Source organism: Streptomyces sp. NPDC026394, from assembly GCF_055567735.1.
In genome coordinates this window covers 56,740-287,425 of sequence record NZ_JBVHPX010000004.1, presented here as the reverse complement: position 1 = coordinate 287,425, position 230,686 = coordinate 56,740, and the positions used below count along the sequence as shown (strand labels likewise).

Genomic DNA, 230,686 nt, shown 5'->3' with positions numbered 1-230,686 from the left:
TGGCGCACGCGTGGACGGACGAGGTGCTGTCCGACAGCGGCCTGGCCACGTCCGCCCGTCTGCGGCTCGCGTTCGGCCTCCTGGACCTGCTGGGCGATTACTGGGTCACGTGCGAACTCCGCCTCGCCGTACGCGACGAGCGGCACCCGCTGCGGGCGGACCTCTTCTGGGACGCCTGTCGTCGGCGGCTGGAAGCCCCTGAAGAGCCGGCCGCCCTTCTCTCCTCACTCTGGGTGGACTGGTTCGAGGACCGGGCCACCGCGGAGGAGGCGTTCGCCGAGGTGCTGGGCAACGATGTGGAGGGCATGGACGCACCGGGTGACGGCACCGTAGAGGCGCCGGGCCTCACGACGTCGCACCTCACCGGGCCGGTTCGCACGATGCCGAACGGTACGGAGCGGGACGCCCTGCTCCGTCGCGCCACCAGGGTCCTCGGCGTCTCGGGGCCCGTGCCCTGGCGGGTGAAGCACGCCGCGTACCGTACCGCCGCGACGGTCCCGCAACTCCACCCCGCGCTGTTCCGCGGCCTCCTCGGCAGCTACCACGACCTGTACGGCGATCTCGAACCCCGCGCCGCACTCGCCCTCCTGGGCCAGTTGCACCTGTCTGCCGTCACCGAGCACCTGGCTCCGCTGCGCGCCGTCCTCACGGCCGGCCACCGGAACCACTACCGCGCCCCGGACGCCTGGCCCCGGGCCCTGGAGGCGTCTCAGGCCCCCTGACGCACGGCCAGCGCCAGGAAGCGGGCGTCCTCGTCCACGTACCGCGCCAGGTCCCAGCCGGAACGGGCGAGCAGCGGCCGCAGGTTGGGCTCGGCCCGTACGTCGCCCGGCGTGAGCGGGCGCCCCTTCCGCGCCGCCAGCGCCGCCCGCCCGACCGGGTGGAACAGGGCGAGCCGGCCTCCGGGCCGTACGACCCTGGCGAGTTCCGCGAGACCCGTCCCGGGGTCGGCCAGATGGGACAGCAGCCCGGCGGCGAAGACCGCGTCGAGTGCGGCGTCCGGCAGCGGGAGCCGCTGCACGTCGGCGAGCAGCAGGGGCGCCAGGCGCGCACGTCCGGCCCGTACGGCCGCCGCGAGCATCTCGGGAGTCAGATCGGCGCCCAGCACCGTACCGTCCGCCCCGACGGCGGCCCGCAGGGCTGGCAGCGCCCGCCCCGTACCGCAGCCCGCGTCCAGCACCCGGTCGCCCGCGCGCAGCTCCATCGCCGCGACACCCGCCTGGTAGGCCGGACCGTCGTCGGGGAACCGCGCGTCCCAGTCGTGCGCCCGGGAGCCGAAGAACTCCCGCACGTCATGCGTCTGAACGGTGTCCTCGGGAGCTTTGGCGGCGTCGTCGTCCATACGGCAACTCTAGATGCCGCTGATCGTCCGGGGTACGCGGTGGTTGGTGCCGCAACTGTTTCCCTTCGATGTCTTACCTTCCCGGCCGCCCGGCGTAATCATGCAGGCATGACGGACACGGGGAAGTGGAATTTCGTCGACCATTTCGGTGCCGATCCGCAGGGCCTCATCGACGCGGCGGCTCTCCTGCAGCACGCGGTGACCACCATGTGTGACGCCGGCGGCGGAACGCTGGTGATTCCCCCCGGGCGTTACCGGATGCACAGCACGGGAACGGTGGTACCGGATTCGGGGAACCTGACCGTGATCGCACACGGCGCCCACATTTTCCGCAGCGACACCTCCACCATCGACACGCTCTGGGGCGGCGGTTTCTCCCACGACGGCTACAACGGCGCCTCCAACATCAGCATCCACGGCGGCCTGTGGGACGGTGGCGCGGGCAATCCGCGACCGCTGGACATGTTCGCCTTCTGCTCCGCGGAAAACATCCTGTACGCGGACCTGGTGGTCGAGAACATTCCGGACTGGCACGCGATCGAGTTCCACGGCGTCCGCAACGGCACGGCGCGCAACTGCGTCTTCCGGCGTTTCAAGGCCACCACACCGACCCGGTTCTTCTCCGAGGCGATCGAGGTCCAGGAGGCGCCGGACGGTACGCACAGCAGCGGCATCGTCGTGGACGGCTGCTCGGCCGACGGATACGGAGCCCTGGTGGGCACGCACACGGCCACCTTCCCCGGCCGGTTCCACGACGGTCTGCGGGTGGTGAACAACAGGATCACCAACGCCAAGAACTACGCCGTACGCGCGCACAACTGGCGCCACGCGGTCATCGCGAACAACATCATCGAGGACTGCAACAGCGGAATTCAGGTACAGGTGGATCCCGCCGCGCAGTACCGGTCGTGGTTCTGGTCGCAGACCGAGGACATCATCATCGCGCACAATGTCCTGACGCACATGGGACTGGAGAAACAGCCCGGCCAGGGCGCGCGTTACGCCACCATCGGCGTGTACGGAATGTCGGACACGCCGATGGAGAACGTCGTCGTGACGGGGAACATCATCCGTGACTGGGCCAGTTCGAACGGCATAGCGCTGCAGTACGTCCACGAGGGAGTGGTCACCGGAAACGTCGTCAAATACAGCCAGGGCGGCGACGGCACCGCGATACTGTTCACCTCCTGTTCCGGCGGGACTGCCACGGGAAACAATGTCCGCTACGCCGGTTCGGGCGTGGTCGGCGCCGAAGTCTCCGCCGGGAACAGGATCAGCCTCCGGTGAGCGCGGTGTGCTGTGGTGCGTCGCGGCGCGCCGTGCGCACGGCTGACGCCGTCAGGTGGTCACCGCGGCAGTTGATCAGCCGTTCACCCGGGCCAGCGAGAAACCGTCGTACCCCTTGCTGCCCACGGTCTGCACCGCGGTGGCGGTCAGCTTCGGGTTCTGCGCGATGAGTTCCAGGAACCGGCGGAGGCCGCGGATCGAGGGGTCCGTACTGTCGGCGTCGGCGATGTCCCCGCCCCGGACGACATTGTCACCGATGATCAGGCTGCCGGGGCGGGTGAGTTCGAGGACCCGCTCCAGGTAGTACGGATTGTTCGGCTTGTCCGCGTCGATGAAGACCAGGTCGAACGGTTCGGCGCGTTCGGTGACGAGCTGCGCGAGGCTGTCGAGCGCCGGAGCGACGCGCACCTCGGTGCGCTCCGTGAGCCCGGCGCGCGCGAGGTTCGCGCGGGCCACCGCGGCGTGCGCGGGGTTCGCCTCCAGAGATATCAGACGGCCGTCGGCGGGCAGGGCGCGGCCGAGCCAGATGGTGCTGTAGCCGCCGAGCGTGCCGATCTCCAGGATCCGTCGGGCACCCTGTGTCAGGGCAAGGAGGTGGAGCAGTTTGCCCTGCGTGGGAGTGACGCTGATGTGGGGGAGGCCGGCCGCTTCGCTGTCGCGCAACGCGGCGTGCAGCGCTTCGTCGTCCGGGGCGAGCAAGGAGCTGAAGTAGTCGTCGACCGTGTTCCACTGCTGCTGAGACATCTGGTCCCTTCGCCTGCCTAGTTAGGTCTGCTAATCAAACTACCAGGGGCGGGTGCGTCTGTTCGCGTGATCGGCGGACCGGAACCGTTACCGCTCCGGCTCACCTCTCAGGTCCGATGGCCCCGCTCGTGCAGTGGCGTGAGGTGGTCGCACAGTTCGCACCGTGGCGCGTCGCGGGCCGCCCGGATGCCGAGCAGCGGCTCACCGCAGATGGCGACCAGCGGCCGTACGGGCGACTCCCGCGGATGGCAGATGCGGCAGACGTTGTGCCAGGGACCGGCCTCGTTGTCGCCCGCGGCGGGAACGGCCGCGATGTCCGCGCCGGTACCGGTGGCCTCATGGGTGGACATCATCAGCCTTCTTTCTCGCGTCCCGCCGGCGCGTCGGCCGGTCTGCGGCGCGGGCTCCCCGTTGGTGGCGCCCGGCCGGACCGTGGCCGGGGCTTTCTCCCGAAGCGTACGAACTTGTCAACTCCGTGCCACGCTGCGTAGCGCAAGGAGTACGGTCCTCGCCATGGTTTTCGAGGCGCACGACGAATCCCACGACGTACCTGAAGCGCCTGCTGCCGGGCCCGCGAACACCCCGGACGACAGCGCTGACGACAGTCCGATGGCTCTGAAGATCCTGGTGGCGGGCGGCTTCGGGGTCGGCAAGACGACCCTGGTCGGCGCCGTGAGCGAGATCCGGCCGCTCCGTACGGAGGAACAGCTCAGCGAGGCGGGCGCGGCGCTGGACGATGCCCGGGACGTGGTGCGCAAGCCCACGACCACCGTGGCGATGGACTTCGGCCGCATCACCATCCGGGCCGGCCTGTCGCTGTACCTCTTCGGCACGCCGGGGCAGGACCGGTTCTGGTTCCTGTGGGACGACCTGGCGCAGGGCGCGCTGGGCGCCGTCGTGCTGGCCGACACCCGGAGGCTGGAGGACTGTTTTCCCGCCGTGGACTACTTCGAGAACCGCGGGATTCCCTTCCTGGTGGCCGTCAACTGCTTCGCCGAAGCGCGCGCTTACGGGGCGGGCGAAGTGGCGCGGGCACTCGACCTGGACCGGGGCACTCCGGTGGTGCTGTGCGACGCGCGGGACCGCGACTCGGGGAAGGAAGTGCTGATACGGCTGGTCGAGCACGCCGGTCGGGTGCACACCGCCCGGCTGCTCGACTCGGTGAGGTGAGCGCGCGCCCACGGCGGTCATGCTCCGGCTGGCCGTGTCGCCCGGGTACGGCCCGGCGACATCAGCCGGCGAGGTCGGCGACCGCGACGACCTTGCTGATCCGGACCCGTACGAGCAGTTCCCCGGGCACGCCGTTGCGTGCCCCGTACTCCTCGGCCCGGTCCTCGCCCATGTAGCGGGCCGCGATACGGGTGGCCCAGGCCCGCACCTCGGAGAGTTCGTCGCTGGTCTCGGCCGTCCCCTCCACGATCGCGAAGCTGAACGGCGGGCGGTCGTCGTCCACACAGAGCGCGACACGGCCGTCCCGGGCGAGGTTGCGCCCCTTGACCGTGTCGGCGCCGGTGTTGAAGACGAGGTCGTCGCCGTCCAGCAGGAACCACACGGGCGCGATGTGCGGACTGCCGTCGGCCCGTACGGTCGACAGTTTTCCGGTGCGGGTGCCCTCGGACAGGAAGCTCTGCCACTCGTCCTTGCTCATTTTGCGTGCCATACCGCCATCCTGCGCCATACGGCGCTAACGGGCCGCACGGCCGCACCGAGCACGCCGGTCCGGCCCGGTCGCTTGCCCGGACGGCGCAGGTGGTTCAGGCTTGCACGGCAATTGCCCACGGGGACACGGGGAGGAAGCGGCATGGCACTGAGCAGCGGACTCGACTGGCTGCTGGACGACCTGACCGAACGGATCGACCAGGTGCGGCACGCCCTGGTGCTGTCCAACGACGGACTCGTCACGAGCGCGAGCGAGCGGCTGGCGCGGGAGGACGCCGAGCACCTGGCGGCGGTCGCGTCGGGGCTGCACAGCCTTGCCAAGGGCTCCGGGCGGCACTTCGAGGCCGGGCGGGTGCGGCAGACGATGGTCGAGTTCGACGACGGCGTGCTGTTCGTGACAGCGGCGGGGGACGGCAGCTGCCTGTGCGTACTGGCGGGGCCCGAGGCCGACATGGGACAAATCGCCTACGAAATGGCGCTGTTGGTCAACCGTGTGGGGGAACACCTGGGGGTTGCGGCCCGGCAGCCGGAAAGTTTTCCACAGCGCTGAAGCCGGGGGTTGACCGACTGTCGCACCCCACCGCTATCGTCGTCACTGTCGGTAACGAACCGGCGGGGATCCGCCTCGGATCCCGCGACGCGAACGATGACGGGGGAGTGCGACATGACGGTGATGTGCGACGGGCGGCAAGCGCCGGCGACGCTCACGGCGGAGGAGTCGCCCATCGCGGGAGAGCTGCTCACGCCAGGGCGGGCGGCTCGCGAACTGGGCCTGCGGAGCGGCGAGTTCGACCTGGCGGCCCAGTTGGGGGAAATCCTGACGCTGCCGCCGGATCCCGAAGCGCGGCCCGGTCCGGGCGGCCCGTGGAGGCGACGCCGGGTGCCGGCGGAGGAGGTACGGCGGCTGCGCGCCGAAGAGGGCTTCCCCGGCACGCTGCGTGAGCGCCTTCGGACGGTCGGCGCGGCCGAGGCCGCCGAACTCCTGGGCGTCGGCGCGGGCCGCTTCCTGCGGCTGGCCCGCGCCGGCTGCTTCGCCCCGGTCCGCTTCTACGTGAACCGCTACGGCGCCGTGGTCTGGCTCTATCTCGCGACGGAGCTGACGGCATGTGCCGACCGCGAGCCGGAGCTGCTGCGGGGCGACCTCCCCGCGGTGCTCCGGGTCGTGCTCGACGGCGGACAGGACTGGCGCGGCCGGAAGTGGCGCAGCCGCCAGGTCGCCCGGCTGATGGGCGAGGCGGCGGACGGCTGGGAATCGGCGGCGGTGATCGCAGCGGTGCTGCCACCGGAGGAACTGGCCTCGGTCGTCGAAGACCCACGGGAACGTTCCGTGCTACGACGCCTGCGCCCGTCCTTGGCCCTGCCGGGGGCAGGCCCGGCGGCCAGGGAGGCGGTCGAGCGGGTGACGACGGCGGAAGAGTTCGACGAGGTGCTCTGGTACCGCGTCAACCTCTCCCGCTCCCTCGACCGTGCCCGCTACCGGCAACCGGCGGCCGACCGCCTACGCCACCCCACCCGACCAGGCGGCACCTCACCGACCGGATCGGAGGACGCCCCCTTCCGCATTCCGGCGGCCCCCGCGGCCCCCATGAGCCCTGCGACCGCGACAGCCCCCGCGACCGCCACGGTCCCCATCCCCTCCCTGCCGCCGCTCCGCCCACCCGTCCTGGCGCGCGCCCCGAGGCCGGCCCCTTGCGAGACCTGACCTGTGCGCCATGATCTGGAGGCGGCCGGAACCGTCTACGCCTCCGTCCCCTCCGCGTACGGCCGTTCCAGGCTGTGGTGCTTGGTGTGGGGGCGCAGGAGCCCTTCCTGGACGACGGAGACGAGGAGGTTGCCCGCGCGGTCGTAGATGCGGCCGCGGGCCAGGCCACGGCCGCCGGTGGCGATGGGGGACTCCTGGTCGTAGAGGAACCACTCGTCCGCGCGGAAGGGGCGGTGGAACCACATCGCGTGGTCGAGGGAGGCCATGTCGAAGCCGCGCGGGCCCCAGAGCGGCTCGATCGGGATGCGGACGGCGTCCAGCAGCGTCATGTCACTGGCGTAGGTCAGCGCGCAGGTGTGGACCAGCGGGTCCTCGCCCAGCGGCCCGACCGCGCGCATCCAGACCGCGCTGCGCGGCTCCGCGCCCTCGATCTCCTCCGGCTTCCAGCGGAGCCGGTCGACGTAGCGGATGTCGAAGGGCTGGCGGCGGGCCATCCGCTCCAGCGCCTCGGGCAGCCCGCCCAGGTGCTCGCGCACCTCGTCCGCGACGGTCGGCAGCTCCTCGGGAGCGGGTACCACGCGGCGCATCGGCAGTTGATGTTCGAAGCCCGGTTCGGGCTGATGGAAGGAGGCGGTCAGGTTGAAGATCGTACGTCCCTGCTGGACGGCGACCACGCGGCGCGTGGTGAAGGAGCGGCCGTCCCGTACCCGCTCCACCTGGTACACGATCGGCACACCCGGCCGTCCCGGGCGCAGGAAGTACGCGTGCAGCGAGTGCACCGGCCGGTCGCCCTCGGTGGTCCGCCCGGCCGCGACCAGCGCCTGTCCGGCCACCTGCCCGCCGAAGACGCGCTGGAGGCTTTCCTGCGGGCTGCGCCCGCGGAAGATGTTCACCTCGATCTGCTCCAGGTCCAGCAGATCCACCAGGCGCTCGGCGGGATTGGTCATGGCCGTACGTCCTCCGTCGGATGTGTCGACGCCCTTGCTGAGCGGTGCGCCCCGTGCGGGGCGCACCGACCGGTCACAGCTGGCCCACGGCGGTGAGGCGCACGACCGCGCGCCCCTCCTCGTCGGAGGCCGTCAGGTCCACCTCGGCGGAGATGCCCCAGTCGTGATCGCCGTTGGGGTCGGCGAAAGTCTGCCGTACCTTCCACAGCCCGTGCTCGGGTTCCTCCTGAATCTGCAACAGCTTGGGCCCGCGCGCATCCGGACCGGTGCCCAGCTCGTCGTACTCGTCCCAGTACGCGTCCATCGCCTCGCCCCAGGCGTCCGCGTCCCAGCCGGACTCCGCGTCCATCTCGCCGAGCTCCTCGACCTTGTCCAGCGCCGCCAGCTCGACCCGCCGGAACAGGGCGTTGCGCACCAGCACCCGGAACGCCCGCGCGTTCGCGGTGACCGGCTTGACCTGGTCCGCGCGCTCGGCGGCCTCCTCGGCCGTCTCCTCCTCCGGATTGGCCAGCTGCTCCCACTCGTCCAGCAGGCTGGAGTCCACCTGGCGGACCATCTCGCCCAACCAGGCGATGATGTCCTCGAAGTCCTCGGACTTCAGGTCGTCCGGCACGGTGTGGTCGAGCGCCTTGTACGCGCTCGCCAGGTAGCGCAGCACGATGCCCTCGGTGCGGGCGAGCTCGTAGAACGAGGTGAACTCGGTGAAGGTCATCGCCCGCTCGTACATGTCGCGGATGACCGACTTCGGCGACAGCGGGTGGTCGCCGACCCACGGGTGGCTCTTGCGGTAGAGGTTGTACGCGTGCGAGAGCAGCTCCTCCAGCGGCTTGGGGTACTCGACGTCCATGAGGCGCTCCATGCGGTCCTCGTACTCGACGCCGTCGGCCTTCATCTGGGCCACCGCCTCGCCCTTGGCCTTGTTCTGCTGGGCCGCGAGGATCTGCCGCGGATCGTCCAGGGTGGACTCCACGACCGAGACCATGTCCAGCGCGTAGGAGGGCGACTCCGGGTCCAGCAGGTCGAACGCCGCCAGCGCGAAGGTGGACAGCGGCTGGTTGAGCGCGAAGTCCTGCTGGAGGTCGACGGTCAGGCGGACGATCCGCCCCTCCGCGTCCGGCTCGGCGAGGCGCTCGACGATGCCGCCGTCCAGCAGCGAGCGGTAGATGGCGATGGCACGGCGGATGTGCCGCAGCTGGTTGCGGCGCGGCTCGTGGTTGTCCTCCAGCAGCTTGCGCATCGCCTCGAAGGCGTTGCCGGGCCGTGCGATCACGGACAGCAGCATGGCGTGGGTGACCCGGAAGCGGGAGGTCAGCGGCTCCGGCTCGGAGGCGATCAGCTTCTCGAAGGTGTTCTGGCCCCAGTTGACGAAGCCTTCCGGCGCCTTCTTGCGGACGACCTTGCGGCGCTTCTTGGGATCGTCACCGGCCTTGGCGAGCGCCTTCTCGTTCTCCACGACGTGCTCGGGCGCCTGGGCGACGACGAAGCCGGCGGTGTCGAAACCGGCCCGTCCCGCGCGGCCCGCGATCTGGTGGAACTCCCGGGCCCGCAGGGTGCGCACGCGCGTGCCGTCGTACTTGGTCAGCGCGGTGAACAGCACGGTTCGGATAGGGACGTTGACGCCGACGCCGAGGGTGTCCGTACCGCAGATGACCTTCAGCAGGCCCGCCTGGGCGAGCTTCTCGACCAGGCGGCGGTACTTGGGCAGCATGCCGGCGTGGTGCACACCGATTCCGTGCCGGACATAACGGGACAGATTGCGTCCGAACTTGGTCGTGAAGCGGAAGTTGCCGATGAGCGCCGCGATCTCGTCCTTCTCGGCGCGGGTACACATGTTGATGCTCATCAGCGCCTGCGCCCGCTCCACCGCCGCGGCCTGCGTGAAGTGCACGATGTAGACGGGGGCCTGCCGCGTCTCCAGCAGTTCGGTCAGGGTCTCCGTCATCGGGGTCGCCCGGTATTCGTACGACAGCGGCACCGGCCGGGTCGCGGAGCGCACGACCGCCGTCGGCCTGCCGGTGCGCCGGGTCAGGTCCTCCTCGAACCGCGACATGTCGCCGAGCGTCGCCGACATCAGCACGAACTGTGCCTGCGGCAGTTCCAGCAGCGGGATCTGCCAGGCCCAGCCGCGGTCCGGCTCGGCGTAGAAGTGGAACTCGTCCATGACGACCTGGCCGACGTCGGCGTTCTTGCCGTCCCGCAGCGCTATGGAGGCGAGCACCTCGGCGGTGCAGCAGATGACGGGAGCGTCCGCGTTGACGGAGGCGTCGCCGGTGAGCATCCCGACGTTCTCGGTGCCGAAGAGCTTGCACAGGTCGAAGAACTTCTCCGACACCAGTGCCTTGATCGGCGCGGTGTAGAAGGTCACCTCGTCCCGGGCCAGCGCGCTGAAGTGGGCGCCCGCCGCGACCAGGCTCTTCCCCGAGCCGGTGGGGGTGGACACCACGACGTTCGCCCCCGAGACCACTTCGATCAGCGCCTCCTCCTGGGCAGGGTAGAGCGCGATGCCCTGCTGTTCGGCCCAGCTCGAAAAGGCTTCGAAGAGGGCATCGGGGTCGGCGTCGTTCGGGAGATGATCGATGAGGGTCACGCCCCCATACTGCCTTCCCGTGGTCCGGATCGGACAACCGGCGGGTCAGACCTAGATCATCTGACGCTACGCTGTGTCGCCGACCCGGCGTCAGAAACCCGGGATCCGAGCAAGGCGACCAGATCGATCCGGGATGGGGAACGACCATGATGGGACCGGCGCACTCGCTGTCCGGCGCCGCGGCCTGGCTGGGGGTGGGTGCGGCGACGGCGGCCGCGGGGTATCCGATGCCCTGGCCGGTGCTCGTCGTCGGCGCACTGATCAGCGCCGGCGCGGCACTCGCCCCCGACCTGGACCACAAGTCGGCCACGATCTCCCGTGCCTTCGGACCGCTCTCGCGGGCGGTGTGCGACGTCGTCGACACCATCTCGCACGCGGTCTACAAGGCCACGAAGATGCGCGGCGACTCGCACCGCAACGGCGGGCACCGCACCCTCACCCATACGTGGCTGTGGGCGGTCCTGGTCGGCGGCGGGATGTCCCTCCTGGCGGTCCAGGGCGGCCGCTGGGCGGTGCTCGGCATCCTCTTCGTCCACATGGTGCTGGCCATCGAAGGCCTGCTGTGGCGGGCGGCGCGGGTCTCCAGCGACGTCCTGGTGTGGCTGCTGGGCGCCGCGACGGCCTGGATCCTCGCCGGAGTCCTGGACCAGCCGGGCAACGGAGCGGGCTGGCTGTTCACCGAGCCCGGCCAGGAGTATCTGTGGCTGGGTCTGCCGATCGTGCTCGGCGCGCTGGTCCACGACATCGGTGACGCGCTGACCGTCTCCGGCTGCCCGATCCTGTGGCCCATACCGATAGGCCGCAAGCGCTGGTACCCCCTCGGCCCGCCGAAGGCCATGCGGTTCCGCGCCGGAAGCTGGGTGGAGCTGAAGGTGCTGATGCCCGCGTTCATGCTGCTGGGCGGCATCGGCGCGCTGGGAGCACTGGGCTACATCTGACGGGCGGCGGGGCTTGACGGGCGGGGTGGGGACAGACTTGGTGGGGTGGGGGCGGATGGCACAGCAGGCGGCGTCGCCTCCTCCCGTCGGCCCGTCGGCCCGTCGGCCCGTCGGCCCGTCGGCCCGTCGGCCCGGCTGTCCAACAGTCCGGCGGCCCGGCAGTCCGGCTGTCCGACAGCCCGTCGGCCCGGCAGTCCGGCGCCACCCGCCGGTGTCGTACCCGGCTCTTGATCGTTGACCTTTCCGCAAGGACAGGCCCGGTGTGCCGGTTCGCTGTCGCTCCCGGGAGGGGAAGTACGGCGGCGGCCCGGGCCGTGATCTCCCGGAGGGGCCGCCATGCCGAGGATCAAGATCGCCCTGTCCGCCGTCGCGCTCATCGCGGTGGTGGCAGCGGCCCTGCCGCCCGCCCATGCCGAAGGCCTGACCGTGCCGGTGAAGGGAGGCAGCCGTATGTGTCTGACGGCTCCCGCCGCCCACCGGCTCACCGAGGCCGGGATCGCTCTGCGGGCCGGGGGACCGGCCCGGCTCACCGGCCGGGACCGTACCTGCGTGGACCTGCCTGTCACCCGGGGAGCCGTCTCCTTGGACCTGGCCAAGGGTGGGGCCGCCATGGACGGATCGATCATCTTCGAGGGCCGACGGCAGAGCCTGACGCTGTCGGATCTCTACAGTCATCCGGGCCGGACCCGTACCTCCGCCGAAGCGACCGTCGGCCGCGGCCGGGCCCGCCCCATCGACCTGCTGGACTACACGGTGACCCCGGAGCACTTCCGAGTCGGTGTGACACAGATCAAGGCGACCGATGTCGCCATGAAACTGACCCGCTCCGGCGCCGACGTCTTCACCGAAGCCTTCGGCACCTCGCCGGTGCGGCCGGGTGAGCAGCTCTTCTCCGGTGAGGCCACCGTCGACCTGATCCGCAGCACCACGGGCGCTCTCGGCTCCCGGTAGCGGCGTCGCATCCCAGAGCTGCCGGTGGCGCGGCCCACCGGCAGCCTCACCGGGCCGCACCCCGACCTTCCGCTCAGCCCAGCCACTCAGCCACTCAGCCGCCCAGCCGCCCGGTCCCGGCCCTGCCGGCCCCCGGCCTCTATCCGTCCTACCCGTGCCAGGACCGCCACAGCGCCGCATACGCCCCGTCCGCCGCGACCAGGTCGTCGTGGCTGCCGAGTTCGCTGATCCGGCCCTCCTCGACCACCGCGATCACGTCCGCGTCGTGCGCGGTGTGCAGCCGGTGCGCGATCGCGACGACCGTACGGCCGTCCAGGACCCGGCCCAGAGAGCGTTCCAGATGCCGGGCCGCGCGCGGGTCCAGCAGCGAGGTCGCCTCGTCGAGGACGAGGGTGTGCGGGTCGGCGAGCACCAGCCGGGCCAGTGCGATCTGCTGGGCCTGGGCCGGTGTCAGGGTGTGGCCGCCCGAGCCGACCTCGGTGTCCAGGCCCGCCTTCAGGGCCCGCGCCCAGTCGTCCGCGTCGACCGCGCCGAGCGCGGCCCACAGTTCGGCGTCCTCGGCCTCCGTACGGGCCAGCAGCAGGTTGTCGCGCAGCGAGCCCACGAAGACGTGGTGCTCCTGGTTGACCAGCGCGACGTGCGCGCGGACCCGTTCCGCCGGCATCCGGGACAGCTCGGCGCCGCCGAGTGTGATCTCGCCGGTGCGCGGGGCGTAGATCCCGGCGAGCAGCCGCCCGAGGGTCGACTTGCCCGCGCCGGACGGCCCGACCAGCGCCACCCGCGTCCCCGGCCGGACCCGCAGGGAGACCTCGTGCAGGACGTCGACACCGGCGCGGTAGCCGAACCGTACGTCGTCGACCCGTACGTCCCGCCCCGACGGTTCCGTCCGCTCGTCGGCGGCGTCCGGTTCGATCTCCCGCACGCCCACCAGCCGCGCGATGGAGACCTGGGCGACCTGGAGCTCGTCGTACCAGCGCAGGATCATCGACACGGGCTCACTCATCATCTGCGCGAGCAGCGCCCCCGTCGTCAACTGGCCGGGTGTGATCCAGCCGCGCAGCACGAACAGGCCGCCGAGCAGCAGCACCGCGGCCAGGATCAGTACGTGCGTGACGTTGACGACAGGGAAGAGCACCGAGCGGAGGTAGAGGGTGTAGCGCTCCCACTGGGTCCATTCGCGGACCCGGCGTTCGGACAGCTCGATGCGCCGTTCGCCGAGCCGGTGCGCCTCGATGGTGCGGCCCGCGTCCACCGACTCGGTCAGCGCCGCCGAGACCGCGGCGTACCCGGCCGCCTCGGAGCGGTAGGCGTGCGGGGCCCGCTTGAAGTACCAGCGGCAGCCGACGAGCAGGACCGGCAGGGCGACGAGGACGGACAGCGCCAGCGGCGGAGCGGTGACCGTCATGCCGCCGAGCAGCAGCACGATCCACACCACGCCGATGGACAGTTGCGGCACCGCCTCGCGCATCGCCTCGGACAGCCGGTCGATGTCCGTCGTGATGCGGGACAGCAGGTCGCCGGTCCCGGCCCGTTCCAGCACGCCCGGCGGCAGGGCCACGGACCGTACGAGGAAGTCCTCGCGCAGGTCGGCCAGCATCTCCTCGCCGAGCATCGCGCCGCGCAGCCGTACCAGGCGTACGAACACGGTCTGGACGGCCAGCGCGAGGACGAACAGGGCGATGACGTGCGTCAGGTGGAGGTCGCGGGCCCCGGCGCCCAGGTCCTCGACCAGCCCGCCGAGCAGGTACGGGCCGACCATCGAGGCGACCACGGCGACCGCGTTCACGGTCACCAGCAGGACGAAGGCGCGCCGGTGACGGCGGACCAGCCCGCCCACGTAGGCGCGCACGGTCGCGGGCGAGCCGACCGGCAGGGTCGTGGCCGTCCGCGGGGCGTCCGGATCGTGTTCCGGTGGCGCCAAGCCGATCATGCGCTCTCCTCGATCTGGTCGATCTGGTCGATCTGGTTGGTCTTGTTGGTCTTGTCAGTCCGGTTGTTCTTGTTGATCTGGTCGGTCCGGCCGGTCTGATCGGTGCCGGTACAGGCGAAACCTCCGCCGGATGCCACCGGACCGGCCACACGCCCCGCCGCAGTGGCCACGGCCCCCGCCGCAGCGGCCACGGACTCGGCCGCCGGACCGGCGTCTTCCTCGGTCTCCCGGGTCACCACGGCCCGGTACGCCGGGACGGTGTGCAGGAGTTCGCGGTGCGTGCCGACGCCCGCGACCTGGTCGGCGCCGAGGAAGACCACCCGTTCGGCGCGGTCCAGCAGCAGCGGGCTGGAGGTCAGGACCACGGTCGTGCGGCCCGCGCGCAGCGCGCGCAGCCCGTCCGCGATCCGGGCCTCGGTGTGCGAGTCGACGGCACTGGTGGGTTCGTCCAGTACCAGCACCTCGGGGTCGGTGACCAGCGACCTGGCCAGCGCCAGCCGCTGCCGCTGCCCGCCCGACAGCGACCGGCCGCGCTCGGTGATGTGGGTACGCATCGGGTCACCGGAGTCGTCGGCCGAGCCCTGCGCCAGCGCGGCCAGCACGTCGCCGCACTGCGCCGCCGCCAGCGCGTCCTCGGCCCGTACGGATCCGGAGGACGGGATGTCCAGCAGCTCGCCGAGCGTCCCGGAGAGCAGGATGGGGTCTTTGTCCTGGACGAGAACGGCGGTACGGGCGGCGTCGCGCGGCACGTCGTCCAGGGCCGTGCCGCCCAGCAGTACCGACGGGGTGCCGTCCGGGGCGTCGGCGGGGTGGCCGCCGAGCCGGTCGGCGAGCCGTCCCGCCGCGTCCGGGTCGCCGCACACCACGGCGGTCAGCCGCCCGCTCGGCGCGCACAGTCCGGTGACCGGGTCGTACAGGTCGCCGCCGAGCGTTCCGGTCCCGGCGAACCGCCCTTCGGCGGGGCGGCTCAACGCCAGGACGCGCGCGGCGCGTTTGGCCGACGGCTTGGAGAAGGAGTAGGCCATGGCGATCTCTTCGAAGTGCCGCAAGGGGTAGAGCAGGAAGGTCACCGCGCTGTACACGGTGACCAGTTCACCGATCCCGATCCGGCCGTCGAGCGCGAGCCCGACCCCGTACCAGACCACCGCGATCAGCAGCAGACCCGGCAGGACGACCTGGACGGCGGAGATCACGGACCACATGCGGGCACTGCGCACGGCGGCCCGGCGGACGTCCTGGGACGCGCTCCGGTAGCGGCCGAGGAAGAGTTCCTCGCCGCCGATGCCGCGCAGGACGCGCAGGCCCGCGACGGTGTCGGAGGCCAGTTCGGTGGCCCGGCCCGCCTTGTCGCGCTGTTCGTCGGCGCGGCGGGTCGCGGGCGGCAGCAGCGGCAGTACGGCGAGGGCCAGTACGGGTACGCCGACGGCCACGACCACGCCCAGCGCGGGCTGGTAGACCACCAGGGCCACGCAGACGCCGACGGAGGTGAGCGCCGCGGCGCCGAACCGGGAGACGGCCTCGACGAACCAGCCGATCTTCTCCAGGTCGCCGGTGCTCACCGCGACGACCTCACCGGCGGCCACCCGCCGGGTCATGGTGGACCCCAGCTCCGTGGTCTTGCGGGCCAGCAGTTGCTGGAGGCGGGCCACCGACGTGATCCAGTTGGTGACCGCGGCTCGGTGCAGCATCACGTCGCCGACCGCGACCAGCGTCCCGAGCAGCAGCAACAGTCCGCCCGCGAGCAGCAGCCGGGAGCCGGAACGGTCCACGACGGCCTGCACCGCGATGCCCACCGGGACGGGGAAGGAGGCCACACCACCGGTGTGCACCAGGCCCCAGCACAGCGCCTTGGTCTGTCCGCCGAGCTGCTGGCGGTAGAGCCACCGGAGCAGCCGGCCACCGGAGCGGACGTCCGGAACTCCTGGATCGGCATGAGGAAGATCGCGAATGTGCATGATGTCCAAAGTTCGGTTCGGATGGCGACGTCTCGGATCCGGACGTGGCCGGGTGTCGAACGGGAGGCCCGGTGATCGGCCCCGTGGCGTGGTGAGGTGTGCCGGGCGCCGTACGGGCGCGCGGGCAGGAAGAAGGGCGCTGCTTCGGGGGAGCCATGGAAGACTGGCGTGCCACCGGGCTCCGGTTCAACCGGTTTTCCGCGCGGGGCGCACGCAACGGGCCGGCGTCGTACGGCCCGTACGCGCCGTCCTGGTGCGACCATGGGAGCCATGCGAACTGCGTGCTGCAGGGTACGAAGGGCGACACTGGCCACCATGGGACTGGTCCTGCTGGCGGGTTGCGGCGCCGATGGCGGATCAGCGAAGGACGACGGAAAGAGCCGCGGCGGCCGCACCGCGGAGGCCGCCGGACCCACGAAGGACATCCCGGGCGTGGGCGCGGCGTTGCGCTCCCGCATCCCGGGGGACACACGGCAGGTCGTGGCCGTGTACGGGAAGGGCGCCGACGCGCCCGACGCGACGCTGGCCCTGTACACGAAGGCCCCGAAAGGGTGGGAACGTACCGCGACCTGGCCCGCGCACAACGGCAGGAAGGGCTGGACCACCGATCATCACGAGGACGACCTGCGCAGCCCGGTCGGCGTCTTCGGCCTCTCCGACGCGGGCGGCGTGCTGCCCGACCCGGGCGCGAAGCTGCCGTACACCCACTCGTCGGCCTTCACCCCGCCCTCGTACTGGGAGAAGAAGACCCGGCACGACTTCGACCACGTCATCGCGATCGACTACAACCGCGTCAAGGGCACCACGCCCCTGGACCCGACCCGGCCGCAGGGGAAGAAGAAGGGCGGCGGCATCTGGCTCCACCTGGACCACGGCGACGGCACGTCCGGCTGTGTGAGCATCTCGAAGGCGGGGATGGTCTCGCTGCTGCGCACGCTCGATCCGCACCAGCATCCCGTCGTGGTCATGGGGGACACCGCGCACCTCGCCGCCTGAGCCGGCCGGGCGGCCGCCGGGGCCGGACCGGCCGGGTGGCCGTGCCGGGGCCGGACGGGGCGTCGGTCCCGCCCGGCCCCGTTCCTCACCCCTTCGGCTTCGGTGAGTCCACGCCCTGCCGGGGCTTGCGCCACAGCCCCCGGGTGAAGTCCGGGATCTCCTGCGGCTCGCCGTTCGCCCTGATCGAGGCGTGGCTCAGCGGCACCGGCGCGCTCCAGACCGCCGCGTCGTACACGTCGAAGTCCGGTACGAGCCCGAGGTGGAAGCACTGCATGAGCCGGTACAGCATGATGTAGTCCATGCCGCCGTGACCGCCGGGCGGGTTGGCGTGCTCCTTCCACAGCCAGTGGTCCCACTCCGCGTACTCGCTGAAGTCGCCCCACTCGTCGTCGGTGTGGTCGGGCTCGATGTAGATCCGCTCCGGGTAGTCCTCGAAGACGCCCTTGGTGCCGCCGAGGCTGTTGATGCGGCTGTACGGGTGCGGCGTGGACACGTCGTGCTCCAGCCGCAGCACCCTGCCCTTGGCGGTCTGTATGAGGCTGAAGGTGCGGTCGCTCTCGATGTAGGTCTCCCGCCAGCTCGGGTCGCCCGCCGGCATGTGCGCCTCGCGGTACTCGGCGAGACCCAGCGCGGGCGTGCCGAAGCTGGAGATCCGCACCACCCGGTCGCCGCGGTTGACGTCCATGTAGTTGGCGATCGGCCCGAAGCCGTGGGTGGGGTAGAGGTCGCCGCGCAGCCGGGTGTGCCACAGTCGCCGCCACGGGCCCTCGTAGTACGTCGGGTCGAACATCAGTTGGCGCAGGTCGTGGTTGTACGCGCCCGCGGCGTGCAGCAGCCTGCCGAAGCGGCCCGCGTGCGCCATCCGCAGGACGCGCATCTCGTTGCGGCCGTAGCAGCAGTTCTCCACCTGCATACAGTGGCGGCGGGTGCGTTCGGAGAGGTCGACGAGGTCCCAGAGTTCGTCCATGCGCATGGCCACCGGGCACTCCACCCCGGCGTGCTTGCCGTTCAGCAGCGCGGCCTTGGCCATCGCGAAGTGCCAGTCCCACGGGGTGGCGATGTACACGTAGTCGAGGTCGCCGCGCTTGCACAGGTTCTCGAAGTCGTGGTCGCCCTTGGTGTAGGCGGTCGGTGCGGGCTGTCCGGCGGCGGTGACCAGCCGCACCGCCTTCGCCGCCTTGTCCTTGACCGGGTCGCAGACCGCCACCACCCGCACGCCCGGGATGGCGAGGTAGAGGGGCAGCATCCCCATGCCGCGGTTGCCCAGGCCGATGAGGCCGATCCGTACCGTGCTGCGTCTTTCGAACGGTACGCCGATCATGGTCTTGTGCCGGCCCTTCGGAGCCGCTGCCGCCCGGGCGGCAGCGGCCGCTGCCTGGTCCGCGCCGGCCGCGGCGGCGCTGCCCGTGCCCAGCCCGCCGATGCCGAGGCCGGCTCCCGCCGCTCCGGCGGTCCACAGAACGGAGCGCCTGGTGGGACCGGTGCCGTCGGGTCCGTGGCCGTCGTTCTCGTGGGATTCGTGGTTCTGCGATGGTGCCTCGTTCATCGGTCCTCCATAGGAACGGATGGTGCGTGGCGGAAGCGTGAACCTCGCTGAGGACCTTGACGCTTGTGCGGCTCGCTGCACAAGAGGGCCGCCAGGACTGATCTTTTGTGCGGAGGTCCGGAGCCTGCCTGGTACGGACCGCGGTGGAGCGCGATCCGTTTCTTGCGCAACTCATTGGAATTTCTTGCAGTAGCCCTTGACGGTCGGCCGGCGGACCGGCAGGCTCCCTCGGGCATTCCCCCCACGGCGGCCCGGTACGCGGCTGCCCGCGCGGAGACGGCCCGCGGTGCCCCACCACCGCGATCGGCCGGCCGTGTCCGCCTGTCGAAGGAGCCGCACCGTGCAGCGTCGTTCCCGTGTCATCGGCGGTGTGCTGGCCGCCGCCGGCCTCACCGTCTCCGCCCCCTGGGTGTCCCAGGCGGCACCGCCCGGCCCGAAGACCGTCACGGCCACCCTCTTCGAGCGCCCGTTCGCGCAGGTCGCCGAAGCTTGTACGGACCAACTCGGCCCGGCCGGTTACGGTTATGTCGAGGTGTCACCGGCCGCCGAACACATTCAGGGCGGCCAGTGGTGGACCTCGTACCAGCCCGTCAGTTACAAGATCGCCGGGCGGCTCGGTGACCGTACGGCCTTCGAGAAGATGGTCGACGCGTGTCACGCGGCCGGTGTGCGGGTGATCGCCGACGTCGTCGTGAACCACATGGCCGCCGGCTCCGGTACGGGCACCGGCGGCACCGCGTACACCAAGTACGGCTACCCCGGCCTCTACGGCGACCAGGACTTCCACGCGTGCCGCCAGGACATCGCCGACTACACCGACCGCGGCGACGTCCAGAACTGCGAACTCGTCGGCCTGGCCGACCTCGACACCGGCAGCGACCACGTGCGGACCGCGATCGCCGGTCACCTCGACGACCTGCGGTCGCTGGGCGTGGACGGCTTCCGCGTGGACGCCGCGAAGCACATGGCCGCCGAGGACCTGGCGGCCGTCAAGGGCAAGGTGAAGGACCCCGGTTTCTGGGTCCAGGAGGTGGTGTACGGCGAGGGAGAGGCGGTGCGGCCGGAGGAGTACACCGGGACCGGGGACGTCGACGAGTTCCGTTACGGGACGCACCTCAAGGCCGCTTTCCGGAGTGGCAGCCTCGCGCAGCTGAGGTCCGTGGCCGACGGCAAGCTGAGCGGCGACCGGGCCCGTACCTTCGTCGACAACTGGGACACCGAGCGCAACGGTTCGACGCTCACCTACAAGGACGGCGCGTCCTACCTCCTCGCCAACGTCTTCATGCTCGCCTCGCCCTACGGCTCACCGAACGTCCACTCCGGCTACGCCTGGACCGACAAGGACGCGGGCCCGCCCCCGGGACGCGACGGCTGGACCGGTACGCACGCCGCGCGGGAGATCACCGGCATGGTCGGCTTCCGCAACGCGGTGGGCTCCGCGCCGCTCACCGACTGGTGGGACGACGGCGGCAACGCGATCGCCTTCGCGCGCGGCGGCAAGGGATTCGTCGCCCTCAACGACCGGGACACGCCGCTGGACCGTATCTTCATGACGTCTCTGCCGGCGGGGACGTACTGCGACGTCGTCCGGGCCGCACCCGACGCGTGCGACGGGCACACGGTCACCGTCGGGGACGACGGGACGGCGCACATCCAGGTCCCGGCGAAGAGCGCGGTGGCGCTGCACGTCAAGCGCTGAGGCGCCACCGTACGGGCTCGGGCGGCCCCGGAGCGAGCGGGCGCTCGACCGCTGGGCGGCAGGCTCGAAAAAGTCTCGGTGGCCCGGCGCACCAAAGACCCCGGAGAGCCCCCAGGTGTCGCTCTCCGGGGTTTTTCCGCCGCGCAAGCAGGGGGGGTTGGGTGCCGGGCTCATCGGCGACCAGAGGGGTGTCTGGGCAGCTTCTCACCCTGGGTTGGCGTTGGGCTTTCGGTATTGTGCGAAGCGTCTCGTCGCCTTCCCGGTGCCGGGACCTGCGGGCCCCGAGGCTCTTCTTCGGCCTGCCCGCGACACGCTTTCCGTCCAGCGATCCGACCGCTCCCGTGCCGTGGTGCGCGGGGGCGTGGTTTGCCGTGCCCAAAGGGAGCCCTGTGACCACTACCGGCACTCACGCCGCCTCCGACCTCTCCGGCGCCGAGCAGAAGGGACATGCCAAGTCCGCCGCGTACGACGCCACCGCGATCACCGTCCTGGACGGGCTCGACGCCGTACGCAAGCGGCCCGGCATGTTCATCGGTTCCACGGGCGAGCGGGGCCTGCACCACCTGGTGCAGGAGATCGTGGACAACTCCGCCGACGAGGCGCTGGCCGGGGTGGCCGACCGGATCGATGTGACGCTCCTGGCCGACGGCGGCGTACGGGTGACCGACAACGGGCGCGGCATCCCGGTGGGCCTGCACCCGGTGGAGAAGAAGCCGGCCGTGGAGGTTGTCCTGACGGTGCTGCACGCGGGCGGCAAGTTCGGCGGCGGCGGGTACGCGGTCTCCGGCGGGCTGCACGGGGTGGGCCTGTCGGTGGTCAACGCGCTCTCGACCAGGCTGTCCGCGGAGATATGGACCGACGGGCATCGGTGGACCCAGGAGTACGAGGACGGGGCGCCGATCGCGCCGCTCGCCCGCCACGAGGCCACCTCGGAGACGGGCACGGCTCTGACCTTCTGGGCGGACGGCGGCATCTTCGAGACCACCGAGTACTCCTTCGAGACGCTGGCCAGGCGCTTTCAGGAGATGGCCTTCCTCAACCGGGGGCTGACCCTGACCCTCACCGACGAGCGCGCGCGGGCGCGGGCGACGGCCGCGGCCGACCAGGCGGGCCCGGACGCCGCCGGGGAGCAGGCCGCGAAGACGGTCTCCTACCGCTACGACGGCGGCATCACCGACTTCGTCGCCCACCTCAACGCCCGCAAAGGTGAGCCGGTCCACCCCTCCGTCGTCTCCATCGCCGCCGAGGACACCGGGCGGCTGCTGTCGGTGGAGGTCGCGATGCAGTGGAACAGCCAGTTCACCGACAGTGTCCACTCCTACGCCAACGCCATCCACACCCATGAGGGCGGCACGCACGAGGAGGGCTTCCGCACGGCGTTGACCACGGTCGTCAACCGGTACGCGCGGGAGAGGAAGCTGCTACGGGAGAAGGACGGCAACCTCACTGGCGAGGACATCCGCGAGGGCCTGACGGCGATCGTCTCGGTCAAGCTGGGGGAGCCGCAGTTCGAGGGCCAGACCAAGACCAAGCTCGGCAACCGCGAGGCCAGGGCGTTCGTCCAGAAGGTCGTGCACGAGCACCTGACGGACTGGTTCGACAGCAACCCCGACGAGGCGGTCGACATCGTCCGCAAGGCGGCACAGGCGGCCGCCGTCCGGCTGGCGGCCCGCAAGGCCCGGGACCTGACCCGCCGCAAGGGCCTGCTGGAGACGGCGGCTCTGCCGGGCAAGCTGTCCGACTGCCGGTCCGACGACCCGGCGAAGAGCGAGATCTTCATCGTCGAGGGCGACTCGGCCGGCGGCTCGGCCAAGTCCGGCCGCGACCCGCGATACCAGGCGATCCTTCCCGTCCGCGGCAAGATCCTCAACGTCGAGAAGGCCCGTATCGACAAGATCCTGCACAACCGGGAGATCCAGTCGATGATCTCCGCGTTCGGCACCGGCGTGCACGAGGACTTCGCCATCGGGAAGCTCCGGTATCACAAGATCATTCTGATGGCGGACGCCGACGTCGACGGCCAGCACATCACCACCCTGCTGCTCACCTTCCTCTTCCGCTTCATGCGGCCGCTGATCGAGCACGGGCACGTCCACCTCTCCCGCCCGCCGCTCTACAAGGTCACGTGGGCCCGGGACCACGTGGAGTACGCCTACTCCGACCGCGAACGCGACGTCCTGCTGGAACGGGGCCGGCGGGACGGCCGCCGGGTCAGGGACGACTCCGTCCAGCGGTTCAAGGGCCTGGGCGAGATGAACGCCGAGGAGCTGCGCGTCACGACCATGGGCCGGGAGCACCGTGTCCTGGGCCGGGTCACCCTCGACGACGCGGCCGTCGCCGACGCGCTCTTCTCCGTCCTGATGGGTGAGGACGTCGAGGCCCGGCGCTCCTTCATCCAGCGCAACGCCAAGGACGTGCGCTTCCTCGACATCTGACCGCGGCGGCTCCCGGCCGCCCACCCGCTCTTGTCCCGGGCCACGTCAACCCTGCGCCCGCGTGGCCCGCTCCAGGGCGAGCAACGCCGAGTGGTACCCCCGGCCGCCGGTCGCGTGGTCCATCCCCACCTCGCACATCCGGTTGGCCGACAGGTGCGCGTCGAAGTGCCGGGACGTCACCTCCGCCGCCTCCTTGGCGGTCGCCGCCTCCGTCAGTTCCTTGTGCAGCATGCCGCGGTCACCCGCGAAGGCGCAGCAGCCCGTGTCGTCCGGGACGACCACCTCCGTCGCGCACGCCTCGGCGACCGCGCGCAGCTGCGCCTCGTCGCCCAGGTGCCGCATGGAGCACGTCGGATGGAGCACGGCGGAGCCGACCGTCCGCAGTACCTCCAGGTGCGGCAGCAGCTCCTCGGCGGCCCACACCACCGAGTCGACGACGGTCAGTTCGGCGTGCAGTTCCCGGTTGTCCGGGGTGAGGTACGGCACGACCTCGTGGGCGATGCCCAGCGTGCACGAGGAGGCGTCCACGACCAGCGGCAGCCGCCCGCCCGCCGTCCAGCCCCACGCGGCCTCGACGATGCGGTTGGCCATCACCGCGTTGCCCTCGTCGTACCCCTTGGAGTGCCAGATGGTGGCGCAACAGGTGCCCGTCACGTCGCCGGGAATCCACACCGGCTTGCCCGCCCGCGCGGACACCGCGACGACGGCCTCGGGCAGCGACGGGCCGTCGAAACCGTCCGGTTCGCCGAAGATACGGTTCACGCAGGCCGGGTAGTAGACCGCGGCGGCGCCCACGCGCCGGGTCGCGGGCAGGCGGCGGGCCGCCGCGCCGGGAAGCTGCGGCAGCCACTCCGGTACCAGGTCGGGGCGTACGGCCTTGCGCGCCGCGCCGGTCAGCGACTGCAACAGCCGGTCGGCGCGCCCGTCACCGATCCGGTCGCCGATCTTCGCGGCGGCGGCCACCGCGAGCCGCGCCGACCGCTCGACCGTCTTGAAGTGCCGGGCGGTCAGGGCCGCTGCGCGTTCCTCCTTGGGGGAGTGGCGCCGGTGCCGGAACTCCTTCATCATCGCGCCGGTGTCGATGCCGACCGGGCAGGCCAGCTTGCAGGTCGAGTCGCCCGCGCAGGTGTCCACCGCGTCGTACCCGTACGCGTCCAGGAGCGCGCCGGTGACCGGCGAGACCGGGGCCTGGCGCATCATCTCGCGGCGCAGCACGATGCGCTGGCGCGGCGTCGTGGTGAGGTCCTGGCTGGGGCAGGTCGGTTCGCAGAAGCCGCACTCGATGCAGGGGTCGGCGACCGCTTCCACCCGCGGAATGGTCTTCAGGCCGCGCAGATGCGCCTTCGGGTCGCGGTCGAGCAGGACGCGCGGGGCCAGGATGCCGTGCGGGTCCACGGTCTGCTTGATCCGCCACATCAGCTCCGTCGCGCGCGGGCCCCATTCGAGCTCCAGGAACGGGGCGATGTTGCGGCCGGTGGCGTGCTCGGCCTTCAGGGAGCCGTCGAAGCGCTCGACGGCCAGGGTGCAGAATTCGTCCATGAAGGCGGCGTAGCGCTCCACGTCCGCGGGCCGGGCGGCGTCGAAGGCGAGCAGGAAGTGCAGGTTGCCGTGGGCGGCGTGGCCCGCCACCGCCGCGTCGAAGCCGTGCCGGTCCTGGAGTTCGAGCAGCGCCGTGCAGGCTTCGGCGAGCCGGGACGGGGGTACGGCGAAGTCCTCGGTGATCAGCGTCGTACCGGACGGGCGGGAGCCGCCGACCGCGGTGACGAACGCCTTGCGTGCCTTCCAGTACCCGGCGGCGATCCCGGCGTCGCGGGTGAACGCATTGGTGACGGAGGCGACCGGGGCGACCAGCTCCAGCCCCGCCAGTACCTCGCGCGCGGCCTCCTCCTGCGCCTCCCGCGCCGCCTCGTCGGGCGCGCGGAACTCGACCAGCAGCGCGGTGGTCGTCTTCGGCAGCTCCGCCCAGTCGGCCGGCACACCGGACACGCTCACCGAGGCGCGCAGCGTGTTGCCGTCCATCAGCTCGACGGCGATCGCGCCCGCCTCGGTGAACAGCGGCACGGCGGCGGCCGCGGCGCTCAGGGTCGGGAAGAACAGCAGGGCGGTGGAGGTGCACCGGTTCAGGGGCAGCGTCTCGAAGACGGTCTCGGCGATGAAGCCGAGGGTGCCCTCGGAGCCGACCGCCAGTCCGCGCAGGATCTCGACGGGGGTGGCGCCGTCCAGGAAGGCGTCCAGGCGGTAGCCGTTGGTGTTCTTGATCTCGTACTTGGCGCGGATGCGGGCGACCAGCTCCGGGTCCGCCTCGATCTCCGCCTTCAGCGCCAGCAGCCCCTGGCACAGGGCGGGCTCGGCGTGCGCCAGCTCCTCGTCGGCCGCCGGGTCGCCGGTGTCCACGATCGTGCCGGAGGGCAGGACGAGCGTGACCGAGGCCAGCGTCCGGTAGGAGTTGCGGGTGGTGCCCGCCGTCATGCCGGAGGCGTTGTTGGCGACCACGCCGCCGAGCGTGCAGGCGATGGCGCTGGCCGGGTCCGGGCCGAGCAGCCTGCCGTACCGGGCGAGCGCGGCGTTGGCCCGTACGACCGTGGTGCCGGGCCGGATGCGGGCCCGGGCGCCGTCGTCCAGCACCTCGACGCCCGCCCAGTGCCGGCGTACGTCGACGAGGATGTCCTCGCCCTGCGCCTGTCCGTTGAGCGAGGTGCCGGCGGCCCGGAACACCACGTCGCGGCCCTTGCCGTGCGCGTAGGAGAACACCGCGGAGATGTCGTCGACGTCCTCGGCCAGGACGACGACCTGCGGGACGAAGCGGTAGGGGCTCGCGTCGGAGGCGTACCGCACCAGGTCGGAGATCTTGTGCAGCACCTTGTCCGGGCCGAGCAGCGCCGTCAGCTCGTCGCGCAGCCGCTCCGGTGTGCCGGACGCCTGCCGGTCGGTCACCCGGTCGGGGTACGGGCCTTCGGTGGTGGCCGGCCGCAGGGTCCCGGGCTTCGGTTCCAGCAGGGGCATGACGACTCTCCTCCGGTCTGCGCGGGCTCGCTCCGGCGGCGCTCCGGCGCCCGGCGCGGCCGCCCGGTCCAGTGTTTCAGCAGCGTGCGGCCGCTCCGTCCACCAGGGTGGACAACAGGCCGCCGAGCACGTCCCGCTGTTCCGCGGTCAGTGGTGCCAGGATTTCGCGCGCGGCGTCCCGGCGCGCGCCGCGCAACGCGTGCAGCGTCGAACGGCCGGTGTCGGTCAGCTCGATCCGTATCACACGGCGGTTGGCGGGGTCCGGCACCCGGCGGACCGCGTCCTTCGCCTCCAGGGCGTCGACCAGCGTCGTCACGGCCCGCGGTACGACCTCCAGGCGCGCGGCCAGGTCGGCCATCCGGGGCGGTGTCCCGTCGCGGTAGTGGTCCACGATGCGCAGCAGCCGGGTCTGCGCGGGGGTCAGCGCGATGTCGAGCGTCTCCATGTGCCGCTTCTGCGCGCGGTGCATCCGGCGGGTGAGCCGTACGAGCTGCTCCGCCAGGTCGGGGTCGGTGGTGGCCGGGTCGGGGGAGGACATGGCCGGAGGGTATCAGGACCATGCTCATTGTGAGTATAGGTAACGATTGGTTATGCTCGGCGGGACCCGCATCCGTACCCCTGCGAAGGAGCCCATGCGCCCCGACGGACCCGAGTGGACCCCGCCGCCCAGAGACCCGGCCCAGCCGGCCCAGGTGCGGCGCATCCTCGCCCTCTTCCGCCCCTACCGCGGCCGGCTGGCCACGGTGGGCCTGCTGGTGGCCGCCTCCTCCCTGGTCTCGGTCGCCTCCCCCTTCCTGCTCCGCGCCGTCCTGGACGTGGCGATCCCCCAGGGCCGTACCGGCCTGCTGACCCTGCTCGCCGCCGGCATGATCGTCACCGCCGTGCTGACCAGCGTCTTCGGCGTCCTGCAGACCCTGATATCGACCACCGTCGGCCAGCGCGTCATGCACGACCTGCGCACCGCCGTCTACGCCAAGCTCCAGCGGATGCCGCTGGCGTTCTTCACCCGCACCCGCACCGGCGAGGTGCAGTCCCGCATCGCCAACGACATCGGCGGCATGCAGGCCACCGTCACCTCCACCGCGACCTCCCTGGTCTCCAACCTCACCTCCGTCGTCGCCACCGTCGTCGCCATGCTCGCCCTCGACTGGCGGCTGACCCTGGTCTCCCTGCTGCTGCTCCCGCTCTTCGTCTGGATCAGCCGCCGGGTCGGCAACGAACGCAAACGGATCACCACCGCGCGCCAGAAGCAGATGGCCGCGATGTCCGCGATGGTCACCGAGTCGCTGTCGGTCAGCGGCATCCTGCTCGGCCGCACCATGGGCCGCGCCGACTCCCTCACGGCGAACTTCGCCACCGAGTCCGAGCGGCTGGTCGGCCTGGAGGTCCGCGCCAACATGGCCGGACGCTGGCGGATGGCCACCATCGGCATCGTCATGGCCGCCATGCCCGCCGTCATCTACTGGTCGGCCGGACTCGTCCTCCAGCTCGGCGGTCCCGCCTTCTCCATCGGCACCCTCGTCGCCTTCGTCACCCTCCAGCAGGGCCTGCTGCGCCCCACCGTCTCGCTGCTGTCCACCGGCGTGCAGATGCAGACCTCGGTCGCGCTCTTCCAGCGCATCTTCGAATACCTCGACCTGCCGGTGACCATCACCGAACCGGCGCACCCGGTACGTCTGGCCGAGCCGCGCGGCGAGGTCCGCTTCGAGCACGTCACGTTCGCGTACGACGCCCCGGAGCGCGAGACCGGTGCCGCGCCCGCCCCGGCGACCCTGTGCGACATCGACCTGAGCGTCCCCGCCGGCAGCAGCCTGGCCGTCGTCGGGGCGACCGGCAGCGGCAAGAGCACCCTGAGCTACCTGGTGCCGCGGCTGTACGACGTGACGGACGGCCGGGTCACCCTGGACGGCACCGACGTCCGCGACCTGGACTTCGACTCCCTCGCCCGCGCCGTCGGCGTGGTGTCCCAGGAGACCTACCTCTTCCACGCCTCCGTCGCCGACAACCTCCGCTTCGCCAAGCCGGACGCCACCGACGAGGAGATCGAACGCGCCGCCCGCGCGGCCCAGATACACGACCACATCGCGGGTCTCCCGGACGGCTACGACACCCTCGTGGGCGAACGCGGCCACCGCTTCTCCGGCGGCGAGAAGCAGCGCCTGGCCATCGCCCGGACGATCCTGCGCGACCCGCCCGTCCTCGTCCTCGACGAGGCCACCAGCGCGCTGGACACCCGTACCGAACTCGCGGTGCAGCAGGCCATCGACGCGCTCTCCAAGGGCCGTACGACGATCACCATCGCGCACCGCCTGTCCACCGTCCGCGACGCCGACCAGATCGTCGTCCTCGACGCCGGGCGGATCGCCGAACGCGGCACCCACGCCGAACTCCTCGCCGCCGGCGGCCGCTACGCGGCCCTGGTCAAGCGTGACGCACACCTCGCCCCCAACGGTGATCAGCCCCTGTCCGCCGACCTGACCCACGGGTAAGGTCGGCACCGACCGCACCGGACCGACCTCAGGAGCGCCCGTGGCAGCCGCCGACCGCACCGCAGACCGATCCGCGAACCGTTCGACGGACCGTTCCGCCCTGACGATGGCCCGGATGCTCGGCGGTGTGGGGGTGCTCCACTTCCTCGCCCCCGAGCCGTTCGACGCGATCGTGCCCCGCGCCCTGCCGGGCTCCCCGCGCACCTGGACGTACGTCAGCGGCGCCGCGGAACTCGCCGTCGCCGCCGCGGTCGCCCTGCCGCGCACCCGCCGGGCCGGCGCACTGGCCGCCGCCGGCCTGTTCGCCGCCGTCTTCCCCGCCAACATCAAGATGGCCCGCGACTGGCGCCACCGCCCGGCGCCCCTCAAGGCCGTCGCCTACGGCCGCCTGCCGCTCCAACTGCCCATGGTCGCCTGGGCCCTGCACACGGCCCGCGCCGCCGGACAGCGGAACGCCCGCCCCTGAAACGCGGGGGCGCGCTGCGCCACCGTCCCCCTGGGCCCTGTCGTCGCATTCCCGCCTGCCACGCGACTTCCCCGGCCACCGCTGGGGAACCCCGGCACGCGGTCGCCGATCTTGCCGCGCGGCTCGGTGCACGCGACGAGGACCCGGTGGCCGCTCGGGCCGCCCACCGCGCGTTGACGAACCAGCTCGACGGCCGCCCTCACCGACCCCGCTGACCTGCCTGCTCGGGGGGCGTGTGCACGTGGGTCAGTGTCTGCCGGCCCTTGACTGGTCGGTGAGGGCCGCCTTGACCACTGCCTCGACACGGGCGCGCTGCTGTGCGGGGGTGGCCGGGGTGCCGGGCCGCAGGGTGTAGGCCGTCCGGCGGTGCTGTTCGGTGCTCGCGAAGACGCCGCTGGTCCAACCGCCGCTGGAGCCGGTCTTGCCCCAGACCTTGGTGCCGTTCAGCTCGATTCCCATCAGCCCGCCGGCGCTGAAGCAGGCCGCGGGTGTGGGGCAGCCGGTGTTCTCGGCGGCACCGGGTACCGCGGGCACTTCGAAGAGGTGCCGCTGTTGGGCGGGAGGGAGGAGCCGCCCATCCAGCAGGGCGCGCAGGAACGCATCGAGGTCGGCTGCGGTGGACGTCAGCCCGCCCTCCGACCAGGCCCAGGCTGTCGACGGGTCTTCGGACAGCGCGGTGCGGCGCAGGTTCAGCGGGCGCAGGATCCGCCGGTCGAGCTCACGGACAAAGGGGCGGCCGGTGACCTGCTCCACCAGCAGCCCGGCGACGAAGCTGTTCAGCCCGTTGTACTGCTGGACGGTTCCGGGGCCGGGGTGCGGCCGGGGCCGGCTGCGGCGTCCGCTGCGAAGGAGGCGGCCACCACTCCGTGCGGGTCGAGCGGAACCCGGACCGGACGGGGCAGGTCGCTGGTGTGGTCCAGGAGCTGACGTACCGTCACGTCGGCGTAGGCGGCCGGGATCAGCTCGGACAGGTGGCGGCGGACGGGCTCGTCGATGCCGATCCGGTGCTCGGCGACCAGTTGGAGCACCAGGGCATCGGTGAAGACCTTGGTCACGCTGCCCACCGGGAAGCGTGCGTCCGCCTCCACCGGCCCGGCCGTCCCCGTGTACGGGGTGCGCATGCCCCGGCCGGCCACCCGTACCAGGGCCGCGTCCGTCACCCCGTCGGGCAGGGTGGCCGGCAGCGTCCGCACCGCGGGCGCGTCGCGGGAGCCGGGGAAGTCGCGGGCGGCGAGCCCGTCGGGCGCGGCCGTGGCCGTGGGGGCGGCAGCCGGACCGGTGGCGAACGCGGCCAGCGCCACGCAGGTGACGGCGAGGCGGCGGGCGGTGCGGGGACGAGTGGTCATCGGTGGCTCCTGGGAACGGGGTGGGCGGTCGGATCAGCGCGGTGCCCGCGCTGCCCCAACCTTCGCCCCCGCGGCGGCAGTTGACCGTCGGTGATCCCCCTGAGCCGCTCCGGAGCGCACCCCGATCTCCCCTCGGGGTGCGGGCGTGGACCGGCGCCAGGGCTCCGGCACGATCCGGAGGAGAGACTGCCGATCTGCCGGCGAATCTCCGGCTCAGGTCACTAGGGTGAGCCGCATGCCTGCCCACGAAGCCCTGCCGCTCCTCGAATTCGCCTTCCCCGGCCCCCTGCGGGACCGGCTCGTCGCCGCCGTCCTCTCCGGTGCCAAGACCACCACGTCGGGCCTGCTGGCGGACTACGAGCGCGAGAACGACCCACTGCCGCGCGCCGGCGACCGCTACCGGGTCCCCGACTCCGACGGCCGCCCCGTCGCCGTCATCGAGGTGACGGAGGTACGGGTGCTGCGCCTGGCCGACGTGGACCTGCGACACGCCGTGGACGAGGGCGAGGGCAACGAGACGGTGGCCGACTGGCGGGCCGACCACGAGAGCTTCTGGCACAGCCCCGAGATGCGCGAAACCCTCGGCGACCCGGAATTCCACGTCGACGACGACACCCGGATCGTGGCCGAACGTTTCCGGGTCGTCGAGCGTTTGTAGGGGGTGATGCGGGGGCGCTGCGGCTTGCTCAAAGCGACGCCGGACCGACCGCCGCCATCGCCCGGTACCCGGCGTCCCCGGGAGGCTTGCGGTCGCCGCTGTCGTAGGTGGGCAGCAGCGCTCGCGGGTCCGACAGGTCGGCCAGGGCCGACGCGAAGTCGGCGACCGGGTCGAAGGCGCCGGAGGTACGGATCCAGGTGTTGATTTCCTGGCGCTCTCGTCCGCCTCGCTGAACGCGATGTCGTCGAGGCCGACGAGCACGATCACCGTCCGGCCCCCGGCCTTGTCCAGGACGTCCTGCCGGGAGCGTGCGCCGACCCGTTCGCCGTACCAGGGCGCGTCGTTGAGCAGCAGATTCCCGCCGATGCCGGCGTTGAGCACCGTGCGGACCGAAACCGCGGCGGCCAGCCGTTCGGTGAAGCCGGCCAAGCCCGTGGCGGTCAATTGGTCGGCCGCGGCGCGGTAGGCGGTGGTGAACGCCTGGGCGTGGTAGCTCGGGCGGGGCGGCGCCGCCGATCTCCAGAGGAGCGCTGCCGAAGCGGTAGGAGAGGCGGACACGAGCCCTCGTGCCGGAGCCGACGGCCCGGACGACCTGGCGTACCGTCCGGTCGGCGAAGCCCTCCTCGGACCAGATCTTGTCGAAGCCGGTGCGGGGGCGCTGTACGGCGGTGCTCCAGCCGGCCTGCCACACGGTGGTGCGTTCATGGTGATCGCTCGCCCTTCTCTCGGCGTCGCGGTGATCACGAGTCTGCTGAGCGGGCGGATGGACACCCGGCCCTCCGGGATGCGTACGCATCCGGTGCCCACCAACGCGAGGGGCACCCTGCGGGACGGCCGCTCCCGTCCAGGCGGTCGAAGGTGGCGCAATCTTGATCGCGAGAGGTCAGGAAGCGTGCCGAGTGGTGTTTCACGCGATCAGACCCGGCAAGGCGAACGGCACACAGTCCACCGGACACCACCCTGATTCCTCGAAACCCCGACGGACACAAGGAGGCGACGTGCTCGACAGCACCGCCGAGCCGGGCCGCCGCAGCGCCCTGGCCGTCACCGCCGCGGCGGGCCTCAGCCTTCTCACCGCCTGCGCCGGGACGGCGGACAGCGACGCGGCACCACGCGGCGCGCCATCGCCCCGCACCCCGGGCACCCCCGGCAGCCGGACGAGCAGCCCCGCTCCCGAGCCGGCCAGGAAGCGGCCCCAGCTACCGCGCGGCGGCCGCGAACTGTTCCCCCGGCACCGGCTCGTCGGCTACTGCGGCCTGCCCGGAGCCGCCGCACTCGGCCGCCTCGGCACCGGTGACCTGGACCAGCGCGCCCGCGAGATCGAGAAGCTCGCGCAGACCTATGCCGCCGACCGCGAACCGCTGCCCGTCCTGGAACTCCTCGCTGTCGTCGCCAACTCCGGCGCGGGCCCGGACGGGACCTACCGCACCCGCACTTCCGCCGACACCGTCCGCCGCTTCCACGAGGCGGCACGCAAGCACCGCGCGCTGCTGCTCCTGAACATCCAGCCGGGCCGCGCCTCGGCGCTCGGCGAGGTCAAGGCCCTGCGTGAGTGGCTGGTGCACCCGGACGTGGGGGTCGCACTGGACCCCGAGTGGGAGATGGGCCCGGGTGAGAAGCCGGGCGACTCCTACGGGCGCACCGACGGCGGCGAACTCACCGAGATCGCGCGCTATCTCTCCGGCCTGGTCCGCGAGCACGACCTGCCGGAGAAGGCGTTCGTCTTCCACCAGGTGGCGACCTCGGTGGTCGAGGACCAGCAGGCGTTCCGGCCGCAGCCCGGCGTCGCCGCGATCAAGTGCGCCGACGGCATCGGCGCGCCGGGACTGAAGCGCGGCACCTGGAACGACCTGGTCAGGAACCTGCCCGGCGGAATGCACACCGGCTTCAAGCTCTTCTACGACGAGGACACCGAGGGCAGCCGCCTGATGACCCACAAGGAGGTCCTGGCGCTGCGGCCGCAGCCCGAGTACGTCATGTACGAGTGAGTGAGGGTGTGCCGGTCCGGGTGCCCGCGCTCCGTGGGGAGCGCAGGCACCCGTGTCAGGCCGGCCGCAGCCGGTACGCGTAGCTGTAGGCCCGGTCGGCGTGCAGCAGGTACTTCTCCAGCGGCGGCGCGCCCCACGAATCGTTTCCGCCGACGCCCGTCTGGCGGTGGTTGACGCCGAGGACCGTCTCGGGGCGCCGCTTCAGCTCGTACGGATGCTCGTGCCGCTCGCTCTCCAGGTCGGACGGCGCGAGGTGCAGGGCGCTCAGTTCCAGCAGCGGCGCGCCGTCGCCGGGTTCCGCGATCACGGTCAGCCCCGTGCCGTCGCGTCCGGTGAGCGAGGCGTCGCGTACGTCGGTCACGTTGCCGGTCTGCTGCGGCCGGACGTAGTTGCCGAGCTGGGCGTCGACGCTGCTCCGGTAGCGGCCGACGAAGGCCGCGGTGCGCCGGTCCCCGTAGTTCTCGTGCGGCCCGCGCCCGTACCAACTGAAGGTCTCCAGCCCGGCCGGTACGGTCAGCAGCGCGCCCACCAAGGGCAGGTCGGGCAGGCCGGCGCCCGGCGTCAGGGTGTGCCGGACCCGTACCTCGCCGTCGCCGCGCACGGTGAAGACGGTGTCCCACCGGGAGGCGGCGGGAGCGGTGGGCAGGGTGGCCGAGACCTCGACGGTCACTTCGGAGGCGGACGGCTGGGCAGGCCTCACCCGCGTCACCGTCCGCTTGGCGCCCGCCTCGCGCCAGGTGCGCAGCGTGTTCTGTGCGCCCCGGCCGATGTCGTTGTCCGTGGGGCCGCGCCAGAAGTTCGGCACCGGCCCGGCGGTCAGCAGTGCCCGCCCGCGGTGGCGGTAGACCGACAGGGTGCCGCTCGCCTTGTCGAGGACGAGTTCGAGGTCGCGTCCGCTGACGGTGACGGCGCGGTCCGACTCGGTGAGGCGCAGGGGCGGCAGCCCGGCGGGGGAGGGCTCGGCGGGTGCGGGCGTGTGCCAGGGCAGCGCGAGTTGTCCGGCGGCGACACTGTGGCCCGCGTCCGCCCAGGGGGTGGCGTGCCGCAGTACGAAGGAGAGGTTCAGCCAGTACTCGGCGCCGGGGGCGGGCCGTCCGGGCGGGCTGAGGGGGATGCGTACGGTCGTGTCCTGGCCAGGTGCGGCCTGCGGCGCGGGGAGGACGCCGTGCTGGACGCGTTCGCCGTCCCGGGTGACTTCCCAGCGCAGCTCGTAGGCGTCCAGGCCGAGGAACAACTGCCGGTTGGTGATCCGTACCGTGCCCGTGGCGAGGTCGGCGGCGGTCATCCGGACGGCCTGGTAGACCTTCTTGACCTCGTGGATGGCGGGGTGCGGCGCACGGTCGGCGGCGACGATGCCGTTGCAGCTGAAGTTCCAGTCGGTGGGGTAGCCGGGGTGCCAGTCACCGCCGTAGGACAGGTAGGTGCGCTTCGGGTCGCCGGGGACGGGCAGGCGGATGGCCTGGTCGACGAAGTCCCAGATGAAACCGCCGTGCAGGTTGGGGTAGCGCTCGAAGACGTCCCAGTACTCCTGGAGGTTGCCGGTGCTGTTGCCCATGGAGTGCGCGTACTCGCACAGGATGAACGGCTTCGGGTTGCCGGACTTCCCGTACCGCTCCACCTCGTCCGGTGTGCTGTACATGCGGCTCTCGATGTCGGCGACCGCGTTCATGCCCTCGTAGTGCACGGGCCGGGACGGGTCGCGGCGGCGCGTCCAGTCGGCCATCGCCAGGAAGTTGAGCCCTTGGCCCGCCTCGTTGCCCAGCGACCACACGACGACGGACGGGTGGTTCTTGTCCCGCTCGACCATCGACCGCATCCGGTCCAGGCACGCTCCGGTCCATGTCGGGAGGCTGCCGGGCAACCAGTCGCGGACCCCGTGCGACTCCAGGTTGGCTTCGCCGATGACGTACAGGCCGTACTCGTCGCACAGCTCCAGCCAGCGCGGATCGGCGGGGTAATGGGACGTGCGGACGGCGTTGATGTTGTGCTGCTTCATGATGCGGATGTCCTGGAGCATCCGTTCCTCGGGGACGGCCTGCCCGTGGTCGGGGTCGGTCTCGTGCCGGTTGACGCCGCGGAAGACGACGGGCCGACCGTTGACCGTGAGCGTGCCGGGGCCGTACGCGACGGAACGGAAGCCGACCCGGGTGCTCTGCACGTCGACGGTGCGGCCCGCCGGATCGGTGAGGGTCAGCACGAGCGTGTAGAGGTGCGGGGTCTCGGCGGACCACAGGCCGGGGGCGCGGACGGTGGTCCTCGGGGCGACCGTGGCGTCCTGCCCGCCGGTGAAGCGGACCGGCGCGGACAGCGGGGCCGGCAGCGCCGGCCGCCCGTGCCCGTCGTACAGCTCCGCTCTGAGCCGGTGCTCGCCCGCCGCTGACGCGCCCCGGTTGCGTACCGTCGCGGCCACGGTCAGTTCCGCGTCGCGGTGGGCAGCGTCCAGTGCGGTGCGCACGTGCAGGTCCTGGAGGTGCACGGGGGCGATGGAGTACAGGTACACGTCGCGGAAGATCCCGGACAGGTCGATCATGTCCTGGTCCTCCAGCCAACTGCCGTCCGACCACCGGTAGACCTCCACGGCCAGCACGTTCGTGCCGGGGCGCAGCCGCTCGGTGATGTCGAACTCGGCCGGGGTGTAGCTGTCCTCGCTGTAGCCGGCCCGCTCGCCGTTGACCCACGCGAAGAACGCCGACTTCACGCCCTGGAAGGAGATCAGGGTGCGGCGGCCGTCCCAGGCACCGGGCACGGTGAAGGTGCGCCGGTAGGAGCCGACGGGGTTGAAGCCGTGCGGGACGTGCGGCGGCCGCGGGTCCTCGTAGCCGATCCACGGGTACTTGACGTTGAGGTAGATCGGCTCCGGATAGCCCTCGATCTCCCAGTTGGAGGGCACGGTGATGCGGTCCCAGCCGCTGTCGTCGTACCGCGGCGCGAAGAAGTCGCGGGGCCGCTCGTCGGGGTTCTTCGACCAGTGGAAGCGCCAGCTCCCGTTGAGCGAGCGGTAGTACGGGGAGGTGCGGTACGTCCCGGTACGTGCCGCCCGGGCGTCCCCGTACGGGACGAGGCGGGCGCGGGCCGGTTCGCGGTCGACCTGGAAGATCCGCGGGGCGGCGTCCCACTCGGCGGCGGTGGCGGCGAAGGAGCGTTTCTGCGCGGCGAAGGCGGCCCAGCCGGCCAGGGCGGCGCCGGTGGCGAGGAACGACCGGCGGTCGATGCGGCGTACGTTCACGAGAGGGCTCCGAACGTAAGGCAACAGGAAGCGTCAGGGTCGAACGCTGGCGGCGAGCATGACAAGGCATCCGCACGCCACTTCCCGCCGCCGGGCCCCGGGCGTGCCCCTCACTCCTCCGACACCAGCACGACCTCCAGCTTCCGCGGCCCGTGCACCCCTTCGACCCGGTCCAGCTCGATGTCGCTGGTCGCCGACGGGCCGGAGATCCACGTCAACGGGCGCGCCGGGTCCAGCCGTTCGAGCGCCTGCGGCACCGAGTCGACCACCTGGCCCGGTGCCCGGACCACGCAGATGTGATGGTCGGGAATGAGCGAGATCCGGCGACGGCCCTGGTCCGGCGAGCCGTCCAGCACGATGGTGCCGGTCTCGGCGATCGCCACCGCGCAGCCGGTGACGACGCTGCCGACCGTGTCCAGTTCACGCGCGGTGCTCGCCGCCCGGTCGTGGACGCGGACGGGGCCGGTGCCGGCCGTCCACCGCGGGTCCAGCCCCGGTGGTACGAGGACGTGCCGCGTGCCGTGCTCGTTCAGCAGCCGCATGACCAGCAGGTGCGCATCGTCCTCGGCGCAGTGGTGCACCACCGCCCGGTACTCCGCGAGATTCTCCGCCAGCAGCGCCACCCGCTCCTCCGGCGTACGGGAACCGTGGACGCGCAGGTAGTCGCGGGGGACCGGCGCGTCCTCGTACCCCTCACCGCGCGGTACGTCCGCCAGCGCCCGGCGCACCCGCGCCAGCACCACGTCCCGGCTGCTCATTTCGTCCGCTCCTCGCCACGCGTACGCCGCCACCAGTCCCGGAAGGACTCGGCCGGCACCGGCGGCAGGTCCCGGGTGTCCGTCCAGGCACGCCCGGGGCCCGGCAGCCGGCGCGGATGCAGCCGCCGGGTACGGGCCGCCAGCCGCTGCCCCGCGCGCAGCACCCCGGGGTGGGCGAAGGCGAAGCCTGCCGCGCGCATCGCCGCCCGCTCCGCGGCGTGTCCCCTGGCCGGTTTGAGGACGGTCTTCACACCGCGCCGCGTCACCCGGCCGCCCTGCACCACCCGCTCCCGCAGATGCACCAGTACCTCGGGGATGTCGATGGCGACCGGACACACCTCGTAGCAGGCGCCGCACAGCGACGACGCGTACGGCAGCGAGGCGTCCAGCTCGCTCGCCGTGCCGCGCAGCTGCGGAGTGAGGATCGCGCCGATCGGACCCGGGTACGCCGAGCCGTACGCGTGCCCGCCGGCCCGCTCGTACACCGGGCACACGTTCAGGCAGGCCGAGCAGCGGATGCAGCGCAGCGCCTGGCGGCCCACCGTGTCGGCGAGGGTGTCGGTGCGCCCGTTGTCGAGCAGCACGAGATGGAAGGTGCGCGGCCCGTCGCCGTCCGTCGTGCCGGTCCACATCGAGGTGTACGGGTTCATCCGCTCGGCGGTCGAGGAGCGCGGCAGCAACTGGAGGAAGATCTCCAGATCCTGCCAGGTCGGCACCACCTTCTCGATGCCGACGACCGAGATCAGCGTCTCCGGCAGGGTCAGGCACATCCGGCCGTTGCCCTCGGACTCCACGACCACCAGCGTCCCGGTGTCGGCCACCATGAAGTTGGCACCCGAGATGCCGACCTTCGCGGTCAGGAACTTCTCGCGCAGGTGCAGCCGCGCCGCCTCCGCCAGCTCGGCCGGCGCGTCCGACAGGTTCTCCGGCGCCGGACGGCCCCAACGGCTCATCCGGTCCCGGAAGATGTCCCGGATCTCGCCCCGGTTGCGGTGGATCGCGGGCACCAGGATGTGCGACGGCAGATCGTCGCCGAGCTGCACGATCAGCTCCGCCAGGTCCGTCTCGTACACGCTGATGCCCGCCTCGGACAGCGCCCGGTTCAGCTCGGTCTCCTGCGTCGCCATCGACTTGACCTTGACGACCTCGCGCTCGCCGGTCTCCCGCACCAGCCGGGCGACGATGGCGTTGGCCTCGGCGGCGTCCGCCGCCCAGTGCACCTGTCCGCCGGCGGCCGTCACCGACTCCTCCAGTTGCTCCAGGTAGTGGTCGAGGTGGCGCAGCGTACGGTCCTTGACGGCGGCGCCCGCCGCCCGCAGCCGCGCCCAGTCGTCCAGCTCCGCCACCGCCTTGGCCCGCTTGTCGCGGATGGTGTGGGTGGCGTGGCGCAGGTTGCCGCGCAGCCGGGCGTCCTGCGTGGAGGACGCGGCGGCCGCGGGGAACGCGGGCATGCCGAGATAGGTACCGCTCACCGCGGGCTCCCTTCCGTGGCGCGGGCGCGGGACGGTGCCCGCGCATCGGCCTCCGTGGCGGCCAAGATCTCCGCGATGTGCACGGGCCGGGCCGCCGCGCCCTGCCGCCGGAGCGTGCCGCCGATGTGCATCAGGCAGGAGTTGTCGACCGTGCAGACCGCCTCCGCGCCCGTCTCCCGGACCGCCTGTGCCTTGTCGGCGCCCATCGCCGCCGACACCGCCGGATTCTTCACCGCGAAGGTGCCGCCGAAACCGCAGCACTCCTCGGCGCCCGGCAGCTCCCGCAGCTCCAGTCCCCGTACCCGCTCCAGCAGCCGGCGCGGCCGGTCGCCCAGGCCCAGCATCCGCAGGCCGTGGCAGGTGGGGTGGTAGGTGACGGTGTGCGGGTAGTACGCGCCCACGTCCGTCACCTTCAGCACGTCGACCAGGAACTCGGTCAGCTCGTACGTCTTGGGCACGGCGCTCGCCGCGGCCCGCGCCAGCTCCCGTCCGGGGCGCCCCTCGGCCTCGGCCCTCGCCGCGATCCGCGGGTAGTTGTCCCGCACCATCGCCGCGCACGAACCGGAGGGGGTGACCACGTAGTCGTAGTCGGCGAAGGCGCGGTCGAAGCGGTGCACCAGCGGCTCCGTCAGATGCCGGTAGCCGGTGTTGAACTGGGGCTGGCCGCAGCAACTCTGCTCCGCCGGGAATCCCACCTCGACCCCGAGGCGTTCCAGCAGCGTGATCACTGCCCGGCCGGTGTCCGGGTAGAGCGTGTCGTTGATGCAGGTGACGAACAGTGCTACACGCACGTTGCCATCTCCTTTCGGCTGCCGTTGACCGCTGGCGGCGGGCCGTCTCACCGGTACATGATCACCTGTCGTCTCATCCTGCCCCAGCGGCGGGCGAAGGAGAAGGACCCGGAGCGGAGGACCATGACACGTGCGGAGCAGGCCGAGGCCGGAACGGCGGAGGGGGCGCCGGACGGCGCGTCGCGGCAGGTGTCGCAGGTGCGGCAGCTGGCCGCGGCGTCGGTCGGCAACGCCGTGGAATGGTACGACTGGTACGCGTACTCCTTCCTGGCCGTCTACATCGCCGACCGGGTCTTCCCCCAGGACACCGGCAACCCGCTGGTGCCGCTGCTGTCCACCTTCGCGGTGTTCGCGGTGGGCTTCTTCATGCGTCCGGTCGGCGGACTGCTGATGGGCGCGGTCGCCGACCGCCGGGGCCGCCGGGCCGCGCTGACCCTGACGATCCTGTTGATGGGCGGCGGCAGCCTGCTCGTCGCCGTCACCCCCACCTACGCGACCGCCGGCGTGCTCGCGCCGATCGTGCTGGTCGTCGCCCGGCTGGTGCAGGGGCTCTCCGTGGGCGGCGAGTTCGCCGCCTCCACGACCTTCCTCGTCGAGTCGGCCGGACCCGGCCGGCGCGGGCTGTTCTCCAGCTTCCAGTACGTCTCCACCACCGCGGGCCAGCTCCTGGCGTCCGGCACCGCCGCCCTGCTGGCGGGCGTACTGACCGAGGGCCAGATGGGGCAGTGGGGCTGGCGCCTGGTGTTCCTGATCGGCGCGGTGTTCAGCCTGCTCGGCCTGTGGATCCGCAGCGGGGCGCGCGAGACGCGCGGCGAGGAGCAGCGGGCCGCCGCCCGCCCCGGCATCTTCGAGGCGCTGCGCCGCTACCCGCGCCAGTCCCTGCTGATCTGCGGCATCACCGCCGGCGGCACCCTCGCGTACTACACCTGGACCACCTACCTGCCCACGTACGCGCAGGTCAACGCCGGTTTCGACAAGAGCGAGGCGCTCACCGTCGGCACCCTGTCGCTGCTGTTCTTCGCCCTGCTCCAGCCGCTCGGCGGCCTGCTCTCGGACCGCGTCGGCCGCAAGCCGCTGCTGCTCGGCTTCGCACTGGGCTTCGCGGTGCTCGCCGTACCGCTGCTGCACCTGGTGACCGACGCGTTCTGGTCGCTGCTGCTCGTGCAGTGCGCGGGCATGGTGCTGCTGACCGGGTACACCGCGGTCGCCGCCGCCGTGAACGCCGAGGTCTTCCCGGCCCGGGTACGGGCCGCGGGCATCGGCTTCCCGTACTCGCTGACCGTGGCGCTCTTCGGCGGCACCGCGCCGTACGTGGGCACCTGGTTCAAGCAGGCCGGGAACGCGGACCTCTTCCCCTGGTACGTCTCCGCCCTCTGCCTGGTCTCCTTCGTCGTGTACCTGACCCTGCCGGAGACCGCCAAGCAGAAGCTGGACACCTGAGAAGGCCGTGCGTGCGGGCTGTTCGCGGTCCGTACGCACACCGCGAACGGCCCGCACACCGCGGGTACCAGGGTGTCGCAGTGCGTGTACCGGAGTGTCGCAGCGCGTGCGTCACACCGGGAGTGTCACCCGGCGTGCGTCACTTGCGGGCGACGATCGCCGCGTTCGCGCCGGGCGCCTCGAACGGCACCTTGCGGACCTCCGAGAACCCGGCGTCGGCCAGCCAGGAGCCGTACTCCGCCGCCGTGTAGTTACGGCCGCCCTCGGTCTCGACCAGCATGTTCAGGCTCATCAGGGCGGCCGGGGCGGGCCCGGTCAGGTCGTCGTCGACCATCAGCTCGCTGATCACCAGCGTGCCGCCGGGCGGCAGCGCCGCACAGCACTTGTCCAGCAGCATGCGGTTGGTGGCCTCGTCCCAGTCGTGCAGGATCATCGACAGCACGATGATGTCGTGCCCGCCGGGCAGGTCCGGCTCGGCGAGGAAGTCGCCGGGGTGGGTGCCGATCCGGTCGCCCAGTCCGGCGTCGGCGACGTTGCGTTCCGCGACCGGGCACACCTTCGGCAAGTCGTAGACCGTCGCCTTCAGCCCGGGATGCCGCCGGCACAGCTCGATGGCGTACGCGCCGGAGCCGCCGCCCACGTCCAGCAGCCGCGCCCCGGCGGTCAGGTCCACCACCTCGCCGAGCCGCTGCGCGGTCCACGACGACAGCGCGTGCATCGCCTCCCAGAAGACGGCCAGCAGGCCCGGGTCCTCGGTGTCGAACAGATGTGGCTGCTTGTCGGGGTCCCAGGTGGTGGGCCGGTTGGTGCGGACGGCCTCGCCGAGCCGGCCCCAGCCGGGGTACAGCCGCTGGTCCAGCATCCGCAGCCAGCCGCTGAAGTGGTACGGGCGGCCCGGCACCAGATAGGCGTCGGCCAGCGCCGAGTTGACGAAGCGGCCGTCCCCCCGGCGCTCCAGCAGGTCCAGCGCCGCGCAGCCGGTCAGCAGCATCCCCGCCGGCCGTACACCGATCTCCAGTTCCTCGGCGCACTCCTCGACGGTGCCGCCGCCCAGCCGGTCGAGCACCCCGAACAGGCCCAGCTCGTCTGCGGTGGCCAGCGTCTTGAACGCCCAGAAGCCGGTGGCTAACTGCATCAGCGGCAGCGGGGACGCGGTCGGCGCGACGGGGTGCGGGGATGCCATGGGATGCCTCCAGCAATCGAGACGGGGTGAAACGGGGACGTACGGGGACCGCACGGAAGTTTACGGACGCGAACATACGTCCGTGCCCGTGATCACTACCACCGCCGGGAGGCTGTCACACACGGAAAAAGGGCACCGAAGGCGGTGCCCGGGAAGCGGAGCGAACGGCGCCGTTCCGCCCTGGCGCGGGCGGGACGGCGCCGTTCCGGAACGGAACGGGACCGTGGGGGCGGGACGGTCGGAAAGCGGCCGGCCCCCCCTCTGCGCATCAGGGGGAGTGGCCGTGTCCGGCGCCCGACTCGATGGTGCCGCCCAGGCTGCCCCGCAGCGGCAGCAGCGCGTTCCGGGAAGGGCCGGTGACCGACCAGCGGGTGCCGACGAGATAGGTGCCCCCGTACGCCTGCGCCTCGGCGAGCCAGGCGCGCTTCTTGGCGTCGCTGCTGAAGGTCAGGATACGGAAGACGCCGGCGCGGGTGGTGCAGCCGCCTTCCCGCAGCTCCTGGGCGTCGATGATGATGTCGGCGCGGCAGCCGAGGGCGGCGGCGATCCGTGTCATGGAGGCAGGTGGGCCGGCCGGGGCGGGGGAGGGGGCGGTGTGTCCCGTGTGTGTGGTGTGCCGGGTGGGGTGGGGAGCCGGGGCGGGGACGCCGTTCGCGTAGCCCGTCACGACGATCGCGCAGGCCAGGCCGCCCGCCGCCAGGAGGGGAATCGCGGGACCGGGCAGTGACCTCATGGGGAGATCCGTTCTCTTCAGCGGCAGTCGCGGCCGGAATTGATGCAGTCCACGGCCGTACGCATCAGCCGCTGCGGCATCAGGTTGATGAAGTCACCGTGGTCCGTCACCGGGTTGTGCAACTGGTCGGGGAAACTGTCCACCGCGTACGACGTGTTCGGCGGAATGGCGTAGGTCAGCCGCTGCACCAGCCGCGGAATGGGACGGAATCCGTTACCGCACTGCCCGTTCCGGCCCGGAAAGACCACATGCGTACGGTGATTGGCACTGTCGATGTTGCGTCCGTCCCAGCAACTGGGGAACGCCAGTGACCGTACGACGTTGCTGCCCCGCGGACAGATCGGGTACTTGTTCCTCAGCCGCCGGTCCTCGAATCCGGTGCAGCTCCACGAGGCGTTGGCGTTGGCCGTACCGTTCGTCAGCGCTTTCGCGTCACCGGTGAGATTCCGCAGGAAAGGCGGCATGGCGGTGACCTTTTCCGCCCCGCTTCCGTCAAAGGTCAGTGAGACGTCGGCGGGTCGTACGATCGTGCCCACATTGCCGTCCCGGCCGCCGCCGGGCGCGTCGGCGTCCCTTTCCCGCCCGTTGTCCCGCAGCCGCAGCACCGGCCAGTAATAGGTGGACCTGTCCCCGTTGCCGCACGTCGTGCCGGCCCCGGCCAGTTCGTTGTCGGAGGAGAACGCGTCCGTCGCCAGATTTCCGACGTAGTCGTGCAGGTGGTGGGCGCCGTTGCGCACACCCGGCGCCACGATCAGGTTGTCCGGGTTGTTGTGACCGTTTGCGTTGCGCCCGCATTCCGAGCGGAAGGAACCACTCCGCCCGCCCCGGTCCCCGCCGCCTCCGGTGTTCGGCCGTACGGTTCTGATGTCGACGAAGTCGTTGCGGAACGGGCCGTTGTCCGCGCTGTTCCCGTCCTGTGCGCCCCGGGGAACGCTCTGTGCGGCGGCGGTCCGCTCGGTCGTCCGGCACGCGCTCAGCCGGCCGAGCGCGCCGGGCTGTCCGCCGGCCCGGCGCAGGGCCTCCGCGATGCGCCCGATGGTGGCGCCGCGGTCCCGCTCCAGCTCGTTCAGCACACGGTCCTGGGCGCCCGGGTCGGCAGCCCAGCGCTGGAACGCCCTGGCGACCTGGCCCTCCAACTGCCCGAGGTTCCGGTTCACCTCGGGCGCCGCCCGCGCCGGAAGGCTGCGCAGCCGCTGGCCGACGTCCGGACAGTTGATCGTCCGCCCGGCCGCCGAAGCCCCGGCCGCCGAAGCCCCGTTCCCCGTCCCGCCCGCTCCCGTTCCGCCCGCTCCGGTGCCCGCCAGCGCCTGGGCGGCGATCACCGCCGTACCCCCGCAGGCGGCCAGTGCCGTGGCGATCAGCGCTCCGCTCCGCTTCGACAGACGTGTCCTCTTGTGCGGACGCCCCGTCCGCGCCGATATCCGCTGCCGCTGTTTCATGTCACCGCTTCCCTTCCCTCACTCACTTCGCTCCCCTCCATTTCGCTTCACTTCGCGGGTGGCGGCGCCACCGTAGCCGCGCCGGACCCGCTGGACGCCGGTCCGCCGTCGAGTGCCCCGAAGTCGACCAGTCCGGTCTGTTCCAGTGCCGTGATGTGATCGAGGACGACGGTATTGGCGCGTGTGGCCAGGTCCCGGATCACCGCATTGCGGGTGTTCGCCCGCACTTGGGCGACGAGGGAGAACACCTTTCCGTGCGCGCGGCGCGCCAGGTTCACGAAAAGCCGCTCGTACGTGTCGCCTTCGGCCGTGTCGAGTTGTGCGAGCCAGCCCTGCTGCTCGGGAGTCGGCTGTCCGGGGAGCGTGACGGCCAGCGCGCGGGCCGCGTCTGCGGCCCGCTGATTGAGATCGGTGTGCCCTTCCGTCAAATGCCGGCCTGCGTGCCGCACGGCCTGCCGCTTTCCGCGTTGCAGTGCCTGACGGCCGGCGGGAAGTTCCCACAGGCCGGCCTGCCGTACCTTTCCGACGAATTCCCGGTCGAGCGGTGTCAGCGGGCCCGACGGTGTGTTCCACACCCTGAGCCCGTCGTCCTGCGTGGCGGGAGCGGAACTGTCCGCGGCGCTGCCGCTGCTCGCGAACAACTGCACCGGCAGCAGAATCGCCATGACCGTAAGGGAAAGTCCGGCGACGACCAGCCCGGTGCCCACCGAGAACCGCGTCCGGACACCGCCGGTCACCGAACGCCGCCGTCCGACGCTTCGCACCATGCCCTCCTTCTCCGGGTGACGGGAAAAAGGACGCTAATGCGGAGCCGGGCCGCCTCCGCCGTATTGGCGCCGACCCGACAAAGAATCACCACGGCGCTCACCGCTTGCTAGAGTGCCCGGCCGCGCCGACCGGCGCCGGGATGCCGACCCGTACCCCCTTACGCCCTCACGGCCGGTGAAGCCCAGGGCGACACGCCGGTCGATGTCGGGCAATCGGGTGATTTGGTGCCTTGAGCGTCACCAACGGCAGCACAACGTCAATACCTTCAGCAAACACCGCAACGCTGCCGGTCAGCCGTGGCCGACCGCAGCCGTACATGAAGGAGACGTCCCCATGTCCGCACCGCGCCGCCTGCTGACCACGGCCTGTGTGACCGCGCTCGCCCTGACCGCGCCACTCGGCGGCGGTCTCTCCGTGGCCGCCACCCCGGCGGGCCCGCGTCCGGTACCCGCACCCCAGGGGGAGCAGACCCGGGTGGGCACGGGCAGCGGTGAATTCTGCCTGGCACCGGAAGCCGGCCGCGCCCTCGCCACGGCACATGTACGGCTCAACGCCGTCCGCCCGGCCCGGGTGACCGGCACCCGTGAGCGGCGGTGCGTCACCGCACCGATCACCGGCGGCACGTTCAACCGCAGCCTCTCCAAGGGCGAACTGCACTTCGACGGAGGCTTCGAGTTCACCCGCGGCGGCCGCTACCTGCGGGTCAACCACCTGAAGGCGGACTTCGCCACCGGCCGGATCTCCGGGGACGTCCGGGGCGCCCGGCCCGCCCGGGCGGCGTTCCTGGCGTTCACCCTGGACCGGAAGAACGTCCGGGTCTCCTCCGGCAAGGTCACGGCACGCATGACCTTCACCCTGACCACCCAGGGCGCCGCGTCCTTCAAGAGCGCCTTCGGCACCGTCCCGGTCAAGGCGGGCGACCGGCTCTTCGAGGGCACGGGCACAGCCGACGTCCACCTGCCCCACCCGTCCCACACCCTCCGCCCGGCCCGGACGACGCTCGACGTGCAGCAGTGACCGGCGGAGTTCGCCGAGCACCCGCTGGGGCGGGCCGTATCCCGTGAGCGGCGCGCCCGGCCTGCCCCGGGCCGGCGTGCGCCGCGGAGCCAGGTGTCCGGACCGCCGCCCCGGACCGCCGCCCCGAATCCACTGTCCGGATCGACTGTCCGGATCGGTGCAGTCCCGGTCGTGACCCCGGACGCATCCGACGGCGGTACGGCGCAGCTACGGGCACCGGCCACCCGGGTGCGGCAGAATCCCCGTATGCGTGTTGTGATCTTGAGCGGTGGAGAGAGTTCGGAACGAGATGTCTCCCTGGCCTCGGGGTGGTCGGTCGCCCGGGCCCTGGTGGAACGCGGACACGAGGTGATGCTGGTCGACCCGGCGGCCGCGGTGCCGGTCCTGGCCGGGCCGCTGCGTCCCGGGGACTCGGTCGACGGAGTCGCGGTCGGCAAGGAGCCGCCGTCCCCCGCGGAGCGTCACCGGCTGCGGTCGCACCTGCACGCCGCCCTGACCGGCGGCCCGGTCCTGGAACTGCTGCGCGGAGCCGACCTGGTGTTCCTGGCCCTGCACGGTGGTTGGGGCGAGGACGGGCACGTACAGGCCGTGCTGGAGATGGCGGGCGTACCGTTCACCGGCGCGGACAGCGCGACCTGTGCGGCGGCGTGGCACAAGGGGCGGACGCAGGCGGTGCTGGGCGCGGCGGGCGTGCGGGTGGCCGAACGGGCGCTGTGGCGTCCCGCGGTGTCCGACGTGCCGCCGGACGTCGAGCGGCTGCTGGCGGCCGGGCCGGTGGTGGCCAAGCCGGTCGCGGACGGTTCGAGTGTGTCGGTGCACCGGGTCGACTCGCGGTCGCAGTTGGCTCAGATCGCCGCCGAGCTGCGCTCCGAGGAGGGGGAACTGATGGTGGAACCCTTCCTGCCCGGGCGGGAATTCACCGTGGCCGTGGTCGGCGACCAGGTGCTCCCCGTGATCGAGATCGAGCTGACGACGCCGGTGTTCGACTACACGGCCAAGTACCAGCCCGGGGCGGCCGTCGAGGTCTGCCCGGCGCGCATTCCGGCCGACTTCGCGTCCCGGCTGCAGGAGTCGGCCTTGCGGGCGCACCGGGCCCTGGGGTTCGGCAGCGGCACGTACTCGCGTACGGACTTCCGCTGCGACGTGGCCGGCGAGCCGATGTGCCTCGAAGTGAACGCGCTCCCGGGCCTGACGGCGACGAGCCTGGTGCCGCTCGCGGCGACCGGGGCCGGCTGGAGCTACCCCGACCTGATCCAGCGCATCGTGGACCTCGCGGCGCGCTGAGCCGGAGGCCCGCCGGGCACACCGCCCAGCGGGCCGACGCCGCATCCGGGTCAGGCGGTCGCGCGCCGGAGGTGCAGATGGCCGTCGAGCGGGTAGAGCGGCGGTGACGCCGGCAGGAGCCGGTCGAACGCGTAGCCGCACTTCTCCGCGACCCGGCAGGACGCCACGTTGTCCGCCTGGTGGAGGAGTTCGAGGCACTCCAGGCCGTCGGCCCGGAAGGTGTCGAAGGACCAGTCGGTGAGGGCCTGCAAGGCCCGGGGGGCCACGCCGCGCCCCCGGGCCCATGCCGCGGTCCAGTAGCCGACCTCGGCGACGGGTTCGCCGGGCACGGCGTTCTTGAGCACCACGTTGCCCGCCAGCCGCGGTGGCGCATCGGGGACCGCTTCCAGTACGGCGAAAGCGAGCCGGTCGCCCACAGCCCAGCCCTGCTTCTCGGCCTCGATCCGTCGCCGCCCGTCGGCTTCGCTCTCCATCGGAGCGCCGGCCCAGCGGCGTAGCAGCGGATCCCGGTACGCCTCGATCAGCGCGGCGATGTCGTTGTCGGTCCAGGGGCGCAGGGTGAGCGCGGGGGCGGCCGGCGTCGCGGCGGCCGTGAGTAAGACAGTGGTATGCACCGGCTGATCATAGGCGGGCAGCGCCCACATGCGAGCCTGCGAGTCCGCGAGCCTTCGGACTTGTGCCTGCGAAACGGCTGAGGCCCGCCGACGCAACACCACGACGACGGACCTGTGCCCCGGGACGGCCCGACCCGCCCGGCAGTCCCGGACCTGATCGGCGCGGGCGTGAGGGCGTGAGAGTGCGAGGGCGTGAAGACGTAGGCGTACTGGGGCCGGTGCACGGTGCACGGTGCAGTTGCGGGATCGGGATCTCCTCGCCCGGCGGGACGAAGAAGTCGGCGTCGTCGGCATCTTCGACGTACCCCTGAGCGTCGACCGTGATGGCGGTCGCTTTCCCCTGCGACGTGATCAGTCACGCCAGCACCTGTTCCTCAGCGGGGTCTCGCCCGGCCGCTGGTCCCTCCGGTGCACGCGCCACCCGTCACCGGCAGATCCTGCTGGCCTCGGGCGGTGCCCTGCTCGGCCGCCTGCTCACCGGCGTTCGGGGCTGCCCGGCCATGGCCGTCCTCGGTAACAGCGTGAACCTGCTGCTCGCTGTCCGTCTCGGCTGGACGGCCATGACCTCCTGAAGGAGGGGGCGGGGCGGCCTACTTGACGCAGGTCTCGTCGGCCGCCGGCAGCTTCCCGGTGGCCAGGTACCGGTTGACCTTGGCGTCCACGCAGGCGTTGCCGTACCTGCCGTACAGGGCGTGGCGGTCGGCGCCCTTGAGCGTGAGGAGCTTGGAGCTCGGCAGCAGGCCGTGCAGCGCCACACTGCTCCGGTACGTGGTCCGCGGGTCGCCGGTGGCGGCCACGATCAGGACCGGGGCGTCGCGCCGTACCTGGGTGGGCTCTTCGCGCGGCCGGTCCCAGAAGGCGCACGGGCTGATGTTGTCGGCCATCGGGCCGAGCAGCGGATGCTTGGCACGGCCGCGCTGGATGTCCCGCCAGTAGACCTCGGGGTCGCGCGGGGCGGCCTTGTCCCCGCAGAGGATCGCGGTCTGTACGCCGCCGGGCTGATCGTCGGTCTGGATGAACCGCAGTACGCCGATGAACTCCGGCGACAGCCGGGTCGGTTGCCCGGCCACGGCCTTGGCGAGTACGGAGAGCTGCTCGCCGAGCCCGGCCCGAGCCCGGTCGGTGTCGTCGGCTATCGCGGCGAAGAGCAGGAGCGGCACCTGCGTGTCGTCGATACGGTAGCGTTCCGGCGCGGTGCCGATCGTCAGCGGACGCCGTGCGGACGCTTCGAGGATCCGGCCGATGGTGGCGAGCACCTCGGCGCGCGTGCGGCCGAGGTGGTAGGTGGCGTCGCGGCGGGCCGCCCAGTCGGCCCAGGCAGCGAGGGCCTGGTCGTTCTCCTCGATGGCGTACTGCAGTTGTCGGGGAGAGTAGTCGTCGGGAGCGAGCGCCCCGTCGAGCACCACCCGGTCGAAGCGGCCCGGGAACATCTGGGTGTAGACAGTGCCCAGGTAGGTCCCGTACGAGTACCCCAGGTAGGAGATCTTCCGTTCGCCGAGCGCGCCTCGGACGACGTCCATGTCGCGGGCCGTGTTGCGGGTGCTGATGTGGGGCAGAACCGTCGGCGCGGCGGCCCGGCACTTGTCGGCCAGGCTCTTCTGGAAGGCGACCTGACGCTCGAAGCTCGCGCGGCTCAGACCGGCCGAGAGGAAGTGGGTGCCCACGGGCCAGCCGCAGTTCAGCGGGGTGCTGCGGCCGACGAAGCGCGGGTCGAAGCCGATGATGTCGTAGCGCGGCCCGACCTTCTTCATCGCCTTGCGGATGTCCGGCGGGGACGCGAGGGCGGGCCCGCCGGGCCCGCCGTTGTTGAGCAGGATCGCACCGATGCGATGGCGGGTGTCGGTCGCCTTGAGCCGGGAGACGGCGATGGTGATCGTACGGCCCTGGGGGTCGGAGTAGTCGAGCGGTACGGTGGCGTCCGCGCACTGCACGCCGGCCCGGTCCAGGTCGCGGCCCATCGCGTCGTCGGGGCCCTTGGCGCAACTGCCCCAGCCGAGACGCTGGTGGTAGTAGCGGTCGAGCCCGGCCCCGGGGCCGGTGCGGCGGTCGGCGGCATCCGCCGTACCCGCTGCACTCGCCGTGGCGTCGTGGCTCCCGGCGGGGGCTGAGGCGAGTGCGGCGGCATGGGCCAGGCCGGGGGATGCGGTGAGGCAGGCTGCCAGGGCCAGGCCGGCCGCCGCGGCGCGGCGCACAGCCGGTCGGGCGGCAGCCGCCTGTCCGGCCGAGGCCACCGGGGCCGAGGCGGTCACCGGGCCCGGGGCAGTCGCCAGGTCCGAGGCAGGCACCGCTCCGGGAGAGGACAGCGGGCCGGGGGCAGTCATGAGGTCTCCTTGAGCTGCTGACGACGAGTGGGAGCGCAGAAGGCGGTCTCGGCGGCGGCACGGTAGTCCGCTTCGGCCTGTTCGGTGCTGGGCACCGCGGTGAGGGCGAGCGCGATGCTCCGGCTGCCGGGGCCCACAGCGCCCAGCGCGCGGTGTCCTCCGGGCACCGTCCCGCCGTGCCCCCACCACCAGCCGCCGCACTCCAGCGGCGAGGCGATCAGTCCCAGTCCGTACCGGGCGCCGGGCCACAGCCGGTCCGGGTCGGCGGGCACGGTGCGCTTCATCTCGGCCAGCCAGCGCGCGGGCAGCAACTCCCCGCCGAACAGGCCGTGGAAGAACCGGTTCACGTCGGAGGGGGTGGAGACCAACGCGCCACCGGCGCCGCCGAAGGTCATGTTCCACTCGGTGCCGTCGGTCAGCGGCGCGTCCGGCCCGTCGGTGGCGGAGAAGTAACTGTGCGAGTGCGAACCGTGGATACGTGTACTGTCACCGGGCCAGTAGGTGTCGCGCAGGCCGAGCGGCCGCAGAATCCGGCGGGTCACCTCCGCCTCGACGCCGTGCCCGGTGACCTTCTCGACGATGAGGCCCGCGAGGAGATAGTTGGTGGTCGCGTAGTGCCACTTCTTCTCGGGAGGCGGCATCTTCAGCGCGGTGGCGATCAGTTCGCGGGGTTCGGCGTGGCGGAACCGCCACTGTTCCAAGGGTAGCTGGACGAGGGCCGCGGTGTAGTCGGGAAGGCCGCTGGTGTGCTGGAGCAACTGCCGTACGGTGATGGTGCGGCCGTCGTAGTCGTAGCCGTCGCCGCGGATCACCCCGGGCAGGTAGCGCTCGACCGGCGCGTCCAGTTCGATCCGGCCCGCCGCGGCGAGCTGCAGGACGACCGTCGCGGTGAACGTCTTGGTCACGCTGCCGATCCTGAACCGGTCCTCGGCCCGCATCGGGCGCCCGGTCTGCCGGTCGGCCACGCCACGGGCGGCATCCCACCGGCCGCAGCGCGGGTCGGTCAGTTCGGCGGCGACGCCCGGTATCCCGTGCCGGGTGACGAGCGTGTCCAGAGAGGCGGCGAGCGAGCCGCGCGCTGCCGCACAGTCGGCGGATCCGGCCGAGCGTCCGGCGGTGTCCGCCGCGCCCGCGCCCGGCCCGCCCGCGCCCGGTCCAGCCGTGCCCGTCCTGCCCGTGCCCGGTCCGGCCGCTTCCGCGACAGGCGCGACGAGGGCCAGGACGACCGAAGCCGTCGCCAACGCCGCCGCACACCGGCCCGGTCGGCGCGTCCCGGCGGGCGATCTCTTCGTCAGGTTCCGTGTGTGTCTCACGTCGACAGACGCTAGACGCACGGCTGTTCGTACGCACTGGAGAATTCCCCCAAGCACCGGTGTACCCAACCCCCTTGATTTCGGCCGGATCGTGCCGCGTCAGCCCGCCGCCCCAGGGCCTGGGAGACTGACGTGGGGAAGCGGGACCACACCCTTGCGTCGCGAGCGCCCCGTGTAGTCGGCTGTCCCTCATGGTGAAGCGGAGAATTGCCACACTGATCGCCTTCCTGGTCACCGGCTCCCTGGCCACGGGCGTACCGAGCCCCCGCGCGGAAGCCGCCGAGCCCGGCACCGGCGGTGCGTCGCCGTCCGCCGGGTCGTCGGCGCTGCCCGGTATCGACCTCGACACCGTGACCATCCCGGAGTTGCAGACGCGGATGGCGGACGGCTCACTGACCTCCTCGGCACTGACCCGGGCCTACCTGAGCCGGATCAAGACCGTCGATCCCAGGATCAACGCGGTCCTGCGCACCGATCCCACCGCCCTGCGCCAGGCCGCCGCCAGCGATGCCAGGCACCGGCGTGGCGACACCCTGGGACCGCTGGACGGCATCCCCGTCCTCCTCAAGGACAACATCGACACCCGCGACATGCCCACCACGGCCGGATCGCTGGCCCTGGCCGGCAGCCCGCCGGACACCGACGCCGCCCTCGTGACGCGGCTCCGGAAGGCGGGCGCGGTGATCCTCGGCAAGACGAACCTGTCGGAATGGGCGAACTTCCGCGCGACGAAGCCGACGTCCGGCTGGTCGGCGGTCGGCGGGCAGACCCACAACCCGTACGTACTGGACCGCAATCCCTGCGGCTCGTCCTCCGGTTCGGCCGCCGCGCTCGCCGCGTCGCTGGCGCAGGTGGCGGTCGGCACCGAGACGGACGGCTCCATCGTGTGCCCGGCGGGGATGACCGGGGTGGTCGGCCACAAACCCAGCCTCGGCCTGGTCAGCGGCGCCGGCGTCGTACCGATCTCCGCCGAGCAGGACACCGCGGGACCCATGGCACGTAACGTCACCGACGCCGCGCTCACCCTCTCGGTGCTCAGCGGCGGGGCCACCGGGCGTCAGGAGGACGCCGCCCGCGCCCTCGCGGAGGCGGCGGAACGGCAGCCCGGTTCGCTGCGCGGCAAGAGGATCGGACTGTGGCGGCTGCCGTCGCTCGGCGCCGAGGTGGACGCCCTGATGTCCCGTACGGCGGCACAGTTGCGCAAGGCCGGGGCGCAGGTGGTCGAGGTGACGCCCCCGTACCAGAAGCGGCTCGGCGAGCTGGAGTTCCCCGCCCTGCTGAGCGAGTTCCACCGGGACATCGACGCCTACCTCGCCACCCGCAAGGGCCCGCGCGACCTCACCGAACTGATCGAGTTCAACCGCGCCCACCCGGCCGAACGCACCTGCTTCGCCGGTCAGGAACTGTTCGAGCAGGCCCTCGCCGCGCCGCCCACCACCGATCCGAAGTACCGGGCGATGCGCGCCGAATTGAAGGACCTCTCCCAGCGGTCCATCGACGAGACCCTGGCCGCCCACCGCCTGGACGCCATCGCCGCGCCGACGAACCCGCCCGCGTGGACGACGGATTGCGCGCGCGGCGACAACGACGTGATCCCGTCGTCCACCCCCGCGGCCGTGGCCGGCTACCCGTCGCTGACCGTCCCCGCCGGATTCGTGGGCGAACTGCCCGTCGGCGTGCTCCTGACGGCCGGAAACCACCAGGACGCCAAGCTGCTGGCGCTGGGAGCGGCGGTGGAGCACCGTCTGGACGCCTGGCGGGCACCGCGCTACCTGCCGACACTGGGGGACGGCGGCCCCCGGTGACATCACGCTCTCGCTGCCCGCGCGTTCCGGTCACGACCGTGACGACCGTGGGGACGTACGGGTAACCCCGCACCTCTCGTCGGGCCGACGCGGCGGCTCGTCGGCTCGACGGGTCGTCGGGTCGTCGGGTCGTCGGAGAGGTGACGGCAGCGATCCGCGAACCGGCGAAAGGACGGCGGATGCGCGTACTGACGTGGAACCTCTGGTGGCGGTTCGGCCCGTGGCAGGAACGGCGCAAGGCCATCCTCACCGTACTGCGCGACCTGCGACCCGATGTCGTCGGACTGCAGGAGGTCTGGGACGACGGAACGGAGAACCTCGCGCACCGGTTGGCGGACGAGCTGGGCATGACCTGCGCGTGGGCAGCGTCGAGAGCGCCGCAGCGCTGGCAGCGCAGGCTCGGCGACCCGACGATCGCCTTCGGCAACGCCGTCCTCAGCCGGTGGCCCGTCCTCGACCAGGAGGTGGCTCAACTGCCCGCCGGGCCGGACGACGACGGCCGGCTCGCCCTGTACACCCGGCTGGGCCACCCCGCCCACCCGGTGCCGTTCTTCACCACCCACCTGACCTCGGACGTCGACGCGTCCGCGGTGCGCTGCGCGCAGGTCGCGGCGCTCGCCCGGTTCGTCGCCGCCCGCCGTACCGGGACGGACTTCCCGCCGGTGATCACCGGGGACTTCAACGCCTGGCCCGACTCGGACGAAGTACGGCTCTTCGGCGGCTACCGCACCGCCCCCGCCGTCCCCGGCCAGGTCTTCCTCGACGCCTGGGAGTACGCGGACCCCGCCCAGCCCTCGGCGACCTGGGACCCGGCCAACCCCTACCTCGCGGGCTACCACGGGCCCGGCGTCCGCATCGACTACATCCACGTCGGCCCGCCGGGACCCGGCGGACTCGGCCACGTGGAGTCCGTCCGGCGCACCGGGGACCGGGCGGTGAACGGTGTCTGGCCGTCCGACCATGCGGCCGTCCTCGCTGAACTGAGCGCCGCGGCAGGCCCGGTCGCGAACTGAGGTACCCAAGAGGCGAGGACCCGGAGCGAGGGGGATCACGAGATTCGGCATCAATCCCGGCCCGGCCTGGACTGGCCTGATGCCGACCTAACGGACAGCTAACGCTCGTCTGGCGGCGGCCCGGAGAGCGAGGCAGCTCACTCTTGGACATCGAGTGGTGCCGGAACGATACGGTGAGCAGGTGGCGTCAACACACAGCAGGTCAACGAGGGGTGCGGCGGCGGAGGCCATCACCTATCGGGCGGCGGAGAGCGAGAGTGACCGGTCCGCCGTCATCAAGGGCGAGTTCACCTCGGACACCGTTTTCGAAGTGGTGCGCTCCGAATACGGGTTCACTCTTCGGCCAGTGCCACTGGACCCGCCGGTACACAAGGTATTCCCCGACGACGAGCCGGAAAGCGACGAGGATCCGGGCGATTCGGGCGACGAGCGCCGGTTCGTCGCACTGGACGGCGATCGCGTGTGCGGCTATGTGGACACCGCGTACGAGCCCTGGAACCGGCGGCTGACCATCGTCGACATCGAGGTGGCCGGGCCGTACCAGGGACGGGGCATCGGCCGCACGCTGATGCACCACGCCGTCGAACGGGCCCGGGAGTGCGGCGCCGGGCACGTATGGCTGGAGGTCACGAACATCAACGGCCCGGCCGTCCGCGCTTACCAGCGGATGGGATTCGGCTTCTGCGGCCTGGACACGACGCTGTACAGCGGCACCGCGTCCGAGGGCGAGACGGCGCTGTACATGAGTCTCCTTCTCGACCCGCCCTCCGACGGGTCCTGGGCCGAGCCAGGTCCGCGTACCGGAAGTCTGACCGGTCTTTCTCCCGGAGCTGCGTGATCGCGTCTGGCATGCGCCAGTTCCCGTCGCGCGCCCCAAGGGCAGAGCCGCCTCACCGGGAGGCGGCCGGACCAGGGGAGCCCCCATGGCACCGACCGCACCCGACTTCGGTCCCCGCATCGACCCGTACGCACCGTACGACCCGCAGCGCGACTGCGACCCCACGGCCAAACCCGGCGTCACCGGCTTCCGTGACCTGGTGCTCGCCGCCTACGCGGGAACCCGGGACCTGGGCATCAGCCGGTCCTGCGGCAGCGGCGGACAGAGTGAACACAAGGAAGGCCGGGCCTGGGACTGGGGCGTCGAGGTCAACGGCCAGGCCCACCTGGCCGACGACTTGATCAACTGGCTGCACGCCACCGACCGGCACGGCAACACCCACGCGCTGGCCCGCCGCTTCGGCATCATGTACATGATTTGGAACCGCCGCATCTGGATGGCGAACCGCCCCGACGCCGGCTGGCAGCCGTACCGAGGCAGTAACCCCCATACCAACCACATCCACTTCAGCTTCTCCTGGCCCGGCGCCCGCAAGGAGACGACCTGGTGGACGGGCGAGGCTCCCCGGGCGACCGGCCGGGTGAGTGTGGGAATCCCGTCGGTGGTGGACACGGGTTCGGGGATGGTGATTTTTGGTGTGGACGCGTCGGGTGGGGTCGTGCATCGGTGGCAGAGCGTTCCTGGGGGTGCGTGGTCGGGCTGGGTGGGGTTGGGGCGTCCGGGGAGTCGGGCGGTGGGGCGGCCGTGGGCTTTGGTGGGGCGTTACGGGAAGTTGGTTGTCTTCGTGCGGGGGGATGGCGGTGTGCTGTGGCATACGTGGCAGTCGGAGGCGGGGGAGTGGGCGCCCGAATGGGTGGCGTTGGGCGGGCGGTTGGCGAGTGACCCGGCGGTGGTGCTGAGTCCGAACGGTGCGTTGTCGGTGTTTGCTCGGGATCCGGGTGGGCGTGTCACTCATACGTGGCAGCGGGGGCCGGAGCAGGGGTATGCGTGGAATGACGGGTGGGTGGACATGGAGGGTTCGGTCCGCGGGCGGCCCGTGGTGTTGGTGGGGAGGAGTGGGGGGATGGTGCTGTTCGCGCGCGGTGCTGATGGCGGGCTGCATCATCGCTGGCAGACGGGTGTCGGGGGGCCGTGGTCGGCGTGGGTGCCGTTGCACGGTCGTCTGGTGAGTGATCCGGCGGTGGTGCTGAGTCCCAACGGTGCGTTGTCGGTGTTCGGCCGCGACCCTGGCGGGCGGGTCACTCATACCTGGCAGCGTGGCCCGGAGCATGGTCATGCGTGGAACGATGGGTGGGTGGACATGGAGGGTTCCGTGCGTGGACGTCCCACGGTTCTTGTCGGCCGGGACGGTGGGATGGTGTTGTTCGCGCGCGGCACGGACGACGGGTTGCATCATCGCTGGCAGACGGGTACGGGCGGCCCGTGGTCCGGCTGGGCGCCGTTGCACGGCCGGCTTGTGAATGATCCGGCCGTCGTTCTCAACCCGCACGGTTCGCTCTCCGTCTTCGGGCGGGGTCCGGACAGCCGTGTCACGCACACCTGGCAACGCGGGCCCGAGCAGGGGCACGCCTGGAACGACACCTGGGTCGACATGGAAGGCAACCTGTCCGATGACCCGCCGGATGCCGAGACCGGGGTTGAGGCCGGGATTGGTTGCCATGCCCGCGCCGAGACCGAGGTCGGCGCCGACTCCGGTACCGTCCCCCTCCCCACCTCGACGTCCGCATAGACGTCGCAGGCTCCGCCGTACGGCCGTCCCGCGCACACGGGGGTGCGGGGCGGCCGTACGGCGGCTTCACAGGTGCCAGCGGACCTCGTCGGCCGGTGCGTAGCGGCACAGTGCGCCGGTCGACACCGATGCCTGTAGGTGGATGGCGAGTTCGGGGTGGTGTGTCGTCAGGCGGCGCAGGCTGTCGCGGATGCGGGCGGTCACGTTCTTGCGGGCGCGGTCGGTCTCGTCGCCCAGTCGGCGGGGGCGCCCGGCGAGTCCGGCGGCGTTGCGGAGTTCGGTGAGGAGGGCTTCCCGCTCGTGGTCGTATGCCGCGGCCGTGCGGTCGTCGCCGCGGGCGGCTGCCCTGTCGATCTCGTCGTCGAGCACTTCCAGGCGTCGCCGGTAACGGGACTTCGCCTCGTCGTCCAGGACCACGTCGCTTCCGAAGGCGGCCGCCGCCGCGGCCATGGGCGCGCTGTCCGGGTACAGCAGGCGTGTGGCCGGGACGTCCTGGCCGGGGCGGCCGAGCAGCGTGTGCAGGTCTGCCAGCCCTTTGGCGTCGGGTACGTGGACGGTGCGGCCTGCGTAACGGAGACGCCATACGGCGCCGTTGCGTACGAACTCCCGCTCGGGCAGGGCAGGTTGAGTGGGCGGTGTGGGGGAGGGGCGGAGGTCGCGGGACTGGTTGGCGATGTGGGGCATGCCCAGTTCGCGGGCTTCGGCCTCGGTGTCGCGGAGCAGCGCGGTGGCCCGGGCCGCGTCGTCGGGGCCCGCGCGGGCGAGCAGGGCACGGGCCAGTTCCGTACGGGCGCGTACCGACCAGGGGCGGCCGTGGAGCCGGTCGGCGGACCGCCGGGCCGCGGTGAGGTCCCGTACTGCCGCTTCCCACTGCTCCTCGGCGGCGTGCAGCAGGCCCGACCACAGTGCTGCCGGGCCGCTGATGTCCCAGCCGAACAGGGAGACCAGCCACTGCCCCCGGTACGGCTCCAACGCGGCGTGCGCCTGGCGGCAGCGCGTCGGGTCCCGGGACGCCGCCGCGCTCTGCGCCAGCAGCCGGACCCGCAGCGGGGCGATGCCGCGCTCCAGCACGCTGTCGCCGGGCGGGCCGTCCCCGGGGCACGGCACCGCTCCGGCGGTCGAGGCGGTGCCCTGCTCCAACGCGGTGATGCCCGCCAGCACGTGGGTGTACAGCGGGTCCCGTCCCGGTGTGGCGTGGTGGGCCCGTTCCGCTTCCGGGAAGCTGCCCTGGAGGAGGGACAGTGCCCAGCGGTGGTGGCCGATGAAGTACTGGTAGTAGTTGGCGTGGGTGCCGCTGAGGGCCAGGGTTCGGGCGAGCAGGTCGTCGGCTTCGGGGAAGCGGCCCATGAACGCGTACACGACGCTGCGGTCGATGACCGAGATCATGCTGGTCCGGGGCAGTCCGCAGGCGTCCGCGCCGGCCACCATGGAGTGGAACTGCCGGAGGAACGCCGGGTCGTCCAGTTCGAGCAGGGCGACCCAGCGCATGGAAGCCGCCAGGTGCTCCATCCAGACATCGGCCCGGCGGCGGGACACCTCCATCAACTCCCCGGCGACGTCGACCCGCTGTGCCGCCGTGCGCGGCTCCCACACCGCGTGCAGGCGCGCCCACAGCCCCAGGTGCAGGGCATCGTCGTCGCCGGCGGCGCGGGCGGCTGCCACGACACGGCGGGCCACCTCCTCCACCGGCCCGCCGCCGGGAGTGCCAGGAGTACCACGAGCACCGGGTCTGTCGTCGGCGGGGCGAGCCCCGGTGACCAGTGCACGATGTGCCTCGCGCAGCGCCCGGGACTTGAGCCCGGTCCCGTCGCCCCGGCCGTCCGCGCTGTGCAGCGTGAGTGCCACGCGGCCCACGAGCACGGCGTCGCCCGTGCCGGACGCCAGTGTGGCGGCGTCCTCGTACACCAGCCAGGAACGCTCGTGCTCGCCGAGGAGCTGGAGTTCGGCACCGAGGTCGAGGGCGAGCAGCACGTGGCGGTGCGGATCGCCGGTCCCGAGCCGTTCCAGCGCGCGCCGGTAGTGCCCTACCGCCTCTTCGCTCGCCAGCCTGCTCACCGCGTGCCGGGCCGCGGCCACCAGGATGTCCACCGCCTCGCCGGCGTCGAGGGCCGGGCCGGCGAAGTAGGCGTGCCGGGCGAGGTCGGTCGGCCGCGCCCGGTCCCCGGCGCAGGCTGTGTCCCGCAGCGCACGTACGGCGGCGGCGTGCAGATGGCGGCGGCGCTCCTCCGCCAGCCCCTCGTACAGGGACTCCCGTACCAGGTCGTGGATGAAGACGTACGCGTCGGCCGCCGACGGCTCCAGCAGCCCGGCCTCGACCGTCTCCCCGAGCAGCCCGGCGGCGAGCGGTTCCGGTATCCCGGCTGTACGGGCCAGGGTTCCCCGCTCGAAGCGGCGGCCCAGCACGGCGGCGGCACCCAGCAGCCGTACGGTGGGCGCGCCGAGCAGCGACAGCCGCCGGTGCACCACGGCACGGACCCCGGGCGCGACGGCGGCCACGGACTGGCCGGCGGACCACAGGCGGGCCGTCTCCTCCACGAAGTACGGGTTGCCGCCGGTGCGTGCGCACACCTCGGCGGCCGTGGCCGCGTCGGGCCGGCTCCCCGCCGTACGGGCCACCAGTTCCTCGACCTGCGGCGGGGTCAGGCCCGTCAAGGCGACGGTGGTGGCTCGCGCCGCCAGCCGGGGCAGCAGCGGCCGCAGGGGGTGATCGGGCCGCTGCACTTCCACGTCGCGGTACGTGCCGATCACGAGCAGCCGCTCGAACCAGGCGTGCTGCGCCGTGAACTCCAGCAGGTGCAGCGACGCGGCGTCCGCCCAGTGCAGATCCTCCAGCACCACGGTCACCGGGCGGCTCCGCGACATGACGGCCAGCAGGGTGGTCACCGCGTCGAACAGCTCGAAGCGCAGCGCGTCGCCGGCGCCCGTGCCCTCGCCCAGCAGTACGGAGAGCGCTCCTCCGGCGGCCGTCGCTGCCGCCTCCCACTCCTCGGCGGCCGCGCCGCGCCGCAGGCCCCGCACCGCCTGTGTCCACGGCCAGAAGCCGGGGGTGCCGTCGGAGTCCCAGCAGGTTCCGTGCACCACCAGCATGTCGCCGTGGTCCCGCGCCTCGTCCACCGCGCTGTGCACCAAGCTCGTCTTGCCGATGCCGGCCTCGCCCGTGACCAGCACCAGCCCGCCGTGACTGGCCCGCGCCCGCTCCAGACGGGATCGCAGCATCCGTACGCTGTGTTCCCGCCCGATCAGCGCGGTCTCCATGGGGCCGTCCTTCCGGGCGCGGGTTCGCGGATCATGGGCGGCGGCTCCTGGCCCGCGGTACATCCGCGTCCGGGCATCCGTGTCCGGACAGCCGGGCGCCGTGCCGCCGTTGCCTTGATAGCCGCAGGCCGGGACGGCGCGCGGCGTTACGGACCGAAGTCACCTTCCCGAGTGCACGGACCCGGGCCTCCGGATTCGCTCACGCAGAGGGCGGCGCGCTTCCCGGCGCACTTCCCGGGCGGATGACGGACTGCCGGAGCACACGGCGGCGCACTGCACGGTGTCGGTCACCTGTCAGGGGAATGTCGGCGGACCGACGGGGACCGACAAAGTCTGTCGGCCCGATGTCCACGCCTTGTCGGCGGGACCCGGCACTCTTCCAGTGATCCTGCCGGGTGCCCATCCGGCAGGCGCACGACACGCAAGGAATCACCATGACCCCTCACGTCACGATCATCGGCGCCGGCCTCGGCGGCCTCACCCTGGCCCGCGTCCTGCACATCCACGGCATCCCGGCCACGGTCTACGAGGCGGAAGCCTCACCGACGGCCCGCGCGCAGGGCGGGATGCTCGACATCCACGACTACAACGGCCAACCGGCCCTCCAGGTCGCGGGCCTGATCGACGCGTTCCGTACTCTCGTCCTGGAAGGCCGCCAGGCGATACGGATCCTCGACCGGGACGGGAGCACCCTGTTCGACAAGGCCGACGACGGCACGGGCGGACGCCCCGAGGTGCAGCGCGGCGAGCTGCGGCAGATCCTGCTCGACTCGCTGCCGGCCGGCACCGTCCGCTGGGGCCACAAGGTCAGCGGCACCCGTGCCCTCGGTGACGGCCGCCACGAGGTGACCTTCGCCGACGGCTCCACCGTCATCACGAGCCTGCTGGTCGGCGCGGACGGCGCCTGGTCACGCGTCCGGCCGCTGCTCTCCGACGCCACCCCCGAGTACACCGGCAGGGCCTTCGTGGAGACCTACCTGTTCGACAGCGACAGCCGGCATCCGGCCACCGCGAAGGCGGTCGGCGGCGGATCACTGTTCGTGCTCGCGCCGGGCAAGGGCATCCAGGCTCACCGGGAGAGGGGCGGCACCCTGCACACCTATGTGGTGCTCACCGAGTCGCTGGACTGGTTCGCCGCCGTCGACTTCACCGACGCCACCGCGGCCGCCGCACGGATCGCGCGGGAATTCGACGGCTGGGCGCCGGAAATCACCGCGCTGATCACCGACGGCGACACCGCACCGACCCTGCGCCCCGTCCACGCCCTGCCGATCGGCCACCGATGGGACCGGGTGCCGGGAGTGACCCTGCTCGGCGACGCCGCCCATCTCTCGGCTCCGAACGGTGAGGGCGCCAACCTGGCCATGTACGACGGCGCCGAACTCGGCAAGGCCCTCGCCGCGCACCCCGACGACGTCGAGACCGCCCTCACCACGTACGAGCAGGCCATGTTCCCCCGCGCCACCGAAGCCGCCACCGAAGGCACCCGACTCCACGAATTCCTCTTCGGCGACGACGCGCCCCACAGCCTCGTCACCGCGTTCATCGAAGACGCGCAGCAGGACTCATGAGCTGCCGGCTGCACGGGGCCCGGCCGGCCCCGGCCGACCCTCCCGCGCCCACGGCCGCAGCTTCTCCGGATTGCGGACCGCCCAGATCCGGGTGACCCGCCCACCGGAGACGTCGAACGCGGCCACCGTCATGACGACGCCGGCCCGCCGGGCCACCAGGCCCGGCACACCGTTGACCGACCGCTCCAGAAGTTCGAGTCCGGGAGCCCGGTCGGCCATGGCGACCAGGTACCGGGCGATGCGCGCCCCGCCCTCGACCGGGCGCAGGACGGCGCCGGCCAGGCCGCCGCCGTCGGCGGTCAGCACGGCGGCCGGGTCGAGAAGGCCGACGAGGGCCGCGATGTCCTTGGCCTCCCACGCCTCTTTGACCTGCCTCGGCACGTCCGCCCGGCCGGTCGCCGAGGACACCGGAGCGCGCGCGTCGCCCACCCGCCGCCGGGCGGATGCCGCCAACTGCTTGCACGCCGCAGGGGTACGGCCGAGAACGCCGGCTATCTCGGCGAACGGATACCGGAAGACGTCGTGCAGGACGAACGCCACCCGCTCGGCGGGCGTCATCGTCTCCAGGACGACGAGGAAGGCCATCGCCACCGACTCGTCCAGCACGATCTGGTCGGCGGGATCCGTGCCGCCGACGGGACCGGGACCGCCCGCCCGGCCCCACTCCGCGCGGTCGGGCAGCGGCTCGGGCAGCCACGCGCCGACATAGCGTTCACGACGGGCCCGCGCCGAGCCGAGCAGGTCCAGACAGATGCGGCTGGTCGTCGTCGTCAGCCAGGCGCCGGGGGACCGGATCTCCGCCCGCCGGCTCCGCGGCAGTCCGTACCAGCGTCCGTAGGCATCCTGTACGGCGTCCTCGGCCTCGGTCACCGAACCCAGCAACCGGTAGGCGACATTGATCAGCTGACGTCGCTCGCCGACCGCCCCGTCCGCGCCGGTTCCGGCCCTACCGACAGTCCCCATGCTCCCGGCCGCCCCCTCGCCTTACCTTTCGCAGGCCCCCGTCGTCGAGTCGGTGAGACCTTATCGGCCTGCTGCCCAGGGACGGAAAAGAGGACCGCGACATGACCACTCGGGCGACGACGACGGAGACGGCGGCAACGGAGACGGCAACGGCGGCGAACCCACCGCGCCGCTTCTCGTTCCTGCGGATCGCGATAGCCCTCCAGACCCTGACCGTCTTCCTTCAGGCGATCTCCGCCGGACTGCTGCTGACCTCGCCCTTCGGAGCGACACTGCACAGTGTCGGAGCCCGTGTGATGTACGGGGCGTCGATGCTCCACGTCCTCGCGGCGGTGCTGGCATGGAAGCCGGGCGGCGGCCCGGCCCGACCGGTTTGGCACGCGTCAGGGTTTCTCGTACTCGCCTCGGCCCAGGTCGTGCTCGGCGTCGCGCATGTCCCGTCGGTCCATCTCCCGCTGGGTGTCCTGATGTTCGGCCTGAGTGTGCTGGCGCTGGCCCGGCGCTGATGTCCGGCCCGGGCGTGCCGGTCCTGGCCCGGCGCTGAAGTCCCGTCGCCGGGGCCCGGTGAAGCCCGTCGCCGCGACTCGACCTCTGGAGTCAGGCCGTCGCCGCTCGATCGCCGCGGTCCGGCCGCAGGAGCTGCCGGATGTCGCGTACGGCCGCGCGTCCGGCGCGGTTGGCGCCGATGGTGCTGGCGGAGGGGCCGTAGCCGACGAGGTGGACACGGGGGTCCCGTACGGCGCGGGTTCCGTCCAGGCGGATGCCACCGCCGGGCTCGCGCAGTCGGAGAGGCGCCAGGTGGTCGACGGCGGCGCGGAAGCCGGTGGCGTACAGCACGGTGTCCGCCTCGACGGTGCGGCCGTCCGACCAGACCGCGCCGGTCCTGGTGAGGCGGTCGAACAGCGGCAGCCGTTCCAAGACGCCGCGTTCGCGTGCCTGTCGCACAGCGTCGGTCATCGGCAGTCCCGTCACGGACACCACGCTCTGCGGCGGGAGGCCCGCCCGGACCCGTTCCTCGACCCGAGCGACGGCCGCCCGGCCCTGCTGTTCGTCGAACGGGCCCGTGCGGAAGACCGGTGGGCGGCGGGTCACCCAGGTGATCCCGGCGGCGGCCCCGGCGATCTCCAGCAGGTGCTGGACGGCCGAGGTGCCGCCGCCGACGACGATCACGTGCCGCCCTGCGAAGTCCTGCGGCCCGCGGTACGAGGAGCTGTGCAGTTGGCGGCCGCGGAAGACGTCCTGACCGGGGAAGCGCGGCCAGAAGGGCCGGTCCCAGGTGCCGGTCGCGTTGACCAGAGCCCGGGTGGCGTACGTCCCTTCCGAGGTGTCCAGCAGGAGCCGGCCGCCCGCGCCGTTGCGTACCGTCCGCACGTCCACCGGCCGGTGCACCCGCAGCCCGAAGGTCCGCTCGTACGTGTCGAAGTACGCGCCGATCACCTCGGAGGACGGCCGGTCCGGGTCGGCGCCGGCCAGCTCCATACCGGGCAGCGCGTGCATCCCGTGGACCTTCCCGTACGTCAGGGTGGGCCAGCGGAACTGCCACGCGCCGCCCGGCCGCGGCGCGTGGTCCAGTACGACGAAGTCCCGGTCCGGCTCGTATCCCACCCGCCGCAGGTGGAAGGCGGCGGCCAGGCCGGCCTGGCCGGCACCGGCCACGACGACCTCGGTCTCCCGCACCCCGATGTTGTTCATGTTTCTACCAACCAGGGTGGGGGCGAAAATCTTCCTCAGGGCCTCAGGGCCTCAGGGCACAGAGGCGCGGCGACTCAGGGCCGCGGCGACTCACCGTCCGCCCGCGACCAGCAGCGGTGCGGCGCCCGACGCGGAGGCCGGGCGCCCGCCGGACGCCGGGACCCCGGGCCGGGGAGGGACACCGTCGGGCAGCAGCCCCCGGGCGGCCAGCTCTGGCCGTACCCCCTCGCCGAACCAGTACGCCTCCTCCAGGTGCGGGTAACCGGACAGCACGAAGTGCTCGATCCCGAGGGCGTGGTACTCCTCGATCCGGTCGGCCACCTCCGTATGGCTGCCCACCAGCGCCGTTCCCGCCCCGCCGCGCACCAGGCCCACCCCGGCCCAGAGGTTCGGGGAGATCTCCAGCCTGTCGCGCGAGCCGCCGTGCAGGGCCAGCATCCGCTGCTGGCCCACCGACTCGCTCTTGCCCAGCGCCTGCTGTGCGGCGGCCACGGTGTCCGCGTCCAGGTCGCCCAGCAGCCGGTCCGCCGTGTCCCACGCCTCCTTCGCCGAGTCGCGCGAGACGGTGTGCAGTCGGATGCCGAAACGGACCGTACGGCCCTCCCGCGCGGCGAGCCCCGAAATCCAGTCGATCTTCTGCTTGACCTGCTCGGGCGGCTCGCCCCAGGTGAGGTACACATCGACGTTGCGGGCGGCGACCGGCCCGGCGGCCGCCGACGAACCGCCGAAGAAGATCTCCGGGAGCGGGTCCGGCGGCAGCGCGGTCAGACCGCCCTCCACCTGATAGTGCGCCCCGTGGAAGTCGAACGGGGCGCCACCCCACACACCCCGTACCACCTGCAAGAACTCGTCCGTACGGGCATAGCGCCGGTCGTGGTCCAGCGCGTCACCGAACCGCCGCTGCTCGGTGGAGTCCCCGCCGGTCACCACGTTCAGCAGCAGCCGGCCTCCGGAGATCCGCTGGTACGTGGCGGCCATCTGCGCCGCCAGCACCGGCGAGATCACCCCGGGCCGGAACGCCACCAGGAACTTCAGCCGGTCGGTGACCTGGGTGAGCGCGGTGGTGGTCAGCCAGGCGTCCTCGCACCACGTTCCCGTCGGTGTGAGGACCGCCTCGAAGCCCAACTGCTCGGCGGCCTTGGCGACCTGCGCCAGGTAGTCGATGTCGGGTGCCCGTACGCCGCTGACCGGGGTGATGCGGTCGCGCCGGACGCCGCCGTCGGTGTACGCGTGCCGGTCGACGAGGGTGCGCCCGTCGCCGCCGGTCGGCAGGAACCAATGAAGATGCACGGTCACGGTGTTAACCGGCCTTTCCTGAAGGGCTGTCGGTGTGTGGGGGGCTGCCGGCGCCTGGGGAGCTGCCGGTGCCCTGGGAGCCGTAGGTACGCGGCGCCGTGCTCGAAGGCGGCAGGCCGCCGTTGAAACGGGTGTCGACGAAGGAGGAGAAGTCGACGCGGCCGGGGATCAGCCGGAGCGCGGCGAAGGTGTCGGCGATCTGCTGCTCGGACGCGACGGCCGACCGGTCGAGGGCCACCGTCACCGCCGTACCCCGCGTCCGTCTGACCGCCGCCAGCGCCACGTCCCGGGGCAGGCCGGTCTCCGCGGCCCACGCCTTCGCCCAGGCGTCCGGGTGCCGGTGGACCCAGTCCTGTGCCCGCCGCAGCCGGCCGACGTAGTCCTTGAGCGCCGCCGACTTCTCCGGGTCGTCCAGGGCGGCGGGCGCGGCGACCTGGAAGCTGAGACCGTTGACGACGCCTTCGCCGGTGGTCAGGATCCGCGCGTCGGTCTGGTCGAGAGCCTGCGAGGTGTACGGGTCCCACACCGCCCAGGCGTCCACCCGGCCGCGGCTGAACGCGGCCAGCGCGTCGGCCGGCTGGAGATGGTTGAGGGTCACGTCCTGCGGCGTCAGCCCGGCCTTCTTCAGGGAGGCCACGAGCTGGTAGTGCGCGGAACTGCCCTGCGCCACCGCGATGGACCTGCCCTTCAGCTGCGCGGGCCGGGTGAGCGGTGAGTCCTTCTTCACCAGTACTGTCTCACCCGCGGACGAGCCGTGCGTCGCCGCGATCACCTTGAACTTCGAGTTCGCCGCCGCGGCGAAGACGGGCGGCGTGTTGCCGACCCCGCCGACGTCCACCGCGCCGGCGTTGACCGCCTCCAGCAGGGGCGGACCGGAGGTGAAGGTCGACCACTGGATCCGATAGGGCAGGTCCTTGAGTTCCCCGGCCGCCCGCAGAACGGCCTCCGAACCGCCCTTCTGGTCGCCGACGTGGAGGGTCACCGCCCCCTTGCCGTCCGTCCCGCCACGGGCCCCGCCGCTCCCCGAACCGTTCGCCCGGGACGCCCCACCGCACGCGGCGAGCGTCAGGAGGAGGGGAAGCAGGAGGGCGGGGAGCAGCAGGGTGGTGCGCGCATGCTTGCGAGTTCCGTTCCGTCGCTCCACGTCCTCTGCCTCTGCCACTGCCATTGCCACCTGCGATCCCTCACTGCCCGACCGCACGGTCCACCCCCTCCACTCCCAGGCGGTCCAGCAACCGTGCGCGCAGGTCGGCGAACCGGGGGTCGGCGATGTCACGCGGGCGGGGCAGGTCGATCTTGTGCTCGTACGCGATCACGCCGTTCTCCATCACCAGCGCGCGGTCGGCCAGCAGCAGCGCCTCGTCCACGTCATGCGTGACGAGCAGTACCGCGCAGCCGCGCTCCTGCCACAGTTCGGTCACCAGCTTCTGCGCCTTGATGCGCGTCAGCGCGTCCAGTGCTCCGAACGGCTCGTCCAGCAGCAGCAGATCGGGTTCGCGTACCAGAGCGCGGGCCAGTGACGCCCGCTGAGCCTCGCCGCCGGACAACGTCTTGGGCCAGGCATCCGCACGGTGCCCGAGCCCCACTTCGGCCAAGGCCCGTTCCGCCGAATCCCGTTCAGGTCTGCCCGGCAGCCCGAGCAGCACATTGCGCCACACCCGCTTCCACGGCATCAGCCGCGGCGCCTGGAAAGCGACCGCTTTGCGCCGCGGTACCAGCACCTGGCCCTCGACCTCCCGGTCCAGCCCGGCCAGTACCCGCAGCAGCGTCGACTTGCCGCAGCCACTGCGCCCGAGCAGCGCGACGAACTCACCCGGTGCCACGTCCAGCCGCAGCCCGTCGATGACGGCCCGGCCACCGAATGCCCGGCCGAGCCCCCGCACCCGTACGGCAGCGCCTTCCAGCACCTCCGCCGCTTCCGCCGCCTCGCCCCGCACGGCCTCCCGCCCCTCTCCTTCCGGTTCCACCGGTTCTTTCGGCGCGGCCCCCGTAACTGTCTCCGTCACCGGCCGGTGAACGTCGGTCGCCATTGCAGCAGCAGCCTTTCGAGAGTGCGGACGATGAAGTCGGCGAGCAGTCCGAGGACCGCGTACACCACCAGGCAGACCACGATCACGTCGGTACGGAAGAACTCCCTGGCCTGGTTCATCAGGAACCCGAGACCGTCGTCGGCGTTGACCTGCTCGCCGAACACGAGCGCCAGCCAGGCGGTGGCGAGCGAGTAGCGCAGCCCCGTCATGGCGCCCGGCAACGCCCCCGGCAGTACGACGTGCCGGATCAGCCCCCGGCGCCCGAGCCCCAGCGAAGTCCCGGCCTCCACCAACTGCGCGTCCACGCCGCGGATTCCGGCGTACACGTTCAGATACAGATGGAACGCGACACCGAGCGAGATCAGCGCGATCTTCGGCGCCTCACCGATGCCCAGCCAGATGATGAACAGCGGGATCACACCCACCCACGGCACGGACCGCAGCATCTGCACCACGGGATCCACCAGGTCCTCACCCAGCCGCGACAGCCCGGACGCCAGCGCCAGCAGCACCCCGGCGAGCACGCCGACCGCGAGCCCGACGGCGACGCGTTGCAGCGACACGAACATCGCCGACGGCAACGTCCCGTCGGACACCAGCGTCCAGGCCGTACGGGCGATCGTCCCCGGCGAGGCGAGGATGTCGCTCTCCAGGGCCCCGCTCGCGCTCAGCACCTGCCACAGCGCGAGCAGGAACACCGGCACCACGGCCCGGGGCAGCCAGCGTGGTGCGCTCCGGCGACCGGCCGACACCGGTACGACGGGGATCAGCTCCGGCCCGGTACGCGGCCCGGCCGTCGGCGCCGCCACCGGCCGCTCGTTGCGCGGGTGCGGCGCGACACCGGGCGGCGCGGCCTGATCAACAGTCATGAACACTCCAACTCAAAGAGCGGCGGCACGCGGAAGCGCACGCACCGCGCGCCTGCGGCGGCACCGGACCCGCAAAGGGGAAGTGCGGAGAGAAGCAAGGGGGGAAGAAGACGGAGGAATCGTCAGAAATCAGAGGTCCGCCGCCCGGATCGGCGGCCGATCGGCGCTGGACGGCCCGAGCAGGACCGGCGATGGGCCGGTGACGGGCCGACGTCAGCGCATCCGCTCGTCAGCGCAACAGCGCAACAGCGCATCGGCGCGTCGGTGCTCAGCGCATCAGCGCCGCAGCGACATCAACAGCCGCGGCGACACGCGGAGGACGCCACCCGCAGCAGGTCGATGTGACCGCGCGTGGTGAGCCGGGCTGACGTAGACATGTCGCTGAACGTAGCGGCGCGGCTGAAGAAGGGTCAAACGCCGTCTCGCCTGCTGGACCATTGTTGCGCGGGCGTTGCGCGCGGAGCGGGAGCCGAGACCGGTCGAGCGAGGCCGGGGCCGACGGCGAGACCGGGCGAGCCCCGTATGGGCAGGGGCGCGGCTCGGCCGGCCGGCGTGCCGGGATTCGTATGCCCGATCTGAGAGGATCGGTGCATGGCTGCTAGTTTCACGACGCGAGAGATCGACGTCAGGACCGGCTCGCAAGAGGTGGTCCACGACCTGACCCGGGAGTGCGCGTCCTTCCTGCGGGAGGTCGCCGACGGCCGGGACGGTCTGCTCAACGTTTTCGTACCGCACGCCACCATGGGCGTGGCCTTGATCGAGACGGGCGCGGGCAGCGACGACGACTTGCTGGCCGCTCTGCAGGATCTGCTCCCGGCGGACGACCGGTGGCGCCACCAGCACGGAAGCCGCGGCCACGGCCGTGACCACGTGCTGCCCGCACTGGTGCCGCCGCACGCCACGCTTCCCGTCGTCAGCGGCGAGCTGGCGCTGGGCACCTGGCAGTCCGTCTGCCTGGTGGACACGAACGTGGACAACCCGAACCGGCAGGTACGGCTGAGTTTTCTCGGATAGAGCGCCGCGTCAGTGGGACTGTAGAGGCGAAGCCAGGCCGCACCAAACGGTCTGGCAGAGTGCCGTTGCCGTTCCGGAGCCCTCTCGGATCTGCCGTCCACCGTGATCGAGAGCTGCGTAGGTCGGCCGCACCAGAGCCTCATGCTCGGACTGACCGAGCAGTAGGTATCGGGTGGCCTCGCGAGGACTCCGGGGAGAAGATCTTCTCCCCGGAGACGGGGTGGTTTCCGTTCTCCGTGGATCAGTTTGCAGCGAGCGTTGCACTACACGAGTGGACTCATGGATGGTCCGGCTCGGCTCAGCTTATTCCTGTAGCGGCAGGCGTGGCAGCGGTCACGTCCCGCGGGGTAGAACATGCCAGCGCAGTAGGGTTCTTTCACTGTCGTCAGCCTGAGAGATGCGTGATCGAGCTGTCGGAGATGATTCGCGAGCTGCGTCGTGAGCTCATGGCAGCGCTTTCGGAAGGGGGCGGAGAGCATGTGCGGTTCGATCCGCGGCTCGTGCAGGCCGCGCACTCTGCCGACGGCCGCCTTGCTCAGTTTCGCGCCGGTGCTCCGGAGTTGATACGCCGCTACCGGCACGAGCCCCCGTGTCCGCGCGGGGTCTCCTCTGGGCGGCCATGGACGTCCATCGGCCTGGACACGGCCCGCGCCTACCGCGGACGTTTCTGGAGCAGGCTGCCTCGGGCTACCTCAGTGACGATGAATGGGACATGTTGGATGATGCCTGGTTCGAGCCGACGTTCACCGATCTAACAGAACGTGTCGGGGTGCCAGAGGCCCACTGCGCCCGAACCACCCTCGCCCTGGTACGTCGGAAGTCAGCCGGCCGTGCTATCAGCTCGCCGACTACTTTGAGCAGCACGCCCATGTCGAACGTCGGCATATCAGCCCGCCAGCCGGATTCTGAGAGGCAGCAGTCCACGCGGCGCCCCGCACGTCCAGCAACTCGCCGATGCCGCAGAACAGCGGTGGCGCCTGCGCCGCGCAGCCCACTTGGTCGCGCACGTCGACGGGCAACACGATGACAGGGAACTCTCCTCGCTGTGGGATTGTGCCGAGTCTTTCGAGTCCGGACGCGACGCGAGCGGCGCCCTTGCGTGAAGCCGCTTCGGACATGAAAGCTGCAGGGAACGGGATCACCTCCCGGCAGCTCGACGGCTGGTTCACCGCGCGGCTGATGTTGGGTACGCGCATGCCCTGATCCGGCTCGCCATGCTTCGCACCTCGGCGGAGGGGACCGACAGCCCGTGGTTGTGGCTCTGGCGATATGGCCTGACCGCAGATGGCTGCATCGGCCGACCTTGGTGACGTTGCGAGCTGTGTGTCAGAAGCACCGGGCCGCCGTCGGCAGTCTGCTCCTGCGGAAGAGTTTCCAAGGACTTGTCCGATAGGGGAAGACCCAACTTCCCTGGCCACGGAAGGGAAGCATCGCATGCAGAGGACCCACGGCCATGCTACGAAGGCAACACGCGGTGTCTCGGGGAACCTTGGATGCCATTTCTGGTGTACGAGGCGACAGGAAGGTCGTCGGGGTTGCCGACGCGGCTTCGCCTTGCGAACATGCGTTGGATGTCGCGAAGACCTGACGCGACAGTCAAGATCGATTCGGGGCGGCGGCATGCGGGCGTGGGTGGTCAGAGCGGGGCGGCGGGGCGAGCGTGAGGCGGAGGCGCTGGAGCGCGGGCTGGTGATCGCCGGCTGGCCCGGTACCGAGGACCTTTCCAGCAGCACCGGTCGCAGCGAGATACGCCATGTCGTTGATGCTGCATATCCGGAGGAAAACGCGTACACCCGCGGCAACTGGACGGGCCAGCTCTTCCGCTTCCGGCACGAGATGGCCGTGGGCGATCTCGTCGTGCTGCCCCGTGCCGACGGCACGTACGCGATCGGGTTTGTGGCCGGTGAATACGCATTCCGGCCGGGCGAGCCGGACGGAATGCGTCACGTGCGTTGCGTCGATTGGAAGATCAGGGAACTGACGCGTGACGCCTTCCGGCCGGATCTGTTGCAGTCGCTGGGGTCGTTGCAGACCGTCTTCGAGCTGCGCCGTTACGACGCGGCGAGACGTCTCGCGGAGGTGGTTCAGGGGAATGCCGACCCCGGCAGGCCGGATGACGGGGAGCCTGGCGCGAGTCTGGTCGCCCGACGCCAGCTGATCGAGAGGGTAGGGGACGAGGACCGACAAGCGGTTGAACCCACCCGGCTCACCGTTCGCAAGCTCCTGGAACTGTGGGATGCGGAGCGACGCTCCCCGGCTGCCGTGGCACGGATCCAGCGCGACCTCGACGACGCGGGCCTGTTGTCGATTCCTCCCTTCACGGAAGGCACGCTCGACAGCGTCATCGCAGTGGTGGCGGCGGGCGAAGAACCGGTCGCGGACGGAGCCACTCTGCTCACGCGGCTTGCTCGTGCCGAGGCAGTGGGCGAGCCTGCCGGTGCACCGACCTTCGGGGAGCGCACGCCGGAGGCTCGTGACATGTCCGGTGTGGTTCAGCGGGTGGTCGGAGCGACGCACACGGGCCTTCCGGGGCAGCGAGCGGGCAACACCGACCGAGGCGCGGGGGCGATTTCGCCAGGAGCGCCGACCGCCAATGTGGACGAGGCCGGCGAGGTGGACGCGGACGGGGGCACGGGGCATCCGTCTGTCGCCTATCTCGTGGGCAACCTCCCCTCGGCGAACGTCCCCGTTGACTTCGTAACGCCCGCGGACACCCTGGCGAACGCGCAGACGCGGATGATGCTGAAGGAGTTCAGCCAGCTACCGGTCCTCGACGGCAACGGCCGGTTGCTCGGCGCCGTCAGCTGGACATCCATCGGTGGGGCGCTGATGTTCAGTCCCGACGCAACTCTCGCCGACGCCACCGTCCCCGCTCCGGAAGTCCCTGCGACGGAACATCTCCTCGACTGCATCGGTCTGATCGAGAAGCACGGCTTTGTACTGGTCAGAAACGACGCGCACCGGGTGTGCGGGATCGTCACTCCGTCTGACATCGCTGTCGAGTTCCGCACTCGCGTCAGCCCGTTCGTACTGATCGAAGAGGTCGAGCAGCGACTCCGGAGGATCGCCGACCGGTGTCTCGGCATCGAGCACATCCGTGCATGCATCGCGAAGACCAACAAGAAGAAGGCGGGCCTGGCCGAAGACGCCTCGGCGCTCAGCTTGGGCAACTACCCCCACCTCTTCAGGGACCCGGCTACCTGGGAGCACGCTCGGCTCCCTCTCGACCAGAAGCACTTCACCGATGCCCTCAAGCAATGTGCCGAGCTGCGCAACGACCTGATGCACTTCAGTCCGGACCCGATCGGTCAGGAGCAGATCGACTTCCTGAACGGTCTGCTCGGCCTGCTGCGGAAGCTGGATGCGTCAGGATGACGGCCCCACTGTGGTGCGGCCACGGGCACCCGAAACCGGCCAGGGGCGAAGACCTGGGATTGTCGTCCCGAGTTCGCGAGAGGTCTCCCGGCCGCAGAGCGGTGATCAGTATGCTGATGCGGTGATGTGTCATTGCCTACTCCCTCCACCCATTGATTGCGCCAAGGCGGACATGTACGTGCCGGGGGCGGTCGCATCGTTCGAGCGGACGGCGGGGGGAGACAGGTGAGCGCCTTGAGTCATCCGGAGAGGATCGGGCCGTACGCCGTCGAGCGGCGCCTTGGCGCCGGCGGGATGGGGGAGGTCTACCTCGCGTATTCGGTGGCGGGCGACCCGGTCGCGGTGAAGGTGATCCGCCCCGAGCGCACGAACGCGCACAGTCGGGCACGTTTCGAACGAGAAGCGGCCATCGCGCGCACCCTGACTGGCACGGGGCGCGTCGCTCGCTTCATCGATGCCGACCCGACCGCCGACCTGCCCTGGCTGGCCACGGACTACGTCCCAGGCCGCTCCGTGTACGACACCGTGGACCACGGCGAGCCGCTGTCCGTACTGCACGTGGCCAGCTTGGGCGCACTCCTGGCCGAAGGGCTCGCCGCCGTGCATGCCGTAGGCCTGGTACATCGCGACCTCACGGCCAAGAACGTCATGATGGGCGACTTCGGCCCGGTGATCATCGACTTCGGGCTCGGTGCGTTCGTCGGTGCGGAGAAAGGCTCGATGTCCCAGGACGGCACCATCCTGGGTACGGTGGCCTACATCCCCCCCGAGCAGGCACTCGGAGTGACCGATGTGACACCGGCGGCCGACGTCTACGGCCTAGGGACGGTGCTGCTGTACGCCGCCACAGGCCACGCGCCGTACAGCGGAGTATCGTGGCCCGCCGTCGCCGCCCAGGTGTCCAATCCTGAGGTCGCCCCCGACCTGTCCGGACTGCCCGAGGAGCTGGCGGCAGTCGTCACACCGATGTTGGCCCACCGGCCGGATGACCGCCCCTGCCTCACGCACGTGACGCGCCAGTGCGCCGACCTCCTGCGTCGCATGGGCACGAGCCCGGCCCGAGCCCGCCGCTCCCTGATCGAGCAGACGACGCCCAAGGACCATCCCACGATGGTGCTGCCGCAGCCCGACGCGCATATGCTCGACCGCCTCGACGAGCTGGACCGGCAGTTGCGCGAGGAGTCGGAGCCGGAGCCGCCCGTGGTGGAGGAACCGGCTGTTTCAGTCCCGGAGCCCCCGAGCAGAGGGCGACCTCCAGCCTCCCGCCGGGTCGCCGGTGAGCTTCGCGACCGCTATGCGGCACGCCGAGAACTGGCCTGGTCGAGCCGCTGACACGACCGTGCCGTCACGGCGGCTGTCAGCCGGCACAGCCCAGCGGTACACATGAGTACGGCACCACCAGCGTCATGTTCGACGCGTATCAACAGCCTCAGAGGAGCAGTACGTGACCACGGGGAAGCAGCCCGAGATGCCCGAGGCGCGCGACGCCGCCCCGGCGGCCTCGCCGGGCACGAAGGCGGCATTCGCGCCCGGCGCCCAGGTGCGCGTGCGTGACGAGCAGTGGTTGGTCAAGTCCGTCGACGAGTCCCGCGACGGGTTGATGCTTGAGGTCAGCGGCGTCTCTCCGTTCGTGCGCGGCACCGACGCGGTCTTCTACGAGGGCCTTGACCAGATCGATGTCCTCGACCCGCGCCGCACCCGACTGGTGCCTGATGACACCTCCAAGCACGCCAAGGCGCGCCTCTACCTGGAGGCGGTCATCCGCAAGACCGCCCTCCCACAGACCGAGCACGGTCTCGCGCTGGCGGACTCGCACCTCATGGACCGGCAGGAACATCAGCTGCGCCCTGCTGAACTGGCACTGTCCATGCGCAACCCGCAGCCCCGCCTCCTGATAGCCGACGTGGTGGGCCTCGGCAAGACCCTTGAGATCGGCATCGCCCTGGCCGAGCTGATCCGGCGAGGCCGTGGCGAGCGCATCCTCGTGATCACCCCCGCGCACGTGCTCGAGCAGTTCCAGCGCGAGCTGTGGACCCGCTTCTCGCTGCCCCTCGTACGGCTCGACTCCACCGGCATCCAGCGCATCCAGCAGGAGATCCCGGCCGGGCGGAATCCCTTCGCGCACTTCAAGCGGGTCATTGTCTCGGTCGACATGCTCAAGTCGGCCACGTACGCGCACCACCTGGAGAACATATCCTGGGACGCGGTGGTCATTGACGAGTCGCACAACCTTGTCAACAAGGGCACCCGCAACAACCGCCTCGCCCGCCGCCTGGCCGAGCACACCGATGCGCTGATCCTGGCCTCCGCAACCCCGCACAACGGCGACGCAGAGTCGTTCGCCGAGTTGATCCGCATGCTCGACCCGGCAGCGATCGCCGACCCGAAGAACTACAAGGTCGCCGATCTCGACCACCTCTACATCCGGCGTACGAAGACCGACCGTGAGGTGCGTGACGGTCTCAAGGACAAGCCGTGGGCCGAGCGCGGTCCCTCGCTTCCGGTCCCGGCACCGGCGACCCCCAAGGAAGCCGCCGTCCTGGAGAAGCTCGCAGCCGAGTGGACCCCGGGCGAGACGGACCGGTCCTCGGCGTGTGCCGACCCACTGGTCGCCTACAACTTCCTCAAGTCGTTCCTCTCCTCACACAAGGCCTTGCAGAGGTCCGTCACCAAGCGCCGCGCCTACCTGGACGACCCCAAGCGCAAGGCCGACACCGACGAACGCCGTGCCGCGCTTGCCACCGAGCGGACCGCGCTGACCGAACTCGGCGCCCTGCTTGCCGACTTCACCGACGCCGACTCCGCCAAACTCGACGCCCTCGTACGCACCCTCAAGGACCTCGGCGTCGGCCCGCGCTCGGAGCGACGCGTCGTCGTCTTCTCGGAGCGGATCGCCACCCTGACCTGGCTCGCCCAGGCGGTACCCGCCCGACTCGGCTTCAAGCAGAAGGCGACCGACATCGATGAGTCCCGCCCTTGGAAGGTGTACGGCGGCACCGTCGAGGTCATGCACGGCGATACGACCAACGACCAGCAGCAGCGCGAGATCGTCGACCGCTTCGGCCGCGCCGACGAACCCGTACGTCTGCTCTTCACCGGCGACATTGCCTCCGAGGGCGTCAACCTGCACCACCAGTGCCACGACCTGATCCACTACGACCTGCCCTGGTCCCTGATCCGCATCGAGCAGCGCAACGGCCGCATCGACCGCTACGGGCAGGCCGTCAGTCCTGAGTTCCGTGCCATCACCCTCACCGCCGACGTGCCCTGGCGGCACGACGAGGAGACCGGCGAGCAGCTCACCCTCGACGACCGGCTCGTCGGTACCCGCCTGCTGCGCCGCGAGGCTCAGGCGCACGAGATCGAGAGCGGCGAGGGCAGCGCGGAGGCGGTCACGGGTCTGTACGACGACAAGAAGGAAGAGGACCGCCTCACCCGCGATCTCATCAAGGGCAGCACGGTCGACCGGTCCATCAAGCAGTCCCAGGCAAGTGCCGGCGGCGTCCTCGCCGATCTCCTGGCCAATGCCAATGCCCGTCTCACCGACCGCACAGCAGCGCAGGCGGTCAGCGTCACGGCCCCGGTGCGTGAGGCCGATGTACCGCACGTCTTCGCCGATACCCGGGCCTACTTCCACGCCGCGATGGACCTGATCTATCCGGAAGCCGAGCGTGAGGCCCTCAACTGGCGGCCGGAGACGGCTGGGGGCCGCATCGAGTTCACGCCGCCCGACGATCTGCAGTACCGGTTCCGCGAGCTGCCCAAGTCGTACCTCGTACAGGAGAAGATCCTCACCACACCTCGGTACGACGGCACCCTGAAGATCACCTTCGACAAGGCGTACGCCGCCCAGCGCCTGGAGGCGGCCCGCAACGCCAAGCAGGGCAAGGGCGACGAGCCCACCTCGCAGTGGCCCAACGTCAGCTACGTCGGCGACATCCACCCGGTTCTGGACTGGGTGACGGACAAGGTGCTCGCCAAGCTCAAGTACGACGAGGCGTTCGTCCTCGCCTACCGGGCCGATGCGGCCAAGGCCGCGGCCATCGATCCCGGCCTTCCGACCACGCTGACCGGGCCGGTCTTTCTCCTCCAGGGCGCCTACTCCAACGCGGCGGGCCGCCCGACGGTCGTCGAGTGGATGGCCGTCACAGGCTTAGCCGACGTGAATCCCCGCGTCTGGCGCATGGATTCGGCCTTCCTCACCGCCTGCGGAGTCGGCCCCGGCATGCCGGGCCGCGACAAGCCCGTCGAACCCGAACTCCTCCAGTCTTTAGTGTCCCCGGCCGTTGATGCCGCCGAGGCGTACCTGCGCGAGCGCCGCGCCGACTACGACCGGCAGGTCGACGCCTACCTCGCCCCGTACGAGGAGAAGGTGCGGGACTGGGAGCAGGAGGCCCTGTTCGCGGTCGGTACCGGCAAGCGGAAGCAGGAGGTGTACGAGACCGCCGAGCGGCGTCGTGCCCTCGTCCGCCGCCTGCGTACCGCGGGGGACCCGATGCTGCGGGTCCTCGCCGCACTCGAACCCCTGCACTCCACGATCCCCGGCGACGCTGAGGAGTCCGCCCGATGAGCTATACCTACGACTCCTTCGCCAACCGCGGCGAATACCTGGCAGCCCACTACTTCAGCGAGGAGCTGGAGAACACCCTCAAGCGCAACAAGGCGGGCGAGGAGGGTCTGTTCAGTCTCTGGACCAACCGCGAGACCGACCCGCACGACTCCCGGCTCACTCCGCGCGAACTTCTGCCGAAGCTGCGTGGTGAGTACACCGCCACCGTACGGCCCCGCCTCGCGGCCCGGGCGCAGGAGGGGTACGAGGACGTCACCGACGAGTGGGCCGAGCGGGTCACCGCCTGGCACACGGACGTCCTCGCGGCCCTGGGGTACGAGGACTCGGGTGGCCGGACGCTCACCGTGCACAACGCCGGCAGGGAATACGATCTCCAAGTCGCCTGGCACGGTGACGGTATCGTCGCCCTCGACTGCGGCTGGACCGACAGTCTGGATGACGCCCTCGATGCCGACGGGCCGGGGGCGGCCCTGCACCCGCTCAAGACCGCTGAGGGCACGCTCACGGCCGGGGAGAAGCTGGCCGGCTGGCTGTTCCAGAGCGAACTGCACGAGGCGGGCGGCGAGCCGCCTCGCGTCGTGCTCCTGCTGTGCGGCGGAGTCCTCGTGCTCGCCGACCGCACCGCCTGGGCCGAAGGCCGCTACATTGCCGCGAGCCTTGACGCGGCCCTGGCCCGTAACGACACCTCGAAGTCCGGCGAGCTCGCACTGCTTGCCGCACTCTTCTCCCGCGACATGCTCGCCCCGCGCGCGGACGGCAAGGGCCGCCGCATCGACGACCTGATCAAGGCGTCGCGCGACAATGCCGTCGGCGTCAACTCCGAGCTGCGCAAGGGGCTTCAGCGCTCCGTAGAGATCATCGCCAACGAGGTACTGGAGCGTCTGCGCGAGGCGGGCGTCGAGCCGATCGAGATCGAGAACCCGCAGCAGGGCCCCATCGCCAAGCAGCTCACCCGCGAGTCGCTGCGCTACCTCTACCGCATCCTGTTCCTCCTGTACGCCGAGGCCCGCCCCGAGCTCGGCATCCTGCCCGCCGACGACTCCACGTACGAGGCGGGCTACTCGGTCGCCCGCCTGCGCGAGCTGGTGGCACGCGAGCGCAAGCTGGTCGATGAGGAGATCCGGGGCGGCTTCCACCTGTACGCGTCCCTCGACGTCCTCTTCAACAAGGTCAACTTCGGGCATCGTCCGCACGGCACCGAGCGAGATGACCACTTATGCGCCGGGGAGCGCAGTGAGCTTCGCGGGCTGCGCTTCGAGGCGCTGCGCAGTGAACTCTTCGACCCAAAGGCCATCACGCTCATCGGCCGCAACGTCCTGCACCCCGAGTGCGACGAGGAGACGCAGCCGCAATGGCTCGACCTGCGGCTGCGTAACGAGGCCCTGCACCAGGTACTGCGCCTGCTCACCATGAAGGAGGCGGGGGCGAAGGGCCGGCAGGGCGGCTTCATCTCGTACCGGAATCTGGGGATCAACCAACTCGGCGCGGTGTACGAGGGGTTGATGTCCTACACCGGCAGGATCGCGGACGAGGAACTCGCCGAGGTCGCCAAGCCGGGCAACAAGAGCGGCGGCAAGCAGTACGGCGACCCCGAGAAGGGCTCGTGGCTCATCCCCGCACATCGGCTGAGCGACTACCCGGAGAACACGCACGTCGTGTATTCCGCGCAGGACGCCGAGCAGTACGGACTGCGCGGCCCGAAGAAGTACGCCAAGGGGACATTTGTCTACCGTCTCGCGGGACGCGACCGCGAGACCTCCGCCTCGTACTACACCCCCGAATCCCTGACCAAGGTCACCGTCGAGCTGGCGCTCAAGCACCGCATCACGTCCGAGACGCGGGCGAGCGACCTGCTGAAGTTCACGATCTGCGAGCCGGCGCTCGGGTCTGGCGCGTTCTTGAACGAGGCGATCAACCAGGTCGCTGAGGAGTATCTGAAGCGGCGGCAGGAAGAGCTGGGCGTTAGCCTGGACACGTCGAAAGCGCTTGATGCGAAGCAGAAGGTCAAGGCGTACGTCGCGCTGCACAACGCGTACGGGATCGACCTGAACGAGACGGGTGTGGAGCTGGCGGAAGTGTCGCTGTGGCTCAACACCATGCATCCGGGTATGCGAGCGCCTTGGTTCGGATTACACCTGCGGCGCGGCAACTCACTTATCGGGGCGCGTCGTTGGGTGTTCGAGGCGGGCCGCGTCAAGAAGGAGCGGACGATTGGGGCGGTTACGCCGACGAAGCTGCCGTTCCGGTCCCCGGGCGACGGCGCAGAGCAGGCGCTGCCCGAGGGGGCTGTGCACCAGTTCCTGCTGCCTACGCCCGGGTGGGGTGCGGTCGCGGACGCGAGCGGCGATGCGAAGAAGCTCGTTGAGCAACTGGCTGGGGAGCAGGTGCGGCAGCTGAAGGCCTGGAAGAAGGTGATCGCCGCCAAGCCGAAGTCGACGGGCGGTAAGAGCAGTGAACTGGCCCGGTTGCAGGCGGTGGCGCGGCGCGTCGAGTTCCTGTGGCAGCTCGTTGCCAAGCGCATGGAGCTCAGCGAACGGGAGATCGCGCGCACGATCGACGTGTGGGGCGCCGAGGGGGAGGAGTACGGCTTCCTGCGGCGCGACAAGGAGGACGTGGATGACGGCGCGCTGCCGCTGACCAAGGAACAGGTTTTCGCGGACCTCTTCGAGGCCGAGGGATCTCCGTACTGGCGGCTCAAGCAGGTCATGGACGCGTGGTGCGCGCTGTGGTTCTGGCCGCTGGACCAGGTAGGGCTGCTCGACGGGTCGGACCCGGAGTACGCGACGACGCCGGTCGTCGCGGCCGGGGAGGGCGTCGACCTGGACGGGCTGCTGGCGTCGGTGGTGGAGACGCCGGCGCCCCGGTACGCCGAGCAGATCGCCTTCGGGGACGAAGGCAAGGGCGAGGTCGTCGAGCAGCAGGAGATCAAGAAGCGGGCGCCTTCGGGGGCGAAGAAGAAGAGGAACGGACCGGCACTTCGTCGAGCGATCGTCCCGCTGACGAACCTCGCAGACTGGCTCGACTTCCTTGAGTCCATGGTCGGCAGGAGGGACGTGCAGGAGGGCACGATCGTCTCCTCCGTCGACTCGCTGGAGGAGTTGAAGCACCTCGAAGAGGTGATCCAGACCCAGCCCGAGATGGACATGGACGAGCCCCGGAAGGCGGTCGAGCAGCGGTATCCGTGGATGCGGGTGGTGCGAGACATCGCCAAGGAACAGGGGTTTCTGCACTGGGAGTTGGACTTTGCGGGGGTGTTCGCCGGGAAGAATGGAGGGTTTGACCTGCAGGTGGGGAATCCGCCTTGGGTACGGCCGGACTGGAAGGAGAACGCGGTCCTTGCCGAGTACGAACCCTGGTTCATGCTCACAGAGAAACCGAAGGCCGAGGAGAAGCACCGGCGGCGAGAGGCGGAGTTGGCGCGGGGGGATGCGCACGAGTATCTGCTCGGCGAGGTGACGAACACTGTGACGATGGCGTCGTACCTGGCGGCGGAACCGGTGTATCCGTTGGTCTCGGGAAGCCGACCGGACCTCTATCGGGCGTTCATGTGCGAGGTGTGGGATCACGCGGCGGGCTCGGGAACAGTCGGCATGGTGCATCCGGACACGCACTTCGCGGGGGACAAGGAGGCGGAGCTGCGGGCGGCGGCGTATCGGCGGTTGCGCATTCACGGTGATTTCGTCAACGCCGGAAACCGCTTCTTCCCGCCGCCCGTGGGGCGGTCCAGCCACTTCGGCGTGCACATCTACGGTGCTGCCGGAGAGATCGACTTCGACTCGCTGTCGTGGCTCTTCTCCGTAGACGTGCTTCGCGGGTCCGCCAACGCTAAGGAAGAAGGTGTCGACCCTGGTGTCAAGTACGACGGGGACTGGGACGGGCGCCCGCACCCGAAGCGAGTGGTCCGCGTGACCACGGACACCCTGAAACGCTGGCAGCGGCTCGCCGGTGACGAAGGGCCGGTGGAGCACACCCGGCTCCTCACGCCGGTGAGCACCGCCGAGGACCCAGCGATCGATGCACTCGGCCTCTACCCCCTGCGACTCGGTGAGCTGGGCCCGGACATCACCCAGGGGTACAACGAAACCACTGCCAAGAAAGCGCAGTTTGGTCCCAGCAAGGACCAACGGCTCATCGACTTCAATACCGGCATCGATGGCCAGCACGATTACTCCGCGGCGTCGTGGAGCGAGGTGCTCCTGAAGGGCCCTCAGATCGGCGTGACCAACCCGCTGTTCAAGCAGCCGAGCCAGGGCGGTGGCGAGGTGCGCGGACTCAACCCGCAGGCGCTCACGGATGACGCGGTACCGGAGTCGGAGTACCGGCGGGTGGCCTCGGAGGACGTGTTCTTGGGGGCGCAGGACCGGTGGACCGACTGGGATGCGTACGAGGCGCTGCTCGCGTCGAATGAGGAGCGGGAGCTGGCGCGGCTGAAGGTTGCCGAGAAGCGGAAGGTGTTGTCGGAGGACGTCGAGGACGCAGAGATCGAGGCGTTTCTGTGGGCGAAGGCCGGTACGCCGTACAGCGAGCGGTACAGGGTGGCGTGGCGGCGCCAGATCGCACCTGATACGGAGCGCGCGCTCTACGCTGCCCTGGTCCCGCCGGGCATGACGCACGTCGACCAGGTGAACTCGATGAGGCTGGGTACCTTGCGTGAGACAGCGCTCGTTGCGGGGTTCTGGGCAGGTCTCCCTCTCGACTATTACCTGCGGACGAGTGGTACGGGAGATATGCGTGTGCGTACCGCAAACTCGCTTCCTGCCCCGCAGTCCGACCACCCCCTAGCCCCCGCCCTCCTCCTCCGCACCCTCCGCCTCAACTGCCTGACCAACGCCTACGCCGACCTCTGGTCCGACCTCTACGACCACAAGTGGCAGGCATACGAGCCCTGGGCGATCGCCTGGCCGGGCATGCGGACAGAGCTGCACGCCGTCGCCCCCACCTGGCAGCGCGACACCGCACTCCGTACCGAGTACGCCCGTCGCGCCGCGCTCGTGGAGATCGACGCATTGGTCGCCGTATGGCTGGGCATCGATGCGGACACCCTCATCGCCATGTACCGGGCCCGTTTCCCGATCATGCAGGACTTCGATTGCGTCACGTACTTCGACGCCACCGAGCGGAAGATTGCTGGGGACCGCTACACCTACGGCTTCGACCAAACCAAGGACCACTGGACCCAGTTCGAAGCCTTCCGTGAGGCCGTAGGCGCCCCGACACCCGAGGGCGTGCTCCCTGCCGAGCCCGCCACCCCGCTCCCCGAATCCGCTTCCGTCCCCGACGGCTACACCGCCCCCTTCTACAAGGCCAAGCGCGAGCGCGAGATGCGTGCGGCCCACGCCTACTTCACCCAGCGCCTTAACGAGGCCATCGCCAAGGGTCTGTGGGACCCCGTCAAGATGGAGGTTCCGAAGCCGTGAGGCCGACGCTCGAAGCGCAGGGGCTGAAGGAGAGCCTGCTCCAGTACCTGTCCACCACGTACGGGCTCGCCGACGAGGGTGTGCGGAAGGCGCTGCACGCGTTTCTCGGGGACGAATCGGCCGGGATGTTCCGGGGGCCGTACCTCCGTCTTCGGACCCCCTTCACCCGTGCCGACGACGGCTGGCAGGAGCACCTGGACTGGCGCCGTACCGACGGCTGGGCACCGTACGCGCACCAGGCCCGTGCCTTCGCGCGCCTCACCACACGCAACGGGCACACCCCCGAACCCACCCTCGTCACCACCGGCACCGGCTCCGGCAAGACGGAGTCGTTCCTTTACCCGGTTCTCGATCACTGCGCCCGCGAGCGCGCCGCAGGTCGTAACGGGGTCAAGGCCGTTTTTCTCTATCCCATGAATGCCCTGGCCACCGACCAGGCCGGCCGTATCGACGAACTGCTCACCGAGCACGACGCGCTGAACCGCGTCCGTGCCGGCCTGTACATCGGGGACAAGGCGGCGACCGAGTACGACCGGGTCTACACCCGTCGCCAGGACATGCAACTGTCCCCGCCGGACATTCTGATCACCAACTACAAGATGCTCGACCTGCTCCTCCAGCGTGCCGCCGACGCACCGCTGTGGGAGGGGTGCGACATCCGGTACGTCGTCGTGGATGAGTTCCACACGTACGACGGCGCGCAGGGCACCGACGTGGCCATGCTCCTGAGGCGTCTCGCCTCCGCCGTCGGGGCCACCCGCCCCGACCGGCCGTTGGGGACGATCACGCCCGTCGCTACCTCGGCGACCCTGGCCTCCGGTACGGACGCCGATGGCGTACGCGACCTGGTGACCGTAGCCACGAACGTCTTCGGCACGGCCTTCACCGAGGACGCGATCGTCGGCGAGGACCGGCAGACCGTGGACGCGTTCATCCCCGAGGCGAAGTTCCTGCCCGGTGAGGTCCCGTTCCCCGAGGCGATCACGACCCTGCCCGATCCGGCGTCCGGCCCCGACGCGCTCGCCGCACTCTCTGAGGTCGTCACCGGCGTTCGCATCACCGACCCGGTCGAACTCGGGCGCGCCCTCAAGCGCAATCGGCTCACGTACGCCGTCCTCAAGGCCTTCGACGGCAACGTCCGTACGTACGACGAGATCCTCGATGTGATGCGCCGCAGCGGCGCGAAGCGCTGGGAAGAGGCGATCACCACCCGCCCGCACCTCGCCGCCCTTGCCCTCGCCCGGTTCGTCGCCCTGCTCTCCGTGGCGCGCGATCCGGACGCGCCCGTCGGTCTCGTCCGTCCCTTCATGCAGGTGGAGCTGCATCAGTGGGCGCGGTCCGTGTCGCGGATGCTGCGGGGTGTGCTGCCGTGGCCACGGGCCGAGTTCGCGTGGGACGGTGACGGGGCGCCGACGCCGTCACGGGCCACGCCGGAGACCACGACGACCCGTGGCACTGATCTGTTCCTTCCTGCTGTGTACTGCCGGGAGTGCGGGCGTTCCGGGTGGTCCGTCCTCGCGCCCGAGTCGGATATGGAAGAGCTGACCCTCAAGGCCCACAAGATCCGCCGGGCCTCCGTCACCGCCGACAAGGCCAAGTTGCGCACCCTGGTCGCGGCCACCGACAACGAGGCCCGCGAGGGCAACGGCCGGACGAAGATCGACCGCGCGTCGCAGAAGACGCTGACTGCCGGCGGTGCCGGGGTTCTCATGATCCTCGATGGTGCCGCCGGCCGACTTCGCCTGCCCGACCCGATCGAGGACTACGACGGCGACGGCAACCCACGCCCCGCGACCGCCGATTCGGCCTTCGTGCTCGTCCTCCTCGGAGACACCGCCGAGCGGGCCGCCAAGGACGACTGGTGTCCGGCCTGCGGCACCCACAACGCGATCCGCTTCCTCGGTACGGGCTCGGCCGCCCTTGCCGCCGCGTCCGTCACCCAGCTGTTCACCGGCGGGGAGATGGACAGGGAACAGCGCGAGACGAAGACGCTGCTGTTCAACGACTCGGTGCAGGACGCCGCGCACCGGGCCGGGTTCGTCGCGTCGCGCTCGTACACCTTCTCCCTGCGGGCCTTGTTCGCCAAGCACCTCAGCGAGCAGCGGCCCAGCGCCCTCAACGACCTGATCGCCGACGTCGTCGAGGCCACCACCGACCGCGAGACGCTCGCCGCCGTCGTACCGCCGGACCTGCACGACGACGCGGGTGTGGACCGGCTGCTCTCGGGCAAGGGGCGCGGCGGGGACAAGCGGACGTGGGATCTTATCGGGGAGCGTTTCGCGTTCGAGGCGGCGATGGAGTTCGGCCACCGCTCCCGGAACGGGCGCACCCTGGAGCTGACCCGTACCGCCGCCTCCTGGGTGGACATCCCCGATGCACAGGCCGCGATTGCCCTCGTGCGTACCGCACACGAAGAGGCCGCGCAGCGCGGGCTTCAGATCACCGAGCACGACGACGCGCGCTGTCTCGTCTTCCTGCGCGGGACGCTGGAGCGACTGCGCACGCGCGGCGCGGTCGGCCACCGGTGGCTCGCCAAGTTCCTGGACGAGGCGGGGACCAGCCGCTTCTACATCTGGGGCGGCCGACCGCGCGGTATGAAGGCCTTCCCGAGTGGAGTCTCCGCGCCGACGTTCCTCCTCGCCCGGCCCAAGGACAAGAGCGAGTTCGACTTCGCGGCAGGGCGCCTGTCCTGGTTCCAGACGTGGGTGCAGCGCTGCCTGGATCTGACCCGCGAGCAGGCCGACGACTTCTGGGTGCGCCTCCTGCCCCGCCTCGCTGACGCAGGCCTGCTCTCGGCGCGCACTCCGCGCGACACGACAGCCCGTTTATACGGGCTCCAGCCCGGTGCGCTGCGGTTGCAGCTGCTCGCCGACAAGGAGGTCAACGAGGCGTACGTACGCTGCCCCAAGTGCTTCTGGGAGCAGACGGTGCACCCTACGCTGCTCGACCAGTACCACCAGCAGCCCTGCCCCGCGTACCGCTGCTCGACCGGGCGGCTCATCGCCGGGGACCGGTGGCGGGAGACGACGGGCCGTCACGATCGGGACCGTGACTACCGCGAGGACTACTACCGCAGCCTGTACCGGCGGGCCGGCACGTACCAGGTCATCACCGCCGAGCACACGGGTCTGCTCTCCCGCGCCCGGCGCGAGCGCGTGGAGGAGGCCTTCCGCAAGGGGGAGGGGTTCAACGACCCGAACGTGCTGTCCTGCACGCCCACGCTGGAGATGGGCATCGACATCGGCGACCTGTCCGCCGTGGTGCTCGGCGCGCTGCCGCGCCGGTCGGCGAACTACGCGCAGCAGGCGGGGCGCGCGGGGCGGCGTACGGGCAATGCGTTCCTCCTGACGATCCCGGACCGTTCGCGACGTGACCAGTACTTTCTGGAACAGCCGCGCGAGATGATCGACGGGCTGATCGTGCCGCCCGGCTCGTACCTCTCGGCGATCGAGATCCTGCGCCGCCAGTACACCGCGCATCTGCTCGACCTGGCGGCGCGCGGACGGCTGCTGCGCGAGGACGGCAAGCCGCTGGTTGCACTGTCGCGGAGGGTGGACGAGCTGTTCGGGCCCTCCGGCTACCTCGCCGACCTCGCCGATGCCGCCCTCGCGCACGGAGAGGAGCTCGTCGCGGGGTTCCTGGCGCTCTTCCCGACCGGGGTGAGCCAGACCGCCGCCGAGGAGCTCAAGCAGTACGCGACGCGCGGCATACGCAGCGCCGTGGAGAAGGCTGAGCGGGAGTGGGAGCGCGAGAACAACAAGCTGCGCACCCGCATCCGCACCATCCGGGCGGCGATCGATGAGCTGAAGGACGGCGACGAGGAACAGGCGCGCACAAAGGCCGAGTTGGACGCCGAGTGGCACGCCCTGTCCAAGGCGGGCGGGGCTCGGCAGCGGCAGCCGTCCCAGAGCGTGCTGTGCGACCTGGGGCTGCTGCCGAACTACGCGCTGGCCGACGCCACGACGACTCTGGACGCCACCGTCTACTGGCCCGAACCCGCGCCGGCCGAACAGAAGCCGCGCTACAAGTCCAAGACGTATTCCTACGAGCGGCCGCGGGCTTACGCGCTGTCCGAACTCGCCCCCGGGAACACCTTCTACGCCGAAGGCTACAAGCACCGCGTCACCGGCATCGACATCGTCACCGGCAAGGAGCAGGACTGGCGCACCTGGCGATTCTGCCCCTCCTGCGGGTTCGTGCGCACCGAGCACGCCGAGAGCGACATCGCACCCTGTCCGCGCTGCGGCGACGACGGCATCGCCGACTCCGGCAGCCTGTGGCAGATCGTGCAGCCCACCGTTGTCACCGCGCGCGCCAAGCGCGACGACGCGCGGATCGGCGACGAGAGCGACGACCGCGACCGGCGCTACTACACCGTCATCGACACGGTGGACATCGCCCCCGAGCACTTCGTGGCCGGAAAGTCCTGGCGGCACAAGCGTGAGATCTTCGGTGTCGATTACACCCGCAGGGCCGTGATCCGCAAGGTCAACGCCGGGCCGCTGCGCATCGGCGCGCAGGAGAACGACCAGCTCGCGGGCCACAGCGTACGCATCGCGCCGTTCCAGGTGTGCACCTCCTGCGGGGCCGCCAGCGCGGACGGGCGGCCGGTCTTCGACGACGACCGTGACGCCGTCGACAACTCCGCCAACCGCCAGAGCGACGTCAAGCACCACACCCCTTGGTGCCCGGTACGACGCGGAACGAAAGGCGTCCCGCAGGAACAGGTCCTGCTCGCGCACGAGCTGGAGACGGAGGCCCTGCGCATCCTGCTGCCTGCCGCAACCGTCCTGGTCGAGGAGAAGATCCACTCCTTCCAAGCCGCCCTGCGCCTAGGCGTGGACCGCGCCTTCGGCGGCGACCCGCAACACCTGGACACCACGCTCGCCTCCATGCCCGACCAGGCCACCGGCGAGAAGCGCAACTTCCTTGTCCTGTACGACAAGCTGCCGCACGGCACTGGCTACCTCGACCGGCTCACCGCCCCGGGCGACTTCCGGCAGGTCCTTGAAAACGCCCGCAGCATCCTGGTCGACTGCCCCTGCAACGACGAGAGCAGGGCAGCATGCCACCGCTGCATGCTGCGTTACGCCGAGGACCGGCACGCAGAGTACATCTCGCGCCAGGCCGCTCTGGAGATCCTCGACGAGCTGCTGGGCACCGACACCGACGCCTGGGACACCGAACAGGTCGGCAACACCGACCAGGTCGGCCTGGACGGACAGGTCGAGTCCGACCTCGAGACCCGGTTCCTCAAGGCCCTGCGCGGCTGGGCCGCCAAGCGCGATGACACCGTCCTCGACGAGAGCGGCGACAACAGCGGATACCTGCGCCTGGACGAGGCCGGCACGGTGCACGGCTGGCGGCTCACTGCTCAGCGCAACGAGGGCTTCACGCGTACCGACTTCACCTTCGAACGCACCGACGGGCCTAAGCAGAAGATCACTGTCTACCTGGACGGGCACCGCTACCACGCCACGCGCAAGCACAACCGGCTCGCGGGCGACGCCGACAAGCGCAACCGACTGCGCGCAGACGGCCGGATCGTGTTCCAGCTGACGTGGGACGACCTCGATGCCTTCGAGCAGAAGGCCTCGGTTTCCGGTGTGGGTGGGGCCGCGCGGGAGACCGCCGAGGCTGTGTGGCCGCCGTACCCGCACAGCGCTCGCGATGTCGCCAAGCAGCTGTACGGCGGCGGGGACGACCTCGCCGACACCGTCTTCGCCGACCCGATGAGCATGCTGCTCTCCTACCTGCGCGGACCGGACAACCCGCTCTGGGGCAAGCGGGCGACCGCCGTGGTGGGAGGCCTCCTGGGAGGCGACAAGAAGCTGCTCGTCGGTAACGGCATCCCTGAGCAGGCGCGTGAGCAGCTCGGTCGGGTGCTTCAGGCCTGGGGCGACACCGGTGGCATCGACCCGTCACACGTCACGGGATCCGGCACCCTCAACCTCTTCCAGGCGTGCGACGCCTCCGGCCTGCCCGTCGCACTCCTCGTCGACGGGGCCACACAGTGCTTCACCGCGCTGGTCTGTCTCGACGACACCGACCCGACCCAGCTCGGCACGCCGGAGCACAAGGCGCGCTGGCGCGCCTGGCTCCAGTGGTCCAACGTCCTGCAGTTCCTCGCGTACGACGGCGGCGACGGCGCCCAGCTGACCACTTCCGCGGCCGGCGATTTCGACGCGTCCGTACTCAAGGCGCTCGGCGGCGTCGGCGAACTCGAAACTCTCGTCATGCGCCACGGCAGCGCGGCGGCGGGAGCCGGCCTGATCGCGCGTGAACCCTCGGGTGACTCTCGCGTCGAGGCGGCCCTGCGCGACCTGCTCTGGGACCGGGAGATCCTCGAACTCCTCGACGAGGACGGCGCCGACGCCCCTCTCACCCGCCTCGCGCACCTCCTCGCCGACCGGGGAAAGAAGGCCCCCGCGTACGGCTACGAGCTCGGCGAACGAGGCTGGCTCGCCGACTTTGCCTGGCCCGACGCCGAGCGCAAGATCGCCGTCATGGTCGACCTGTATGACGAAGAGGACGAGGAGAGCGTCAAGACCTGGGGCGCCTACCGCGACGCGGGATACACCGTCCGCACCGCCGAGGAGTGGCTCGCCGACCTCGACGCGCTTCTCGCCGCACTGCCCGACTCCGACGAACAGAGTGCCGCACGATGACAGCCCGCCTGAGCCTGTACCAGAAGGCCGAGAACGAGCTCTACAAGATGGACTCGTCGGTCAAGACGAAGTTCTACGACTTCTGCCACCTCTTCCGGCAGAACCCCGAACACCCAAGTCTCGACCTCAAGCCGCTCAAGGGTGACGGCCGCATCTACCGGGCCAGGATCAACCTCAAGTACCGGGCGTTGTTGGCCCGTGCGGGGGCCGCCGCCGACGGTGTACAGCAGTGGCTGGTCGTGGCGGTCCGGCACCGTAAGGACGTCTACGAAGAGCTGTCCGTCGCGATCAACCGGATCACCGGTGAGATCGAGTTCGTCGATCTCGGTGTGGTCGGCCAGAGCGTGCTGCAGCGCGCGGGTCTTCAGCTGACGCCGGCCGCGGACGAGGCGGAGGCCGGGACCGTGCCTCGGACCGAGGCCCTGCTGCCCGCCGCCCCGGTTGCGGAGCAGCCGACTCCGGGCTCGGTCTCGGAGCCGCGTGTCTCGGTCCCGGACGAGGAGGCGGCCGTACCCACGCCCGCTTCCGCCGCGGCCGCGTGGCCGGTGATCGGCGACTGCACCGCCGAGGACCTGCGGCGCCTCGGCGTGGCCGAAGCCCTCGTCGACCTCGCGCTCACGGTCACCACCGAGGAAGAGCTCGATCAGCTCATCGCCGGCGCCCCGCGGCTGACCGCCGAGGTTCTCACCGGGCTCGGCTCCGGCATGGACATCCAAGAGGTCGAGGACGAGATCACCCGGCCCGCCGCCGCCGAACTTGAGCCCGGCTTCGAGAACGACATGGCCGCGGCCCTGTCCCGCACCGCGGTCACCACCGTCGACGACGACATTCGCAACGTCCTGGCCGAAGGCGACTTCCGTGCCTGGAAGGTCTACCTCCACCCCACTCAGCGCAAGGCCGTCGAGAGGCACTACAAGGGCCCCGCGCGCGTCAGCGGCGGACCGGGCACCGGCAAGACCATCGTCGCGCTGCACCGCGTAGCGCGCCTTGCGTCCCAACTTCCCCCCGGCCACGGCAAGCCGATCCTGCTGACCACCTACACCAAGAACCTCACCGCCGACCTGCGCTCGCGCCTCACCTCTCTGGTGGGGCCCGAGCTGCTGGAACGCGTCGACATCAAGCACATCGACCAGCTCGCCCAGGGTGTCCTCAACGAGAACTCCGCCCCCGGCTCGCAGCGCTCCCTCACCACCGACGACAAGGCCCTGGAAGTCCTGCGCGAGATCCTCTTCGAGTATGACGAGAAGCGCTGGGACGCCGAATTCCTCCTCGACGAGTGGGAACAGATCGTCCTCGGCCAGTCCCTCGCCACCCGCCAGGACTACTTCAAGGCCCGTCGGGCCGGCATGGGTAAGGCCCTGACCCGCCCGGAACGCGCCGCCATCTGGAAGATCCTCGACCAGCTCACCTTGCGCCTGAACGGCATCAGCCGCGAGACCTGGGCCCAGGCCGCCGAGCGCGCGGCGCGCTATGAAATGGAACGCGCCCGCAAGATCCGGATCCGTGCCGAGCGCAAGGAAGAGGTCGGTGGCGGCGATCTGACCCACCTCGACGCCAACAGCTCGGGCATGCGCTACCTGCGCCACCGCTACCAGCACATCGTCGTCGACGAGGCCCAGGACCTCAGCCCGGCCCACTGGAAGATGCTGCGCGCGATGGTGGCCCAGGGGCCCGACGACCTGTTCATCGCGGGCGACACACACCAGCGCATCTACGACCGGCAAGTCACCCTGTCCACCGTCGGCATCAACATCCGCGGCCGCTCCTCGAAGCTGACCCTCAGCTACCGCACTACCCAGGAGATCCTCGACAAGGCCGCCATGGTCGTCGGCGCCGCCACGTACGACGATCTCGACGACGGCACCGACAACCTGGACGGCTACCACTCCCTGCTGCGCGGCCCTGTCCCCGAACTGGTCTCCTGCGCCGATTGGGACGACGAGATCACCCAGCTCGCCGCGGCGCTGAAGAGCTGGCGCGAGGAGATCGTCCAGCCGACCGAGGACGGCACTGTGCGCGACCCCGGCGGCACCATGGCCGTCTGCGTCGTCGACGGCACCATGGCCGGACGAGTCGCCGCCGACCTGGAGATGAAGCACGGCATCACCACCGCCATCCTCACCAAGGACGGCCCGCAGGGCGGCGGCGAGGTCCACATCGGAACCATGCATCGCTTCAAGGGACTTGAGTACCAGAAACTCGCCGTGGTCGGCGCGAGCGAAGGCGTCCTGCCGAGCGCCACAGTCGTCGAGAAGTACCAGAAGAGGGACCCCAAGCGCTACGAACGCGAGCTGAAGAAGAGCCGCAACCAGCTCTTCGTCGCCACCACCCGCGCCCGCGACGTTCTGCGCATCTCTTGGCACGGAGCGCCGAGCCCGATCCTGCCGGTGCAGACGAAGCCGCGTGCCCGGGGGGTGCCCTGTTGACGTGGGCTTGCAGTGGTGTGGCCGTGGACGTGACCGGCTCGGTGAGGATGGGGTATCTGGAGCTGTGCGCCACCAAGCCATATGGCCTGGCGCGTGAGTCAGTGGGCGCGGACGGTGAGGGGCGGCCGGGTCTTCCAGCCCGGAGGCGGGCAGCATGACGGGAAGGTGCCGTGCTGACCAGCGGCGATCTGTGGGAGGGCCCGGCGTGATCTCGTGGGATCGCCGTGTCCGCCGGGTCTGACAGTGCTCATCCCGCTTGCGGTGCTCCAACCGGAACCGCAAGGCGAATTCAGCAAACAGAAGGCACTCACTCTTCACGCTGGGAAAAAGTGCCGCATGGTCGCGATCATCCGCACTGATGATGCGCTTGGAGAGGTCCGAGTTCGCCTGTCTCTCTGCCTGTCGCACTGCCGTGACCAGGTGCGACCTTGCCGACGATCCCCTCCACGTCGTTACCGGGCTTCAATCCGCGGGATCCCCGGATTGCCCGGACATGTGGCAGGACGATGAGATCCTCGCCGACGAGATCGCGGAACGCATCTATGCGCAGCTCGCCGCAGACGTCTTCGGTCTCGCCCGTGCCGGCATCCCCGTACATGGCGCGGTCCGGCAGTTCCGAGACCGATACCCCAGGTCTCAGACCCTTTGGGTGGCGCACATCCACGGAAGACCGTGTCAGTCCAGGGATTGCTCGTCGGCTACCCTGACGGGCGCCTCAACGGAGGTTGGCAGACACGAACACCGACAACCCGAACCGTACGGTCCGGCTGAGTTTTCTCGGATAGGCCGCGGTCGGTTCGTTCAGCTCTTGTCCAGGGCGGCGACCAGACTGGCCACGATGACGGTGTTGAAGACGAAGGCGACGACCGCGTTGGCCGCGACGGTCCGTCGCATTTCCCGTGAGGTGACGTTCACGTCGGTCGTGCCGAACGTCGTCATGACCGACAGGGCGAAATAGACGTAATCGGCCCAGACCACGGTTTCCGCGCCGGGGAATTCCAGTCCGCGCTGGTTCTCCACCAGGTCGTCGGCGTGAAAGGCGACCGCGAAGGACGCCATCACACAGATCCAGGCGTCCGCGACGAGGACGAGCGCCACCGCGACCCGGGGAGCCAGGGGCAGCGACGACGCGACATATCCGGGGCGCCACACCACCGCCACCGCGAGGGCGGCGACCGCGATGGAGATGGACACCCCGGGCCCGGGTGCGGTCCCGAGTACGTACCGCTGGACGACCGTGCCGCGGGCCGTGCGCCGAGCCCAGAGGCGGATCCGCTCCGGACCGGCCGTCGAGAAGGCGATCAGCGTGGCGACGAGATAACTGGAAAGGTAGGCGAACAGCGCGAAGACGCCGACGTCCGCCGTTGAGATCTGCATGACGCTGTCGTCGACCGCGAAGACCAGCACTGCCGCCGTGCAGGCCGCAATGGCGAAACTCCACGTTGCGCGACGGCGTTCGGAGAGCCAGGAATGCGCCAACGGGCTCCTCCACGTGTGATCATCGGGGAATGCGGCGTCGAGTCCGGTGCATTGCCCCGGGCTTGCTCATACCGTCAGACCGCCCGTAATGCACGCCTGCCCCGGAGCAACGGAGCAGCAGAATGCTAAGTGGTCCGACCCCGTTTTTGAGGCAGGCTCCCGGGGGTTGCGGAGGTTCCTCGGCGGGGACGGACCTGCCCAGTCTCAGTAGGGGCCGTCGGCCAGCGCCGCCGCGATGTTCCGGGCGGCGGCCGCGCCGGTTTCCATGGCACCCTCGATCCCACCGACACCGACCGACGCGATGTCGCCTCCGGCGAAGTGAACGCGCCCGTGGGGCTCGCGCAGCAGCGGAACGGCGCCGCTCAGGTTCCCGGGCCGGTGATGCGCCCACGCCCCCTGGGAGAACTGGTCGCCGACCCAGTCGTGACCGGCGGTTTCACGTACCTCGATGCCCGGGACGAAGGTCCGCAGCGCGTCCTGCACGCCCTCGCGGTCCCCGGCGCCGACGGCCGAGGGGCCGGAGGCGAAGCACACGACGAGCGTGTCGCCGTCGTGCCGGTACTCCACCCGGGCGGTGTTGACGGGGTTCTTGCCGACCGGGGCGAAGGCGCAGAAGGGTTCGACCTCGCCCCGGACCCGCGCCCAGATCTTGGCACTCCGCACCGGGTGTTTCCGGTCGATCATGGCGCGGGCCGGCCGGGCGACGTCGGGGGTGATGCGTACGTCGCCCAGGGTGTTGAGCGGCAGTGCCACGACGGCGGAGCGGGCTCGTATCCGCTCACCGGCGCCGGTGGTCACGAGGACGCCGGAGCCGTCGTCATCGATGGCGCTGACGGGGGTGGACAGCCGGATCTCTGCCCGCGATTCGCCGAGGACGGCGTCGAGGAGCCGCTTGGTTCCGCCCTCGATCGGCCAGAAACCGGCGGTCTCCAGGAACGCGCCCCAGTCTCCGAAGGTCGTGGCCGCCCAGAGGAGCAACTGTGCGACGCCCTGATCGTCGGGGGAGTGGACCAGCGTGGCCAGCGCCCCCTCAAGCACGTCCCTGTCGTGCACGGAGAGGTTCAGCGAGTCGAGCCTGGACGCGATGGTCTCCTTCTCGATCGCACGGTTGTCGACCGCGGTGACGTCGTACGGCATCGGGAAGCAGGCCCGTGCGTCGGCGAAGAACCGGGCGGCGAGGGGAGCGACGGCGTTGCTGTGGTCGAGCCGGCTGCCGGAGTGCACCGTGCCGTCGGCCAGCCAGTACACCGTGTCGATGTCGAGCGGTGCCGCCAGCGGGATGTCGTGGCGCCGGAGTTCGTGCCACACGTTCGGCTGGGTCCAGTGCACATAGGTGCCACCGAGCTCCACCTGACGGCCGAAGGCTTCGGCCAGGTGGGTCCGGCCGCCGACCCTGTCCCGCGCTTCGAGGATCAGCACGGAATGCCCGCTGGTGCCGAGGTCACGTGCTGCGGTGACGCCGGCGAAGCCCGCGCCGATCACCACTACGTCGTATGAGGTGTCGTATGAGGTGTCGTGAGAGCTGTTGGTCATGGGCCGCTCCGTTCTGTGGTCCTCGCCGTATCCCTGACGAGCAATGTGTCGAACCGGAACCCGAACCTTAACTCGAACACGAATCGAGTTCGAGTTTTGGGAAGGGCGTCCCTCGTCGTCAACTCGTCGGCGAGGTGCGCCAAGGGCGTGGCTGATACGATCTCGAATCGTGTTCGAGAAGATTCCGGCAAGTCGGGCGTCGGCCCGCCCGGCGGTGCAGCGCCGTGGGGTGGAGCGCAGGCGGGCCATCCTGGAGGCCGCCGAGGCCCTGCTCGAAGAGAAGGGCTACGAGGCCGCCACGCTCAAGGCGATCGGCGAGCGGGCCGGCATCCCGATCGCCTCCGTGTACCACTACTTCTCCGACCGGTACCAGGTCGAGGTTGAACTGATGCAGCGTCATGCCCATGGCCTCGATGCCCGCATCAGTGCCGCGCTGGACGGCTCCGGTCCGCGCACGCTGCGCGAAGCCGCCGACGCCGTCATCGACCCCCTGCTCGGCTACTTCCGCCGGCATCCCGGCTGCACCGAACTGTGGTTCTCCGGCCGCAGCGCGCCAGTCGTCGAACTGGTCCGCGCCTTCGACGCGGCGCAGGCCGAGCGGCTCCGGCACCTTCTCGTCGAGCGTGAACTCCTGCGCGCCGACACGCCCCGGATCGCCCTCCAGCTCGCCTTCGAGGTCGGCAATCGGCTCTTCGACATCGCGTTCCGGAACTCGGCCGCCGGTGACGACGCCACGATCGACGAGGCGCGACGGCTCATCACCGCATACCTCGCCACTTACGCCGCGGACGGCGCCTGACGCGTAGGTGCCCACGGGCCGTCAGCCGGTGCGGCGGGGCGTCCGTCAACGCGGGGGCTCGACGATTTCGGGACGCGGTGTTACCGACGGCGCAAGGCCGACGATGCGAGGAACGCAACCATCGTGCGCGCTTCCGACTCTCCCTCCCGAGTGCGGGAGCGGCGCCCTGATGATGGGTCATGTCCCGCTCCGTTCTGCTGCCGTTGCGGTGGGCACGCGCGGCGGCCCGGGGCGTGATCCGCTCGCCCTGCCGAGATGTGCGGAGCGAGAGGCGAGGTGTGAGTTGGGTGCCGCGAGATGTGAGTCGCGCCACTCGACATCGAATCGAGTTCGAGTTGTCGTCGGGTCTGTGCCGTGGTCAAGGGCTCGGTCGGCGACCGGCGTTGAGGGTGCACGTCATCGGGCCGGAGATTGACGATGCCTCCCCCGCTGCTTAAAGTCGAATGCGATTCGAGATCGAGAAGCGGTGGGGTCTGCCGCGCGCTGGTTGGTCGAAGGCCCGAGTGCCCCGGCGCGAACCCCCAATCGCGCCCCCACGTAGCCGCTGAAACCCGAACAGAGCGCGACGCAACAACAGAGGAGTCCGGCGTGACGAGACCCGGCAGGGCCCCAGGGCGTCACGACTCCTCCGTCATCGGCTGTGTCCGCCGTCCGGGCGGAGCGGGAACGGACGCTCACATGCCTTGCCGACGAAGCCCTCAACGAGGGCACCGACGAGGCCGCCACCGACACCGAAGGCATGGAATGATCACCACAGGCATCACCTACACCTCGTTCACCGGCTGGGTCGATCCCCCCACCGATGCCGTGCCGTCACTCGAAGGCGAACTCACCTGCGACGTCGCGGTCGTCGGCGGTGGACTCGGCGGCATGGCGGCCGCGCTGCGGCTGGCCGAGCGCGGGGCGGACGTCGTCCTGCTCGAAGCCGGCGTCTGCGGCTGCGGGGCGGCCTCGCGCAACGCCGGCCAGTTGACCGGCGCCCCGGCAGGCGATCCCCAGATACTGAGCGCGACGCAGCCGCGCCGATTCCCCGGGATCGTTCGGTTCGCCGAGGAAGCCGTCCACTTCACCGAGAAACTGATGCAGCGGCTCGGCATCGACTGCGACTACGAGCCGACGGGCAACGTCATGGCCGCCGTCACCCGGGGCCAGCTCCGGAAGGCGCGGCGCAACGCGCGGGTCCTGCGGAAGGCGGGTGCGGACGCCGAGTTCGCCGACGGCCGCGCCCTCGGCCTGCCGGAAGGCTTCCTCGGCGGCATTCACGAGCGTGTCGGGGGCATGCTCAACCCCGGGAAGTTCGCGCTCGGTCTCCGCCGGGCACTGCTCGGGTCGGGCGTACGCGTCTTCGAGCACACTCCCGTACGGGCCGTGAAGCCCGGTGGCGCGGGGGTCGTCATCGGTGTGCCGCGCGGCCGGGTCCGTGCCGAGCGGGTCCTCCTCGCCACCAACGCCCACTCCCGCGACCTCGCGATCGCGCCGCGCCGCCTGGCCACGCCGATCTGGGTCAGCATGGCCGAGACGGAACCGATCGACCCCGTACGCCTGGATGCGACCGGCTGGACGAGCCGCGCCGGCATCGCCACCCAGCACAACCTGATGCAGAGCTACCGCCTCACGTCGCGCGACACGATCGCCTTCGCCGTCCGCCGGATCCAGACCTCGCGAGGGGCGCTGGGGGCCCGCGAGCCGGACGCCGCGGTCGTGGCGGACCTGGGCCGCGGCTTCCACGACCGGTTCCCGTCCCTGCGCGATGTGGCGATCCGCCGGGCGTGGGGCGGGTGGATCGCGATGACACCCTCGTGGCTGCCGGTCGCCGGGGAGGCCGCGAAGAACGTCTTCTACGCCGTCGGCTGCAACGGCCACGGCCTCGCCCAGGCCCCCTACCTCGGCACCCTGCTCGCCGACCTGCTCGCCGACGGCGGACTCCACGGCGACCTCGGCGCCGTATGGCGGGAGCGACCGCGCTTCGCTCCCTCACCGGTCGCCAACGCCCCGGCGCTGCGGGCCGCCTGGGCACTCGACCGGCTGTCGGACCGTATGGGCACGCGATAGCCATGGGGACGAGCACCACGGGATACACGGCGGTGGAATTCGGCGGGGTCGGTGTGCTCGTGGGCCCCGGCCGGGGTGCCTATCCGTACGCCAACTCGCTGCTCGTACGGGGTACGACCGCGACCCTGGTCATCGACCCGTCGCTGTCCCTCGTCACGGACGCGCCCCCGGCGGACCTGGTTCTGGTCAGCCACGCGCACGAGGACCACATCGCCGGCCTCGGCAGTTACGACGTGCCGGTCCACGTCCACGAAGGCGACCTCGCCGCGTTGCGCTCCCGCGAGGCGCTGGTCGCCGGGCTGGGCCTGCCGCCCGACGCGGCCGGCGCCGCCGACCAGCAGCTACGGGACCGGTTCCACGTGCACGGACGTCCGGACGCGCACGGCTTCGACGACGGCACCGAGTTCGATCTCGGCGGACGTACGGTGACCGTCGTGCACCTTCCCGGCCACACGGCAGGCCACTGCGGCTTCCTGATCGAGCCGGACGGATTCCTGTTCGTGGCGGACATCGACCTGACGTCGTTCGGCCCGTACTACGGTGACCTCGGCAGCAGCCTCACGGAGTTCGAAGCGTCGATGCGCCGGTGCCGGGAGATCGACGCGCGCTGGTACGGCACGTCCCACCAGAAAGGTGTGATCGACGGTGCTGCCGCGTTCCGGCGCCGGCTGGACGCCTTCGCCGGCGTGGCGAAGCAGCGGGAGACGGCGCTCCTCACGTTCCTCCGCGAGCCGCGCACCGTCGAGGAGATCGCCGAGCACCGGCTGGTCTACCGGCCGCACGTCACGGGACCGCACGTGCGGCCGGTGGAGCGCCGGACGGCGGCGCAGCATCTGGACCGGTTGACAGGGGAAGGGCTGGTGGCGGAGGTGGAGCGGGGGCGGTTTCGGGCGGTGTAGGTCCGGGCCGGCGTCCGGGGTGCCTGCTGTGAGGCATCCTGGCCGTTCCGTATCGGTGTACCGGGAAAAACGCCGACGCTAGTGTTCACACCCGGGCCGGCACGGCACGTGTGCCGTGGCGGGCCGGCCGGATGCAGGTACGGCGCGCAGGGGACGGCGGTGGGGAAGGCGTGGGGCGGCGATTATTCATCGCACTGGGGAGCGGGCGTTACTGCAACTTGCCCGAGGAGGACCAACTCCCGGCGGTGAGCGCGGACATCGTGGCGATGACGGAGCTGCTGGAAGGCTTCGGGTACCGGCGGGTCCTCGCCGGGCTGGGGGAGTACGACGGTGCCGAACAGATCCGCCGGAAACTGAGCCACTGGTCCAGGGACTGCGAGCTGACGGCCGACGACGTCGTCGTCCTGTACTTCGCCGGCCACGGAGTGGTGGAGGACCGGGGGCGCCACTATCTGCTGTGCTGGGACTCCCGGGACGACGATCTGGCCGCGACGGCACTGGCCACCGAGGACGTGGTGCGCATTCTCTGCCAGGGGCCGCTCCGCCGGCTGCTGGTCGTCCTGGACACCTGCGCGGGCGGGGCCGGAGCGGCGGAGGGCGCCGGGGTCGCGCTGCAGACCATCGCGTACCGGCAGAGCGGTGGTGACGCTTCGACCGGGCTGTGGTTCCTGGCGTCCGCCCGCCGGAAGGACGTCGCCCAGGAGGGGACGTTCGTATCGGCGTTCCGGGCCGCCGTGGACACCACGACCGGCCGTACGGGGCAGCGGCAGCAGTACCTGGACCTCACCGAACTGGTCAAGGCGGTCAACGAGCGCCTCGACGCCGACGGCCGGGGTCAGCGCGCGGAGCTGGCGAGCGGGCTGGTCACCGGACTGGCACCGTTCCTCCCGAACAGCGGCTTTCGTGAGGACCTGCCGCCGGTCGGCACGGACCTGGAGGTCCAGCGCCGAGTGGCCAGCCGCGATCTCACGGAACACTTCGGCCCCCGCTCGCGGGGCGTCGAGTTCGAGTCGGAGCAGGGGATCTACTTCAGTGGCCGGGTCCGCGTCCTGTCGCACCTGGTGCGGTGGCTCACCGCAGCCGACGGAGACGGGCGTGGACGGGTCGTCACGGGGAGCCCGGGGTGCGGCAAGTCCGCGGTGCTGGGCAGGGTGGTCGCCCTGTCCGACAGCCTCTACCGCGATCGGCTCGACCTCTCGGGCGTCGACCCGGCGACGATCGTCCCCGAAGGGTGCGTCACGGCCGCCGTGCACGCGCGGCACAAGCGGCTGGAAGAGGTCGTCGAGAGGATCGCCCAGACCCTGGGGGCGGAATACGGCGGAACGGCGGCCCTCCTCCAGGAACTCACCCGGCGGGGACGGCGGGGCGCGCCGGTCGTCATCGTGGTCGATGCCGTGGACGAGGCCGGCTCGGACACCGCGGCGGACGCCGGCGGACACGGCGAACCACGCCGGATCACCCGGGAACTGCTGCGGCCCATGTCGGAGATCCCCGGCGTACGGCTGCTCGTGGGCACCCGCCACGAGCTGGTCACCAGCCTGGGCCCCACCTTCACCGTGCTCGACCTGGACGACCCCACCTACCGGGCCGACGAGAACGACGTGACCGGCTCTATGTGACGAAGGTGCTGCTGGCCGCCGAGGAGCCCGGGGTGCCGACGCCGTACCGCGAGCGGCAGGAGCTGGCCCGTACCGTCGCCCGTGAGGTGGCGAGCCGGGCCGCCGGCGTCTACCTCTACGCGCGGACCACCGCCCGGACCCTGCGCTCCGACAGTGCCGCGGTGGACGTGTCGAAACCGGGCTGGGCCGACGACCTGCCCAGCGAGATCGGCGAGGCCTTCGACGACTACCTCGCACGCTTCGGCCCCGACGAACCCCGGGTCCGGCGGATGCTGCTGTCGTTGGCCTTCTCCGAAGGGAAGGGGCTGCCCCGCGGGCACATCTGGACGACGCTCACCTCCGTCATCTCGGGCGCGCCCTGCACCGAGGAGGACATCGCGTGGGTGCTCGACGTGGCCGAGGCGTACATCGCGGAGGTGACGGACGACGACCGCCGTTCGGCCTACCGCCTCTACCACAAGGCGCTGGCCGAGCACCTGAGGAGGACCGCCGACCGGTCTCCGGAGGAGATTCAGAGGGCGGTCGTCGATGCTCTGACCGCTACGGTGCCCCGGTCGCCCGACGGGACCTCGCCGGACTGGTTCGCGGCCCCGCCGTACGTGCGGCAGCATCTGGCCACGCATGCGGAGGCTGCCGGGCAGCTCGTCACCCTGATCGAGGACCCCGGTTTCCTGCTCGCCGGCGAGTCACTGGCGCTGTTGCGCGCCTTGGCGTCCGTCTCGGTGGACGAGGCGGCGGACGGCCCGCGTCGTATCCGCAGTGCGTACGAGCAGATCGCCCACCGGATGACGCCCGGCCGAGCACTGAGCCACCGCGCCGCCGACCTCCAGTTGTCGGCACGGCGCTGCGGGGCGGACGGACTCGCCGAACGTATCGACGGCCTCGGCGTGGCACTGCCGTGGTCGGCGCGGTGGGCCTGGTGGTCGACCAGTGGGGCGCACCGGCTGCTCAACGGGCATACGGCATGGGTCGGCTCGGTGGCCGTCGGCGCTCTCGACGGACGTCCCGTCGCGGTGACGGGCGGGCGTGGCAACGACCGAACGGCCCGGGTGTGGGACCTGACCACACAGCAGCAGATCGGCGAGCCGCTCGTAGTCGGCATCGGCGTCAGCGCGGTCGCGATCGGCGACATCGGTGACTACACGGTCGCCCTGACCGGAGGGGTGGACGGTAGCGTACGGATCTGGGACCTCTCGGCAGGACAGGAGTACGGAACGGGGCTGGCGGGTCACACCAACACCGTCATGGACATCGCGATCGGTGGCCTCGACGGATCCCCGGTAGCTCTGACGGCGAGCGCGGACGGCACCGCGCGTCTGTGGGACCTGACGAACAGACGCCAGCTGGGACGGAACATGACAGCGCACAAACGCACCGTCCACTCCGCTGCGCTCGGGGAGATCGACGGCCGTCCCTTTGCCGTCACCGGGGGCGCCGACAAGCGGGCCTACGTCTGGGACCTCACGGGCTTGCTGAGCGGCGCCGAGCCGGAGCCTGACGGTGCCTGGCTCACCGGCCACACCGATGGCGTCACTGCCGTGGCTACGGGGCGGCGGGAGGGACGCGCGGTGGCGCTGCTCGGCGACAACAGCGGCATGGTCTCCCTGTGGGACCTGGCGGAACGTCGGCAGATCGGGGAGCCCGTGGCGGCCCATGTGGACTTCTTGCGCGGCGGTGTCACCTCGGTCGCGATCGGTGTGCTCAACGGCGATCCGGTGGCGCTCACCAGCGGCAAGGACGAGGCCAAGCTCTGGGACCTGCGTACCCTGCGGCAGCTCGCCCACCCCTTGCGGGGGCACGTCGGTCAGATCACGGACAGCGCCCTGGCCGACCGCCCTGACGGTCCGATGGCGGTGACGGTGGGCATGGACCGCATGGCCCGTATCTGGGACCTGACGGCGGACCGGCCGGCCGGCAACCACACACGCCGGGTACAGGCACTGGCCTTCACCGAGCACTGCGGCCGGCCGTTGGTGATGACCGGCAGTGAGGACGGCACGGCCCGGGTGTGGGACCTGCGCACCCGGGACCAGGTGGGCCGGCCGATGGAAGGCCATGCGGGCACCGTGGACTCGGTGGCGCTGGGATCGCTGGACGGCCGGGTGCTCGCCGTGACGGGCGGGTCCGACAGCATGATATGGCTGTGGGACGCGTTGCGGGGCGCCCCGCTGGGCTCGCCACTCGAAGGGCACACCAACAGCGTGAACTGCCTTGCCCTGGCCACGGTGGCGGGCCGGACCGTCCTGGTCAGCGCCAGCGGCGACGGCACCCTGCGGATCTGGGACGTGGCCACGCACCGGCCGCTGGTTCCGCCGCTCAGTGGCCATATCGGTTCTGTGGTCCGTCTGGCGGTACGGCAGTGCGGCCGCGGGATCGAGATCGCCGTCGCCACCTCGCTCGACCACGCTTACGTGTGGGGGGTCACCGGCGACGGCGGGGGTCTGACCGCGACCCTGCGGCACCATCTCAGCGTCGAGGACTGGAAGCGTACGGCGCGGACCGTCGGTGTGGCCTTCTTCGGAGCCCGGCCCGTGGTGATGTCCACGCACGAGGGAAACACGGTCCACCTGCACGACATCAGCTCGGGCATGCTGGTCGGCAGCCCTTTCACGGGGCATGTGAGCATGGTGTGGTCGGCCGTACTGGGGCGCCTCGGCACGCGCGATGTCGTGGCTTCCATGAGCTCCGACAACACTGTCCGGATCTGGGACCCGGAGGCCGGCAGCCCCCTGGGGGCGCCACTCGCCGGCCAAGTGGCGGCCCCCGTAGGTCGGTTGCCCACCGGCCTCGTCTTCGGCCGTGTCAGGGGCGGAACGATGGGAATCACCGCCTTCTTCCGCGAGGTACGGGTGTGGGACCTGACCACCATGCAACCGGTGGGCGAGCCGCTGTGCGGTGGCGACACGGGGCTCGCGGCGGTGTCCATCGCGGAGACCTCCCGCGGACGCACCGTGGTCACAGGCGCCCGTAACGGGACGGTACGTGTACACGCCGTGGGGGACGGCCGGGGCACCGCTCCGCACCTTGCTTCCGCCCGCACCCTGTGGTCCATGGTGACCAGCGGTGTGGACGACGAATGCCTCCTGGCCAAGTGCGGCTTCTCGGCCTTGGAGGTCTGGAACATGAGCCGTCGGGAGTTGCTGTGGGAACAACCGGGGCACTGGGAACTGACGCGCATCCACCGGCTCGCCGACCGTGTGCTGATCCTGGCCGTCTCTGCCGAGGACTGGTCCATCCACGTCTGGGACCTGATCACCAAGGCGCCCGCGTGTCCCCCCATGCTCGGCCACAGCGCACGCATCCAGAACATGCGGACTGCCACGCTGTGCGGACACGAACTCGCCGCCAGTGCCTCGCTCGACGGTACGGTCCGCCTGTGGGACCTCCGTACGGGCGAGCCGTTCGGGGCGTCGCTGGACGACCACCCGTCGGGAGCGTACGACGTGGACCTCGGTCTGATCGGCGGGCGCGGCGTCGTGCTGACCGGCGCGGGCGACGGGCGACTGCGGATGTGGGAACACGCCACCGGTCACGCGTTGCCGGTCGGCATCGACCGTTCCCCGTCCCCGCTCACCACCGTACGGCTGTCCACCTTCCACGACCGGCCCACCGTCATCGTGGCCGACAGCCAAGGTCTCGTGCGGGCCTGGGACCTGGACACCTCCGTCTGCTTCGCCGAAGCCGACCTGGGAGGCGGCATCAACGACCTCGCCATGACCGACGACGGACAGGTCTGCTTCGCCACCGACATGGGTCTGGTCGCCCTGTCCTTCCGCGGCACGGCGGACGGCCTGACAGAGGAACGCCCATGACCCGCATAGTCCTGGTGCACGGCATCGGCCAGCAGTTCGGCGGTGGGCACTCGCTGGCCGAGAGCTGGTACCCCTGCCTTGCCGACGGCCTCGCCCTCAACGGCGCCCGGGTGGACCGGGCGGACGTGACCATGGCGTTCTACGGGGACCTCTTCCGCCCCGCCGGGCACCGTGGTGTCGGCGTGCCGGACCTGGACGCCTCCGACGTCACCGACGACCTGGAGCGCGCGATGCTGCTGGCGTGGTGGGAGCAGGCCGCCCGCCAGGAGGCAGGTGTCGAGGGGCCGGGCGACCGTACGCGGCTGAGGACCCCGTACGTCGTCCAGCGGGCCCTGAACGCCCTCAGCCACTCGACCTTCTTCGCCGGGCTGAGCGAACGGCTGATGATTCTCAGCGTCCGTCAGGTGCGGAGCTACCTCACGGATCCGGCGGTACGGCGGCAGGTGCAGAGCCGGATGACCGCGGCGGTGACCGACCGGACCCGGGTGATCGTGGCCCATTCGCTCGGCTCGGTCGTGGCGTACGAATGGCTGTGCGCTCACCCTGAGCGGCGTGACCTCGCCCTCGTGACCTTGGGCTCGCCGCTCGCCGTCCGGAACATCGTCTTCGACCGGCTGCGGCCCGCTCCGGCGGAAGGGCGTGCTGCCTGGCCGGCGGGCGTGAGCACCTGGTGCAACATCGCCGACCGCGGTGATGTCGTCGCCCTGGTGAAGACCCTGGCACCGGCCTTCGGCGACCGGATCGAGGACCGGCTGGTCCACAACGGCGCCAAGGCGCACGACGTCAGGCCGTACCTGACGGCGCGGGAAACCGGTGAGGCCGTCGGCTCCGGCCTGGAAGGCGGAGCCGACGGCCTGCCGGGGGACTCCGGGCACCGCTGACCCGGCAGACCGCCCCGCGACTTCAGGTCCGCGCGGACTCGGCGCCCCGGCGGTCGCTGTTCTTGCCCTTCGGCTCCGGTCGTCCTGCCACCGGTACGCCCAGGGGGCGGGCGAGGCCGGAGACGCCCTCGTCGAGGCGCTGGAGGTGGCGCAGGACGCGGTAGGTCACCGTGCCGGGGTTCGGGGCGCCCGAGCCGTCGGATTCGAGGAGGGAGACGATGGTGGCGCCGGAGCTGACCTGGGCGTCGGTCGTGTCGCCGCGTACGTGGGCGGTGATGGTCTCGATGTTGTGGGCGATGCGCCGGCCGACGCGTTCCAGACGGGGGTCGGCGGCGATCGTCTTGCTGTAGGGGAGCAGTTCGGCGGTGGCCGCCAGGGAGCGGGCGTGGTAGGCGCTGGTCTCCAGGAGGGCGACGAGGTAGCGGACGGTCTGGCGGCGTACGCGCAGCGGGCTGATCGGGTGGGTCAGCGGACGGGTGGAGGCGCGCAGTTCGTCCAGGGCGGTGTCCAGGTCGCGGGAGAGGCCCAGCAGGTCGGTGGCGGGGCCGCCGCTGAGCTGGTCGACGGAGGCGGAGACGACCTCGTCGAGTTTGGTCAGGACGGTGCCGAGGAGGTCGTCGGTGCGCCGGTCGGTGTGGACCGGCAGGACCACGGCGGCGGCGATGATGCCGCAGGCGGCGCCGAGGGCGGTCTCCTCGACGCGCAGAATGAGGACGTCGAGGCTGTAGGTGTTCAGGAGGGTGTAGAGCAGGCCGAGCATCGCCGTGACGAAGAAGGACATCAGGGCGTAGGAGAGGGGCGCTGTGAAGAACATGGCGAACACGAAGAGGAGGATGAGCGCGAACGCCGTCCAGGTGTGGTTGCCGACCAGGCCGGCGAGCCCGACCCCGGCGACCACGCCGAGGACCGTACCGAGCAGCCGCCGGTAGCCCTTGATGATGATCTCGCCCGTCGAGGCGGTGTTGAGGAAGACGACCCAGCAGGTCAGCACGGCCCAGTACCAGCGCTGGGCGGACAGGAACTCGCCGCCGACGATGGCGAGCGTGGAGCCCACCGCGATCTGGAACGCGGCCCGGGTGGTGGGACGCTGGAGCCCCCCGCGGTCGTCCTCCTCGGGCTCCTCCGCGCCGCCGGCCAGCGCGATGTCCTCGGCGTCGAACTCCTCACGGGAACGGGTCGTGGCGGGGGTGTCGTCGGACTCGTCCTGCGGCCCGTCCAGCGCGAGCCGCAGCCCCAGTACGGAACGGGCGGCCTCACCGATGCCGCGGAACACGTCCTGGACGGCGATCGAGGCACGCGGCAGGTTGTCCTCGTCGCGGTAGCCGAGCAGCCGGTTGCGTACGTGGGCGACGGCCGTGCCCGGCTGGTCGGACGCTCCCCGGGACACCAGCAGGTGCAGGGCGTTGAGGTCACGGCGCAGCGTGACGGTCGCGGCGTCCTCGGCCGGCATCTTCGCCGTGGGCAGCGGTGCCTGCGGCAGGTGGAGGGTGAGGGTGTCCGCGCTCTCGGCGGTGCGCGCGTTGAGCAGCAGGACGCCCAGCCGTTCGGTGGCGATCTCGGCGTCCGCGATGCGGCGTTGCAGCAGCGCGGCACCGGCCGCGTCCCGCGTGCCGTCCTCCAGCCGGCCCTGGATCATCAGCGCCGACTCGTGCAGCCGCGCGGTGTGCCGCCGCAGGTCGTCGAGGACCTTGTCGAGCTGCTCGGGACGGGCGTCCAGCAGCTCGATGTGGGTGGCGACCAGTTGGGCGACCCGGGCCCGGAAGGCGCCGCGCAGCCACCGCAGGATGCGCTGCGGTGTCTCCGGTACGACGGTGAAGCGGACGACGGCGCTGCACGCGAAGGCGACGGCCAGGGTGAGCGCCAGGACGGGCAGGGCGGACACGGTGGCGCCGACGAACAGGGAGACGAAGTAGGTCTGGAAACCGATCAGACCCAGGGCGGTCCCGCGGTCGCCGAAGCGGCGGCAGTAGACGGCGCCGAAGATGAGGGCGACGAAGAAGATGTCGCCCGCGATCACCTGACTGTGCAGCAGCGCGCCGAGGGAGACCGCGGCGAGCGCCGTCGGCAGGCCGAGCGCGAGGGTGAGCGCCTGGCCGCGTACCTGCTTCTCCTTGATGGCGAAGGTGGCGACCATCGCCGTCATGGCGCCCGCGACCAGATGCGTGACGTCGGTGCCGACCACGGCCAGGACGACGAGGGTGAGCGCGATCGCCGCCACCGTCCGCAGTCCCGCCATCAGCCGCAGCAGTCCCGGGTCGGACGCCGCGAATCGGTCCCACACGCCGGTCAGGCTCCGTCGTATCTCTGCCCCCACGCTGCCGTACTCTCCCGTCTCTGCCGTGAACTGCCAACGCTTCAGCATCCCATGACCGGGAATTGGCCGGTGGCGGTTGCGGGTGGGGGGGCGGTGTTTGTGGCGGGGTTGTGACGATCCGGGAAAGGTGCGGGGAGAGGCCGACGAGGTCGGGCTCGGCCGCCGTCGCTCACGCGTATTCGGGTGATCGCGCGCTATTTCACGGCCGGCGGGGCCGGTGGAGCTGGTGGGGCCGGGACCAGCGGGTATGGCGCAGTCAGTGGTGGAGAAGGTTTGCCGGCGCTCTTATACCTATGCCGACTCCATGTCGATGTCTCTGTCGGGCTCTACGCCGTTCCTGCGTCTCGTCCAGGGCGAATCCGTTCGTAACGGCAGTGGTCAATGTCCTTGTTTATGCGGCGGTCGGCGCCTGCGCTTATGCGGCGCCCGATGATTACGGTGCGGAGAAGATCGCGGAGCTGATGAGGTTCGTGGAGCTGGTGGAGTTCGCGGAGTATTGCGGGTGGCTCAACACCGTTGCTTTTGCACGGCGGTTCGGCTACGGCTACGGCGAAGGCGGGCTGGCGGGCGGGCAGAACGGCCACAGCGCCGGCGGTCACGCCCCGAGGACCTCGGAGAGGTTGTAACGGACCGGCTCCTCCAGTTGTGCGTACGTGCACGACGCCGGTTCGCGGTCGGGGCGCCAGCGCCGGAACTGGGCGGTGTGCCGGAACCGGTCACCCTGCATGTGGTCGTAGGCGACCTCCAGCACGCGTTCGGGACGCAGCGGCACCCAGGACAGGTCCTTCTTGCCCGTCCACCGGCTGGGGCCGCCGGGCAGCCGGCCCGCCGCCTGTGCCTCCTCGCTGGTCCACTCCTCCCACGGATGGCCCGCGACGGACTCCATCCGCAGCGGCGCCAGCTCCTCCATCAGCTCCTGACGTCGGCGCATGGGAAAGGAAGCGCACACACCGACGTGCTGGAGGCGGCCTTCCGCGTCGTACAGGCCCAGCAGCAGGGATCCCACGACCGGGCCGCTCTTGTGCGGTCGCAGACCCGCCACGACGCAGTCGGCGGTCCGCTCGTGCTTCGTCTTGACCATCACCCGCCGGCCCGGCCGGTACGGCATCCCGGGCGGTTTCGCGACGATCCCGTCCAGCCCGGCCCCCTCGTACTGCTCGAACCAGTCGCGGGCCACGTCGAGGTCCTCGGTGACCGGCGCGGTGAACACCGGATCGGCGGACCCGCGCAGCGCCGTCTCCAGGGCCTCCCTGCGGTCCCGCTGCGGTACGGGCATCAGCGACTCGTCGCCCAGCGCCAGCAGGTCGAACGCGACGAAGGACGCCGGAGTCACCTCCGCCAGACGGCGTACCCGGGAGTCGGCGGGGTGGACGCGCTCCAGCAGGGCGTCGAAGTCCAGTTGCCCGTCCCGGGCGATGACGATCTCACCGTCCAGCACGCAGCGTGGCGGAAGCTCGGTGCGCAGGGCGTCCACCAGCTCGGGGAAGTAGCGGGTGAGCGGCTTCCCCGAACGGCTGCCCAGCTCGATCTCGGCACCGTCGCGGAAGACGATGGCCCGGAAGCCGTCCCACTTGGCTTCGTACTGTATGCCGGGCGGGATGTCCGGGGCGGCCTTGGCCAGCATCGGCTCCACCGGGGGCATCACGGGAAGATCCATGCGGCGATTGTGCGGCGAGGGGTGCGGCCGGGCAGCGGTACGCGCCCGCCGAGGGGCGGCGGGTGCCCGTACGGCCTAGTTTGGTGGCATGGGAGAGTCGCTGGAGCTGGACGTGGGCGGGCGGACGGTCCGGGTGTCCCATCCGGACAAGGTCTACTTTCCGCAGCGCGGCTTCACCAAGGCCGACGTGGTCCGCTACTACCGGAGCGTCGGCGACGGCGTGCTGCGCGCCCTTCGCGACCGGCCCACCACGCTGGAGCGGTACCCCGACGGCGTGGAGGGAGAATCGTTTTTTCAGAAGCGGGCGCCGAAGAATCTCCCCGACTGGATTCCCACCGGCCGGATCTCCTTCCCCAGCGGCCGGTACGCCGACGAGATCTGCCCCACCGAGCCCGCCGCCGTCCTGTGGGCGGCCAACCTCGGGTGTCTGACCTTCCACCCCTGGCCGGTCCGCCGGAGCGACACCGACCATCCGGACGAGCTGCGCATCGACCTCGACCCGCAGCCGGGCACCGGCTATGCGGACGCGGTACGGGCCGCCCTCGCCCTGCGTGACGTCCTCGACGGCCTCGGCCTCACCGGCTGGCCCAAGACGTCCGGCGGCCGCGGCCTGCACGTCTTCGTGCCCATCGCGCCCGACTGGACCTTCACCCAGGTCCGGCGCTCGGCGATCGCGGTGGCCCGGGAGCTGGAGCGGCGCGATCCCGGACGGATCACCACCTCCTGGTGGAAGGAGGAGCGCGGCGCCAAGATCTTCGTGGACTACAACCAGACCGCACGGGACCGCACCATCGCCAGCGCCTACTCCGTACGGCCCTTCCCGCACGCGCCGGTCTCCGCGCCCCTGAGCTGGGAGGAACTGACCGACGCCGTACCGGAGGACTTCGACGTCGCCACCATGCCGGCCCGCTTCGCCGCACTGGGCGACCTGCACGCCGCCATGGACCGGCACCCCTGCCGTCTGGAGGCCGCGCTCGAACTCGCCGACCGTGACGAGCGCGAGCACGGGCTCGGAGACCTCCCGTACCCGCCGGAGCATCCGAAGATGAAGGGCGAACCGAAGCGGGTGCAGCCGAGCCGCGCGAAGAAGTGACGCGCGCGGCACGGCTCCGGCGTGTCCCCTCAGAAGGCCCCTCGTACGCGCAGTTCGCCACCGGACGCTCCGTCCGGAGCCCGGGCCGTTGCCGCGTACGTGTCGTCCTTGGCGTCGCGGCCGCCTTCCGCGTGGTTGTACTGGCCTGCGAAGACGTGCCGCCCGGCGGGCACGGTCCGGCCCGGCTTCAGCGTCCACCGGTAGACCAGCACGCCGTCGTGCTCGTCCACGGACACCGTGAAGTCGGCCGAGGGCAGTGTGGCCCAGTGGCCGGTGTCCAGCACGCCGCCGGTCTGCGCGATCCGCAGCTCCACGGTGAGCGTGGTCAGTGGCCGCTCCGTCCGAAGGGTGACGTTGCTCTGCGCCCAGTAGGCGTTGCTGTGCGGATCGACCGAGCCGTCCGACCACAGCGGGCCGTCCTCGGTACGGGGCGGAGGAGCGGGGACGGCAGGCCGGTCCTCTCCGGGCCCGGCGGGACCGGCCGGGCGCGTCGTCACCTTTCCCGGACCGGGAGGCTGCACGACCGTCGCCACCGCGTAACCACCGGCGACGAGCGCCCCCGCCGTCGCGGCGGCCGCGAGGACGACCCGCGGCCACGGTCGGGCCGGCGCCCGGCGGCGTGGCTCCGCGCCACTCCCGGAGGAGCCCGCCATGCCGCGCTCCGTCCGCGCGAGCATCCGGGCGCGGTCGGGGCGGTGGGCCCGCGCCGCGCCGCGCAACTGCGCGCGCACGTCGTCGTCCGCCATCACTTCCTCCTCCCCGCGAGGCCGTCCACGGCCCCGGCGTCCAGATGCCGCTGGAGTTCCGCCATGCCCCGGGAGGTCTGGCTCTTGACCGTACCGACCGATATGCCCAAGGCCAGGGCGGTGTCCCGTTCCGACAGGTCGAACGCGTGCCGCAGCACGACGCACGCGCGCTTACGGAACGGCAGCCGCTCCAGCGCCTGCCGGACGTCCACGACGGCAGCCACGTCGGGGCCGTCCGACCCCTCCGAGCGCTGGGACCAGAACAGGGCGACACGGCGCCGCTCGCGCACGGTGCTGCGGATCCGGCCGCGGGCCATGTTGGCCACCACGCCCCGGGCGTAGGCCACCGGGTGGCCCGCGTCGCGCACGCGGTCCCATCGGTGCCACAGGGCGAGCAGCGCGTCCGCCGCCAGGTCGTCGGCGGCGTCCGTCTCGCCGGTGAGCAGATGGGCCAGGCGGGCCAGTTCGGCGTGATGCCGCTCGAAGAAGGCGTGGAACTCCGCCGACGCGTCATCGGTGCCGGGGGCGGCGCCCGCGCTTCTCGGAGGGGCGGCGGACGAGATCATGCCGGTCCTTCGGGCTGCGGCGGTTGCGGCCGGTGACCGGTACGGGGGAAAGGGCTGACCACGGGCGGGCTCTCTCGGTCGGGGACACTCTGTCAGGCCCTCAGTTGCCGCCGGTGCGGGAAAGGTTGCCGTCGGTGTGGGAAAGGCTGCTGCCCGTGTGGGTGAGGCTGCCGCCGGTGGGGAAGGCTGCCGTCGCCTGCCGGACGGTCGTCGGCGTCGTACGGGCGGAGCTCCCCACGGGTGCGTCACGTGGGGAGCCGCGCCGTCAGGCCCGGGTCCGGGCCGCGGCGTGCCCGGCGTCCGGAGCTACTTGCACGCGGCCGCCGCCCGTACGGGGGAGGGCCGGGCGGCGGGGGAGAGGCGGTTCACGAACCGCAGCCGCTCCACCGGGTACGCCTTCGGGTACTTCCGGTTGATGATGTCCAGGTTGTTCGCGAGCCGCACGTCCGCGGTGATCAGGGAGAGGCGCAGCATCTTGGTCTGACCGACCACCTGCGTGTCCTTGGCCTCCAGGTTCTGCCCCGTCGCGGCGGCCCGGGCCCGCAGTTCGCCGAGCACGGCGGTGCTCGCGTAGGTGCCGCTCTTCTTTCCCGACCGGTTCTTCAGGAAGGTGTTGAGCCAGGCACGCTCCTGGTTGCCGCCCGCGCCGAACTCACTGTTCACCTGCGGCACGATGCACGGCCGCCGCTTTCCCAGGGCGGTGTCGAGCCGGTTCAGGTACGCCGTGGACTGTTTCGCGTGGATCAGCACCCCGGTGTCCAGCGAGACGTACTCCTTCGGGGCCCGGGGGGAGGTGCGGGACTGCTCCGGGGGCGTGGCGGCGGGTGCGGCTGCCGCGGACACCGCGGTCGCCGTCACGGCCAGGCAGACGGCTGTCAGGGACTTCGTTCCGGGCGCTGTGCGACGCATGTCTTTCCTGCCTGCTGTCGGGGTGGGCGGACCGGCTACGTCCCGTGTGTTCCGGGGACGTGGCGGGCGAGGGTGGCAGGAAAGGGGTGCCCGGGGGGAAAGCCCTCAGCGTGAGGGGGCGGCAATGTCGCACGAACCGGTGATCACGGCGCGGGGCGCACCACCTGCGGCCGACGCGGCCCCGTACGGGTGCGGGACCGGTTCTCCAGCCTCCGCAGAGCGTTTTTCCCAAGCTGGGAAAAGCGCTGGTACGTACTGGTACGCGGACCGGCTGCACTGCTGCTCCTGGCGGAGCGCACGCTTCGTGCGGCTAGCGCTCGTCCCCGCGATCCCGTCGGCCCTCGTTCCCGTCCTTCGTGACCCACCGGTACGCGGCCTCCGCCGTGAATTCCTTCTGCCCGCCCGGCAGGAACAGCCCGGCGCTGCCGAACGCCGGGTCCGCCACCGTCTCCGGTACGTACGGGACCGCTACGCACCGCATCCCCGCCCGCCGTGCCGCCTCGGCGCCGGGCGGCGCGTCCTCCAGTACGACGCAGGTCTCCGGCGCTGCGCCCAGCCGTCGTGCCGCCTCCAGGAAGACGTCGGGCGCGGGCTTCCCCTGCGCGACCTCTTCGGCGGAGACGAGAACCGGCAGCCACGCGTCCAGACCGGTGGCCGCGAGAACCGTCTCGATCGCGGACCGCGAGGAGCCGGAGGCCACCGCCAGCGGGTGCCCGGCCGTGTGCAACCGTTCCACGAACGCCCGCATCTCGGGGAAGACCTCGGTGTGCGCCCGTGCCAGTTCGAGGTAGGCGCGGTTCTTGCCGGCCAGCAGCTCGTCGAGGGGCGCGTCGATGCCGTACTCCCGCTTGAGCGTCTCCAGGGTCTCGCGGGTGCCGATGCCGATGAAGCGGGTGTGGTCTTCCCAGGTGAAGTCGGTGACGCCGTACCGGGCGAGGACCCTGCGTCCCGCCTCGTAGTAGTTCGGCTCGCTGTCCACGAGCGTGCCGTCCAGGTCGAAGATGACGGGCGCGGGGGAAGCGGCGGGACGGGTGGCGTCGGCGGAAATGCTCATGGGCCCAGCATGCCAAGGCGCGTGTCAGCGTGGCCCGGTGGCCCCGCCCACCGCTTCGACCAGCGGCAGCATCCGGTGCGCCACCCGTTCCCGCAGGGCCACCTCGGTCCGCGTACGGACCACACCCGACATCTTGATCAGCCGCTGGATCACGTCCTCCAGGTGCGCCGCGTCCCGAGCGACGACCCGGGTGATCAGGTCCCCGCCGCCGGTCGTGGAGAACGCCTCGATGATCTCCGGCACCTCGGCCAGCTCCTCGGCGACGTTTTCCAGATGCCCCTGGGTGACCTCGATGTGCACGAAGGCGAGGACGGGATGGCCGAGCGCGGCGGGCGAGAGGCGGGGCCCGTACGCGGTGATCACCCCGTCCCGCTCCAGCCGGTCCAGGCGCGCCTGTACGGTGCCCCGGGCGATGCCGAGGATACGGGCGTACTCCCGCACGCTGGTGCGCGGCTGTTCCAGCAGCAGCCGCAGGATCTTCGCGTCGAGCGTGTCCACGGCCATGGGCCAACGGCCTCCTCGGGAGCGGTGCGGGGCCCGACGACTGTACCAACGGTCCACTTGTCGATGCGTACGACGGCCGGTGGCCGGTGGCCGATGGCCGGCGGTCAGCGGCCGCGGCCCTCGGCCACCGCCTACTGGCTTCCGGTCACCGGCTACCGTCTACCGGGCCCCGTCCCGCCGCCATCCGTCAGCAGACACCGTCGCCGGGCTTCGGGTTGGCCAGCCTGAAGACGGGCCGCAGTTTCAGGCCCGCCCAGGTGCCGAGCAGCGCCGTCGCACCCCAGATCCAGCCGTGCAGGCTGCCGGAGGCGATGCCGGCGAGGTAGGCACCGATGTTGCAGCCGCCGGCGAGCCGGGCGCCGACGCCCATCAGGACGCCGCCCGCGACCGCCGCGACCGCGGTGCGCCACGGGGTGCCCCGGTGCAGGGCCCAGGTGCCGCCCAGCGCGGCCGCGACCGCCGCGCCGATCATGATGCCGATGTCGGTGAGGCTGGTCCTGTCGGCCAGGACGGGGCCGGACAGCGCGTGCGCGTTCGCGGGCTTCTGCCAGTACGACCAGGTCTCCGGATGCCCGCCGAACGCACTCACCAGCTTCGCGCCCCACAGGCTGAACGCGCTGGTCACCCCCCACGCGCCGCCGGACACGAGGAGCACGCCGGCGCCCAGCACCGCCAGTACCGCCGCGCCGGCGGCCAGCGGCCACGAGCCGCGCAGGACCCGGGCTGCCCGGGTCCTCGCCGACGGCACCGGGCCGGTCGGCGGCGGGTTGCGGCGTGCCTGGACCGCTCGGCTGACGGCCACGACCACGGCCAGCGCCAGGATGGTGACGGCCCACGAACCGAACCAGCCGATGTGGTCGGCGAACACGACGGGCTCGAACGCGGGCAGGTTCCGCCACAGGTCGAACTGCCAGGCGGCCAGGGTCGAACCCGCGACGAAGCCGCCCAGCGTCAGCACGATGGAGGTCTGTCCCGACCCCACCGCGAACAGGGTGCCGGAGGCGCAGGCACCGCCCAGTTGCATGCCGACGGCGAAGACGAACGAGCCGAGGAGCATTCCGACGCCGAGCGGCCCCCCGGAAGGCTCGGGAGCCGACCCGAACAGCCCGGTGCTGGTGCCGATGACCAGGGCGAACAGGGTGGCTGTCGTACCCAGCAGGAGTGCGTGGGCGCGCAGCCCGGCCCCGTTGCCCACGGCGACCAGCTGCCGCCACGCCGAGGTGAACCCGAACCGGGAGTGGAACAGGGCCACCCCCAGTCCGAGTCCGAGCAGCAGGAGGACGCCGGGCTTCGCACCGTACGAGGCGAAGACGTGGACCGACAGCGCCACGGCGATCAGCAGACCGGCGGTGAGCGGCAGCCGGCGGACGGGCGGGGCCGAAGGAGCGGCGGGACGGGGCCGGGAGGTGGGAGAGGGGGCGAGCAGAGCCGGGGCGGGGCGGGGGGTTCCGACGAGTGGATCAGGGGGTGCTGTGGTCACAGCGGGCTCCGTGAGGTGAGCGGTGAGCGGCGGGCCGGGCCGGGCAGGGGAGGGGGCGGACGGCGCGGGTCGGTACCGGACGGTGCCGGGGTGCCGGAGGCGCACGTCACCCCGGAAACGCCGGGGGCGGGGAAGTGATGATCACGGACGTCGGCGCCTGCGGTGCGGCGCCGGCGGCAGGCTTCAGCGGGGACAGAGCCCGTCGTCGACGCACCAGGCCGAGTTCGCGAAGAGCGCGAGACAGAGGAGGCGTGCGGGTGCGGACATGACGACGAGGGTAATGCGTGGACGATGCACGCGGTCGCGGTGTTCCGTCATCCGGACGCGGAAGTGAGACGGGGTGGAAGGCCGGGAGCGGGTGCGGGAGGGGCGCGGAGGACCACGGATGAGACGCGGACGGCACACGGGCCCGAAAACGGTGCGTTTCGAGCCGTCGGGCAATCTTTCGCGCCATTGGCCATCTGCTGGCCCAGGGGTCGCTGTCGGGGCTGTGCCAATGGCGCAGTATTTTCCGGCTCTGTTGAGCCAACAGTAGTGTTGATGTTGTCATAGGCGGGTCGATGGCGCTGCGGATCTCCGCGGCGCCTTTTTGATGCGAAGACGCGGAGCCGCGCCCACGGAGCGGCGCGCCGGCGGCCGCGTCACCGAGCCGAGGCGCCGGAGCCGAGGCGCCGGGCCGGACGACAACAGAGCTGAACGACAACAGAGCTGAACGACACAGAGCTGAAGTGACACCGAGCTGATCGACGCAGGGTCGAACAGCGCAGAACCGATCGCCAAGGGGTGGAAACCGTGTTGAAGAGGGTGTTCGTGGCGCCGGACCCGGGACGGCTGCGGCTGCGCAGCGCCGCGCGGGCCGTCGTGGGTGTCGGGCTGGCGGTGGCCGTGTGCGCCGCCGTCGGCCACTCACTGGTCGGTGCCGTGGTGGGCGGGGTCGCCGCGCTGCTCGCCCTCTTCACCGTCGCGGACACGACGGTGCGCGGGCAGTTGGTCTCCACCGCCCTGCTGCCGGTGGTCGGCTTCCCGGTGCTCGCCGCCGCCGCGGTGCTGCACGACCACCCGCTGGTACGGGACACCGCCTTCCTCGTCACGGTCGGGGTGGGCGTCTACGCCCGACGGTGGGGCCCGCGCGGCAACGCCCTCGGCATCTTCGCGTTCATGTCCTTCTTCGAGGCCCAGTTCCTGCGCACGGTGCCCGAACAGCTGCCGGAGCTGTACGCCGCCACCGCGCTCGCGCTCCTCGCCTGCTCGGCCGTCCGCTTCGGACTGTGGTGCTACGAACGCCGTACGCCGCCGCCCGCCGTCCCCGTCCTCCCGGGCGGCCGGGGACTCGCCCGTGCCACGACCCGTCAGGCGCTCCAGGCGACCGCCGGCGGAGCCGTCGCCCTGGCCGCGGGCCAGCTCCTCTCCCACGAACGCTGGTACTGGGCGGTCGGCGCCATGTGGTGGATCTTCGTCAACACCGCTTCGCGCGGCGAGACCGTGGTGCGCGGCTTCCGCCGGATGCTCGGCACCCTCCTCGGAATCCCCGCCGGCCTGCTGATCGCCGTGCCCCTGCACGGAGCCCTGGCACCCACGGCCGTCCTGCTCGCCGTCTGCGTCTTCTCGATCTTCTACGCGTCGCCGGTCTCGTACACCTGGAACATGCTCGCGGTGACCCTGATGGTCGGCCTGCTGTACGGGCTGCTGGGCGTCCTCGACCCGGGGCTGCTCGCGCTGCGCCTGGCGGAGACCGGCGTCGGCGCGCTCAGCGCGCTGCTGGCCGTCCTGGTCGTGCTGCCTGTCACCACGCACGCCACGACGGACGCCTGGATCCAGCGCGCGCTGCGCTGCGTGCACCACTGCACGGCCGAGGCGGCGGCGCGCATCGCGGGCACGGAGAGCGCCGACCCGGCCCCGCTCGTCGCGGAGCTGGAGGTCCTGCTCCGCAAGGTACGGATGTCCCTCGCCCCGCTGGTGCATCCGCTGGCCCCGATGCGTGCCCGCCGGGAACGGGCCCGGCAGGTGCTGGCGCTGCTGGACGACTGTGCCCGTGAGGTCCGCGGGCTGGCGTCCATCGCCGCCGACCCGGTGGCGTCGCACGACGCCCGGCTGACCGCCGCCTGCCAGCGGGTGGAGGCCGCCGTCGAGGCGCTCACCGCTCCGCGGCAGCCCCGCGAGGCCACGGCCGCCACCGCGGCCGCCGCACCGCACGCGCCTGCCCTGGAACCGGCGCTCGCCCACCTGCACGGCCTGGAACGCGCTCTGGCCGAACTGGCCGCCCCGCTGCGCAGCTCCCCGCGTCCGCCGCTGGCCGACGCCTGACGGGGACGGCCGCCGAGCCCGGCCGGTGCGCCGCCGCCGGACGAGGTGAGCCCCTGCCCGATGGCCGGTGTCCGACGGCACGCGCCCGTGAGCAAGCCCCCGGCGGCCTGTTAGCGTCGGCGCGTACAACTCCGTACGACACGCAGGGCGGACGAAGGGCAGGCGTGACGCCGATGGGTACGACAGGCAGCGGACGGCGGGCGTACATCGGGTCCTTCACGTCGGCAGGCGGGCGTGGCATCAGCACGGCGGAGGTCGACCCGGAGACCGGCGCCCTGGCTTTGCTGCACGCCACGGCCGAGGTGCCCGACCCGAGCTACCTCACCGTCTCGCCCGACGGCCGCCGCCTCTACGCGGTGAGCGAGACGTCCGACGGCGCTGCCGCCGCCTTCGCCCTCACCGGGGACGGTCCGGTGCCGCTCGGCGCGCCCGTACCGGTGCGGGGCGCCGCCCCGACTCACCTCGCCCTCTGGGGCGGCCACCTGCTGACCGCCAACTACACCTCCGGCAGCGTCAGCGCGCTGCGCGTAGCGGCCGACGGCAGCCTCGCGGAGCCGGCCGCCGTGCTCCGGCACGAGGGCAGCGGCCCGAACCCCGACCGCCAGGAGGGCCCGCACGCGCACGCCGTGTCGCCCGACCCCTCCGGCCGCTGGCTGCTCAGTGTCGACCTGGGCACCGATTCGGTACGCGTCTGCACACTCCACCCGGAGAGCGGGGAGCCGGTGGTACGTCACGAGGTACGGCTGCGGGCGGGCAGCGGGCCCCGGCACCTCGCCTTCCACCCGCGCGGCGGCCATGCGTACGTCGTCAACGAACTGTCCTCCACGGTCACGCCGTGCCGCTGGGACGCCGCCACCGGCACCCTCACGCCGCTGACCGAGACGGCGATCCTGCCCCCGGACGCGGGCGACAACCACCCCTCCGAACTGGTCGTCTCGCCCGACGGCCGGTTCGCCTGGGCGGCGAACCGGGGCCACGACAGCATCTCGGTCCTGGCCGTGGACCCGTCGGGAGACGGCCTCGCCCTGGTCATCACCGTGCCGTGCGGCGGGCACTGGCCGCGCGACCTGGCACTGCACCCGGGAGGGCGGCACCTCTACGCCGCCAACGAACGCTCCGGTGACGTGACCTGGTTCTCCGTCGACCCCACGACCGGGATACCGGAAGCCGGCGGCTCGATCGCGGCTCCGGCCGCTTCCTGCGTGGTCTTCGCCTGAACTGCCGCACGGCCTGTCCGTACGGAAGTCGTACGGACAGGCCGTGCGGCCGCATGGCTTCAGGAGCGCGGGATCGCGCAATTATCGCGCCGGTGCGTGCTGTCCCGCCGCCTGCAGCGTGATGCCCAGCGCCGACGCGTAGTTCGACAGCACCAGGCGGCCGACCGTCCCGTACGCGCCCAGGGGCTCCGCCGCCGCGCAGCCCGCCTCCGCGGCCGCCGCCCCCACCAGGCCGTCGGCGATCTCGGGACCGATCAGGTACGGGGCCAGGGCCAGTTGCTGCGAGCCCGAGGAGCGCAGCTCCTCCGCCGTCCGGGAGATGGCACCCTCCTCGTCCAGCGCGGCGGCCAGCACCGGCACGGCCAGGCGGGCGGAGAGCAGCATGCCGGTGATCCCGGCGGCCTGGACCGCCTCCTCGCCGCCGACCGTGGCGAGGACGATGCCGTCGGCGGCCGTCGCGACCGTGAACAGGCGCGCCCGGTCGGCGCGGGCCAGACCCGCTTCGGAGAGGCGGACGTGCAGCGCCTCGGCGAGCAGCGGGTGCGGGCCGAGCACGTCGGTCAGTTCGGCGGCCGAGCCGCTGTTCATGACGGCCTGGCGTATCCGGCGGAGCAGCGCGCTGTCCGGTCCGGCCAGCAGCGGTACGACCACCGCGGGCGGGCCCTGCCGCTCGGGCTGCGAGCCGTCGCCGGTACGCGCCTTGTGCTCACCGGCGGCCTGCGCGAGCACGGCCTCCAGCGCCGGGTACTCGGCGTCGCCGCCGTCCACGAAGCCGATCCGGGCGTCGAGGCCGGGCAGCTCGGAGCGGGCGATGCTGGTCACCTCCGCCGCCAGGCTGCGCGTGGCGGCGGAGGGGGTGCCGGGAACGGCGAGGACCAGGGAGGGCGCGCCCTCGGGCGCGGCGACGGGTTCCGGCCGACGGTGGCGACCGGACTGCCGGGGACGCGGCATTCGTACAGGCAGGCCAGGTGCGGCGCCCGAGCTCGGAGAAACTTCGTCAAAACGGGGCGAGCCGGGTGCGGGCCCAGTGGGGGAACTCATGGCGTCGCATGTTAACGCCTCGGGGGTCCCCCGCGCGGCGGGAGGGCTCGGCCGGGAGGTATCCGTCCCGAATTGTCCCGCGCGCCGTATGGGCAGGTCAGAGCCCGAATCGAGCGTCGGTGCGAGCCTGCCGGGGCTCCGGGGGCGAGGGCCGGCACGCGACCCGCCGGGCGCTGTCCCGCGCGCGCTCCGGGCCGTCCGCCGACGGAACGATTCGCCGGACATCCGCGACAACTTCCGGAATTCATCAACTTCCGGAATTCACGGCCGTCCCGGCGCCCGCGCCACGGCGCCGTTTCCTGCCGCGTCCCGTCACCGCCCCTACCGCGAGATCCGCAGCAGCTTCCCGTCCGTGGGCAGCAGCAGCCGTCCGGTGGCCAGCGCCGCGGCGACGCGCAGCGCCCCGCCCAGCGGATCGCCCTGCGCCTCGACCCGCCGGGCGTGCGGCAGCAGCTCGTCGAACGCCGTGCGCAGCGGCGCCAGCAGAGGCTCGCCCAGATGCAGAAGGCCTCCGGTGAAGGCCACCACGCTGCCGTCCGCGGTGGGGCAGACGGCAGCCGCCGCCTCCGCCAGGTGCCGCGCGGCCGTGTTCAAGATGTCCGCCGCCACGGGGTCGTGCCCGGCGCAGGCGGCGACCTCGGGCGCGAACGACGCCAGGACGGCCGTCCGGTCAGCACGCGGGTACAGCATGCCGGGCAGCTCGGCCGCAGGGCCCCACAGCGCCTCCATACGGGCCAGCAGCGCGGCCGAACCGCCCGTACGCCCGTCATACGCGCGCAGCGCCGCCTCCAGCCCGGCCCTGCCGATCCAGGCGCCGCTGCCGCAGTCGCCCAACAGGTGCCCCCAGCCGTCGGCGCGGCGCCAGCCGCCGGCCGCGGTGAGGTCCGTACCCGTCGCGATGACGCCGGTGCCCACGGCGACGACGGCGCCCGGCGTCTGGCCGAGCGCCCCGGCGTACGCGGTCACGGCGTCGGCGGCCAGCGCGAGCCGCCGCACGCCGAACGCCTCCGCCAGGGCCCCGGGCAGCTCGGCGCGCAGCTCCGTGCCGAGCGACGCCATGCCCGCGGCGCCGACGCACACGGCGTCGAGGCGCCGGGCACCCGTGTCCCGCATCAGGTCCTGCGCGGCCGGCACGAGCTGCTTGAGCAACTGGTGGGCGTCCATGCCGTTCGGGCCGGTGCCGATCGGCTCCTGGGAGGTGTACGAGGCGAGCGGCCGCGCGTCCCCCTCGTCCGCGCGGGCGACGGCGATCCGCAGCCCGGAGCCGCCCGAGTCCACGCCGAGGACGTGACCGGGCGCCGGGCCTGCCGCACCGCTCCGGGGCTCAGCCAAATCCGCGCGCGTCCTGCTTGAGGGCGGTGTCCACGGTCAGCGCCGTGGCGACGACCAGGCTCCGCAGCGGCTCGGGGAGCTGGGCGTGGACCTGCAAAACGTAGTTGTCCGCGGTGGTGAACATCGTCTTGGCCAGACCCTCCCAGGTCTTGGTGATCCGGGCGACCTCGGTGTCGGTGTGGTCGACGATGGCGAAGTTCCAGGCGCGCCAGTTCTCCGCCTTGATGGCGCCGATCTGCTGTCCGCCCGCCATCATCGCAAAGTTGATCTTTCCGATGGCGTTCTGCTGCACGATCTCGCCGACGGGCTGCCCGTCGGGCCGCTCCACCAGCACCTTCGACTTGATGAACTTCGCGGGGCGGGTCAGCGCCAACTGGGGCTGACCGTAGGCGTCCCGGATCTCCAGCCGGTGGGTCATGTACTGGTCGAGGCTGGAGACGATCCGCAGCACCTTCTTCGCGGTGCTCTGACCGACCTGGACGACCGTGCCGAGGGTGTTGCCGTGCTGGTCGAAGACGCTGTACTCGTTCGTCACCTCGATCAGCTTGGCCTTCTGGTTCACCACCAGCACCGGTTCGGTGAACAGCGTGCCGCCGCCCTGGGCGGTGGGGGCGACACCGGCCTGCTGCTGCACCTGGTACTGCACCTGCCCCGGATTGCCACCCGGCTGCCCGTAGCCCGGCTGCGCTCCCGGCACCGGCCCGCCGTGCATCGGCTGACCGGCTCCGGCCTGCTGCCCGGCCGGTACCTGCTGCCCGGCCTGCGGCGCGTACTGCTGCGGCATCGGCTGGACGGCGCTCTGCTGGGGCGCGTACCCCGGTCCGGGGCCCTGCTGGCCGTACGGCTGTCCGCCCTGCTGCTGAGGGGCGCTCTGCTGCCCGGCCTTCACGTACGACGGCTGCTGTGCTTGCTGCTGCTGGGCCGCCTGCTGCGGGGCCGGTGTCTGCGCCTGGGCCGGCCGGCCCTCGTGCGTGTGCTCGGTCCACCGGGACCCGTCCCACCAGCGCAGCCGGTCGGGCGTGCCCTGCGGGTCGGCGTACCAACCCGCAGGGATGTTCGCGTTCGTCATGCGGGCACACTATCCCGCAGGGTCAGGGCAGTCTCCAGTCCACCGGCTGCGCGCCCTGCCGCACCAGCAGGTCGTTGGTCCGGCTGAACGGGCGCGAGCCGAAGAACCCCCGATCCGCCGACATGGGGGAGGGGTGCGCGGACTCCACCGAGGGCAGGTCGCCGAGGAGCGGTCGCAGATTGCGCGCGTCACGGCCCCACAGCACCGACACCATCGGACGGCCCCGCGCGACCAGGGCCCGGATGGCCTGCTCCGTGACCTCCTCCCAGCCCTTGCCGCGGTGCGCCGCCGGTTTGCGCGGCGCCGTCGTCAGCGCCCTGTTGAGCAGCAGGACGCCCTGCCGTGTCCACGGCGTCAGGTCGCCGTTGGACGGCCGCGGCAGCCCGAGGTCGGAGGCCATCTCGCGGTAGATGTTCTCCAGGCTCCCGGGCAGCGGGCGGACGTCCGGCGCGACGGAGAAACTCAGGCCCACCGCGTGGCCGGGCGTCGGATACGGGTCCTGCCCGACGATGAGCACCCGGACGTCGTCGAAGGGTTGTTGGAAGGCGCGCAGCACATTGCTGCCCGCCGGGAGGTACGTACGCCCCGCGGCGATCTCCGCCCGCAGGAACTCGCCCATCCTGGCGATCTGTCCGGCGACCGGCTCAAGTGCCTTGGCCCAGCCGGGTTCGACGATTTCATGAAGAGGTCGTGCAGCCACGACCGTCACCCTACTGGCCGCAGGGTGATCCTCTTCAACCGACGGCCGGATCCGCCACCCCGCTCAGCCGACGGCGGCTGCCCGTACGCACAGCACGTCCGGCAGGTGCGAGGCGAGCTGCTGCCAGCTGTCGCCGTCGTCCGCGCTGGCGAAGACCTCCCCGTTGCGGTTGCCGAAGTAGACGCCGGCGGGGTCGGTGTCGTCGACGCACAGCGCGTCCCTGAGCACCGTGCCGTAGTGATCCTCTTGGGGCAGACCGTCGCTGAGCGCCTGCCAGCTCGCACCGGCGTCCTCGGTGCGGTACACCCGGCAGCGGTGTTCCGCGGGGACGCGGTCGATGTCCGCGGTGATGGGGAAGACGTACGCCACGTCGGCCCGGCGCGGGTGGGCCGCCGTCGCGAACCCGAAGTCGGAGGGCAGTCCGCCGCCGATGTCCGTCCACTTCGCGCCCGCGTCGTCGCTCCGGTAGACGCCCCAGTGGTTCTGCAGATAGAGCCGGTCCCGGTCCACCGGGTCCTGCGCGATCTTGTGTACGCACTGTCCGAACTCCGGGTCCGGGTCGGGCAGGAACACCGCCTTCACACCGCTGTTCGACGGAGCCCAGCTCCGGCCGCCGTCCTTCGTACGGAACACACCGGCGGCGGAGACCGCGACCGTCACCGCGTCCGCGTCCCGCGGGTCCGTGATCACCGTGTGCACCGCCAGCCCGCCACCGCCGGGCACCCACCGCTCCCGGGAGGGGTGGTCCCACAGGGGGCGGACCAGCTCGAACGTCTCACCCCCGTCCGCCGACCGGAACAGTCCGCCGGGCTCCGTCCCGGCGTACACCACGTCGGGCGCGGCCGGGCCCGCCGGATGGAGCTGCCACACCCGTTCCAGGGAAGTCTCCGTGTCCGGCGGGTACTTGACGGGCGGGCGGGACGGTTCCCGCCAGGTCTCGCCGAGGTCGTCGGAGTGGAAGACCGAGGGGCCCCAGTGGGTGCTGTCCGCCCCGGCCAGCACCCGGGGTGCCGGGCGGCGGGTGTCGATGCCGATCGCATACACCGCCTGCGCGGCGAAGTGCGGCCCGCTCAGCTCCCAGTCGCCGTGCCGCCGCCGACCGATGAACAGCCCCTTGCGCGTGCCCACCGCGAGGAGGACGTCTGTCTTGTTCGAAGTCTTGCCGGATGCCATGCCGAACACCTCCGGGACGCCGTTGTCTCAGATACCGCTCAGTCTGCACCCGACCACTGACAACGGCCCTCCGGCGCCCCATCCGCGCAGGTCAGAACGTATGTGCCCGCCGTTCTCGGCCGGTGCGGAGCGGCCGTCCCGGCACACGGGAAGGGCCGGCCCCCTGTCGCCAGGGGGCCGGCCCGTCGCCGCCGTTCGGTCGTGCCGCGTCAGTGCCGTTGGTTACGGCCGATGGTCACGCGGTAGATCACCAGGACGATCACCGAACCGATGATGGCCGCGATCCACGTCGAGAGGTGGAAGAAGCCGTTGATCGACTCCACCCCGAAGATCACCTTGCCGAGCCAGCCGCCCAGCAGACCACCGACGATGCCGATCAGCATGGTGACGAGGCATCCACCGGGGTCCTTACCCGGCATCAGTGCCTTCGCGATCGCACCCGCCAGCAACCCGATCAGGACCCACGCGATGATTCCCATGGCAGCTCACCTCGTTCACAAATAAGATCAAAACGCTTCGACTCTGGTGTTTCCCGCTTTTGCGGATCGAAACACTGCAAGTGCATCGGTTCTTCATACGATCCCTCCGGACGCCTCCTTGGGCCTGCCCTCTCCGGCGCCTCGGCGCGGGTGCGGCGCTCAGGGGCGTCGCCGGCGCCGGCGGACGCGGCGCAGCGCATCCGGAGGGCGTCAAAAATCGCTCGAACGAGACGCCCCGGGGCGCTTATCGTGAGCCGGTCGGCCCAGTGCGGAGCTCCGGGCCGACCGGCCGGTCGCGGCGGTACGGGGGTACGCCGCGAGCCGGACGGTACAGCGGCGTGGAACGACGTGCGGGGCCGGACCCATCGGGGCCGGCCCCGTTCGCGTGCGCCGACGCGCCCCCTCGCACCCCCGCCACAAGTACGAGAACCGTCGTAGTTTGACAGACCCCGTACTACGAGGGCTATCGTACGAAGCGTCAAGCCGAAGCATCACCGAACGCGGGAGTCCGTCGTGAGCGCACTGTTCGAGCCCCTCACCCTCCGGTCGCTGACCATCCCCAACCGCATATGGATGGCTCCCATGTGCATGTACTCGGCGGCGCCGGACGGTCCGGAGCAGGGTGTGCCCAACGACTGGCACTTCCAGCACCTGGCCTCGCGCGCCGTCGGCGGTACGGGGCTGATCCTGACCGAGGCGACGGCGGTGAGCCCCGAGGGGCGCATCAGCCCGTACGACCTGGGGCTCTGGAACGACCGGCAGACCGCCGCGTTCCGCCGCATCACCGACTTCCTGAAGGCGCACGGCTCCGTCCCCGGCATCCAGATCGCCCACGCGGGGCGCAAGGCCTCCACCGAGCGTACGTGGGTGGACCGCGGCGCCGCGATCGCTCCCGGTGAGGGGCACGGATGGCGGCCGGTGGGCCCGAGCCCGCTGGCGTTCGACGAGACGTCCGCCGAGCCGGCGGAACTGTCGGCCGAGGAGATCCAGGAGATCGTCGGGCAGTTCGCGGCGACCGCGCGGCGGGCCCTGGAGGCGGGCTTCGAGGTGGCGGAGATCCACGGCGCGCACGGCTACCTGATCAACGAGTTCCTCTCGCCCTACACCAACCGGCGCACCGACGAGTACGGCGGCTCGTACGAGAACCGCACCCGGTTCGCGCTGGAGGTCGTGGACGCGGTGCGGGCCGTGTGGCCCGAGGGCCTGCCGGTGTTCTTCCGGATCTCGGCGACGGACTGGCTGTCGGAGAACGCGGACGACGAGCGCGAGGGCTGGACCGCCGACGACACCGTACGCTTCGCCGCCGACCTGAAGGCGCACGGCGTGGACCTGCTGGACACCTCCACCGGCGGCAACGCCCCCGGCGCGAAGATCGCGGTGGGCCCCGACTACCAGGTGCCCTTCGCCGAGCGGGTCAAGAAGGAGACCGGGCTGCCGGTCGGTGCGGTCGGTCTGATCACCGAGGCCCAGCAGGCCGAGAAGATCATCGTGGACGGCCGGGCGGACGCCGCCCTCATCGGCCGTGAGCTGCTGCGCGACCCGTACTTCGCCCGTAACGCGGCCCGCGAGCTCGGTGCCGACATCCACGTCCCGAACCCGTACCACCGCTCCTGACGCGTGCGGCGCGCCCTGCCGGACCGGATGCCCGTACGACGGGCGCCCGGCCCGGCAGGGCGCGCCGCCTCCGGTCGCTGTTGTCATGAGCATGTCAGTCAGTCGACCGTGTCGTCAGTCACTACGGCACCCCGTGCACAACGAAAGAGCGCTGGGGTTAGCATCTGAGCACCGCCTAGCTCGAAAGATGGACCTGTGACTGTCAACGAGGACTCGTTCACAAACTGGAAGAACCGCGAGGAGATCGCGGAGTCGATGATCCCGATCATCGGGAAGCTGCACCGGGAGCGGGACGTCACGGTCCTGCTCCACAGCCGCTCCCTGGTGAACAAGTCGGTGGTCAGCATCCTGAAGACGCACCGATTCGCGCGCCAGATAGCCGGCGAGGAGCTCTCGATCACCGAGACGTTCCCGTTCCTGCAGGCCCTCACCGCTCTCGACCTCGGTCCTTCCCAGATCGACATCGGCCGGCTCGCCGAGACGTACAAGGCCGACGACCGCGGCCTGTCGGTGGAGGAGTTCACCGCCGAGGCCGTCGCGGGTGCGATGGGCGCCGACAAGATCGAGTGCCGGAAGGGGCGCGACGTCGTCCTCTACGGCTTCGGCCGCATCGGCCGGCTCGTCGCCCGGCTGCTCATCGAGAAGGCCGGCTCCGGCAACGGCCTGCGGCTGCGTGCCGTCGTCGTCCGCAGGGGCGGGGAGCAGGACATCGTCAAGCGGGCCTCGCTGCTGCGCCGCGACTCCATCCACGGCCAGTTCCAGGGCACCATCACCGTCGACGAGGCGAACAGCACCATCGTCGCCAACGGCAACGTGATCAAGGTGATCTACGCCGACGACCCGTCGGAGGTGGACTACACGGCGTACGGCATCAAGGACGCCATCCTCATCGACAACACGGGCAAGTGGCGCGACCGCGAGGGACTGTCGAAGCACCTGCGCCCCGGCGTCGACAAGGTCGTCCTGACCGCGCCGGGCAAGGGCGACGTCCCCAACATCGTGCACGGCGTCAACCACGACACGATCAAGCCGGACGAGCAGATCCTGTCCTGCGCGTCCTGCACCACCAACGCCATCGTCCCGCCGCTGAAGGCGATGGACGACGAGTACGGTGTGCTGCGCGGTCACGTCGAGACCGTCCACTCGTTCACCAACGACCAGAACCTGCTGGACAATTACCACAAGGCCGACCGCCGCGGCCGCTCGGCGCCGCTCAACATGGTCATCACCGAGACCGGCGCCGCCTCCGCCGTCGCCAAGGCGCTGCCCGACCTCCAGGCGAAGATCACCGGCAGCTCGATCCGCGTCCCGGTGCCGGACGTCTCGATCGCCATCCTCAACCTCCAGCTCGCCCGGGAGACCAGCCGCGAGGAGGTCCTCGAACACCTCCGCGACGTGTCGCTGACCTCGCCGCTGCGGCGTCAGATCGACTTCACCAGCGCCCCCGACGCGGTCTCGAACGACTTCATCGGCTCGCGCCACGCCTCGATCGTCGACGCCGGTGCGACCAAGGTCGACGGCGACAACGCGATCCTCTACCTCTGGTACGACAACGAGTTCGGCTACTCCTGCCAGGTCATCCGCGTCGTCCAGTACGTCTCCGGGGTGGAGTACCCGACCTACCCGGCGCCGGTGACCGGCTGATCCGGACATCCGGCTGAACCGGACCGGACCATCGGCCGACCCGGCCGTTCCGGCCACCCGGCCACGAGGCGGCAGCAGGAAGGCGACCGGCCCTGAGAGGCGCTCAGGTCGCGCTCCCGCTGCCGCCGTCGGCCGTCACCCTCGGCGGCCGGCACCGGCCGTCACCACCGGCCGTCGCCGTAACGCCGGTGCAGCTCGCTGATCTCCTGGTCGTCACGGGCGGCCATGGACCGCGTGCGCCGTACGCCGGCCTCTATGACGAAGAGCACGAGCCCGCCGACGAGCACCGAGCCGAGCAGTAACACCACCACACATTCCACATACACCTCCTACCCGGCGTCCGCCGTGTTGCAACGGGCTTCCCCGCCGCACCCACCGCAACCGGTCCGCCGGTCACGGCGGTACGTGGAAGGTGTACGCGTGGCCGCAGGCGTCGCAGGCGAAGCGGCCGTTCAGTCCGTCGTTGGCCGTCTGGCAGCGTGGGCACGGTGCGGTGGTGAAGTATTCCGGCCACCGCTTGCCCGCGTCCCCGGTGTCCACGCCACCCGGCCTCGGCTCGCCCTCGGTCATCCGGACGCTCCACAGTTGCACGACCACCCGCCATCCGGTCCCTGAATTACCTGAGCACCACACCGGCTGCAATACATGACTGCTCCTCGACCCGCACCACAGCACCCCGCGCCCAGACCGAGTACACCTATCTCAACATCGCCACGCCGTTATTCAGAGAATGTCCGGAAACGGCATGGCGTTCCGGTTGTGGGACGTCGCAGGGACCTCTGGAGCACGTCGCGGCGCCGACTGTCCCACCCGGAGGCCGACGGAGGAACCCGTCCCCTGGCCGGCAGGCGTCTTTCAGCCAGGCGCGCCGCCGTCCCTGCCGATCCGGGTGGCGGGATCCGGCGCGTACGAGCAGGACGCCGCCCGTCCGGCGCGCCGCCGTTCGGGTACGCCCCCGCCCGCGTACGACGTGGCCGAAGGGGCCCCGGCCGTAGGCTGACCGGCGCCGGGGCCCCGGCCGGTTCACCGGGGTCCGGGGAGTCACCGGGCGTGAGCGGCCGGGGCCGGGGTACGCGAGCGGTTCCGGAAACGGAGGAAGGGTGGACGACGTGCGCAGTGTGGGTGTGGAGGAGGAACTGCTGCTGGTGGACGCGCGGACCGGCGAGCCGCGGGCGCTCTCGGCGGCGGTCCTCGCGGCAGCGTCGCGTGACCCGCTGGGCAACGAGGAGGTCTTCGAGAGCGAGCTGCACCGGCAGCAGCTGGAGTTCGCCACCCGGCCGCAGACGGACATGGGCGACCTGGCCAAGGAGATACGGCGCTGGCGGGCGGAGGCGGCACGCCACGCCGAGGGGCTGCGGGCGTCGGTGGCCGCCCTGGCCACCTCGCCGCTGGAGGTGAGCCCGACCATCGGCAGCGGCGAACGCCACCAGTGGCTCGCGGAGAACTTCGGCCTCACCGCCCAGGAACAGCTGACCTGCGGCTGCCACATCCACGTCTCCGTGGACTCCGACGAGGAGGGCGTGGCCGTACTGGACCGGATGCGGCCCTGGCTGTCCGTGCTGCTGGCGATGAGCGCGAACTCACCGTTCTGGCAGGGCGGGGACAGCGGGTACGGCAGTTACCGCAACCGGGTGTGGGGACGCTGGCCGTCGGCCGGCCCGGTCGAGGTGTTCGGCACCGCCGACCGCTACCACGAGCAGGTCGGCGACATGACCGCCAGCGGCGTGCTGAAGGACGAGGGCATGGCCTACTTCGACGCGCGCCTCTCCCGTACGTACCCCACCGTCGAGACCCGCGTCGCCGACGTGTGCCTGGACCCGTCCACCACCGTGCTGCTGGCCACCTTGATCCGTGGCCTGGTGGAGACGTCGGTACGCCAGTGGCACGACGGCGTCCCGCCCGGCCGCCACACCGTCGCGCTGCTGCGCCTGGCCACGTGGCGCGCCGCCCGCTCAGGGCTGGAGGGCGAACTCATCCACCCCGTCACGATGCGTCCGGCCCCGGCCGAGGCCGTCGTACGGGCCCTGTTCGACCATGTACGCGACGCCCTGGAGGACAGCGGCGACCTCGTGCCCGCGCAGGAGGCACTGGCCACCCTGCTGAAGACGGGCAACGGCGCCCGCGTACAGCGGGAGTTGCTGCGCAGCACGGGCAGTCTGCGGGGCGTGGTCACCGAGTGCGTACGGCGCACGCTCGACTGAGACGGGCCCGCTGCCGGTACGGTCAGGGGAGCGGGCCCCGCCCAGCTCCGGACAGCCTGCCGTGATCGGAGGGGACATGGACGACCTGAGGGACAGGACCGCCGTGGTCACCGGTGCCGCGAGCGGTATCGGGCGGGGCATGGCCGAGGCGTTCGCCCACGAGGGCATGCGGGTGGTGCTGGGCGACGTGGAGGAGGCGGCGCTCCAGGCCACAGCGGCGGGACTGCGGGACGGCGGCGCCGACGTGCACGCCGTCGTCACCGACGTGGCCGAGGCGGACGAGGTCACCGCGCTCGCCGAATCCGCCCTGCGCGCCTACGGCGCCGTACATGTGCTGTGCAACAACGCGGGTGTCCACACGGGCAGCAAGCCGAGCTGGGAGAGCACCCTCGACGACTGGGCCTGGATTCTCGGCGTGAACCTGATGGGCGTCGTGCACGGCATCCGCACGTTCCTGCCCGTCATGATCGAGCAGAACGAGGAGGCGCACATCGTCAACACCGCCTCGATGGCCGGTCTCCTCCCGGGCGGCTCGCTGTACGGGGCGACGAAGACCGCCGTCGTCTCCCTCTCGGAGACGCTGCACCTGGAACTCGTCGAGAGCGGGCGCAAGCCACGCGTGTCCGTACTGTGCCCCGGCCTGGTCGACACGGACATCTACCGCTCCCAGCGCAACCGGCCGCCCCGCTACTCCGACGCTGGCCCGGTCCCGGGCAACTGGTCGCCCGACGCGGCCCGGAAAGCCTTCGAGGACTTCGGCGTCCCCCCGCGCACCATCGGCGACGAGGTGGTGCGGGCCATCCGGGAGGAGCGCTTCTACGTCCTGACCCACCCGGAATACCGGGACCACATCAGGCACCGGGCCCAGCAGATACTCGATGGCGAGAACCCGACGCTGCTGCCGCCGCCGGGGAAGTGAGCCGGGGTGTGCGGGGCGTCGTCGTGACCGCCCGGGGCTAGGCTCGCCGTATGGCAGCGGCACGGTGCATCGGCGAGAGTTGTGCCGTGGTGGCCGTCGCCGCCTCGGCCGGAGGCGTGTTCGCGCTGCTGGAGCTGTTCGGCTCCTTCACCACGGGGCCACCGGTGCCGACCCTGGTCGTCCAGCACCTGAGCCCGCGCCACCGCACGCTGCTCGACACGATCCTCCAGCGGCGTACGCGGGTGCCGGTCGCCATGGCCCGGGACGGTGAACGGGCCGCGGCCGGGCGGGTCTACCTGGCGCCGCCCGACCGGCATCTGCTCATCGGTCCCGGCGGCATCCTGACCCTGTCCGACACGGAACGGGTGAACCGGGTCAGGCCCGCCGCGGACCGGCTGTTCACCTCGGTCGCCGAGACCTACGAGGACCGTGCCTGGGCCTTCGTGCTCAGTGGGACCGGACGCGACGGCGCGGCGGGCGCCCGGGCCGTCAAGGACGGCGGCGGTACCGTCGTGGTCCAGGACCCGGAATCCGCCGACTACCCCGGCATGCCCCGGGCCGCGCTGGAGGCCGGCGCGGTGGACCATGTGCTGGCCCTGCACGACATCGAGGAGATGATCCGCACGTTCGCCGCTTCCGGGCAGAAGACCTGACGGCGGGACTCCGGGCGGGCGGGCCGGAACAGGTGCCCGGCCGCTCGCCTGTGGTCGCGGAGGAAGGCGGGGATGCCGGCCCGGGCCGGGTAGTCGGGCAGCGGTGCGGGCCGGTCGTCGAGGAACGCGGTGATGACGGCTGCCGCTCGCCGGTCGTTGTCGTCCAGACCGTTCCACATGTGGTGGCCGACGCCGGGCAGGCACTGGGTGCGCCGGATGGCGGGGTCGGCCGCGAGGACGCCGGTCTCCCACTGCCGAACCTGTGAGGTGCACTCCGCGATCATCAGCGTCGCGGGTGTCCGGGACCGCTTCAGCAGCGGGGCGAGGGAAGGGGAGGGGGAGTCCTCGATCGTTTGTTGGACACGGAGGCTGGCGGCGGCGCTGAAGGAGAAGTTCCGCGCCGTGTCCTCGACCGGAACGCGGCGCGCGTCCCGTGCGCAGTAGGCGGACGCGGTGTCGCTGCCGAGGTCGGCGGCGCGCAGTCCTTCGTCCCGTCGGACCGGGTCGGCGACCGCGACCCGGTGCGGCCGCTGGTCGTGGCGATCGACCGCGTCGTGGCGGACCGTGTCCTCGCGGGCGGCACCACACAGATCGCGGTCTCGTTGTGGGCCGCCCTGCACGGGCTGGTGTCCCTCGAACTCGCCGGCGCCCTCGAAGGCGCCGCAGCCGAGACCGCTTTCCGGTCGACGATCGACGCCGTACTGCGCGGCTGGGCAACTTCCGACGCCTTCCCGGGCCTTCGGGGTGCGGACATGGTGCCGTGAGACCGCGTTCGGCCCACCTGGCGGTCCGGGGCTGCAATACATTGGCGTGACAGCGGCGGGCCCGGTCCGGCGCGGGTGGGTGGGGGAGGCATGTCGGGACAGACCGTCGCGAACCTGATCGAGAAGCTGCAGCCCGGTGGACCGGGGCCGTCCCGTCTGTGGTGTGCCCAGTGCGCCGTCCTGCTGGACGTGGACGGTACGGCGATCTCGCTGCACTTCGACGGCTCGCAACTGCTGTGGCACAGCGACCCCGACGGAGCACGTCTGGACGATCTCCAGTTCACCCTGGGCGAGGGACCTGGCCTGGACGCGGCCCGCGACGGCGCCCTGTGCCTGGTCGCCGACCTGTCCCGCTGCGGCTCCCGGTGGCCGATGTTCGCCGCACAGGCACGGGAACTGGGTATCCGGGCGGTCTTCGCCTTCCCCCTGCGGCTCGGTGCGCTGCGGGTCGGCGCTCTGACCTGCCACCGGCGCACGCCCCACCGGCTACCGCCGGAGAGCGCCGCCGGCGCGCTGACGCTCGCGGACGCGCTGACCCTGTTCCTGCTCGGCGGCCGGCACGCCGGTCCGCGGTTCCTGAACCCTGCGGACCTGCACCGTTCGGAAGTCCACCAGGCCACCGGGATCCTCAGCGTCCACCTCCGGGTGCCGCTGGCCAGCGCCCTGGCGCGGCTGCGCGCCCACGCCTTCGCCACCGAACGCCCCATCACCGAGGTGGCCCGCGATGTGGTGGCCGGGCGCCTGCGCCTGCCGCGCGATGCCACCAGCGCTTGACCGTACGGACCCACGCGCACACGACGAAGGTGCGGGACGGCCGTACAGCCGCCCCGCACCGGGCATCGCACGCCGGCCCGCCCGGGGGCGGTGGCGCGTCAGGTGGTCAACGTCAGTCGTTGACGCAGGTGTTGCCGAAGGTCGGGTTGAGCAGACCGACGATGTTGATGCTGTTGCCGCAGACGTTGACCGGCACGTGGACCGGAACCTGAACGGTGTTGCCGGAGACCACGCCCGGCGAGTTCAGCGCCGCGCCCTGGGCCCCGGAGTCGGCAGTCGCGAGGCTCGCGCCGCCCAGGATGATGGCGCAGGTTCCCGCGGCGGCGACGGCAGTCTTGATGGCACGCGACATGGAATGTTGCTCCTCGTACATTGAGAAAAAGGACAGGCGGCCTGGCGGGGACACCCGGTGCCCGCCACCACGGCTGGTGGGCCGCCGACCACCAATCAACCCGATGCGGCGCCGTTTGTCGCGAAGAACGGAAGGTGTTCACTCTATTTAGGGTGGAGATCGAATCAGCGTATTATTTATCCAGGTCGGGGCCGGATTGACCGTCCCCCTGCCGGAGGCGGGCGGCCGGCGCCCGGCCGCCGGCCGCCACGGTCCCTACGGGCCGCAGGTCGCGTCCCGGATCGCCGATGTGGTACCGGCTCTCCTTCGCCACGAGGTGCCCGCGTGCCGCGTCGGCCGCGCTGCCCGTGCCCTTGGCCGCTTCCCGGGCGCCCTCCACCAGCGGCGTGGCGCTGCGCTGCCCCGGCACCACCTCGCCGGGGCAGGGCGCCGCTCCGGCGGGCACCGCCGAAATCGCCAGTGCGGCGGCGCCCAGCAGCGCCGCCGCACTGGCGAAACCTTTACGCGCACCGGCCGCTCCACGCGGCCCGCGTAACCCGCCCGGGACCTCCGGTCTTTCCCGTACCGGTCTCCCGTCCCCTGTCCCGCACTCACGCGAGGCGACTCCTTCCGCCCTCTGCCGCACGGTTCGCAGCCGTCACTGTTGTGGACGGGAACATGCAAGCGGCCGGCTGTTCACCCCGACAACGAACCCGACAAGTCGGTGGGCGGCTTCCGGACGCGTGGGGAGAGCGGGGCGAGGTGTGGCCGTTCGGGGAGGGGCGCGGTACCCCGGGCGGGAAGGGCGCGTCAGTCGATGTTGATTTTGAAGGTGGAGGTGGTGTTGCGGATGTTCTCCGCGTTGTCGCGGAGGGTCAGACGGTGGAAGGCCGCCTGGCCCACGGCCGGTCCGCCGGCCGCTTCGTTGGCCCAGACACCGAAGCCGGACCGGTCGTTGTACTCGTCACCGCTCTTCTTCGCCCCGGAGACGGTCACGTCGGACAGCTCGGTGTCCTGGACCGGGTGCTGCGGCTGCTGGCCGACGTAGTTGGTCTGGAACATGATGCCGTGGTACGTCGGGTCGGTGATCGCGGCGCCCTTCACCCGGATCGCCCGGAAGGGCTTCGACGCCGAGTAGAGCCAGATGCCGGGGAAGGTCTGGCCGTTCCAGAAGTGGCCGCCCGCGCGCTCGATGCCGAGGTTCTCGAACGTGGTCTGTCCGGGCCCGAAGCCGTTCATCGGGATGCCGAAGTCCAGCGACGAGATGGTCACGCCGGCGTAGACCAGGGTGTCCACGACGCGGACGTTGCGGAAGGTGTTGAGCTGCCCGCCGTACACGGCCAGGCCGGCGGCCCGCCAGGTGAGCTTGGAGGTGAGGTTCTCGTAGACGTTGTGCGTCTGTTCGCCGCCGCCCGAGTCGAGCGCGGAGAACAGCGCGAAGGAGTCGTCGCCGGTGGCCCGCGCCTCGTTGTTGGTCACCAGGTTGTCGCTGGAGCCGTTGGTCATGTTCAGACCGTCGGCGAAGGTGTTGCGGATCCGGTTGTTCCGGATCGTCATCCGGTCGGTGTTGGCGCCCCAGTAGAGGCAGACCATGTGCTCGGCCCAGATGTTCTCGATGGTGATGCCGGAGATGTTCTGGAAGTCGAAGACCTTGCCGGGGCCGTCGATGCGCGAGGTGTAGTTGCCGAAGTAGGCGAAGCCGGCGAACGTCGAGCCGTCGGCGCCGTCGGCGGCGCGGAAGCCCACGTCGGTGTTCTGCTGGCCGGCCGGGGCGTGGAAGCGGGTGAACCACGGCCCGGCGCCGAGCACCTTCACCGGCTTCAGGTAGACCTGGAACTTGCTCGATGTCTGGTAGTCGCCCGGCGGCAGATAGACGCCCTTGATCCTGCCGGTGGTGTCCATCCGGGCCCGGTCCAGCGCGTTCTGCACGTCCTGGTGACCGAAACCGGCCGGTTCCACGAACGCCTGCCGGTCCGGGTTGGGCGCCGCGGCCACCTTCTCGAAGTCGACGAAGTCGATCGCGTACGTGGAAGGGTTGTCGGCGTCCTTCTGGAGCCGGACCTTGCTGCCCGCCGGAACGGTGCGGCCGAGGTCGAGATGCGCCTCGTCGTAGATGTGCCGGGCCGGGCCCGCGCCCGGGTCGTTCACCGGGGCCGCCTCCGGGCCGTACAACCAGGCGTACTTCGACGTCAGGTCGAAGGGCTTGGCCTTCTGGCCGTTCACATAGACGTTGAGCTTCGCGTTCGTGCCGCCGCCGCCCGGTGCGTCCGGTATGGAGAAGCGGGTGACCAGGGTGCTGGTCTCCACCGGGGTGGTGAACTCCACGTACTGGCCGGTCTGCTTCAGGGTCACGGCCTTGCGCCCCGACGCCTCGCCCGCCAGGTCGCCGATCCTGCGGTTCGGGCCGACCACCTGCGCGCCGCCGCCGGTGGCGCCGGACTCGGCCTCGACGGTGGTGTACGGCATGGTCGCGCCGGTCGCGGCTCCGGCCCCGGCCCGCCGGGGCTGCGGTGCGGGCTTCGCGAGCGACGGCCTGAAGGCCGCGCGTGACGAGCCCTGGCCCGCCGCGACGGTCCGGGTGACCGTAGGCCCGTCGGGGGACTGGTTGCCTGCCGCGTCCCGGGCCCGCACGGTGTAGGCGGTCCGGTGCGGCGTGCCGCCGGGCGCGGTGGTGTCCTCCCAGTGCGTCGCCGTGGCAGGCAGTCCGGCACGCAGCCGGCCGTCGGCGTAGACGTCGTACCCGGACGCGCCCGGAGCCCGCTCCCAGCGCAGCGTCGCGCCGTCCAGCCGGACGTCGCGCGGCGCCTCGGGGGGCGCCGTGTCGCCCGACGCCGCGGGGAACAACGCGAGTTCGCCGACCCGCTGCGCTCCGGCCACCCGGACGTACCGCACCGGCGCGCCGTCCAGGCGCAGGGTGACGTGGCCCTGGCGGGACCGGGAGTCGGACAGCTCGACGAAGTCGCGGCCGTTGGCGGAGCCCTGGAGCTGGACCTGCTGGGCCTTGCCGGGCAGTGTGAGCTCGACCCGGTCCAGGCGGCGGGTCGCGCCGAGGTCGGCCTGTACCCAGCGGGCGGCGCTGCCCTTCGCGTAGGTGTCCGGGTCGCCGTCGTGGGCGCGGGCTGCCCCGTCGCCACCGAGGCGCGCCGCCAGCGGGCCTGCGCCCGAGCCGGCCGGTCCGGTGGCGGCTTCGGCGGCGAACGCCTGCCAGCCGGTCGCCAGCAGGCCGGTGCTGAGCACGGCGGCCAGTACGGGCCGCCAGGCCCTTCTGCGTGATGGAGTGGTGTGTTGTGTGGAGCCCATGACTTTCCCTTCTGTGGGGAGAGGGCGGCGGCCGTGCCCGGGTCAGGCCCGCAGCCAGACCGCCGTGTCCTGCGGCAGCGCGCCCACTGGAGTCAGCGGGCCCGATGCCAACAGAAGTTCGGAGTGCGGGGGCAGCGCCATGGCAGCCGTGCCGAGGTTGACCAGGCACAGCACGCTGCCGCCGCCCGGCACGTCGCGCGCGAAGGAGAGCACCTGCGGCGCGTCCGTGGGCAGCCAGCGCAGCGGGCCCGCGTCCCGGAAGGCGACGCGCAGCCGCAGCGCGGTGCGGTACAGCGAGAGCATCGAGTCCGGATCGGCGGCCTGCCGTTCGGCGGCGTACCGCTCCCAGCCGTCGGGGCGGGGCAGCCAGGACGGGCCGTCGCCGTCCGCGTGCCAGGGCAGCGGCACCCGGCAGCCGTCCCGGCCCGGGGCGGTCCCGCCGGACCGGGCGTACATCGGGTCCTGGATCAGCTCGCGCGGGATCTCGGCCTCCGGCAGGCCCAGTTCCTCTCCCTGGTAGAGGTAGACGGACCCGGGCAGCGCCAGGGTGAGCAGCGCGGCGGCGCGGGCCCTGCGGGTGCCCAGGGCGAGGTCGGTGGGGACTCCGAAGCGTTTGCGCGCGAAGGCGAATCCGGTGTCCTCGGCACGCCCGTAGCGGGTGACCGTACGGGTCACGTCGTGGTTGGCCAGCAGCCAGGTGGCGGGGGCGCCGACGGGGGCGTGCGCGGCCAGCGTGAGGTCGATGGAGGCGCGCAGTTCGGCCGCGTCCCAGGGGCGGGCCAGGAAGTCGAAGTTGAAGGCGGTGTGCAGCTCGTCGGGGCGCAGGTAGCGGGCGAACCGCTCGGGGTCGGGCAGCCAGATCTCCCCGATCAGCACGGCTCCGTACGCGTCGGCCAGCCGCCGCCAGGAGCGGTAGATGCCGTGCAGTTCCGGCCGGTCGTGGAAGGGGTGCGGGCCGCCGTCACGGGGCATGTCGGGCAGGCCGTCGGCCTTGGCGAGCAGCGCGGCGGAGTCGATGCGTACGCCGTCCGCGCCGCGCTCGAACCAGAACCGCAGCACGTCCTCGTGCTCGCGGCGGACCTCCGGGTGGCTCCAGTCGAGGTCCGGCTGCCCGGGGCTGAACAGGTGCAAGTACCACTGCCCGTGCTCCGTACGCGTCCAGGGCACGCCGCCGAACTCGCTCACCCAGTCGTTCGGCGGCTCGGTGGAGGGCGGCCGGAAGTGGAACAGGTCCTGTTCCGGCGATCCGGGGTCGGCGGCGAGCGCCGCCCGGAACCACGGGTGCTGGTCGGAGACGTGGTTCGGCACGATGTCCACGATGGTGCGCAGGCCCAGCCCGTGCGCCTCGGCCAGCAGTTTCTCCGCCTCGGCGAGGGTGCCGAAGGCCGGGTCGACGGTGCGGTAGTCGGTGACGTCGTAGCCGCCGTCGGCGAGGGGGGAGAGGTACCAGGGGGTGAACCACAGGGCGTCCACGCCGAGTTCCGCCAGGTACGGCAGCCGGGCGCGGACCCCGGCCAGGTCACCGGTGCCGTCGCCGTTCCCGTCGGCGAAGGAGCGGACGTACACCTGGTAGATGGCGGCGGTGCGCCACCAGCCCGTGCGGGACAAGGGGAGTCCTTTCGTACGCGGTGCGAGGTGTACGGGGGAGCGGGGGACGGCGCGGTGCGGTCAGCCCTTGAGGCCGCCCGCGCCGAGACCGGCGACGATCTGCCGCTGGAAGGCCAGGAACAGCGCGATCAGCGGCAGCGAGGCCAGGACCAGGCCCGCCACCAGGCTGTTGAGCGGGGTGTCCTGGGCGACGCGCTGGAGGAAGACGCTCAGCGGCTGCTTCGCCGGGTCCGGCAGGACCAGCAGGGGCCAGAGGAAGTCCTTCCACGCGGCGACGACCGACAGGATCGACACCACGGCGAGGATCGGCCGGGACAGTGGCAGCACGATCCGCCACATGGTGCCCAGCGGCCCGGCACCGTCGATGCGGGCGGCGTCCAGCAGCTCGTCCGGCACGCGGTCGAAGAAGTTCTTCAGGAGGTAGATGCTGAAGGCGTTGGCGGCGGCGGGCAGCCAGACCGCGCTCGGACTGTCGATCAGGTTGCGGTGGAACAGCGGGACGTCGACGACCGTGAGGTAGACGGGCACCAGCAGCGCGGTCGCGGGCATCATCAAGGTGACCAGCATCAGCCCCAGGACCACGTTCCCGAACCGGGGCCGCAGCTTGGACAGCGCGTACGCCGCCGGTACCTGCACCGCGAGCTGGACCAGCCAGGCGCCGCCCGCCAGCAGCACCGTGTTCAGGAAGTAGTGGGTCAGGTCCATCTCCCGCCAGGCACGCCCGTAGTTCTCCGGGTGCCACTCGGCGGGGACGTAGGTGGGCGGGTTCTGCGCCAGTTCGGCCGGCGATTTCATCGCGCCCGTCACGGCCCAGTACAGCGGCACCAGGAACGCGACGGTGAACAGCGCCAGAGCCACGGCCAGCACCGACCAGTAGACCAGCTTCCCCTTGCGGGTGCGCAGGACGGCGGGACGGACGAGCGTACGGGTCGAGGCGGCCATCAGCCCTCCTTGGTGCGGGTCAGGCGCAGATAGAGGGCGGAGAACGCGGCGAGGACGAGGAGCAGCAGCAGGCTGAGCGCGCTCGCGGTACCGAAGTCGTTGTAGACAAAGGCATAGCGGTAGACGAGGAACATCACGGTGACCGTGGAGTCGTCGGGCCCGCCGCCGGTCATCACGTACGGCTCGGTGAACACCTGCATCGTCGCGACGATCTGGAGCAGCAGGAGGACCAGCAGCACGAACCGGGTCTGCGGAACGGTGACGTGGCGCAGCCGCTGCCAGAGGCCGGCGCCGTCCAGCTCGGCGGCCTCGTACAGCTCGCCCGGGATGGTCTGGAGCGCGGCGAGATAGATCAGCGTGGCGGTGCCCATGTTGGCCCAGGTGGAGACTATCACCAGGGAGACCAGTGAGGTGGACGAGGAGTCGAGCCAGGCGGAGGTCGGCAGGTGGAGGGTGCGCAGGACCTCGTTGAGCAGCCCCGGGCCCGGGTCGTAGAACCACTTCCACATCAGCGCCACGACCACCGGGGGCAGCATCACCGGCAGGTGGACCAGCACGCGGAAGTACGCGCGGGCGTGCCGGAACTCGTTCAGCAGCACCGCGGTCAGGAACGGCACGAAGAAGCCCAGCACCAGCGCGTACGCGGTGAACACCGCGGTGTTGCGCCACGCCGTGGCCAGCAGGGGGTCGGCGAAGAGCTTCTCGAAGTTGCTCAGACCCGTCCAGGTGCTGCCGGTGGCGAAGTTGACGTCCTGGAAGGCCAGGAGCACGTTGCGGACGATCGGCCACCACGAGAACAGCGCGAAGACCACCACGGCGGCGCACAGGAACCCGTACGCGGTCAGGTGCTCGCGCACCGAGCGGCGCAGGCGGGCGGCGCGCCGCCCGTGCGTCGCAGTGGCCGGTGACCGGGACGACGGCTTCTTCAGCAGGGGCGCGGTGGTCATCGGAGCGCGCTGTAGATCTGGTCGGCCTTCTTCTGCGCGGTGGCGAGCAGCGCGTCGATGTCGGCGTCCTCGTCGGTGAGGACCGCCTGCATCGCGTTGTCGAGCACGGCGTAGACCCGTTGTGCCTCCGGGGGTTCGAGGACACCGGTGACGCGGGGCGCCGCGTCCATGAAGGGCTGGTAATTGCCTACGGGGATGTTGGCGTACCTGCGCTTGGCCGCCTCCACCCGGTCGCGGACGGAACCCTTCCAGATGTCGGGGGTGGGCGGCATGGGCAGTCCGACGGGCAGCTTCGCGGCGAGGTTGTCCCGGATGTTCTGCTCGACGAGGTCCGGGTCGAGGTACTTCCATTGCAGCCACTTGATCCCGGCCGCGATCTTCTTCGGGGACGCCTTGGGATTGATCATGTACCCCTCGCCGCCGATCAGGGTGGCCCTGCCGTCGGGTACGGGCGCGAGCCCGTAGTCCTGGTACCTGCCGCCGAACTGCTTGGCGATGACGGTGATGTTGTCGGCCGCGGCGATGTACATCCCGAGTTTGCCGCTGCCCATCATGCGCTGGACGTCCTCGGCCTGGAGCAACTGTTTGCTGCCCATCGAGTTGTCCTTCCAGCGCATGTCGTGCAGAGCCTGGAGGGTGGCCCGGCCGGCCGCCGAGTTGAAGGCGGCCCTCCAGCGGCCGTCCTGCTCGGTGGCGATCCGGCCGCCCCGGGAGTACAGCTCGGCGGTGAAGTGCCAGCCGCCCTGGTTGTTCTTGGAGAAGTCGGCGTAACCGGCGGTGTTGTCGCCGAGCGCGGCGATGCGCTGCGCCGCGGTCCGGACGTCCGCCCACGTCCGCGGCGGCTTGTCCGGGTCGAGCCCGGCCTTCTTGAACAGGGTGCGGTTGTAGAGCAGCCCCATCGAGTAGTTGGCGGTCGGCAGGCCGTACTGGCGGCCCTTCTCGTCCTGGAACACCTTCATCAGCTCGTCCTGGACGTCCGCGCGGTGCGGCATGTCCTTGACGTGGTCGGTGAGGTCGGCCGCCTGATGCTTCGCCAGCAGGCCGCGGGCGTCGGTGAAGTAGACGTAGAAGACGTCTTCGAGTTTGCCGCCCGCCAGCTTGGCGTTGAAGGTCTTCGGGTCCATGAAGCCTTCGTGCGGCACGATGTCGATGCCGGGGTTGGCCTTCTCGAACTGCTGCACATGCTTGTCGAAGAGCGCGCGCTCGAACGCCTGCGTCGTGGGCGGCTGCCCGTTGACGGTGAGCCGCACCGTGCCGCCCGGGGCGTCCTCGGCGCTGTCGCTGCTGCTGGTGCCGCAGGCGGTGAGCGCGGTCAGGGACGCGACGGCGAGGCAGGCGAGCGTGCGTCCGCGTTTTCTCGTGGATGACATCGGTGGACCCCTCTGAGCGTGAGCGAGGCAGCGAGCGAGGCGGCGGGCACTGGCGCTCACTCAAGCATTGGGGTCAGGGGAGCGCAATATCGCGCGCGTAATCTGCAAATTATCGACAGCGCCTTGGGCAGCTCGAAGCCGACGCTGCCGGGGCTTCCGGCACTTTCGGCGGCTTTCCGGCGGCCGTGCGGGCTACCGCGTGGCGCGCGGCCCCGTCGATCCCCGTACGACCAGCTCCGGTTCGAACAGGATCTCGTCGCGGACCACCTCCCGGCCGTCGATCTGCGCCGTCAGCAGTTGGACCGCGGTACGGCCCAGCGCGTCGATCGGCTGCCGGACGGTCGACAGCGGCGGCTCCGTCACGGTCATCAGCGGCGAGTCGTCGTACCCCACCACCGACACGTCCTGCGGCACCCGCAGCCCGCGCCGGCGCGCGGCCCGCACCGCGCCCAGCGCGATGATGTCGCTGGCGCAGACGATGCCGGTCACCCCGGCGTCCAGCAGTCGGGAGGCCGCCGCGTGGCCGCCCTCCATCGAGTACATCCCGCGCACCACGTGCTCCGGCGGCAGCCCGGCGCCGCCCGCGGCCCGGGCCGCCGCCTGCCCGGCGGCGAGCTTGCGCCGCGAGGGCACGTGGTCGGACGGGCCGAGCGCCAGGCCGATCCGTTCGTGCCCGAGCGAGGTGAGGTGGCGCCACGCCTGCTCCACCGCGACCGCGTCGTCGGTGGAGACGCAGGGGAAGTCGAGGCCCGGGATCGGCGCGTTGACCAGCACCACGGGCAGGCTCCTGGCGTGCAGCAGCCGGTAGTGGTCGTGCGGCGCGTCCGCCTGGGCGTACAGCCCGCCCGCGAACACCACGCCGGAGACCTGCTGCTGGAGCAGGAGGTCGACGTAGTCCGTCTCCTGGATGCCGCCCGGTGTCTGGGCGCAGAGGACGGGGGTCAGTCCGCGCTGGGCGAGCGCGCCCCCGACGACCTCGGCGAAGGCGGGGAAGATCGGGTTCGACAGCTCCGGCAGCACCAGCCCGATGAGCTTGCCGCGCTCGCCGCGCAGTTGGGTCGGCCGCTCGTAACCGAGCACGTCCAGTGCCGTGAGTACCGCCTGCCGGGTGGCCTCCGAGACACCGGGCCTGCCGTTCAGCACCCGGCTGACGGTCGCCTCGGAGACGCCGACCTTCTTCGCCACCTGCGCAAGTCGTCGCGTCATGTACGCAACGCTAGCGCAAACGACGCAAGTATTTGCGGGGTCACGGGAACGCGAGCGGGCCCGAGGGCGGGTGCGGCGGCGCGAGAGCGCACCGGTGCCCGTCGGACCCGCTCCGCCGCGGCCGTCGCCGTCACATCAGGACGGCCGGCCGCGACCGGTTCAGCGGACGAACTTCCAGCTGACCTGCGGGACCATGTCGGTGCCCGCGGGCACCAGCTTGCGGAAGGCCGCCTGGCTGAGGTCGATGTGGGTCGGGGCGCAGGACGGGCACTTGTCCTTGACCGGCACGGTGATGGTCCTGCCGTTGTACGAGACCTGCACCTTGATACCGGCACAGAGCGGGTCGTTGTTCGGGTTGGGCGAGGTCCAGTAGGAGGCCGAGACGGCGACCAGGTCCTGCGAGGTGGCGTCGATGGGCGTGCCGCAGGCGCCGTAGCCCTTGTCGTTGTAGTAGGTCATCTTGCCGTTCATGGTCTGGCCGATCGGCACGGCATGGGCCGTGCCCGTGCCGAGGGCGATGCCGGTGACGGCTATCACGCCGCAGACCGTCGTCTTCCAGCGTCTGGATGCGCGCATGATGTCTCCTCGTCCGAGTGGGTTCGGGTACGTTCCGGGAGATTTCTCGGGCAGCCGTTGCCGGGCGGCGGTGCGCCCGGCGATGCGCAACGGCAGGGAGCGGCCGACGCGTTGCCGCCGTCGGCGCGCGCTCGGCGCGCCGGCGCTCGGGCTTCAGGGGGCGGCGGCTCACGGAGCACTCCCGAGCACATGAGTGTCATGGACCGCGGCCGCCTCACAACCCCCAATGGGCTCAGATGTCCTGAAGTCGCGGAAAATGTACGCCGTATTGGCCCGGAACGGACGGTTGGCGTCCACTGCCGGAACCGGACGCGCGGGCCTCGTCCCCGGGCGGGGAACCTCCCGGGGGTAAGCGGCTCAAGCCGGGTGTGAGGGTGACTCGTACGATGACGCCGGAACTGATCGTGATTTTTCTGGAGGGGCCGGATCGTGCCGAGTGGGACCGGTGGAGGACGCGGGCGGCGGCAGGGAGCGTACGGCGTCGATGCCCCGTACGCGTTGTTCGGCCTCGGCTGCGGAGCGGTGGGGTCGACGTTGGCGGGGTTCGGCACGCTGTCGGGGCCCGGGATCGGGGTGGCCTGGCTGCCGTTCCTGTGTGCGCTCGTGATGGCGGTCGCCTTCGCGCTGTACGTGCACGCCACCCGGCGGGGCAAGTTCGCCGTCTGGGAGGACCTGCTGGACGGGCTGGAGCTGCGCGGGAACGAGCGGCTCCTGGACCTCGGGTGCGGGCGCGGCGCCGTGCTGCTGGCGGGCGCCCGCCGGGTGCCGCAAGGCCGGGCGGTGGGGGTGGACCTGTGGCGCGGCGTCGACCAGACGGGCAACGCGGAGAGCGCCACGGAACGCAACGCGCGGGCCGAGAGTGTCCAGGACCGGGTGGAGCTGCGCACCGGCGACCTGCGGGACCTGCCCTTCGGTGACGGCGAGTTCGACGTCGTGCTGTCCAGCCTGGCCATCCACAACATCAAGGGCGCCGAAGGGCGGCGCCGGGCGGTGGCCGAGGCGGTGCGCGTCCTGCGTCCCGGCGGGCGGCTGGTGATCGTCGACATCGGCGGCTCCGTGCCCTTCTACCGCGACGTCCTGGGGGCGTTGCCGGTCAGCGGGCTCGGTGTCCGCTCGGCGGGCTGGCGGATGTGGTGGGGCGGGCCGTGGATGCGTACACGCGTGGTCACCGCGTCCGGCTGACCGGCCGCGCGTCCCGAAGGAAGCGGGCCGGCCGACCGTGGCACAGGCTCTCAGCCCGAGAGGGCGACGTCGGTCACGTGCCGGCCCAGGAGGTCGTGCAGCAGGGCGGTGGTGGGCAGGGCGTGGTGGAGGTAGACGTGCTCGCGGCGGTGCTCGATGACGGCGAGCATCTTACGGAGGGTGGCCGTGGCGTCGTCGCGGCGGCCGGCGTGGTGCTGGGCCTGGGCGAGCAGGCCGAGGTGCAGGGGGAGCCGCAAGTGGGAGCGGGAGGGCCGGAGTTCGGCGAGGCTGTCCCGCATCTGGGTGACGCCCTCGTCGTCGTGGCCCAGGTGGGCCAGGGACCAGCCCTCGGTCAGGCGCAGCATCGCCTTCCAGTACAGCAGCCCGTGCTCCCCGGCCAGCCGTGCCCCTTCGGCGGAGGAGGCCCGCGCGGTCTCGGCGTCGCCTTCCCAGGCGGCGAGGACCGCGTCCACGTACAGGGCGAAGGACCGGTCGGAGGGCCTGCTCTCGTACGCCGTCAGGCCCTGCAACTGGCTCCGGCGGGCGCGGGCGGTGTCCCGGTCGCCCAGGATCCAGTGGGTGAAGGCGTCGTAGGACCGGCAGGAGACCCGCGGGTCGTGCTGGAACGTACGGGCCAGGGCGCGGCCCTCCCGGGCGAAACGATCCGCCAGCCCGACACCGCGCTCCAGTTCCGCGAGTGCCTCCGGCAGCCGGCCGCGTACGTGCAGCGCGACGCCCTTGCCGTACGCCGCGCCCAGCAGGGCCACCGGATGGCGCGTACGGCTGCCGATGTCCCGCAGCAGCCGGGAGAACTGCCGTGACTCGTCGTACCGGCCGGTGACCAGGAACGCCGAGCACAGCGCCCACAGCACCGAAGGGTCCTCGGGCGCCCGGGTGACCGCCCCGAGGGCGCGGCCACGGGTCAGCGCCGCTTCCGCCTCGGCGTCACCGTACCCGCGGACCATGGCGAGCAACTGCCCAAGCTGGATGTACAGCCGCTGCTCCAGCGCGCGGGCGGACGCGTCGTCACGGGGCAGCAGGCCCGCGAGGTGCACGGCCCGGCGCAGCCACGTCTCGACCTTCTCGTACGCCAGGTGCTGCTCGGCCTGCTCGGCGGCGCGCAACAGCCGGGGGAGGGCCTGCCGGGCGGGCAGCGCGTCCTGCGCGTGCCAGGTGTGGTGGGCCAGGCGCTCGAACTCCTCGTCACCCACCTGGGCGCCGCCGCGGGTGCACAGCGATTCGGCCACCCGGGCGTGCAGCCGGTGGCGTTCGTCGCGCGCGAGCACGTCGAGCAGCGTCTCGCGGACCAGCGCGTGCACGAAGTGCAGCCGCCCGGGGTGGTGCGGGTCCTCGCCGAGCAGACCCGCCCGTATCGCCGCCGTCAGGGAGGACGCCACCGGTTCGTCCTCGGTGGCGGTGCGGTGCAGCAGGTCCGTGTCGATCTCGGTGCCGATGACGGCACACAGCCGCAGCACCCGCAGGGCGGGCTCCGGCAGCGCGGCGAACCGCTGGCGCAGCGCCTCCCGCACCCCGGTCGGCACCTGCGCCCGCAGCACGTCGGTGGCGTCCGCGTCGTGCAGGCGCCGCGCGTCGCCGAGCAGCGACAGCAACTGCATGACGAAGTACGGGTTGCCCTTGCTGCGCTCGTGCAGCGCGTCCACGACGTCCGCGCCGACCCCGCGCCCGGCCTGCGCCTCCACCAGGGACGCGACGGCACTGCAGGACAGCCCGCCGAGCCGCAGGGTCTCGGTCCTGGGGCCCCGCAGGACGTCGGCCAGCACCCGGCGGATCGTGGCGTCGGAGTCCGCCTCGAAGTCCCGGGCGGTGAGCACGATGCTGATCCGGTGCCCGTGGCGGCGGGTGCCGAGCAGCCGCAGCAGGTCGAGGGAGGCGGCGTCGGCCCAGTGCAGGTCCTCCAGGAGCAGGACCAGCGGCCGCTCGGCGGCCAGCGCGAGCAGCACCTCGCACACCGCGTCGTGGGTCAGGAACCGCGCCTGGGCCCAGTCGTTCTCGTGTCCCTGCCCGCCGGGCCCGGCCGACCGCTCGGGCATCACCGGGGCGAGCAGCGTGTCGAAGGGCGCGGTGGCGGTGCGGAAGGCGTCCGGCCGGGTGGCCGACAGATGGCGCAGCACCTGGGTCCACAGCCAGTACGGCGGTACGCCCTCACCGGGGAAGCAGTGGCTCCAGACCACGTCGAGCGCGTCCCCGGCGGTTTCCAGCGCCGGGGCCAGCTCCATCAGCAGCCGCGTCTTGCCGACCCCGGCGGCGCCGAGTACGCAGGCCAGGTACCCGTGGCCGGTGGTCGCGCCGGCCGATGCCGTGGTCAGGCGGTGCAGCTCCTGGTCCCGGCCGGTGAACGGCCAGGGCGCTGCCGCCCCTTCGGGCCCGGAGCCCGGGCAGTCGTCCGGGGCGGGCGCCGGCCGGACGGGCGGGCGGGCGACGCCGTGCAGGCGCCGTGGCCCTGTCACCCGTGTGCCTCTGGCCGGTCCCTGCACCGCCGCGCCTCGGTCCGCGTTCCGCGCGGAGCGACGGGGCCGCGCGGCCCGGGCCGGCGCGGCGGCTTCCTGCGGCCGCGCGGCCGCGTCCGCCGCGGCGTGCTGCGACGGGAAGTCCGCTCCCCGCGACGCGCTTCCCGGACGGCCGGGGGAGTCGGGGGAGCCGGCCGGGCCGTCGGGGGCCGGAGCGGCCGCGAGGCGGGCCGCCGGACCGCCGTCGTCCAGTTCCTGCCGGAGGATGGCGGTGTGCACCCGCTGGAGTTCGGCGGCGGTGTCCACGCCGAACTCCTCCACCAGGTGGCAGCGCGTCCGCTCGTACACCTCCAGCGCCTCGGCCTGCCGTCCCAGGCGGGACAGCGCCGTCATCAGATGCCCGACGAGGCGTTCACGGGCCGGGTTGCGGCGTACCTCCAGGCCCAGTTCGGCCGCCACCTCCTCGGCGGCCCCGAGCGCGAGCCGGGCCTCCGCGCAGGACTCCAGCGCGGTGAGCCGGACCTGCTCCAGGCGGGCGGTCTCGTCGGAGAGCGGCGGCTGGGCCCCGAACTCCGTGTAGGGCGCGCCGCGCCACAGCTCCAGGGCCTCGGTGAGCCGGTCGCGGGCGCCGCGCGGGTCGCGCCGGTCCAGGAGCTGCCGTCCGTCGGCGACCATCTGCTCGAAGCGGAACGCGTCGACCTGCTCCGGGGCGAGCTGGAGCACATATCCGGGAGCCTGGTAGCGCAGGACGGACGAGGTGCCCTGGCCGGCTGCCGGGGCGAGCACCCGGCGCAGGTGGGAGAGGTGGCTCTGGAGGGTGGCGACGGGGTGCCGCGGCGGCCCCTCGCACCAGAGCTCCTCGACGAGCAGTTCGGTGGGGACGACTCTGCCGAGGCGGACGAGCAGCAGGGCGAGCAGGGCCCGCCGCCGTGGCGGGCCGAGGGGGAGGTCGGCACCGCCGAGCCGGGCGGACATCGGGCCCAGGACGCGCAGTACGGGCTCGGGGGCGGGCCGGGGCCCGGCGGTGCCCGGAGGCTCCGGCAGGGGTGTGGGGGGCGGGGTGTGGGGTGTGCACATGTCGGTCCCAATCGTTCTCACGCCGGCGGCTGTGCAGGGGGACGTGCCGGACCGTAACCGGATCCATCCGGAAAGTGATCATGGCATATGTGGCGAGGCGTTCAAAGATCGGCAACCAGCCACGGGCAATCGTTCGGCAAGCGGAACGACAAGGAAGCGGAAAGCCGCGGCGGGATGGCCGGCAGGCGTCCGCCAGCGGCCGGACCAAGGGGCCGCAAGGGGGGTGGCACACGATGGCGCCGACCGCCCGACGGTCCGGCCGACCACCCGTCGCCGGACCCGGGCGGGCGCGTCGCACCGGACCGAAGCAACCACCTCGCGAACAGGGACGACATGCTCACAGAAGGCCACGACAGCAGCGCCGGGCGCCGCCCGGCGCACCCCGGCGCGGACCGCACCGGCTCCCCGGCCGCCCGTCGGCCCGCGACCGCCTGAGGGGTGCCGTGCGCTCAGCGATCCTCTTCCCCGGTCAGGGGGCGCAGTTCCGCGGTATGGGTGCGGACGTCTTCGGACGGTATCCCGGTCTCACCCGGTTCGCCTGCGACCTCCTGGAATACGATCTCGTCGCGCTGTGCCGCGACGACCCGGACGGACTGCTTTCGCAGACGCGGTACACCCAGCCCGCCCTCTACACCGTCAACGCGCTGCACACCTTCGAACGCACACGGCGCGAGGACCGGCCGGCCGACTGCTACCTCGGGCACAGCCTCGGCGAATACAACGCCCTTCTGGCGGCCGGCGTATTCGATTTCGAGACGGGCCTCGGACTCGTCAAGAAGCGCGGCGAACTCATGGCCGCGGCGAGCGGCGGCGGAATGACCGCCGTTCTGCACACGACCGCCTCCCGGCTGGACGAGATCCTCGCGCAGGACGGCATCGACGGCATCGACGTGGCGGGGTACAACACCGACGAGCAGATCGTCGTGGCCGGTCCCGCCGGACCGCTGGGCGCCCTCCACGCAGCGCTGGAGCGCAGGAAGATCCGCTTCGCGCCGCTCCGGGTCAGCGCGCCCTTCCATTCCCGTTACATGGCGTCCGCCCGCGCCGAATTCGAGGAATACCTCCGGAAATTCACCTTCGCCGACCCGGACCCGGACGTCATCGCCAATGTCACCGGGCGGCCGTACGAAAAGGGCGCCGTCGCTGCCACGCTGAGCGCACAACTGGTCGAACCGGTGCGCTGGACGGACAGTGTCCGCCACCTCCTTTCCGTCGACCCGGAAACGGAATGCGAAGAGATCGGCGGAAAGTCACTGCTGCGCATGGTGGAAAAGATCCGGGCCGCCACCCCGCCCGCACTCCCCGACCCCCACGACTTCCCCGGCCCCCACGAACCCAGGACCTGAGGCATGGACAGAACACAGAAGATCCAGCAATTCATCGAGGAGCGCTTCCTCGTCGAGTTCGGCGGTGAGGTGACGCCCGAGACGGACCTCTTCAAGGCGGGAGTCATCGACTCCTTCGGCTACATCCAGCTCATGTCCTTCATCGAGGACGAGTTCGCCCTGCGGATCTCCGACGACGATCTCCTCGCGAACGTCTTCGTCTCGCTCGCGGACCTCGACGCCTTCGTCGCGGAGATGGCCGAAAAACGCGCCCGAGCGGGTGCCGGACAAGGAGGCGCACCGTGTGCGGACTAGCCGGCTTCATCGCCCCGGCGCTCCCGGCCGACGAGGCGCCCGGGGTCATCACCTCGATGCTGGCGCACATCCGGCACCGGGGGCCGGACGAGGCGGGGTACTACCTCGACGACGGCGTCACGATGGGCGCGGTACGCCTGTCGATCGTCGGGCTCGCCACCGGCGCGCAGCCCATGGCGGACCCCGGCGAACGGTACTGGATCTGCTTCAACGGTGAACTGTACAACCACATCGAACTGCGCGAGGAGCTGCGCCGGCTCGGCCGGCCGTTCCGCACCGACTCCGACACCGAAGTGGTGCTCCAGGCGTGGATCCAGTGGGGCGAGGCGTGCCTGCCGCGCTTCAACGGCGCCTTCGCGCTCGCGATCCGTGACGCGCACTCCGGCGACCTGGTCCTCGCCCGCGACCGGTACGGCAAGCGCCCGCTGTTCTACACCGACCACGGCGACGCCTTCCTCTTCGCGTCGGAGATGAAGGCGTTCCGCGCGTTCCCGGGCTTCGGATTCACCCTCGACCCGCGCGAGCTGGCCTCCGTCTACGCCCTGTGGACCCCGCTGCCCGACCGCACCCCGTTCCAGGGCATCCGCCAGCTACCGGTCGGCGGCGTGCTGACCGTACGCGGGGACCGCCGCAGCCTGCGCACGTACGAGGAACTGCGGGTCGACGCACCGGCGTTCACCGGGACGGAGGCCGAGGCGGCCGCCCACGTCCGGGAGGCGCTGCGCACCAGCGTCGAACTGCGCCTGCGCAGCGACGTCGAGGTCGGCGTCTACCTCAGCGGCGGCCTCGACTCCTCCATCGTCACCAAGCTGGCCACCGATCTCTCGCCGCACCAGGTGCGCACCTTCTCCGTCCAGTTCGAGGAGGCGTCGTTCGACGAGTCGGACAGCCAGCGGGTGGTGGCCGGCCACCTCGGGACCCGGCACTCCGCCATCTCCGTCTCCGGCGCGGACATCGCCGAGGGGTTCGAGTCGGCGGTGTACCACGCCGAGGTCCCCGCCTTCCGTACCGCCTTCGTGCCGATGTACCTGCTGTCGCGCCACGTACGGGACGCCGGGATCAAGACGGTCCTCAGCGGCGAGGGGGCCGACGAGGCGTTCCTGGGGTATTCGCTGTTCCGTGAGACGCTGCTGCGCGCGTCCTGGGACGACCTGGACGAGGACGAGAGGCAGCGCAGGCTCGCGGGCCTCTACCCGGAGCTGGAGCATTTCGGCCCCGCGCACCGCACCCATCTCACGGGCCTGTTCCGCCAGTTCGCCACCGAAAGCCTGCCGGGGCTGTTCTCCCACGAACTCCGCTACCAGAACGGCCGTTTCGCCGTACGGCTCCTGAAGGAACGCGACGAACCGTTCGCGGATCTCCTCGCCATGGTGCGCGCGGACCCCGGATTCGCGGCCCTGTCGCCGGTGCAGAAGGCGCAGTGGCTCGAATACAAGACGCTGCTGGCCGGCTATCTCCTTTCGACGCAGGGGGAGCGCATGAGTCTGGCCCACAGCGTCGAGAACCGCTGTCCGTTCCTCGATCCCGCCGTCGTCCGAGCGGCCGCCTCGGTGAATCTGCGCTTCGACGACGGATTCGAGGAGAAGGCGATCCTCAAGAAGGCGTTCCGCGGTGAACTGCCGGAATCGAGCCTGACCCGCCCCAAACAGCCCTATCGCGCGCCGGGTGCCGCCGTGTTCAAGAAGCAGCGTCCCGACTATCTGGACCTGCTGCTCTCCGACGCGGAGCTGGCCAATCTCGACTGGGTCGATCCCGTCTTCGCGAGAAAACTCGTCAACAAGATCATGACCACCCCTGACGAGCAGATCAGCACCAAAGAGGACCAGGCGTTCGTCTACCTGCTCTCGACCGCGGTCCTCCACCAGCAGTTCGTCCTCGACCGGGAAAGGTATATGGGTAACCCATCCGAAGCCGGGCTCATCTTGCGTACGACCGTGGACCACCGCCGGGCGCGGCTGAGCGCCGGAGGAACCCGATGAGCGATCCGCAGGCCCCGCACCCGGACGACGTGGCGGTCATCGGCCTCGCCCTCCGCTTTCCCGGCTCCGAGAACCTGCCGGAGCTGTTCGGCCATCTCGTCGAGGGCCGGTCGCTGATATCCGAGGTGCCGCCCGAACGCTGGTCCAAAGAGCGCTATTTCGGCGAGCCGAAGAGCGGCACCGACCGCACGAGCAGCGTCTGGGGCGGCTTCATCGAGCACGCCGACCGCTTCGACGCGTCGTTCTTCAGCATCTCGCCGCGGGAAGCCGAGAGCATGGACCCGCAGCAGCGGTTCGCGCTGGAACTCTCCTGGCAGGCGATCGAGGACGCCGGATACCGGGCGAGCGCCTTCGCGGGCACCCGGACCGGTGTCTTCATGGGCGTCTGCCACGCCGACTACGCGGAACTCATGGAGCGCGAAAAGGCGCCCACCGACGTGTACTTCCCCACCGGTACCGCGTATTCCGTCATCGCCAACCGCGTCTCGTACTTCTTCGACTTCCAGGGCCCGAGCATCACCAACGACACCGCGTGCTCCAGCTCGCTGGTCTCGGTCTACGAAGCGGTCACCGCGCTGCGCAACGGCGAGTGCGGCCTCGCACTGGCCGGCGGCGTCAACCTGGTCTGGTCGCCGAAGCACTTCGTCGCCTTCAGCCAGGCCGGCATGCTCTCGCGCACCGGCCGCTCGCGCGCCTTCGACCAGGACGCCGACGGGTACGTACGGGGCGAGGGCGGCGCGGTCCTCGTGCTGAAGCCCCTCGCGCGGGCGATGGCGGACGGCGACCAGGTGCACGCCGTGATCAAGGGCATCGCCACCAACCACGGCGGGCGGACCAGCTCCCTGACCGTCACCAACCCGGCCGCGCAGGCGGATCTGGTCGAAGGGCTCTACACGAGCGCCGGCATCCGCCCCGACTCGGTGACGTACATCGAGGCGCACGGGCCGGGCACCCCGGTCGGCGACCCGATCGAAGTGGTCGCGCTCAAGCGGGCGTTCCGCGCCCTGCACACCGCGTACGGCACCGAGCCGCGGCCGGAGAGCTGCGGCATCGGGTCGGTCAAGACCAACATCGGGCACCTCGAAGGCGCCGCGGGCGTCGCCGGGATGGTCAAGGTGATCGGCGCCCTCGCCTGCCGGACGCTGCCCGCGACGGTCAACTTCACGCGGCAGAACAAGCTGGTCAAGCTCGACGGCAGCCCGTTCCGCATCGTGCGCGACACCCAGCACTGGGACGCGCCGCCGCCCGCGCCCGACGGCAGCGCGGCGCCGCGCCGCGCGGGCGTCAGCTCCTTCGGCTTCGGCGGCACCAACGCGCACGTGGTGCTGGAGGAGCACCGGCCGGCGGCCGACGACGCGCCGGCCGCCGAGCCCGGCGGCCCGCACCTCGTACCGCTCTCCGCGAAGACCCCCGACCGGCTGCGCGCCGTCGCCAGCGCCCTCCTCGGCCATCTGCGCGCGTCGGAGGACGGGGACGGCCCCACCGCCGGGCTGCGGCCCGTACAGCGGCTCGCCGACATCGCGTACACCCTCCAGACCGGCCGCGAACCGATGGCCGCACGCGTCGCGTTCCTCGTGAGCGACCGCGCCGAACTGGCCGCGTCCCTCGGCGCCTTCCTGGACGGCACACTCGCGGACTCCGCCGTGCACACCGGCGCCGGGACGGCGGCCGACGACGCGGCCGGGCTCCTGGAGGCCGCGACGCGCTGGGCCGAAGGCGGCCCCGACGAGGACTGGGCGGCGAAGTACGCCACGCAGGACGAGAACGCCCGCCCGCGCCGCGTACGGCTGCCCGTCTACCCGTTCGCCCGCGAACGCCACTGGTTCCGCGCCCCCACGGCGGGCAGCGCGCCGGACCCCGGGACGGGCACAGCGCTGCACCCGCTCCTCCACCGCAACACCTCCAGCCTCTCCGAACAGCGCTACACCTCCGCCTTCACGGGCGACGAGCCCTTCCTCGCCTCCCACCAGGTACGCGGCGCCCGCGTGCTGCCCGCCGCCGCGTACGTGGAGATGCTCCGTGCCGCGGTGGTGGCGGCCGTGGGACACGGCGACGGCCCGAGCCCGGCCGTCCGCCTGCGCGACATCGCGTGGCTGCGGCCGCTGATCGTGGCCGACGCCCCCGCCGAGGTGCAGGTGGGACTCTTCCCCGGGGAGGACGACGACGGCGCCGTCTCGCTCACGGTGTACACAGGTCCCTCGGCACTCGATCCGACGGCCGTCGTCCACTGCTGGGGCACCGCCGAGACGGACGCCCCCGAGGAGCCGCCGGCCCTCGACCTCGACGCGCTGCGCGCGGCCTGCCCGACCCCGCACGAGCCCGCCGACGCGTACGTCGCACTGCGTGAGCAGGGACTCCAGTACGGCCCCGCGATGCGCGGCATGACCGAACTCCGGCTGGGCGACTCGGAACTCCTCGTCCGGATCGAACAGCCGCGCTCCGGCGACGAGGGCACCGGACACGTCCTGCCGCCCAGCGTCCTGGACGCTGCCCTCCAGGCCACCCTGGTCCTGATGGCGCACACCGCGTCCGGCCCGGCCGCAGGGCCGGCGCTGCCCTTCACGCTGGACCAGGTGGACATCCACCGGCCCTGCACCTCCGGCACCTGGGCCTGGGTACGGCGCAGCGGCGACAGCGGCGGCGCCGACACCTTCGACATCGACCTGTGCGACGCCGAGGGCGTCGTCGGCGCACGCCTGCGGGGACTGGTGCAGCGCGCCGCGCCGGCCGAAGACGCGTCCGCGCAGCCCGGCGCCCCGGCCGCCGGCAGCGCCGCGCCGCGTGTCGTCGCGGGCACCTGCCGCTGGGTGGACGCGCCGCCCGCCACGGACGGGCCCGGCACCACCACGGTGCACGGCTTCCTCGCGGGACGGGCCGCCGGCCACGCCGCCGCGGCCGCGGACGCCGCCGGAATCCCCGTGACCGCGCTGCCCGCCGTCACCGCCGACCGGGTCGCCGACGGCGTGGACGCCGTGCTCGGGCTCCTCGTCGGACGGCTGCGGGACGTGCTCGGCGCCAGGCCGGACCGGGCCCACCGCTTCGTCGTCCTCGTGGACGACCGGGTGCCCCGGCACTTCCACGCGCCGCTCACCGGCCTCTTCCGGACCGCCGCTCTGGAGAATCCGCTCGTCGGCGGGCGCCTGGTACGCGTCGCCGGACTCGACACCGCCACGCCCGAGCGGATCGCCCGACTCCTCGCCGAGGAGGGTGCCGACCCGTACGACGCCTGCGAACTCCGGCGCCCCGAGGACGGTGCCGCCACCCGCCAGGAGTGGCGTCCCGTGGACGTCGCGCTCGGCGACGGGCCGCGCGTGCCGCCGCTGAAGGAAGGCGGCGTCTACTGGGTGACGGGCGGCCTCGGCGGGCTCGGACAGCACCTGGCGCGGTACTTCGCGCGCTGCCCCGGCGTCACCGTCGTCCTGAGCGGCAGGACGGAACTCCCGGAAACGGGCGGCGCCACTCTCGCCGCGCTCCGCGAAGCCGGTGTGGACGCGCACTACGTGGCCGCCGACATCGCCCGCAAGGACGACGTGGAGCGCGCCGTCCGCACCATCACCGGCGAGCACGGCCGGCTCGACGGCGTCGTGCACGCCGCGGGCGTCCTGCGCGACGGGTACCTGCTGCACAAGGACACCGCCGACGTCCCCCTGGTGACGGCGCCCAAGGTACGCGGCGCGCTGCACCTCGACGCCGCGACCCGTGACCTCGCGCTCGACTTCTTCGTCGTCTTCTCCTCCGTGGCAGGCGTGTACGGGAACTCCGGGCAGGCCGACTACGCCGCGGCCAACGCCTTCCTGGACGCCTTCGCGCAGCACCGCCAGGCCCTCGTCGGCGTCGGGGAACGCTCCGGTCGCACCGCCGCCGTGAGCTGGCCCCTGTGGGCCGACGGTGGCATGACGGCCGACGCCGTGACGCGCGCGACGATGCGGGCGGAACGCGGCTGGGAACCCCTGCCGACCGAGGACGGGCTGCGTGTCCTGGGCCGCGTCCTGGACGACGACGCCCCCGGCCATGTCGTCGTGGCCTTCGGGGCGGACGCCACCGTCGGCCTTGAGCGCCGCCTGCCCGCCGCCGGTGCGGTGCCGGGCACGTCCGGCTCGTCCGGGGGGTCCGGCACGTCCGGTGAGCCCGCGACCGCTCCTGAGCTGGGCGACGGTGAACTTCTGGAGCGTGCGGCCGACCTGCTCAAGCACCACCTGGGCGAGGTGCTGCACCACGATCCGGCCGCGATGGACGCGTCGGTCAACCTCGTCGAGTACGGGATCGACTCGCTCAGCATCCTGGAGATGACCGCGCGCCTCGAAGCGCTCTTCGGCCAGCTACCGAAAACGATCTTCTTCGAGTACCTCACGATCGAAGGGGTCGCCGAGTACTTCGCCGGAACGCACCGCGACAAGCTGCTGGCCGTACTGGGAGCGGCGGAGGGGCCGGAGGGCGGCGACGACACGCAAGCGACACCGGCCGGCGAACCGCCCGCCCCGCGAGCACGGTTCGCCCGTACGGCCCGAGCGCGTACCGCACCGGCCCGTACCGGCCCCGCCCGGCCCGCCGCACCCGCGCGCGACGCCCGCGACGACGGTGATGACCGCGACGACCGCCACGACCGCCACGACATCGCCGTCATCGGCATCTCGGGCACCTACCCGGGCGCGGACACGCTCGACGAGCTGTGGACGCTCCTCGAAGAAGGCCGCCACACCTTCGAAGAGGTCCCGCGCGACCGCTGGGACCACGACGCGATCTACAGCCCCGACCGCGGCGTCCCCGGCAAGAGCGCCATCCGCACCGGCACCTTCCTCCGCGACATCGACCGGTTCGACCCGCGCTACTTCCGCATCTCCAAGCGCGACGCGGAACTGATGTCCCCGGAGGTGCGCCTCTTCCTCCAGACCGGCGTGGAAGCCCTGGAGGACGCCGGGTACTCCCGCGAGACCCTCCAACGGCAGTACGACGGCGACGTGGGCGTGCTCGTCGGCGCCATGAGCAACCACTACGGGCTGCACGGCTTCCAGAACAGCCTGCTGCGCGGCTCACCCGCCAGCGGCAGCTACACCGGGACGCTGCCCAACATGCTGTCGTACTTCTACGGGTTCACCGGCCCGTCGATCTTCCTCGACACGATGTGCTCCGGCTCGTCCACCTGCGTGCACCAGGCCGTCCAGATGCTGCGCGCCGGCGAGTGCCGGATGGCCGTGGCCGGCGGCGTCAACCTGCTCCTGCACCCCTACAACCTCGTCACCTCCTCGCACGAGCACTTCACCACCGCCACCTCCGACGTGATCCGCAGCTTCGGGCTCGGCGCGGACGGCACGATCCTCGGCGAGGGCGTCGGCGCCGTCGTCCTCAAACCGCTCGTCGACGCCGAACGCGACGGCGACCACGTGTACGGCGTCATCAAGGGCACCGCCCTGTCCAACGCGGGCGCCCGCAACGGCTTCACCGTCCCCAGCCCGCACGCCCAGGCCCGCGCGATCGACAAGGCGGTCCAGGACGCGGGGATCGACGCCCGCACGGTCAGCTACGTCGAAGGGCACGGCTCGGGGACGTCGCTCGGCGACCCCATCGAGGTCAAGGCGCTGACCACCGCCTTCCGCAAGCACACGGAGGACTCCGGGTTCTGCGCCCTCGGCTCGGTCAAGTCCAACATGGGGCATCTGCTGCACGCGGCCGGCATGGTCGGCCTGGCGAAGGTCCTCCTCCAGCTTGACAAGCGCACCCTCGTCCCGTCCCTGCACAGCGCGGAACTCAATCCCGACATCGACTTCTCCGGCACGCCCTTCCGCGTACAGCGCGAACTCGCCCCCTGGGAACCGGCGGTCACCGAGGACGGCGGACGCACCGTCGTCCACCCGCGGCGCGCCGGGCTCACCTCCATCGGCGCGGGCGGCATGAACTCGCACATCATCATCGAGGAGTACGTCCCGGACGCCGCCGCGCGCCCGTACGCCGCCACCGACGGCCGCGACGAACTCTTCGTCTTCTCCGCGATGACCGACACCGCGCTGGAGTCGTCCCTCGTCCGCTTCCGCACGTATCTGGAACAGGCCGACCCGGCCGACCTGCCGTCGATCGCCCACACCTTGCGCGTCGGCAAGAACGAACTGCCCCGCCGCTGGGCCTTCTTCGCCAAGGACGTCCAAGAAGCCCTGCGGGCCGTCGAACGCCGGCTCGCGGGGGAGGACGACCTCGACGCGGCCCTGGCGAGCGACGATCCGCGTGCCGCTGAGGCCCGCGAACTGGCCGTGACCTGGACCAGCGGCAAGAGCGTCGACTGGGCCCGGCTGACCGGACCGCGCCGGCTGCGGCGGGTCCCGCTGCCCGCCTACCCGTTCGAGCGGGTGCGGTGCTGGGTGCCGCAGGAGGACGGCGCGCCGTCCGTCCTCGCGCCGCTCGCCCTGCGCGACAAGCTCCACCCGTTCCTCGGCCGCAACGAGTCCGACCTCGACGGCCTGCGGTACGGCCTCGACGTGCACCTGGACGACCTCGGCGACTACGGCTACCAGCAGGACAAGGAACCCCGCGTCGTCCCCACCTTCGCCGTCGACCTGGCGCTCGCCGCGGCGAAGGTCTCCGGTTTCACGGCCGACCCCGTGGTGCGCGGCCTGCGGCTGCCCGCCCCGGTCGCCTGGGACACCACCGAGCGGCTGGTCACGACGGTGATCGAGCCCGCGGGCGAAGGCGCGGCGACCGGCGCGGTGTTCGCGCAGGGCGCGTCGGGCCCCCGTACGCTCGTCGCCGCCTTCGAGGTGTACGACGCGCACGAGGCAGGCCCGAACGCCCGGCGCTCCGAGCGCGGTACGTCCCCCGCCGGCCTGCGCGACAGCGCGGTCCGCGCGCTCGGGGCCGACGAGGTCCGGGCGGAGCTCGCCGAGGGCGGAATCGTCCACCCGGCGCTGCTCTCCGGGGTCGCGGGCGCGTACTGGCTGCCCGACGGACGGCTCGTCCTGGACGTCACCGTGCCGGAACTGCGGCGCGACACCGTACGGCGCAACGTCACCATCGCCCCGCACGTCCTCGCGGCCGTCGCCCAGGGCCTGCGGCTGGACGCGAAGCACCGCGGCCTGCCGCACTGGCGGGAGACACGGCCGCACCGGATCGCGGAAGTGCGCGTCTTCGGCGCGGCGGATGACGGCGAGGTGGCGCACGTCGTCCTCGTGCCGGACCCCGCGTCCGCCGGTGACCGGCCGTTCCAGGGCACCGTCCGGCTGCTGGACGGCAGCGGCGAGGTGCTTGCGGAGTGCGGGGGAGTCGGGTGCGACGACGACGGCGTACGTGACGACGTGCCGCACGAACCACGCGAGCGGCAGCGCGTCGCGCGCCCGCAACCCGTGGCCCCCGGCGACGGCCTCACCGCGTTCGCCGTCGCCGAGCTGCGGACCCTGGCGTCCGGCATCCTCAAGTACGAGCCCGCCGAACTCGACGCCCACACCGGCTTCGACGCCTTCGGCTTCGACTCGATCTCCTTCGTCACCTTCGCCCGGCTCATCGGGGAACGGTTCGGCGCCGAGGTGACGCCCGCCGCGTTCTTCGACGTGAACACCTTCGACGCGCTGGCCCGGCACCTCGTCGCGGAGTACGGGGAGCCCGTGCGGGCCGCGTACGAGCGGTCGGGGAGCGCGGGCGCGGGGGCCGCCCCGGCGGCCACCGCCACCCCTGAGCCGACGGCCTCCGCACGCACCGCACCGGCCCCCGCGGCCGTACCGGCCCCCGCCCCCGCGCCACCGGCGGACCCGGCACAGCCCATCGCCGTCGTCGGCGCCGCGGGCCGCTTCCCCGGCGCGCCCGACCTCGACACCTACTGGTCCAACCTCGTCGCGGGCCGGGACTCGGTCACCGCCTTCCCCCTGGACCGCTACGACGCGACGTACCGGCGCGTCGCCGAGGCCGCCGACTTCCCCCGGCACGCCGGTGTCCTGGACGACGTGGACGCCTTCGACGCGGAGTTCTTCCGCGTCTACCCGCGCGAGGCGGAGCTGATGGACCCGCAGCACCGCCTCGCCCTCGAAACGGTCTGGAGCGCGCTGGAGGACAGCGGGTACACGCCCGCCGACCTGCCCCGGAACACCGGCCTGTTCCTCGGTGTCTCGGGTACCGACTACGCGACGCTGCTCACGACGTACGGGGTGGAGCCGGACGCGTTCACCTCGACCGGCAACGCGCACTCGATGCTCGCCAACCGCATCTCGTACGTGCTGGACCTGCGCGGTCCCAGCGAGCCGGTCGACACCGCCTGCTCCAGCTCGCTGGTCGCCGTCCACCGGGCCGTCGAGGCCATCCGGTCGGGCGCGTGCGAGGCGGCCGTGGCCGGCGGCGTCAACCTGCTGCTCAGCGTGGACACCTTCGTCAGCGCGCACCGCGCCGGGATGCTGAGCCCGGACGGCCGGTGCAAGACCTTCGCGAGCGACGCGGACGGGTACGTGCGCGGCGAGGGCGTCGGTGCCGTGGTGCTCAAGCCGCTGGCCGCGGCCGAACGGGACGGGGACGCGATCCTCGCCGTGCTGCGCGGCAGCGCGGAGAACCACGGCGGCCGGGCCAACTCGCTGACCGCGCCGAACGCCGACGCCCAGGCCGAACTGGTCACCACGGCGATGCGCGGCACCGACCCCGACACGGTCGGCTACATCGAGGCGCACGGCACGGGCACCGCACTGGGCGACCCCGTCGAGGTACGGGCCTTGCACACCGCGTTCCGCCGGCTCGGCGCCACCGGCCGGGCCGCCTGCGGACTCGGGTCGGTCAAGACGAACATCGGGCACCTGGAGGCGGCCGCCGGCATCGCGGGGCTCCTGAAGGTCGTCCTCGCCCTGCGGCACGGCGTCCTTCCGGCGACGCTGCACTGCCGCGAGATCAACCCGTACATCGAACTCGACGGCGGCCCGTTCCGGATCGTGCGCGAGAACGAGCCGTGGCCGCGCCCGCGCACGGCGGACGGCCGGTCCGCGCCCCGGCGCGCGGGCGTGAGCAGCTTCGGCTTCGGCGGCGCCAACTGCCATGTCGTGGTGGAGGAATACGTGCAGGACGATGCCGGTACCGAGGCCCCGGAGGCCAGCGAGACAGTGGACGCCACCGACACCACCGATAACACTGACGTGATCGTGCCCCTCTCGGCACGGACGCCGCAGCAGCTGACCGAGGCGGCGGGAAACCTCCTCGCGTACCTCGAAGGCCCCGAGCCGGCCGCCCTCCGTTCGGTCGCCTGGACCCTCCAGGCGGGACGCCAGGCGATGGCCGAGCGGGTGGGCTGGGTGGTCCGCTCGCGCGCGGAACTCATCGGCAAGCTGCGCGCGTTCGTCACCGGCGGAGAACGGCCGGAGGGCGAGGCGGCCCGCAGTCAGGTGCTGGCGCGCTGGACCGAGGGGGCGGCCGTCGACTGGCGCGCGCTGTACGGGCCGCGCGTACCGAAGCGGGCCCACCTGCCCACGTACCCGTTCGCCCGCGGGCGCTACTGGATTCCCGGCACGCGCGCCGAGGACGCACCCGAGGCCGCATCCGAAAGCGCGGCCGACCACAGTCCGGCGATCGGTACGACACTGCTGACGCCGCGGTGGACCCCACGGCCCGTGCCGCCGAGCACCGACGCCGGCAGCACCGCCGACCACCGCGTCGTGATCCTGTGCGGCGCGCTCACCTCCGCGCGCGGAGCGGTCGAGCGCAGCGTGCCCGGTGTGCGCTGCTTGACCGTCGAGTCGGCCAAGCAGCGCTTGGACAGCCGCTTCAGGGACGTGTCACAGCAGGTCTTCGAGAGGGTCCGGGACGTCGCCGCCGACGCGCCCGGCGGCAGCACCACCCTCGTCCAGGTCGTGACACCGGCGGACGGCGACGAGGCGGTCACCCTGGCTCTCGCCGGGCTGCTCCGCACCGCCTCACTCGAATGTGCCTCTCTGACAGCCCAGTTGATCGCCTTCCAGGGCGCCCGAACGGAGGACGCCGTGGCCGCCGCCGTCGTGGCGGACGCCCGCGACACGGACGCCGACCTGATTCGCCACGAGGGCGCCGAGCGTTCCGTACGTGCCTGGCACCCGGCAGCGCCCCCGGCGGACGCCGCGGACCTGCCGTGGCGCGCGGGCGGCGGATACCTGATCACCGGCGGCGCGGGCGGTATCGGCGCGGCCGTGGCCCGCCGCATCGCACGGGACGTCGAACGTCCGGTGCTGGTCCTCGTCGGCAGGTCGCCGCAGGACGCCCGTATCGAAGCGCTCCTGGGCGAACTGCGCGCCACGGGTGCCGTCGCCCGCTACGAGTGCGCGGACGTCTCGCGCTGGGAGGAGGTACGCCACCTCCTCGTCCGGGTCCGGGAGCACGCCGGTGAACTCTCCGGGGTCGTGCACGCCGCCGGCGTCCTGCGCGACGCCTCGCTCACCGGCAAGACGGCCGAGGACTGGGCGGAGGTGCTCGCGCCGAAGACCGACGGTCTGGTCCACCTCGACCGGGCCACCCGGCACGACCCGCTCGACTTCTTCCTCACCTTCTCCTCGGGCGCCGCGATCACCGGCAACCCGGGCCAGGCGGACTACGCCACGGCCAACGCCTTCCTCGACGCGTTCGCCGCGCTCCGCAACGCGCGGGTCGCGGTGGGGGAGCGGGCCGGCCGCACCCTCTCGGTCGCCTGGCCGCTGTGGAAGGACGGCGGGATGACCGTCGACGCGGGCGCGCTCGCCCGGCTGTGGCGCAGCCGTGGCCTGGCGCCGATGGAGACGGCCGACGGGCTCGCGGCGCTCACCCGCGCCTGGCGGCTGGGCGCGGAGCAGGTGTGGGTGTACCACGGTGACGCGGCACGGGTGCCGGAGGCTTCGGGCCGTACCGCCGCCGCGCAGGCGCCGGTACGGGCGGCCGGAGCGGCAGCGGCCCCGGCGGACGGGCGCCTCGCGCGCGAAACCCTGCGCCTGCTGGTCGCGCTCTTCGCCCGGGTCACCAAGCTCCCCGCGCGGGCCGTGGACGCCGACGGGGAACTGGGCGCGGCGGGCCTCGACTCGATCCTGATCGTCCAGTTGAACAAGGAGCTGGCCGCCGTGTTCGCGGACGTACCGACGACGCTCTTCTACGAGTTCCCGACCCTGCGCGCGATCGCCGGTCACCTGGCGGCCGAGCACCCGGAGGCGGCGCGTGCCTGGACCGGTGAGCCGGTGACGGCTGCCCCGGCGCCGCTCTCCGGTGCGGCGGCGGACCGTACACCCGCGCCGAACGCCGCTCCCGCGCTCCGCTCCGCCGCCCCCGCGCCGTACGCCGCCCCCGCGGAGCGCGAACCCATCGCGATCATCGGTCTCAGCGGCCGCTACCCGCAGGCCGCCGACCCCGCCGCGTTCTGGGAGAACCTGAAGGCCGGGCGGGACTGCGTCGGCGAGATACCCGCCGACCGCTGGCCGCTGGACGGCTTCTTCGAGCCGGACCGTGAGAAGGCGGTCGCCACCGGACGCAGCTACAGCAAGTGGGGCGGCTTCCTGGACGACTTCGCCGCGTTCGACCCGCTGCACTTCCGGATCGCGCCGCGGGACGCCTACGCCATGGACCCGCAGGAGCGGCTGTTCCTCCAGGCGGCGTGGCAGGTGTTCGAGGACGCCGGGTACTCCCGCGAGGAGATCGCGCGCCGGCACGGCAAGCGCGTCGGCGTGTTCGCCGGAGTCACCAAGACCGGCCACGGACGGCACGGCGCCGGGCGCCTCCCCTCGGGGGAGACCGTCGTCCCCGCGCTGTCCTTCGCCTCGCTCAGCGCCCGTACGTCGTACGTCCTGGACCTGTGCGGGCCGAGCCTGACCATCGACACGATGTGCTCGGCCTCGCTCACCGCGGTCCACGAGGCGTGCGAACACCTCTACCGGGGCGCCTGCGAGATGGCCGTCGCCGGTGGCGTGAACCTGTACCTCCACCCGCTCGACTACGTCGAACTCTGCCGCTCCACGATGCTGTCCACGGACGCCCGCTGCCGCAGCTTCGGCAGCGGCGGCGACGGCTTCGTCCCGGGCGAAGGCGTCGGCTGTGTCCTGCTCAAGCCGCTCTCGCGCGCCCTCGCCGACGGCGATCACATCCGCGCGGTCGTCCGGGGCACCAGCATCAACCACGGCGGACGGTCCAACGGCTACACGGTGCCCAATCCCCGGGCCCAGGCGGAACTGCTGCGCGACGCCCTGGCGCGCGCCGGTGTCGCGGCGCGCGACGTGAGCTGCGTCGAGGCGCACGGCACCGGTACGGAACTGGGCGACCCGATCGAGATCAAGGGCCTGACCAGCGCCTTCGAACAGGACACGGCGGACCGGCAGTTCTGCGCGATCGGCTCGGTGAAGTCGGCGATCGGCCACCTGGAGGCCGCGGCGGGCATCGCCGGGCTCACCAAGGCCGTGCTCCAGCTCCAGCACCGGCAGCTCGTCCCGAGCCTGCACGCCGAAGAACCCAACCCGAACATCGCCTTCGAGAAGACACCGTTCTTCGTACAGCGCGAGCTGACACCGTGGGAGACGGACGGGGGCCCGCGGATCGCCGCGGTCTCCTCGTTCGGCGCGGGCGGCTCGAACGCCCACGTCATCCTGGAGGAGTTCGGCGAGCGGTACGGCGCCGGTCCCGCGCCGAGCACGGCGGCCGGCCGCGACCAGCTCTTCGTGCTGTCGGCCCGTACCCCCGAGCACCTGCGCCGCTCCGCCGAACGCCTGGCGGCCCACCTTGGCAGCGACAGCGGTACGGACACCGACCCGGCCGCCCTCGCCTTCACCCTCCAGACGGGGCGCGAGGCCATGACCGAACGCCTCGCGGTGGTCGCGGCCTCGGCACGGGACCTGCGCAGCGCCCTGCTCGCCCACCTCGACGGCGCGGACACGGTGCCGGGCGCCCACCGGGGCACCGCCGGGAGCGCACAAGGCGCCTTCGCGGAGCTGGCTGCCGACGACGACCTCCAGGAACTGCTGGTCGAACGCTGGGTACGGGCCGGAAAGCTGGACCGGCTGGCCGCGCTCTGGATCGGCGGGGTGCCGCTCGACTGGCGCGTACTGCACGGGGCGGAGACCCCCCGGCGGATCGCGCTGCCGACGTACCCGTTCACGCGCGACCGTTACTGGATCGCGGATCTCGACCCGGTGCGCGAGGAGGCCGCGGGAGGCGGACGGTCCGACGGGCCGCCGTCGGCCACCGAGCCGGTGACCGCTGAACCCTCGGTGCCGGTGGAACCCTCCGGGCACCTGGAACCCTCGGAGCGCCTGGACGAGCGGGTCGCCCGCGTGGTGCGGGACAAGCTGGCGCGGGCCCTCGTCATGGGCGAGGACGAGATCGACGGCGCGCTCGCCTTCGCCGACTACGGCGTCGACTCCATCCTCGGTGTCCGTCTCGTCCACGAACTCAACGAAGCGCTCGCCCTCGACCTGTCGACGAGCGTCATCTACGACCACAGCTCGGCCGACCGCCTCACCGCGCATCTGCTGACCGACCACCGGGACGCCATCACGTTCACCGACACGCCGGAACAGGCCGCCACCGCTCCTGTACCCGTCACCGAGCCCGCATCCGTCCCCGTATCCGCCGCGGAGCCCGCATCCGTCCCCGTACCCGCCGCCGGGACGCGGTCCCGGCCCGGCCGTTCCGCGTCCGCCGGCCCCCGGCCGCCCATCGCCGTCGTCGGCATGAGCGGACGCTTCGCCGGCTCCGACACGCTGGACGACCTCTGGGAGCACCTGGTCGACGGCGACGAACTCGTCACCGAGGCCACCCGCTGGGACCTGTCCGGCCCCGACCCCGCCGACGCGGCGCGCCGCTGCACCCGGGGCGGCTTCCTCGACCGTATCGACGCGTTCGACCCGCTGTTCTTCAACATCTCGGGCGTCGAGGCCGCCACCATGGACCCGCAGCAGCGGCTCCTGCTGGAGGAGTCGTGGAAGGCCCTGGAGGACGCCGGCTACGCGGGCCGGCAGCTGAGCGAACGCCGCTGCGGCGTCTACGTCGGCTGCTGGAACGGCGACTACGCCGAGCTGATCGGCGCCGACGCCCCCGCCCAGGCGTTCTGGGGCAACACCGCCTCCTTCATCCCCAGCCGGGTCTCGTACTTCCTCAACCTCAAGGGCCCGGCCGTCGCCGTCGACACGTCGTGCTCCAGCTCGCTCGTCGCCCTCGACCTCGCCTGCAAGGACCTCTGGTCCGGTGAGACGGAAATGGCTCTGGCGGGTGGCGTCTTCGTCCAGCCCACACCGCGTCTGTACGAGCTGGCAGGGCGCGCCAACATGCTCTCGCCGACCGGGCGCTGCCACACCTTCGACCACCGCGCGGACGGCTTCGTGCCGGGCGAGGGCGTCGGGGTGCTGGTCCTCAAGCGGCTCGACGACGCGCTCGCCGACGGTGACCACGTGCACGGCGTGATCCGCGGCTGCGGCACCAACCACGACGGCGCGACCAACGGCATCACCGCCCCGAGTTCCGTCTCGCAGGAGAGCCTGCTGCGCGAGGTGTACGACAGCTTCGGTGTCGACGCCGGGCACATCCAGCTCGTCGAGGCGCACGGCACCGGCACCAAGCTCGGCGACCCCATCGAGTTCGGCGCGCTGACCCGGGCGTTCCGGGCGAGCACCGACAAGACCGGTTACTGCGCGCTCGGTTCGCTCAAGACCAACCTCGGGCACACCCAGTTCGCGGCGGGCGTGGCCGGCGTACTGAAGGTCCTGCTCGCGCTGCGGCACCGGCAGATCCCCGCCTCGCTCCACTTCGAGAAGGCGAACGAGGCCGTACCGCTGGACGGCAGCCCCTTCTACCTCAGCACCCGCACCCACGCGTGGCAGGCGCTGCCCGGCGTCCCGCGCCTCGGCGCCGTCAGCTCCTTCGGCGCCAGCGGCACCAACGCCCACGTCCTCGTCGAGGAGGCACCGCCGGTGCCGCGCTCCCGGCCCCGCCCGCGGACCCCGGGCCATCTCGTGGTGCTGTCCGCGCACTCCCGTGAGCAACTGGCCGAGCAGGTGACGCGCCTGGCGGCGCACTGCCGCCGCGAGCCGTCGCCGGACTGCGGCGACCTCGCCCACACGCTCGTCGTCGGCCGGGAGCACTTCGCGCACCGCTTCGCCTGTGTCGTACGGGACGGTGCCGAACTGCTGCGGATCCTGGACGAAGGGCTCGACGGGCCGCACGCGTTCACGGGCGGCCCGGGTGCTTCCGACGGCGGCACGGCGAGCCTCGGCAGCAGCACCGAGGGCGCGTCGGACCGTACGGACGCGGAGACCCTGGCCGGCCTGAAGTCCCTCGCCGAGCGCTACGTACGGGGCCACGACCTCGACCACGGTGCGCTGTTCACCCCCGGCGCCTACCTGCGCGTGCCCCTGCCGACGTACCCGTTCGCCAAGGAGAGCCACTGGGCGTCGGACACACCGCCCGCCCGGACCGAAGCGTTCCGGCCCGCGCCGGCACGACCGGCCGTTGCACGGCCCGCAGCGCCCGCGCCGCATTCCCTCACCGCCGTCGCGCCGTCGCCCGTGCCCGGCACGGCCGGCGCGGTGCGCACCGTAACGGTCCTGACCGGCGAGGAACCGATCCTCCGCGACCACTCGGTGGGCGGCCGACGGATCCTGCCGGGCGTCGCCCACCTGGAGATGGCCCGCGAGACGGCCCGGCACGCCCTGGGCGCCGACGCCACCACACCGCTGCGCATACGGGACATCACCTGGGTCCAGCCGCTCGTCGCCGACGGCACGCCCACCCAGGTCGAAGTCCTCGTCAGCCCGGTGGACGAGCACACCGTCTCCTTCCGCGTCACCTCCGGGACCGCCGACCCCGCCGTCTGCTCCGAAGGGCGCGTCAGCCGCTCCGACACACCGCGCCCGCCCCGTACCGACCTCGCCGCGCTCCGCGCGCTCTGCCCGACGCCGGTGACCCCCGAGCGCATCAGCGCGGCGCTGGTGGCGATGGGCATCACCCACGGCCCGTCGCTGCGCGCGGTCCGCGCGGCGTACGCGGGCGACGGCGTGGTCCTCGCCGAACTGCGCATGCCCGACACCGCCGACCGGCCCGCCACGCCGTACGTCCTGCACCCGGCGCTGATGGACTCGGCCGTACAGGCGTCGATCGCCCTGCAACTGGCCGGGGGAGAGGCGTCCCGCGAGACGGTGGTGCCGTTCGCACTGGAGCGGCTGGAACTCTTCGCGCCCTGCACGGACTCCATGTGGGCCGTCGTCCGCGTCGCCGACGACGGCGCGGCGAGCGCCCTCAGCAAGCTCGACATCGACCTGCTCGACACCGACGGGGCGGTGTGCGTCCGGATGACCGGCTACACCTCGCGCCGGGTGAAGGAGCCGCTGCCGTCCCTGTTCGCGCCCGTGTGGGAGCCGCTGCCGGGCACCGGGACGGACGGCGGTGAGCAGGCGGCCGTCCCGTCCCGCACCGGCCGGGTCCTGGTCGTCGGCGGTACGGCCGCCGAGCGCGCCGCGGTCGCCGTCCGGCACCCGCGCGCCACGGCCTGGCCGCTGGCCCCGTCCGCGCCGCTCGACGAGGTCACCGCGTTCCTCGCCGCCGCCGGGCCCGTCGACCACCTCCTGTGGCTCGCCCCCGGCACGGCGCCCGCACTCACCGACGCGGCCGCCGTGGTGGCCGCCCAGGAGGACGGCGTCGTCGCGGCCTTCCGCATGATCAAGGCCCTGCTCCGCACCGACCACGACGCCCGCCCGCTCGGCATCACCCTCGTCACCCGGCGCGGCCTGGCCACCCACACGGCCGAGGACATCCGCCCGGCCCACGCGGGCCTGCACGGCCTGTTCGGCTCGCTCGGCCGCGAGTACACCAACTGGACGGTCCGGCGCGTCGACCTCGACGAACCCTCCGGCGCCCCGGAGGAGGCGCCGGACACCTGGCTCGCCGCCGTCGCGGCGCTCCCGGCCCACTCCCAGGGCGACACCTGGGCACGGCGCGCCGGCCAGTGGCTCGTCCGCCGCTGGGCCCCGTGCGACGCCGGTCCCGCGCCGGCCGCCCCGTACCGCGAAGGCGGTGTGTACGTCGTGATCGGCGGCGCCGGGGGCGTGGGCACCGCGTGGACCCAGCACCTGGTCGAACGGTACGGCGCCCACGTCATCTGGATCGGCCGCAGCCCGCACGACGCGTCGGTGGACGCCAAACTGCGGACCGTCAGCGGCCGCGGCGACGTGCGGTACCTCTCCGCCGACGCCGCCGACCCGGCGGCGCTGCGCCGGGCCCACGCCGAGATCAAGGCCCGGCACCCGCACATCCACGGCGTCGTGCAGGCGGCCCTCGTCCTGCGTGACCAGAGCTTCGCCAAGATGGACGAGACCGCCCTGCGGACGAGCCTGGCCGCCAAGGTCGGCGTCAGCGCGGCCATGGCCGAGGTGTTCGACGGCGAGCCCCTGGACTTCGCGGTGTTCTTCTCCTCGGTCCAGTCCTTCACGACCGCGGCGGGTCAGGGCAACTACGCGGCCGGCTGCACCTTCGCCGACGCCTACGCCCACCAGCTGTCCCGGCAGTGGACCTGCCCGGTCAAGGTGCTGAACTGGGGCTGGTGGGGCAGCCTGGGCAGCGCGTCCTCCGACTACCACCGGCGGCGCATGACCGGCTGGGGCTTCGCCTCGATCGAACCGCCCGAGGCCATGGACGCGCTCGGCACCCTCCTCGGCGGCCCGCAGCCGCAGATCAGCTTCACCAAGCTGACCCGGCCCGACGCCCTGGAAGCCGTCGACCCCACCCTCCGCACCACGGTCTACGGACGGTCCCCGGCGGCCCGCGTGACCGTCGGCGCGGCGGACTACCTGGCGGGGGACGCCGCGAACCTGAGCGCGGTGGCCGACTGGCGGCGCACCGCACGTGACCCGATGCTCGGCCGTATGCTCCGCGGCCACCTCGAAGCGCTCGGCGCCGTCGGCCCGGACACCCCGGCCCCCGGCGAGATCACCCGCGACGACGCCCGCCGGATCGGCCGGCAGGCCGGCCTCCTCGACCGCTACACGACCTGGCTCGAACACGCCCTGCGCGTCCTGCCCGACACCGCCCCGCCGCTCGCCACGCTCTTCCGCGAGTGGGACGACCGCCGCGCCGCCTGGTCCGCCGACCCCGACAAGAAGGCCGAACTGGAACTGGTCGACGCCACCCTGCGGGCCCTGCCCGACATCCTGACCGGCCGGACCCGCCCCACCGACATCCTCTTCCCGCGCGGCTCCGTCGAACTGGTCGAGGGCTGCTACCGCGACAACCGGGTCGCCGACACCTACAACCGCGCACTGGCCGGCGCCGCCGTGGACATCGTCGCGCAACGGCTGCGCCAGGACCCGGGCGCGCGCCTGCGCATCCTGGAGATCGGCGCGGGCACCGGCGGTACGAGCGTGGGCCTGTTCGCCGCGCTGCGCCCGTACCGGGACCACATCGAGACCTACACCTACACCGACCTGTCCAAGGCGTTCCTCAACCACGCACGGACCGCCTACGGACCCGACGCGCCCTACCTCTCCTGCACCCGCTTCGACGCCGAACAGCCGCTGTCCGGACAGGGCATCGACGCCGGCAGCTACGACCTGGTCGTCGCCGCCAACGTGCTGCACGCCACCCGCGACACCCGCAACACCCTGCGCAACGCCAAGGCCGCCCTGCGCGACGGCGGCTGGCTCCTGCTGAACGAACTGGTGGCGTTCGACGTCTTCAGCCACCTCACGTTCGGCCTGCTGGAAGGCTGGTGGCTGTTCGAGGACGCCCCGCTGCGCATCCCCGGATCGCCCGCGCTGTCGCCCGAGATCTGGCGCGACGTGCTCCACAGCGAGGGTTTCCCGGAGGTCGTCTTCGTCCTGCCGCAGGCCCGGGAGCTGGGACAGCAGATCATCGCCGCGGAGAGCGACGGGATCGCCCGGCAGCGGGTGATGGGGGGTGATCGTCGGTCGGTGGCTCCGGTGGCTCCGGTGGCTCCGGTGGCTCCGGTGGCTCCGGTGACTGAGGTGACGGAGGTGACGGAGGTGGCTCGTACGGTGGACCGGGCCGTGCCCGATCCCGAGTTCGTCCGTACGGAACCCGTCCGTACAGAGCCGGCCCTCCCCGCCGCGCCGGCCCCCGCCCCTGCCGCCCCCACCGAGGCCGACCGCGCCGCGGCCCTGGCCGCCTACCTCCGCGACAAGGCCGCCGAGACCCTCGGGGTGCCCGCGGAGCGCATCGACGCCGCCCAGCCGCTCAGCACGTACGGCATGGACTCGATCCTCGTCCTGCAACTGACCAACGCACTCCGCGAGGATCTCGGCGAGGTCTCCTCCACGCTGCTGTTCGACGCCGAGTCCGTGGACCAGTTGTGCGCCCACTTCCTCACCGCCTCGGCCGACCGCGTGGACGCGCTGGTCGCCGGGCTGCGGCCGGAACCGGCGGCGGAGGACCCGGCCACCGCGCCCGCGCCCGTCACCGCGCCCGCCCCCGCCGAACCGCCGGCCGCCGCCCGGGAAGCGGCTCCCGCCGCGCATTCCGTCAGCGCCCTCTTCCAGGCGGCCTCGCGTGCCGGCAACCTCCAGCAGGGCAGTGAACTGCTGACCGCGGCGGCCCGGCTCCGGCCGCGGTTCACCTCCGCCGAGACCGGCCACGAGCCGGAGATCCTGCGGCTGGCGGACGGCGCGGAGCGGCCCGCGCTGGTCTGCCTGCCGTCCCTGATCGCCCCCACGGGCCCGTACCAGTACGTCAAGTTCGCCGCCGCACTCCGCGGCCGGCGCGAGGTGTGGACCGCCGGGCAGCCCGGCTACGGGACCGGTGACGCGCTGCCGCAGACCCTGGCGCACGCGGCGGCAGCACAGGCCGACGCCCTGCTCCGGCGGTTCGCGGGACGGCAGTTCGCCCTCGCCGCGTACTCCTCCGGGGCCTGGCCGGCCCACGAGGTCGTACGGCGCCTGGAGGCGGCGGGCGCCCCGCCGGCCGCACTGGTCCTGCTCGACTCGCCCGGCTCGACCGGCGGAGCGGACCCGACCGGCGAGTCCCTGTGCCACCGGATGGCCGGGATCTCGCGCCTGCTGCTCGACCGGTTCCCCCAACTGCCGCTGGACGGCGACCAGCTCACCGCGATGGCCTGGTACGCGGAGCTGCTGGACGGCTGGCGGCCGGGCCCGGTGACGACACCGACCCTCTTCGTGGCCGCGCGGACCCCCGTGGACCAACTGCTCGGAGACGGCCGCAGGCCCGCCTGGCTGCTGGAACACGCCCGCGTGGAGGTGGCCGGCGACCACTTCTCGATGCTCGACGAGCACGCGGAGACGACCGCGCTCGCCGTTCACCAGTGGCTCACCACGCACCTGCGATGACACCGCACGGCACGCCGGGCCGGCCCTGCGCCCAGGGCCGGCCCCGGCACCCGCACGACGCACCACCCGTACCCGGACGTGAGGCACACATGGCACACATGGCAGACACCGCAGGCACCGCAGACAGGGCAGACATGATCGGCGGCGGCAGCGCCGCCCCGGCGCGGCTCGTGGTCGGCATCACGGGGGCGACCGGCGCCGTGCTCGGCGTACGGCTGCTGGAGCGGCTGCGCGCGCACGGCGGCGTGGAGACCCACCTGGTGATCAGCCGGTGGGCGCGCAGCACCATCGAGTGGGAGACCTCGATGAGCGTGCGCGAGGTCGGCGCGCTCGCCGATGTCGTGCACAGCCCGGAGGACCAGGGCGCGGCGATCTCCTCCGGCTCGTTCCGTGTGGACGGCATGGTGATCGCCCCGTGCAGCATGAAGTCGCTGGCCGCGATCCGCATGGGCTACGCCGACGGTCTGATCGCCCGCGCCGCCGACGTCACCCTCAAGGAGCGCCGCAAGCTGGTGCTGGTGCCGCGGGAGGCGCCGCTGAGCGAGATCCACCTGGAGAACATGCTCACGCTGGCCCGGATGGGCGCGGTGATGCTGCCGCCGGTGCCCGCCTTCTACCAGCACCCGGCGACGGTCGACGACATCGTGGACCACACCGTGACCCGGGTGCTCGACCAGTTCGGCATCGACACGCCCAAGGCGTACCGCTGGAACGGGATGTTCGCGGCCCGCCGGCAGGCCGGCGCCGCGGCGGAGCACCGCGCGGCCGCGGTGCCCGCCCCCGGCCTCCCCTGACCACCGCCCCTCCTGTCCTTCCCGGCCCGCACCGCCCTGCCCTGCCCCGCCCCACCGACAAAGGATGAGCAGCCGCCCATGAAGCACCTCACCAGCCTCCGCGACTACCTGGAAGCCCTGGCCGAACTCGACGACCTGCGGGTGATCGACGACGAGGTGGACCCCGTACTGGAGATCGGCGCGATCGCCCGCTACGCCACCGAGCACCGGGCCCCGGCCCAACTGCTCTCCCGTATCCGCGGCTGCCGGCCCGGCTTCCGGGTCCTCACCGCGCCCGCCGCCCTGAGCAGCCGCCCGGGAGCGCCCTACGCGCGGCTCGCGCTCGCCCTGGGCCTGCACCCGGACACGCCGCCACGGAAGCTGATGGACGGCCTGGTCGCCGCACAGTCGGCACCCCCCGTACCGCCCGTCACCCTGGATTCCGGCCCGTGCCAGGAGAACGTTCTGCTCGGCTCCGAGATCGACCTGACCCGGCTGCCGTTCCCGCTGCTCCACCAGGGCGACGGCGGCCGGTACGCCAACACCGTCGGCACGTTCGTGCTGCGCAGCCCGGACCGCAAGTGGACCAACTGGGGCATCGCGCGTGCCATGCTGCACGACGCGCGCCGCATCGTCGCCTTCACCGGCTCGCCGCAGCACATCGGCGTCATCGACGACATGTGGCGGGCGCGCGGCGAACGGACGCCCTTCGCGCTGGTCCTGGGCGCCGAGCCGGCCGTCCCGCTCGTGTCGACCATGTCGCTGCCCGAGCACGTCGACGAAGCGGCCTACCTGGGGTCCTACTTCGGCGAGCCGGTCGAGGTCGTACGGTGCAAGACCGTCGACCTCGAAGTGCCCGCCACCGCCGAGATCGTCATCGAGGGGTACATCGACCACGACGAACTGCTGCCGGAGGGACCGATGGGGGAGTTCGCCGGCTACGTCCCCGAGGGGAGCTGGTCGCTGCCCGCCTACCACGTCACCGCGGTCACCCACCGCGACGACCCCGTCATGCCGGTGGTGTGCGCGGGCAAGCCGGTGGACGAGGACCACACCCTGATCGGCCTGACCCACTCGGCCCGCTGGACCCACTACCTGCGCGAGGCCGGCATCCCGGTGGCCGCCGCCTGGATGATCCCGGAGACCGCCGTGCACGTGCTGGCCGTCACCGTCGACCCGGACTGGCGCGAGCGCACCTCGTTCACGTCGTCGCAGGAGCTGTGCCGGGCGGTCGGCGAGGCCGTCGACGCCTTCCCGCACGGCGGCTGGTGGGTCACCCGGATCATGGTCCTGGACAACGACATCGACCCGACGGACGTCCGTGACGTGCTGTGGGGCTTCGCGACCCGCTCGCACCCCACCGACGGTATCCACGTACTGCCCGACACCGCGATCATGCACCTGATGGTCTGCTACCACGAGAAGGAGCGGGCCACCGGCACCGGCCCGACCGTCGTCTTCGACTGCGTCCGCGAGGACGAACTGAACAGCACGGCCTTCGCCGACAACTACCCGGCCGACGTGCAGCGCCGCACCTTCGAACTCCTGGCGGGCGCACGGCCGCTGTAAGCCCGGCGGCCACCGGCCGGACCGCCCCACCGCGCGCCCGGGGTGCCTACAGCTCCCCGGGCGCCGGGCCCGGCTTCTCCGAACCGTCGCCCGCTCCACCGCCGCGGCACCAGCTTTCGAGGACGCTCAGCACCCCGTCCGCGGCGAAGAACGCCCCGGGCAGGGCCACCCGCCGCACGACCGAGCAGGACACGTCGCCCTCGTGCCACTGCTCACCGGCCACCCCCGCCGCCATGACGGTGTATCCGCGCAGCAGTACCGCCAGTTCGCCGGCCCGGTTCCAGGGCCGGGCGCGCGGGTCCCCGCCCAGCGCGGCCGCCGCGGACAGGCCGGGCAGGGCCGTCAGCACCTCGTGGTCCAGGGAGCGCGGATAGACCTGCCCGACGCAGCCGATGACACGGGAGAAGCCGAGGTGCCGCGCGACACGCCGTTCGACGCGGTCCAGCGCGGCGCGGTCGCCGCCGAGCAGGTCGAGCATGTCCTGGGCGGTGCCGACCGGGCCCTTGACGCCCCGCAGCGGGTACCCGTCGGCCAGTGTCCGCAGCCGCACGGCGGCCCGGCGCAGGCCGTGCGCGACCGGAGCGGCACGGCCCCGGCGGCGCAGCAGCTCCGCGACGGCCCCGGCCCGGCCGGACAGGTGCTCCAGCGACAGCCGTACCCGTACCTGCGTGATGTTGTCGGTGATGTCGCAGGACGTCAGGCCCTTGTGGATGTGCTGATGTCCGGCGAGCGCGTTGAACTCCTCCACCCGGGCCTTGAGGTCGTGCCGCGTCCGGCGCTCCCGCTCCGTGATGGAGTCCAGATCCACCCGGTCCACCACCCGCGCGTACGCAGCGGTCACACCGGGCGGTACCGCCACCCCCTCCGCCGCCTGCGCCCGCAGCACCGCCAGCCACAGTTGCCGCTCCAGCACCACCTTGCGCTCGGCCGACCAGAGGTCCGCCAGCGCCGGGGACACCCAGTCGCGGGCCAGGACGTCGTCCGGCAGGCTTCCGCGGAGACCGCCGGCCGGCTCAGCCGCCGGCGCGGGGGAGCGGTGGGGGCAGGAAGCCGCTGGAGCGGAAGAAGGCGAGGTAGCGGTCGAGGAGGGCGGCGTCGGTGGGCGGGCAGCGCAGTCCGCTGTTCCGCAGGCCCCGTTCGGTGTTGGCGCGTCCGAGCCGTGGGAAGACATCATCGAGGTACATCTCCTTCACGCTGATGTCGGACTTGTTGCTGCGGTCCACACAGAGCGAGACGAACGGAGCCGTAGGGCTGCCGGGATTTCTCGCGACATGCCGCACCAGCTCCGCCACCCAGGCGTCGTACGGCAGTTCCCGGATGTCGTAGCCCGCCGCCCGCATCCGGTCCACCATGTCGGCCAGCCGGGCCGGCCGGGGGTTGGTGAGGTGGTAGGTGCGGCCGTCGGCCGGTTCGTGGGTCGCCAGGTGCACCACGGCGGCGGCCACATGGTCGACCGGCACGAAGTCCAGCGGCAGCGGCACGGCCGGCGCCACACCCGTCTCCGCGATGACGCGGAACAGCGAGCTGATGGCCGTCTCGGTGTTGCAGATGCCGGTGTGCTCCTCGCCGGTGACCTCGTACGGGCGGTGCACCGCCACCGGCAGCCCCGCCTCCGCCGCCTCCGCGAGCAGCCGCTCGGCCACCCACTTGCTCTCCGCGTACCCCATCGACAGATGGTCGGCGTGGGCCGGCAGGGTGTCCTCGTCCACCTCCCGCACCCCGGCGGTGCCGAAACCGGCCAGCACCGCGACGGTGGACAGGAAGTGCAGCGGGACGCGCCGCCCGGCGGCCAGCCGGACCAGTTCCCGGGTGCCGCCGACGTTGGCCGCACGCAGCGCGGCGTACGGGTGCAGGAAGCTGACGTGCGCCCCGGCGTGGAGGATCAGGTCGGCGGTCTCGCCGAGCTGCCCGAACCGCTCTTCCGGCAGTCCCAGGCGCGGGACGGTCAGATCGGCCGGGAAGCAGGTCAGCCGCTGCTCGTACGGGGACAGGTCCAGGCCGTACCGGGCGGCGTTGGAACACACCCGGCGCCGCGCGTGCGCCGCGTCCCGGGCCCGTACGGGGCACAGCAGTTCGGCGCCCGTGACCCGCGCGAGCCGGTCGAGCAGGAACGCTCCTATGTAGCCGGTGGCGCCGGTGACAAGGACGCGCGCCGGGTCACGTGGGCGGGGGACGGGGCCCTGCACCGGCGGCAACCGCAGCCCGAGCCGCGCCTCCTTCAGGAAGTCCGCCTCCGACGCGGGCGCGGAGCCGGACCGGCGGCCGGCCCGGCTGTCCCGCAGCGCCCGGTCCACCGCCGTCGCGTACGCGCCGAGCGTCGGTGCCCGCAGCAGGCTGCGCACGAGGAAGGTGCCGTGGGCCGCGTCCATGCGCAGCGCGGTCATGGTCCTGGTGGTCACCTCGGCGATGAGCAGCGAGTCGCCGCCGAGGGCGAAGAAGTCGTCGTCGGGAGCCGGCCGGACGCGCAGGACGTGTTCCCAGACGCCGGCGAGCACGGTCAGCAAGCCGGAGCCGACTCCGTCCGCTGGGCCTCCGGAAGCCTCGGAATCCAGCCCTTTGAGGGGCAGTTGCCCGTTTGCGTTCGTGTCGCCGTTTCCTGTTGCACGCGTTTGCCGGGCAGGCGCCGCCGGTGCGAGGAGGGCACGCCGGTCGACCTTGCCCGCGCCGGTGACCGGGAAGCGGTCCAGGACGTGGATGCGCCCCGGTACGGCGGGCGCGGGCAGCCAGGATCCCAGGTAGGCGCGCACCTGGTCGGCCGGGACCGCCGCGCCGGGGCGGGCCGGCGTCACGAAGGCCACCGGCTGGGCGCGCGTCCCCTCCCCGTCGATCTCCACGACGGCCTCCGCGACCGCCTCGTGCGCGCGCAGCCGCGCCTCGACCTCGTCCAGTTCCACCCGGAATCCGCGCAGCTTGACCTGCCGGTCGCGGCGCCCCCGGTACTCCAGCGTGCCGTCCGGCCGCCACCGGGCGCGGTCACCCGTGCGGTACAGGCGCCCGCCGGGACGGGGGCCGAACGGGTCGTCGAGGAAGCGTTCGGCGGTCAGCTCCGGGTCGTTGAGGTACCCGATGGCGATGCCGTCGCCCCCGACGAGCAGCTCGCCCTCCTCGCCCGGCCCGGCGGGGGTGCCGTCGTCGCGGAGCACGTGGCAGGTCGAGTTGGGAAAGGGGCGCCCGATGGGCACGGAGGCAGCGTCGGCGGGCAGGTCCCGTACGACGTACGCGCTGGAGACGACGCTGTTCTCGGTGGGCCCGTAGAAGTTGACGAGGGTGATCCCCGGGCAGGCGGACAGCACGCGGCGGCACAGCCGCGGATCGAGCGCCTCGCCGCCCGCCGAGACGAACCGCAGGCTCCGCAGCGCCTCCGGCCGGGTGCGCGCCACATGGTGCAGCACCCCCGCGGTCAGGAAGGCCACCGCCACGTCCTCCTCGCGCAGCAGCCGCTCCAGCGCGTCCACGGACAGCAACTGCTCCCGCTCGGCGACGACGAGGCAGGCGCCGGACAGCAGCGCCGTCCAGATCTCGATCGTCGAGGCGTCCGAGGAGCAACTGTAGGCGTGCAGCACCCGCTCGCCGGGCACCGGGGGAGACAGCCAGGGGCCGGAGGCGGCCAGCCGCACGACGCCGCGGTGCGGGACGGCCACCGGCTTCGGGCGGCCGGTCGAGCCGGAGGTGAACATGACGTAGGCGCAGTCCTCCGGGGCGACGGTCACGCCTGGAGGGGCGGGGTCGCCGGCCGGTGGGGCGGAGTCTCCGGCCGGTGGAGCGGGAACGCCGGCCGGCGCGTCCGCTCCCGGGTCCGGCGCGGCGAGACCGCCGTCCACACAGGCCCGCAGCCTGCGCACCCGGCTCGTGCTGCCCGGCAGCGCGACGGCCACCCGAACGTCCGCCTCCTCGGCCATGGCGCGCAACCGCGCGGGCGGGTACGCGTCGTCCAACGGCACGTACGCGGCACCGCACTTGACGACGGCGAGGAACGCCACCAGCGCCTCGGGGCACCGGCCGCCGAGCACACCGACCGTGCTGCCGGGACGGACACCGGCGGACAGCAGCCGCCGGGCGAGGGCGTCGGAGTGCCGGCTGAGCTCGCCGAAGGTCAGGGTACGGTCGCCGTGCCGGACGGCGGGCGCCCCGGGGGCGGCCCGCGCCCGCTCCTCGAACAGTTCGTGCAGGCAGCGGTCGCGAGGGTACGGCGTGGCCGTGTCGTTCCACGGCGCGTGCCGGTCCGGCCGGCCGGGCACCTGGGAGGGTCGCAGCATGGTCAATACCTCGGAACGGTCGGAGTGCCACGGTCGGAGCGCCCGGACGGCCGGGGCGCCGGGTTCCGGGCGGAACCGGGTGGCCCGGGTCGGCTGAAGGCGGTGGGAGAGGAGACGGAGGCGGCGGTGCGGCACCGCGCGGGCCGCATCCGGACGGTCACGCCGACGGTGGACCGCCGGGTCCCCGTGGCCGGGCCGCACCGGGGCCGGGAGCCCGTTCCGGCGTGTCCTCCATGCCACCCGAAAAAGCGGGTGCACTAGGCAGTTACCCAGCAATCCGATGCCGCTGTTCACTCTTGCGGATGATGTGGAACGTTCCGGTGAGCAAACGTGAGCCTCGTCGTGAGCGGTGTACCACCGCCCGTACCGCGATGCGCCCCTCGGCCGGGGAGGCGTGACCCGGACGAAGGGTTTGCGAGCAGTCCCGGATGCGAAGAAATCGTGGCGGACGTGTTCATGTGCGGGAGGACGGACCGGCGTCGGGCCTTCGGGAACCGGCCGCCGGTTCCCCGGCCCGCACGCCGTCGGCCGAACACCCGGGCACCGCGCGTCCAGGGCCGGTCCGGTCACGTCCGTCCGTGCTCGGCACGTCCGTCCTCGGCATGTCCGTCCGTGCTCGGCCGGGCGCCGGCACGGCGTACGGCAACCGGCTTCGGAGCACGTCGCGTAACGGGATCCGCACCCGACACCGCGCCGGTTCCGCCGAACCCGCCGCGACCCCACCTCCGCCCCTCGTACCGCTGCCCCCGTACCGCCCCGTGGAGGCCCCGCATGCCTGATGAGGAGACACCGGTGTCACCGTGCCCCGGCCCGCCGTCCGTCGGCCGCCCTGCCCGGCCGCCCGACGACGCGAACGGCCGGGCACCGTCCCGTGATCCGCGGGCGCTGTGGCCCGCGCTCGGCGCGTCGCGGGAGGCACGGCGCGGCGCGCTGCTCGCCCCGCTGACGCGCACGGCAGGACCGCCACCGCACCGGCAGCACATCACCTGGGTGGGAGACCTCCAGCAGGGCGACGGCGGCAAGGGGGCCATGACGGACCGGCTGGCCCCGGCCCACCAGATCGTCGTCCGGGTGCAGGGCGGTGACAACGCCGGGCACACCACGGTCTTCACGAACGCCGCGGACGAGGTGCACACGCTCAAGAACCATCTGCTGCCCTCCGGTGTGCGCCACCCCGGCGTGCTCGCCGTCATCGCCAACGGGGTCCTGGTCAACCCGCGGACCCTGGCCGGCGAGATCGCGTCGTCCGCCGCGTACGCACCGGAGCTGCGCCGGCGGCTGGTGGTCAGCGACCGGGCCCATCTCGTCCTGCCGCTGCACCGGCTCGTCGACGGCCGGCAGGAGAGTGGCGGCGGACGCTGCTCGGACGTGATCGGCACGACCCGGCGCGGCATCGGCCCGGCCAACGTCAGCAAGGCCAACCGCATCGGCATCCGGGTGCGCGACCTGCGGGATCCCGACCTGCTGCGGCGCCGGATCGAGCAGAACGTGCGCTTCTTCGGCCTGCCGTCCGGCCACGCCGATGCCGACCTGGCCTGGCTGGAGACGTACCGTGATCCGCTGCTGTCCGTGGCGGCGGACACCGTCGCGCTGCTCGGCGCGGCGGCCGACGCGGGCTATTCGATCCTGCTGGAGGGGGCCCAGGGACCGGTGCTCGACGTGGAGCACGGCACGTACCCGTACGTGACGACTTCGCCCACCGCCTTCTACTCCGTCACCAGCGGCACCGGTCTGGACGGTTCGCTCGTCGGCCACCGGGTCGGCGTGCTGAAGGCGTACCAGACCATGGTCGGCAACGGCCCGTTCGTCACCGAGGACGCCGGCGAACTCGGTGACCGGCTGCGCCGGACCGGGGAGGAGTTCGGCACCACCACGGGCCGCTCCCGGCGCTGCGGCTGGCTGGACCTCGCGCACGCACGGTGGGCGGCCGGCCTCAACCGCTACACGAGCGTGGTGGTGACCAAGCTCGACATCCTGGACGGCTTCGACCGCATCGGCGTGTGCGTGGGGTACGTCCTGCCGGACGGCGGGTACGGCGAGTTCGTACCCGACAACGCGTACCTGGAGCGCTGCCGCCCGCTGTACTGCTGGCTGCCCGGCTGGCGCCGCAGCACGCGCGGCCTGACCCGCTACGACCAGCTCCCGCCCGAAGCCCGCGACTTCCTGCGCTACATCGCCGACTTCCTGGGCGTCGAAGTGGCCGCGGCCGGTACCGGACCGGCCGAGCGGGACCTGCTCGTCGACCCCGCCACGCGCCTGGCCGGCCTGCTGCCGTCGCACGCGGCGGCGGGACCGCCGCGGGCGGCTCGTACCGAAGGAGAGACGAGGACCCCTTCATGACACCGGACACCGAACGCAGCCACGGGCCCTCCGCACGGTCGGACACACCCCGGCCGGGCGACGCCGGACCGGTCCGCCCACCGGCCGGGCACGCGTTGCGGAGCCTGTGCGTGTTCTGCGGCGCGAGCGCGGGCGTGCGTCCCACACACGTCCAACTCGCCACGAGACTCGGGCAGGCGTGCGCCCGGCGCGGTATCCGCATCGTCTACGGTGCCGGTGGCGTCGGCGTGATGGGCGCGCTGTCCGACGCGGTCCTCGCGGCGGGCGGCCGCATCACCGGGGTGATCCCGCAGGCCCTGATGGACCGGGAGTACGGGCGGCGCGACCTGACCGAGCTGCGGATCGTCGGCTCGATGCATGAACGCAAGGCCCTGATGCACTCCCAGAGCGACGCCTTCCTCGCCCTCCCGGGCGGCTACGGCACGCTGGAGGAGCTTTTCGAGATCACCGCGTGGGCCCAGTTGCGCCTGCACCACAAGCGCATCGTGCTGCTGGACGACGGCGGCTTCTTCGGCCCGCTCACCAGGATGCTGGACCACGCCCGCGACGAAGGGTTCCTCTCCGACGCCGACCGGCAGCTCGTCCGGCACGCCAAGTCCGTGGACGACGCGCTGCACCTGGCCGCCCTGCCGCCCGGCCCGCACTCGGAGCCCGCCGCGATCGGTCCCGGACAGACCTGACACCCCGTGAGGCGGCCACTGGACGGGACGGGCGGCTCCCGCCCCTCCCGCCAGGCCGAGACAAGGAGCAGCCCCATGCCTGACGACGGAGGACTCCCTCGCTACCCCTTCTGCTTCCGGGGCGACCGGCTCGCACCCGAACTGGCCGAGTCGGTGGCCCACCGGCCGATCCTGCGCGTACGCACCAACACCGGCACCGACGCCTGGCTGGTCACCGGCCACGAGCAGGTGCGCTCGGTCCTGCGGGACCGCCGCTTCAGCCTCACCCTGACCTCCGACCCGTGGATGCCCCGGCAGGACCCCCTCGTCCCGCCGCTCTCGATCACCGACATCCGTACCCACTGCGAGAAGGCCGGCCTCCTCCAGGAACTCTTCCGGGGCGTGGGCCCGCACCAGCAGCACCTGACGCCGGAACGCGTCCGGGAGACCGCCGCCGGCCTGCTCGGCACGTTCCTGGCCGGGGAGCAGCCGGGCGACCTGGTCGACGGGTTCATCATGCCGCTCTCCCGCGCGCTGACCATGGAACTGCTGGGCCTGGACCCGGAGGGCTGCCCGGACAACACCACGCTCTTCACAATCTTCCGTACGGGTCCGCAGAGCCTCCCCGCGGTGCCGGACAGTTGGGCGCTGGCCCAGCAATGGATGCTGGAGCGGCTGCCCGGCCTGCGCGCGGACGGCACCGGTCTGCTGGGCCGGCTCCTCGCCCTCAGCGACGCGTCCGGCGTGCTCGACGAGGAGGAGGTCGCCGACCTCTTCGTCTTCCTCCTCATCTCCCAGTTCGGCAACCCGGCCACCTTCCTCGGCGCCGCGAGCGTAGGGCTGATGAGCCACCCGGAGGTGCTGGCCCGGCTGCGGGCGGCCCCCGCGCTGCTGCCGCAGGCGGTCGACGAACTGCTGCGCTGGACGGTCTTCCTCGGCGACGCGCTGCCCCGCAACGCCCGCGAGGACGTGCTGCTCGACGACGTCCTGGTACGCAAAGGCGACCTCGTCCTGGTGTCCACCGACGCGGCCAACCACGACCCGCGGGTCTTCCCCGACCCGCAGCGCCTGGACATCGACCGGCCGCCCGGACCCCACCTGCGGTTCAGCGACGGGCGGCACCGCTGCCCGGGCGGGCCGGTCGCCCGGATGCAGGCCGCGGAGACCCTGCGCGTGCTGCTGGAGCGGACCGAGGACCTGCGCCTGGCGGTACCCGCCGACGAGATCGCCTGGCACCGTTACTACGCCGTCACGCTGCCGGTGGCGGTGCCGGTCCGCTGGACGGCCCGCGGCGAAGGGTGAGGGCCGGGGTGCCGACCCGGTGGGCCGGTACCCCGCAGGGGCCGCTCAGCCCGTGAAGCCCTGCTCCCGCAGGATCGTGTCGATACGGGCCCGGTGGGCCGCTTCCCACTGGTCGAGGGTCTCGGCGGCCTCCTTGGCCAGCTTCTTCTCCGCGGTCAGGAGCACCTCGTCCCGGCGGGCCGCGGGGGTGACCACGACGCCCTCCTCGTCGGCCACCACGATGTCACCGGCCCGAACTCACCCCGCCGCAGCGCACCGGGCCGTTGAGCGGCGCGACGGCCGCCTTGGTGCCGGGCACGGGGATGACGCCGCGCGCGTACACGGGGAAGCCCGCCTCCCGTACCTCGGCGAGGTCACGGGTCAGCCCGTCGGCCACGATCGCCGCGACACCACGGCGCTGCGCCACCGCGCACACGTTTCCGCCCGCCAGCGCGTGGTCCATGTCGCCCGACTCGACGACGAGGACCGAGCCCGGCTCCGCGCGGTGGACCGCCGCGTGCAGCATGAGGTTGTCACCCGGAGGGCACCGCACGGTGAACGCCGGCCCGGCGACGCACGGGACCGGGGACCACAGCGGGCGGATACCGGCGTCCATGACCTGCCCGCGCCCCAAGAGATCGGCGAGGGTGGTCGACGGGACGCCGCTGAAACCTGAGATGTCGTTCATGCACTCCTCCTCCCGATTCCGGAGTCCGGTGCGGTCGGATCCGGCCGGGCCCCGCCACACACGGAGGACGGACCGCGCCGGGCCGCCAGGCCGCTGGAGCCGTACGGGGCCGCCTCGGCTCCCGCGTCCGCCGGCCCGAACGACCCCCGTGCACAAGCGCTTCCGGCCACCGTAATGTGATCATCCTGCCACGTGTTCCCCGGGCTCCCCGGGGTCCGCCATCACGTACCGCACCTACGGAGACGATTGCCATGCCCCTGCGCTGTGCCGTGCTCGACGACTTCCAGGACATCGCCACGACGGCCGCCGACTGGAGCCCCGTCCGGGACCGCGTGGACGTCGTCTCCTTCACCCGGCACTTCGCCACCGAGGACGAACTGGCGGCGGAACTGGCCGGGTTCGACATCGTCGTCACCCTGCGCGAACGGGTGTCCTTCCCGGCCTCCCTGTTCGCCCGGCTGCCCCGGCTCCGGCTCCTGGTCGCCTCCGGCATGCGCAACTCAGTGATCGACTTCGCCGCGGCGGCGGAGCACGGGGTGACCGTGTGCGGCACTCAGAGCGCCGCCACCCCGCCCGTCGAGCTGACCTGGGCGCTGCTCCTGGGGCTCGCACGCGGCGTGGTGGCCGAGAGCGACGCGCTTCGCCGGGGCGGCCCGTGGCAGTCCACGGTCGGCGCCGACCTGCACGGCCGGCGTCTCGGGCTGCTCGGACTGGGCAAGATCGGCAGCCGGGTGGCCCGGATCGGTACGGCCTTCGGCATGGACGTGGTGGCCTGGAGCCAGAACCTCACCGCGGAGCGGACCGCCGAGGTCGGCGTCGGCCGCGCGGCGAGCAAGGAGGAACTCCTCGCCACCAGCGACTTCGTCTCGGTCCACCTGGCGCTGGGCGACCGTACCCGGGGCCTGCTCGGCGCGCCCGAGCTGGCGCTGCTCAAGCCGACCGCGTACCTGGTGAACACGTCCCGGGCGGCCATCGTCGACCAGGACGCCCTGCTCGCCGCGCTGCACGAGGGCCGGCTCGCCGGCGCGGGCATCGACGTCTTCGACACCGAGCCGCTGCCCGCCGACCACCCGGTACGGACCGCGCCCCGGCTGCTGGCCACGCCCCACCTCGGCTACGTGACCTGGGACAACTACCGTACGTACTACGGCCAGGCGGTCGAGGACATCCAGGCGTACCTGGCGGGTTCACCGGTCCGCCTGCTCGGCTGACGGCGGACCGGCTGCTCGGCTTGACCGGCGGCCCCGCTGGATCGGTGGCTCCGCTCGACCGGCGGCCTCGCTGGGCCGGTGAGCACCAGCCCCGCACCTCCGATCGGGCGGCGCACCCGGCCGGCGCGCCACCCGACGGCGTCAGTCGCCGTTCACCCCCGGAGCCGGGGTTCTAGAGGGCGTTGGCGAACCGCTTGAACGCGGCTTTGGTCTTCGCCCCGGGGTCCCCGTCGATCTTGCCGGTGTACCCCCAGCTGTCCTTCAGCAGGCGTTGCAGCGCCTTCACCGTATTGACACCGGGCTTCCCGTCGATCTTGCCCTGGTACTTCCAGTACTTCTTGAGGCAGCGCTGGAACGCCTGCCAGCTCCCGGTGCCCAGCGCCCCGTCGATCTTCCCGCGGTACTGCCAGTGCTTCTTCAGCCAGCCCTGGACCTTCTTGGCCTGCGCGGCGCTCAGCCCGAGGTTGTTCACCGCGAGCGGCGCGACGGCCTCGGCCGTCACCGCGGGCTGCGCGGCCGGCGCGGAGGCGGCGAAGCTCGTGCCCGCCCCCGCCAGGCCGCCGGCGAAGATCCCCACGGCGGCGGTGACACTGACCAAGGTCCTCGTCACGGCATCGGGTCGCATTCCTTTTTCCCCCTTCGAGTTCCGGGGGCACCGCCCGACACGCGCGGCGCGTACGTCGCCGGACGCCTCGGCGTACCCCCTCATGGCCGTACGGCGCAGCGGCGACCCTGGCGATGGTGCTCCCCGTTCGCCCCGGCGCGGTACGGGAAGAAGCTATCCGCCGGAGCGGCCCCCGGCGTCAGCCCACGAGTGCAGACCGCCGCAACCAGAAGCTGACATCCGCGCTCCACCGACCGCGGTAACGGCGGCGGATGTACAACCCCCGCGGTACTGCCCACCCGGAACGGGACGTCACTCCACGGGCCCCGCGCCCGCGGCCCGCCCGTCGGCCCACTCCTTGCTCAGCCGGGACCACTCGGGGGTGGCCTCGGTGGGGGAGGAGGAGACGACGTGGCGGCGGAAGGCGTCCTCCGCGGTGACGCCGTGCACCGCTTCGACCGTGTTCGCCGCGAGGTGGCACAGCAGGCCGCGGTCCACGGGTTTCAGTCCGAGGCGGTTGAGGTGGAGGTAGAGGTAGTTGACCACCAGCCGGAAGGAGGCGAACCAGTGGTCGTCCCGGAGGAAGCCGTCGTGGCCGTGGCCGGTCTGCAGGAGCCGGTGGAAGTCGCTGAGCTGCCGGGTCGGCAGTCGCGGGGCCCGGCCGGCGCCGCTGAGCGTCAGCTCGCCGGACTCCAGCAGCGGGTACGCGACGCGCTGGCACCGGCGTACGGCCTCGGCCCACTCCCGGACGAACGGCACGGTGGCGCCCGCGTCCGCGGCCGCGGGGGAGCCGGGCTCCGCGGACAGGACGGACTCCACCGTACGCAGCCGGGTGGTCAGCGCGTCGGCCTGCCGTCGGTACCGCTCGTCGAAAGCGGCCCGGTAGCCGGCCGGGTCGTGGGTGCGGGACAGGAACGCGTCGGCGTGGGACCGCAGGGACAGGAACCCGCGTGCGATCGGCGCGCTGCCCTCGTCGAACGGTACGGCGGCCACCGACGCGGTGGTCCACATCAGGTCCAGTGCCAGCACCGGCAGGGCGCCGCCGTCCCGCAGGTGCTCGTACATCGCGAACGCCAGGTCGTTCGTGTCGCTCAGGAAGTCGGCCAGCACCTCGCTGCCTCGCATCGACCCCAGCACCGGCAGCCGGTGGTCGTAGGGCTGTTCGAGCACGGTGTTGTCCGGCACCCAGGGATGCCGGGGGCCGGTCTCCATCTCCAGTTCCGCCAGCCGCTCGTGCACCGGCGCGAGCGCGGCCTCGTCCAGCCGAGCCGTGGAGGGGTGGTCACGGACGTACGTCTCCAGCGCGGCGACGACCCGCGGGCGTACCCGCGAGGCCCACGCCTCGGCCGTGGTACGGAAGTTCAGGCGCAGGTGCGGGCCGCGCAGCCAGTGACGGCCGAACCAGGCGCCGTCGACCGACGCCCGGACGGCCTCGAACGCCGGGCGGACGGCGTCCAGGACGAGCGCGGGTTCGGTGCTCTCGTCGTGGTGGTGGACATGGACGCTGTGCCACGTGGCGGCTGCCCCGCTCATGAGGCGGTCAGCGCCTCGGGCAGTTCGGCGAGCACCCGGCCGACGAGGAACCGCGCCTGACTCTCCTGCCACAGGGTCAGCCCCAGCCGGTTGTTGACCAGGTGGCCGCTGCGCAGCAGCACCAGGCTCGTGGCGGGGTGTGCGGTTTCGGCCAGTTCGAGCGGCCCCGCGAGCGGCGAGTCCGTCCACTCGTTGGTGAAGCTCCCCGCGTCCTCCAGCACGTGGAGCGCGTCCCGCAGCCGGCGCAGGGACGCCATCCAGTACGCGCGGGGGTCCGCGCCCGCGCCGGTGAGCGACTCCTCGGGCGCGGCTGCCAGCCGCCAGACGCGCCGGGCCCGCTCCTGGAGCTTTGCCTGCTGGGCGCGGTACCGCGGCTCGACGTCCTCGGCCTCGGGGCCGCTGCCGAAGGGCAGGGGCGGGCCGCCGTTGCGGGACCACCGGTCGCGGACCTCGTCGAGGAGCGCGAACACTCCCACGACCAGGTCGAAGGCGAGCATCGCGCGCTGTTCGACGGTCGCGCCGGTACCGACGACGGACAGGGCCAGCTCGCTGGACTCGTGGAAGTGCCGCTCCACGGCGGCGATGGCGGCGCGGTACCCGAAGTCGGAGTTCTCCCGCTCGTACGGCCGCAGCTCCAGGGTGTTGTTGGGCCGCACCTCCTCCTGCTGCTCCTGGTCGGACCGGCCCTCCAGCCCGGCCAGCCCCTCGGAGACCTGGGCGAAGCGCGTACGGTCCACGACGTCCGGGGACGGGGCGCCCTCCAGATACGCGCGGAGGTGCCCGGCGGTCAGCCGCTCGATCTCGGCGCGGTCGGCGGTACGGGCCGGGAGGAAGCGCAGCCGGACGTGCGGCCCGCCTTCCCAGTACCGCAGGAAGAACCACCGCTGGACGAGACCGTCGGCCGTCAGCCGTGCGACCAGCGGGCGGACACCGTCGGTCAGCAGCGCGTCCTGGCCGGTGTCGTAGAAGATGTGCGCGCCCACCCAGTCCGCGCCCTCCGCAGTACCGGGGTCCAGCCGGTCGCTACCGGTCAGCATCTCGCCTCCGTCGATCGATGGTCGCCGGTCCCGGCGGGGCGGGAACCGGCCACCCCGATTCTCCGGCGGAGGCCGGGCGGCGGTCTTCACGGTACGACCACGGGGTGACCGAAGAACGGACCGAAGGCCACCGAAGAGGCACCACAGGCCCCGCGCGGCACCGAAGCCCGACCGCAGGCCGGGCCTTGACACGCGGCCGCCCGGCCGTCACAGCGTCGTACGCCGCACACACTCCTCGACGACCGCCCGCAGGCTGCCCGTACGGCGCAGCCGCTCCCGCTGGATGTGCGCCCCGTTGCCGCGGCCCATCAGGGTGTCCAGGCCCTCCTTGGCGAGCCCCAGGTCGCCGTTGTCCTCCAGCGCCTCGCCGACGTGGTCGAGCAGGGCGCGTACCACGGCCTCGGCGGGGGCCGGGGTCCAGGTGAGCGGATGGACGAGGCGGCCGGACAGTCCGGACCGGCCGGCCCGCCAGGCCGCCAGCCGCAACAGGCCGACCCCGGCCGGGTCCGGCGGTTCCCCCGCGCGCCACGCGCGGGCGGCGGTCTCCACCAGCCCGCGGGTCAGGGCGGCGATCAGCACCGTGTCGTCGGACTGCAGACAGACGTCGGCCACCCTGATCTCGACGGTGGGGTAGTGCCGCGACAGCCGGGCGTCGAAGTAGATCATGCCCTCGTCGAGCAGGGTCGCCGTGGCGAGCATCTCCCGCACCCGCCGGTGGTAGTTCTCCGCGCAGCCGAAGAGCTCCACCGGTCCGGACGACGGCCAGCGGCCCCACACCCGGCTCCGGTAGCTGCTGTACCGGGTGTCCTCGCCCTGCCAGAAGGGCGAGTTGGCGCTCAGCGCGAGCAGCGTCGGCAGCCACGGACGGATACGGTCCAGCACGGCCACGCCCTCGTCGTCCGACTCGACGGACACATGGATGTGGCAGCCGCAGGCGAGCTGTTCCAGCGCGGTGCTGCCGAACTCCTCCGCCAGCCGCTGGTAGCGCTCGTCGACGTTGAGGGACGGTACGACGGGCAGCGGCGAGGTGGCCAGGGCCACCAGTTCCGTACCGGCCCGGCGGGCCTGGCGCGCCGCCTCGCCGCGCCAGTGCGCGACCTCCGCGGCCAGGTCCTCCATCAGCAGCCGGGGCCGGGTCGCGATCTCCAGCTGCTCGCGGTGCAGTTCCTTGTCCAGGGTGGAATCCTCCGGAGACGTGGCCAGTACGGTCCCGGAAGCAGCTCGTGGCTTTCCTGAGTACGGGTCCACCAGGAGAAGCTCTTCTTCCACTCCCACACTCCGCATACGACAGCCTCTCTCGACCGGCGACGGTCAGCAGGACGGCTTTTTCGTGTCTGCTGACATGGGAAACGCTCGCGCGGCACGGCACAAGGGGTCGGGCGGCCACGGAGTGGCGCGATGAGGGCGGGAGCGGGCGGCCGCGCCCGCGGGGCCGGTGCGCGGTCGGTCGGACACCCGTACAAGCCGGGCCGGAGCTGCTCTGATGGAGGGGCACGCCATGAGGCGGACGAAGGGGGCGGGCCATGCCGGTGGTGCGGACCAACGGGATCAGTCTCGGGTACGAGGAGTACGGCGCCGGGGAGCCGGTCGTGATGGTCACCGGGACCGGCGCGCCGGGACGGGTGTGGCGTGCCCACCAGGTGCCCGCCCTGACCGCGGCCGGGTACCGGGTGATCACGTTCGACCACCGGGGCCTGTCGCCGGACGGTGCGTCCGGGGAGCCCTTCACCCTCGACGACCTGGCGGCCGACCTCGCCGGTCTCCTCACCCACGTCAGCTCGGGGCCCTGCCGTGTGGTCGGCTTCTCGCTGGGCTCGGTCGTCGTGCAGGAACTGCTCGTGGTCCGGCCGGAGCTGGTCCGCAGGGCCGTGCTGATGGCGACCATCGGCCGGGCGGACACACTGGTCCGCGCCATGGCGGCGGCCGAGATCGACCTGTGCGACAGCGGGGTCGCGCTTCCGCCCCGGTACGCGGCCTACGTCCAGGCGTTGCAGTACCTGTCGGGGGAGACGCTCGGTGATCCGGACCGGCTGCGCGGCTGGCTGGACGTGTTCGAAATGACGGCGACGGCGAGTTCCGCCGGAATGCGCGGGCAGCTCGGGCTTCAGGTGATCGAGGACCGGCGGGCCGCGTACCGGCACATCCGGTGTCCGTGTCTGGTCGTCGGATTCTCGGACGACCGGGTCGTCCGCCCGCGGCTGGCCGAGGAAGTGGCCGCGTGCATTCCCGGCTGCCGCTACACCCAGATATCCGGGTGCGGTCATTTCGGTTATCTGGAGAAGCCCGGCCCGGTGAATTCCGCGATCCTCGATTTCTTCGCGGAACCGGATCGCTGAGGGAACGTCAGGAAAGTCGCCGGAACACCCGGCCCCGGCCTTCCGATGGGCGGCGGCCGGGACCGGTGCGGGCCCGCGCGCGGCCCGTTCACGCGCCGAGTACGGCCCGGATGCGCTTCTTGTCGGGCTTGCCGACCGGCGTCAGCGGGATCTCGGTGACCAGGTGCAGCCCGGTGGGCGCGTACATCTCGCCCTTGTGGCGGGTGACGAAGTCCCGCAACTGGTCCGGGTCCAGCGGGCGTTCCGGTGCGGGGACGACCGCGACGTGCACCTCCTCGCCGGCGTCCGCGCGGCGCACGCCGAACGCCGCGCAGTGGGCGACGGCCGGGTGGGTGAGCAGCAGGTCCTCCAGCTCGCCGGTGTAGACGTGACCGCCCACCACGATGATCATGTCCTTGAGCCGGTCGACGAGGTACAGGTAGCCCTGGTGGTCGAGGTAGCCCAGGTCGCCGGTGTGCACCCACCCGTCGCGCAGCACCTCGGCGGTGAGGCCGGGCTGCTTCCAGTAGCCGGTCATGGTCTGGCCGGAACGGACCCGGATCTCGCCCACCGACCCGACGGGGACGGGCGCGCCCCGCTCGTCGTGGAGGGAGACCTCGACGCCCGGGACCACCCGGCCCACCGTGGCCTGCCCCTCCGGGGACAGGTCCCGGTGCTCGTCCGGGCCGATGACGGTGATGTGGCCCGTCTCGGACTGGCCGTAGCCACCGAACAGGACCGTCCCGAAGGTCTCGTGCGCCTGCCGCAGCCGTGCCGGCGAGGCGGCGCAGCCGCCGTAGGTGATCCGCTGGATGCTGGACAGATCGGTACCGGCCAGGGCGGGGTGGTCGAGCAGGCGGTAGAGCAGCGGGGGCAGCAGCCACAGGTGGGTGATGCGCTCGCGCTCGACGGCGGCGAGCACCTCGCCGGGGACGAAGGAGTGCTGGAGCACCACGGAGCCGCCGGCCAGGAGGGTGGCGTCGGCGATGTTGCCGGCCACGTGCGCGAGGGTGGTGCAGGCCAGGAAGCGGGGCGGCTCGCCCGCGCCGGCGGAGCCGAAGGCGAGCATGTCCCGGTAGGGGCCGTGCGCCATGCGCACGCCCTTCGGGACGCCGGTGGTGCCGCCGGTGTGGCGTATGCACCAGTCGTCCTCGGGGCGAGCCGCGCTCCGCACCGGGGAGGGTTCGTGCCGTGCGGCGCGCGCCAGCAGGTCCTGGCCGTGCGGGCCGGGGCCGAAGGAGAGGACGTACGGAGGCCGGGCGCGGGTCAGCAGGCTTTCGGCGGCGTCCGGCAGGTCCGGGTCGATCAGCAGCAGCGCGGTGTCCACGCTCTCCGTGATGTGGGCGAGCGTCTCGGGGGCCATGCCCTGGTACAGGAAGACGGCCCGGGCGCCGAGCAGATTGGCGGCGTATCGCGTGATGAGGGCCTCCGGCCGGTTCCCGGAGAGCAGCGACACGGTGCTGCCGCGCCCGATGCCCCAGCCGGACAGTTCCCGGGCGATCCGGTACACGCTGTCGCGGAATTCCCCGGCGGTGACCTCGCGGCCGTCCGCCGTGGTGACCACGGGGCGGTCCGGAGTTTCCGCCAGGACGCCGAGGACGGATTCGACATAGGAGCGGAAGTCGTTCGTCGGGGAATTCACCTCTGCGGCAAGGAATTCGGTGGTCATGAAGTATGTCTCCCTACTGATGTAGGCGATTACTACTTCTCGGTAAGCTAACAATTGGTTGCCGTATGAAGGTGTCCTGCTGATGAACAACGTGTGATGTCTGAAAAGTGTCTGGCGCGGCGCGCTTGCTTGTGCAGGGAGGGCCTGGGGTGTGGTGCGTCGTGGCGCACGCCACACGGCCCGGGCGGCCTCCCCTCGGGGGGACGGCAGGGGAGGCCGGGCCGTGTGCCGCCGCCGTGGCGGGGCGGGTCAGCGGGGCGAGAGCCGGTCGCGGACCGCCTTGAGCTGGGCCACCTGCGCCGACTGGCTCCGTACGACGGAGTCGGCGAGCCGTTTCGCGCCCGCGTCCCGGCCCAGTTTGCGCTCGGTGCGCGCCATCTGGATCGCGCCCTCGTGATGGCTGATCATCAGCTCGGTGAACTTCCGGTCGAAGGCGGCGCCCTCGGCGTCCTTCAGAGCGGCCATGTCCTGGTCGGACACCATCCCGTCCATGTCCGTCTCGTCCCGCCCGAGCTGCCCGTGGTCCATGCCGTGCGGGCTGTGCTCGGCGGAGGGCGACCCCGGATCACCGGAGCCGGTCGCGGCCGCCTCCGGCTCACCCCAGGACCGCAGCCACCCGCGCATGGTGGCGATCTCGGCGGTCTGCTCCTTGGAGATCGCCGCGGCCAGGTCCTTGACCTCCTGGTCGGAGGCGCGGGCACCGGCCGGTTCCGTCATCTCCACGGCCTGCCGGTGGTGCGGGATCATCCGCTGCACGAACCGTACGTCCGCGTCGTTGTGCGCGGCCGCCTCCGGAGAACCGCCGGGGGACGCCGCGGCGGAACCGCTCGCCGTCCGCGGCCCGCCGTCGTCGTCGCTCCCGCAGGCCGCAAGGGCCAGCGCCCCGGCGGCAAGGGCACCGGCCAGTGCGATACGGCGACCGGGAAGTCGCTCGCCTCGATGCATGATTCGCCCACCTCGATCTCTCTGCGCGCGGCGGACACCCCGCGTGCGCGTCGGCCTACGCCCGCATTACCGACACGCGCGGAGATGCGAAGCGCACGGCGGCGCGGCACGCCGCGAAGTGATGAGGGGAGCGGTCGCGCGTTGACCGGAGGCGGGGCCGTGGTCAGCCGTTCCGCGGTGTCACGGCGTCGCGGTGTCACGGGGCCGAGAGGACGAGGGGGCAAGACAGGCGGTCGGACGTCACCGCCCGCCCCGCCCCGCGCTTCAGGCGCCGCTGTCGCCCCTGAGCCGCATGTCGACGTCGACCACCCCTTCGACGGCCCGGGCGAGCCGCGCCGCCACCGGTATGAGCGAGGTGTCGGCGATGGCCCCGGCGAGGGTGACGATGCCCTGGGACACCTCGACGGTCAACTGCTGTCGCCGGGACGCGAAGAGCTGCCCGACGACCGTCCGCCGCACCTCCTCGGCGATGTCCTCGTCCTCGCGGAGGAAGACCTTCAGGAGGTCGCTGCGGCTGACGACCCCTTCGAGCCTGCCGAGGGCGTCCACCACCGGCATCCGTTTGATCCGGTACCAGGCCATGGTGCGGGCGGCCTGCGCGAGGCTGGCGTCCGCGTGCACGGTGACGGCGGGGGCCGTCATCAGCTCGTCGGCCGTGACGCCCCCGGACTTGATCAGGGCGTCCAGGACGCGCATCTGCTCGATGCGCGAGGGGGTGTGGTCGCGGAACTCCTCCTTGGGCAGCAGATCGGCCTCGGACACCACACCGACCACCCGGCCCTCCCCTTCGACGACGGGCAGGGCGCTGACCTTCCACTGCTCCATCGTGCGGACGATCTCCTTGAAGGGGGCGGTACGGCCGATACTGATCACGGTGTGGGTCATCACGTCGCCGACGGTGCGGGGGTTGTTGTTCCCTGGCGTCACGGGCTCCTGCATCACGGACTCCTTCAGCGCGGGCTCCTTCCCCCAGGGTTGTGCATCACGGGCCCGTGCACCACACACCCGTCCACCGGGCCCGGAGCCGGGGCCGGCGGCGTGAGGAGGATCCGCCGGCCCCGACGGCCGGAAACCTGTGCCCGGGCCCCGGGCGCCCGGCCAGGGCCCGGACACAGGTGGTCAGTGCGCGCCGCTCCCGTACGGTCCGAAGAGGTCGAGCAGCCGGGTCCGCGCGCACCGCAGCCGGTCCCCGATCACCTGGGAGTACCGGAGCACCAGCGCGTGCCCGAGCGCGGGGTCCTCCTCGCACAGCGCCCGTATCTCCCGCGCGTCGAACTCCCAGGCCCGCACCGGGCTCAGCGTCTCCGCGCCCAGGTGCCAGCAGTACGGCGGGAACAGCCACGACCAGCCCAGCAGGTCGCCCGGGTGCAGGGTCTCGACGACGGCGGGCCGGCGGCCCGGTACCCGCAGGTCGAGCTGGACCGCTCCGGTACGCAGGATCCAGAAGCGGTCGGCCTTCCGGTCCTCCTCGAAGATCCGTGTCCCGGCCGGGAAGGAGACTTCCCGCGCCCGCGCCATCAGCCGCTCACGGTGTTCCGCGGGCAGTGCACCGAGCCGTGCGTTCGTCGTCCTCACCGCGCCACCTCCCCTTCCTGCGCGGTACCGGAGCCCGCGGCGGTACCGGGCGGGCCTCCGGGACCGGCGGGTCCCATGTCCTCAGGATCCGCCGTCGGCGGGCGCCCCGGGACGGGCCGAACAGCCCCTTCACCGGGCCGAACAGCCCTCCCTGACCGGCTTGTCAGGCCGAGGCGGCGCCTTGGCGGCGGACCGCGGGCCGGACGATGCGCCCGGCCCGCAGGTGGTGGACGGTGTCGGTGCAGTCGGCCACGAGGTCCAGCTGGTGGCTGACGAGGACGAGCGTCAGCCGGCGTTCGGCGCGCAGCCGGGTGAGCAGGTCCAGGACCGCGGTGGCGGTCGCCGGGTCGAGGGCGGAGGTGACCTCGTCGCACAGGAGGAGGTCGGGTTCGGTGGCGAGGGCGCGGGCTATGGAGGCGCGTTGGCGTTGCCCGCCCGACAGTTCGTGCGGGTAGCGGCGGGCGATGTCGCGGGGGAGGCCGACGGCTTCGAGGAGGCTGCCGACCCGTTCGGACAGGTCCCGGGCGGCGACGACACGGTGGAGCCGGAGCGGGCGGGTGAGCGTGGCACCGACGGTGCGCGAGGGGTTGAGGGCGCCCAGGGGGTTCTGCGGGACGAACTGGATGCGCCGTTGCTGGTCGCGGCTGCGCTTGCGGGAGTTCGCGGGCAGCGGGTGGCCGTTCCAGGTCAGGGTGCCGGTCTGCGGGACCTGGAGGCCGGCGAGCGTCCGCAGGAGGGTCGTCTTGCCGCACCCGGAGGGACCGGTGATGCCGGTGGCGGAGCCGATGGGTATGTGGAGGCCGGCGCCTTCCAGGGCGTGATGGGTGTGGCCGCGGTGGGTGAAGGCGACGTGCAGGTTGTCGGCGCGCAGGCCCCCGGGGGCGGCCGCGGTCCCCTCGGCCGAGGCCGAACCCGAAACGGACAGCGGTGCGGACACCGAGGCGGAAGCCGTCCCCGACGCGGGAGCCGAAGCGGAAGCCGACGCCGGAGCCACCCCGGAGGCGGCACCGGAGCGGCGCGCCGGACGGCCCGGAGCGGGCAGCGCCGTAGGGGCGGATGCGTACGGAACGGCCCCGGCTCCGGCGTCCAGGGTGACGACCGAGTCGGCGCAGGCCCCGACGACGTGCGGATCGTGGCTGGCCATGATGACGGCGAGGCCGTGTTCGGCGGCGAGCCGGCGCAGGAGCGCGGTGATGTCGTCGCGCAGGTCCGCGTCGAGTCCGGCGGTGGGTTCGTCCAGCAGCAGCACTTCGGGACGCCGGGCGAGCGCGCGGGCCAGCGCGAGCCGTCGCTGCTGCCCGCCGGACAGGGCTCCGGGGCGGTGATGGGCGAGCGGGGGCGGCAGACGGCACTCGGCCATGACCCGTTCGACGGCCTCGGGGGAGGGGTCGGCGGCCAGTTCGGTGATCAGACGGCGGGCCGTCATCCGCGGGTTGAGGGCGGACCCCGGGTCCTGGCCCACATAGGCGACGTGCCGGCGGCGCAGGGTGCGCAGCGCTCCGGGCGCGAGCGTCAGTACGTCCTGCCCCAGCACCTCGACGCTGCCGGAGAGGACGCGTGCGCCCTGCGGCAGTTCGCCGATCACGGCACGCAGCAGCGTCGTCTTGCCGGAGCCGGACGGCCCGGTGAGGGCGGTGATGCGGCCGCCGCGCAGGCGGAGGCCGGTGCGGCGCAGGAGCACCGGCCCGGTGGCGAGGCCGATTTCGAGGCCGGTGACGGTGACGGGCGGCGGGGAGTCGGTCACGGCGGAGTCCTGGGGAGCGGGCGCGCGAGCGCGGGCGGCCGGGGGTATGACACAGGCTCTCAGCGCAGGGCGGCCCTGCGCGCGGTGGCGGGTGCCAGGGCGCTGGCGGCGAGGTTGACGCTGATGGCGAGCAGGCCGATGGCGAGGCCGGGGGCTACCACCGCCCACGGGTTGAGGAGGATGCCGGGGCCGTTCTCCCGGATCATCAGGGCCCAGTCGGCCTCCGGCGGCCGGGGGCCGAGCTGGAGGAAGCCGGCCATGGAGATGACGTACACCGCGTCGACGAAGCGCAGGCCGAACAGGGCGAGGACGGTGGCGCGCAGGTTGGGCAGGATCTCCCGCAGCGCCAGGTGCCCCGGGTGCTCGCCGCTCGCGACGGCGGCCTCGACGAACCCGGTGGCGGCGACCGGCGCCGCCGCACCGGCGACGATCCGTACCGCGTACGGAGTCCCCAGAAGGACAGCGGCCACGGTGATCGCGAGGCGGCCGCCGCCCGGCCAGGCCAGCGCGAGCAGCATGATGCCCAGCACCGGCGGAAGGAGGATCGCGGTGTCCGCCGCGCGTTCGACCAGCCTCCCCAGCCGCGGGCTGAGGACGGCGAAACACCCCAGCAGGGTCGCCAGGAAAGTGACCACCACGGCCACCACGAGCGCGCTGCCGATCAGCGCGCTCCCGCCGTTCAGCAGGCGGCTGAGCACGTCCCGGCCGAGCTGGTCCCCGCCCAGCGCGGCGCCGCCCGCGCCCGCCTCGCCGTACGGCGCGGTGACCGGCTTGTCGACCGGGTGCGCGGCGAGCAGCGGACCCGCCAGGGCCACCAGGACGAGCAGCACGGCGGGGACGACGGGGGCCAGGACGCGGGGCTCCAGCCGGCCCGGCCGGGCGTGCACCTCGGCGGCGGTCACGAGCGGGCTCCCAGAGTACGGGCGCGTACCAGGTCGGCCAGCAGCAGGACGACGGTGATCAGCGCGGCCGAGCAGGCGACGACGGCCGCGATGACCGGGGTGTCGCGGTCGGCGACGGCCCCGGCCAGCACCGTGCCGATGCCGGGGTGGTTGAAGAGCGTCTCGACGACGACCGTACCGCCGAGCAGCATGCCGGTGGAGGTGGCGACGCCGGTGGCGATGGCGGGCCAGGCGCCCGGCAGCGCGTGCCGGAGCAGCACCTGGCGGGTGGTCAGCCCGTCCAGGCGGGCCGCCTCGACGTGCGGGGTGGCGGCCTGGTCGGCGAGGGCGCCGCGGACGATACGGGTGTTCCAGCCGGTCTGCGGCACGGTCAGCGCCAGCACCGGCATCACCAGCATGGTCCAAGTGGCGGGGGCGCCGTCGGCGCCGGTGACGGTGGCGGCGGGCAGCCAGCCCGTCCAGAGCGACAGGACGAGCAACAGGCCGACGGCGACCACGAATTCGGGCAGCGCGAAGGCGGCGGTGGAGGTGAGGTCCACGGCCCGGTCCACCAGGCCCTTCGGGCGCGCGGCGGCCCAGGCCCCCAGGGCCAGTGCGCCGAGGACGGTCAGGACGAAGGCGGTGCCGCCCAGCAGCACGGTGTTGGGCAGCGGCGCCGCGAGGAGGTCGCCGACGCGTTCGCCGCGGGCCGAGGTGCCCAGGTCGCCGGTGGGCAGCGCGGTGATCCAGTCCCAGAAGCGCTCCCACACCGGCCGGTCCAGGCCGAGCAGGCGGCGGCGCGCGGCGACGCCCGCCGCGCCCTCGCCGCGCTCCGACGTGGCCGTGGCCGCGTCGCCCGGCAGCAGCTCGATCGCGGCGAAGACGAGCGCGAGCAGCACCACCAGCATCAGGACGCGCTTGGCCAGGACGGCCGCCGCCCGTGCGGCCAGGGCACCGGCACGCCGCGCGGCGGGCTTCGGCACGGGCCGGACGGCGGCCTCGGCGGGCCGGGTGCCGGTCTCCGTCACGGGGCGAGCCAGACGTTTTCGAGCTGGACGCGCCCGTAGCCGGGCAGCTTCGGCAGACCGTGCACCTTCGGCGCGGCCAGGTCGATGCCGTCCGCCATGCCCCACAGCAGGTAGCCGGACCGCTCGTGCTCGATGCGCTGGAGATCGCGCAGGGCGGCGGCGCGGGCGGCGCGGTCGGCGGTGGCCATGACCTTGCGGTACGCGGCGTCGAACGCCGTGTCGGACCAGTCCGCCTCGTTCTGGCCGGCCCCGGTGGTCAGGGTCTTGGACGCGAAGAACACCACCGAGTCGTTGGTGCCCCAGTAGTTGGTGTAGAAGTCGCCCTTGAGCCAGGTCTTCTGGTAGAAGGCGCCGGACTCCTGCTTGACGACCTCGATCCTGACGCCGGCCTCGCGGGCCTGGGAGGCGAAGAGGGTGGCGGACTCGGCGAGTCCGGCGACGTCCTCGGTGGTGACGAGCTGATACGTACGGGAGAAGTCGAACCCGGCGTCGGCCAGCAGCCGTTCGGCCCTGGCCAGGTCGCGCTTGCGCTGCGGGATGTCCTTGACGTAGGCGGGATCGCCCGTACCGAGGATGTCGTTGGCGACCGTCCCGTACCCGGACAGCACCTGGGCGACCATCGCCTCGCGGTCCACCAGCAGCTTCATCGCCTCGCGTACCTTCGGATCGGCGAACGGGCCGCTGGAGGTGCGCATCACGATGGGCATGGCCATGTCGTCCGGGCGCCGGACGATCCGGATGTCCCGGCGCGCCTTGGCCGTACGGGCGGCGACGGCGCCGACGTTGGACGCCACGTCGATCTGCCCGGACAGCATCGCGTTGGACATCGCCTGCGGGCTCTGGAACATGGTGACCTCGACGGCGTCGAGGTGGACCGCGCCGCCGTGCCAGTCCGCGTTGCGCACCAGCCGGGCGTTGCCGTCGCGGTACCAGTCCAGCTTGAAGGGGCCGGTCCCGGGGGCCTCGGGTATGTCCTTGCCGGCGGTGCCCTTCTTGAGGACGAAGGTCGACAGCCGGGTGAGCAGGGGGAGTTCGGCGTTGGGGTAGTCGGAGACGAGGACGACGGTGCGCTTGCCGTCGGCGGTGATGTGGTCCGCCGTGACGCCGGGCAGCCGGGCCGCCCCGGACGGGGTGCCGCGCAGGCGGCGCAGCGACCAGACCACGTCGTCGGCGGTGACGGGGGTCCCGTCGTGGAAGGCGGCACCCTCGGCGACGGTGAACCGCCAGGTCCTGAGGTCCTTCGAGGGGGTGAAGGCGGAGGCGAGGCGGCCGACGGTGTTGTCCTTGTCGCCCGGCGCCGTCAGCGTGTCGTACACGAGGGCGATGACGAGGTAGTCGCTCTCGTTGCCCTGGGTGCCGTGCGGGTCGCGGGTGATCGCCGAGGGACGGCCCAGGGCGCCGATGCGCAGGGTGCCGCCCTGCCGCGGGGAGCCGCCGGCGGCGGGTGCCGCGCCGTCGCCGCCGCACGCCGAGAGCAGCGCGGACGCGCCCAAGCCCCCGCCGGCCGCGAGCAGTTGCCTTCTGGTGAAGTCCACGCCGCCTCGCTCTGTTCGTTCGGTCACTTAGGGTTGCCTACCCTAATGAGATCCGAGTGCGCAAGGGCGCTCGCCGCCGAGTGCGCCTTTTGGGGGTCGTCAACTGGGCCTTAACGGGCGGGAGTTGCTGGAAGGTGGGCGAGTACGACAAAAGAAGTGAGGTTTGCCTTACCTAAGTTGGATCGGTAGCGTCGTTACTGTCCGCTGGACCCCGGACACGGAACGGCAGCCATGGCCGCCCCTGCCCGGCCCGTCGAGCGCGCCGCGCCCTGCCCGCGCGACGCCGCACCGGACCCGATTCCCACCCTCAACGGAAACGGACTGCCTCGACATGACCACGGGAGCCGCCCCCGTCCGCCAGCTCGACCCCGTCGACGCCACGGAACTGCGCCGCACCGCCGAGAAGATCCTCGCCGCGGCCGGCACCTCCGCCGCCTCCCCGTATCTCCTCGCCCGCGTCGCGGAGTCCGCCGCCGTACTGCCCGGCACGGTCCGGCACCAACTGCGGCCGGTCGACACCCACGACGGCCTGTTCGTACTGCGCGGCCTGCACGTCGACGACCTCGGACTCGGCCCCACCCCGGCGGGCTGGGCCGCCGCCGGCGACAGCGGCGCCGTGCACGACGTCGTCCTGCTGCTGCTCGCCACCGCCATGGGCAACCCCCTCGCCTGGGAAGGCCAGCAGGACGGCCGCTTCGTGCACAACATCGTCCCCGCCCCCGGCCACGAGGCCGAGCAGACCGGCGCCAGCAGCACCGTGCTGCTCGGCCCGCACACCGAGGACGCCTTCCACCCCGGCCGCGCCCACCTGCTCATGCTCAGTTGCATGCGCAACCACGACCGCATCGCCACCACGGCGGCCGGCATCCGCAACGTACGGCTCGACGCGGCCGACATCGAGCTGCTGAGCCGCGCGCTGCTGCCGATCCTGCCTGACGACGCGTACACCGAGGCCAAGAACTTCGACGGCGGCCCGCCGCCCGCCGTCCCCACCCTCTTCCGGTCGGACGACGGCCTGACCCTGCGCTTCGACCCCGCCTACACCCCCCTGGACGACGCGCCGCCCGCCCATCGCGCCGCCTACGAGCGCCTGGAGCACGAACTCGCCCGCGTATCCGGCGCCGTGCGCCTCGCACCGGGCGAGGTGCTCGTCGTCGACAACGACCTGGTCGTACACGGCCGGGTGCCTTTCCGGGCCCGCTACGACGGCACCGACCGCTGGCTCAAGCGTGCCTCCGTCCGTGTCCCCGCGCGCCGTACGCGCCCCCTGGCCGAGGCGTCGGAGCACGGTTACGGTCAGGCCGCCGTCGAAGCCCACACCGGATGACCAACCGCACCGGATGACAGCCCGCAGCTCCCCGAGGACGGACATGACCGACAGCACCGTGGCCGCCTGCTCCCGCTCCATATCCGCCGGCGACCGCACCCTGCGCATCCTGACCACCAGCGACCTGGCCGGCCTCGGCATCGCGCTCGCCGATGTCGTGGCCACCGTCGAAGGCGCCTACCGCACCCTCGCCGCGGGCGGCTCCGACAACCCGCGCAAACTCACCGTCAAACCCGACGACGGACACTCCGTCGCCTACGCGATGCTCGGCCGGGACGGTTCCCGCGACGTCGTCGCCGTCAAGACCTCGTACAAGCACGGCCTGGACAAGGACCGCGGGAGCCAGCACTACTACACGACGCTGACGCTCTACGACGACATCACCGGCCTGCCCGTCGCCCTGATGGACTGCGGCCGCATCGGCTCGCTGCGCACCCCGGCCGTCTCCGCCCTGCTGGCCCGCGAGTGCGCCCCGCCCGGCGCCCGCGGCGCCCTGGTCGTCGGCACCGGCACGCAAGGCCGCCTGGCCCTCCCGTTCCTGCTGACGACCCTGCCGGACCTGGAACGCCTGATGCTGTACGGCAGCCACCCCGAGGGCATCGCGGCGGTACGCGAAGAACTGCGCGCCCACTTCCCGGACCGGGACGTGGAACGCGTCACCGACCTGCGGGCCGCGGCGGGCGACGCCGACGTCGTCGTGGCGACCGCGGGCGGCCACACCACGGCGGCCGTCGAGGCCGACTGGCTCCGGCCCGGCGCGCTGTCCGTCCTCGTGGGACACGGACTGGCGCCGTCCACCCTGCACCGCGCCGACCGGGTCGTGGCGACCAGCGAGGCGCAGATGAAGGTCACCGGCACCGACATGGCGGACGCGGCGGGCCGGTTGCCCGCCGTGGACGCCGAGTTCCCGGCCGTACTGGCCGGTACCGCCACCGGCCGCGGCACGGCGCGGGAACGCGTCTTCGCCTACAACAGCGGACTGGTCGTCACCGACATCGCCCTCGGCCACCGCTTCGCCCGACTCGCCCTCGACCAGGGGCTGGGAACGCAGGTGGCACTGTGGCGGTGACCGGACTGCGCCCCGCCGACGTACCGACGCTGCCCGCCCACCCCGACCCCGGAACCGACCGGATCATGGACAGCGGTCTGCTGCACGAACTGTCCTACGCCTTCGGCGGCCCCTTCCACTTCCTGCTCCCGCACCGCTTCGACGCCAACCTCACCGCCTTCCGCGCCGCCCTCGACGACGCCGGGGTGGCCGGGCGCGTGTACTACGCGAAGAAGGCCAACAAGGCCGCCGTCTGGGCGGAACGCTGCGCCGCGCACGGCGCGGGCGTGGACGTGGCGAGCGTCCCCGAACTGCGCGAAGCCCTCGGCCACGGTGTACGCGGCGAGCACATCGTCGTCACCGGGCCGGCCAAGAGCGACGCACTGCTGCGCCTGGCCGCACTCCAGGGCTGCCTGGTCGCCGTCGACGCCCTGGACGAACTCGACCTCCTCGTCACGCTCGCCCTGACCGGCACCGCACGCCCCGCCCGCCTGCTGCTGCGCCGCCTGCCGCCCGCGCAGCCGCACAGCCGCTTCGGCATGACGGCCGCCGAGCTGGACACCGCACTCGACCGGTGCGTACGCGCCGGGGACGCCGTACGGATGGAAGGCTTCAGCTTCCACCTGTCCGGATACGCCGTCCAGCCGCGCGCCGACCTCGCCGGGGAGCTTCTCGACCGGTGCCTGCGCGCGCGGGAACTGGGCCTGCGGGCCGACCGGATCAGCATCGGCGGCGGCTTCGCCGTCGACTACAGCAGCGCCCGCCACTGGCAGGCGTTCCTCGCCGCGCAGCGCCCCGCGCACTACCACGCGCACAAGACGTTCGAGGCCGACGGCTTCTATCCGTACCACTCGCCCGTCGCCGGGGCCGACGCCCTGCGCGCCGTCCTCGCCGCCGTCCCCGCGGGTGGCCGTACCCGCCTGGCAGACCGGCTCAAGGAGACCGCCACGCTGCTGATGGCGGAACCCGGCCGGGCCCTGCTCGACGGCGCCGGCGCGTCGGTCTTCTGCGTCCAGGGCGTCAAGGAACGTGACGGCTACCGCGTCCTCACGGTCGACGGCACCAGCCTCAGCCTCTCCGAGCAGTGGTTCAACAGCGAGTACCTGCCCGACCCGTACCTGGTCACCCCGGACGGACGGGCCCGCGGCGACGCGGTGCACCCCGCGTGCGTCGGCGGCGCGACGTGCCTGGAGTCGGACCTGCTCACCTGGCGCAAGGTCCCGTTCCCCGCCCGGCCGCGCGTCGGCGACCTGCTGGTCTACCCGAACACCGCCGGGTACCAGATGGATTCGAACGAGTCCCCGTTCCACGATCTGCCGCTGCCGCCCAAGGTCGTCGTGGACCGCCTGGACCCCCGGCCGCGCTGGCGTCTCGACCGACGCCCCGCCCGCTGAGGAACGCGCCTCGGCCCGTCGTCGCGCCCCCCTTCGTGACCAGCCCTTCCCCGCCCAGGAGCCGCCCAGTGAAAGAGGCCCTCGCGCGCCCCGCCGTGGTCTCCCGCATATCCGACCTCATCGGCCGCACCCCGCTGTACGAGCTGTGCCGCACCGAGACGGGCAGCCGCCTGCTGCTCAAACTGGAGATGTTCAACCCGACCGGCACCGCCAAGATCCGGATGGCCCGCCAGATGGTCCTCGACGCCGAGGCACGCGGCGAACTGCGGCCCGGCGGCCGCATCGTCGAGTCCACCTCCGGCAACACCGGCCTCGGCCTCGCGGTGATCGCCGCCGAGCGCGGCTACACCTTCACCGCCGTCGTCGACCACCACGCCTGCACCGACAAGCTGCGCGCCATGCGGGCCCTGGGCGCCGAACTCGTCCACGTCGCCGACGACGGCACCGACGAGCTGGCCACCGCCGCCCGGGAGGAACTGGCCGCGGAGATCGCCCGCGGACAGCACAACACCGTCTTCACCGAACAGCACAACAACCCCAGCAACGGCATCGGTTACTTCCCCGTCGCCCACGAGCTCCACCAGGCCCTCGACGGGAGGATCGACGTCCTGATCGGCGCGGTGGGCACCGGCGGCGCCCTCTGCGGCACCGCCCGCGAACTGCGCGCCCTCGTCCCCGGCTGCCGGACGGTCGGCGTCGAACCCAAGGGCTCCATCGCCTTCGGCGGACCGGCCCACGACTACTACCAGTCCGGTACCGGCACGCCCGAAGGCGCCGAGATCGGCGCGCTCGTCGACTTCGGACTGATCGACGACGGCGTGAAGGCCGGCGACATCGAGGCATTCGCCACTGCCCGCGCCGTCGCCCGCGCGACCGGCCTGCTGATCGGCGGCTCCGCGGGCGGTGTCGTCCACGAGGCCCTGTCCCGGCTCCCCGCCGCCCCGCCCGGCACCACTATGGTCGCTCTGGTCAACGACGGCGGCGAGAAGTACCTGGACACCGTCTTCGACGACGACTGGATGCACGCCCGCGCCCTCCTCGACCGCGACCTGGAACGCGAAATCGACGAGACGCTCACCAAACTCCGCAGGACATGAGCCGACCCATGCGGGTGACCACGCTCCTCCGCGACAGCCGCGCCCTGGCCGCCCTCGCCGTCCCCCTCGTCCTGACCCAGCTCGCCCAGGTCGCCCTGACGACCACCGACACCGTGATGATGGGGACGCTCGGCACGACCGACCTCGCGGCGGGCGGGCTGGCCATCGTCGTCTTCAACCAGCTACGCACCATGGGCGTCGGCCTCGTCACCTCCGTCGGCAACGGCATCGCCGCGGCTTCGGCGCGCGCCGAGACCGCGCGGGCCGAAGCCGCGGGGGCCGGGCCGGCGGACACGGGCCCGAGCGCGGGGGACCAAGAAATCCGTACGACCGTCCGCGCCGGGCTGGCCGTGGCGACCCTCGCCGGACTGGCGGGTGCCGTCCTCATGCTGCTCATCGGCCAGGCGCTGACCCGGCTCGGCCAGGAGGCGGACGTCGTCGACCGGGCGCGGACGATGCTGCTCGCCCTCGCGCCGGGCCTGCTGCCGTGTCTGTGGTTCCAGGCCGTCCGCCAGTTCACCGTGGGGATGCGGCGGCCGCAGGCGCTGCTGCGCATCACCGTCGCCTCCGTCGCCGTCAACGCCGCGCTCAACTGGGGGCTGATCCACGGCACCTGGGGGCTGCCCGAGCTGGGCCTGCCCGGCGTGGGCGTGGCCACCACCCTCGTGTACTTCCTCTCCTTCCTGGCGCTGTACGCCGCCGCGAAACGCGACCCGGTGCTCGGCCCCCACCTGAGCCTGAACATCGCCGGGGCCGACCGCGCCGCGGCCGTCCGCATCGTCCGGCTCGGAGTGCCGATCGCCGCGACCTACGGGTCCGAGGCCGGGTTCTTCTCCGTCACCGCCCTGATGGCCGGCTCGTTCGGCAGCGCCGCACTGGCCGCGCACACCGCCGTCAACCAGCTCGTCTACATCGTCTTCCAGGTCGCCGTCGGCCTCTCCCACGCCGCGTCCGTCAACGTCAGCCGCGAACTCGCCCTCGGCCGCACCGACACCGCGCTGCGCATCAAGAACTCCGCACTGGCCTGCGCGGGCGCCGTCATGGCCGTCGTCGCGGTCGTCTACGTCACGCTGCCCGGACCGGTCCTCGCCCCGTTCTTCGACACCGGCCGCGCCCGGGACACCGAAGCCGTCACCATCGCCACCCACCTGCTGCTGGTCGTCATGGTCCTGCAATTCTTCGACTGCGCCCAGAACATCGGCGTCGGTCTCCTGCGCGGGCTGGACGACACCAAGAGCGGCTTCCGCATCACCCTCGTCGGCTACTGGGCCGTGGGCCTGCCCGCCGCCTGGCTCCTGGGCTTCGCCGCGGGACTGCACACCCTCGGCATCTGGCTCGGCCTGCTCACCGGCCTCGCCACCACCGCCGTCCTGCTCCTGCGCCGCTACGGCAGCAGACTGCGGGCCCGGGCGGGCGCACCGCGGACAGCGCGAGCCGCGTGAACGCCGCCCTGCGGGCCGTAGGAGAGCCGCCCTACGGCCACACCACCTTCCGGAAGTCGTACGAGCCGTCCGGCTTCAGTTCCACCAGCGCGAGCGGCTTGCCCACCGGATCGCCGTGGTCGTCGAAGCGGATCGGCCCGCTCACGCCGTACACCGGCTTGCTGCCGCTGATCTGGAGCAGCATCTGGCGGGTGCTGCCGGTGGTGACCGGGCTGCTGCCCTGCCGGCCGGCGCCCTCGCGGATCGCCACCCCCAGGGTGAGCAGGGTGTCGTGGCCCATCATCGCCTGCCCGTCGGCCAGTTCGGTGTCCAGCCGGCGGATGTCCTTCCGGTAGGCGTCGCGGAACTGCGGCAGCGGGTTGACGGAGCCGGGGTACGCGTCCGTCCACTGGTCGGGGTGGGCCAGCACGGTGTGGTGCACGGTGACCCGGCTGCGCTGCCACACCTTCCGGAACGCCTGGCGCGACTCGTAGCTCTCCGGCACGTCGAAGACGCCCACCACGTCGTCCGCCGTGACCACCGTGGTCGGGCAGCGCCGGCCGGCGGCGGCCATCGCCTCGATGAAGACGCGCAGCGCCCGCCCCCGGCCCGCGAAGTACACGGCGTCCGGCGGGTCGGCGCACACCCGGTCGGCGAGCGAGGAGAAGGCGTTGGCGGTGGCCGGGTCGGCCGAACTGTAGGCCAGGCCCAGGTCGGTGACCTTCAGGCCGTGGCGTGCGGCGGCCGCGCTGAAACTCCGGTACAGGGAGGTGCTGTAGGTGTCCTGTTCGCTGCGGTCCCTGATGGTCGTCACGCGGTACGGGCGCTGCTGCCCGGGGCGGTTCTGCAGGGTCCGCAGGTGGCGGACCGCGGCCGACGCCTGGTCGGAGTTGGTCGCCGCCACCCGCCAGAAGCCGGTCTGCCCCGGCCGGTTCATGGCATCGGCGGTCACCGTCGAGCCCATCATGGGAATCCTGGCCTCCCGCAGGGCGTCCACCGCCTGCTGGGTGGTCCGGCGGCTCTGCCCGAGACCCGCCACGGCGACCAGGTGCTGGCCCCCGTCCTTCATCTCCTTGAGCTGGTCCACCAGCGGCTCCCACTGCGCCGACCCGGCACCGCTGTTCGCCAGCAGCAGCTTGATCTGCGGCGAGTCGCCGCGCCCGCCACGCCGCGGGTCGTTCAGCTCGCGCTGGGCCAGGTAGGCCCCCTCCAGCTCCCGGCGTATGCTGTCGCGCCCCCGGTCCCCGGTGCCCGTCGTCATCGGCTGGAGGTAGGCCACCGACACCCAGGGTTTGCCGGACGCCGCCACCCGCCGGTTCTCGGCGAGGATCTGCCGGGAGATGTCCCGCAGCGAGGCGTCGAACACGTACGAGCCGTCGCTGACGCCCACGCACTCGTTCCGCGGCCCCTGCTCCCGCACCCCGTCCGCACATCGCTCGAACACCCTGTCGTACACCCAGTACCCGCCCACGCCCAGGGCGCCCGCGACGGCCACGGCGACGGCGGCCCGCAGCCATCTGCGGGGCTGCGGCCGCGGGGCCGTGAGCTGGTCCTCGCCACTCATCCGACGGTCACCAGGGCTTCCTCTCGTAGGCGGCCGCCCGCTGCCACAGCACGTCGTGGTCCGTCTCGTCGCCCAGCCGGCCGCTCAGGGTCTGCAGTGCATCGGCAATCTTCGGGTACAGCTCGGCCACCGGGTCGCCCAACGGGTCGGACCACAGCGACGCGCAGGGATCGGACGCCGGGTGGGTGGTGATCCACCCGGCGACCAGCAGGCGGGTGACCGTCAACTGCTCGGGCGGGCTCTGCGCCCGCGCGAGCCGGTGCTGGAACTCCGCGCCCGCCGAGCGTTCCAGCGTGTCCGCCTCCCAGCGGCGCGGCGCGCGCTGGATGAAGGACAGTTCCGCGCACCACGCCTGCGCCGAGCCACCGCCCCCGCACACGTCGAGGAAGCGCTCGTGCAGATAGGCCGCGGCCCCCTGGACGTCACCGGCCGCCAGCCGGTGGTAGGCCCCGGCCCGCCCCGACTCGGCCGCGTCCCGCAGGATCTCGTGCGTACGGACCCACGGCACACGGGCGTCGGCAGGCGCCGTGGCCAGCGACAGCCGGCCCAGCAGCAGGGTGCGGACCATGGCCGGGAGCGCGCTGTGCGGCTGTCCGTCGAAGATGATCCGTTCGGCGTGCCGGTCGTCGTGGGCCAGGCCGCGCAGGAGCCGCGGCGGGGCGTCGGCCTGCCGCCACAGGTCGGCGGCGCTCGCGGCCTGCCCGAGGGTGACGGCGGCGGCCGCGCGGGGCAGCGCGCCGTCGGCCAGCTCCCGCGGCAGGTCCTGGAGGAGCAGTTCCAGCAGCTCGTCCGCGACGGAGTGCGGGCCTTCGGGCGCCAGCACCCTGCGCAGCCGCTGCCCGCAGGGCACGTCCGGCGCGAAGTCCTCCAGTGCGGCCAGCACCGCACCGGTCGCGGCCGGGTGGCCGCGCGTCAGCTCGTGGACCGTACGGCCCAGCCAGGCGACCGGATGCGTGATGCCCGCCAGCGCCGCCTGCGGCATCCGCTTCACGTACGGACCGGCCTGCTCCTGCACCTCGGCGCGGTCCAGCGGACGCAACTGCGCCACCTCCAGCCGGGCGCCGCCGCCGGGCCGGGCGACGGTCCGCGGCACGAACGACTCCGGTCCGTCCTCCTGTTCCGGCGGCTGCCAGCACGACAGGTAGCTGCCGAGCGGCCGGGGCCCTTGCTCCAATTGCCGCAGCACGTCCGGCGCGCGGCGCGCGCTCGCCACGACCACCAGCGGGTCCCGGTGCTCCGGCCCCGCGGTGGCCCGCGCCTCGACCAGGGCCTGGAGGAACGCGTCGCCCAGCTCGCTGTCGGCGTTGTCCAGCAGCACCAGGCAGCGCAGGGTGCGGGCGCGGTCGCCGCCGTGTCGGGTGTACGCGCCCTGGAGATCGGCGAGGAACGCCTGGAGCAGCACCGACTCGGCGCGCTCCCGCTGGGCCGCCGTGCCGTGCCGGAAGTGCTGGTTCAGCTCGACGAGGGCGTCCGCCGGGACCTGGGGCCGGGAGCCGCCGCGCGGTACCCGGCCGACCCTCCGGTGCACGCCCCACCACACCCGGGCCCGCTGCCACCCCTGTATCAGCGGCACGACCGCCGCCGACCAGCCGGGCAGCCCCATCGGCACACCGACCGAGGCCACCAGATCCCGCAGCACCGCCAGCGAATGGTCCTCCGCACGGCCCGTCCGCAGCGCCTCGCGCATCTGGCCGAGCGCGGCGTCCCGGCTCTCCGGGTCGGCCTCGGCGGACAGCGCCATCAGCAGGACGGCGAAGGACGGCAGGGCCAGCGGCGGGAAGTCCGGCCGGCGGGCGTTGAGCTGGAAGGCGATACGGGCCAGGACGTCGACGGGGTGGTGCACCCCGTCGTCGAGCGCCGAGAGGTCCAGGGCGGCCATCGGTGCCCGGCGGCCCCAGGTCTCCAGCCGCCCCGCCAGCGTGGTCTTGCCGCAGCCGCGGGGCCCGAGCAGCAACAGGGCCGGGTGTTGGGTGTGTTCACCGCGCGCCCGGACGAGCCGCCGACCGACGAACTCCCGGATCATCAGATCACGTCGGGACTGCACCGCGCCCCCTCGTGGCCACCGTCGTGAGTGACCAGGATGCAGCAATCGGGGCCCTGCGCAAGGTGGTTCGGGAGCAGAGGTGACGGCTGAGCCGTATGAGGCCGGTGAGGTATGACGGAGTGAGCCGTCCGCGCCGCACGGGAGAGGAACGCGCGACGCGGGCACTCAGTAGCGGCTCCCGGGGACACCGGCGTCCCGCGGGCCGTACGGGGCGGAGTCCAGCCAGCGCCCGGCGCGGGCGCACCGGGGCGCCGCGGCGGCCGCCAGCCGCTGCGCGGCGCGCTGCCAGGGAGCGGGCGCGGTGAGGTGGCCCAGGGCGCGCCCGGCCGCCTGACGGTTGAGCAGGGCGGCCCGGTGGCGGGCGGCCGCGAAGCCGGCCACGTCGCCGGTGGCGATCGCGTCGGCGGCCGCGGCCGCGTCGGCGATGCCCGAATTCAGGCCCCGTGCCCCGAAGGGGGCGAAGAGGTGCCCCGCCTCCCCGGCGAGCAGCACCCGGCCGTGCATGTCGGTGAGATCGTCGGCGACGACCTGCTGGAAGCGGTAGTGCGAGGACCAGGTGACCGCGCAGGCGTGCCCGTCCGGCAGCAGGCCGGGCAGCCAGTCCGCCGCGGCCTCGGACAACGCCTCCGGGTCGTCGTCCGGACGGCACTGGACGTCCACGCGCAGGCCGCCGCGGAACGGCACGGTCAGCACGTTGCGCCCGGCCATCCGCGGATCGCGGTAGTGGAACGCCCGCTCGCACGGCAGGAGACGAGCGGGGTCGTCGGCGACGTCGACCACCAGGAACGCGTGCGGGGAGCGGGGGCCGCGCAGCCGTACGCCGACGGCCCGGCGCACAGCCGACCTGGCCCCGTCGCAGCCGACCGCGTACGGGACACGGTGCTCGGACTCCGGTGTGCGCACCACCACGCCCTCGGGCGAGGAAGCGAGCCGGGTGACCGGACTCTCCCAGCGGATGTCGGCACCGGCGCGGCGGCAGGCGGCGCGCAGCAGTTCCTCCATGACCGGCTGCGGAAGACTGGAGAACGGCGCGCGGTCCGCCGGAGGCGGGGTGTACGTACGGCGATGGACCTCCCGGCCCTCGAATGTCGTACATCGCGCGCCCCAGACCAGCCCGTTGCCGACCAGCGCGGCGCCGAGCGCCGGATCGGCGGCGGCCAGCGTGGCCAGCGACTGCCGGTGCAGGAAGATCGCCCGGCTGCCGGGCCGCGGCGCGTGCTCGGCCGCCGCCTCCAGGACGGTGACGGCCGGACCGCGGGCCCGCAGCAGCAGGGCCGTGGCCAGCCCGACCGGGCCCGCGCCCACGACGAGGACGTGCGGTGCAGCGGTGGTGTTCATGACGGCCTCCTAGCGGGGCAGCCGGCCGCGCGCGACCTTGCCGCCCGCGGTGGTGGGGAGTTCGGGCAGGAACGTCGTACGGCGGGGGATCTTGTACGGGGCCAGGTGGGCCCGGCAGTGGGCGAGGAGCGCCGCCTCGTCGGCGGCTTCGCCCTCGGCGGTCGCTATCCATGCCTGCGGGGCCTCGCCGCGAACCGCGTCCGGCATGGCGGTGACGGCGACCGCGGCCACGGACGGGTGGGTGGCGAGCACCCGTTCCACCTCGGCCGGGTAGACCGTGTAACCGCCGCACAGGATCACGTCCTTGAGGCGGTCCAGGACGGTCACGTCGCCGTCGCCCGTCATCCGTCCGACGTCCCCGGTGCGCAGTTCGCCGCCGGGCATCAGGACGTGGGCGGTGGCCTCGGGGGAGCCGAGGTAGCCCGGAGTGACGAACGGCCCGCGTACCAGCAGTTCACCGTCCTCGCCCGTACGGACCCCGGCGCCCGGCACAGGCGGGCCCGCGGTGCCCGGGTGGCCGGGGTCGTCGGCGGGGGTGAGCGAGGCCAGGCCGGCCAGTTCGGTCATGCCCCAGCCCTCGGCGAAGACGGCACCGGACCGCTCCTGCCAGGCGCGGGCGAGCCGTTCACCGGCGGGCTGGCCCGCGGAGAGCGAACAGCGCACCGACTCCAGCGGCAGCCCCGCGTGGGCCAGCAGCCGCCGGTACATCGTCGGTACCCCGGCCAGCACGGTGGGGCGGTGGCGGCGCAGCGCCTCGGCCACCGCCTCCTCGGTGAAGCGGGTGAGGAGGACGAGGGCGGCCCCGGCGGACAGCGCGGCGTTCAGGACGTTGGTGCCGTACGTGTGGGCCAGCGGCAGCGGACTGAGCACCGTGTCACCGGGCCCCAGCGCGAGCCGCCGGGCGATGTTCTCCCCGCCGAGCCGCACCGCGCGCCGGGTCTGGAGCGCTCCTTTCGGGCGTCCCGTGGTGCCGGAGGTATAGGCGATGGTCGCGATACCGGTGAGGTCGGTGGTGAATTCGGCGGTGGGGGAGCGGGGCGGTGACCCGGAGTCGGGCGGCGGTGGCGGTGGGCCGGGCCCTTCGGCGGTCAGGAGGAGCGCGGCGCCGCTGTCGGTGGCCGCGTGCCGGAGCTCGTCCGGCGCCGAAGCGGCGTTCAGCGGTACCCCCACGGCGCCCAGCTCCGCCAGCGCGAGGTAGTCGGTGATCCACCGGCGGCCGTTGGGGCGGCAGAGCACCGCCCGGTCGCCGGGGCGCAGCCCCAGCGCGGCCAGCTCGGCGGCCCGGTCCGTGACCGCGGCGCGCAGCGCGCGGCGGGCGAGAGGGCCCTGTTCGTCGATGAGAGCGATGTCGGTGTGGCGTCGGCCGGACATGAGAGGCTCGCTTTCCTTGCAGGTGGGAGGAGGGGAGGGGAAGGGGGAGACCCGGGCCGGTCAGGGCACCGGCTGCCAGGCGGCAGCGGCGGTGTGCACCGTCCGCAGCACCTCGGCCGGTGTACGGCCGTTCTCGTCGAGCAGCAGACCGCCGGGCCGGCTGCCCACCGAGTAATGGGTGTCGAAGAACGTGTCGACCTCGGCCGCCGCCGTGGCCCCGCCGGGCCGGGGCGCGCAGACCCACGTCACCGGGGTGCCGGTGGAGGCCACGGCCTCGATCAGCGCGGGCAGCTCGGCCACGATCCGGTCCGGCGCGAGCCGTACCGCCAGCAGCAGTCGCCCGGGCACCCGGCCCGGATTGAGCGCCGCACACCGCGCGGCGACCGCACGGGGATGACAACCCGGTCGCGGACGCAGCCCGACCACGGCGCCGGGCGGCGGCACCCGGTCACCGTCGGCCGTCCACCGGACCTGCCCGGCGATGGCCGGGGGGCAGGCGTCCAGGAACGACATGAGCTGCGGGAAGTCGCCCAGCCAGGGGTGGGAACGGGCCGTCGCGCGGTACTCCTCGGCGACCCACCGTGCCTCGCGCGGCAGCACGCCCGGAGGCGGGTGCCCGCCGGTGACGACGGTGACGGGCACACCGGCCACGTAGTGGGCCAGCCCGGAGGCCACCGTGGTCAGCGCTCCGGTCGCGTGGCGCCCGAGGTGCAGCAGGAACGCCTCGCCGCCCGCCGTCGGGGCCAGCGCCGGATGCGGGTCCGGTACGGCGGACCCGGAGCGACCGATCTCCTCGGTGAGGGGCCGGGGACGGCCCGCCAGCCGCTGCCGGGCCGGCGGCGACGGGACGACGACCGGGTGCGGCCGGACCGGCGCCGGACCGCTGCCCGGCGCCGGGCCCCCGTGCCCGTCGTACTCCGTACCGGCGGGCACCAGTCGCGGGTTGAACAGTTCGCGGATGAACAGCCAGGGCCGGTCACCGTCGAGGACCACGTACGCCTTGAACACGGCGGGCCGGACCCGGCCGTCCTGTTCCCACCCGGCCACGCCGACCTCCACCAGCCGCCGGGTGCGCATCGCGCCGGCGGCCCGCAGGCCGTAACCGATCGGCGTACGGCCGCTGGTCAGGCACGCGGCCAGCGCCGGGTCGTCGGGGACCAGCCCGACGACGGTGTTGAGCGAGACGGGCGTCAGCGCGGCGTCGGCCAGCGCGGAGCGGCGTACCAGGACCTGTTCGTCCCGGCCCAGGCTCAGGCAGCGGCGGGCCAGCGCGTCCTGCGCGGCGGCGGGCGCGGTGCCCTGGTGCAGGACACGCAGCCGCAGGGGCGTGGCGAGCGCGGATTCCAGCAGGGTGGTGGTCAGTCCGTCGCTGGCGAGCAGCATCCGGGTCAGCGGGCTGCTGAAGCGGGCGACGTCACCGAGGTCGAAGGGCCGCGTGGCCGGCCGGCCGGGGGACCGGTCGCCGGCGCCGCCGTCCGGCGGGTGGCGGTCGGTACTGGGGTAGCGGAGCGGGGTGAACACGGTCAGGTCCTCTCCATGAAGGGGGTGGTGCCGAGGACGGCGGAATCGGGGTCCGCCGCCCGGCGGGGGCGGGGGCAGGAGGCGCGGCGGGCACGTGCCGCGCCGGCCAGTTCCCGCAGCAGCTGGGCGGTGCCGCTCCAGCCGATGCACGCGTCGGTGACGCTCTGTCCAAAGACCAGCTCACGGCCGGCTCCGGCGTCCTGGCGGCCGGGTACGAGGAAGCTCTCCAGGAGCAGGCCGCGCACGGTGGTGTCACCGTCGGCGATCCGCACCGCGAGGTCGTCGGCGACCACCCGCTGCCGCTCGTGCTGCTTGCCGCTGTTGCCGTGACTGGCGTCCACGACGACGCGGACCGGCAGCCCGGCCTCGGCCAGCAGTTCCGCGGCCCGGTGCACGTGTGCCGCACCGTAGTTGGGGCCGTCCGCGCCGCCGCGCAGGACGACGTGGCAGTCCGGGTTGCCGCTGGTGCGCAGCACGGACACCGGCCCGGCGCCGGACGCGCCGAGGAAGGTGTGCGGTGCGGCCGCGGCCCGTACGGCGTCGACCGCGACCTGCACCGAGCCGTCCGTGCCGTTCTTGACGCCGACCGGCATCGGCAGGCCGCTGGCCAGGTCGCGGTGCACCTGGCTCGCCGCCGTACGGGCCCCGACGGAGCCCCAGGCGACGACGTCGGACAGATACGCCGGGGTGGCCGGGTTGACCCATTCGCAGCCCACCGGCAGCCCCGACTCGGCGATGTCGAGCATCAGGGACCGGGCCTCGGCCAGGCCGCGGCCGAGGTCGGCGCCGCCGTCCAGGCCGGGGTCGCCGACCAGGCCGGGCCAGCCGAGGCAGGTGCGCGGCTTCTCGACGTAGACCCGCATCACGACGAGCAGGTCGTCCGCCAGTCCGGCCGCCGCGTCCCGCAGCCGGGACGCGTAGTCGAGGGCGGCCGCCCGGTCGTGCACGGAGCACGGCCCGACGATGACGAGCAGCCGGTCGTCCCGGCCGTCGAGGACCCGCACGGCGTCGTGCCGGGCCGTCATGACGGTGTGCGCCGCGTGGTAGGTGAGGGGCAGCCGTTCACAGAGCTGCGCGGGGCTCTCCACCGGCAGGACGCGGGTCTGGCCGCCGGTGGGGCGGACCCGGCGTCCGTCGCGGTGCCGGAGGTGCGGTGTGCCGGGGGTGTCCGTCGAGGTGATCATGGTGGTTCGCTCCTTCGGGGCGGTGCGGACGGGGTTCTGCGGGGTAGGAAGCGGATATGTCATGACGTGTGACCTCCGTGGCCCCCCGAGCCTCCGTGGCCGCCGCCCCCGTGCATGCCGGGGTGCATGTCCATCACCGGACCGGGCATCACCGTGAACGGCCGCATCATCGATTCGTCCTCGTGTTCGAGGATGTGGCAGTGGTACATGTAGCGCCCCGAGCCGCCGTCGAACTGGCCCAGTACGGACACCAGCTGGCCGGACCCGGCGGGCGCCGGCCTGGTGTCGCCGACCCGTACGGTGTCCTTCCAGCCGAGGTCGGCGCCCTCGATGGGCAGGTCCCCGGTGAAGGTGACGGGGGTGACGGTGCCGTGACCGCGTACCGTGCCGTCGCCGTTGGTCAGCCGCTGGAAGCCGCGGCCGTCGTAGTTCTGGCGCCGGGTCTCCTGGAAGCGGATCAGGTGGATGTGGAAGGGGTGCACGGGACCGCCCAGGTTCAGTACGTTCCACTGCTCCCAGCCGCCTTCGCGCGCCATGATCGTGGTGGTGTCGTTGAACATCTCGGCGACCCGGCGCAGCGTCAGCAGCGGTTGTCCCGGCCGCTGCACCTGCACGATGCCGTCACTGGGGATCTCCACCGACGAGGCGTCCTCGACGGTCTCCATCTCCCACATCATCGGCATCCCGGTCACGGCGGGCGGGGTCAGCACGATCCACCGGTGCTCGTGGTCGGGGGCCGTGGCGTGGCTCAGCCGTACGTAGGACGGGCTGATGCGGCCCGGCAGCGTGAACGGGTCGTCCACCGCCTCGTCCGCGACCCGGAACTGCAGCACCTCGGGCGAGGGCGCCGGGCCCGGCGGGTTGGTGGCGGTGTCGGTCCAGTGGACGCGCATCCCCCGCAGGACGGAGAAGTCGGCCAGGATGTCGGCGCGTTCAGCGGGGGCCAGGGTCAGACCCTGCTCCGGCAGCGGTTCCGGCTCGGGCAGCAGCCCGCTGTCCGTACCGATCTGGTGGAAGGCGCGGGCGACCAGTTCCGGGTCTACCGGCGTGCCGTCCTCGTGGCACAGACGCAGGGTGAAGAACCGCGCGTTGGAGCCGTTGACCATCCGGAGGCGGTACCAGCGCGCGGCCACGTCCAGGTGCGGTTGCACGACGCCGTTGACGACGTTGTACGGGCCGAAGAACGGCCGCGGCACGTCCTGGTCGTCCCGCAGGACCTTGTGCATCAGCACACCGGTCGGGCGGCCCTTCCAGTCGGTGTCCACGTTGCGGTCGCACAGTACGAGGGGGATCTCGCGGGCGCCGTCCGGCAGGCCGAGTGCCGTCTCCTCGTCGTCCCGGATCCAGTACATGCCGGCCAGGCCCGTCATCACGTTCAGCGCGGTGATGTTCATGGCGTGGTCGTGGTACCAGAGGGTGCAGGACGCCTGGTCGTTGACGTACTCGGAGAGCTGGGTCTCGCCCGGCGGCACGGCGTTGTCGGTCCAGCCGTCGTTGACGCCGCTGGTCCGCGCGCCGTGCAGGTGCACCACGGTCCACGGGGGCAGCGCGGCCACCTTGCGGTCGAAGGTGTCGGCCGCCGGGTCGTAACCGGGGCGCACGATGTTCGCCGGCACCCGCGTCTCCACCTTGATCAGGGGGTACGGGCCGCTGAGCCCGTTGGCCCAGGACACCCGCAGCCGGGTGCCGCGCCGCACCTCGACGGTCGGCCCGGGGACCTGACCCTCGTAGGCCCACATCAGCGACGGGGGAAGTTGCGAGTGCAACTGAATGCGGACGGGGCGGGTCGTGACGGTCAGCTCGGCGCGGCCGGTCTCCGGGTCCGTCTCCGGCCGCAGGACCGGCGGAATCCGCAACGGGTCCAGGAACGGTTCCAGCGGCGGGACCTCGGGGGCTGCCGGGGGTTGCGGGACCTCCGGGGCCTCAGGGGCCGGAGCGGTCTCCGGAACCACCGGGGTCTCCGGGGGCGGCGGGACCGGCGGAGCCGCCGGGGAGGCGGTGGCCGGGGGAGCCGGTTCGGTGAGGACGGCCGGCTCGGTGGCGGCGGCCGCCGGGGTGGGGGTTTCGATCAGCTCAGGCATTTCGGGGACTCGTTTCCGAACGGTGGGAAGGTTGACTCCCTCACCGTGCGCCCCGGCGGCCCCTCCCCACATCGGGGAAAACACGTGCCCGACTACTGAACCGGTACGGAGCCGGGAAGACCCGCTACTGAGCCCCCGAAGGCCCCGTCCTCATCCCTCAAGGCTCCTGCCCCCGTGCCCCTGCCCCGCCCCGGCCTCACCCCGCCCCCTCAGGCCCCCGCCCCTCATCCCTCCGGCGCCGCCCCCTCAGCTCTCCGGCCCCCGCACCTCCGCCAGCCTCCCCGCCACCGCCGCTCGCGACGAGACCCCGAGCTTCGCGAAGACGTGGGCCACGTGCGTCTCGACCGTCCGGGGGCTCAGGAACAGCCGCTCCGCGATCCGCTGGTTGCTGAAGCCCTGCCGGACCAGCTCGGCCACCTCCGCCTCCCGCCGCGACAGCCGCCCGTCGGTCTGCGCCGCCGCCCGTCCGGCCCGTACGCCCAGCCGCCGCTGCTCCCGTACGGCCCTGGCGTGCAGCCCGAGCGCTCCGCACGCGCCGAACACCTCCGCCGCCCGCGCCAGCTCCGTACGCGCGGCGGCCTTCTCCCCGCAGCCGGCGTGCGCGGTACCGGCCCGCAGCCAGGCCCGTGCCGCGGACAGCCGCTCACCCGTCCCCTCGAACAGCTCCGCCGCCCGCACCGCGCCACGGGCCGCCGCGGCCGGGTCGCTCTCCTGCTCCGCGTGGGCCCGCGCCAGCACCGCGTGCCCCGATCCCGCGCCGCCGCCCGGCACCGCCGCGGCCCGGTCCGCCCAGCCCGCCGCCGCACCGGGCCGGCCGCGCTCCGCCTCCGCGTCGGCCATCGCCTCGCAGCACACCAGCAGGCAGCTCCGCTCCAGCAGCGGCGTGACGAACTCGTCGCACGCGTCCAGCACCTGCGCCGCCCCCGCGTCCACCTCCTGCAACCCCACCAGGGCTAGCCCGCGGCCGACGGCGCCGAGCCGCGCCCACCACTCCCGGCGGCCGTCCGCGTGCCGGATCGCCTCGTCGGCGAGGGCCAGCGCGGCGGCGGCGTCGCCCGTCCAGCGGACCATGAGCGACTTGACGGCCAGCGCCAGGGCCACGCACTCGTCGGAGCCGAGCAGCCGCGCGGCGTCCACCGCGTCCTCGGCCCGGTCGACGGCCTCCGCGAGGCGTCCCGTCCGGCCGTACGTGAACGCCTGAGCGGTCAGGATCCACGGGGAGAGGTAGCTCTGCCCGGTGGCGTTGGCTATGGCCAGGCTCCGTTCGACGGTGCGGGCGGCCTGCGGCAGCCGGCCCATCATCGCGTCGACCCAGCACAGGAAGGCCAGCGACTCCAGCCACGGGGCCAGCTCGGCGTCGGTGGCGTCCTCCGTCAGCCGCTCGGCCTTGGCGGCGAGGGCGTGCGCGGCGTCCAGGTCGCCCGCGCCGTAGGCGCAGCCGAGCCGGAGCGTCACCAGCGGCATCCAGTCGTCGGGCGGGTCACCGGCCGTCCCGGCGCCGCCGCCGGGCCGGGACAGTACGGCGGTCAGCCGGTCCAACTGCTCCGCGGCCCCCGTGAAGTCGGCGCGGATGAGGCTGTCGCCGATCAGTTGGAGGTGCAGGGGGACGGCGTCCACCGCGTGCTCCGGCGGCACTCGGCCCAGCTCGGAGCGGAGCAGGGCGCGGCCCTCCGCCTGCCGGTTGAGCAGCCGTTCCAAAATGGCGCAGAACCGGGCGGCGCGGGCCCGCTGCGCCCAGGCGTCCGGCGGCAGCAGCCGCAGTACCTCCAGCGCGGTGTCGCGGCCCTGGACGAGCCGCCCGCCGACGCCCTGGAGCCGGGCCAGCTCGACGAGCAGGGAGAGCCGGTCGGGCGCGGGCCCGGTCGCCGTGCTGCCGGGTTTCTCGGGGAGCAGGTCCAAGGCGGTCCGCAGCCACTGGGCGGCGGTCGCGGGGGACTGGTACGCGGTCGCGCGGGCAGCTTCGACGAGCACGCCGACGGACAGCAGGTCCCCGAAGCGCGCCGAGCGGGCGATGTGGCGGGCGCGGGTGACGGTGGGCGCGTCGCGCTCGTCCAGTGCGGCGGCGACGCGCGCGTGCGCGGCGACCCGCCAGCCCGCGCCGGAGGAGGCGTACGCGAGGTGCCGGACGACGGGGTGGCGGAAGCGGAACCGCCCGGGGGCGGGCGCGCAGCGGACCACGTCCCGTACGGCCAGTTCGTCGAGGGCCGCCAGGGCCTCCGCCTCGGTCGTCGGCGCGGCGACGGCCACCATGCCCGGCTCGAACTCGTCGCCGAGCGTGGCGGCGGCCTGGGCGGCCAGCCGCACGTCGTCGGGGAGCGCGGCCAGTTCGGCGGCCAGCGCTTCGCGTACCGCGTTCGGCAGCAGGCCGTCGTCGTCCGGGGCAGTGCTCTCGACGGCGTCGCCCGTGGGGGCGGCGGTGGACGGAGCGGAGCGGGCCAGCGCTTCCAGGTACAGCGGGTTGCCGCCGCTGGCCTCGTACAGCGCGCGGCGGCGCCGGGCACCCACAGCAGGGCCGAGGAATTCACCGGTCTCCCGGAGCGTGAGCGGCGCGACCTCGATCCGGGTACGCAGCTCCGGCGCGGCGTCGGCGAGGGCGGCGGTGAGCCGGGGCCCCGCCTGGCGGGTGCGATAGGTGACGGCGAGCAGGAGGGGGCCGCGCGGCGGGTGCCGGGCGAGGTGGGAGAGGAGTTCCACCGAGCCTTCGTCGGCCCAGTGCACGTCGTCCAGCAGGACGGCGAGGCCGCCGGGAGCTGCCAGGGCTTCCAGCAGGAGACGTACGGCGCGGTGCACGCGGTAGCGGTTGAGACCGGTGCTCGGGGCCGCCGCCGGGTCCGGGCCCGGCCGGTCCGCCGACAGGGCGGGGAAGACGTCGGCGAGCAGCCGCGCGCTCTCCGGGTCCAGGGCCGCGCGTACCTGCTCGGCCCTGGATTCCACCTCGTCGTCCAGGGCGTCCACGGCCAGCGAGAGGGGGACGTCGTTCTCGTACTCGGTGCCGCGGCCGCGCAGCACGGTCAGCCCGTGCCGGAGCGCGGCGCCGGCGGTCTCGCCGAGGAGTCTGGTCTTGCCCGCCCCCGGGTCCCCGGTCAGCTCGACGAGCCGGAACTCGCCGGCGGCGGCCCGCTCCGCCTCCGCGCCGAGGAGCCGTACGACCTCCGTGCGGCCGACGAGTGCGCGGTTGCCGTGGAGCGGTACGGGACTGTCGGGCATCGGGCGGGCCGGTTTCGTTCGGATTGCGTGCGGTGGGTGGACGGGTGAACGGCGGAGGTCGCCCCAATGGAATATTTTGGTCTATAGGAACTATCCGGGCAATTCGTAGCGATGCTCGGTCCCGGGGCCGAGCGACGGGGGCCGAGGAGGGCCAGTGCCGTATGCAGCGCCGCCGCATCCCCCTGTTCACCAGTGAAGGCGTCCGGGACGCCGAGGTCACCGTCCACCCGTTCGCCGCGGGCGACGGGCTGGGCCTGACCCTGACCCGCTACCGCCGCCCGCGGGCCGCCGGTACCGCACCGGCCGACGCGGTCCTGCTCGTGCACGGCCTGACCACGTCGAGCGACATGTTCGTCATGCCCGAGCACGAGGACCTCACCACCTACCTGCTCGACCACGGCTACCCGGACGTCTGGGCCCTCGACCACCGGATGAGCAACCGCTTCCCGTACGACCTGGCCGCGCACCGCTTCACCCTCGACGACGTCGCCCTGCACGACTTCCCCGCCGCGTTCGCCGAGATCCGGCGGCACATCGGCCCGGCGGCCCGGCTGCACGTGATCGCGCACTGCCTGGGCGGGGTCACCTTCGCCATGAGCCTGGCCGCCGGCCTGGTCACCGGCGTGACCAGCGCGGTCGTCAACAGCTCCGCCCTCGTCCTGCGGCCGCCCCGGTGGTCCCGCTGCAAGCTCCTCGTGGTCCCCGGACTGACCGAGTACGTGCTCGGCCTGCCCTACCTCAACCCCGCCTGGCCGCAGGACGCCCGGTTCACCCGCGGCCGTATGATCGCCCGCCTGGTGTCGCTCTTCCACCCCGAATGCCGGGAGCCCGCCTGCCACATGGTGAGCGCGATGTGGGGCTCCGGGCGGCCCGCGCTGTACGACCACGCCCTGATGTCACCGGTCACCCACGAGCGCGTGGCGGACCTGTTCGGCGCCACGGGGGTGCACTACTACCGGCACATCCGGGCGATCGTCCGGGCGGGCAGGGCCGTCAAGTACCGGCCCGGCGATCCGGCGTACCGCGACCTGCCCGACGACTACCTGGAGGCGGCGGCCGGCCTGACCACCCCGCTCCTGCTGACCACCGGCGAGCACAACCGTGTCATGGCCGACTCCAACCCCGCCTGCCAGCGCGAACTCGCCGCCCGTGCACCCGGCGTGTCCCGGCTGCACGTCTTCCCGGGCTACGGCCACCAGGACGTGTTCATGGGCAAGGACAGCGCACGCGACATCTTCCCGTACCTGACCGCCTTCCTGGACGCGCACGCGCGGTGACCCGCACACGCGGGGCACGCCCTCGCGGCTCGGACACGTCACCGCCCCGGCCCGTACACCCCCCACAGCTCCCCGGCGAAGAACTCCCCGAACCGGGCGAGCGCGGCGAGCGGAGCGGGACCCGTCGCGCGCATGGAGGCCAGTTGCCGGACGAAGGCCAGCCGGCCCACGCGCACCACGCCGGAACAGAGCGGCGGCTGCCCGGTCTCCGCATCCGGTGCCTGCCGCCCGTGACGGATCTCGACCGCCAGGGTGGTCGTGTCCGCCCACAGGTCGGGCCCGGGGTCGTCGCCCACCTCCTTGCGGCCGGTGAGGGTCAGCGGGCGGCCCCGCGGCCCGTCCAGGTGCAGGTGGTAGAGCATCCGCCGGCGTCCGGGCCGCCCGTCCGGTACGAACAGGTTGAACCAGCCCTCCCGTACCGGCAGCCGGCCGCCCAGCGGATCGCAGTCCACCGCGCCGCGCACGGCGGCCCGGTGGTCCGGCGAGTCGATGAAGGCGTCCACGTCGTCGACGGTGACGGTCAGGCGCAGCACCAGCCCCGGCCCGTCGGCCAGCGCGCCGCGCATCACCTCGGCGAACGTCAGGGCCGTGGCCGGCGCCGGAGCCGGGCGGTGCGCCCGCCGGGACGGCCGGTCCTCCAGGAGCCGGGTGCTCATCCGGTCCGCCAGCGCCGCGACGGTCAGCGACGGGTTCACCCCGACCGGTCCGGGCAGCGCCGCGGCGTCCGCCACGTACAGGCGCGGGTGCCCGAACACCTCGCCGTACGGGTCGCAGACGGCCTCCTCCGGCCGGTCGCCGATGGGCGCGCCGCCCACCGGGTGGACGGTGACGACCCGCCGCCACCACCAGACGGGGTTGTCCAGGAACCCCGTCCCCATCGCGTCGGCGAGCCGCCGCATCGTGGTGCGGACGCCCTCGTAGTACGCCCGGCTCGTGGCGGTCGTCCACCGGATGTCCAGCCGGCCGTCCCGCAGTCCCATCACCCCGTCGGGTACGTCCCGGCCCACGCCCAGCAGCGGCAGCACCCCGGGGAAGCCTCCGCCGGGGCCGAGCAGGGCGGCGATCTCGCCGGAGAGGTTGCTGTCCGCCGCACCGAGGACGTGGTCCCGCGCCAGGCCGGCGGCGAACGCGGCCAGCCGCCCGGCACCTCCGACCAGCCGCACGCCCTCCGCGAGCCAGTTCAGGAAGCCCGGATAGCCGCCGTCCTGGACGATGTGCCCGCGCCCCGGACCGCCGTCCGCCTCGCCCACCACGCCGGTGATCACCGGGCCCCGGTCCGGGGGCGGCACCGGTGTGCCCCGTCTGCCGTACAGGAAGGTCAGCAGGTCGCCGTTGCCGCAGAACCGGGTGCCCAGCGCCGGGCCCAGGCCGGGCAGCCGCGCCCGGTTGGCCAGCAGGAGGTGGACGGTGCCGTACGTGCCCGCCGCCAGCACGAGGCGGTCGCAGTCGATGTGCCGACGCGGCAGATCGGCGGTGCGTACCGGCGGCCCGCCGTCCACGTCGTGCACGACGTAACCCACGCGGTAACCGCCGCCCTCCAGCGGCTCCACGGTCACGGCCTGGTGCCCGGTCCGCAGCTCGGCGCCGTGGTGACGCGCGGCGGACAGGTACGTGTGGTCGAGGGTGTTCTTCGCGCCGTTGTTGCAGCCCAGGTCGCACTCACCGGTGAGCCGGCAGGTGCCGCGCGGCACGCCGTGGAGATTGCCGTACGGCTCGTCCGCCAGCGGCAGGCCGGGGCCGGGCGGCGCGCCGGGGCGCGGTGCGAAGCTGACCGCGAGCGGCGCCGGCGACCACGGCAGCCCCACCCGCCCGGCCGCCTCCCGCAGGGCCCGCGTCTTCGGCGTACGGGCGTACGGCTCGGTGTCCACCGGGTACGGGACCGGGCGCAGCACCGACTCGACCGCGTCGTAGTGCGGGTCGAGGTCCGCGCGGGTCAGCGGCCAGCACTCGTGGCCGCCTCCGGGCAGTTCCTCCCGCTGTACGAACCAGTGCGCCTCCTTGCGGAGCAGCACGTTGGCGTAGATCAGCGAACCGCCGCCGAGCCCGCTGGAGACGAGGGAGTCGCAGCCCCCGAACCGCCAGACGTCGAACAGGCCGTACAGCCCCTCGCTCGGGTCCCACAGGGCCCGCCCCAGTTCCGCCGGGGTCCGGGGAAAACTCCCCGGCGGATACGCCCGGCCGCGCTCCAGGACGACGACGGACAGACCCGCCTCCGCCAGCCGGTACGCCGCCACCGAACCGCCGAAGCCGGACCCGACGACGAGCGCGCCGACCCGCTCGGAACGCTCCGCTCCGCTCCCCGGCGACGCCTCGGCCACGATCGGTCCCTCCGGTCCGGCGACGGCCGCGCGGACCGCGGCGGCCTGACCTCCCAGTAGAGCAACGGACCACCGCGCGCACATCCGGAAGCCGGGGCGGCCGGAGGGTGGGTTCCGCGGGGCCCGCGTGCCAGGAGGTGCGGAACACCTCCCCGTGGACAGGCGCCCGGCATCAGTGCTCCGGCACCACAGGCGCCCGCGCGGGACCACACGTTCGATGTCATCCGCCGGCGTGCCCTCGCGAGCCGCCCGAACGCACCACAGCGTGCGCAAGAGGGCCGCCGTGGCCACCACCGCACCCGCACGCCGCACACGCCGCCCCGCTGCCCCGGACGCCGCCGAGGACCTCCGGCTCCTGACCGGACTGTCCGACGGGGCGCGCCGCACCGGCGTCCGACGGCGGGTGATCGCCGCCTGGCCACCGGTGGCCCACCGCCTGGCCCGCCATCTGCGCGACCGCGGCGAAAACCTCGCCGACCGCTCGCCGACCGTCGCCCAGCTCGCGGGCACACCGGGCACACCGGACTCGGCGAGGAGGACGTCCCGCTCGGTCTGGACGCCCTGGAGACCTACCGCTCGCTGTCCCTCGACGCGCCGTGGCCTGAGCGGCGGCGCGGGACGACATCCGGCCCGATCCCGCGCAGGCGACGTTAGCGATCCGAACAAAGGGGCACGCGTGTGCTGGCGGCCGGAACCGGGCGCTCACTCCGCTCCACGAGCGGCGTCCGGCCGCGGTCACGCACCGGCACATCCCAACGAAGAAAGGCGGAACCATGCCTGCTGCACGCGACATCATGACTCCCGGAGCCGAGTGCGTCGGCGCCGAGGAGAGCGTCCTCGACGCGGCCCGCAAGCTCACCGGCCTCGGCGTCGGAGCGGTTCCGATCTGCGGTACGGACGACCGGCTCAAGGGTGTCCTGACGGACCGGGACATCGTCGTCAAGGTGCTGGGCCAGGGCAAGGACCCCGCGCGGACCAAGGCCGGCGAACTGGCCCAGGGCGAGGCCGTGACGATCGGTGCCGATGACGGCGCGGAGGAGATCCTCGCGACCATGACCCGGCACAAGGTCCGGCGTCTGCCCGTGATCGACGGCCACCGCCTGGTCGGCATGGTCGCGCTGGCCGACGTCGCCCGCGCCCTGCCCGACTCGAAGGCGGGCGACCTCCTCGAAGCCCTCTCCACCGACTGAGAGCACCGCGCACGCCCGCGGGCACGGGGTGCGGCCACGCCGGACCGTAGGCACGATGGTGTACGCGGCGTGGGCGCACCTCCGTAAATCACCGTGCACTCCGGTTCGAACAACGGTTTGGTTATGGCGCGGCCTCCGCCGTACGGGTATACACGAGCCCACACGACGGGAGGCACACCATGGCGATCGACGGTTTCACGACCTGTCTGTGGTTCGACGGCCAGGCCGAGGAGGCGGCACACCATTACCTGTCCATCTTCAAGAACTCCCAGCTCGGCGACATCGTCCGTTACAACGAGGCGGGACCCGGAACGCCCGGCGAGGTGATGGCGGTCGAGTTCGTCCTCAACGGCCAGAAGTTCATGGGCCTCAACGGCGGACCGGAGTTCACGTTCAGCGAAGCCGTCTCGTTCCAGGTCCGCTGCGCCGACCAGGAAGAGGTTGACTATTACTGGGACCGGCTCACGGATGACGGCGAAGAAGGCCAGTGCGGCTGGCTGAAGGACAGGTACGGCGTGTCCTGGCAGGTCTTCCCCACGGAACTCCTGCGGCTGCTGACCGACTCCGACCCGGCGAAGGCGAAGCGGGCCACCGAGGCGATGTTGCAGATGCACAAGATCGACCTCGCGGCCGTCCGCAAGGCGCACGCCGGAGAACGGTAGGGCGCGGACGGGCGGGTACGGGCAGGCCGCCCGTACCCGCCCGTGTCCACCGGCGCCCCCACTCGTTTGGGGGCGCCTTTGATGGCAAACCGGGGCCAACGGGTAAGCAGCCCCCATGTCTCTCGATGCTCCCCTGATGGCCGCCCCCCTGCCGGTCGAAGCGCCGACGGCCGCCTCCCACCTGGCCATCGGCATCGGCCCCCTCATCGCGGGCATCGTCGTCGTCCTCCTGCTCATCGGTGCCGTCGTGTACGGCTACCGGCGCCGCGCGCGCAACAAGGACCGCCCGCCGCGCGCCCACGCACGGCCCCGGCATGCCAGGACGGCGGCCCGGCACGGCACTTCGGCACGGGAGACCGACGGGGTGTCCCGGGAGAGCCATGACGCGGCACCGGCTGCCGGGGTCAAGGACATGGGCGAGTACGGGACGCGCCCCGGCGACTCCGACGAACCGCCGCCGTGGAACGAGGGGAAGAGCGGCTCGTTCGGCAACGGCTGAGGCCACGCCCCATGGCGTTTCCTCGGCGGAAGCCACCCGCACCGCCTCGCAGCGGTGCCTTGGCACGCACCGGTTTCGAGGCACTCGACCGCCGCCTGCCGGCCGCCGAGGCTGCCAGAGCCCTGCTGCGCAAGGCGTTCCCCGACCACTGGTCGTTCCTGCTCGGCGAACTCGCGCTCTACGGCTTCCTCGTCCTCGTCCTCACCGGCACGTACCTGACCCTGTTCTTCGACCCGGTGACCGCGCAGACCGTCTACCACGGCCGGCACACCCCGCTGTCCGGACTGCCCATGTCGCAGGCGTACTCCTCCACGCTGCGCATCAGCTTCGACGTGCGGGGCGGACTGCTGATCCGGCAGATCCACCACTGGGCCGCGCTGGTCTTCGTCGCCGCCATCGGCGTCCACCTGCTCCGCGTCTTCTTCACCGGCGCCTTCCGCAGGCCCAGGGAAGTCAACTGGATCATCGGAGTGACGCTGTTCATGCTGGCGATGCTGGAGGGCTTCGCCGGTTACTCGCTGCCCGACGACTCACTGTCCGGCACCGGCCTGCGCACCGCGCACACCATCGTGCTGTCGATCCCGCTCGCCGGCACGTATCTGAGCTTCTTCCTGTGGGGCGGCCCGTTCCCCGGCACGGACCTCGTCAACCGGCTGTACGGGCTGCACATCCTGCTCGTCCCGGGCGTCCTGGTCGCGCTGATCACGGCACATCTGATCCTGGTCGTCCACCTCAAGCACACCCAGTGGAACGAGCGCGGCCGGACCAATCGCAACGTCGTCGGCCGCCCGATGTACCCGCACTTCACCGCGAAGTCCGCGGGCCTCTTCTTCATGACCGCGGGCGTTCTGACGCTCCTCGGCGCACTGGCCCAGATCAACCCCGTATGGGAGTACGGGCCGTACCGTGCGGACCAGGTCGCCACCGACGCGCAGCCCGACTGGTACGTCGGCTTCCTGGAAGGCGCGCTGCGGCTCATGCCGCCGTGGGAGAGCGACCTCCTGGGCCATACGGTCCTGTGGAGCGTCCTGGTCCCCGCGGTGATCCTGCCCGGCCTGCTCTTCCTCGTCCTGTACCTGTATCCGTTCTGCGAAGCCTGGCTGACCCGGGACAGCCGGGAACACCACCTGTGCGACCGGCCGCGGAACCGGCCCACCCGCACCGGCCTCGGAGTCGCCGGCCTCGTCTGCTACGCCGTGCTCCTCGCCGCCGGTGGCAACGACGTCACCGCCTTCGGCTTCCGTGTCTCGGTGAACGCCCTGACCTGGTTCTTCCGTATCGCCGTCGTGGCGGCCCCGGTCCTCGCCTTCTGGCTCACCAAGCGGATCTGCCTCGCCCTCCAGAGCGAGGACCGCGACGCGCTGGCGGAAGGGGAGGAGACAGGTGAGGTGACGCAGGACGTGTGCGGCGGACTCGGTGAGGGGCGCCGCCGCCTGTCCGCCGACCGCCGGTACCGGCTGCTCGTGCGCGACCTGCCCGAGCCGCTCCTGCCGCCTGCGGGCACCGCCCGCCCCGCGCGCCGGCAGCGGATCCGGCTGGCGCTGAGCAACTGGTACCACCATGACCGGGTCGAACTGCCGGTCACTCCCGAACAGCGGGCCCGCATCGCCGAGCGGACGGCCGCACCGGGGTGGAGTCCGGACCGGAGCCCGGACGGGAACTCGGAGCGTGGTCCCGGGCAGGGCTCGGACGAGAACCCGGATCGTGGTCGGGGACAGGGCTCGGACCGGAGCCCGGACCGCGGCTGACGGCCTTCCCGTACGGCCTCCCTCACGGCCGCGCGGCGAACTCCAGCACCATGCCGACCACCCCCGCCACCAGCAGACCCACCCCGATGACGAACAGCCACAGGCCGAAGACGACCCCCAGCGCGGTCAACGCCACCGCCAGGCCGGTCAGCGGCGGGTAGCCGCTGCGCGGCGGGAAGAACCCGATCCCGCCGGTCCGCTCGCGCACCTCCGCCTCCTTGCGGTCCTCCGGCCGCGGTCCGCGCCTGCGGTGGTTGACCGTGCAGAACCCGCACACGACCAGCGCCATCAGACACGAGACGGCCAGCGCCGCCGTACCGGCGGGCTCCCGCGACCACAGCGCGTAACCGAGCCCGGCCACGAAGAAGAACCCCGCCACACCGGCGAAGAGAAGCGCCTCGGCCTTCACGGATGACGCTCCCGGTGCGGATCGGGAGTCGGTTCGTCCGCGCCGCGCTGCGGAGCGGGCAGCCGCAGCACCTCGGGATGGTGCAGGTCGAAGGCGGGGGAGTCGGACCGTACTCGGGGCAGCGCGTGGAAGTTGTGCCGGGGCGGCGGGCAGGACGTCGCCCACTCCAGCGATCTGCCCCACCCCCACGGATCGTCCACCAGCACCTTCGGCGCCCACCGCGCCGTACGCCACACGTTGTACAGGAACGGCAGCGTGGAGATCCCCAGCAGGAACGCACCGGCCGAGGAGAGGGAATTCAGTACGGTGAATCCGTCGGCGGCCAGGTAGTCGGCGTAACGCCGGGGCATGCCTTCCGAACCCAGCCAGTGCTGCACCAGGAACGTCAGCTGGAAACCGGTGAACAGCGACCAGAAGTGGATTCTCCCCAGCCGCTCGTCGAGCATCCGGCCGGTCAGCTTCGGCCACCAGAAGTAGAAACCGCCGAACATCGCGAAGACCACCGTCCCGAACAGCACGTAATGCAGATGCGCCACGATGAAGTACGAGTCGGTGACGTGGAAGTCCAGCGGCGGTGACGCGATCAGCACGCCGCTCAGCCCGCCGAGCAGAAAGGTGACCAGGAAACCGCCCGCCCACAGCATCGGCGTCTCGAACGAGACACTGCCCCGCCACATGGTGCCGATCCAGTTGAAGAACTTCACCCCGGTCGGCGCCGCGATCAGAAAGGACATCAGGGAGAAGAACGGCAGCAGCACCGCACCCGTGGCGAACATGTGATGGGCCCACACGGTCGCCGAGAGCATGGTGATGGCGATGGTCGCGCCCACCATGCCGAGGTACCCGAACACCGGTTTACGGCTGAAGACCGGGACGATCTCCGTGATCACGCCGAAGAACGGCAGGGCGACGATGTAGACCTCCGGATGCCCGAAGAACCAGAACAGGTGCTGCCACAGGACCGCGCCGCCGAAGGCGGGGTCGTAGAGGTGCGCGCCGAACTTCCGGTCCGCCTCCAGGGCGAGCAGCGCGGCGGTCAGCACGGGGAAGGCCAGCAGCGCCAGGATCGAGGTGAACAGCACGTTCCAGGTGAAGATCGGCATCCGGAACATGGTCATGCCGGGGGCGCGCAGGCACATGATGGTGGCGATGAAGTTCACCGCGCCCAGCGTGGTGCTGAGCCCCGACACCACCAGGCCCATGGTCCACAGGTCGCCGCCCGCGCCCGGACTGCGGACGGCGCTGTTGAGCGGCGCGTAGGCGAACCATCCGAACGACGCGGCGCCCCCCGGGGTGAGGAATCCCGAGACCACGATCAGGCCGCCGAAGAGGAACAGCCAGTAGGTCAGGGCGTTCAGCCGCGGGAAGGCCACGTCGGGGGCGCCGATCTGGACCGGCATCACCGCGTTCGCGAACCCGGCGAACATGGGCGTCGCGAACAGCAGCATCATGATCGTGCCGTGGATGGTGAAGAGCTGGTTGTACTGCTCGTTGCTGACGATCTGCATCCCGGGGCGGGCCAGTTCGGCGCGCATCACCATCGCCAGTGCGCCCGCCAGCAGAAAGAAGCCGAAGGCGGTCACGAGATAGAGATTTCCGATCACCTTGTGATCGGTGGTGGTCAGCCAACGGCGCACCGCGCGGCCCACCGTGTTGCGGGGCGCCGCGTCGTCGCGGAGCGCCGCGCCGCCCTCCGTGCGCGCGTCCTGCCCAGCCTCGATGACCATGAACCTCCGCCCGGCCCACGCCGGAGACCGACGCGGGCACGCCGTCCCGTACCGCGCGGCGCGCACACCGGGCCGGCGCGCGGCCGCCGACCGGCCACCGACAGCCTGGCACCGGCGGCGGCCGGATCGCCGGTGCCCACGGCACGGGGGAGGCCGCCGCCACCCGGAAGGGTGTACCGGCCGCCCCTCGCGCCGGGAGGAGACCCGGTGAGAGGGGCGGCGGGAGGGAGGCCGGCCAAGACACCGCTGCGGTTGGCCGCGGGCACCGGTGTGGTTCAGCCGCGGACACCGGCGTGGCTCAGGCCCGGCGCGTCCCCTCGGCGGTCGCCGGGCCGCGGCGCAGGGACAGCAGCCGCCCCAGAAGACCGGGCCCGGCCGTGGCAGCGGGCGCCGGCTCCGTCGCGGGAGCGGGGACGGGCGTCTTGCGCGGAGCGGACTCGGCCCCGGAGCCCGACTCGGACTTCGGCTCGGATTTCGGTTCGGACTTCGGTTCGGCTTCGTACGGGTCGTAGCTCAGAGCCCGCAGATAGCCTTCCAGCGCGCGCTGGGGGTCGATGGACATGATGGACACACCTCTCCTGCTGATCGCTGCTGTGCTGGTGCGGGAGCGCTCCGCGTACGTGCGGCAGCGCGGTCCCGGTCAGCAGCGCAGGACGGTGTGGTGCGCGCGGTCGCCGGCGGCGTCACGTACGTCCGACCGCAGATCCGCCCAGCGGGCGAGGAGCCTGGCGAGACGTCCGGCGTGGCACGGAAGAGATCGTGCGAGGGCCCGGGCCTCGGGGGAGCGGCCGGTACGTCCGGCCCGGGCCGCCCGGGACGCGGCGGCCTGAGGAAGGCTGTCGTCGGCCGCCGGCTCGGCCGACATGGCGGCGGCCTCGGCAGGCCCGGCACCCGGTTCGAGGGCCGCGGGTGCCGCGCCGCACAGGGCGATCAGT

Annotated in this window: 156 protein-coding genes and 4 pseudogenes (2 of these 160 running past the window's edge); 70 read left to right on the top strand and 90 right to left on the bottom strand. The window is 72.3% G+C overall.

The window, feature by feature from the left end; translation table 11 throughout:
• Window positions 1–722: the 3' portion of a hypothetical protein gene (locus ACZ4QV_RS12640; protein WP_361590091.1), read on the top strand. It extends 118 nt beyond the left edge of the window; the window shows 722 of its 840 coding nt (coding positions 119–840); its start codon lies off the left edge, out of view; its stop codon occupies window positions 720–722.
• Here the strand turns inward: ACZ4QV_RS12640 and ACZ4QV_RS12635 are convergent.
• On the bottom strand, window positions 710–1,342 hold the full coding sequence (locus ACZ4QV_RS12635) for a class I SAM-dependent methyltransferase (RefSeq protein ID WP_361147774.1): 633 nt from the start codon (window positions 1,340–1,342) through the stop codon (window positions 710–712). The genes ACZ4QV_RS12640 and ACZ4QV_RS12635 overlap by 13 nt on opposite strands.
• A 108-nt stretch (window positions 1,343–1,450) precedes the next feature.
• On the opposite strand from ACZ4QV_RS12635, the gene ACZ4QV_RS12630 reads away from it, so the two are divergent.
• A complete protein-coding gene (locus tag ACZ4QV_RS12630) occupies window positions 1,451–2,629 on the top strand; it encodes a NosD domain-containing protein (protein WP_467762873.1) in 1,179 nt (392 codons plus the stop codon).
• Between the two features lie 75 nt (window positions 2,630–2,704).
• Here the strand turns inward: ACZ4QV_RS12630 and ACZ4QV_RS12625 are convergent, their stop codons facing one another.
• The gene (locus ACZ4QV_RS12625; RefSeq protein WP_361147770.1) at window positions 2,705–3,373 is read right to left on the bottom strand and encodes an O-methyltransferase; all 669 of its coding nucleotides are present in this window, start codon (window positions 3,371–3,373) and stop codon (window positions 2,705–2,707) included.
• Window positions 3,374–3,480: 107 nt separating this feature from the next.
• Complete coding sequence (locus tag ACZ4QV_RS12620) at window positions 3,481–3,726, bottom strand: hypothetical protein (protein WP_030023266.1); 246 nt, start codon at window positions 3,724–3,726, stop codon at window positions 3,481–3,483.
• 256 nt (window positions 3,727–3,982) lie between these two features.
• Between ACZ4QV_RS12620 and ACZ4QV_RS12615 the strand changes: the two genes are divergently transcribed.
• Window positions 3,983–4,543, top strand: a complete 561-nt coding sequence (locus tag ACZ4QV_RS12615) for a GTP-binding protein (RefSeq protein ID WP_361148754.1) — start codon at window positions 3,983–3,985, stop codon at window positions 4,541–4,543.
• A 61-nt stretch (window positions 4,544–4,604) separates the two neighbouring features.
• Here ACZ4QV_RS12615 and ACZ4QV_RS12610 read toward each other — a convergent pair whose 3' ends face one another.
• A complete protein-coding gene (locus tag ACZ4QV_RS12610; RefSeq protein ID WP_361147767.1) occupies window positions 4,605–5,033 on the bottom strand; it encodes a PPOX class F420-dependent oxidoreductase in 429 nt (142 codons plus the stop codon).
• Between the two features lie 141 nt (window positions 5,034–5,174).
• On the opposite strand from ACZ4QV_RS12610, the gene ACZ4QV_RS12605 reads away from it, so the two are divergent.
• Window positions 5,175–5,582, top strand: a complete 408-nt coding sequence (locus ACZ4QV_RS12605; protein WP_361147765.1) for a roadblock/LC7 domain-containing protein — start codon at window positions 5,175–5,177, stop codon at window positions 5,580–5,582.
• A 114-nt stretch (window positions 5,583–5,696) separates the two neighbouring features.
• Complete coding sequence (locus ACZ4QV_RS12600) at window positions 5,697–6,734, top strand: DUF6397 family protein (RefSeq protein WP_467762872.1); 1,038 nt, start codon at window positions 5,697–5,699, stop codon at window positions 6,732–6,734.
• Window positions 6,735–6,769: 35 nt separating this feature from the next.
• On the opposite strand, the gene ACZ4QV_RS12595 is transcribed toward ACZ4QV_RS12600, so the two are convergent.
• Both ACZ4QV_RS12595 and ACZ4QV_RS12590 read right to left on the bottom strand, forming a co-directional pair.
• Window positions 6,770–7,681 carry an acyl-CoA thioesterase gene (locus ACZ4QV_RS12595; protein WP_361147761.1) on the bottom strand — a complete coding sequence of 304 codons (912 nt, stop codon included), beginning with the start codon at window positions 7,679–7,681 and terminating at the stop codon, window positions 6,770–6,772.
• A 73-nt stretch (window positions 7,682–7,754) separates the two neighbouring features.
• Window positions 7,755–10,268, bottom strand: coding sequence for a DEAD/DEAH box helicase (locus ACZ4QV_RS12590; protein WP_361147759.1), 2,514 nt, complete (start codon window positions 10,266–10,268; stop codon window positions 7,755–7,757).
• 146 nt (window positions 10,269–10,414) lie between these two features.
• Between ACZ4QV_RS12590 and ACZ4QV_RS12585 the strand changes: the two genes are divergently transcribed.
• Both ACZ4QV_RS12585 and ACZ4QV_RS12580 read left to right on the top strand, forming a co-directional pair.
• Window positions 10,415–11,206: a metal-dependent hydrolase gene (locus ACZ4QV_RS12585; RefSeq protein WP_361147757.1), complete on the top strand. Its 792-nt coding sequence runs from the start codon at window positions 10,415–10,417 to the stop codon at window positions 11,204–11,206.
• Between the two features lie 336 nt (window positions 11,207–11,542).
• The gene (locus ACZ4QV_RS12580; protein ID WP_467762871.1) at window positions 11,543–12,157 is read left to right on the top strand and encodes a hypothetical protein; all 615 of its coding nucleotides are present in this window, start codon (window positions 11,543–11,545) and stop codon (window positions 12,155–12,157) included.
• 148 nt (window positions 12,158–12,305) lie between these two features.
• On the opposite strand, the gene ACZ4QV_RS12575 is transcribed toward ACZ4QV_RS12580, so the two are convergent.
• Both ACZ4QV_RS12575 and ACZ4QV_RS12570 read right to left on the bottom strand, forming a co-directional pair.
• Window positions 12,306–14,087, bottom strand: a complete 1,782-nt coding sequence (locus tag ACZ4QV_RS12575; RefSeq protein ID WP_361147751.1) for an ABC transporter ATP-binding protein — start codon at window positions 14,085–14,087, stop codon at window positions 12,306–12,308.
• Window positions 14,084–16,042: an ABC transporter transmembrane domain-containing protein gene (locus ACZ4QV_RS12570; protein ID WP_467762870.1), complete on the bottom strand. Its 1,959-nt coding sequence runs from the start codon at window positions 16,040–16,042 to the stop codon at window positions 14,084–14,086. The genes ACZ4QV_RS12575 and ACZ4QV_RS12570 overlap by 4 nt, the downstream gene beginning before the upstream one ends.
• A 261-nt stretch (window positions 16,043–16,303) precedes the next feature.
• Between ACZ4QV_RS12570 and ACZ4QV_RS12565 the strand changes: the two genes are divergently transcribed.
• Window positions 16,304–17,038 carry a L,D-transpeptidase family protein gene (locus ACZ4QV_RS12565; RefSeq protein WP_467762869.1) on the top strand — a complete coding sequence of 245 codons (735 nt, stop codon included), beginning with the start codon at window positions 16,304–16,306 and terminating at the stop codon, window positions 17,036–17,038.
• A gap of 85 nt (window positions 17,039–17,123) precedes the next feature.
• On the opposite strand, the gene ACZ4QV_RS12560 is transcribed toward ACZ4QV_RS12565, so the two are convergent.
• Window positions 17,124–18,584, bottom strand: coding sequence for a Gfo/Idh/MocA family protein (locus ACZ4QV_RS12560; RefSeq protein WP_467762868.1), 1,461 nt, complete (start codon window positions 18,582–18,584; stop codon window positions 17,124–17,126).
• 340 nt (window positions 18,585–18,924) lie between these two features.
• On the opposite strand from ACZ4QV_RS12560, the gene ACZ4QV_RS12555 reads away from it, so the two are divergent.
• Window positions 18,925–20,283, top strand: coding sequence for an alpha-amylase (locus tag ACZ4QV_RS12555; protein WP_361635543.1), 1,359 nt, complete (start codon window positions 18,925–18,927; stop codon window positions 20,281–20,283).
• 389 nt (window positions 20,284–20,672) lie between these two features.
• Entirely contained in the window at window positions 20,673–22,718 is a 2,046-nt protein-coding gene (gene gyrB, locus ACZ4QV_RS12550; protein ID WP_467762867.1) for a DNA topoisomerase (ATP-hydrolyzing) subunit B, read from the top strand.
• A 45-nt stretch (window positions 22,719–22,763) separates the two neighbouring features.
• On the opposite strand, the gene ACZ4QV_RS12545 is transcribed toward gyrB, so the two are convergent.
• Complete coding sequence (locus ACZ4QV_RS12545) at window positions 22,764–25,721, bottom strand: FAD-binding and (Fe-S)-binding domain-containing protein (protein ID WP_467762866.1); 2,958 nt, start codon at window positions 25,719–25,721, stop codon at window positions 22,764–22,766.
• Window positions 25,722–25,797: 76 nt separating this feature from the next.
• Window positions 25,798–26,259, bottom strand: a complete 462-nt coding sequence (locus ACZ4QV_RS12540; protein WP_361590367.1) for a MarR family winged helix-turn-helix transcriptional regulator — start codon at window positions 26,257–26,259, stop codon at window positions 25,798–25,800.
• 94 nt (window positions 26,260–26,353) lie between these two features.
• On the opposite strand from ACZ4QV_RS12540, the gene ACZ4QV_RS12535 reads away from it, so the two are divergent.
• Window positions 26,354–28,210 (top strand): ABC transporter ATP-binding protein, encoded by a 1,857-nt coding sequence (locus ACZ4QV_RS12535; protein WP_467762865.1) that lies wholly within the window; start codon window positions 26,354–26,356, stop codon window positions 28,208–28,210.
• A gap of 106 nt (window positions 28,211–28,316) precedes the next feature.
• Window positions 28,317–28,676: a DoxX family protein gene (locus ACZ4QV_RS12530; RefSeq protein ID WP_361148753.1), complete on the top strand. Its 360-nt coding sequence runs from the start codon at window positions 28,317–28,319 to the stop codon at window positions 28,674–28,676.
• 246 nt (window positions 28,677–28,922) lie between these two features.
• On the opposite strand, the pseudogene ACZ4QV_RS12525 reads toward ACZ4QV_RS12530, so the two are convergent.
• Window positions 28,923–29,471: pseudogene (locus tag ACZ4QV_RS12525) on the bottom strand (serine hydrolase); the annotation flags it as partial.
• Window positions 29,453–29,797 (bottom strand): serine hydrolase, encoded by a 345-nt coding sequence (locus ACZ4QV_RS12520; RefSeq protein WP_467762918.1) that lies wholly within the window; start codon window positions 29,795–29,797, stop codon window positions 29,453–29,455. The pseudogene ACZ4QV_RS12525 and the gene ACZ4QV_RS12520, both read right to left, overlap by 19 nt.
• A gap of 460 nt (window positions 29,798–30,257) precedes the next feature.
• Between ACZ4QV_RS12520 and ACZ4QV_RS12515 the strand changes: the two genes are divergently transcribed.
• Both ACZ4QV_RS12515 and ACZ4QV_RS12510 read left to right on the top strand, forming a co-directional pair.
• Window positions 30,258–30,680 carry an ASCH domain-containing protein gene (locus tag ACZ4QV_RS12515; protein ID WP_361590374.1) on the top strand — a complete coding sequence of 141 codons (423 nt, stop codon included), beginning with the start codon at window positions 30,258–30,260 and terminating at the stop codon, window positions 30,678–30,680.
• 998 nt (window positions 30,681–31,678) lie between these two features.
• A complete protein-coding gene (locus ACZ4QV_RS12510; RefSeq protein ID WP_467762864.1) occupies window positions 31,679–32,668 on the top strand; it encodes a hypothetical protein in 990 nt (329 codons plus the stop codon).
• Between the two features lie 55 nt (window positions 32,669–32,723).
• Here the strand turns inward: ACZ4QV_RS12510 and lacZ are convergent, their stop codons facing one another.
• The 4 genes from lacZ to ACZ4QV_RS12490 all read right to left on the bottom strand — a co-directional run bounded on the left by lacZ (window position 32,724) and on the right by ACZ4QV_RS12490 (window position 38,915).
• Window positions 32,724–35,894: a beta-galactosidase, LacZ type gene (lacZ, locus tag ACZ4QV_RS12505; RefSeq protein WP_467762863.1), complete on the bottom strand. Its 3,171-nt coding sequence runs from the start codon at window positions 35,892–35,894 to the stop codon at window positions 32,724–32,726.
• A gap of 110 nt (window positions 35,895–36,004) precedes the next feature.
• Window positions 36,005–36,652 (bottom strand): LutC/YkgG family protein, encoded by a 648-nt coding sequence (locus ACZ4QV_RS12500; RefSeq protein WP_361147726.1) that lies wholly within the window; start codon window positions 36,650–36,652, stop codon window positions 36,005–36,007.
• A complete protein-coding gene (locus ACZ4QV_RS12495; RefSeq protein ID WP_467762862.1) occupies window positions 36,649–38,124 on the bottom strand; it encodes a lactate utilization protein B in 1,476 nt (491 codons plus the stop codon). The genes ACZ4QV_RS12500 and ACZ4QV_RS12495 overlap by 4 nt, the downstream gene beginning before the upstream one ends.
• Window positions 38,121–38,915, bottom strand: a complete 795-nt coding sequence (locus tag ACZ4QV_RS12490; protein ID WP_361147722.1) for a (Fe-S)-binding protein — start codon at window positions 38,913–38,915, stop codon at window positions 38,121–38,123. The genes ACZ4QV_RS12495 and ACZ4QV_RS12490 overlap by 4 nt, the downstream gene beginning before the upstream one ends.
• Before the next feature lie 57 nt (window positions 38,916–38,972).
• Between ACZ4QV_RS12490 and ACZ4QV_RS12485 the strand changes: the two genes are divergently transcribed.
• A complete protein-coding gene (locus ACZ4QV_RS12485; RefSeq protein ID WP_467762861.1) occupies window positions 38,973–40,355 on the top strand; it encodes an MFS transporter in 1,383 nt (460 codons plus the stop codon).
• Window positions 40,356–40,494: 139 nt separating this feature from the next.
• On the opposite strand, the gene ACZ4QV_RS12480 is transcribed toward ACZ4QV_RS12485, so the two are convergent.
• The 4 genes from ACZ4QV_RS12480 to ACZ4QV_RS12465 form a co-directional block, all read right to left on the bottom strand.
• Window positions 40,495–41,538 (bottom strand): methyltransferase, encoded by a 1,044-nt coding sequence (locus ACZ4QV_RS12480; protein WP_361147718.1) that lies wholly within the window; start codon window positions 41,536–41,538, stop codon window positions 40,495–40,497.
• 268 nt (window positions 41,539–41,806) lie between these two features.
• The gene (locus ACZ4QV_RS12475; RefSeq protein WP_361590391.1) at window positions 41,807–42,271 is read right to left on the bottom strand and encodes a hypothetical protein; all 465 of its coding nucleotides are present in this window, start codon (window positions 42,269–42,271) and stop codon (window positions 41,807–41,809) included.
• 17 nt (window positions 42,272–42,288) lie between these two features.
• Window positions 42,289–43,710 carry a DUF1996 domain-containing protein gene (locus ACZ4QV_RS12470; RefSeq protein ID WP_361147715.1) on the bottom strand — a complete coding sequence of 474 codons (1,422 nt, stop codon included), beginning with the start codon at window positions 43,708–43,710 and terminating at the stop codon, window positions 42,289–42,291.
• A gap of 47 nt (window positions 43,711–43,757) precedes the next feature.
• On the bottom strand, window positions 43,758–44,477 hold the full coding sequence (locus ACZ4QV_RS12465) for a DUF4142 domain-containing protein (RefSeq protein ID WP_361590394.1): 720 nt from the start codon (window positions 44,475–44,477) through the stop codon (window positions 43,758–43,760).
• Between the two features lie 334 nt (window positions 44,478–44,811).
• Between ACZ4QV_RS12465 and ACZ4QV_RS12460 the strand changes: the two genes are divergently transcribed.
• On the top strand, window positions 44,812–45,495 hold the full coding sequence (locus ACZ4QV_RS12460) for a hypothetical protein (RefSeq protein ID WP_361617273.1): 684 nt from the start codon (window positions 44,812–44,814) through the stop codon (window positions 45,493–45,495).
• Between the two features lie 246 nt (window positions 45,496–45,741).
• Entirely contained in the window at window positions 45,742–46,779 is a 1,038-nt protein-coding gene (locus tag ACZ4QV_RS12455) for a D-alanine--D-alanine ligase family protein (RefSeq protein WP_361617275.1), read from the top strand.
• A gap of 50 nt (window positions 46,780–46,829) precedes the next feature.
• Here ACZ4QV_RS12455 and ACZ4QV_RS12450 read toward each other — a convergent pair whose 3' ends face one another.
• On the bottom strand, window positions 46,830–47,393 hold the full coding sequence (locus tag ACZ4QV_RS12450) for a GNAT family N-acetyltransferase (protein WP_361617277.1): 564 nt from the start codon (window positions 47,391–47,393) through the stop codon (window positions 46,830–46,832).
• A gap of 323 nt (window positions 47,394–47,716) precedes the next feature.
• Between ACZ4QV_RS12450 and ACZ4QV_RS12445 the strand changes: the two genes are divergently transcribed.
• On the top strand, window positions 47,717–47,965 hold the full coding sequence (locus ACZ4QV_RS12445; RefSeq protein WP_361590403.1) for a hypothetical protein: 249 nt from the start codon (window positions 47,717–47,719) through the stop codon (window positions 47,963–47,965).
• An 18-nt stretch (window positions 47,966–47,983) separates the two neighbouring features.
• On the opposite strand, the gene ACZ4QV_RS12440 is transcribed toward ACZ4QV_RS12445, so the two are convergent.
• Together ACZ4QV_RS12440 and ACZ4QV_RS12435 are read right to left on the bottom strand one after the other, a co-directional pair.
• Window positions 47,984–49,714, bottom strand: a complete 1,731-nt coding sequence (locus tag ACZ4QV_RS12440) for an alpha/beta hydrolase (protein ID WP_361590406.1) — start codon at window positions 49,712–49,714, stop codon at window positions 47,984–47,986.
• Window positions 49,711–50,955 (bottom strand): serine hydrolase domain-containing protein, encoded by a 1,245-nt coding sequence (locus tag ACZ4QV_RS12435; protein WP_467762860.1) that lies wholly within the window; start codon window positions 50,953–50,955, stop codon window positions 49,711–49,713. Before ACZ4QV_RS12435 ends, ACZ4QV_RS12440 begins: the two co-directional genes overlap by 4 nt.
• 263 nt (window positions 50,956–51,218) lie before the next feature.
• Here ACZ4QV_RS12435 and ACZ4QV_RS12430 point away from each other — a divergent pair, with 263 nt between their 5' ends.
• From ACZ4QV_RS12430 to ACZ4QV_RS12415, 4 genes are all read left to right on the top strand, one after another.
• Window positions 51,219–52,832, top strand: a complete 1,614-nt coding sequence (locus tag ACZ4QV_RS12430) for an amidase (protein ID WP_361880291.1) — start codon at window positions 51,219–51,221, stop codon at window positions 52,830–52,832.
• Window positions 52,833–53,011: 179 nt separating this feature from the next.
• Window positions 53,012–53,845, top strand: coding sequence for an endonuclease/exonuclease/phosphatase family protein (locus tag ACZ4QV_RS12425; RefSeq protein ID WP_361147701.1), 834 nt, complete (start codon window positions 53,012–53,014; stop codon window positions 53,843–53,845).
• 181 nt (window positions 53,846–54,026) lie between these two features.
• On the top strand, window positions 54,027–54,683 hold the full coding sequence (locus tag ACZ4QV_RS12420) for a GNAT family N-acetyltransferase (RefSeq protein WP_361590415.1): 657 nt from the start codon (window positions 54,027–54,029) through the stop codon (window positions 54,681–54,683).
• Window positions 54,684–54,768: 85 nt separating this feature from the next.
• The gene (locus ACZ4QV_RS12415; RefSeq protein ID WP_361880297.1) at window positions 54,769–56,412 is read left to right on the top strand and encodes a PLL family lectin; all 1,644 of its coding nucleotides are present in this window, start codon (window positions 54,769–54,771) and stop codon (window positions 56,410–56,412) included.
• A gap of 66 nt (window positions 56,413–56,478) precedes the next feature.
• On the opposite strand, the gene ACZ4QV_RS12410 is transcribed toward ACZ4QV_RS12415, so the two are convergent.
• Window positions 56,479–59,667: an ATP-binding protein gene (locus ACZ4QV_RS12410; protein WP_467762859.1), complete on the bottom strand. Its 3,189-nt coding sequence runs from the start codon at window positions 59,665–59,667 to the stop codon at window positions 56,479–56,481.
• A gap of 434 nt (window positions 59,668–60,101) precedes the next feature.
• On the opposite strand from ACZ4QV_RS12410, the gene ACZ4QV_RS12405 reads away from it, so the two are divergent.
• The gene (locus ACZ4QV_RS12405; RefSeq protein WP_467762858.1) at window positions 60,102–61,238 is read left to right on the top strand and encodes an FAD-dependent oxidoreductase; all 1,137 of its coding nucleotides are present in this window, start codon (window positions 60,102–60,104) and stop codon (window positions 61,236–61,238) included.
• Here the strand turns inward: ACZ4QV_RS12405 and sigJ are convergent.
• Window positions 61,233–62,201, bottom strand: a complete 969-nt coding sequence (sigJ, locus tag ACZ4QV_RS12400; protein ID WP_361147692.1) for an RNA polymerase sigma factor SigJ — start codon at window positions 62,199–62,201, stop codon at window positions 61,233–61,235. The genes ACZ4QV_RS12405 and sigJ overlap by 6 nt on opposite strands.
• Window positions 62,202–62,302: 101 nt before the next feature.
• On the opposite strand from sigJ, the gene ACZ4QV_RS12395 reads away from it, so the two are divergent.
• Window positions 62,303–62,707: a hypothetical protein gene (locus ACZ4QV_RS12395; RefSeq protein WP_361147690.1), complete on the top strand. Its 405-nt coding sequence runs from the start codon at window positions 62,303–62,305 to the stop codon at window positions 62,705–62,707.
• Between the two features lie 91 nt (window positions 62,708–62,798).
• Here the strand turns inward: ACZ4QV_RS12395 and ACZ4QV_RS12390 are convergent, their stop codons facing one another.
• The 6 genes from ACZ4QV_RS12390 to ACZ4QV_RS12365 form a co-directional block, all read right to left on the bottom strand.
• Complete coding sequence (locus ACZ4QV_RS12390; RefSeq protein WP_467762857.1) at window positions 62,799–63,893, bottom strand: NAD(P)-binding domain-containing protein; 1,095 nt, start codon at window positions 63,891–63,893, stop codon at window positions 62,799–62,801.
• Window positions 63,894–63,983: 90 nt separating this feature from the next.
• Entirely contained in the window at window positions 63,984–65,189 is a 1,206-nt protein-coding gene (locus ACZ4QV_RS12385) for an LLM class flavin-dependent oxidoreductase (protein ID WP_361147686.1), read from the bottom strand.
• Window positions 65,190–65,193: 4 nt separating this feature from the next.
• Window positions 65,194–66,291 carry an ABC transporter substrate-binding protein gene (locus ACZ4QV_RS12380; protein ID WP_467762917.1) on the bottom strand — a complete coding sequence of 366 codons (1,098 nt, stop codon included), beginning with the start codon at window positions 66,289–66,291 and terminating at the stop codon, window positions 65,194–65,196.
• 82 nt (window positions 66,292–66,373) lie between these two features.
• Window positions 66,374–67,219 (bottom strand): ABC transporter ATP-binding protein, encoded by an 846-nt coding sequence (locus ACZ4QV_RS12375; protein WP_467762856.1) that lies wholly within the window; start codon window positions 67,217–67,219, stop codon window positions 66,374–66,376.
• Complete coding sequence (locus ACZ4QV_RS12370; RefSeq protein WP_467762855.1) at window positions 67,192–68,088, bottom strand: ABC transporter permease; 897 nt, start codon at window positions 68,086–68,088, stop codon at window positions 67,192–67,194. Before ACZ4QV_RS12370 ends, ACZ4QV_RS12375 begins: the two co-directional genes overlap by 28 nt.
• Before the next feature lie 293 nt (window positions 68,089–68,381).
• Complete coding sequence (locus tag ACZ4QV_RS12365) at window positions 68,382–68,465, bottom strand: putative leader peptide (RefSeq protein WP_358970165.1); 84 nt, start codon at window positions 68,463–68,465, stop codon at window positions 68,382–68,384.
• Between the two features lie 214 nt (window positions 68,466–68,679).
• On the opposite strand from ACZ4QV_RS12365, the gene ACZ4QV_RS12360 reads away from it, so the two are divergent.
• From ACZ4QV_RS12360 to ACZ4QV_RS12330, 7 genes are all read left to right on the top strand, one after another.
• Window positions 68,680–69,102, top strand: a complete 423-nt coding sequence (locus ACZ4QV_RS12360; protein WP_361147680.1) for a YjbQ family protein — start codon at window positions 68,680–68,682, stop codon at window positions 69,100–69,102.
• 1,620 nt (window positions 69,103–70,722) lie between these two features.
• Window positions 70,723–72,477, top strand: a complete 1,755-nt coding sequence (locus tag ACZ4QV_RS12355; RefSeq protein ID WP_467762854.1) for a CBS domain-containing protein — start codon at window positions 70,723–70,725, stop codon at window positions 72,475–72,477.
• A gap of 225 nt (window positions 72,478–72,702) precedes the next feature.
• Entirely contained in the window at window positions 72,703–73,809 is a 1,107-nt protein-coding gene (locus ACZ4QV_RS12350; protein ID WP_361635742.1) for a serine/threonine-protein kinase, read from the top strand.
• A gap of 136 nt (window positions 73,810–73,945) precedes the next feature.
• Window positions 73,946–77,047, top strand: coding sequence for an SNF2-related protein (locus tag ACZ4QV_RS12345; protein ID WP_467762916.1), 3,102 nt, complete (start codon window positions 73,946–73,948; stop codon window positions 77,045–77,047).
• Window positions 77,044–82,464 carry a DNA methyltransferase family protein gene (locus ACZ4QV_RS12340; RefSeq protein ID WP_467762853.1) on the top strand — a complete coding sequence of 1,807 codons (5,421 nt, stop codon included), beginning with the start codon at window positions 77,044–77,046 and terminating at the stop codon, window positions 82,462–82,464. Before ACZ4QV_RS12345 ends, ACZ4QV_RS12340 begins: the two co-directional genes overlap by 4 nt.
• Window positions 82,461–89,132 (top strand): DEAD/DEAH box helicase, encoded by a 6,672-nt coding sequence (locus ACZ4QV_RS12335; RefSeq protein WP_467762852.1) that lies wholly within the window; start codon window positions 82,461–82,463, stop codon window positions 89,130–89,132. The genes ACZ4QV_RS12340 and ACZ4QV_RS12335 overlap by 4 nt, the downstream gene beginning before the upstream one ends.
• Complete coding sequence (locus tag ACZ4QV_RS12330; RefSeq protein WP_467762851.1) at window positions 89,129–91,558, top strand: UvrD-helicase domain-containing protein; 2,430 nt, start codon at window positions 89,129–89,131, stop codon at window positions 91,556–91,558. The genes ACZ4QV_RS12335 and ACZ4QV_RS12330 overlap by 4 nt, the downstream gene beginning before the upstream one ends.
• 801 nt (window positions 91,559–92,359) lie before the next feature.
• Here the strand turns inward: ACZ4QV_RS12330 and ACZ4QV_RS12325 are convergent.
• Window positions 92,360–92,935 carry a DUF1345 domain-containing protein gene (locus ACZ4QV_RS12325; RefSeq protein WP_361147678.1) on the bottom strand — a complete coding sequence of 192 codons (576 nt, stop codon included), beginning with the start codon at window positions 92,933–92,935 and terminating at the stop codon, window positions 92,360–92,362.
• A gap of 306 nt (window positions 92,936–93,241) precedes the next feature.
• Window positions 93,242–94,570 carry a flavin monoamine oxidase family protein gene (locus tag ACZ4QV_RS12320; protein WP_361590432.1) on the bottom strand — a complete coding sequence of 443 codons (1,329 nt, stop codon included), beginning with the start codon at window positions 94,568–94,570 and terminating at the stop codon, window positions 93,242–93,244.
• Window positions 94,571–94,739: 169 nt separating this feature from the next.
• Here ACZ4QV_RS12320 and ACZ4QV_RS12315 point away from each other — a divergent pair, with 169 nt between their 5' ends.
• The 6 genes from ACZ4QV_RS12315 (at window position 94,740) to ACZ4QV_RS12290 (ending at window position 104,632) form a co-directional block, all read left to right on the top strand.
• Window positions 94,740–95,369 (top strand): TetR/AcrR family transcriptional regulator, encoded by a 630-nt coding sequence (locus ACZ4QV_RS12315; RefSeq protein ID WP_467762850.1) that lies wholly within the window; start codon window positions 94,740–94,742, stop codon window positions 95,367–95,369.
• A gap of 744 nt (window positions 95,370–96,113) precedes the next feature.
• Window positions 96,114–97,421, top strand: coding sequence for an NAD(P)/FAD-dependent oxidoreductase (locus ACZ4QV_RS12310; RefSeq protein ID WP_467762849.1), 1,308 nt, complete (start codon window positions 96,114–96,116; stop codon window positions 97,419–97,421).
• Between the two features lie 2 nt (window positions 97,422–97,423).
• Window positions 97,424–98,320 (top strand): MBL fold metallo-hydrolase, encoded by an 897-nt coding sequence (locus tag ACZ4QV_RS12305; protein ID WP_361147670.1) that lies wholly within the window; start codon window positions 97,424–97,426, stop codon window positions 98,318–98,320.
• Window positions 98,321–98,565: 245 nt separating this feature from the next.
• On the top strand, window positions 98,566–99,939 hold the full coding sequence (locus ACZ4QV_RS12300; RefSeq protein ID WP_467762848.1) for a caspase family protein: 1,374 nt from the start codon (window positions 98,566–98,568) through the stop codon (window positions 99,937–99,939).
• Window positions 99,936–103,751 (top strand): WD40 repeat domain-containing protein, encoded by a 3,816-nt coding sequence (locus tag ACZ4QV_RS12295; RefSeq protein ID WP_467762847.1) that lies wholly within the window; start codon window positions 99,936–99,938, stop codon window positions 103,749–103,751. Before ACZ4QV_RS12300 ends, ACZ4QV_RS12295 begins: the two co-directional genes overlap by 4 nt.
• Window positions 103,748–104,632, top strand: a complete 885-nt coding sequence (locus ACZ4QV_RS12290; RefSeq protein ID WP_361147666.1) for a hypothetical protein — start codon at window positions 103,748–103,750, stop codon at window positions 104,630–104,632. Before ACZ4QV_RS12295 ends, ACZ4QV_RS12290 begins: the two co-directional genes overlap by 4 nt.
• A gap of 22 nt (window positions 104,633–104,654) precedes the next feature.
• On the opposite strand, the gene ACZ4QV_RS12285 is transcribed toward ACZ4QV_RS12290, so the two are convergent.
• Window positions 104,655–106,868, bottom strand: coding sequence for an FUSC family protein (locus ACZ4QV_RS12285; RefSeq protein ID WP_467762915.1), 2,214 nt, complete (start codon window positions 106,866–106,868; stop codon window positions 104,655–104,657).
• A 452-nt stretch (window positions 106,869–107,320) separates the two neighbouring features.
• Between ACZ4QV_RS12285 and ACZ4QV_RS12280 the strand changes: the two genes are divergently transcribed.
• Window positions 107,321–107,572 carry a hypothetical protein gene (locus tag ACZ4QV_RS12280; RefSeq protein ID WP_361590447.1) on the top strand — a complete coding sequence of 84 codons (252 nt, stop codon included), beginning with the start codon at window positions 107,321–107,323 and terminating at the stop codon, window positions 107,570–107,572.
• Here ACZ4QV_RS12280 and ACZ4QV_RS12275 read toward each other — a convergent pair.
• Window positions 107,542–108,603, bottom strand: a complete 1,062-nt coding sequence (locus ACZ4QV_RS12275; RefSeq protein WP_361590450.1) for an ATP-dependent DNA ligase — start codon at window positions 108,601–108,603, stop codon at window positions 107,542–107,544. The genes ACZ4QV_RS12280 and ACZ4QV_RS12275 overlap by 31 nt on opposite strands.
• An 88-nt stretch (window positions 108,604–108,691) precedes the next feature.
• Between ACZ4QV_RS12275 and ligD the strand changes: the two genes are divergently transcribed.
• Window positions 108,692–109,696, top strand: a complete 1,005-nt coding sequence (gene ligD / locus ACZ4QV_RS12270) for a non-homologous end-joining DNA ligase (protein ID WP_361147658.1) — start codon at window positions 108,692–108,694, stop codon at window positions 109,694–109,696.
• A 29-nt stretch (window positions 109,697–109,725) separates the two neighbouring features.
• Here the strand turns inward: ligD and ACZ4QV_RS12265 are convergent, their stop codons facing one another.
• The 7 genes from ACZ4QV_RS12265 to ACZ4QV_RS12235 all read right to left on the bottom strand — a co-directional run bounded on the left by ACZ4QV_RS12265 (window position 109,726) and on the right by ACZ4QV_RS12235 (window position 114,955).
• Complete coding sequence (locus ACZ4QV_RS12265; RefSeq protein WP_361590453.1) at window positions 109,726–110,442, bottom strand: hypothetical protein; 717 nt, start codon at window positions 110,440–110,442, stop codon at window positions 109,726–109,728.
• Window positions 110,442–111,008: a SigE family RNA polymerase sigma factor gene (locus ACZ4QV_RS12260; RefSeq protein ID WP_361147654.1), complete on the bottom strand. Its 567-nt coding sequence runs from the start codon at window positions 111,006–111,008 to the stop codon at window positions 110,442–110,444. Before ACZ4QV_RS12260 ends, ACZ4QV_RS12265 begins: the two co-directional genes overlap by 1 nt.
• A gap of 100 nt (window positions 111,009–111,108) precedes the next feature.
• Window positions 111,109–111,246 carry a hypothetical protein gene (locus ACZ4QV_RS12255; protein ID WP_361147653.1) on the bottom strand — a complete coding sequence of 46 codons (138 nt, stop codon included), beginning with the start codon at window positions 111,244–111,246 and terminating at the stop codon, window positions 111,109–111,111.
• Between the two features lie 68 nt (window positions 111,247–111,314).
• Entirely contained in the window at window positions 111,315–111,917 is a 603-nt protein-coding gene (locus tag ACZ4QV_RS12250; protein WP_361590457.1) for a hypothetical protein, read from the bottom strand.
• A 310-nt stretch (window positions 111,918–112,227) separates the two neighbouring features.
• Window positions 112,228–112,971: an HAD family hydrolase gene (locus ACZ4QV_RS12245; protein WP_361590460.1), complete on the bottom strand. Its 744-nt coding sequence runs from the start codon at window positions 112,969–112,971 to the stop codon at window positions 112,228–112,230.
• Window positions 112,972–112,995: 24 nt separating this feature from the next.
• On the bottom strand, window positions 112,996–113,475 hold the full coding sequence (locus ACZ4QV_RS12240) for an Lrp/AsnC family transcriptional regulator (RefSeq protein WP_361590463.1): 480 nt from the start codon (window positions 113,473–113,475) through the stop codon (window positions 112,996–112,998).
• Between the two features lie 187 nt (window positions 113,476–113,662).
• Entirely contained in the window at window positions 113,663–114,955 is a 1,293-nt protein-coding gene (locus tag ACZ4QV_RS12235) for a YeeE/YedE family protein (protein WP_361590466.1), read from the bottom strand.
• 792 nt (window positions 114,956–115,747) lie between these two features.
• Between ACZ4QV_RS12235 and ACZ4QV_RS12230 the strand changes: the two genes are divergently transcribed.
• Entirely contained in the window at window positions 115,748–117,259 is a 1,512-nt protein-coding gene (locus ACZ4QV_RS12230; RefSeq protein ID WP_361590469.1) for an FUSC family protein, read from the top strand.
• A gap of 173 nt (window positions 117,260–117,432) precedes the next feature.
• The gene (locus ACZ4QV_RS12225; RefSeq protein WP_361590472.1) at window positions 117,433–118,476 is read left to right on the top strand and encodes a lactonase family protein; all 1,044 of its coding nucleotides are present in this window, start codon (window positions 117,433–117,435) and stop codon (window positions 118,474–118,476) included.
• 81 nt (window positions 118,477–118,557) lie between these two features.
• Here ACZ4QV_RS12225 and ACZ4QV_RS12220 read toward each other — a convergent pair whose 3' ends face one another.
• The 6 genes from ACZ4QV_RS12220 to ACZ4QV_RS12195 all read right to left on the bottom strand — a co-directional run bounded on the left by ACZ4QV_RS12220 (window position 118,558) and on the right by ACZ4QV_RS12195 (window position 124,270).
• Window positions 118,558–119,427 (bottom strand): sirohydrochlorin chelatase, encoded by an 870-nt coding sequence (locus tag ACZ4QV_RS12220; RefSeq protein ID WP_361147641.1) that lies wholly within the window; start codon window positions 119,425–119,427, stop codon window positions 118,558–118,560.
• 411 nt (window positions 119,428–119,838) lie between these two features.
• Window positions 119,839–120,849 (bottom strand): N-acetylglucosamine kinase, encoded by a 1,011-nt coding sequence (locus ACZ4QV_RS12215; protein WP_361147639.1) that lies wholly within the window; start codon window positions 120,847–120,849, stop codon window positions 119,839–119,841.
• Entirely contained in the window at window positions 120,842–121,918 is a 1,077-nt protein-coding gene (locus tag ACZ4QV_RS12210; protein ID WP_361590476.1) for an LURP-one-related family protein, read from the bottom strand. Before ACZ4QV_RS12210 ends, ACZ4QV_RS12215 begins: the two co-directional genes overlap by 8 nt.
• A gap of 22 nt (window positions 121,919–121,940) precedes the next feature.
• Entirely contained in the window at window positions 121,941–122,618 is a 678-nt protein-coding gene (locus ACZ4QV_RS12205; protein ID WP_030019129.1) for a uracil-DNA glycosylase, read from the bottom strand.
• A gap of 63 nt (window positions 122,619–122,681) precedes the next feature.
• Complete coding sequence (locus ACZ4QV_RS12200; protein WP_361147635.1) at window positions 122,682–123,791, bottom strand: WD40/YVTN/BNR-like repeat-containing protein; 1,110 nt, start codon at window positions 123,789–123,791, stop codon at window positions 122,682–122,684.
• A gap of 209 nt (window positions 123,792–124,000) precedes the next feature.
• Complete coding sequence (locus tag ACZ4QV_RS12195) at window positions 124,001–124,270, bottom strand: GlsB/YeaQ/YmgE family stress response membrane protein (RefSeq protein ID WP_361147633.1); 270 nt, start codon at window positions 124,268–124,270, stop codon at window positions 124,001–124,003.
• A 513-nt stretch (window positions 124,271–124,783) separates the two neighbouring features.
• Here ACZ4QV_RS12195 and ACZ4QV_RS12190 point away from each other — a divergent pair.
• Together ACZ4QV_RS12190 and ACZ4QV_RS12185 are read left to right on the top strand one after the other, a co-directional pair.
• Window positions 124,784–125,884: an NADH:flavin oxidoreductase/NADH oxidase gene (locus tag ACZ4QV_RS12190; protein ID WP_361147631.1), complete on the top strand. Its 1,101-nt coding sequence runs from the start codon at window positions 124,784–124,786 to the stop codon at window positions 125,882–125,884.
• 195 nt (window positions 125,885–126,079) lie between these two features.
• Window positions 126,080–127,528 carry a glyceraldehyde-3-phosphate dehydrogenase gene (locus ACZ4QV_RS12185; RefSeq protein ID WP_361147629.1) on the top strand — a complete coding sequence of 483 codons (1,449 nt, stop codon included), beginning with the start codon at window positions 126,080–126,082 and terminating at the stop codon, window positions 127,526–127,528.
• 161 nt (window positions 127,529–127,689) lie between these two features.
• Here the strand turns inward: ACZ4QV_RS12185 and ACZ4QV_RS12180 are convergent, their stop codons facing one another.
• Window positions 127,690–127,836, bottom strand: a complete 147-nt coding sequence (locus ACZ4QV_RS12180; RefSeq protein ID WP_361147626.1) for a hypothetical protein — start codon at window positions 127,834–127,836, stop codon at window positions 127,690–127,692.
• Between the two features lie 85 nt (window positions 127,837–127,921).
• Complete coding sequence (locus ACZ4QV_RS12175; RefSeq protein WP_361147623.1) at window positions 127,922–128,098, bottom strand: hypothetical protein; 177 nt, start codon at window positions 128,096–128,098, stop codon at window positions 127,922–127,924.
• Between the two features lie 539 nt (window positions 128,099–128,637).
• Here ACZ4QV_RS12175 and ACZ4QV_RS12170 point away from each other — a divergent pair.
• From ACZ4QV_RS12170 to ACZ4QV_RS12150, 5 genes are all read left to right on the top strand, one after another.
• Entirely contained in the window at window positions 128,638–129,729 is a 1,092-nt protein-coding gene (locus tag ACZ4QV_RS12170; RefSeq protein ID WP_467762914.1) for a glutamate--cysteine ligase 2, read from the top strand.
• A 76-nt stretch (window positions 129,730–129,805) separates the two neighbouring features.
• The gene (locus tag ACZ4QV_RS12165) at window positions 129,806–130,648 is read left to right on the top strand and encodes an SDR family NAD(P)-dependent oxidoreductase (protein WP_361147620.1); all 843 of its coding nucleotides are present in this window, start codon (window positions 129,806–129,808) and stop codon (window positions 130,646–130,648) included.
• Window positions 130,649–130,698: 50 nt separating this feature from the next.
• Complete coding sequence (locus ACZ4QV_RS12160) at window positions 130,699–131,301, top strand: chemotaxis protein CheB (protein WP_361147617.1); 603 nt, start codon at window positions 130,699–130,701, stop codon at window positions 131,299–131,301.
• A gap of 356 nt (window positions 131,302–131,657) precedes the next feature.
• Entirely contained in the window at window positions 131,658–132,065 is a 408-nt protein-coding gene (locus ACZ4QV_RS12155) for a WHG domain-containing protein (RefSeq protein WP_361880342.1), read from the top strand.
• A gap of 90 nt (window positions 132,066–132,155) precedes the next feature.
• Window positions 132,156–132,839 carry a GAF and ANTAR domain-containing protein gene (locus ACZ4QV_RS12150; RefSeq protein WP_467762846.1) on the top strand — a complete coding sequence of 228 codons (684 nt, stop codon included), beginning with the start codon at window positions 132,156–132,158 and terminating at the stop codon, window positions 132,837–132,839.
• Between the two features lie 112 nt (window positions 132,840–132,951).
• Here the strand turns inward: ACZ4QV_RS12150 and ACZ4QV_RS12145 are convergent, their stop codons facing one another.
• From ACZ4QV_RS12145 to ACZ4QV_RS12100, 10 genes and pseudogenes are all read right to left on the bottom strand, one after another.
• A complete protein-coding gene (locus tag ACZ4QV_RS12145) occupies window positions 132,952–133,191 on the bottom strand; it encodes a chaplin (RefSeq protein WP_361147609.1) in 240 nt (79 codons plus the stop codon).
• Window positions 133,192–133,363: 172 nt separating this feature from the next.
• Window positions 133,364–133,636, bottom strand: coding sequence for a hypothetical protein (locus ACZ4QV_RS12140; protein ID WP_467762845.1), 273 nt, complete (start codon window positions 133,634–133,636; stop codon window positions 133,364–133,366).
• A gap of 344 nt (window positions 133,637–133,980) precedes the next feature.
• Window positions 133,981–135,645: pseudogene (locus ACZ4QV_RS12135) on the bottom strand (glycosyl hydrolase); the annotation flags it as partial.
• Between the two features lie 399 nt (window positions 135,646–136,044).
• A pseudogene (locus tag ACZ4QV_RS12130) lies at window positions 136,045–136,470 on the bottom strand (discoidin domain-containing protein); the annotation flags it as partial.
• A 42-nt stretch (window positions 136,471–136,512) separates the two neighbouring features.
• Window positions 136,513–138,078: a glycoside hydrolase family 13 protein gene (locus ACZ4QV_RS12125; protein WP_467762844.1), complete on the bottom strand. Its 1,566-nt coding sequence runs from the start codon at window positions 138,076–138,078 to the stop codon at window positions 136,513–136,515.
• 60 nt (window positions 138,079–138,138) lie between these two features.
• Entirely contained in the window at window positions 138,139–139,020 is an 882-nt protein-coding gene (locus ACZ4QV_RS12120) for a carbohydrate ABC transporter permease (protein WP_467762843.1), read from the bottom strand.
• Window positions 139,020–139,967, bottom strand: a complete 948-nt coding sequence (locus tag ACZ4QV_RS12115) for a carbohydrate ABC transporter permease (protein ID WP_467762842.1) — start codon at window positions 139,965–139,967, stop codon at window positions 139,020–139,022. The genes ACZ4QV_RS12120 and ACZ4QV_RS12115 overlap by 1 nt, the downstream gene beginning before the upstream one ends.
• Window positions 139,964–141,337 carry an ABC transporter substrate-binding protein gene (locus ACZ4QV_RS12110; RefSeq protein WP_467762841.1) on the bottom strand — a complete coding sequence of 458 codons (1,374 nt, stop codon included), beginning with the start codon at window positions 141,335–141,337 and terminating at the stop codon, window positions 139,964–139,966. The genes ACZ4QV_RS12115 and ACZ4QV_RS12110 overlap by 4 nt, the downstream gene beginning before the upstream one ends.
• A gap of 192 nt (window positions 141,338–141,529) precedes the next feature.
• A complete protein-coding gene (locus ACZ4QV_RS12105) occupies window positions 141,530–142,543 on the bottom strand; it encodes a LacI family DNA-binding transcriptional regulator (protein ID WP_467762840.1) in 1,014 nt (337 codons plus the stop codon).
• Between the two features lie 159 nt (window positions 142,544–142,702).
• Window positions 142,703–143,119, bottom strand: a complete 417-nt coding sequence (locus tag ACZ4QV_RS12100; RefSeq protein ID WP_361147588.1) for a cysteine/serine endopeptidase inhibitor — start codon at window positions 143,117–143,119, stop codon at window positions 142,703–142,705.
• A 429-nt stretch (window positions 143,120–143,548) separates the two neighbouring features.
• On the opposite strand from ACZ4QV_RS12100, the gene ACZ4QV_RS12095 reads away from it, so the two are divergent.
• The gene (locus ACZ4QV_RS12095) at window positions 143,549–144,301 is read left to right on the top strand and encodes a class I SAM-dependent methyltransferase (protein ID WP_361619332.1); all 753 of its coding nucleotides are present in this window, start codon (window positions 143,549–143,551) and stop codon (window positions 144,299–144,301) included.
• A 50-nt stretch (window positions 144,302–144,351) separates the two neighbouring features.
• Here the strand turns inward: ACZ4QV_RS12095 and ACZ4QV_RS12090 are convergent, their stop codons facing one another.
• A complete protein-coding gene (locus tag ACZ4QV_RS12090) occupies window positions 144,352–147,846 on the bottom strand; it encodes an ATP-binding protein (RefSeq protein ID WP_467762839.1) in 3,495 nt (1,164 codons plus the stop codon).
• Window positions 147,847–148,289: 443 nt separating this feature from the next.
• Between ACZ4QV_RS12090 and ACZ4QV_RS12085 the strand changes: the two genes are divergently transcribed.
• The 6 genes from ACZ4QV_RS12085 to ACZ4QV_RS12060 all read left to right on the top strand — a co-directional run bounded on the left by ACZ4QV_RS12085 (window position 148,290) and on the right by ACZ4QV_RS12060 (window position 174,023).
• The gene (locus tag ACZ4QV_RS12085; protein WP_361590252.1) at window positions 148,290–149,192 is read left to right on the top strand and encodes an ACP S-malonyltransferase; all 903 of its coding nucleotides are present in this window, start codon (window positions 148,290–148,292) and stop codon (window positions 149,190–149,192) included.
• 3 nt (window positions 149,193–149,195) lie between these two features.
• The gene (locus ACZ4QV_RS12080; protein ID WP_361147577.1) at window positions 149,196–149,486 is read left to right on the top strand and encodes an acyl carrier protein; all 291 of its coding nucleotides are present in this window, start codon (window positions 149,196–149,198) and stop codon (window positions 149,484–149,486) included.
• On the top strand, window positions 149,474–151,465 hold the full coding sequence (gene asnB, locus ACZ4QV_RS12075) for an asparagine synthase (glutamine-hydrolyzing) (protein WP_467762838.1): 1,992 nt from the start codon (window positions 149,474–149,476) through the stop codon (window positions 151,463–151,465). Before ACZ4QV_RS12080 ends, asnB begins: the two co-directional genes overlap by 13 nt.
• Window positions 151,462–171,681, top strand: a complete 20,220-nt coding sequence (locus tag ACZ4QV_RS12070) for an SDR family NAD(P)-dependent oxidoreductase (RefSeq protein ID WP_467762837.1) — start codon at window positions 151,462–151,464, stop codon at window positions 171,679–171,681. Before asnB ends, ACZ4QV_RS12070 begins: the two co-directional genes overlap by 4 nt.
• A gap of 134 nt (window positions 171,682–171,815) precedes the next feature.
• A complete protein-coding gene (locus tag ACZ4QV_RS12065) occupies window positions 171,816–172,475 on the top strand; it encodes a non-oxidative hydroxyarylic acid decarboxylases subunit B (protein WP_361590336.1) in 660 nt (219 codons plus the stop codon).
• 78 nt (window positions 172,476–172,553) lie between these two features.
• Entirely contained in the window at window positions 172,554–174,023 is a 1,470-nt protein-coding gene (locus ACZ4QV_RS12060; RefSeq protein ID WP_361590261.1) for a UbiD family decarboxylase, read from the top strand.
• A gap of 46 nt (window positions 174,024–174,069) precedes the next feature.
• Here the strand turns inward: ACZ4QV_RS12060 and ACZ4QV_RS12055 are convergent, their stop codons facing one another.
• Together ACZ4QV_RS12055 and ACZ4QV_RS12050 are read right to left on the bottom strand one after the other, a co-directional pair.
• Window positions 174,070–174,981: a lyase family protein gene (locus tag ACZ4QV_RS12055; RefSeq protein ID WP_467762836.1), complete on the bottom strand. Its 912-nt coding sequence runs from the start codon at window positions 174,979–174,981 to the stop codon at window positions 174,070–174,072.
• 55 nt (window positions 174,982–175,036) lie between these two features.
• Window positions 175,037–178,279 carry an amino acid adenylation domain-containing protein gene (locus ACZ4QV_RS12050; RefSeq protein WP_467762835.1) on the bottom strand — a complete coding sequence of 1,081 codons (3,243 nt, stop codon included), beginning with the start codon at window positions 178,277–178,279 and terminating at the stop codon, window positions 175,037–175,039.
• Window positions 178,280–179,050: 771 nt separating this feature from the next.
• On the opposite strand from ACZ4QV_RS12050, the gene ACZ4QV_RS12045 reads away from it, so the two are divergent.
• From ACZ4QV_RS12045 to ACZ4QV_RS12035, 3 genes are all read left to right on the top strand, one after another.
• Entirely contained in the window at window positions 179,051–180,619 is a 1,569-nt protein-coding gene (locus tag ACZ4QV_RS12045) for an adenylosuccinate synthetase (protein WP_467762834.1), read from the top strand.
• Entirely contained in the window at window positions 180,616–181,299 is a 684-nt protein-coding gene (locus tag ACZ4QV_RS12040) for an LOG family protein (protein WP_361590273.1), read from the top strand. The genes ACZ4QV_RS12045 and ACZ4QV_RS12040 overlap by 4 nt, the downstream gene beginning before the upstream one ends.
• A gap of 75 nt (window positions 181,300–181,374) precedes the next feature.
• Complete coding sequence (locus ACZ4QV_RS12035) at window positions 181,375–182,580, top strand: cytochrome P450 (protein ID WP_361590276.1); 1,206 nt, start codon at window positions 181,375–181,377, stop codon at window positions 182,578–182,580.
• A gap of 45 nt (window positions 182,581–182,625) precedes the next feature.
• On the opposite strand, the pseudogene ACZ4QV_RS12030 reads toward ACZ4QV_RS12035, so the two are convergent.
• Window positions 182,626–183,247 (bottom strand): annotated as a pseudogene (locus ACZ4QV_RS12030) (RraA family protein).
• Window positions 183,248–183,498: 251 nt separating this feature from the next.
• Between ACZ4QV_RS12030 and ACZ4QV_RS12025 the strand changes: the two are divergent.
• The gene (locus ACZ4QV_RS12025) at window positions 183,499–184,458 is read left to right on the top strand and encodes a D-2-hydroxyacid dehydrogenase family protein (RefSeq protein WP_361590279.1); all 960 of its coding nucleotides are present in this window, start codon (window positions 183,499–183,501) and stop codon (window positions 184,456–184,458) included.
• Window positions 184,459–184,630: 172 nt separating this feature from the next.
• Here ACZ4QV_RS12025 and ACZ4QV_RS12020 read toward each other — a convergent pair whose 3' ends face one another.
• The 4 genes from ACZ4QV_RS12020 to ACZ4QV_RS12005 all read right to left on the bottom strand — a co-directional run bounded on the left by ACZ4QV_RS12020 (window position 184,631) and on the right by ACZ4QV_RS12005 (window position 188,916).
• On the bottom strand, window positions 184,631–185,083 hold the full coding sequence (locus ACZ4QV_RS12020) for a peptidoglycan-binding domain-containing protein (protein ID WP_361590282.1): 453 nt from the start codon (window positions 185,081–185,083) through the stop codon (window positions 184,631–184,633).
• A gap of 291 nt (window positions 185,084–185,374) precedes the next feature.
• On the bottom strand, window positions 185,375–186,595 hold the full coding sequence (locus ACZ4QV_RS12015; protein WP_361147547.1) for a thiopeptide maturation pyridine synthase: 1,221 nt from the start codon (window positions 186,593–186,595) through the stop codon (window positions 185,375–185,377).
• Window positions 186,592–187,632: a thiopeptide-type bacteriocin biosynthesis protein gene (locus tag ACZ4QV_RS12010; RefSeq protein ID WP_361590286.1), complete on the bottom strand. Its 1,041-nt coding sequence runs from the start codon at window positions 187,630–187,632 to the stop codon at window positions 186,592–186,594. The genes ACZ4QV_RS12015 and ACZ4QV_RS12010 overlap by 4 nt, the downstream gene beginning before the upstream one ends.
• A gap of 207 nt (window positions 187,633–187,839) precedes the next feature.
• Complete coding sequence (locus ACZ4QV_RS12005; RefSeq protein WP_361147542.1) at window positions 187,840–188,916, bottom strand: glutamate--cysteine ligase 2; 1,077 nt, start codon at window positions 188,914–188,916, stop codon at window positions 187,840–187,842.
• Window positions 188,917–189,155: 239 nt separating this feature from the next.
• Between ACZ4QV_RS12005 and ACZ4QV_RS12000 the strand changes: the two genes are divergently transcribed.
• Window positions 189,156–189,968 (top strand): alpha/beta fold hydrolase, encoded by an 813-nt coding sequence (locus ACZ4QV_RS12000; protein WP_361590290.1) that lies wholly within the window; start codon window positions 189,156–189,158, stop codon window positions 189,966–189,968.
• An 88-nt stretch (window positions 189,969–190,056) separates the two neighbouring features.
• Here the strand turns inward: ACZ4QV_RS12000 and ACZ4QV_RS11995 are convergent, their stop codons facing one another.
• From ACZ4QV_RS11995 to ACZ4QV_RS11960, 8 genes are all read right to left on the bottom strand, one after another.
• On the bottom strand, window positions 190,057–191,616 hold the full coding sequence (locus ACZ4QV_RS11995) for an AMP-binding protein (protein ID WP_467762833.1): 1,560 nt from the start codon (window positions 191,614–191,616) through the stop codon (window positions 190,057–190,059).
• 249 nt (window positions 191,617–191,865) lie between these two features.
• Complete coding sequence (locus tag ACZ4QV_RS11990; protein ID WP_361147534.1) at window positions 191,866–192,561, bottom strand: DUF305 domain-containing protein; 696 nt, start codon at window positions 192,559–192,561, stop codon at window positions 191,866–191,868.
• Window positions 192,562–192,825: 264 nt separating this feature from the next.
• Window positions 192,826–193,500 carry a CBS domain-containing protein gene (locus tag ACZ4QV_RS11985; RefSeq protein WP_361147531.1) on the bottom strand — a complete coding sequence of 225 codons (675 nt, stop codon included), beginning with the start codon at window positions 193,498–193,500 and terminating at the stop codon, window positions 192,826–192,828.
• Window positions 193,501–193,680: 180 nt separating this feature from the next.
• The gene (locus tag ACZ4QV_RS11980; protein WP_361148745.1) at window positions 193,681–194,079 is read right to left on the bottom strand and encodes a cyclic nucleotide-binding domain-containing protein; all 399 of its coding nucleotides are present in this window, start codon (window positions 194,077–194,079) and stop codon (window positions 193,681–193,683) included.
• 220 nt (window positions 194,080–194,299) lie between these two features.
• Window positions 194,300–195,880, bottom strand: coding sequence for an ABC transporter ATP-binding protein (locus ACZ4QV_RS11975; RefSeq protein ID WP_467762832.1), 1,581 nt, complete (start codon window positions 195,878–195,880; stop codon window positions 194,300–194,302).
• A 59-nt stretch (window positions 195,881–195,939) separates the two neighbouring features.
• Window positions 195,940–196,782, bottom strand: coding sequence for an ABC transporter permease (locus ACZ4QV_RS11970; protein WP_361882111.1), 843 nt, complete (start codon window positions 196,780–196,782; stop codon window positions 195,940–195,942).
• Window positions 196,779–197,669 (bottom strand): ABC transporter permease, encoded by an 891-nt coding sequence (locus tag ACZ4QV_RS11965; protein ID WP_361590341.1) that lies wholly within the window; start codon window positions 197,667–197,669, stop codon window positions 196,779–196,781. Before ACZ4QV_RS11965 ends, ACZ4QV_RS11970 begins: the two co-directional genes overlap by 4 nt.
• Window positions 197,670–197,785: 116 nt before the next feature.
• Window positions 197,786–199,324 carry an ABC transporter substrate-binding protein gene (locus ACZ4QV_RS11960; protein WP_467762913.1) on the bottom strand — a complete coding sequence of 513 codons (1,539 nt, stop codon included), beginning with the start codon at window positions 199,322–199,324 and terminating at the stop codon, window positions 197,786–197,788.
• Between the two features lie 331 nt (window positions 199,325–199,655).
• On the opposite strand from ACZ4QV_RS11960, the gene ACZ4QV_RS11955 reads away from it, so the two are divergent.
• From ACZ4QV_RS11955 to ACZ4QV_RS11935, 5 genes are all read left to right on the top strand, one after another.
• Window positions 199,656–200,651, top strand: a complete 996-nt coding sequence (locus tag ACZ4QV_RS11955; protein WP_467762831.1) for a TauD/TfdA family dioxygenase — start codon at window positions 199,656–199,658, stop codon at window positions 200,649–200,651.
• A 43-nt stretch (window positions 200,652–200,694) separates the two neighbouring features.
• A complete protein-coding gene (locus ACZ4QV_RS11950; RefSeq protein WP_361590304.1) occupies window positions 200,695–201,720 on the top strand; it encodes an ornithine cyclodeaminase family protein in 1,026 nt (341 codons plus the stop codon).
• Entirely contained in the window at window positions 201,711–203,093 is a 1,383-nt protein-coding gene (locus tag ACZ4QV_RS11945) for a type III PLP-dependent enzyme domain-containing protein (RefSeq protein WP_361618053.1), read from the top strand. The genes ACZ4QV_RS11950 and ACZ4QV_RS11945 overlap by 10 nt, the downstream gene beginning before the upstream one ends.
• A gap of 68 nt (window positions 203,094–203,161) precedes the next feature.
• Window positions 203,162–204,190, top strand: a complete 1,029-nt coding sequence (locus ACZ4QV_RS11940) for a cysteine synthase family protein (RefSeq protein ID WP_361147518.1) — start codon at window positions 203,162–203,164, stop codon at window positions 204,188–204,190.
• The gene (locus ACZ4QV_RS11935) at window positions 204,187–205,632 is read left to right on the top strand and encodes an MATE family efflux transporter (protein WP_361590311.1); all 1,446 of its coding nucleotides are present in this window, start codon (window positions 204,187–204,189) and stop codon (window positions 205,630–205,632) included. The genes ACZ4QV_RS11940 and ACZ4QV_RS11935 overlap by 4 nt, the downstream gene beginning before the upstream one ends.
• 31 nt (window positions 205,633–205,663) lie before the next feature.
• Here ACZ4QV_RS11935 and ACZ4QV_RS11930 read toward each other — a convergent pair whose 3' ends face one another.
• From ACZ4QV_RS11930 to ACZ4QV_RS11895, 8 genes are all read right to left on the bottom strand, one after another.
• A complete protein-coding gene (locus ACZ4QV_RS11930) occupies window positions 205,664–207,175 on the bottom strand; it encodes a type 1 periplasmic-binding domain-containing protein (protein ID WP_361147512.1) in 1,512 nt (503 codons plus the stop codon).
• 7 nt (window positions 207,176–207,182) lie between these two features.
• Window positions 207,183–209,219: an ATP-binding protein gene (locus ACZ4QV_RS11925; RefSeq protein WP_361590317.1), complete on the bottom strand. Its 2,037-nt coding sequence runs from the start codon at window positions 209,217–209,219 to the stop codon at window positions 207,183–207,185.
• Window positions 209,220–209,384: 165 nt separating this feature from the next.
• Window positions 209,385–210,557 carry an FAD-dependent monooxygenase gene (locus ACZ4QV_RS11920; RefSeq protein WP_361590319.1) on the bottom strand — a complete coding sequence of 391 codons (1,173 nt, stop codon included), beginning with the start codon at window positions 210,555–210,557 and terminating at the stop codon, window positions 209,385–209,387.
• Window positions 210,558–210,566: 9 nt separating this feature from the next.
• The gene (locus tag ACZ4QV_RS11915; protein ID WP_361590321.1) at window positions 210,567–211,928 is read right to left on the bottom strand and encodes a class I adenylate-forming enzyme family protein; all 1,362 of its coding nucleotides are present in this window, start codon (window positions 211,926–211,928) and stop codon (window positions 210,567–210,569) included.
• A 60-nt stretch (window positions 211,929–211,988) separates the two neighbouring features.
• Window positions 211,989–213,449 carry a 3-deoxy-7-phosphoheptulonate synthase gene (locus tag ACZ4QV_RS11910; protein ID WP_361147502.1) on the bottom strand — a complete coding sequence of 487 codons (1,461 nt, stop codon included), beginning with the start codon at window positions 213,447–213,449 and terminating at the stop codon, window positions 211,989–211,991.
• 2 nt (window positions 213,450–213,451) lie between these two features.
• A complete protein-coding gene (locus ACZ4QV_RS11905) occupies window positions 213,452–214,633 on the bottom strand; it encodes a 3-deoxy-7-phosphoheptulonate synthase (RefSeq protein ID WP_361590326.1) in 1,182 nt (393 codons plus the stop codon).
• 59 nt (window positions 214,634–214,692) lie between these two features.
• On the bottom strand, window positions 214,693–216,714 hold the full coding sequence (locus ACZ4QV_RS11900) for a multicopper oxidase family protein (RefSeq protein WP_361590329.1): 2,022 nt from the start codon (window positions 216,712–216,714) through the stop codon (window positions 214,693–214,695).
• 246 nt (window positions 216,715–216,960) lie between these two features.
• Window positions 216,961–219,921, bottom strand: a complete 2,961-nt coding sequence (locus tag ACZ4QV_RS11895) for a helix-turn-helix transcriptional regulator (RefSeq protein WP_361147493.1) — start codon at window positions 219,919–219,921, stop codon at window positions 216,961–216,963.
• Window positions 219,922–220,082: 161 nt separating this feature from the next.
• Here ACZ4QV_RS11895 and ACZ4QV_RS11890 point away from each other — a divergent pair, with 161 nt between their 5' ends.
• Window positions 220,083–221,198 carry an alpha/beta hydrolase gene (locus ACZ4QV_RS11890; RefSeq protein WP_361147490.1) on the top strand — a complete coding sequence of 372 codons (1,116 nt, stop codon included), beginning with the start codon at window positions 220,083–220,085 and terminating at the stop codon, window positions 221,196–221,198.
• A 38-nt stretch (window positions 221,199–221,236) separates the two neighbouring features.
• Here ACZ4QV_RS11890 and ACZ4QV_RS11885 read toward each other — a convergent pair whose 3' ends face one another.
• Complete coding sequence (locus ACZ4QV_RS11885; protein ID WP_361619410.1) at window positions 221,237–223,516, bottom strand: GMC family oxidoreductase; 2,280 nt, start codon at window positions 223,514–223,516, stop codon at window positions 221,237–221,239.
• A gap of 773 nt (window positions 223,517–224,289) precedes the next feature.
• Between ACZ4QV_RS11885 and ACZ4QV_RS11880 the strand changes: the two genes are divergently transcribed.
• The 4 genes from ACZ4QV_RS11880 to qcrB all read left to right on the top strand — a co-directional run bounded on the left by ACZ4QV_RS11880 (window position 224,290) and on the right by qcrB (window position 227,615).
• Window positions 224,290–224,706: a CBS domain-containing protein gene (locus ACZ4QV_RS11880; RefSeq protein WP_361147483.1), complete on the top strand. Its 417-nt coding sequence runs from the start codon at window positions 224,290–224,292 to the stop codon at window positions 224,704–224,706.
• Between the two features lie 179 nt (window positions 224,707–224,885).
• Entirely contained in the window at window positions 224,886–225,368 is a 483-nt protein-coding gene (locus tag ACZ4QV_RS11875; protein ID WP_361147481.1) for a VOC family protein, read from the top strand.
• Window positions 225,369–225,483: 115 nt separating this feature from the next.
• A complete protein-coding gene (locus ACZ4QV_RS11870; protein WP_361147479.1) occupies window positions 225,484–225,867 on the top strand; it encodes a DUF6479 family protein in 384 nt (127 codons plus the stop codon).
• 11 nt (window positions 225,868–225,878) lie between these two features.
• Window positions 225,879–227,615: a cytochrome bc1 complex cytochrome b subunit gene (gene qcrB, locus ACZ4QV_RS11865; protein ID WP_361639706.1), complete on the top strand. Its 1,737-nt coding sequence runs from the start codon at window positions 225,879–225,881 to the stop codon at window positions 227,613–227,615.
• A 22-nt stretch (window positions 227,616–227,637) separates the two neighbouring features.
• On the opposite strand, the gene ctaF is transcribed toward qcrB, so the two are convergent.
• The 4 genes from ctaF to ACZ4QV_RS11845 form a co-directional block, all read right to left on the bottom strand.
• A complete protein-coding gene (gene ctaF / locus ACZ4QV_RS11860; RefSeq protein ID WP_361147474.1) occupies window positions 227,638–228,024 on the bottom strand; it encodes an aa3-type cytochrome oxidase subunit IV in 387 nt (128 codons plus the stop codon).
• Window positions 228,021–229,751 carry an aa3-type cytochrome oxidase subunit I gene (gene ctaD / locus ACZ4QV_RS11855; RefSeq protein WP_361147471.1) on the bottom strand — a complete coding sequence of 577 codons (1,731 nt, stop codon included), beginning with the start codon at window positions 229,749–229,751 and terminating at the stop codon, window positions 228,021–228,023. Before ctaD ends, ctaF begins: the two co-directional genes overlap by 4 nt.
• 298 nt (window positions 229,752–230,049) lie before the next feature.
• A complete protein-coding gene (locus ACZ4QV_RS11850) occupies window positions 230,050–230,313 on the bottom strand; it encodes a hypothetical protein (protein ID WP_361147468.1) in 264 nt (87 codons plus the stop codon).
• Between the two features lie 78 nt (window positions 230,314–230,391).
• On the bottom strand, window positions 230,392–230,686 hold the 3' portion of the coding sequence (locus tag ACZ4QV_RS11845) for a hypothetical protein (RefSeq protein ID WP_361640246.1). 68 nt of this gene lie beyond the right edge of the window; only the last 295 of its 363 coding nucleotides appear in the window; its start codon lies off the right edge, out of view — the gene reads right to left on this strand; it ends in the stop codon at window positions 230,392–230,394.

Coding starts and splice junctions, on each gene's coding strand:
- ACZ4QV_RS12355 (WP_467762854.1), top strand. CDS start 70,723: ATGCGGGCGTGGGTGGTCAGAGCGGGGCGGCGGGGCGAGCGTGAGGCG.
- ACZ4QV_RS11870 (WP_361147479.1), top strand. CDS start 225,484: ATGTCTCTCGATGCTCCCCTGATGGCCGCCCCCCTGCCGGTCGAAGCG.
- ACZ4QV_RS12160 (WP_361147617.1), top strand. CDS start 130,699: ATGGCAGCGGCACGGTGCATCGGCGAGAGTTGTGCCGTGGTGGCCGTC.
- ACZ4QV_RS12605 (WP_361147765.1), top strand. CDS start 5,175: ATGGCACTGAGCAGCGGACTCGACTGGCTGCTGGACGACCTGACCGAA.
- ACZ4QV_RS12595 (WP_361147761.1), bottom strand. CDS start 7,681: ATGACCAATCCCGCCGAGCGCCTGGTGGATCTGCTGGACCTGGAGCAG.
- ACZ4QV_RS12260 (WP_361147654.1), bottom strand. CDS start 111,008: ATGATCTCGTCCGCCGCCCCTCCGAGAAGCGCGGGCGCCGCCCCCGGC.
- ACZ4QV_RS11890 (WP_361147490.1), top strand. CDS start 220,083: ATGCAGCGCCGCCGCATCCCCCTGTTCACCAGTGAAGGCGTCCGGGAC.
- qcrB (WP_361639706.1), top strand. CDS start 225,879: ATGGCGTTTCCTCGGCGGAAGCCACCCGCACCGCCTCGCAGCGGTGCC.
- ACZ4QV_RS12010 (WP_361590286.1), bottom strand. CDS start 187,632: ATGCTGACCGGTAGCGACCGGCTGGACCCCGGTACTGCGGAGGGCGCG.
- ACZ4QV_RS11990 (WP_361147534.1), bottom strand. CDS start 192,561: ATGCATCGAGGCGAGCGACTTCCCGGTCGCCGTATCGCACTGGCCGGT.
- ACZ4QV_RS12100 (WP_361147588.1), bottom strand. CDS start 143,119: ATGCGCGCATCCAGACGCTGGAAGACGACGGTCTGCGGCGTGATAGCC.
- ACZ4QV_RS12150 (WP_467762846.1), top strand. CDS start 132,156: ATGTCGGGACAGACCGTCGCGAACCTGATCGAGAAGCTGCAGCCCGGT.
- ACZ4QV_RS12330 (WP_467762851.1), top strand. CDS start 89,129: ATGACAGCCCGCCTGAGCCTGTACCAGAAGGCCGAGAACGAGCTCTAC.
- ACZ4QV_RS12460 (WP_361617273.1), top strand. CDS start 44,812: ATGTCCGCACCGCGCCGCCTGCTGACCACGGCCTGTGTGACCGCGCTC.
- ACZ4QV_RS12320 (WP_361590432.1), bottom strand. CDS start 94,570: ATGACCAACAGCTCTCACGACACCTCATACGACACCTCATACGACGTA.
- ACZ4QV_RS12430 (WP_361880291.1), top strand. CDS start 51,219: ATGGTGAAGCGGAGAATTGCCACACTGATCGCCTTCCTGGTCACCGGC.
- ACZ4QV_RS12005 (WP_361147542.1), bottom strand. CDS start 188,916: ATGCGGAGTGTGGGAGTGGAAGAAGAGCTTCTCCTGGTGGACCCGTAC.
- ACZ4QV_RS12110 (WP_467762841.1), bottom strand. CDS start 141,337: ATGTCATCCACGAGAAAACGCGGACGCACGCTCGCCTGCCTCGCCGTC.
- ACZ4QV_RS12080 (WP_361147577.1), top strand. CDS start 149,196: ATGGACAGAACACAGAAGATCCAGCAATTCATCGAGGAGCGCTTCCTC.
- ACZ4QV_RS12020 (WP_361590282.1), bottom strand. CDS start 185,083: ATGCGACCCGATGCCGTGACGAGGACCTTGGTCAGTGTCACCGCCGCC.
- ACZ4QV_RS12220 (WP_361147641.1), bottom strand. CDS start 119,427: ATGCCGCGTCCCCGGCAGTCCGGTCGCCACCGTCGGCCGGAACCCGTC.
- ACZ4QV_RS12565 (WP_467762869.1), top strand. CDS start 16,304: ATGGGAGCCATGCGAACTGCGTGCTGCAGGGTACGAAGGGCGACACTG.
- ACZ4QV_RS12015 (WP_361147547.1), bottom strand. CDS start 186,595: ATGAGCGGGGCAGCCGCCACGTGGCACAGCGTCCATGTCCACCACCAC.
- ACZ4QV_RS12515 (WP_361590374.1), top strand. CDS start 30,258: ATGCCTGCCCACGAAGCCCTGCCGCTCCTCGAATTCGCCTTCCCCGGC.
- ACZ4QV_RS12210 (WP_361590476.1), bottom strand. CDS start 121,918: ATGACGAACGCGAACATCCCTGCGGGTTGGTACGCCGACCCGCAGGGC.
- ACZ4QV_RS12200 (WP_361147635.1), bottom strand. CDS start 123,791: ATGGCATCCGGCAAGACTTCGAACAAGACAGACGTCCTCCTCGCGGTG.
- ACZ4QV_RS11935 (WP_361590311.1), top strand. CDS start 204,187: ATGAGCCGACCCATGCGGGTGACCACGCTCCTCCGCGACAGCCGCGCC.
- ACZ4QV_RS12345 (WP_467762916.1), top strand. CDS start 73,946: ATGCCCGAGGCGCGCGACGCCGCCCCGGCGGCCTCGCCGGGCACGAAG.
- ctaD (WP_361147471.1), bottom strand. CDS start 229,751: ATGGTCATCGAGGCTGGGCAGGACGCGCGCACGGAGGGCGGCGCGGCG.
- ACZ4QV_RS12585 (WP_361147757.1), top strand. CDS start 10,415: ATGATGGGACCGGCGCACTCGCTGTCCGGCGCCGCGGCCTGGCTGGGG.
- ACZ4QV_RS12245 (WP_361590460.1), bottom strand. CDS start 112,971: ATGAGCATTTCCGCCGACGCCACCCGTCCCGCCGCTTCCCCCGCGCCC.
- ACZ4QV_RS11995 (WP_467762833.1), bottom strand. CDS start 191,616: ATGACCACCGAATTCCTTGCCGCAGAGGTGAATTCCCCGACGAACGAC.
- ACZ4QV_RS12035 (WP_361590276.1), top strand. CDS start 181,375: ATGCCTGACGACGGAGGACTCCCTCGCTACCCCTTCTGCTTCCGGGGC.
- ACZ4QV_RS11980 (WP_361148745.1), bottom strand. CDS start 194,079: ATGGCGCGGGCGCGGGAAGTCTCCTTCCCGGCCGGGACACGGATCTTC.
- ACZ4QV_RS11895 (WP_361147493.1), bottom strand. CDS start 219,921: ATGCCCGACAGTCCCGTACCGCTCCACGGCAACCGCGCACTCGTCGGC.
- ACZ4QV_RS12545 (WP_467762866.1), bottom strand. CDS start 25,721: ATGCCCCTGCTGGAACCGAAGCCCGGGACCCTGCGGCCGGCCACCACC.
- ACZ4QV_RS12485 (WP_467762861.1), top strand. CDS start 38,973: ATGATCACCTGTCGTCTCATCCTGCCCCAGCGGCGGGCGAAGGAGAAG.
- ACZ4QV_RS12520 (WP_467762918.1), bottom strand. CDS start 29,797: ATGCGCACCCCGTACACGGGGACGGCCGGGCCGGTGGAGGCGGACGCA.
- ACZ4QV_RS12610 (WP_361147767.1), bottom strand. CDS start 5,033: ATGGCACGCAAAATGAGCAAGGACGAGTGGCAGAGCTTCCTGTCCGAG.
- ACZ4QV_RS12240 (WP_361590463.1), bottom strand. CDS start 113,475: ATGGCCGTGGACACGCTCGACGCGAAGATCCTGCGGCTGCTGCTGGAA.
- ACZ4QV_RS12090 (WP_467762839.1), bottom strand. CDS start 147,846: ATGTGCACACCCCACACCCCGCCCCCCACACCCCTGCCGGAGCCTCCG.
- ACZ4QV_RS11900 (WP_361590329.1), bottom strand. CDS start 216,714: ATGCCTGAGCTGATCGAAACCCCCACCCCGGCGGCCGCCGCCACCGAG.
- ACZ4QV_RS11915 (WP_361590321.1), bottom strand. CDS start 211,928: ATGTCCGGCCGACGCCACACCGACATCGCTCTCATCGACGAACAGGGC.
- ACZ4QV_RS11850 (WP_361147468.1), bottom strand. CDS start 230,313: ATGTCCATCGACCCCCAGCGCGCGCTGGAAGGCTATCTGCGGGCTCTG.
- ACZ4QV_RS12340 (WP_467762853.1), top strand. CDS start 77,044: ATGAGCTATACCTACGACTCCTTCGCCAACCGCGGCGAATACCTGGCA.
- ACZ4QV_RS12175 (WP_361147623.1), bottom strand. CDS start 128,098: ATGACCGAGGGCGAGCCGAGGCCGGGTGGCGTGGACACCGGGGACGCG.
- ACZ4QV_RS12105 (WP_467762840.1), bottom strand. CDS start 142,543: ATGACGCGACGACTTGCGCAGGTGGCGAAGAAGGTCGGCGTCTCCGAG.
- ACZ4QV_RS12625 (WP_361147770.1), bottom strand. CDS start 3,373: ATGTCTCAGCAGCAGTGGAACACGGTCGACGACTACTTCAGCTCCTTG.
- ACZ4QV_RS12635 (WP_361147774.1), bottom strand. CDS start 1,342: ATGGACGACGACGCCGCCAAAGCTCCCGAGGACACCGTTCAGACGCAT.
- ACZ4QV_RS12455 (WP_361617275.1), top strand. CDS start 45,742: ATGCGTGTTGTGATCTTGAGCGGTGGAGAGAGTTCGGAACGAGATGTC.
- ACZ4QV_RS12560 (WP_467762868.1), bottom strand. CDS start 18,584: ATGAACGAGGCACCATCGCAGAACCACGAATCCCACGAGAACGACGGC.
- ACZ4QV_RS12375 (WP_467762856.1), bottom strand. CDS start 67,219: ATGGCGACCGACGTTCACCGGCCGGTGACGGAGACAGTTACGGGGGCC.
- ACZ4QV_RS11905 (WP_361590326.1), bottom strand. CDS start 214,633: ATGATCACCTCGACGGACACCCCCGGCACACCGCACCTCCGGCACCGC.
- ACZ4QV_RS12390 (WP_467762857.1), bottom strand. CDS start 63,893: ATGAACAACATCGGGGTGCGGGAGACCGAGGTCGTCGTGGCCGGTGCC.
- ACZ4QV_RS12620 (WP_030023266.1), bottom strand. CDS start 3,726: ATGATGTCCACCCATGAGGCCACCGGTACCGGCGCGGACATCGCGGCC.
- ACZ4QV_RS11985 (WP_361147531.1), bottom strand. CDS start 193,500: ATGCAGGAGCCCGTGACGCCAGGGAACAACAACCCCCGCACCGTCGGC.
- ACZ4QV_RS12580 (WP_467762871.1), top strand. CDS start 11,543: ATGCCGAGGATCAAGATCGCCCTGTCCGCCGTCGCGCTCATCGCGGTG.
- ACZ4QV_RS12290 (WP_361147666.1), top strand. CDS start 103,748: ATGACCCGCATAGTCCTGGTGCACGGCATCGGCCAGCAGTTCGGCGGT.
- ACZ4QV_RS12410 (WP_467762859.1), bottom strand. CDS start 59,667: ATGGAGACCGCGCTGATCGGGCGGGAACACAGCGTACGGATGCTGCGA.
- ACZ4QV_RS12475 (WP_361590391.1), bottom strand. CDS start 42,271: ATGAGGTCACTGCCCGGTCCCGCGATTCCCCTCCTGGCGGCGGGCGGC.
- ACZ4QV_RS12060 (WP_361590261.1), top strand. CDS start 172,554: ATGAAGCACCTCACCAGCCTCCGCGACTACCTGGAAGCCCTGGCCGAA.
- ACZ4QV_RS12325 (WP_361147678.1), bottom strand. CDS start 92,935: ATGCAGATCTCAACGGCGGACGTCGGCGTCTTCGCGCTGTTCGCCTAC.
- ACZ4QV_RS11955 (WP_467762831.1), top strand. CDS start 199,656: ATGACCACGGGAGCCGCCCCCGTCCGCCAGCTCGACCCCGTCGACGCC.
- ACZ4QV_RS12480 (WP_361147718.1), bottom strand. CDS start 41,538: ATGGCATCCCCGCACCCCGTCGCGCCGACCGCGTCCCCGCTGCCGCTG.
- ACZ4QV_RS12195 (WP_361147633.1), bottom strand. CDS start 124,270: ATGGGAATCATCGCGTGGGTCCTGATCGGGTTGCTGGCGGGTGCGATC.
- sigJ (WP_361147692.1), bottom strand. CDS start 62,201: ATGGGGACTGTCGGTAGGGCCGGAACCGGCGCGGACGGGGCGGTCGGC.
- ACZ4QV_RS12120 (WP_467762843.1), bottom strand. CDS start 139,020: ATGGCCGCCTCGACCCGTACGCTCGTCCGTCCCGCCGTCCTGCGCACC.
- ACZ4QV_RS11880 (WP_361147483.1), top strand. CDS start 224,290: ATGCCTGCTGCACGCGACATCATGACTCCCGGAGCCGAGTGCGTCGGC.
- ACZ4QV_RS12225 (WP_361590472.1), top strand. CDS start 117,433: ATGGGTACGACAGGCAGCGGACGGCGGGCGTACATCGGGTCCTTCACG.
- ACZ4QV_RS12025 (WP_361590279.1), top strand. CDS start 183,499: ATGCCCCTGCGCTGTGCCGTGCTCGACGACTTCCAGGACATCGCCACG.
- ACZ4QV_RS12575 (WP_361147751.1), bottom strand. CDS start 14,087: ATGATCGGCTTGGCGCCACCGGAACACGATCCGGACGCCCCGCGGACG.
- ACZ4QV_RS12365 (WP_358970165.1), bottom strand. CDS start 68,465: ATGTCTACGTCAGCCCGGCTCACCACGCGCGGTCACATCGACCTGCTG.
- ACZ4QV_RS11950 (WP_361590304.1), top strand. CDS start 200,695: ATGACCGACAGCACCGTGGCCGCCTGCTCCCGCTCCATATCCGCCGGC.
- ACZ4QV_RS12570 (WP_467762870.1), bottom strand. CDS start 16,042: ATGCACATTCGCGATCTTCCTCATGCCGATCCAGGAGTTCCGGACGTC.
- ACZ4QV_RS12145 (WP_361147609.1), bottom strand. CDS start 133,191: ATGTCGCGTGCCATCAAGACTGCCGTCGCCGCCGCGGGAACCTGCGCC.
- ACZ4QV_RS12070 (WP_467762837.1), top strand. CDS start 151,462: ATGAGCGATCCGCAGGCCCCGCACCCGGACGACGTGGCGGTCATCGGC.
- ACZ4QV_RS12050 (WP_467762835.1), bottom strand. CDS start 178,279: ATGCTGCGACCCTCCCAGGTGCCCGGCCGGCCGGACCGGCACGCGCCG.
- ligD (WP_361147658.1), top strand. CDS start 108,692: ATGGGAGAGTCGCTGGAGCTGGACGTGGGCGGGCGGACGGTCCGGGTG.
- ACZ4QV_RS12615 (WP_361148754.1), top strand. CDS start 3,983: ATGGCTCTGAAGATCCTGGTGGCGGGCGGCTTCGGGGTCGGCAAGACG.
- ACZ4QV_RS12630 (WP_467762873.1), top strand. CDS start 1,451: ATGACGGACACGGGGAAGTGGAATTTCGTCGACCATTTCGGTGCCGAT.
- ACZ4QV_RS12305 (WP_361147670.1), top strand. CDS start 97,424: ATGGGGACGAGCACCACGGGATACACGGCGGTGGAATTCGGCGGGGTC.
- ACZ4QV_RS12370 (WP_467762855.1), bottom strand. CDS start 68,088: ATGACTGTTGATCAGGCCGCGCCGCCCGGTGTCGCGCCGCACCCGCGC.
- ACZ4QV_RS12360 (WP_361147680.1), top strand. CDS start 68,680: ATGGCTGCTAGTTTCACGACGCGAGAGATCGACGTCAGGACCGGCTCG.
- ACZ4QV_RS12500 (WP_361147726.1), bottom strand. CDS start 36,652: ATGAGCAGCCGGGACGTGGTGCTGGCGCGGGTGCGCCGGGCGCTGGCG.
- ACZ4QV_RS12540 (WP_361590367.1), bottom strand. CDS start 26,259: ATGTCCTCCCCCGACCCGGCCACCACCGACCCCGACCTGGCGGAGCAG.
- ACZ4QV_RS12040 (WP_361590273.1), top strand. CDS start 180,616: ATGACACCGGACACCGAACGCAGCCACGGGCCCTCCGCACGGTCGGAC.
- ACZ4QV_RS12440 (WP_361590406.1), bottom strand. CDS start 49,714: ATGACTGCCCCCGGCCCGCTGTCCTCTCCCGGAGCGGTGCCTGCCTCG.
- ACZ4QV_RS11875 (WP_361147481.1), top strand. CDS start 224,886: ATGGCGATCGACGGTTTCACGACCTGTCTGTGGTTCGACGGCCAGGCC.
- ACZ4QV_RS12285 (WP_467762915.1), bottom strand. CDS start 106,868: ATGGCGGGACTGCGGACGGTGGCGGCGATCGCGCTCACCCTCGTCGTC.
- ACZ4QV_RS12425 (WP_361147701.1), top strand. CDS start 53,012: ATGCGCGTACTGACGTGGAACCTCTGGTGGCGGTTCGGCCCGTGGCAG.
- ACZ4QV_RS11930 (WP_361147512.1), bottom strand. CDS start 207,175: ATGAGTGGCGAGGACCAGCTCACGGCCCCGCGGCCGCAGCCCCGCAGA.
- ACZ4QV_RS12275 (WP_361590450.1), bottom strand. CDS start 108,603: ATGGATCTTCCCGTGATGCCCCCGGTGGAGCCGATGCTGGCCAAGGCC.
- ACZ4QV_RS12405 (WP_467762858.1), top strand. CDS start 60,102: ATGACCCCTCACGTCACGATCATCGGCGCCGGCCTCGGCGGCCTCACC.
- ACZ4QV_RS12395 (WP_361147690.1), top strand. CDS start 62,303: ATGACCACTCGGGCGACGACGACGGAGACGGCGGCAACGGAGACGGCA.
- ACZ4QV_RS12115 (WP_467762842.1), bottom strand. CDS start 139,967: ATGACCACCGCGCCCCTGCTGAAGAAGCCGTCGTCCCGGTCACCGGCC.
- ACZ4QV_RS12310 (WP_467762849.1), top strand. CDS start 96,114: ATGATCACCACAGGCATCACCTACACCTCGTTCACCGGCTGGGTCGAT.
- ACZ4QV_RS12470 (WP_361147715.1), bottom strand. CDS start 43,710: ATGAAACAGCGGCAGCGGATATCGGCGCGGACGGGGCGTCCGCACAAG.
- ACZ4QV_RS12535 (WP_467762865.1), top strand. CDS start 26,354: ATGCGCCCCGACGGACCCGAGTGGACCCCGCCGCCCAGAGACCCGGCC.
- ACZ4QV_RS12250 (WP_361590457.1), bottom strand. CDS start 111,917: ATGCGTCGCACAGCGCCCGGAACGAAGTCCCTGACAGCCGTCTGCCTG.
- ACZ4QV_RS12530 (WP_361148753.1), top strand. CDS start 28,317: ATGGCCCGGATGCTCGGCGGTGTGGGGGTGCTCCACTTCCTCGCCCCC.
- ACZ4QV_RS12045 (WP_467762834.1), top strand. CDS start 179,051: ATGCCTGATGAGGAGACACCGGTGTCACCGTGCCCCGGCCCGCCGTCC.
- ACZ4QV_RS12165 (WP_361147620.1), top strand. CDS start 129,806: ATGGACGACCTGAGGGACAGGACCGCCGTGGTCACCGGTGCCGCGAGC.
- ACZ4QV_RS12065 (WP_361590336.1), top strand. CDS start 171,816: ATGATCGGCGGCGGCAGCGCCGCCCCGGCGCGGCTCGTGGTCGGCATC.
- ACZ4QV_RS12445 (WP_361590403.1), top strand. CDS start 47,717: ATGGCGGTCGCTTTCCCCTGCGACGTGATCAGTCACGCCAGCACCTGT.
- ACZ4QV_RS12000 (WP_361590290.1), top strand. CDS start 189,156: ATGCCGGTGGTGCGGACCAACGGGATCAGTCTCGGGTACGAGGAGTAC.
- ACZ4QV_RS12600 (WP_467762872.1), top strand. CDS start 5,697: ATGACGGTGATGTGCGACGGGCGGCAAGCGCCGGCGACGCTCACGGCG.
- ACZ4QV_RS12415 (WP_361880297.1), top strand. CDS start 54,769: ATGGCACCGACCGCACCCGACTTCGGTCCCCGCATCGACCCGTACGCA.
- ACZ4QV_RS11965 (WP_361590341.1), bottom strand. CDS start 197,669: ATGCTGGTGGTGCTGCTCGCGCTCGTCTTCGCCGCGATCGAGCTGCTG.
- ACZ4QV_RS12465 (WP_361590394.1), bottom strand. CDS start 44,477: ATGGTGCGAAGCGTCGGACGGCGGCGTTCGGTGACCGGCGGTGTCCGG.
- ACZ4QV_RS12265 (WP_361590453.1), bottom strand. CDS start 110,442: ATGGCGGACGACGACGTGCGCGCGCAGTTGCGCGGCGCGGCGCGGGCC.
- ACZ4QV_RS11920 (WP_361590319.1), bottom strand. CDS start 210,557: ATGAACACCACCGCTGCACCGCACGTCCTCGTCGTGGGCGCGGGCCCG.